Here is a 223,563-nt window from a genome sequence, read left to right as displayed (position 1 = left end):
ACTTTCTCGGCAACGGCGTGACGAGCGCCTACAACTTCACCGATTCGCGCGTGGTGGGCAAGTACGACGCCGTCACCGACACCCGCGAGATCTTCGCGATCCGGCCCGAGGAGTATCTGCTGCGGCAGATCGACGCCGCGCGCGATGCCGGGCTGCGCACCATGAACGCGATCCGGCTCGACAGCGAGTTCCAGCCGGCCGAGGAGGCCTTCGAGGTGTTCGCGCGGGCCGTCGACCACGTGAAGCAGACCGTGCCCGCTCCGCTCGACCTCGGCGCCTCCGTGTTCGGGGCGGTGCAGTGGTCGGCCACGTCACAGCTCGCGCACGACGAGGTGCGGGCGATGGATGCGCACGGCATCGGCAACCAGGCCCACTTCCTCGAGACGAGCGAGGCCCTCGATCAGCAGCGCGAGAAGTTCCGCTGGTACGAGGAGGCGGGCGCGATCAGGCCCGGTTTCCTGTTCGGCCATTTCGTGCATCCGGATGCCGAGATGTCCCGCATCGCCGCCGAGAAGGGGGCCGGCATGGTGTGGCAGCCCACGTCGAACGGGCGACTCGGATCGGGCGTGGCCGACATCCCGCGCTACCGCGAGCTCGGCCTGCCGATCGGCGTGGGGCTCGACGACCAGTCCTGCACCGACGTGTCCGACCCCTTCCAGAACGTGCGGATCGGCGTGTACACCCAGCGCGCCGTGCATCAGGACGCCGGCATCCTGAGCCCGCGCGAGATGCTGCGCATGCACACGCTCGGTTCGGCGGAAGCCCTCGGCGTCGACGAACGGATCGGGTCGCTCGAGGTGGGCAAGTTCGCCGACTTCCTGGTGGTCGACCCCACCGCGCCCGACACCGGCCCTGTCTGGGACGTGCACGCGCACTACGCCTTCGCGATGAGCCTGCGCAATCTCAAACAGGTCTACGTGGGCGGGCAACTGGTGTCGCAGAACGGGCGCAGCGTGCATCCGCTCGCCGCCGAGGCCTCGCGCGAGCTGCACGCCCGCGTGCGCGCCGTGGCCGCCCGCGCCGCCTCCCGCAGCACCTCGCGCCTCGCCTGGTAGCGCGCCACGCACGGAGTCGCGCAGTAATCTGGGGCCATGGCAGCCGCACTCCGACCCATGCCCGTGGAGGCGCTCGCCGCGTGGCTCGAGTACACGAGTGCCGAGTACGTGCGCGAACGGATGGCCGAGGGTGACTCCGCGGAGTACGCCCGGGAGCGGGCGGAGGAGTCGAACGCCCAGTACTTTCCCGACGGCCTTCCCGCCGCCGGCCAGCTCGTCTTTCAGGTCGTGACGGAGTCCGCTGAGGCCGACGCCGACGCCGACGCCGACGCCGAGGTCGTGGGCGTGCTCTGGATCGGCCCGATGTCGCCGCGGCAGCCCGGGGAGTGGTGGGTGTTCGACATCGAGATCGACCGGGCGCACCGCGGTCAGGGTCTCGGCCGCGAGACCATGCTGCTCGCCGAGAGGGAGGCCCGCGCGCACGGCGCCGTGCGCCTCGGACTCAACGTCTTCGGCCACAACACCGTCGCCCAGCGGCTCTACGCCTCGCTCGGCTACGAGACCACCGCGATGAACATGGCCAAACCCCTCTGACGCCTCCTGCTTCCCCCTCCACGTGCAGCCAGATCCGTCGCTTTCGGCCCTTCCCGCTGCGTCTCAGGGCCGAAATCGACGGAACTGCGTCGATGCTCGCCAGGAGAGGAGCGCTCGGGCGCGAGTAGGGTGAAGTCGATGTTCGACTTCCGTGCTCTCCGCGTTCCGATCGTGCAGGCGCCGATGGCCGGCGGGCCCTCGACGCCCGAGCTCGCGGCCGCGGTGAGCAACGCCGGAGCCCTCGGATTCCTCGCCGCCGGCTACCGCAGCGCCGCCGATCTCGACGAGCAGATCCACCGCGCGCGCCTGCTCACCGGCGAGGCCTTCGGCGTGAATCTCTTCGTGCCGCAGCCCTCGGCCGCGACGGAGGAGGCGCTCGCCGCCTACGTTGCTGCGCTGGCACCGCGTGCTGCCCGTTACGGCGTCGAGACCGGCAGCCCGCATCCGGATGACGATGCCTGGGCCGAGAAGCTCGACGTGCTGCTGGCTCTCCGCCCCGCCGTCGCGTCCTTCACGTTCGGCAGCCCCGACGCCGAGACGATCGGGCGACTGGCCGATGCCGATGTGCTCGCCGTCGTCACCGTCACCTCGCTCGCCGAGGCGCAGATCGCTCTGGCGAACGGAGCACCCGTGCTCGTGGTTCAAGGGCCGCTCGCCGGCGGACACCGCGGCACCTTCGACCCGGCAGCTCCGCCGCCCCGAGACGATCTCGACACGCTGTTCGGACGCATCCGCCACTACACGGATGCGCCGCTCGTCGTCGCCGGGGGCCTCACCACTCCGGCGTCAGTCGCTCACGTGCTGGCCCGCGGAGCCGTCGCCGCGCAGGCCGGCACTGCGTTCCTCCTCGCCCGCGAGGCCGGCACCCATCCCGTGCAGCGCGCCGCTCTCGTCGACCCGCAGTTCACCGAGACCGCTGTCACCCACGCCTTCTCGGGGCGCCCGGCCCGCGGCCTGGCGAACGAGTTCATGCGCCGGCACGACCCGGTCGCGCCACTCGGCTATCCCGAGGTCAACCAGCTCACCACACCCCTCCGCGCCGCAGCCACCGCGGCCGGCGACCCGCACGGCACCAACGTGTGGGCGGGGGCGGGTTTCCGATCCATCCGGTCCGGCAGCGCCGCCGAGATCGTCCGGCACCTCGCGAAGGAGATCGTGTGACCAAGCACCCCACCCATCCGGCCGGCTGGAGCGATCGGCTCCGGGTCAGCAGCCCGGTCGACCTCTCGGCCATCGACACCTCCGCCACGCCGGGTGTGCTCGACAAGGATGCCGCAGAGGAGATCTTCGACGGAACCAGTCGTTCCCTCCCGAAGCTGCAGGAGAAGCTCTTCGCCGACAGCCTGTTCGGGGGTGAGCACTCCGTGCTCGTGGTGCTGCAGGGCATGGACACGGCAGGCAAGGGCGGCACGGTGAAACGTGTGGCCGGGCCGATGGATCCGCAGGGCATCACGCATCACGCGTTCAAGAAGCCGACCGAGGAAGAGCTGGCGCATCCGTTCCTCTGGCGGGTGGAGAAGGAGTTGCCGGCGCCCGGGCAGATCTGCTTCTTCGACCGGTCGCACTATGAAGACGTGCTGGTGCCGCGCGTGCACGAGCTCATCTCCTCCGAGGAGTTGACCGCGCGCTATGCCGAGATCAACGAGTTCGAGCGTCGGCTCGTCGAGGGTGGCACGACGGTGCTCAAGGTGATGCTGCACCTCGGCCGCGACGAGCAGAAGAACCGCTTGCTACGGCGGCTCGACCGCTCCGACAAGCACTGGAAGTTCAATCCCGGCGACGTCGACGACCGCGGGCTCTGGCCGTTGTTCCACGACGCCTACGAGGTGGCGCTCACCCAGACCGACACCGAGCACGCGCCGTGGCACGTGGTTCCGGCTGACAAGAAGTGGTATTCGTCGCTGGCGGTGCAGCAGATCCTCAACGAGGCGCTGCAGGGGCTGGACCTCGGCTGGCCGGCGGCCGACTACGACGTCGACGAGCAGCGCAAACGGCTGCTCGCGACCTGAGCGGCGGCGCGGGCGTCGCGGTTCGCGGTTCGCGGTTCGCGTCAGCGGATCTCGGTCAGCGGTTCTCGAGCGCGTCGATCCGCTGCGCGATCAGCCGCAGCGCCGCGGAGATCACCGCGAAGTTCTTGTCCGACAGCTCCCAGCACGGATCGACGCTGAGGTGCCGGTGTCGTCTATTCAGTAATGATCGCGCGCCTGCAAGACCACGATGTGCGTGTCGGTCACGAGGTACACGAGACGGTTGGCATCGTCGATGCGCCTTGACCACGCCCCCGAGAGGATGTGTTTCAGCGGTTCGGGTTTGCCGGTGCCTGTGAACGGGTCGCGCAGGATCTCCTGGATCAAGCCGTTGACCCTCTTCAGGGTCTTCCGGTCCTGACCTTGCCAGTACGTGTAGTCCTCCCACCCGCCCCGGTCGAAGGCCAGCTGCCGGCTCACGCCTCGTGCAACTCGTGGGTCTCGAACTCACCGCGCCGTGCGCGCTCGAGGGCCGCGAGCAGCCGCTCCGCACCCTTCGCATTCCGCAACAGGTAGGCGGTCTCGGTGATCGCGTCGTAGTCGTCCTTGGAGATGAGGACGGCGTTGCCGTGCTTCGACACGACCTCGATCGGGGCATGATCGTCGTTGACCTGCTGGATGAGTCCGAACAGGTTGCGCCGAGCGTCGGTCGCTGTGATCGCGGACATCGCATCCCCTTTCGAGTGGTACCAGAAAGCGTACCACATGTGCCTGGTGGGCGGGCGTGGGAGTGACGCCCGCCCGCACGGCGTCGCGGCCCCGGGAGGGGAGGATGTCGGAGCCGATGCGCGCGCTCGCTGCCCGGCATGGCTGCCGCGAACTCGACGACGACGGGGAGAGGCGCGAGCTCGCCGACATCCTCTCCTTTCCCGTCTCACCGGAGAGCCACGAGCAGCTCGTGGTGCAACCCGGCTGGAGCAAGGAGCGCTACGAGGCCTGGCTGGGCGACGCGATCGCCCGTCTGGTGCTCGGCAGGCAGAGCGCGAGCAGCACCCCGCCGACCGCGGCGCAACCCAGGTAGATCACGCCGATCGGCGTCTGGCTGTCGTCGGGCAGGGTGGCCGCCGCCCCCATCGTGACCGCGACGAAGAGGTAGCAGACGGCGCTGGTCAGTCCGCCGATGAGGCCGAGGTTGCGGTCGAAGAGGCCGAGCGCGAGACCGTAGGCCATCGGGCAGAGGGCGCCGCAGCCGAGCATCACGAAGATGCCGCCGAGTGTGATGAACAGGATGTCGGGACCGATCAGGAGCCCGCTCACGGTGAGGATGACGGCGCCGACGGTGAACGACGCCAAGGCCGAGAAGCCCAGGAGTCTCGACGAGATTCGGGTGGCCAGCGAGCCGGTCGCCAGCTCGCCACCGAGATTCGCGGCGCCCACGAGCAGGGCGATGCCGCCGTAGGCCGCGGGCGGCAGGCCGAGCTGCGTCTCGTAGAGCAGCGGTGCCACCACGCCGAAGAGCAGCTGGGCACTCGCGAACACGGCGAACACCAGAGTGAGGCCCACGAAGAGCCTTCTCCCCAGCGTCGTGCCCAGCACGCGAACGATCAGGCGCGGCCGGATCGGCTCCGCCTTGTCGGCCGCGAGCGTCTCTGGCAACAGGCGCCACACCACGACGGCGGCGACGGCGGCGAGCCCCGCGATCAGCACGAAGATGCCGCGCCAGCTCACGAACTGCACCAGCAGCCCGCCGATCGCGGGCGCGATCACCGGCGCGAGGCCCCAGGATGCGCCGAGCCAGCCCGAGAGCGCCGTCAGTTCCCGCCCGCGGTGCGTATCGGCGGCGATGGCGTAGACCACCACCATGCAGGCGCACGCTCCGACTCCCTGCACGAAGCGCAGCACGAGCAGCAGCCCGATGTCGGTGGTGGCCGTGATGCCGAGGCTCGCGGCGAACAGGAGCGCGAGGCAGACGAGCAGGGTGGGCTTTCGGCCGCGTGCATCGGCGATGATGCCCACCGGGAGCAGTCCGATGCTCATGCCCAGCACATAGGCCGACACCGAGTTCTGCACGAGGGTGGCGGATGCGCCGAACTCGCGGATCATGTCGGGGATCGCCGGTGTGTAGACGTCGATCGGGAACTGGCTGAGCGGGATGACGCCCAGCAGGATCGCGATCAGCACCCGCCGGTTCGGCCTGCTCGCTCCTGTCACGACATCCCCTCTCTTCGTCCCCTCGATCCGTCACTTGTGGTCGCTCTGGGTCGGCCAGAACGACCACAAGTGACGGGTCGACGGCCGGATGCGCTCAGTAGGGCAGTGTCGCCGGTTCCAGGCGGCCCGACTGCTCGCCCACGAGCGACTCGTCGCGCGGATCGAGGCGCAACACCTCGGTGCCGTCGCGCAAGCGGTCGAGGCTCACCCAGAAGATGCTCGGGCTGCGCGTGGACCCGAAGTAGTAGACCCCGTTCGTGAGGTCGGCACCCGACTGCCACCAGGTGGGATACACGCCGCCATCCGAATACGGAGCACCGTAGGGCACCGAGACGTTGGCGATGAGCTGGAACACCCCGGCCACCGCCTGCTCCACGTTCTCGGGCTCGGGCAGGTAGTGCAGGAAATACGAGGCGCGCACGAAACGGTCGAGCGACGTGATGTCACCGGGCGGCGGCAGTTCGCCGCCGAAGGCGCGGTACCGCGAGCGGTTGGCCAGCTGCTCGTCGAGCGTGGGGGAGTTGCTCATCACCGTGAACTCCCGGCCGTGATGCACGACGAGTTCGCCGCCGATCGGTTCGACGATCGCCGAGTCGCCGGAAGCGTCTTCCAGCGCGATGTGCACACCGAGCTCCTGACCGCGGATGTCGGGGGAGTAGATGCGCACCTCGTCGAGGTGGGCGACGGCCTCGGCCACCGTCGAGTAGTTGTCGAGCAGGTACTGCACCCAGAGCGTCGTGGCGATGGTGGGGCGGTCGTCGGGCGCCGGGAACTCCACGTCATCCAGGTCGAGGTAGAGGGCGTGTGCCGCCAGGCCCTTCTCGTTGAGTCCGTCGACCGTGCCGACGCCCCACATGCTGACGACGATGCTCGAGTACGACGACGTCCAGTTGAGGGAGGCCTCGTCGGCGTTGCCGGAACGCGTCACACCGCGGGGAACGAACCAGAGCTCGGGCTCGTCGCTCACCGACCAGTCCATGCAGCGGCTGACGGTCTTCGCGACGGCGTTGTCGTTCCAGAAGATGCGTGTGCACATGAATCCGAGCGTAGCGGGCATCCGTTCTCCCTCTGGGGAAGTTCTCCGCTGCGCGCTACGTTCGATTCCGAAGAGATCGCGTCCCCGCGACCCGTTGAGAAGGGACTCCCCATGGCTCAGAAGGTTTGGTTCATCACCGGCGCATCGCGCGGGTTCGGCAAGGAGTGGGCCACGGCTGCCCTGGAGCGCGGCGACAGCGTGGCGGCGACCGCCCGCGACACGGCGACGCTGGCCGAACTCGTCGACCGCTTCGGCGAGCGCATCCTGCCGCTCCAGCTCGACGTCACCGACCGCGAGGCGGATTTCGCCGCCGTGACCGAGGCGTTCAACTACTTCGGGCGCCTCGACGTCGTGGTGAACAACGCCGGGTACGGGCACTTCGGATTCATCGAGGAGATCACCGAGGCGGAGGCCCGTGCACAGCTGGAGACGAACCTCTTCGGCGCGCTCTGGATCACCCAGGCGGCGCTGCCGTTCCTCCGCGAGCAGGGCAGCGGTCACATCGTGCAGGTCTCGTCGATCGGCGGCATCTCGGCGTTCCCGCTGGTGGGCATCTATCACGCCTCGAAATGGGCGCTCGAGGGCTTCTCGCAGGCGCTCGCCCAGGAGGTCGCCGGATTCGGGGTGAAGGTGACGCTCGTGGAACCGGGCGGGTTCAGCACCGATTGGAGCGGCTCCTCGTCGTCGACCTCGGAGCCCCTCGAGGACTACGCCGAGGTGCACGAGCAGGTCGCCGCAGCGCGACGCGCCCGGCTCGGGGCGGCGGGCGACCCCGCGGCGTCGGCGGCCGCGCTGCTGCAGGTGGTCGACGCGGATGAACCGCCGCTGCGCGTGTTCTTCGGAATCGCGCCGCTTGGCATCGCGAAGGCCGACTACGCGTCGCGCATCGCGACCTGGGAGAAGTGGAACGACGTCTCGGAGCTCGCGCAGGGCTAGAAATTGCGCAAATAGCGAGGACCGACGCCCTATAGGGGGTCGGTCCTCGCTATTTGCACAATTACACGTGGGCTTCCGTCGCTTTGAGGGCGCGGCGCGTGTCGTCCATCACCAAGTCGGCGTTGATCTGCGTGGCGACGGTGGCGCCCGATGCCGCGGCCATCACCACGAGCGAGTTCGACATGGCCGAGTTGCCCGCCACCCAGACGCCGGGCACCGAGGTGAGCCCCACGGAGTCGGACGTCACCCACTCGCCCATCATCGTCTCGCCACGGGCGGCTCCGAGCTGCCGCAGCAGCTCGTCGTTCGCCACCAGGCGCGGGCCGAGGAAGAGGCGATCGAGCTCCAACGTGGCGCCGTCGTCGAGGGTCACACCCGTGAGGCGGCCCTCGTCGTCGGCGAGCACGGCGGTCGCGTCCGCCGGGAGGATGCGCACCCCGCGTGCTTCCAGACCCGCGCGGGTCTCGTCGTCGAGCTCGGCCGTGAGGGGCCCGAAGAACGTCACGTCGGCCGACCACTGCCGGAGCATTGCGGCCTGGTGCTGGCTGAGCGCGGTGGTGGCGAGCACCCCGATGCGCGAGTCGCGCGACTCCCAGCCGTCGCAGTAGGGGCAGATCACCGCGCCGCGCCCCCACTGCTCGGCGAGGCCCGGGAGGTCGGGCAGCTCGTCGCGCAGACCGGTGGCGATCACGAGTCGACGGCCCGCGAGCATCCGACCGTCGTCGAGTTCGACCGTGAACGCGCCGGACTCGCCGGCGGCGCGCACGGCCCGCCCGGTGATGATCTCGGCACCGTAACCGCGCACCTCGGCGCGGCCGATCTCGAGGAGTTCGAGCGGCGACATCCCGTCACGGCTGAGAAAACCGTGCATGTGCGGTGCGAAGCGATTGCGCGGTTCTCCGCCGTCGACCACGACCACACGGCGGCGGGCGCGGGCCAGCACGAGGGCCGCGTTGAGTCCGGCGGCTCCGCCGCCGACGATGATGACATCCCAGGATTCGTTGTTCATGACTCCACTGTCGCGCCGTCATCCGCCCTGGCAAAGCAATGTGCTGAAATGGCAAGATGAGTGACATGGCCGTGACGACCTCCGGCGCCCCCGTTCCGAGTCGCGGCGCCCTGATCGGCGCGCGCCTCAAGGCGGCCCGCCTCGACCGCGAGCTGACCCTCGCGGCGCTCGCTGCCGCCACCGGCATCTCGGCGAGCACGATCTCGCGCCTGGAGAGCGGCAAGCGCCAGCCCAACCTCGAGCTGCTCATCCCGTTGTCGGCGACCCTCGAGGTGACGATCGACGAATTGGTGTCGGATGCCGCCGTTCCCGACCCCCGGGTGCGGCCCCGGCTCTCCAAGCGGTGGGGTGCCGAGGTGGAGATGCTCTCGCGCGAGGGCTCGGCGATGCAGACGGTGCGGATGGTGCTGCACCGGCGCGACGAGGAGCCCGAGCTGCGCAGTCACGAGGGCTTCGAGTGGCTCTACGTGCTCGACGGCCGCCTCCGGCTGCGGTTGGGGGAGCACGACATCGTGCTGAAGCCCGGAGAAGCGGCGGAGTTCGCGACGCGAGTGCCGCACTGGCTGGGCAGCGCCGACGACCGGCCCGTGGAGATCATCGGCATCTTCAGCCGCGACGGGGAGCGCATCCACGTGCGGGCGCAGACCGAGCCCGATCGGCGCGCGGGGCGCTGAGCCCGCCGTCTCAGCGTAGGTACGCCGCGAGGTCCGCCGTCTCGATCGAACGGCCCGCATCCGGAAGGGGGGCCACAGGTGCCCTTCGCCCGGGAGGCCGAGGAGCGCATCCGGTCGTGACCTGCTCGGCTGTCAGCCGACCGGTCCCGAAGCGCCCGCGAAGACGTAGACCCAGGCCTGCTCGCCCGAGTCGAGTGGAACCAGCACCCGCCGGTAGTCGTCGACCTCGTAGTCGTCGGCGGCGAGCAACTCGTCGACCGTGATCTCGAACACCGTGCCCGACACCGGATCGGCGGTCGAGTCGGGCACGAGGAGCGGATGCCGGTCGCTCCCGCTCGTGGCGATCACGGCCGGGTCTGTGATGGTGAGCCAGTCGAGACGGTATCCCACCACGGCTGCCTCGCACCCGCCGAGCAGGCGCCCGAAGGTCGCGAGCTGCACCTCCGGCTGGCGCAACGTGCCGTAGGAGAAGAGCAGCACCCCATCCGCGTCGTCCACGCTTCGACTCTATCGAGCCACGCCTCTATCGGGCCACGGCGGCGTCAGCCGTACACGACCGCGAGGATGACCGGATAGACGAGAGCACCCAGCACGCCGAGCAGGCCCGCTGCACCGAGCGCGAGGCCGGCGGAGGCGAGGGCTTTCGGCGACCCGGGCTTGCTGATCGCCACGAGACCGAGGATCACCGCGGCCAGCGCCGTCAGGCCCACCAGCACCGTCTGAACGCCCGAGACGGCGGAGGCGGCACCGCTGCCCGAGGCGAAGGCCGCGGCCTGGACGAAGAGGAACAGGAATCCGAGCACCGGTCCGACGGCACCGAGCAGGAGGGCCGCGAGCCCGAGCGGATCGCGGGTCGTCGCACCGCCGGCCTGCTGAGGACCGGGTGCACCGGGCCGGCCGGGTGCACCCGGCGGATTCGGTCCGTAGCCCGGATGGCGCGGCGGCGCGCTCGCGGGCGGTGTCGCGCCGTAACCCGGATGAGGTCGCTGCTGCGGTGGGTAGCCGGCCGGCGCGCCGTACTGCGGCTGGGAGGGCGGGTAGACGGGCTGACCCGGGGTCGGATACGGCGGTGCGGCGGGATGGTCGGGTGTCGGCTGGCTCACGGTTCTCCCCTCGGCAGGCGGACTGTTTCCTCCATCCTGTCCCGATCCGGCGGCACGTGGGGGTGAATTCCGGATGCGGCGGATGCGCGGCCCCGTCAGCCGGCGTGATCGACCGCCACGGATGCGCAGGCTCAAGACGGTCGTCACGTTTGAGAGATGCTACGGTCGGGAGGTGGGCGTCGCCGGACGCCGGACGGGGGCGGTGATGGGTGAGATCCTCGACGACATGGACTCCCGGCCCGGGAGCATCACGTCGTTGCTGCGCACCGTGCTCGGCATCTACCTCCGACAGCTCGGCGGGTGGATCGCGGTGGCCGACCTGGTCTCCCTCATGGAGGCTCTGGACGTTCCCGCCCCGCGCACGCGCACCGCTCTGGCGCGGGTGAAGAAGAAGTCGCTCGTGGTTCCCGAGACCCGCGGCAAGGTGGCGGGATACGCGCTCGTTCCCGACGCCGCGCCCATGCTCGCCCGGGGCGACCGCCGCATCTACCATCCACGCAACATGGGCCCGGAGAGCAAATGGTGTGCCGTGTCGTTCTCGATCCCCGAGGAGAACCGGCATCTGCGCCATCAGCTGCGGCGCCGGCTGCACTGGATCGGGTGCGGCACGGTCTCGCCCGCACTGTGGATCTGCCCCGCCTATCTCGTCGACGAGGTCGACGAGATCCTCCAGGATCTGGGCGTCAGAGAGCACGCGACGGTGTTCATCACGGAACGCCCTCGTGTCGCCGGCGATCTCCGAGACGCCGTGGCCTCGTGGTGGGACCTCGACGCCATCCGCGCCCAGCACGAGGAGTTCCTGAGCGACTACTCGGCCGAGGGATTGATGGCCGACTCCGCCGAGGTGGCCCCGCGCGACGCGTTCGCGATCTACATCCGGAGCGTCGACACCTGGCGCATCATCCCCTACATCGATCCCGGTCTTCCCGACTCGTTGCTCCCCGACGACTGGCCCGGCGACGCCAGCAATGCCCTGGTCTTCCGCCTTCGGGGCCGCTTCAGCGGCCTCGCCACCGAGTTCGTGCGCGAGGTCACCGGCACCGCGATCGACGATCCCGCCGGCGAAGCGTCGCTGGCCCTGACCGTGACCGACTGATCACCTCGCGCTCCCCGCGATTCCCTACCGTGAAGGATGACTGATGACCTCGACCGCTCCCGCGCTCGCCGATGAGCATTTCCTCCTCCTCGACGGCTGGCAGCACCGCCGTCAGCCGGGGCACTGGCAGGGGTGGCTGGCCGAGAGGCTGGTGGAGCGGGGGGCGAGCGTCGACTACCTCACGCTGCCCGACCCCGAGCATCCCCGTTACGCCGACTGGTCGGACGTCGCGCTGCGCGCCCTGCGGGGGCGCGAGCGGGTGACGGTGGTGGCGCACGGCCTCAGCGTGCTGTTGTGGCTGCGCATGTGCGGCGATCGTGCCCGCGATGCGGCGCTCGCCGACGGCCGTCCGCCCGCTCCCCTGGCCAGGCGGGCCGTTCTCGTCGCGCCGCCGGCGACCGGGATGCACGGGGGAGACGTCTCCGAGAGCCTTCCCGTCACCGTGACGGCCGAGGCGGTGGCGGCCGCAACCGTCGAACCCGCTCTCCTGCTCTCCTCGATCGGCGACCCCTATCTCCCCGAGGGCGCCGAGACCCGCTACGGCCTGCCGCTCGGCCTGGCCACGGTCGAGGTGCCCGGCGGCGGACACCTGAATCAGGCCGCCGGATTCGGGCCGTGGCCCGAGATGCTCCAATGGTGCGAGACGGGCGTGTGGCCCCTGCCGGCCGTCGCGTCCGGCGACGAGGAACTCGGTCGCGCTCTGGCGGCGCACTTCTCACCGCAGGGTCGCCGGCTCGGAATCGCGGTGCTGGGTCCGATCTCGGACGCCGGGACGGAAGCCGTCGAGGAGGCCTTGCGGGCGGCCGGACTCGAGCCGGAGCGACGGCTGGCGCGGCTCTTCCCTCGGGTCGGCGAGGAATCGCTCCGGGTCGAGGACGTCGCCGAGTTCGCCGAGCTCTACGGTCACGAGTACTCCGTGGCGGTCGTCGACGCGGGCGCTTTCGCGGAACAGGGCGATCGTCGCCGGATCGAATCCGCCTACCGCGGGGCGGGCTGCACCGTCGTCTGGAGCGAGTCGGTGAGGGCGGCGGTCTGACGCGCAACGCCCCTCCTGGATGAGTGACGTTTCTGGTGATTGCACTCGCCGGGTGGGCGCGCTATTCTCTCCACAAGGCCATCTCACACTAATGTGACGCGAGTCAGCATAATGAAACATGACCGTAACACGCCAATGACGGCGCGGACACATGCGATGAGTAGGAATGGTCTTAGCAGGTTGGCACCACGGGGCCTGCACCCCGCATCATCCCGACTGATCGATAGGACCCAGCATGCGTTCTTCCTCCCCTTCCCGCACTCGCCACCTCGTTCGGGCGACGATTCCGGCCGTCGCCGTGATCGGAGTCCTCGCTCTCGCCGGATGCAGCAGCTCCGACACCGCAGCCACGGCTGAGACGGCTCCGGCCGACGACGTCTTCAATCAGGAGCTCCACGATCTCCTGCCCCAGTCGATCCAGGATTCCGGGGTCATCTCCTTCGGCGCTCTCTGGGAGACTCCTCCCGTGATCGGTGTCGACGCCGCCGACGCGACCACGCCCATCGGTATCGCACCCGACCTCGCGGCCAAGATCGCACCCATCCTCGGCGTGAAGGCGGAGTGGTCGAACCTGCAGTGGCCGGCCCAGCTTCCGGGTGTGCAGGCAGGAACGGTCGACGCCCTGTTCGGTCAGGTCACCATCACCGCCGAGCGCGAGCAGTCCATCGTCGACCTCGTCCCGTTCCAGAAGACCGAGGAGGGGCTGCTCCTGCCGGCGGGCAACCCGAAGGACGTCGAGAAGCTCGCCGACGCGTGCGGCCTGACGATCGCGGTGCCGGTCGGTTCCAACCAGTCCGAGAAGGTCAAGGCGATCAGCGACGCCGAGTGCGCGAGCGACCCGATCCAGATGGCCGAGTACCAGGGCGCGACCGCCGCTGTGCAGGCACTCCGGGCGGGAACCGTCGACGCCTGGTTCGACACCGCCGCGAGCCTGCAGGCGATCGTCGACAAGGACTCCGCCACCTTCACCTCCATCGTGCTGCCCGAGTCCGAGATCCCGGCGGAGTTCGGCGGTATCGCCGTCGCCAAGGCCAACCCGGGTCTCTCCAAGGCGATCGCCGGCGCGCTCAAGGTGCTGATCGAGGATGGCAGCTACGACGCCGTCTACCAGGAATACGACGTGGCGCCGATGGCGATCACGGTGGACGAGCTGGTCATCAACCCGACGACCGGCACGGCTCCCGGTGAGGTCGCCGCGTCCTGACCCGCTCGAGGCGGCCGGGTCGCAGCCCGCAGCCCGGCCGCTTCGCCTCGACCTCGGCATCCCCACGAAGGAGTAACGCGATGACACTGGACAGTCCCACCCTCACGGACACCGACCGAGGGCTGCTCTCCGCCCTGCAGGATCCGACGAGCGCCGCCGCCATCGTGGCGAACGTCGAGGCCATCCTCCCCATCGTCGGCGAAGAGGCCGAGGCCACCTCCCGACAGCACTTCATGACGGAGCGCGCACGCGAGGCCCTCCGCGCCGCCGGAGTCTTCCGGGTGGGCTTCGCCGCCCACCGCGGCGGCCCGGAGATGCCGCTCACCGCGCAGACCCGCATCGCCGAGCTCATCGCCACCCGCGACGCGAGCATCGCGTGGAACGCGGCCATCCTCGCGGCGACGGGGTTCTACGCCGGGCGGCTGGGCGATGAGGCCTTCGCCGAGCTCTATCCCGAGCTCGACCTGCCCACCTGCGGCTCGTTCCACCCGCGAGGCCGCGCAGACGTCGTCGAGGGTGGCTACCGCGTCACCGGGCGATGGAAGTTCGGCAGCGGCATCCGCTCGGCCCATCACATCGTGGGCGGCGTCGAAGTGTTCGACGCCGGCGAGAAGGTGCTCAAAGACGACGGCACCCCCCTCGTGCTGGGCGTCTGGCTGCCGGCCGATCAGGTCGAGATCCAGAACGACTGGGACACCATCGGCCTCCGCGGCTCGGGGAGCAACGGCTACGACGTCACCGACGTGTTCGTGCCGGAGGGGCACTCCTTCGACCGCTATTTCGACCCGGATCCGGATGCCGAGCCCCTGAACAAGCTGGTCGACCTGCCGTTCTACAGCACGGCCGGCATCGCCGTGGGCATCGCGCAGCACGCGGTCGACCTCGCCACGGCGGGCCTTCGCGCGAAAGCGGGGACGGCGCCGATCGACACCCGCAAGCTCGGGTTGCTGGGGGAGGCGGAGAGCTATCTGCGGGCTGCCCGCGCCGTGGTGTATCAGGGTGTGCAGCGCATCGACGAGTCGATCTTCACCCCCGGCGAGCTGCCGAGCGACTCGATCATGGCCCGGGGCGACGCCCCGGTCGCCGCCGATCTGGCTCGCCGGATCGTCGACCTGTGCGCGGAGCTGCTCGGCGCCCAGGTGGTCTACACCGCGGGGCCGTTCGAGGTGCTCATCCGCGACCTCACGGCCGTGGCCGCTCACGCGTCCACCTGGCGCAGTCGCTGGGTCGAGGTCGGCAAGACCCTGATCGAGGACGAAGACCGATGACGGAGGGAACGGTGGTGACCGAGACCGGATCGACCAGCGGGCGCGTGAACCTGAAGACCAGGTCGTTGCTCACGAGGGAGAACAAGCTCAACGTGGTGCCCGTGCGGCACTGGGGCCGCGGTGTGCTCGCCGTGGTGTCGGTGATCGTGCTGATCAGCGTCGTGCTGGGCCTGTGGACCAACCCGAACATCCAATGGCCGATCGTGGGGGAGTTCCTCTTCAGCCCGGCCATCCTCAAGGGGCTCGGCACGACGCTCGAGATCACCGCCGTGTCGATGGTGTTCGCGCTCGTGCTCGCCGTGGTGATCGCCGTGATGCGCATCTCGCCCAGCCGGATCGTGAGCGGATTCGCGGCCGGCTACGTCTTCATCTTCCGCGGCGTGCCACTGATCGTGCTGCTGATCTTCGTGGGCAACCTCGGCCTGTTCTTCCAGAACTTCGCGATCGGCATCCCGTTCACCGACATCACCTTCTGGTCGGTGCCGGTGAAAGAGGTGATGACGCCCTTCCTGGCATCGGTGATCGGGCTCTCGCTGGCCGGATCGGGCTACATGGCCGAGATCGTGCGAGGCGGGCTGCTCTCGATCGGGCGCGGGCAGCACGAGGCCGCGAAGGCGCTCGGCCTGAACGGGGCCCGCACGCTCCGTTACGTCGTGCTCCCGCAGGCCCTGAGGGTTCTGCTTCCTCCCATGGGCAACGAGTTCATCAGCATGCTGAAGGCCTCGGCCATCGTCTCTGTGATCGCCGGTGGCGACCTGCTCACCGTGGCGCTCGGCATCTCCGGGTCGAACTTCCGCACGATCGAGCTGCTGATCGTCGCGACCATCTGGTACCTGCTGGTGATCACGGTGTTGACGATCGTGCAGTACTTCATCGAGAAGAGGACGGCCGAACGATGACCGCAGAGACTCAGACCCTGGTGCGCCCGATGGTGTCGGTGGAGGGCGTCGACAAATGGTTCGGGCAGAACCAGGTGTTGTTCGACATCGATCTGCAGATCGCCGAAGGCGAGACCGTGTGCCTGATCGGGCCGTCCGGCTCGGGCAAGAGCACCCTGCTGCGCTGCATCAACCACCTCGAGGAGATCAACACCGGCCGCATCCGGGTGGGCGACGATCTCATCGGCTACCGCGAGAAACGCGGGCGTCTGCACGAGCTGAAGGAGCACGAGGCGTGCCACCAGCGGGTGCGGGTGGGCATGGTCTTCCAGCAGTTCAACCTCTTTCCGCACATGACCGCGCTGGAGAACATCGCCTTCGCGCCGATCAAGATCCTGCGGGTTCCGAAGGCCGAGGCGATCTCGCGCGCTCGCACGCTGCTCGAACGCGTGGGGCTGGCGGCGAAGGCCGACTTCTACCCGTCGCAGTTGTCGGGCGGGCAGCAGCAACGCGTCGCCATCGCCCGGGCCGTCGCCATGCGCCCCACGGTGCTGCTCTTCGACGAACCCACCAGCGCCCTCGACCCCGAGCTGGTGGGCGAGGTGCTCGAGGTGATGAAAGACCTCGTACGCACGGCCAACATGACCATCGTCGTGGTGACCCACGAGATGGGCTTCGCCCGCGAAGTCGCCGATCGCGTGGTGTTCATGGCCGACGGGCGCCTCGTGGAGCAGGGCGAGCCGGCGCAGGTGCTCGACTCGCCCCAGAACGCCCGTACGCGTGAATTCCTCTCCGCGGTGATCCGGTGACGATGGCGACCACGCCGGATGCGCTCGGCGCCGTCGCGGGCGGCGGTGCGCTGGCCGGCCGGGTGGCGTTCGTCGCCGGCGCCACGGGCACGATCGGCCGCGCGGTCGCGGCCGAGCTCGCGGCTCTCGGAGCCACCGTCGTGGTGCACTGCCGGGGCGACCGGAGCGGGGCCGAGGCGCTCGCTGGAGCGCTGCCCGGCGAGCATCCGGTCGTTCAGGCCGACCTCGGAGACGCGGGCGCGCTCGAGGGCGCTTTCGCCGAGGTGGAGTCGCTCGTCGGTCCCGTGACCGTTCTCGTCAACACGGTGCACGCGGGGCAGGGCCCGGTCCGGGTGGCCGACGCGACACCCGGCATCATCGACGCCGAGTTCGCCGGCGTGAAGCTGCACGCGGCGCTCGTCGCCCGCGTCGTTCCCGGCATGCGCGACGAGGGCTGGGGCCGCGTGGTGTACCTCTCGGGTGCCCTCATGTCGAGGCCTCACCCTGGCTTCGGAATCTACGGTGCCGCCAAGGCGGCCGCGACCACGCTCACCCGCTACCTCGCACTCGAAGAGGGGCGCAACGGCATCACCGCGAATGTGGTGGCGCCGGGCCGTGTGGTCGATCCGGCCGAGCAGGTCGAGTTGGACGCCACCCGGCAGGAGCTGTCCGACCGCCTGCTCGAGCGCACCGCACTCGGCGTCTTCCCCTCGCCGCTCGAGGTGGCCCAGGTGGTGTCGATGCTCGTCGGCCCCGGTTCGGGATCGATCACCGGGCAGACCATGTGGGTGACCGGCGGGGAGCCCATCGGAAGCTGATCCGCCCCTGCCACCCTTCCCTTGCGCCTTGAAAGGACACGCGCCATGACCGCGATCGACACGAACCCCAGCCCGCGCGAAGCGACCACCGAGACCATCCGCGCCGAATACGGGCTCTCGGTGCCCGACACCGCCGAGGCCATCGTCGGCAACGCGCACGCGATCCTCCCCGTGATCGCCGAGGAGGCCGACGAGATCGAGAGGCTGGCGCGCCTCAGTCCGCGTGCCGAGCGGGTGATGCGAGCCGCCGGCGTGTTCGAGATGGGCTTCCCGGCCCACCGGGGCGGGGTCGAGGCCACCCTCGCCCAGCAGGTGGAGGTCACCGCCCTGATCGCCGCCGTGGATGCCTCGGCGGGCTGGAACGTGGGCGTTCTGAACGCCGGCGGCTACTACGCCGGACGCCTCGGCGACGAGGCCTACGCCGAGCTCTACCCCACGCGGGACATGCCGACCAGTGGCGCCTTCCACCCCCGGGGGCGCGCTGAGCGCGTCGACGGCGGCTACCTGGTGACCGGTGAGTGGAACTGGGGCTCCGGAAGCTACACGGCCGAGCACATCGTCGGCGGAGCCGAGGTGTTCGAGAACGGAGAGCCCGTGACGGGAGCCCACGGCAAGCAGATGCACCTCGGCCTCTGGCTGCCGCGGCCGAGCATCGAGGTTTCCCACAACTGGCAGACCCTCGGCGTGCGCGGCTCGGGCAGCACCTCCTACTCGATCACCGAGCCGGCCTTCGTGCCGGCCGGTCACGCCTTCGACCGGGAGGCGCTCGACAACGGTGACGCCGATCCGCTCAACAAGAGCGTGCACGTGTCGCATTTCGCCCTCACGGGCGTCGTGCTGGGTGTCGCCCGGCACGCGGTGCAGCTCGCCGGCGACTTCGTGCGCGCGCGGCTCGGCTCCGCCGACGCGGCGAAGATCGACGCGGCCACCCGGCAGGCGCTCGGGGAGGCGATGGGCGAGGTCGACTTCGCCTACGCCGGCGTTCGCGAGGTGGCCCGGCTCACCGACGAGGTGCTCTGGACCCCCGGACTCGCCCTCACCCCGGTGCAGCGGACGCGGATGACGGCGGCGAACGCCGTGGCCGCCAACGCCCTCCGGCGCTCGATGAACCTGTGCATGGAGATCGCGTCGGCCAGCTACATCCTCGACGTGAACCCCATCCAACGGGTGCTGCGCGACGGTATGAGCGCGCTCGCGCACGCCGGCACCCGGCGCACGCACCTCGGCACCTATGCCGCGGCAGCACTCAACAACCCTCAGAACGGATACACGATCCCCGACGACGTCTCCAACGACGGCGGAGCACGCGTTCGAGAGAGCCGATGAGCGACATGGCCGGAGGTGTCTCTCCCGGCACCGGACGGGTGCGGGTCACCGTGACGCGCGTCGACAAGCCTCGCGGGTCGGCCAAGGTGGGCGACTGGTTCGAGGTCGACGGCAGCCGGCTGTTCCTGCCGCCCGGTCAGTCGTTCTGCCCCTACGCACTCATGGCGGTGTTCCCGATCGTGGTGATGCGCCAGGGTGATCTGCCCGCCGATAGCTGGCTCGTGCGAAAGCCCTACATCTGCGGACCCGATGCGGAGGAGAACCTCGTGATGAGGGTCGAAGCCGTCCCCGCCGCCGAGGTGCTCGCGTGACCGGGCGCACCGTGCGGTGCACGGTCGAATCGATGGCCTACTCCGCCTGCGGTCTGAAGACGGGGGACTGGTTCGAAGTCGACGCCGACGGACTCCGCCTGCCCGACGGATTGCCGTTCTGCGCGTTCGCCATCACCACGGTTCTGCCCCTCGTGAACGGGCGCCTCGATGACGACGGCGCCGACGACTGGCTCGCCTCGAAACCGCTCGTGCAATGCCCCGACCCGCCGGAAGCGCTGCGGATGCGCCTCGAGATCGTGCAGCCGGCGCCCGCGGCCGACGGTTCCGCTTCCGAACCCGACCAGACAGGATTCACCGCATGACCCGCCCCATCGCCTTCAGCGCCCGGATCGGCGGAACGGCTGCCAGCCCCGGAGCCCTCGCCGATCGGGCCGTCCTCGCCGAGGAGTCCGGGTTCGATCAGGTCTGGACGGGCAACGACCTCTTCGGCCACTCCGGTCTCGTGGCGCTCGTCGCGATCGCGATGCGCACCACCCGGATCGGCTTCGGTTCGGGGGTGATGGACCCGGTGTCGCTGCATCCGGCCCAGATCGCCAGCTTCGCGTCGGCGCTCCAGGAGCTCTCGGGCGATCGGTTCCGGCTGGGTCTCGGGGCCGGATCGGACGTGTTCTACTCGTGGGCGGGTCTCACCCCGCCGCCCCCGGTGGTGCGCACACGCCAGGCGGTGATCGCCATCCGGGCGCTCCTGGAGGGCCGGAGCCCGGCCGGCTTGGAGGGCGTCGCCGACGGCTGGACGGAGCAGGCCGTCTTGCGCGAACCCCGGCCCACCCCGATCTACGTCGGAGCCCTGGGCCCGAAGATGATCGAGATGACCGGCCGGCTCGCCGACGGCGCCCTGTCGCTCTGCCTTCCGCCCCGGCACGTCTTCGGCGTGATCGAGCAGATCACGGCCGGAGCCGAGAAGGCGGGACGCTCGATCGAGGACCTCGACGTCGCCGCCTGCGTGTGGGTGTCGATCTCCGATGACCGCGACGAGGCCCGCGCCCTGCTGGCCCGGCACATCGCCGTCTACAGCGGGTCGCTCTCCACCGAAGCGCTGGCCGCGAACGGGCTCGACCCCGAGGAGTTCGCCCGCACCCAGCAACTCATGCTCGAGGGTCGTGAGGACGACGCCGTCGCCTCGGTCACCGACTCGATGCTCCAGCTCGGAATCGTGGGCGAGGCCGCCGAGGTGATCGACCAGTGCGGCGCCCTGATCGACGCGGGCGCCCGCCACATCTCGTTCGGGCCGCCGATGGCACCCGACCCCGGGCGCGCGCTGCGCCTGCTCGGCGACCAGGTGCTGCCGGCCCTGCGCGCGATGTTCTGACCCCCCACCCCCATCTCACTGAAACGAAGGAATCACCATGCTCTACGTCTACGGCGGCGTGCCCACCGACCCCGCGAAGCGCGCCGAGATCGAGGAGGCGGCGCGAGCCTTCCAGGAGAAGTGCCTCGCGGAGGAGGGGTGCGTGGAGTACAACCTCTCCTGGTCGATCGCCGAACCCGGCTACCTGCGCCTGCTCGAGGTCTGGGTGCCGAATGAAGCCCACGCCACGCACACGCAGCAGCCGCACGTGCTGGAGTGGACGGCGTTCATCCAGTCGGCGGCGACCGCTCCGCCGTCGTTCTCGAAGTTCGTCGTCGATGTTGTCTCGTAAGCCTGACGCTCGTCGTAATTAAGAGATAGAGTGAAGAGGTGGACAACGACACGACAGCAGCGACCAACACGCGCGCCCTCGAAGACGGCATCGTCACCGACCTGCGCGAGAAGATGACGTACGGTTCCTACCTCGATCTCGACACCTTGCTCAGCGCGCAGAATCCGGTGAGCCGACCGGAGCACCACGACGAGCTGTTGTTCATCATCCAGCACCAGACCACCGAGCTCTGGCTGAAGCTCGTGCTGCACGAGCTTCGCGAGGCGTGCTCGCTCATCGCCGCCGACGAACTCGCGGCGGCGCTCAAGAAGGTGGCGCGGGTGAAGCACATCCAGAAGACGATGACCGAGCAGTGGTCGGTGCTGGCGACTCTGACCCCGAGCGAATACGTGCAGTTCCGGGATTCCCTGGCCAACAGCTCCGGCTTCCAGTCGTACCAGTACCGGGCCGTGGAGTTCGCCCTCGGCAACAAGAACGCGAAGATGCTGCAGATCTTCGACGGTGAGCCGCAGGCTCGCGCCCTGCTCGACGATCTGCTGCACCGGCCGAGCGTCTACGACGAGTTCCTCCGCTACCTGGCGCGTCGCGGGTTCGACATCCCGGCATCCGTGCTCGAGCGCGACGTCACGGTGGCCCACACGATGACGCCGGAGCTGCTGCCGGTCTTCATCGAGATCTACGACAACGCCGAGAAGTACTGGGCCATCTACGAAGCCTGCGAGGAGTTCGTCGACCTGGAGGACAACTTCCAGCTCTGGCGCTTCCGGCACCTGCGAACGGTGCAACGCACCATCGGGATGAAGACGGGAACCGGTGGCTCGAGCGGAGTGGACTTCCTGCGCCGCGCCCTCGACCTGACCTTCTTTCCCGAGCTGTTCGCCGTTCGCACCGAGATTGGACGCTGACATGACCCTGTTCGAGACCGATGCTCCGACGGCGGCGGAGCTCGACGCCCGCGACCCGCTGCGGGAGTACCGCGACCGATTCCTGGGCGCCGACGACCCCGAGATCCGCGCCTACCTCGATGGCAACTCACTCGGTCGGCCCACCAAGGGGTTGCCGGAGAAGATCGCTGCCTTCGTCACCGACCAATGGGGTGCGCGTCTCATCCGCGGCTGGGACGAGCAATGGCTCGACCTGCCCGTGCAGCTCGGCGACCGGATCGCTCGGGAAACCCTCGGCGCGGCCGCCGGCCAGACCGTCGTGGCCGATTCGACGACGGTGTCGCTCTACAAGCTCATCCGCACGGCCCTGCACGCGCGCCCCGGGCGCACCGAGATCGTGATCGACCGCGGCAACTTCCCGACGGATCGCTTCGTGGTGGAGGGCGTCGCCGAGGAGACCGGGTCGGTCATCCGCTGGATCGAGACCGACCCCGGTGCGGGGGTGACGCTGGCGGAGGCCGATGCGGTCATCGGCGAGAACACGGCGGTGATCGTGCTGAGCCAGATCGCCTACCGGTCGGGTTACATCGCGGATGTTCCCGGCATCACGGCTCTCGCGCACGAGCGAGGCGCCCTGGTGCTCTGGGATCTCTGCCACTCCGTGGGCGCCATCCCCATCTCCCTCGACGAGTGGGGCGTCGATCTGGCCACGGGCTGCACCTACAAGTACCTCAACGGCGGCCCCGGGTCGCCCGCGTTCCTCTACGTGAACCAGGCCTTGCTCGCCTCCGCTCGCCAGCCGATCTGGGGCTGGATGGGCGACCGCGCACCCTTCGACATGGCCGACGGCTATCAACCGGCTCCGAGCATCCGCCGCTTCATCAGCGGCACTCCGCCCATCATGGGCATGATCGCGATGCAGGAGATGCTCGATCTCATCGCCGAAGCGGGGATCGACGCCATCCGCACCAAGTCGCTGGCGCTGTCGGACTACGCCATCGCCCTCTACGACGAGCGGCTCGCTCCTCTCGGAGTGGAGCTCTCGACCCCGCGTGAGCACGCCGTGCGCGGAAGCCACGTGACCGTCGATCATCCGCGGTTCTCCGGTTTGATGCACGCGCTGTGGGCGAAGGGAGTGATTCCGGATTTCCGGGCCCCGTCGGGCATCCGCATCGGACTGTCGCCGCTGTCCACGAGCTTCGAGGAGGTCGAGATCGTGATCGACGCGATCCACGCCCTCCTCACCGAGGCCGATGCCTCCACCCCGGTCGACTCGACGAAAGGTGCCTGACCATGGGTCTTCAGAAGCGACTCCCCGAGCCGGCGCTGCTGCGCCAGACCTTCTCTCTCTTCCCCTCGGGCGTGGCCTGCATCGGTGCCGTCGTCGACGGGGCCAACGAAGCCATCGTCGCCTCGTCTTTCACGGTCGGCGTCTCGCTCGACCCGCCGCTGGTGTCGTTCGCCGTGCAGAACACGTCCACCACCTGGCCGATCATCCGGCGCGCGCCGCTGGTCGGTGTGTCGGTGATGGGGTCAGGGCACAGCGAGGTGTGCCGGCAGATCGCGTCGAAAGACAAATCCCGTCGGTTCGAGGGGATGGACATCGAACTGAGCTCGACCGGATCGCTCTTCGTTCCCGACTCGCCGGTGTGGCTCGAGTGCTCCGTCTTCAGCGAGGTGCCGGCGGGCGACCATCACGTGGTGCTGCTCGAGGTGACGGCGCTGGGCTTCAATCCCGACCTGAACCCCCTGGTGTTCCACCGTTCCTCGTTCTCGCGCGTTCACGGTGACGACTGAGTCCGGGCCCGCGCCGGGTGACGGAAGCGTTCCGGATGTCACGGATCGCTACGGCCCCGACGAGTTGCACCTCGTCGACCTGTTCGCCGCGCGGGGGCGGATGCATCGAGGCCTCGTCGTGCTCCTGCACGGCGGCTTCTGGCGCCGCCGCTGGGATCGCACCCACCTCTACCCGATGGCCGTCGCCCTCAGCGAGGAGGGGTACACGGTGGCCCTGCCGGAGTACCGGCGCGTCGGCGATGCCGGTGGCGGATGGCCGGGCACCGGCGATGACGTGCTGCTCCTGCTGGAGACCGTGCCCGAGCTCGTGCGCCGGCGCTTCGGCGACGCCGCGGCCGACCGCATCACGCTCGTCGGTCACTCCGCCGGCGGCCACCTCGCGCTCTGGAGTCAGACGAGGGCCGTGACCGTCGATGCGGTGGTCGCGCTCGCGGGCGTGCTCGACCTCGCCGCGGCGCATCGGGAGCGGTTGAGCGTGGGCGCCGTGAGCGAGCTCCTGGGCGGGGCCGATCAGGCGGAGTTCTCCTCGATCCTCGCCGGCGCCGACCCGATGCAGCTGCCCGTGCCCGCGGATGTCGCCCTCACGCTCGTTCACGGCTCACTCGACGACGAGGTGCCCGCGTCGTACAGTCGCGGCTACGCAGATCGCGATGCGCGCATCACGCTCCAGGAGCTGCCGGATGCGGGCCACTACGAGTTGATCGATCCGACGAGCGGAGCCTGGCCTGCGGTGCTCGCCGCGCTCGGCCGGCACTGAGAGGAACACCATGACCATCACCCTGGGTTACAAGGCCTCCGCCGAGCAGTTCGGCCCGCGCGAGCTGGTCGAACTGGCCGTCACCGCCGAGCGGCACGGCTTCGAGTCGGTCGCGGTGAGCGATCACTTCCAACCCTGGCGCCACACCGGCGGACACGCGCCCTCGGCCTTGGCGTGGATGGCCGCGGTGGGCGAGCGCACCTCGCGCATCCGCATCGGCACCAGCGTGCTCACCCCCACTTTCCGCTACAACCCTGCCGTGCTCGCCCAGACCTTCGCCACCATGAGCTGCCTCACTCCCGGTCGGCTCTGGCTCGGCGTGGGCACCGGCGAGGCCCTCAACGAGATCGCCACCGGCACCCGGGAGTGGCCCGAGTTCAAGGAGCGCTTCGCCCGGCTCCGCGAGAGCGTCGAGCTGATGAGGGCGCTGTGGAGCGGGGAACGCGTGACGTTCGACGGCGACTACTACCGCGCGGTCGACGCCTCCATCTACGACGTCGATCCCGGCGGCGTGCCGATCTACGTCGCTGCGGGCGGCCCGGTCGTCGCGCGCTACGCCGGCCGCGCCGGCGACGGCTTCATCTGCACCTCGGGCAAGGGTGCGGAGCTCTACACCGACCAGCTCGTGCCCGCGGTGAAGACGGGGGCGGAGTCGGCGGGGAGGTCGTTCGAGTCGATCGACCGGATGATCGAGATCAAGCTCTCCTACGAGGAGACCGAGGCGGCGGCGCTCGAGAACACCCGCTTCTGGGCGCCGCTGTCGCTCTCGAAGGAGCAGAAGCACGACATCACCGATCCGGTCGAGATGGAGCGGGCCGCCGACGCGCTGCCGATCGAGACCGTGGCCAAGCGCTGGATCGTGGGGTCGGATCCCGACGAGGTCGTCGCCGCGATCAAGCCCTACGTCGACTGGGGGTTCAACCACCTCGTCTTCCACGCGCCCGGGCACGACCAGCGCCGTTTCCTCGACCTCTTCGAGCGCGACCTCGCCGATCGACTGCGCGCCTTGAGTCGCTGAACGCGCCCGGCGGGCGGTGGCGCCCATCGAACGCCCCGCCCGCCGGCCGCGTTCAGCGAGCGCCCACCGCCACCGGCGACGCGGCGTCGTTCCGCGACGAGGCGTCGAGCACGGCGCCGTCGACCCAGCGTCGGTGCACGCCGTCCTCGACCGGTGAGACGGCTGCGGCGAGCAGTTCGAGGCGCGGCCTGACCGCATCCGTCCGGGCCGCCGGCGGCTTGCGCGATCCGGCACGGAAGGGCGCGATCCATTCGGCCCCCGGGCCGCGGTAGCCCTGGTCTGCGGCGGCGTGCAGCGTCCACTGCGGATCCCAGAGGTGGGTGCGACCGAGCGCCACGAGGTCGGCTCGACCCGCCAGCAGCAGGGAGTTGACGTCGTCGTACGACGACACCGCTCCGACCGCGATCACCGTCACCTGGGCGGCACGGCCGACCCGGTTGCGGATCTTGTCGGCGAACGGCGTCTGGTAGCTGCGGCCGTAGGCCGGGCGCTCCTGCTTGGCCACCTGGCCCGACGACACGTCGATGCCGTCGGCGCCGTGCGCGATGAACGCTGCGGCGATCTCGACGGCGTCGTCATCGGTGTTGCCGCCGGGCACCCAGTCATGGGCCGAGATGCGCACCAGCAGCGGGCGATCGGCCGGCCACACCTCCCGCACCGCGTCGAAGACCTCGAGCGGGTAGCGCAACCGGTTCTCCAGGGTTCCGCCGTACTCGTCGTCGCGGTGGTTGGCGAGCGGGGAGAGGAACGAGGAGAGCAGGTAGCCGTGGGCCGCGTGCACCTCGAGCAGGTCGAATCCCGCATCCGCAGCGCGCCGGGCGGCCGACACGAACTGCTCGCGCAGTTCGATCATGCCGGCGCGGGTGAGTGCGCGTGGCTCGGGGCTCGAGGGTCCGTAAGGGATGGCCGACGGGCCGACCGTCTCCCACCCGCCCTCGGGCAGCGGGTCGTCGATGCCCTCCCACATCAGCCTGGTCGAGCCCTTGCGGCCGGAGTGCCCGATCTGAGCGCCGATCTTCGCCGTGGTCGTGCCGTGCACGAAGTCGACGATCCGCTTCCAGGATGCCGCGTGCTCGTCCTCGTAGAGACCGCTGCACCCGAGGGTGATCCGGCCCTCCGCCGAGACCGCGATCATCTCGGTCATCACGAGTCCGGCGCCGCCCGCCGCCTTGCTGCCGAGGTGCACGAGGTGGAAGTCGCCCGCGACGCCGTCGACCGCGGAGTACATGTCCATCGCCGAGACCACCACGCGGTTCTTCAGGGTGAGGCCGCCGATCCGGTGCGGCTGGAACATCGCGGGGGCGGTGACGGATTCCTCCTCCGTTCCCGCGAAGTCCTGCAACACCGTGCCCGCGAATCCGGGATCGCGCAGAGCGAGGTTGTCGAAGGTGATCCGCCGGCTGCGCGTCAGCAGGTTGAAGGCGAACTGCAGCGGCTCCTGGTCGCCGTACTGGCCGATGTTCTCGAACCACTCCAGTGACGCCTGCGCGGCCCGCTGGGTCGAGAGCACGACGGGCTTGCGCTCGGCCTCGTAGGCCGTGAGCGCGGAGTCGAGCTCCGGATGCTCGTGCAGACACGCCGCGAGGGCCAGGGCGTCTTCCATGGCGAGCTTCGTGCCCGATCCGATCGAGAAATGGGCGGTGTGCGCAGCGTCGCCGAGCAGCACCACGTTCTGGTGCCGCCAGTGCTCGTTGCGCACGGTGGAGAAGTTCAGCCACTTGGAGTTGTTGCTGAGCACCCGCGAGCCGCCGAGCTCATCGGCGAACAACTTGGTGATGAGGGCGATCGATCGCTCGTCGCTGACGCCGGGCGGGAAGACCTCGGTCTCGCTCGCGTCGAAGCCGGCGCGCCGCCAGACGTCCTCGTGCATCTCCACGATGAAGGTGCTCTCCGTGGCCGAGTAGGGGTAGCCGTGGATCTGCATGACGCCGTAGGGCGTGTGCTTCACGATGAAGGTGAACGCCTCGAAGGCGCGGTCGAGTCCCAGCCACATGTACTTCGACCGGCGCACGTCGAGGGTCGGCCCGAAGCTGTCGGCGTAGCGGCTGCGCACCCGCGAGTTCAGGCCGTCGGAGGCGATCACGAGGTCGTGGTCGGCGGCCAGCAGCTCGGGGTCGGGCGCCTCGGTGCGGTAGTGCACCAGCACGCCCAGGTCGCGCGCCCGCTGCTGGAGCACGAGCAGGAGCTCCTTGCGGCTCATCGCCGCGAAGCCCTGGCCGCCGACGGTGTGGGTCACCCCGTCGAGGGTGATGTCGATGTCGGTCCAGCGGGCGAAGCGGTCACGCATCTCGGCCGCCACCACCCGGTCGGCGTTCTCGATGCCCCCGAGGGTCTCGTCGCTGAACACCACGCCGAAACCGAAGGTGTCGTCGGGGGCGTTGCGCTCCCACACCGTCACCTCGTGGGCGGGGTCGAGTTGTTTCATGAGGGCGGCGAAATACAGTCCGCCGGGTCCTGCGCCGATGATCGCGATCTTCATGGCGTCATGCCTCCGTGGGGGTCGGGGAGCCGGCCGGGGCGAGTTCTGCCGCGATCCGTTCTCGGAGAAGGAAGTGCTGGAGCTTTCCGCTGGGGTTGCGAGGGAGTGCGTCGACGAAGTCGATGCGTCGCGGCACTTTGTAGGGCGCAAGGCGCGCGCGCACGTGAGCCTGGATCGACTCCCGTGCGGCGTCGTCGGCGGCGATTCCGGGGCGCAGCACGACGAAGGCGTTGACGATGGCGCCCTTCTCCGGGTCGGGGCGCCCGACGACCGCCGATTCGGCGACATCCGGATGCAGGTCGATGACGCCCTCGACCTCGGGGGCGCCGATGTTGTACCCGGCCGCCACGATCATGCTGTCCGACCGGCCGCCGTAGACGAAGTAGCCCTCGTCGTCCTGCCGATAGCTGTCGCCCGTGACGTTCCAGCCGTTCTGCACATAGTCGGCCTGCCGCGGGTCGGCCAGGTAGCGGCATCCGGTCGGCCCGATGACGGCGAGGCGGCCGAGGGTGCCTCGCGGCGCCTCGCGGCCCTCGTCGTCGAGGATGGTGGCGCGGTATCCGGGCACCGGTCGGCCTGTCGAGCCGGGGCGGATGTCGTCTCCCGCAGCCGAGATGAACACGTGGAGCATCTCCGTGGCGCCGATGCCGTCGATCAGCCGCAGCCCGCTCGCGCCCTCCACGGCCTCGAAGGTCTCCCGGGGGAGGTGTTCGCCGGCGGAGACGCCGATCCGCAGCCGTCGGAGGGCGTCGGCGCGGCCCTCTTTGAGGATGGCGCGGTAGCCGGTGGGTGCGGTGTAGAGCACGCTGACGCCGAAGTCGTCGATCGCGTCGGCCAGCGCGACCGGTCCGGCGCGCTCCAGCAGCACCGAGGATGCGCCGAAACGGAAGGGGAAGATCACCAGGCCGCCGAGTCCGAAGGTGAACGCCAGCGGCGGCGATCCGGCACAGACGTCGTCAGGCTGCAGCTTCAGCACGTGGCGGGCGAAGGTGTCGGCGATCGCCAGGATGTCGCGGTGGAAGTGCATGGTGACCTTCGGCACCCCGGTGGTTCCCGAGGTGGGGCCGAGCATCGCGACGTCGTCGGCGGCCGTCTGCACCGTCGTGAACTCACCGGACTTCTCGGCGGCCGAGCGCACCAGTACGTCATCCGGACCTCCGAGCACCACCACCGGAACGGCGTCGTCGATCGCATCGGCGAGTTCGGCCGTGAAGCGGTGGTCGACGATCACCAGCCCCGGCTTCGTCTTCGCGGTGATCTTCGCGAGTTCCGCGGAGCGCCAGGCCACCATCGTCGTGACGACGACCGCCCCCGCCTTGACCACGGCGAACCAGGCCGCCACCGCCCAGGGGTTGTTGGGGATGCGCAGCAGCACGCGATTGCCCGGAACGATGCCGAAGTCTTCGGTGAGCACCTGCGCGATGCTGTTCGCCTGGTGTTGCAGGCGGCCGTAGGTCCAGACCTCTCCGTCGTCGGAGCGCAGCGCGATCCGATCGGGCCCGAAGCGCTCGACCGTCTCGTCGAGCAACGCTGCCGCGGCGTTCAACCGCTCGGGGTACTGCAGTTCGGGCAATGACTGTTCGATCACCGGCCAGCTCTCGGGCGCGGGAAGGTTGTCCCGCGCGAACGTGTCCAGGTGGGCAGAGGGCGTCAGGCTCATCGACGTCGTCCTTTCGGGATCGGGGTTCGGGTGGGCTCGGATCGGTCAGGCCGGTTCGGGGGCGCGGATCATGCCCTCCTGGGCGACGGACGCGACCAGGGCGCCCTCTCGGTCGAAGAAACGACCGAAGTTCAGGCCGCGGGCGCTCTGCACGCCACCGGACTCCTGCACGTAGAGGAGCCAGTCGTCGGCGCGGGCATCGCGATGGAACCACATCGCATGGTCGAGGCTCGCGGTGCGCAGCCCCGGCGACGACCAGTGCAGCCCCAGCACCCGCAACGAGGGCTCCAGGATGGTGTAGTCGCAGACGTAGGCGATCGCGGCCCGGTGCAGGGCCGGGTCGTCGGGCAGGCTCTCGAAGGCGCGCACCCACACTGCTTGGTGTGGGGCGTGCTCTCCCTCGAGCCGGCGGTAGAGGGGGCCGGGAACATGGCGGTGGTCGAAGCTGCGCCCGTGCGCCCAGTAGGTCGACGCGTCATCCTGCGCATCCCCGAGGTACTCCGCCGAGCTCGGCAGCGATTCAGGGGCCGGGACCTCGGGCCTGGCCGGGGCGTGGGTGGGGCCGGCCTCCGGCACCTGGAACGACGCCGTGCTGAGGAACACCGGCTTCTCGTGCTGGAATCCGCGCACCTGCCGGGTGGAGTATCCGCGTCCGTCGCGCAGCAGTTCCACCTCGTAGCGAACGGCGACCCCGACGTCGACGGGCCGCAGAAAGGAGTTGTGCAGCGAATGGAGCACGCGGTCGGCGGCGACGGTCGCGGTCGCGGCGACCACGGACTGTGCCACCATGTCGCCGCCGTAGGCCTTCGGCCAGGGAACGTACTGCGCTTCGGCCTCGAAGGCACGGTCGAACACGACGGCCGGCACCTCGGTGAGGGCGATGGCCCGGCGGAAGACCTCCGCGGATGAGGTCATACGCGACGGAACCCCTCGAGCACGCTGTCGTCGACCTCGGGCAGATCGACGACGATGTTGTCGGGGGTGCGCGTGGTCAACCAGATCAACTCGTCGGTGACCGACATGTTGGCTTCGACGTGCGGCATGAAGGGGGGCACGAACACCCAGTCGCCCTCGGCCATGTCGAGCCACTGCGCGTAGTCCTCGCCGAAGTAGATCCGGCCCCGGCCACGCAGCACGTAACCGCCTGTCTCCGCTTCGCCGTGGTGGTGGGGGAGCGAGCGGTAGCCGGGCTTGTTCGAGACCTGGCCGAACCAGATCTTCGTGGCCTCGGTGTGCTGCGGCCCCACCCCGGTGACGCGGATGCAGTCTCCCGAGGAGAGCGTGCGCGTGTCCTCCTCGCCGGAACGGGTGACCTGCGGGACTTTGTCCCAGCGCAACTCCGCGGTGTCGTCAGCGGTCATGATTCGTGCCTCTCTTCGTTCGTGATGATCCGGTCGCCCAGGACGATCCGGTTGCGGAGCTCTCCGATCCCCGCGATGCGGGTGATCACGACCTCCTGGTCGGCCAGGTAGCGTCGCGGCTTCCGGCCCAGTCCGACCCCGCCCGGGGTTCCCGTGAGCACCAGGTCGCCCGGTGCGAGCGCGGTGAACCCGGAGCTGTACGAGACCAGGGCCGGAGCGTCGAACACGAGGCGCGCGGTGTCGCTGCGCTGCATCAGTTCGTCGCCGATGTGACAGGTGATCTCGGCGCCGTCGGCCGGGTCGAACTCGTCGGCCGTCACGATCACCGGTCCCACCGGGGTGGTGGCGTCGAAGGCCTTGCCCTGGAACCACTGCAGGGTGCGGCTCTGCCAGTCCCGCATCGAGATGTCGTTCGCGATCGTGTAGCCGAGGATCGCGGCCTGCGCCGCCGCGCGATCGCCGTGGCGGAGGGGGGAGCCGATCACCACGGCGAGTTCGGCCTCCCAGTCGACGGCGGTCGAATCCGTCACCGTGATGTCGGCATCCGGGCCGGTCAGCGTGTCGGCGAACTTCGCGAAGAGCGTGGGGAACTCGGGCACCTCGCGGCCGGTCTCGGCGATGTGATCGGCGTAGTTCAGCCCGCAACAGATGACTTTGGCCGGATTCGGGAGGGGGTTGGCGAACAGCGCATCCGCTCCCGTGATGCGACGACCGGATGCGAGGGCCGCGTCGGCGTCGCTCCGCCAATTCACCCGGGAGACGAGAGAGGAGATGTCGGTCGCGCCATCGACGACCGCCCAGCCGCCACCCGCTGAAACGGCCGCCACGGTCTCGCCGCGGCTCGTTCTCAGTGCTGCCAGCTGCATCCGCTCGCCCCGCCTTCCGCCGCCCAGTGTGCTCAGAGCATGAGTATGCCATACTCGTAACGAACGTCACAAGAACGAAATATGTGGGTCTATCGGAAGATGGATGTGCGGCATCGCCGCCCGGAGAAAGGACTGCTGTGTCACGTCGAATCGTCAACCCTCCCGAGCTCGCCACACCGATCGGCTTCGCGCACGGCGTCGTCGCCGGCGCCACGGTCTACCTCGGTGGGCAGACCGCGATGGACGCGTCGGGCGCGATCGTTCCCGGCGGGATCGTGGAGCAGTTCGAGCGGGCGTTCACCAACCTGCTGACCACGCTGCGCGCAGCCGGGGGTGCTCCCGACGACCTGGTCGACGTGACGATCTACCTCACCGACGTCGAGGACTACCAGCGCCATGGCAAGGCGATCGGCGCGAAGTGGCGCGAACTGGCCGGCACGGACTATCCGGCGATGGCCGGCATCGGGGTCACGCGGCTCTGGCAGCCCGAAGCGCTGATCGAGATCCAGGGCGTCGCCCACATCGGCGGCGCCGACGGCTCCGCCATGTGACGACGGGCGCCGCGGATGGCGGGCGCCGCCCGCGGCACCGACCCGCTCGGCTCGAGCCTGCTCAGCGGGAGCGGTCGACCGCCACCGCGCCCGGGTCGGGGGTGATCGGCTCCGGCAACGGGGATGCCGGAGCGTCGCCCGCCGCAGCCGTGCTGCCGGCCGGCTCTCGCTGCGCCTCCCGTTCCAGCTTCACGAACACGACGCCCGCCACGATCAACGCCCCACCCACGCCCTGCAGCAGCGTCGGCACCTCGCCGAGGAGCAGCCACGACAGCAGCACCGCGAACAGCACTTCGACGAGTCCGACGAACGACGCCACCCGCGAGCCGAGTCGCACCGTGCCGAGGATCCCTGCGAGATAGGCGAACGCGGTCGCCACCAGCACCACGACACCCATCGGCACCAGCCAGGACACCTCGCCCACCACCGGCAGCACGACGTCGGCGAACGACATCGTGAACGGCAGCAGCCCGGTCGCCCCCACCAGGCCGAGTCCGGCGGCGCCGACGAGCAGCCCGACGCTCACGAGCGTCACCGGCGGCAGCCCGTTCGACGGCATCGCCGAGATCAGGTAGTAGCCGGCCAGGCACACGGCGGCCGCCAGGGCGAACACCACGCCCAGCACGTCGAGGGAGCCGGCGCCCGAGGGGTTGATCACGAGCGCGAGGCCGGCGATGCTGAGCACCGCGCCGATGATCGTCAGCAGGGCGGGCGGGATGCGCGTGCGCGCCCACGCGAGCAGCACCAGCAGGATCGGCGCCGAGTACTCGATGAGCAACGCGATGCCCACCGGCATCCGGCCGATCGCGGCGAAGTAGAAGACCTGCGCACCGATCACGGCGATGAAGCCGTAGGCGAGCACGAGCTTCCAGGAGGCGGCGAGCAGCCGGAACCGCCCGCGCAAGGCCAGCAGAGCGGGAATCAGCAGCACGAGACCTCCGGCGCCGGCCCGCACGGCGACCGCTGCCACGGGCGACCAGCCCGCGTCGAGCAGGGGCTTCACGAAGGGGCCGCTGGTGCCGAACGCGGCCGCGGCGGCGATGGCGAAGACGAGACCGGATGCGCGGTGCGAGGCCCCGGGCGCCCCGGCTCCACGGAGGGCGCGGGGCGCGCGTGCGGCGGCGGAGCTCATCGGGCATCCTTCGTGTCAGGAGTCAATGCGGTTACGCTAGTGACACTATCGATCCGAGTTGTCAGGAGTCAACGTGCTCTTTGCCTATGACACCGAGGCGACGCTCGCGTTCGCGGCCGCCCTCGTGAACACCGGCGAGGGCGCGTCGAACTCCCGCGACGACGAGCTCACCGACGTGGCGGCCCTCGAACAGTTGCTCGAGGAGCACGAGTATTCGGGCCGCCGCGACCGGGATGACGCCGAGCTCCAGGACGTACGCGCCCTGCGGGCCGAGTTCCGGCGCTTCTGGGAGGTCGATCGCGACACCGCGGTGGGGCTCGTCAACGACATCCTGCGCGACTCGAACGCCCTGCCCCAGCTCGTGCGGCACGGCGACTGGGACTGGCACCTGCACGCCACCGAATCCGACGCCCCGTTGGCCACCCGGATGCGCGTGGAGGTCGCCATGGCGTTCATCGACGTCATCCGCACCGACGAGTTCGACCGCCTGCGGGAGTGCGAGGCCTCCGACTGCGCCGCCGTGCTCGTCGACCTCTCGCGCAACCGCTCGAAGCGCTACTGCGACGTCGGCAACTGCGGCAACCGCATGAACGTGATCGCCTACCGGAAGAGGCGCGGCGCATAGTTGCGGCCCCTTCTTCGCGCGCCTCTTCGAATCGTGGGTTCCGCTTCAATTCTTGGGTTCCGCTTCGCCGCGTTTCCGGGCTCGCCCGGCCTTCGGCTGGGCGGGCCCTTTTTGCTCGCGCCGCCGCTGCTGCGGCGCGAGGCGACATGTTCGCGTGAGGTCGCTTCGCGGCCTCGCGCTCACCCTGGGTCGTCGAGCGCGGCCCGTGGCCTGCGATCTCGTGCGCGATGATTCGGGAGGTGGAGAGGAGGGGGTCAGGTCAGAGCAGCTTGCGGAGGGTGCGGAGGTTTCTTGTGGTGGTGGCGGCCTTGAACTTCGGCTTCGCCAGAAACTTCGCCAGCGCCGTGTCGAGGCTGTGGCCCTTGGGCACCTCCCAGTAGACGATTCGGTTGTCGCTTCGCTGCGCTCGCTCGGGAGGATTTGCCGACGGGTCGAGCGACTTAATGAACTCTCCGAGCTCGGCCGTGACCGCGGGATCCGACGAGAACACCACGTAGGGCTGCATGTCGTCGACCTCGTCGTAGGGGAAGCCGTCGACGATGCCGGCGAGGTCGGCGTGCTCGATCAGCACGATCCACGCCTCGTAGCCGAAGCGCTTGCGCAGACCCGCCTCGATCGTGGTCTTCAGGGCCGCGACATCGGCGGGCGAGCCTCCGGGCGCATCCGTGTCGAAGAGCACGTTGCCCGAGGCGAGCACGGTCTTCACGCCGTCGAATCCGAGTGAGCGGAACAGTTCGGCGAGGTCGGCGCTCGTGATGGTGATGCCGCCGACGTTCACGCCGCGGAGGAGGGCTGCGAAGCGAGTCATGGGGCAACGCTACGCGAGCGTGCTTCAATGAAGACGACACAAGGGGGAACCGTGCGCCGCATCACCGATCGTTGCTTCCAGCTCGACCACTCGCGAGGAGCCAACGGCTACGTGGTGGTGGGCGAGGGCCGGGCCGCGGTGATCGACCCGGGGCTCGCATCCGGCTTCGCGAAGCTCCTCCGCGAACTACGCGACTCGGAGTCGCAGACCGGGCCCATCACCGACATCGTGCTCACCCACTACGACCCCGACCACTCGGGTGCCGCCGCCCGCCTGCAGCGCGAACTCGACGTGCCGGTGTGGATCGGCGCCGCGGATGCCGAGATCCTGAGTGGCGAGAAGGAGGCGCCGTCGGGCGCGCGCCGCTTCATGAGCGCGTTGTCACGGGTGAAGAACCCCGCAGGAGTGCGCGAGTTGACGGCGCCCGCGGGCGAACCGCACCACGAGAGCGAGGTCTTCCCCGGCCTCACCGTCATCCCGACGCCGGGCCACACGCCCGGTCACGTGGCGCTGCAGTGGGGCCCGGTGCTGTTCGTGGGCGACGCGGTGAGCGTCTCGAAAGACGGCGCGCTGCGCCAGTTCTCGATGGGACCCTTGATCGCAGACAAGACGCTCGCGATGGCGAGTGAGGCCGTGTTGAACGAGCGGATCGCGGCGACCGACGTCGAGTGGGTCTGCGCCGGCCACAACCCGCCGGCCCGCGTCATCCGCGCCCTCGCCCCGTAGCCGCCCCGCGTCGGGAATCGCCGAATCGACAGATTCTGTCGGAATCCGGTTGAGGAAAGCGGCAGAATCTGGCGATTCGATGAACGACGGCTCTACGCGTGACGGCGGCGGCGCTGGAGCACCAGCACCACGCCGGCCGCGAGCAGGAGGCCGCCGAGCACGATGAACGGGGTGACGGCGGCGCCCGTGTTGCCGAGCACTCCCGCCGCTGCCGAGCCCGAGCCGCCCGATCCGGTCCCACCCGCTCCCGCGCCGCCCGGCGTGGTCGGCGTGGTCGTCGGCGTGCCGGCTGCGGCCACGGTGAACTCCACCACGACCACCTTGGCGCTCTGCCGCCCGGTCAGCGTGACCGAGTGCTCACCCGGGTCGGCCGGCGCGGTGAAGGTGTAAGAGGCGGCACCGTCGATCACGTCCTGCGAACCGAGGTCGGTGGGCGTCGAGGCGACGACTGCACCGAGCTGCCGGTCGCCCTGGAATCCGGATGCCGACACGGTCACCTCGGCGCCGGGCTCCACCGTGGTCGACGAGAGGGTCGCGCTGGCGCCGGAGCTGAGCGAAGCCGTGTTGCGGTTCAGTTCGAGCGCCTCGGCCATGGTGAAGAAGTTGTCGCTCTGGTCGGTGAGGCCCACCACCTGCGCCCCGCCCGGGCCGTAGGCGGCGATGCGGAGCTGCGAGCCGGTGTGCTGCTGCGATCCGCCGGCCGCCGCGGTGCCGTAGGCCACCTTCATGACGGTGCCGTCGTGCGTGGTGAGCGCGGTGCTCAGGGTCGCGGGCGGCGTCGAGTCGACGATCTGGCTGGTGTGCGCGTGGTCGGCGGTCACGATGACGAGCGTGTTGCCGTCGGTCTTCGCGAACTCGAGGGCGGCCTGGACGGCCTCGTCGAGGTCGATGGTCTCGCCGATCTGGCCGCAGGCGTTGGCGGCGTGGTCCTGTTTGTCGATCGAGGCGCCCTCCACCTGCAGGAAGAAGCCCTTGTCGCCGTTGTCGTCGGTGTCGAGCAGGTCGATCGCCTTCGTGGTGAGCGACTTCAGCGAGAGCCCCGTGTCGAGGCGACCGGGGTTCGGCTGGCAGGTGATGGGTGCGCCGTCGGCGCCTCCCACGGTCGCCTCGCTCGCGGCGTAGCGGGTGGGGAAGTTGCCCGGGGTGAAGAGGCCGAGGAGCGGCTGCGACTGGTTCGCCTCCGTGACTCCCGCCAGGCCCGCGACGTCGCCGACCACCTGGTAGCCGCGGTCGTCGGCCTGCTGGAACAGCGTCTCGCCGTTCCACTGGCCGGCCTTCGCGGTCTGCTCGAAGGTCTTCGACCCTCCGCCGAGCGTCACGTCGGCTCGGGTGTCGAGCAGCTGTTCGCTGATCGAGCCGAGGCCGCCGGCCGCGAGGGCGTCGGTTCCGCAGGAGGTGCTGTCGGGCCCGTAGCAGCTACGGGCGTTCACGTGAGCGACCTCGACGGCGGGCGTCGCATCCTGGATCTCGGCGGTCGACACGTTGCCGGTCTTCAGGCCGTTCGCCTTCGCGATCTCGATCAGGGTGTCCTGCGGGTTGCCGTCGACGTCGACCGAGATCGCGTTGTCGAAGGTCTTCGTGCCGGTCGACCAGGCCGAGCCGGTTGCCGCGGAGTCGGGCACGTAGTCGGGCTTGCCCTTGTTCTCGCCGTCACGGTAGACCGAGTAGGTGGTGTACTGGCCGGTCAGCGGCAGGGCGTCGATGCCGGGCAGCTCGCCGGCCGCACCGTATTCGTAGTTGCGCGCGACCGTGATCTCCGAGTCGCCCATGCCGTCGCCGATCAGCAGGATCACGTTCTTGGCCGGACCGTCGACGATCGAGGCCTTCAACGCGGCTGACTTGTCGCCGTCGTTGCGGGTCGCTCCGCCGTTGTCGCTGACGTCGGCGAACGCCGCCGCCGGGACGCCGATGCTCGCTGCCGTGAGAAGGGCCGCCGAGGCGAGGATCAGCGTGCGCCGCCGCCCCCCGCGAGTGTGTGTGCTGAACGCCATCGTGTGCTCCGTCTGAGTCGAGAAGGCGCCCACCCCGGACGCCGTCGTTCCAGCACATCCAGCCGTGGCGGCCTCCGGCTGAACATCCGGCGACGCGGGGGTGTACCACTCGTGTCGACTCCGTGACCCCCGGGCGGGGGTGGTGGAGTCAAGGGGCTCGAAGGTCCGTCGCGGAGCGGGTGCCGCGCGGGCGCATGAGCACGATGTCGGTGCCGTCGGAGCGCACCTCCACGAAACCGAGCCGCCGGGCCAGCGCGAGGGAGGCGGCGTTGCGCGCATCCGTCACCGCGATCGCCCAGCGCGCGCCGACCACGTCGTCGGCGAACGCGAGCAGAGCCGCGGTCGCCTCGGTCGCGTAACCGTGCCCGCCGAACTCCGGATGCAGCACCCACCCGATCTCGACCGAACGTGACGCCGCCGCCACGGTGCGCAGGTGCAGGGAGACGTCGCCGATCAGCCGGCCGTCCTTCTCCACGGCCAAGGCCAGGAAGTCGTCGTTCTGCCAGAGCCGCGTGTGCCGGGTGCGGTCGCGCAGGTGCCGGGCCGAGCCGCGGGCGTCGCGGTCGGGCCAGGGCAGGAACTCGCGCACCGCGGGCTCGGACTGCAGGGCGAACCAGTCGGCGGCATCCGGCATGCGGTGGGGACGCAGCAGCAGGTGGTCGGTGCGGATGCTCGGGGCGTCGAACGGGGTCTCGGTGCGTTCGCCGCGCAGCAGACGGGGGCGACGGATGCCCGCCGAGGCCAGACGATCGCGCGCGCGTCGCAGCAGAGCAGGCGACCGACCGGAACCGGAGTCGGAAGCCGCGAGCTCGTGATGCGAGGGCGCCCACCGGGCCGGATGGTCGAGGGCTCTCGGGTGAGTCATGCGGCGACCGTACGCGCGCCGCTCAGGTGAGGCGTGTGGGAACATTTGAGGTCTCTATGAATCTGCATCGATCCGTGGAGTTCCGCGCGGGCGCGGGCGACCATGGAACCGTGGCCGACTCTCCGATCTCCGACGAACTCGTCACGTCGGGGCGCCGGCGCGCGGTTCTGGCGAAGCTGCCGCGCATGTACCGGGCCGACGGATCGGCCATCCGTGTGCTCCTCGTCGACGACGAGGTGGTGCTCACCAGCTTGGTCAGCCTCGCGCTCGCCTACGAAGGCTGGGTGGTCGACATCGCCCACGACGGAGCCACCGCCCTGCAGAAGTACCGCGACGAGCGGCCGGATGTCGTGGTGCTCGACATCATGCTGCCCGACACCGACGGCATCCGTCTGCTCCGGCAGCTGCGCGAGGTGGAGCAGAGCTCGCCCACGCTCTTCCTCACCGCGCGCGACTCGGTCGACGACCGCATCGTCGGTCTCACCGCGGGCGGCGACGACTACATGACGAAGCCGTTCAGCCTCGAGGAGCTCGTGGCGCGGCTGCGGGGCCTCCTGCGCCGTTCGATCACCACGAGCTCCGACGAGGATTCGCGGATCGTGGTGGGCGACCTGCTGCTCGACGAGACGAGCTACGAGGTCAACCGCGGCGGAGACGCCATCCAGCTCACCACCACCGAGTTCGAACTGCTGCGCTATCTGATGCGCAACCCGCGCCGGGTGCTCTCGCGGGCGCAGATCCTCGACCGGGTGTGGAACTACGACTTCGCCGGCAAGGCGTCGATCGTCGATCTCTACGTGTCGTACCTGCGCAAGAAGATCGACGCGGGCCGGCCCTCGATGATCCACACCGTGCGCGGTGTCGGCTACGTGCTGAGGCCCGCCGAATGACACCCGTCGAGACGGGTTCCGGTGGGCGCGGCGCCGCCGGCGCCCGGTCCGGACGAGCGCGGCGCCCCTGGACGCTGCGCTCGCGGCTCGTGGTGGGTGTCAGTGCCGTCGTCGCAGGGGTGCTCGTGGCGATCGGCATCGCGAGCATCCTCATCCTGAACGCCACGGTGACGCGCGTCGTCGACACGCAGCTGACCGGATCGATGTCGTCGTTCGCGTTCTCGGTGGAGAAGTACCGCTACGGCAACTTCCACAGTGCCGACGGCCTCAAGCAGATTGATGCCCATCCCGAGAAGCCGTTCACCGAGTACACGGGCAGCGGACCTGGCTCGGTGGTCGCCCTGATCGACGACGGCACCGTGGTCGACTCCGCGCGCTTCACCGACGGCGACGCGAGCGCCCTGCCGCCCGCCGTCGTCGAGCAGCTCGAAGCGGAGGGGCTCGCCACCGGCACCCGCGAGACGATCGCCCTCGACGGTCTCGGCAGCTATCGCATCGCCACTGAGACCGACAGCCGGGGCGCCCTGCTCGTGACCGGGGTCTCGATGGCGGCGGCCGACGCCTCCTCGGCACAGCAGACGGTGACGATGCTCGTGCTCGCCCTCGCGGCGATCATCATCATCGGATTCGGCGTGATCGTGATCGTGAGGCTCGCCCTCCGCCCGCTCGAACGGGTGGCCGCCACTGCAGCCGACGTGGCCGCGATGCCGCTGGACCGTGGCGAGGTCGCGATCACCACGCGGGTGCAGCAGTCGGACACCGATCCGCGCACCGAGGTGGGGCAGGTGGGCGAGGCGCTCAACCACCTCCTCGCGCACGTCGACGACGCGCTCGCGGTGCGTGCCGCGACCGACAAGCGGATGCGCCGCTTCGTCACCGACGCCAGTCACGAACTGCGCACCCCGCTCGCCGCGATCCAGGGCTATGCCGAACTCACCCGGCAGCAGAGTGCGGAGCTGCCCGAGATGACGGAGTACGCCCTGGCGCGCATCGAGTCGGAGGCGCAGCGCATGAACTCCCTGGTGAGCGACCTGCTGCTGCTCGCGCGGCTCGACGAGGGGCAGGACCTGCACGTCGACGAGGTCGATCTCGGCGAGATCGTGGTGAACGCGGTGAGCGATGCCAAGGCGTCGGCGCCGGGCCACCGCTGGACGGTCGACGTTCCGGACGCGCCGGCTCTCGTGCACGCCGACCGGGAACGGATGCATCAGCTCGTACTGAACCTGCTCTCGAACGCGGCCGTGCACACGCCGGAGGGCACGGCGGTGTCGGCGCGGGTGGCCTTCGTGCCGGCCGGCGGCGCCGCGGATTCGGGCGCTGCGGCGGCTCCCGCCGCCTCACCCTCCGCCTCCTCTGAAGTCGTCGTGGTGGAGCTGCAGGTGACCGACGACGGTCCCGGAATCGCGTCCGAACTCGTGCCGGAGCTCTTCGAGCGCTTCGCCCGCGGAGACTCCTCGCGCTCCCGCCGGGCGGGCAGCACGGGCCTGGGGCTCGCGATCGTGGCATCGATCGTCGAGGCCCACGCGGGGTCGATCGACGTCGCCTCGACTCCGGCCGGCACCACCTTCACGGTGCGCCTCGCCCGCGCGGCGCCGTCCGCCTCCGCCCCGTCTCCGACCCCCGCCCGCGGGAGCGCGGCGCCGGGCGAAGCCGCGGTCACTCCCTCCGAGCCGACGCACGTCTGATCCGCGACCGCCGCGTTATTTCGGGAGGAGGAAACGCGAACCACCCCCGAATACGGCCTTGGTTCGCGTTTCCTCCTCCCGAAACAAACGTCTCCGGCCGGATGCGCCTCTCCGACGCGACGTCTACCGGCTCGCGGACGCCCTGGTCCGCGTCGCGTGGGCCGTGCGGATCATCACCGTCACCAGCACCACCGCGATCGCCGTGACGAGAGCGACGGATGCGACCAGCGGCGACACGAGCTCCCCCGAGATGCGCGAGACGGCCACCCACACGAGGCCCCACGCCAGGGCTGCGGCCGGTGCCAGCCGGCCGGCCCCGAAGACGGCGAGAGCCAGCCCCGCGAGGCCGGCGACGATCACGATCGCGACACCCCAGGCATCCGGAGACCAGCCGAAGCCGTCGAAACCGGCGACCATCAGGCCTGCCGTGAGGTTCGCGGCGGTCGCCACGCAGACCCAACCGAGGTAGAGGCCCACGGTGCCGTCGACCACCACCGACTCCACCCACGGCTGTCCGCTCCGCCGGGTGCGCACCACGAGCACGAACGTCACGAGGAGGGCCGCCAGCAGCACGACGATCACCACGGCGCTCGCGGCGAGCAGGCCCGCCTGCACGCTCACGATCCAGGCGGCGTTCAGCAGCAGCGTCAGCGCGATCGGGTAGCCGAGGCGGCGCTGGCGCGCGCTCGCGGTCTGCCGGGGGAGGAACTGCCAGACCGCGTAGGCGAGGAGGCCGGCGTAGATCACGCTCCAGATCGAGAAGGCCGGGCCGGCGGGAGCGATGAGGGTGGCGTCGGCGCTCAGGGCTCCGCCCGCGGCATCCTGGATCGGCGTGCCCCCGGCCGCACCCGAGCCGACGAACGACCCGATCACGGCGACGACGGCGCTCGCGGCCACCACCACCTGGCGAACGCGGTCGGCCGGGAGCGGGACGGTCGCTGTGGCGCTGCTGGTCATCGTTCTCTCCTCGACGTGCGCGGATCGATTCGCTAAACAGCTTAGCTATATGGCTGTCGCGCCGCTCGGATCGGAGTGGATGCCGGCCCGGACGCTTGCCGCTAGCGTGAGAGCATGTCGTCGTCAGATTCCCCGGCTGCCCCTGACTCCACCCCGGTTCAGCGGAGCCTCGGTGCCGCGAAGCGCGCCGTGACCGGGCCCAACAAGCCCGCCCTCATCGTCTCTCTGCTGGTCTCGCTCTTCGCGGCACTGTTCGTGACCTCGTACAGCCTCGCGATGAGCAATCCGCAGCCGCACGACGTGCCGATCGGCATCGTCTCCGACACCGTGACTGCAGCGCAGTTCGACCAGGGCCTGGAGAACCTCGAAGGCACCTCCTTCGTCGTCTCCTCTTATTCCTCGGTGGCCGCGGCGAAGGAAGCCATCGACCAGCAGGAGATCTACGCCGCTCTCGTCACCGGCAGCGGCACGAGCGCCGAGCTCTTCATCTCGAGTGCCTCGGGCGCGTCGATCGCGAAGCTCATCGACGCCGACGCCACCGAGCTCGGCCAGAAGGCGGGCGTGAGCATCACGGTCACCGACCTGCATCCGCTGAGCTCCAGCGACCCGAGTGGACTCGTACTGTTCAACCTCGCGCTCGCGGCCACGATCATCGGCTTCGTCGGCGCCATCCAGACCCGGGTGAACGCCGCGGGGCTCACGCTGGCCGGCGAGCTGATCTGGGACGCAGGGCGTGCCATCCTCGTCGGCCTCGTCATCACCCTCACCACCGGGCCGATCTTCGGCTTCGAGAGCTTTCCGATCGTGCCCGTCTGGGCCGTGCTCTCGTGCTCGGTGTTCATCGCGGGGGCGGTGTACAGCTTCTGGCGCGTGGTGATCGGCGGGAGGTGGGCGCTCGTGCCCACCTGGGCGCTCTTCATCCTCATCAGCAACCCGTCGTCGGGCGGGGCGGTGGCGCCACAGCTGCTGCCGCCGTTCTACGAGTTCATGGGGCGCTGGATGCCTACGGGCGCGACCGTGCGCGCGTTGCGCGACCTCACCTACTTCCCCGATTTTCCGCATGCGGAGCCGTACCTGGTGCTGGGCGCGTGGCTGCTCGGGGCGACAGGCGCCTTCGTGATCGCGCGTTCGCTCAAGTACGGCCCCGGGCGTATCCCGGCCCCGGCGCCCGACCCGAAGCCCGAGCCCGCCGCGACTGCGACTGCGGCTCCGACGTCGTAGCGGTGGCTCGGAGCCGCGGAGCGGTACGGTGGAAGCCGCGCGGGGGCGCAGAGGGAGAGGCATGGACACGCGAACAGACGCCGCGGATGCGGGCGGGAGCACCGAGTGGGCGCCGCCGGGGATGCCGATCGCGCCGGCATCCGCGAATGTGCTGGGTTCCGCGGTCACCGCGAGCGGCCCGGACACGCCCGCCGCGGCGGGTGGGCACACGCCGCCCGCAGCGCGTCCGGCCCGCGCGCAGTCGGCGCCGCGCAACGAGGTCGCCCGCTGGGCGCGCATCTGCGCGATCGTCTCGGTGGTGTTCAACCCGCTGCTGCTCGTGAGCATCGCGGCCATCGTGCTCGGAATCATCGGCCTGCACCGCTCAGAGCAGCCGCACTTCGCCGGTCGCTTCGATTCAGGCCGTCGTCAGGCCACCACCGGCATCGGCATCGGTGTCTTCGGCCTGATCGTAGGAATCACCGTGCCGGCGCTCTTCATCGCCTGGACCGTGTCGCGCCTGCCCTGACAGTCGCCATCGGCGCCCGGGTGCGGGTGCGGGGGCAGCAGCTCAGGGGGGCGGAGGTGCTTCGGTCACGGCGATCTCCCCCCGGTCAGTCCGCCAGGCCTTGGACGTCGTTTCGGGAGGAGGAGAAGCGGACTACCCCCGTATACGGCCTCGGTTCGCTTCTCCTCCTCCCGAAATCCACGCGTCTCCCTGAAGGCGCACGGCCGGGCGCTCAGCGCGCCAGGTCGACCAGCACCTTCGGGGCCCCCGCCGACTTCATGGGCCGGGCGCCACTGAGCGCGTCGGCCACCTCGTCGAGCGCGATCACCCGTGAGATGAGCGGGAGCGGATCGACCCGGCCGCTCGCGTAGGCGTCGATGGTGGCCTGGATGGCGGGCGAACCGGCGAGGATGCCGACAACGGTCACGTCTTTTCCGCCCACGACCCGCGTGTCGATGAGGCTCGGTTCGCCCGAGATGCCGACCAGTGCCACCCGACCGCCCGGCTCGACCACATCCACGGCGAAGCGAGGCATCGCTGCGGCGTTCGTGGCGTCGATGACCGCATCCCAGACCAGCGAGGGCAGCTCGTCCTGGGTCCACGCACCGGCCACGCCCAGTGAGCGGGCCAGCTCGAGCGCCTCGGGGTCGCGGCCGAGCACGTGCACCTCGGCGCCCTCGGCCCGGGCGAAGAGCGCGCTGAGCAACCCGATGGTGCCCGTGCCGAGCACGAGCGCACGCGAGCCGGCCTGCACCCCCGCGGCGCGCACGCTGCGCAAGGCGTTCGCTCCCGGCTCCACCATCGCCCCCAGCTGTGCGGTGACGGCATCGGGCAGTTCGTACAGCGCGGTCACCGGCACCAGCAGCCGCTCGGCGAGCGCCCCCGGCCAATTACCGCGCACGCCGATCTCGAACCGGTCGGCGCAGACGTTGTGGCGGCCGGAGAGACAGCGCTCGCAATGCCCGCAGCCGAGCATCGTGTCACCGGTCACCCTCTTGCCGACCCACGCGGCGTCGACGCCCTGGCCGGCCTCGATCACCCGGCCGTTCCACTCGTGGCCGAGGCGCAGCGGGAAGGTCAGGTCGAGCTGGGCGAGACGGTCGGGATCGCCGCGGAACAGGCCGACATCCGTGCCGCAGATCCCCGCGTGATCGATCTGCACCACGACCTGCCCGGCGCCGGGTTCGGGTGGTGCGACGTCGGAGACGGCGCCGGTGGCGGGGGACGTGACGAGAAAGGCCTTCATGCACTCACTGTAGACATCCGGCACCACGGTGGGAGCCGACCGACGCGCGTCAGCGGGCGAAGTATCCGCGGTAGTACTCGAAGACCCAGCCCACCACGGAGACGAGGAGGAGCGCGGCGCCGATGAAGCAGATCCAGAACCCCACGGCGAGGCCGAGCATCAACAGGCCCGCCGAGAACGCGAGCATGATCGGCCACCAGCTCCAGGGGCTGTAGAAGCCCATCTCCGGGTCGCCCTCGTCGATCTCGCCGTCGAGGCGGTCCTCGGGCAGTTCGCCGTGCTCGGCGGAGTGAGCGCGGGTGAGATAGAAGGCCAGGAAGACCGAGGCGATCGTGGCCAGCGACAGCGCCACGGTGCCCGACCACTCCACGGCGCCGTAGGACACGAGATTCCACACGAGGTACGCGACGTCGACCACCACGAAGAATGCCGCCAGAATCCACCAGAGCACTGCATTGGCGCGCATGCGAACTCACCGCCTTTCAGACCTCACCGTCTGTTCCTGGCACCTAGGGTCCTCCTCCTCGCGCGCCGTGACAAGAGGGTGATACTTTTGGTATCAGAGGTGTGTCTGATGACTCCGGAACTGCTTGCCCTTCCCGCCGTGCAGCGCGCGCTGCTCTCGCGCAGTCAGCGAGAGCTCGCCGACCTGCACCTCCGCCGCGACATCCTGCGTCTCGACGACGAGGGTTTGTCGCAGCGCACCATCGCCGAACTCGTCGGGCTCTCGCAGCCCGAAGTCTCGCGGCGGCTCAAGCGGCGCCGGCTGGCGTCGTTCGAGGAGTCGCCGCGCGAGATCATCCTGCACCGCGCCGTGGGCGACTGCACGAGCGAGCAGATGATGCAGCGGCTGCTCGCGATGCGCATGACGTCGTCGCCGCCGTCGGCCGATGCCGCCCACGACGGCGCGGTCTCGTCATCCGGCAACGCGGCGCAGCTCGGGCAGGCATTCCTCGACGGCCTGCTGACAGAGAAGGAGTACGACCAGCTGCGCGGCCAGGTGAAGACGGTCGCGACCGGCCACTCGTGAGTGCCGACCTCGTTGCGGCGGAGTTGTCGGCACACCTCGTGGCGTCCGGGCTCACCGACCCGTGGACGGAGGTGTCCGGGCGCACCACTCGCACGCTCTTCTCCACCGACGGCGAGCTCTACGAACCTGCGCGCCTGCGCTTTCACGACGAACTCATCGATGCGGCACTGACCGAGATGCAAGCCGACCAGGTGGGCCCGCTCACGGCGGTGATCACGGCGGGGCCGCCGGGAGCCGGAAAGACGACGGCCGTCGCCGGTCGCGCGGAGTTCGCCGGCTATCGGCACATCGATGCCGATGCGTTCAAAGACGCCCTGCTGGTCGAGTCGCGGGACAGCGGCCGCCTCGACCAGTGGATGTCGCACGAGCTCTCCGACGGGCGGCCCGTGTCGGTGCGCGAACTGTCGGCCTTCGTGCACGCGGAGTCGACCGCGATAGCGAACCGGATGCGCCAACGCAGCCTGCAGCACCAGGAGAGCGTCGTCATCCAGGGCACGCTGGCCAGCACCGAACACCTCGAGGCGCTGCTCGGCGACCTCGACGAGCACGGTTACGAGGCCCTCGCCGTGGTGCGGGCGGAGGTTCCGGCGCAGACCGCGGTGCGCCGCTCCACCGACCGATGGTGGACCGATCGCTGCCGGCGGCACTCCGGCCTCGGTGGGCGCTTCGTGCCACCGCTCGTGATCGAGGAGCTCTACCCGTCGGGCGAGGCCGTCTCGCGCTGCTCGGCGAACGCCGACGCGCTCCGCCGGCGCGCGGAGGAGTACGGCTGGGTCGTGACCCTGGTCGATGCCGACGCCGGCCGGTGAGGTCGACCACGCCGATCTCGCGATCCCCCGTTCGGCCGGTCGGCGCGAGCGACGGAGCGCAGGCGCGGGGCACGCGATAATGGGCACGCATCGTCGGCACGACACACGGGGGAGACGCGAGCATGGTCAGCGCTGAGCAGGTCACCGATCCGATCGCCTTCCACGCCGAAGGGGCGGTGTGGTCGGAGGCCTGGGGCGGCCTGAAATGGGTCGACATGTTCCGCGGCGACGTGCTGTCGCTCGGCGCCGACGGGGCGGTCGACCGGATGCCCACGGGGTCGACGATCGCCGCGATGGTGCGCCCTCGGGTGGGCGGCGGCTTCGTGGTGGTGACCGAGCGCGAGTTCACCCTGTGGGGAGCCGACGGTGGGCGCGAGTGGGCGAGCGAACCCGTGTGGGCGGCGAGTGCGGGCATTCGCTTCAACGAGGGCGGATGCGACCCCGAGGGGCGGCTGCTCTGCGGCTCGATGTCGTACGACATGATCCCGGGGGCCGGAACCCTGTGGCGGTTCGGTGTCGACCGATCGATCGAGCGGATGTTCGACGGGGCGACGATCTCGAACGGCCTCGGCTTCACCGCCGACGGCTCGCGGATGTTCTACGTCGACACGCCCACCCGACGCATCGACGTGTTCGACTACGCCGCCGGGGTGCTGAGCGACCGGCGGCCGTTCGTGCACGTGGCGGAAGGAGCCGGCGATCCCGACGGGCTCTGGGTCGACGACGAGGACGGCGTGTGGGTGGCGCTCTACGGTGGCGCGGCGGTGCACCACTACGACGCATCCGGAGCGCTGGCGGATGTGGTGGAGCTGCCGGCCACGAACGTCACCTCGTGCACCTTCGGCGGCCCTGCGCTCAGCACGCTCTACATCACGACCTCGCGCGAGAACCTGGCCGACGGCGAGCAGCCGCTGGCGGGTTCGGTGTTCGCCGCTCCGGCCGGGGTGCGCGGCTTGCCGGTGCGCGCGTTCGGCGGCTAGGCCTCGGTGCTCGCTAGGCCTCAGTGCTCGCTAGGCCTCAGAGCTCACTGGGCCTCAGAGCTCGATGGGCTCGATGAGGGTCGGGTCGTCTTTCGCCACCGAGGTGTCGCGCACGTTGTTGACGCGCTTCGAGACGGGGTAGGTGGTGATCGTGCGGGCCACGGCGAGCGACGAACGGTCGAGCATGGCCACGAGGCCCTCCTTCGCCGAGGGTTCTTCGACCTTGATGGGCTCGGTCCACTCGTCCCAGGTGTCGGGGGTGAGGAACACCGGCATGCGGTCGTGGACTTCGCCCGAGGCGTCTGCCGCCTCGCGGGTGATGATGGTGAACGATAGCGCCCAGCCGTCGGCCTCCTTCTTCAGCTCGTAGAGCCCGGCGGCCGCCAGGATGCTCTCGGGCCCGTGGATGTAGTGCGGTTGTTTGCCGGTGGGCGTGGCCTCCCACTCGAAGTAGCCGTTCATCGGCACGATGCAGCGCCGCTGCGCGAAGGCGTTGCGGAACAGCCCGTTCGTGGCCACGCTCTCGAGCCGGGCGTTGATCGGAGCCGGGCCACCCTGCTTGGCCCAGGCGGGCCGCAGCCCCCACGCGGCCGAGTCGATCTCGCGCACCAGCTCGCCGTCGATCAGGCGTTCGCGCACGATCGGCGAGGTCTCGGTGGGCGCCACGTTGTACGACGGCCGCCAGTCTTCGAGCTTGCCGCCGCGGGCCACGAACTCGGTGATGAGTTCATCCGTCTCGGCGCTCATCGTGAATCGGCCGCACATTCCGCACCGTCCTCCCGGTCGCTGGGTCTGCTTCTACGCTAGTCGCCGCCACCGACAGCGGGGCGGGGGTGCGGGTGGGGGTCGCCCGCGCTCTCGTCCCGCTCCCGCTTCCGTTCTTCCCGCGCCGGTTCGGCGTCGTGCAGGGCGCGTAGCAGCCGGTCGAGCGAGCCGTCGGTGCTCGAGAGCACGGCACCCGGATGCGGCCCGGCGAGCCGCAGGGCGTCGGCCCAGGCGAGCAGACCGGCCGAACGCGAGGCGAGCACCACCGCGTTGCCGGTGTGCGCATCCCGCAGCACGGAGGCCGGGCCGATCACGAGGAGGTGCGGCAGCACCGGCGTCAGGGCGGCGAGCTGTTCGCGCAGGGCCGGGAGCCCGTCGTCGTCGGCCACGTTCACGGCCAGCACGCCGTCGGGAACCAGGAGGTCGGCGGCGCGCTCGAAGAACGCGGTGGTGCGCAGGTGCGGCGGTGTGGTGGTGCCCTGGTAGAGGTCGGCGACGACGAGATCGGCCTGCCCGCCGAGAAAGGGCGCGAGGTCGGCGAGCCGCTCGGCCGCGTCTCCCGGATGCACGGCGAGCTCGGTGCCGGCCGGCAGCGGCAGGTGGGCGGTGACGAAGTCGACGAGGTTCTCCTCGAGCTCGACCACGTGCTGCTCCGATTCGGGTCGGGTCACCTGCACGTACCGCGGCAGGGTGAGCGCGCCGGCCCCGAGGTGCACCGCGGTGAGGGGTTCGCCCGGCATCCGGATGCGGTCGATCGCGTTGCCGATGCGCCGCACGTAGTCGTAGAACAGCGTGCCCGGGTCGCCGAGCGAGACGTGCGACTGCGCCGAGCTGCCGATCGAGAGCACGAAGGAGCCGGGTACGACGGGATCGGGCGCGATCTCGGCGAGCGAGCCGCTCGGCTGCAGCACGGTGGTGGCGAGGCTCATGCGGGGGCTCCGGCCGCGCCGCCGGGAGGGGGCGAGGTGACGTTCGGGTCGGCCGTGGCGACGTTCGCATCGGTCGGGGTGGTCCCGGCTGCAGGGTCGGCATCGGCGATGGTCGCCGGCACGCCGAGGAACCGGCCGTAGCGGGCGACTTCGCGTGCGAATCCCGTCTGGTCGGCGCGGCTCAGCGACGTGAACGGCTCGGCGGAGACGGTGGCCTTCTTCGGCGTGACGCTGCGCCGCCAGGTGCCTACGATCGTTCCGCGCGACACGATCATCGGCAGGAACATGCCGTTGTTGCCCGGCACGATGCGGGCGGCGAACTCGGCCGGCAGGGCGTGGGAGCGGTCCTGGTAGCCGAGCAGGTATTCGTCGAAACCGGGGAGGGCGTGAACCACGGATGCCCTTCGGGGCGGCGACGGCGGGGCGTCGGCCGGGTCGCGCATCCAGTAGCTCACACCGTCGATATCGGTCTCGACCAGTCGGTCCCGAACCAGCGCCAGGCCCCGTTGCGCATCGATCACGGTCGTCTTCGACCACCAGCAGAAGTCCTTCAGGGTGGCGGGGCCGTGGCCCGTGACGTAGCGCAACACGAACTCGGCGAGGGAGGTGTCGCGGTCGGGGTGCGGATCGCGGGTCGGGGGCGCCCAGTCGTCGAGCAGCACGAGCGCCTGCTGGGTGCCGCGGGTCGGACCCCAGCAGAGCAGCCCGTCGTGGGCGAGCCACCAGATGATGTGCACGCCGCGCTGGCCCGTGGTGGAGATGCCGTCGGCCTCGAGCAGGGCGAAGAACTCCTCGCGCGAGAAGGAGCCCCCGCCGCGCAGCTCGGCCTGCGCGATGCGTCGGGCCCGGGCGAAGACCGTGTCGTCGAGTTCGAGCTGCCGGTGCCGGGCGGCGACCCCGGTGACGGTCTTCGCCGCGGTGAGGGAGAGCATCCAGCGCAGGTCGTCGGGCGTGCTGAAGTGCAGGGTGCCGCGCATCGGCCAGGAGCGCACCACCTGCGCGCTGTCGAGGGCGGCTGCGACGTCGGTGCGGGTGCTGCCGGGGGCGCGGAGTCCGAGAGCCCAGACGGCCTGCCCGAAGTCCTGGGCCTGCACGGCGAGCAGGTGGTGCGCGACCTCGGCGATGCCCGGGCCGCCGCCCTCCTGACCGGCCGGCCGAACCGGTGGTGCGATCCACTGCGTCTCGAGCCGCTGCCGCAGCAGCTCCCGCGTCGCTGCGCGGCCGCCCGCCGCCGATTTCGCCATGCGCCCAGTATGCCTGCGCGCGGCGGCGCCGGCCGGGATCGCTCCCCCCGAGATCGAGCCACATCGAACGTGGACAGCGGGGCGTCGGGCGAGCAGAGTGGATGCAGGCGTGCGCCGGCGCACGCCGTCCCGATGGGAGGACGAGATGACGACCATGCAGGCGCTCCGATCGCACACGCGCGGCGGGCCCGAGACCTTGGTGTTCGAGACGGCGCCGGTTCCGGTTCCGGGCCCCGGGGAGATCCTCGTCGAGGTGCACGCCGCCGCCATCACGTTCGCCGAGCTCAGCTGGGACGAGACCTGGCAGAACGCCGACGGCTCCGACCGCACGCCCATCATCCCGTCGCACGAGGTCTCGGGGGTGGTGGCCGCACTCGGTGAGGGCGTGACGGAGTTCGCGGTGGGCGACGAGGTCTACGGCCGCATCCGCTTCGACCGCGACGGCGCGGCCGCCGAGTACGTCGTGATGGAGGTCGCGGATGCCGCGATCCGCCCGCACTCGGTCGATCACGTCGAGAGCGCGGCGCTCCCTCTCGCGGCCCTCACGGCGTGGCAGGCGCTCGTCGACCACGCGCGGGTGCAGCCGGGCGAGCACGTGCTGGTGCGCGGCGCCTCCGGAGGAGTGGGGGTGTACGTGGTGCAGCTGGCCCGCATCCTGGGAGCCAGCGTCAGCGCCACCGCGCGGGGCAGCGACCTCGGCCTGGTGCTCGACCTCGGCGCCGACCTCGTCATCGACTACGCGAACGCCACCGACGACAACGTGCTGCAACCCGCCGACGTCGTGATCGACACGGTCGGCGGGCCCACCCTGGCGCGTGCGTTCGAGCTCGTGAAGCCCGGTGGGCGGCTGGTGACGCTGACGGCGCCGCCACCGCCCGAGCTGACGGAGGGGCGCGATGTGACGGCGACGTTCTTCGTGGTGGGCGCCGATCCGGCGGAGCTGCGACGACTCGCCGAGCTCGTCGACGACGGGAGTCTGCGGCCGATCGTGGCCGCGACGTTCCTGCTGTCCGAGGGCCGGGCCGCGTTCGAGGAGGGGCCGCGGCTGCACAAGGCGGGCAAGACGGTTCTCGTCGTGCGCCCCTGAGGCGCTCCGGCCTCCCGGGAGCAGGCGCCGCCGTGTCGGGACCTGGGGTCACCGTGGGCCGTCAGGAGCGGACGAGGGCGATCGCCTGGGCCCGGTCGCGCACCGCGAGCTTCGCGAACAGGGCGTTGATGTGGGTCTTGACGGTCGCCACGCTCACGAACATCCGTGCCGCGATCTCGGTGTTGGAGAGTCCGTCGCCCACCAACGCCAGCACGTCGGCCTCCCGCGGGGTGAGGGAGGGGAAGCGGATGCGGAGGGCGTCGGGGGTGGACCGATCGGCGGCGGTCGCGGCATCCGCATCCGCTCGCCCGGTGAGGGTGTCGATCAGCCGCGCACCCACCTCGGGTGCGAACGTCGACTGACCCTGAGAGACCGAGCGGATGGCGGCGGCGAGCTCGGCGCGTCCGGCGTCTTTCGTGAGGTAGCCGCGGGCGCCGGCGCGGAGGGCGCCGACGATCGAGGCGTCGTCGGCGTAGGTGGTGAGCACGAGAACGGCGGTGCCGGGCCGGGCGGAGAGAATGGCGGCGGTCGCTGCGGCGCCGTCGAGCACCGGCATCCGCAGATCCATCAGCACGACATCAGGCTGCTCCGCCGCGGCGCGGCGCACCGCGTCGGCGCCGTCGGATGCCTCACCCACCACCTCGACGTCAGGCAGCAGCGAGAGCAGGGTCACGAGCCCGTCGCGCACGATCGCCTGGTCGTCGCACACGAGCACCCGGATGCGTGCGCCCTCGCCCGCGAGCCGTGGCGGCGTCATGACGCCCCCGCCTGTCCGCGCGATGTGTCGGCGGTGGGACGGGTCGTGGTCATGACCGCCTCCACCCGGGCGAGCACGACGAAGCGCCCGTCGTGCTCGCCGGCGTCGACGCTCCCGCCCCGCACCGCGCCGAAGCGCTCGGCCATCCCCTCGAGTCCGTGCCCGCGATGCCCGTGCGCCGCCGCCACGCTCCCGCCCGCGACCGCGTCCGGCGAGGTGACGGACGCTGCCGGCGAACCGCTCGCTTCGGCCGGTGCGGCGGGCGCGGCAGGTGCGGCGAGGGTGCCGGAGGACGGAGCCGTGGCCCGAGCGGACAGGGCCAGCGGGTTCTCCACGCGCAGGTCGAGAGAGCCGTCGCCCGCCCAGCGGAGCTCCGCGGTGACCGGGCGGCCCGGCGCGTGCTTGCGGGCGTTGGTCAGCGACTCCTGGAATGCCCGGCGCACCGCGACCACGGCGTCGGCATCGAGCATCCGCGCCGACGGCGACGCCGACGGGGGAGGCTCTTCGGTGTCGATCACCGTGAAATCGATCGTGCCGCCGAGCGCGCGGTGCGCATCGGCGAGCACCCCGAGCTCGCGCACCAACTCGCGGGCCGCGTCGGAAGATGGGCTGCCGCCACCCGCGCTGCTACGGCTCGCACCGGCCGCGTCTGAGTCCGTCTCCTCGTCTGCGGCATCCGCCACGCCCGTCGCCGCGCCGGCAGCACTCACGTCGCGCAGTGCGTCGACCGCGCGCCGGGCCTCCGTGAGCCCCGACACCGCGAGCTCCCGGGCGTCGCGCACGCGACCGGCCGCATCGTCTGTTCGCCCCGCCTCGAGCAGTGCGTCGACGGCGTCGAGCTGGATCACCAGGCCACCCAGACTGTGCGCCAGCACGTCGTGGATGTCGCGAGCGACCTGTTGACGCGACGCGAGCACCGTCGCCCGGGCCATCTCCTCGCGCGCGGCGACGCGCTCCTCGAGCAGCTGCCGGGCCTGCGCCTCCGCCGCACGGAATTGCCGGCGGCTCAGCCCGGCGAGCACGGCCACGACGATCCCCGCCTCGATCGAGAGGATGCCGAGCGGGGTGATGGGCGAGGAGAGACTGGAGATCGGCACGATCACCACGGCCACGACACCGAGAGCGATCGCCTGCCAGAGCGGCCTGCCGAGGTCGGCCATCATGAGCACCAGCCCGACCGCCACCGTCACGACGAGCACGCCGTTGCTCGGCACGACCACCACCGCACTGCTCAGCACCATCACGGTGAGCAGGGCAGTGCCCGCGGTGGTGAACCGCCGCGGAACGAAGAGGGTCGCGACCCAGCAGGCCAGGGCCAGCCCGACGAGCACCACCACCCAGGCGTCGGCCTGCGGCAGCGTGTCGCGCCAGGCGAAGAACGCCACCACCGCCACCCCGAGCAGGGTGAGCGCGCGGCTCAGCCAGGTGCGGCCGCCGTCGGGGGAGGTGATCACGGTTCCATCATCCCGCTCAGGCGGCGACGATGCGCATCCGCTCGATCCGCGCCATGAAGACGAGCGTGCGCGCCGCCCGGTTGGCTGCGACGACGATGAGGATGGCGCCGACGGTGACGGCCAGCTGCGAACCGGCGGCACCAGCCCAGACGTCCATGCCGAGGCGCACCGCGATGAACACGAGCCACAGTCCGATGCCCCACCATCCGGTGCGGCTCTCCACGATCGGCGCCACCTCGCCCGCGGACGGCCGGCCCCGTGACCCTGCCTTGGCCTCCCACGCCGCAAGCGCCTGCTCGGTCACCGGCCGGAAGTGGGCGATCCACCCCATCACGGCCCCGACTCCGAGCGAGATCACGATCTCGATCGCCATCACGCCGACATCGAACGCTGAGACCGTGCCGAGCGAGGTGGTGCCGCCGATCTGCACCAGTCCGATCACCGTGAACAGCAGCGCGGAGCGCCACATCCGGGGGATCACCACCGCTCGCCACTGGGTCTGCCGGTAACAGATCCAGCCCACCACGAGCAGGATGAGCACGGTGCGGATGACGACGTCGTACGACATGGGGTCACTCTCTGAACGGGGGCCGAACGGATGCGTCGGCCTGGTCATCCCAGACTCGTCGCCGGCCGTGCGGAGCGGCACCACCCGGGGGTGGAGACCGGGTGGAGATCCGTCGGGGGGATTCGGGAGGCCGTGCTCGGCGTGGCACACGCTCGGGAGGTCTCAGCGGCTCCCGAACCGCGCCTGGCATCCCGAAGCGCGAACGGCGCCTCCGTCAGCGCGTGGTCGCGAGCGCCGTCGCGATGCCGAAGAGCACGGCGGCGGCGACGCCGGCCAGAGCGCGCACGTGGTTGCCGCGGGTCCAGGCGGTCACGTACTCGCGCCACGCGGGAACCGCATCCGTCGACCCCGCGTCGAGTCGGTCGATCGCGTTGTTGCGCGGCACGTGGAACCCCACGGTCAGGCCCACGACTCCCACGAGGTAGACGGCCTCGCCCGCCACCGCCCACCACAGCGCCGCCCCGGCCGCGGTGACGACGAGCAGGATGCACGCGGCGAGCCCCGCGAGCAGGGTGCCGAAGAGGGTGATCATGAGGGGCGGGCGCACCGCGGTGCGGTTGATGGCCTGCATGACGGTGAGCCCTGCCGAGGGCGGCGCGTCGCCGAGGGCACGCATCACGAACCCGGAGAAGGCGAAGAACACACCGCCCACCACGGCGGCGCCGAGCGCGCTCGCCCCGGTCACGGCGACGACCGCGACGACGGCGGCGAGTGGTTCGCTCATGCTGCCATTCTGGGGCCGGGGCCGCCTCGCCGCCAGATCCGTCCACTGCCGCATCCCAGGAGGAGCCGGCGCGTTTCCGGGAGAGACCGCCCGTCAGCGCCGGAACGCGGCCGCGATGCCCACCACGACGAGGGCGACTCCCGCGGCGATGACGCCGACGAAGGCCCAGAGGTAGCGGTCGGCGTCGATCCCGGGGCCGAACTGGGCGAGGGCGACGAAACCGCAGAGTGCGAGGAGCAGCATGCCCCAGACGATCGTGCCGAATTGGGCTGGGTGGGGGCGCTTCGTCACGTCGACGGGCGGGATCGGTGCCGAGTCGGGCGTCGGGGTCACACCGGACGCCGGGAAGGGCGGCGTCGGGGCGGTCGGTGCGGTCGGTGCGGCTGATGCCGTCGCTGCGGGGGTGGTCGGGGTCGACGCGGCCGGAGCAGAAGGCGGCGTCGGGCCGGGTGCGGGAGCCTGCTCGGCTCCCGCGCCGGCGAGGTTCAGGTCGTCGGTCATGGTCTCTCTACCTTTCGTTCTCGGGCACGAGGGTGACGGTTCCGGCGAGCACCCAGACCCGGATCACGGGAACCCCGGCGGCCTTGGCGTCGGCGACCCGACCGGCGTCCGATCCGGCAGGGATCCCCGTCGGCGATCCGGAGGCCGGGAACAGCCGGTCGTCGTCGATCAGGATGCCGCTGCGCTCGGTTCCGAGCGTCGAGGTGACGGTGCCGGCCAACACGTGCGACTCCACCACGAGCGGCACGCCCCTCGGCAGCAGCACCTCGCTCTGACCGGCTCCGAGCCATACGTCGATGGCACCGTCGGGCGATGCGGCAGTGAGATCCGTCGTGTCCACCACCGTCTTTCCGGCGATGACCAGGTAGCTGTCGGGCCCGTCGGAGACGGCCTGGCTCACGTCGATGTTCTGGGTGCCGAAGGGGAGCACCGCGGTTCCGGCCGGCAGCACTCCGGTGAACACCACGACGGCCGCGAGCAGGAGCGCGAAGGGTCCGAGACCGCCGCTCGTGCGGCCGCGGATGCCCGCGATCACGATACCGGCCGCGATCACGACGAGTGCCGCGATCGACACGACGAGCACGAGCTTGCCGCCCGGCACCACCGCGCCGTAGCCGATGCCCACCACGGCCGCCGCCACGAGGGCGATGCCGAGCACGACCGAGGCGAACGCCGCACCGGCGCCGCGGGGTTGCGGATGCGCAGCGCGCCAGGCCGCGGCCCGGGCTCGGGCGGCCTCGTGTGCGCGTTCGTGCCGCTCGCGGTTCGTGCCCTGGTTGGTCCAGTCGGTGTGCGACCAGGCTCCGGCGGGCGGAACGGATGTCGCGGACGCGGATGGCGCGAAGGCGGCAGCGGGATCGGGTTCCGAACCCCCGGGTGTCGTCGCGGCATCCGGTGTCGCCGTCGCGGTCGGAGTTCCGGTCGCTGCCGCCGTCGCTGCGGGAGATGTCGCTGCTGTCGTCGCTGCAGCCGTCGGCGCCCAGCTCGGAGCGGTGCCCGCGGCGGGCGAGTACTCGGGGGCGGGTGCCGTGAAACCGCCCGCGGTGGGGCCGCCCGCATCCGGTCGACCCGCATCCGGCTGGCCCGGTGCCGGCTGCCGCGGAAGGCTCCGCGCGATGGCGACGGTGAGCCAGATCGCCCCCGCGATGAGAGCGAGCACCCAGAGTGTGCGCAGCGTGACCTCGAGCCAGTCCGGCATGCCCCACACGTTCGGGGCGCCGTCGAACCAGATGCCGCGCATGAACGGGAGGAAGGTGAGGACGGCGGCGATGCCGATGAAGATCATCGGATAGGTGAAGACGCCGTGCACCGCGCTCTCAGCGTGGATGTGACCGCGCGAGTCGGGAAGCAATGCCCAGCCCGCCGCGTAGGCGAGGAAGACGGGGCCGCCCAGGATGGCGATGACGATCGCGATCCCGCGCACGAGCCGCACGTCGAGCCCTGTGCGGGCAGCGATGCCGGAGCAGACTCCGGCGACCCAGGCGTCGTCACGGCGCGTGATGCCGAGGCTGCGGATCCAGGCGAAGAAGGAAGCGCCCACCGGTCGCGGCGGAGCGGGAGGAGCGGAAAAGGGAGGTGGCGTGGACATGCTTCGATTCTGGCGACCGGGACGGAGGCGCCGGTATCGGGGATGACCCTGATTCGACCCTGAGATCCGCCCCGGGGAGTGTGGTCGGGGTGCGTGACCTGCTTGGATGCTGGAATGGACACCACCGCCACGATCGTGCGCCCGCGCCTGCGCGTGGTGGGCGGGGTGTGCGCGGGAGTGGCCGATCATCTCGGCGTGCCGGTGGCGGTGGTGCGCACGGTGGCCGTGCTGCTCGCGCTCTGCGGTGGGGCGGGCATCCTGCTCTACGCCTGGCTCTGGGCCACGACACCGGTGGCGGAGGCGGCCCGTGAACCGCGGATGCGGGAGAGTCTCACCTCGCCGGCCGGCTCTCGCACCTCGGGCGCTGCGGGCGAGCCGGGCGGCGGTCCGCGGGCGGAGCAGCTGCGACGCGCCCCGGTCACCGAGATCCTCCTCGGCCTCGCGCTGATCGGCGCGGGCGGTGCGCTCGTGGCGAGCCGCCTCGGGGTCGAGGTGCCGCTCGCGGTGGTCATCCCCGGCATCGTGGTGCTGGCGGGAGTGGCGCTGGCCTGGCGCCAGTTCGCCGACCTGCGCGCCGGCGGAACCGCCTCAGGGCCGACTCTCGTGGTGCGCTCGCTCGGCGCGCTCGTGCTCGTGGCCACGGGCATCCTGCTCTTCTTCATCACCGGTGAGACGCCGAATGTCTGGACCGTCGTGGTGGCCGCGGTCTCGGTGCTGCTCGGGGTGGGACTCGTGGCGCTGCCCTGGGTGGTGCGGCTCGCGCGCGACCTCGGGGCGGAGCGAGCCGCGCACGAGCGCGCGGCCGAGCGTGCCGAGATCGCCGCGCACCTGCACGACTCGGTCTTGCAGACGCTCGCCCTCATCCAGCAGAAGGCCGGGGCGCAGAGCGAGGCCGCCCGGCTCGCCCGGGCCCAGGAGCGGGAGCTGCGCGACTGGCTCTTCGACACGGCACCGGCCGACGATCGCGATCTCGCGAGCGAATTGCGCCGCCTCGCCGCCGTGATCGAGGAGGACCACGCCGTGCGCTTCGAGCTCGTGACCGTGGGTGCGTCGGTGCCGGCGCCCGAGAGTCTGCTCGCGGCGGGGCGCGAGGCGATGCTCAATGCCGCGCGGCACGCGGGCGGCGACGTCTCGATCTTTCTCGAGGTGGGGCGGGAGCGGATCGAGCTCATCGTCACCGACCGCGGCCCGGGCGTCAACCTCGACGCGATCCCGGCCGACCGGCTCGGTGTGCGGGAGTCGATCATCGGGCGGCTGAAGCGGGCGGGCGGCACCGCCGCCATCGGGCCGGGGCGCGGGGGAACGGGCACCGAGGTGCGCCTCACCCTCCCGGTCGCCGCGACGGCTGCGTCGGCGCAGGGCGCGGGGCCGCTCGCGCCCGAAGCCGCGGTGCCCGCCGGCCCCGCGCCCACCGAGCCCGCCTCATCCGCTCCGGCCGACCCCGCCCGCCCCGCGGGGTCCGACTCACCTGAGCCCGCGTCATCCGGTGCCGAGCGAGAGAATGGAGCACCATGACCGAGCTGCGCATCGCCATCGTCGACGACCATTCGATCTTCCGCTCCGGGCTGCGTGCCGAGCTCGATGCCGGGCTGGAGGTGGTGGGCGAGGCGGCGACCGTCGATGAGGCCATCGCGCTCGTCGGGGCGGTCCGGCCGCGCGTGGTGCTCCTCGACGTGCACCTACCGGGTGGCAACGGCGGGGGTGGCGCGGAGGTCATCCAGCGCTCGGCTGCGTCCTCGCCCGAGACGCTCTTCCTCGCGCTGAGCGTCTCGGACGCCGCCGACGACGTCGTGCGCGTCATCCGCGCCGGCGCCCGCGGTTACATCACGAAGAGTTCCTCGGGTGCGGAGGTCTCAGATGCAGCGCGTCGCGTGGCCGACGGCGACGCCGTGTTCTCGCCCCGGCTCGCGGGTTTCGTGCTCGACGCCTTCGGTGCGGCGGCCGGTGAGACGGCGGCCACGCACGACGAGCTCGACCGTCTCTCGCAGCGCGAGCAGGAGGTGATGCGGCTCATCGCGCGCGGCTATTCCTACCGCGAGGTGGCCACCGAGCTCTACATCTCGGTGAAGACCGTCGAGACGCACGTGTCGGCCGTGCTGCGCAAGCTGCAGCTCTCGAACCGCCACGAGCTCACGGCCTGGGCCCTCGAGCGCAAGCTCCTCTGACATCCTCGCCCGCACGTCCTGGGGCAACGCGGTAGTGGGCAAGCTCGCCGAAGACCTCCGTGCCGAATTTCCATCGATGAAGGGGTTCTCGCGATCGAATCTCTTCTACATGCGATCGTTTGCTCAGGCCTGGCCTGAGTTTGGAGCAAACGTCCAGGCAAAAGTCCAGCAAGCTGCTGGACTCCTTCCTTGACCTGTCCGACGACGTCGCCGAGCGGGAGCTCGAGCAAGGGCTCATGGACCGCCTGGTCGAGACGTTGCGCGAGCTCGGGTCCGGATACGCGTTCGTCGGGCGGCAGGTGCATTTCGACGTCGGCGGCGACGACTTCTACCTCGATCTGCTGTTGTTCCATGTCGAGCAGCTGAGGTACGTCGTGATCGAGCTGAAGACCGGGAGGTTCCAGCCGGAGTACGCCGGTCAGCTCGGCTTCTACGTCGCGCTGGTCGACGATCGGCTCAAGAGACAGGCGCACGACGCGACCGTGGGCATCCTCATCTGCGCTGGCCGCAACGATCACACCGTGCGGCATGCCCTGAGCGGATCGACGGCGCCGATGGCCGTCTCGACGTATGCCTACGAGTCGCTGCCTGAGGCGGAGCGCGCTGCGCTGCCGGATGCCCGCCGGCTGATCGATGCGCTCACCGGCGACGTGCTCGGAGGAGAGACCGGGGTCAGGCGTCGGGCATAGCGTCGTCGTCGGCGGGCGAAGTGCCGCTCGGAGACGGACGCATCCGGAGGCCGAGGAACGAGAGCACCAGGATGAGCACGGCGCCCGCGAAGATGGCTACGTCGGCGATGTTGCCGATGAACCAGTTGCCGTAGGCGATGAAGTCGACCACGTGGCCGATGCCGAAGCCGGGCTCCCGGAACAGCCGGTCGGCGAGGTGCGTGACGGCGCCGCCGAGCAGCAGTCCCCACGCCACCGACCAGGCGAGCGATCTCGTGCGGTAGGCGATGACGCCCACCCCGATGGCGGCGAGGCCCGCGAGAACCGCGAAGATCCAGGTGAACTGCTCGCCGATCGAGAATGCGGCACCGGGGTTGTAGATCAGCTGCAGTCCGAGCAGGTCGCCGAGGAGGGGGATGCGTTCGCTGGTCGAGAGCGCCGCCTCGGCCCAGAGCTTGGAGAGCTGGTCGGCGGCGATCGTCGCGATCGCGATGGCCGCCGTGATCAGGGGCGCCCAGCGCGTGAAGGTCTGGCGGCGGCTGCGGGGCGAGCTGGCGGAGTCGGCCGATGCGGCCGCATCGGCCGCATCGGCCGGGGCAGCCGGGTCGGCCGGAGCGGGTCGGTCGGCCCGCTCGGCCGGGTCGGGGGAAGCGTCGGACATGTCTCCATCCTCTCAGCCGCAACCCCGCCCGCCGCACCCGCCCGGACCGACGACCGCCGTTCGGGCGACGCTCCAGCGCGTGGTCGTGAGCCGGCGGGCATAATCGGAGGATGAATCCGCTGGATGCGCTGAACGAGACCGCGTTCCTGCTCGAGCGCGAACTCGCCCCCGGCTTCAAGGTGAAGGCGTTCCGCCGGGCGGCTGCCGTGGTGGCGGAATGGACGCCCGACGAACTGGCGGCACGCGCATCCGATGGTCGGCTGAAGGCCACGAAGGGCATCGGATCGCGCACTTTCGAGATCATCACGCAGGCGCTCGCCGGCCGGGTGCCCGACTACCTCGCCGGCCTGCGCGAGCGCACGACCACGACGCTGCCGGGCGAGGTGGCCACGCTGCGGGAGCAGCTGCTCGGCGATCTGCACGCGCACAGCGATTGGTCGGACGGCACCACCGACATCCCGAGCATGGTCGCCGCCGCGCGGTTCCTCGGGCACCGATACCTCGCCCTCACCGACCACTCGCCGAACCTCACCGTCGCCAACGGGCTCTCGCCGGAGCGCCTCGAGGAGGAGCTCGATGTCGTCGCCGAGCTGAACGAGTCCGACGCGACCGGCCCCGACTTCACGCTGCTCGCGGGGATCGAGGTCGACATCCTGGAAGACGGATCGCTCGACCAGGAGAAGGCTCTGCTCGACCGTCTCGATGTGGTGGTGGCGAGCGTGCACTCGAAGCTCCGCGCCGACTCCGCGACGATGACGAAGCGGATGCTCGCCGCGATCGACGATCCGCGCACCGACGTTCTCGGCCACTGCACCGGGCGGCTCGTCGAGGGAACGCGCGGAACCAGGCCGCCCTCGGAGTTCGACGCGGCGGCGGTGTTCGCGGCCTGTGCGGCGAACGGCGTGGCCGTCGAGATCAACTCGCGGCCCGAGCGGCAAGACCCGCCCGACGACCTCATCCGGCTCGCTCTCGACACCGGATGCCTCTTCAGCATCGACTCGGACGCGCACGCCCCCGGGCATCTGTCGTTCATCGACCTCGGCGCCGCCCGCGCGGTCGCAGCCGGTGTGCCGCCCGAGCGCATCGTCACGACGTGGAACCTGCCCCGCCTCCTCGACTGGACGGCCCGCCGCTAGCATCGTCGTCGCCCGTCGCCCGTCGCCCGTCGCCCGTCGCCCGTCGCCCGTCCCCCGTCCTCCATCCGTCCTCCGTCCTCGGGTCCCCGATGATTCGGGACGGTGAACGAAAGCCGCGGGCCGCGCTCAGCCGCCCCAGGGTGAGGCCGAGGCCAGAGGGTCCGACCGCAGGCCGGACCGTCCGACCTCAGCCGAACATGTCGCCTCGCGCCGCAGCAGCGGCGGCGCGAGCAGTGCGCTCGCCCAGCCGAAGGCCGGGCGAGCGCAGGAGCGGCGAGGCGGTACCCTACCGGTCGTAAGCGCCCCCTGCGAGGTCCTCCAGGAGTGTCGGCCCCGTCGGCGTCCAGCCCAGCAGCTCCTGCGTGAGCGCGCTCGACGCGGGGATGTCGAGGCCGAAGAAGGCGCCGATCCAGCCGAAGTGCTCGGCCGCGGCATCCGGAGCGATCGACTGCACCGGAACCCCGAGCTGCCGGCCGATGGCCTCGGCGATGGCGCGCGCCGGAACGCCCTCCTCACCCACACCGTGCACAACCGAGCCTGAGGGCGCCTTCTCGAGGGCGAGCCGCACCATGCGGGCGGCGTCGCTGCGGTGCACGGCGGGCCAGCGATTCGTGCCGTCGCCGATGTAACCCGAGACGCCCTTCGCGCGGGCCACGCCGGCGATGGTCGCGATGAAGCCGTGATCGCCGCGGCCGTGCACGGTGGGCGAGAACCGCAGACTCACGGGATGGATGCCGCGCTCGGCGAACGAGAAGGCGAGCTGCTCGGCTCCGCCGCGGGGCGCATCCGGCCCGCTCGTGCGGTTCTCGTCGCGTTCGGTGGCCACCCGGCCGGGCGCGATCATCGCGACCCCCGAGGCGAAGAGGAGGGGATGGTTCGAGCCGGCGAGGGCGTCGCCGAAGGTCTCGAGGGCGGCCCTCTCGGTGTGGCCGGCACCCGCGAAGTCGGAGAAGTCGTGCTTGAAGGCGAGGTGGATGACGGCGTCGGATGCCTCGGCGCCGGCCCGGAGGCTCGCCAGGTCGTCGAGGCTGCCCTTCTGGACGTCGGCGCCCGCCGCGCGAACGGCGGCGGCCGACTCGTCGGAACGGGCGAGTCCGACGACGTCGTGCCCGGCGGCGAGGAGTTCGGGAACGACGGCGGAGCCGATCCAGCCGGAAGCTCCGGTGACGAATACACGCATGAGAGTGATCTCCTGTCTTGATGTCAGTAACTGTCATCAGGCTAGCACTCCATGTCAGGCAATGACATCACTAGGATGGACCCCGTGGGACGATGGGAACCGGATGCGGCGGGCCGCCTCGCGCAAGCAGCGCTGGAACTCTACGCCGAGCGCGGATTCGAGCAGACGACCGTGCTCGACATCGCCGAGCGCGCGGGCGTGACCGAGCGCACCTTCTTCCGGCATTTCGCCGACAAGCGCGAGGTGCTCTTCGACCGGTCGAACACCTTGCAGGAGGGAGTGGTGGCCGCCATCGCGGCGGCGCCCGCCGATCTCCCGCCGCTCGAGGTCGTGGGCACTGCGATGGAGCAGGCCGGGGTGTTTCTCGACGACCGCCGCACGTACGCCCTGCAACGCTCGGCCGCGATCGCGGCCAATCCGAGCCTGCAGGAGCGCGAGCTGCTCAAGATGGCGCACCTCGCCGCCGCCGTGACGGCAGCGCTCCGGGCGCGCGGCGTGCCTGCGCCCGCTGCGGGCGTGGCGGCGCAGGCCGGTGTCGCCGTCTTCCGGCTCGCCTTCGAGCGCTGGGTCTTCAACCCCGCGTCTGTGCCCTTCGCCTCCTGCGTCCGCGACACCCTCGCAGAGCTCCGAGCCCTCGCCGCTCCACCACCCGCTTCCTGAGCAGTGCGCCGTGATCCGGCCGGCTACAGGGTGCGGGACTCACCGGGCGCCAGCAGCACCAAACGGTCGCTGAGCCCCTCCGACTCGAAGGCCGCCGCCAAGGAGGCCTGCGACTGGGTGAAGTGCGCCCAGCCCTCGCTGTGCACCGGTACCACCGCTCGCGTGCCGAGGATGCCCGCCGCCCGTGCCACCTGCGGGCTGGTGAGCGTGAGATAGGCGTCGAGCCGCGCGACCCGGGCCCCGCCACCGAAGAGCACCGCGATCTCCACTGGACCGAGATGGTGCGCCACCTCTTCCACCACCCGCAGCGACGCGTTGTCACCGCTGACGTAGGTGGTGGGCAGGCCGTCGCCGTGCAGCACGAAACCGATCACCGGCCCCGACGACGCCTCCATGCCGTCGGGCCCGTGGATGGCGGGCACGGCCACCACGCGCAACACGCCGCCGTCGGGGCGGGAGAGCTCCGTGTGCGTCCACGGCCCCAGCCCCACCGCGGTGCCGCCCAGCCGCTCGGCCGCCGCCTGGGTGGTGACGACGACCGGCACCGAGGGGAGGTAGGCGCGACCGGCCTCGTCGAGATTGTCGGCGTGCTGGTCGTGCGAGAGCAGCACCGCGTCGACCACCCCCACGTCGTCGGCCGTGCGAGCGGGCCCCACGAGTTTCGTGAGCGTCGACGCCCCCGAAGGCTGCGGCCCGGGCGGGCTGAACGTCGGATCGGTGAGGATGCGCATCCCGCCGATCTCGATGAGGGCCGTGGGGCCGCCGATCAGCTGGACGGTGACGGGTGACGTGGTCATGCCTCCATCGTGCCTCCTGGCGGCCCCACCGGTGGGCGCGGCGGGGGGATCTGTGGACGGGAATTCCCGCCTGTGGAGAACTCCGCGCTCAGTCGCCCTGCAGCACCTCGGCCGCGAATCCGGCCGCGCGCATCCGCAGACTCTCGATCCGCTCCGAACGCGCCGCGTCGACGTCGAAGCCGATGTAGGCCACCGGCGGCGTCTTGCGCACGTTCGCCGAGCACTCGAACTCGGCGCAGACGAGGGTGCCGACCGTGTTGCCGTTGCGCCCACCCGCGCCCGAGCGCCGGGCGCTGAAGAACACGACGTCGTTCGGCAGGTGCACGTCGCGGCACCAGGAGCATTGCGCGCGGGTGCGCGGCGTGGCCTCGGCCTGCCGCAGCATGACACCCACGGGCGAGCCGTCGACCGGAATCACCACGAAGGCGCGGCGCGGATTCTTGCGGTCGCGCCAGCCGAGGTAGTCGAGCTTGGTCCAGTCGATCTCGTCGAGACCGGTGGGCAGGGCGAGGTCGTTCAGTTCTTTGCGCGTCGCATTCACGAACGACGCGCGGATAGTGCTGTCACTCAAGGGGAGCATGATGTCGCCAATCGATTCGGCCCGCACCGGCACGTCGCAACGACGCGCATCGCGGGCGGAGAAAAAAGAAATCGAGGTGCTGGCGACTATCTGATGTCGGCGGACGACGCGCCGACGACCTCCGATCGCCCCGAGGGCGTAGCGGTGGAAAGGTGGATGCTCACCCCTCCAGCGTACGCGCCTCGGGGCGCGGAGGCTGCGGTTGCCGACGCGCGGCCTACTCCGAGACGGCGGCGATCGCGTCGAGGATGGTGGCGGCGACAGCCTCGGGCTGCGACACGCCGATGGCGTGCGATGCTCCGGCGACCTCGCGCGTGCCGCGCGATGCGGCGCGTTCCGCCCCGGCGCGGTGCACGGCCACCGGGATGTTGAGGTCCTGGTCGCCGAACACGAACCAGGCCGGCGTGGTGGTCCAGGCCGGCGCATCCGTGACCAGGCTGTCGGACAGTGCCGCCTGCGTCACCGGACGCTGGGTCGCCGCCATGAGTCCCGCCTCCTGGGCCGGCACGTCGGCCGCGAACTGGTGGTGGAAGAGGTCGCGGCGGATGGCGAACTCGTCGCCGCCCGACGACACCGGGTAGGCGACCAGCGCATCGCCGAGCGTGCTGCCGGGGGCGCTGGTGGAGAGGTCGAAGGCGCTCTCGCCCTGCTTCGGCACGAACCCCGCCGCGTAGACCAGGGCGGTGACGGAGTCGTTGCCGGCGGCGGCCTCCGTGATCACCATGCCGGCGTAGGAATGCCCGGCGAGCACCACAGGGCCGTCGATGCCGGCGATCACGTCGCGGAGGTAGGCGGCGTCGCCCGCGAGGCTGCGGAGCGGATTGGCCACGGCGACGGAGGTGATCCCGTTCTCGTGCAGGATGCGGATGACACCGTTCCAGCTGGCCGACTCGGCGAAGGCGCCGTGCACCAGCACGACGGTCGGCTTCGGCTTCGGTGCGGCATCCGTGCCGCCGAACGACGCCGCCAGCCAGTCGGCGAACCGCGTCGGCCCGTACTGTTGCACGGTCACGCGAGGGTCGTTCCCCGGGGTGAGCGACTCGTCGGTGACGGTGCCGCCGAAGTAGCCGGTCTCGTCGGCCACGACAACTGTGCGCGGGTCGCCCTTGGCCGCGAGCACGCGGGTGCCGAGTTCCGCGAGGCGCAGCGGCTCGGGACCGGCCAGTTCGATCACGCCGTTCAGCGGCTCTCCCGTCGCGACGACGGCGAGGGCGGCTGACACGTCGTCGGCGGCGATCGGCTGCATCAGCACCGAGGAGAGCCGGATGACGTCACCGTCGGCGCCGCCTTCCGCAAGGGCCGGGATGAACTCGAAGAACTGCGTGGCGCGCACGATACTGAAGGGGTTCGGACCGGCCGAGGCGATCTGCTCCTGCGCGACCTTCGCCCGCATGTAGCCGATGTCGGGCATCCGGTCGGCGCCCACGATCGAGAGCACGACGTGGTGCCGCACGCCCGCTGCCGTGGCCGCCTCGACGATGTTGCGGGTGGAGGTCTGGAAGAACTCCAGCACCGGCGCATCGTCGAACGACGGGGAGTTCGGGATGTCGACCACGACGTCGGCGCCGCGCAGCACCTCCGCGAGGCCCGCGCCGGTGATGGTGTCGACGCCGGTGGAGGGGGAGGCCGGCACGGCTTCGTGTCCGGCCTGGCGGAGTCGTTCGACCAGGTTGCCGCCGATGAGTCCGGTGCCGCCGATGACCACGATCTTCATGAGAGTTGCCTTTCGTTCGCTGGGGAGCGTGAGAATGTCCGTTCCCCAGCTACGACCGGGCCGGTCCGCCGGTTGTGACGCGGCGAGCGATCGGATGCCGCGTGCACTCCACCTCAGCGACCGGGGCCGGCCGCGGAGGCGGTGCCTATCTCGCGTCGACGGCCGGGGCGGTCTGACCGCCGTCCCACTCGGCGGGCCCGCCGAATCCGCCCTCCGGTGGCCCCGAGACGACCCGCGTCGCCCGCGACGGCGGATACGGAGCCGTGGTCACCACGCCCGCCCGCCGCCCCCACCAGGTGCTGAACAGCGCGGCTCCCACGCAGAGGCCCATCGGCAGCAGCAGGAAGGGGCTGCCGGCGCCCTCGCCGCGCTCGAACACCTGGTCGGTCTGGCCCATGAGAGCGGTCGGCACGAGCAGCAGCACGTTGTTGGTGGCGTGCACGAGCACCGGGGCCTCGAGCCCGCCGGTGCCCCGGGCCGCGAACGATGCAGAGGCGCCGAACACGAAATAGTAGGCGATGAGCCACGGATCGGCGGCCGCGTGTGCCGCCGAGAACAGCGCGCCCGACACGACGGTGCCCACCACGAAGGCCGCGATCGGGCTGCCGAACCAGGAGCCGACGGAACGCTGGATGAGTCCGCGCGCCCCGAACTCCTCGCCCGCCGACTGCAGCGGAGTCGTGAGCAGCACGATCAGCACCATCGCGATCACCGATCCGGAGAGATCGATCGGATCGAGCGGGCCGAGCAGCAGAGAGACACCCACGTACACGATCCACACCGGCACGATCACGAGCGCCAGCCGTCCGAGCCACCGCCAGCGGAAACGTCCCACCACCGACGACAGCCAGCGCGGCCGCACGCCGAAGAAGGCCCATTGCAGCACCATCGCGATCGGCCACATCGCGGCGAGGGCGAGGTTGTTGGCCAGCATGAGCGCCGGGGTGAAGGTGAGCGAGCCGGTGGCCAGATCGTCGAAGCCGTACTGGCCGGTCGCCAGGTCGATCGCCAGGGCCACGATGCTGAAGAGGAACGAGACCAGGAAATACGCCGCCACGAGTGAGAGGATCGCGAGCGCCCCGCGCCACCAGGCCGGGGCGACGCGCAGCGCGTGGTCGTAGGTGGCGGTCGGATGCGCGATCGTGCTCATGCTTCCAGGCTACGGCTGTCGAGAAGTCACGCGGTGACCAGACGCTCGAACCCGGCTGGGCGAATCTGCTCGACAACCTGGCCACCCTGCCGCGGGAGGGGGATACTGCCACCATGGAGATCGAGGAATGGTGGCCGAAGCTGTCACCCACGACGCGGGAGTGGCTGGCCGACAATAACGGCGACGCGGTGCCGCCCGCGATCGTAGACGACATCATCCGAGTGGCCGGCCCGATCTCCGCCGACGCCTGGTGGTTCGGCGAATCGGATGCCTCGGGGTTCTTCTTCTCGGACGCGGGGGTCGACTGGATCGAGTCCGTGGCGAACGACGAGAACCCCTAGACCTCAGTCGGGCACGTAGCTCAGGATGTCGCCCGGCTGGCAGCCGAGCACCTCGCAGATGGCGTCGAGCGTGGTGAACCGCACCGCCTTCGCGCGCCCGTTCTTCAGCACCGAGACGTTCGCGACCGTGATGCCGATGGCCGCGGCGAGGTCGGTGACCGACATCTTCTTCTTCGCCAGCTCCACGTCGAGGTTGATGACGATGCCCATCAGACCACCTCGGCGAGTTCGCTGTGCAGCTGAATGGCCGTGTGCAGCAGTTGCCGCATGACGACCACGAGCAGCGCGAGCGCCGCCCCGGCTCCCGCCGTCACCGTCGCGAGGATCGCGATCGTCACGCCGGCGGGGGTCTCGGTCGCGCCCGCGAGCAGCAGGTAGACCAGCGTTGCCGCACCGATCGCGGCGGCGGTCGCGAGGGCGCCGATCGCGGCGTTCACCCAACGGTCGGAATGCCCGTGCTCGTCGAAGATGCGCTGGTCGCGCACCATGCCGAGCAGCATCCAGACGCACACGATCACGATCTCGACGCAGACGATCGCGGCGATCGCCAAGGCCGTCACCACGACGGCCGGCGTGGGTGCGAGAGCCGACTCGGCCACTGAGTGGGCGAACAGCTGGGCGGCGATCGCCGCCGCGAGCAACGCGATGAGCAGCACGCGGAGCGCGACGAGCACCGGTCGTGTCATGAGAACTCCCTTTATCGAAAAACGTGCGTTTCATATCGTTATTCGATACGTTAACACCTCGAACGCGCCAGGGACAACTGGCGCGAGCCGAATAGAGGAGTCAGGATGCGTCAGCAGGAGATGTCGAAGACGAGCACGAACGAGACCGCGGAGACCGGCGGGGTCAGCAGCGCCTTCGCGCTGTGGGGAGACTATTTCGAGGCGAATCTCGCCCGGCACGATCGGCTGGATGCGCAGATCCCGTGGGCCTCGTCATCGCCGCTCTCGAGCGCCGACCGGGTCGCGATCTCGCAGTCGCTGCAGCGGTTCGAGCTCGGCGAGCGCGGCGAGGGAGCGGGTCTCCTGTCGAAGGCGGCGGCGCAGGGTGATGCGGTCTACGACGCCGCATTGCTGCTGTTCGTCCAGGAGGAGCAGAAGCACTCGGCGCTGTTCGCCCGCGCCCTCGACCGGTTCGGGGTCGAGCCGCTCTCGGCGCACTGGTCGGATGCCGTGTTCGTCGTGCTGCGCCGCCTGATGGGGCTGCGCACGGAGGTCACGTTGTTCCTGATCGCCGAGACTGTTGCGCTCGAGTACTTCGGCGCCCTGCACGGCTCGCCCGATCCGGTCGTGCACGGGGTGGCGGAGCGGGTGCTCACCGACGAGGTGGAGCACATCCGCTTCCAGATCGATCAGCTGCGCGTGGGCTTCGAGGGGGTGTCGCCGGTAGGGCGGATGCTCGCCGTCGCGGCCGCCTGGATGGTCGCGGTGGGTGCGGCCACGGTCGTCGCCCTCGACCACGGTCCGGCCCTCCGTGCGTGTGGCCTGCGACCCTTCACGTTCTGGGGCCGGGCGCTGCGGCACTTCCGTCTCGCGGCGGGCCCGGCGTTCCGCCTCGGCCGCCACGCAGCGGGCGCTGTACCCCACGGCCCGAGCGTCGCCGACCCCCGATGATCGCCCCCTCCCCGCGTCGGTGGCCAGGAGCTGCGCTCGCACCGAGGCGGGAACGGGGTCGGGATCGGCCGGCGGGTCACTCGAATGCGAGCCCATGCCTCATTCTGCGCTCCGCATCCGCGTGAAGCAACGAGCGCGGCGGGTAACGGTGCATTTCAGGGACACCGAGGCCGTATAGGCCATCGCTCCCTCTCAAATGCACCGTTACCCGGCACCCTACGCCTGGACGGGCTGACCCACCGTGAACCGTGCGCCGTGGTGCTCGGCCGGCAGGCGGTCGCCGCGGCCGTGCAGCTTGTTGCGCAAGGTGCCGGGCGCGTAGCCCTCGGGGTAGGCGCCGCGTTTGCGCAGCTCCGGGATCACGAAGGTCACGATGTCTTCGAAGGTGCCCGGGGTGATGGCGTAGGCGAGGTTGAAGCCGTCGACATCCGTCTCCGCCACCCACTCCTGCAGCTGGTCGGCGATCTCCACGGCCGAGCCCACGATCAGCGGGCCGAGGCCGCCGATGGCGCCGAGCTTCGCGATGTCGCGCACGGTCCACTCCTTGCCGTCCTCGTTGGCCGACTGGAAGTTCGACACCGCCGACTGGATGGCGTTCGACTTCACGTTGCCGATCGGCTCGTCGAGGTCGTACTGCGAGAGGTCGATTCCCATCCAGCCCGACATGAACACGAGCGCGCCCTCCTCGCTGGCGTACTGCAGGTAGTCGGCGTGCTTGGCGTAGGCCTTCTCGCTGGTCTCGTCGGTGATGATCGTGAGCAGGGTGTAGACCTTCGCCGAGTTCCGGTCACGGCCGGCGGCCTCCAGTGCATCGCGGATCTTCGCGACGGTGCCCTTCAGGACCGCCTTGGTGGGGGCGGCGACGAAGATGGCCTCGGCGTTGCCGGCGGCGAAGGCGATGCCGCGCGGGGAGGCACCGGCCTGATAGATCACGGGAGTGCGCTGCGGCGAGGGCTCGGCGATGTGGATGCCGGGAACCGTGAAGTGCTCGCCATAGTGCCCGATCTCGTGCACCTTCGCCGGGTCGGTGAAGACGCCCGATTCCCGGTCGCGGATGACCGCGTCGTCTTCCCACGATCCTTCCCACAGCTTGTAGAGCACTTCGAGGTACTCGTCGGCGACGTCGTAGCGCTGGTCGTGCTCGAGCTGGTCGTCGTGGCCCATGTTGCGAGCGGCGCTCGGCAGGTATCCGGTCACCACGTTCCAGCCGACGCGGCCGTTCGTCAGGTGGTCGAGGGTCGACATCCGGCGGGCGAAGGGATACGGATGCTCGTATGCGGTTCCCGCGGTCACCCCGAATCCGAGGTTCTCGGTCACGGCCGCCATGGCCGAGATGAGCAGCACGGGGTCGTTCACAGGCACCTGCGCGCCGTGGCGGATCGCCGCCTCGTTCGAGCCGCCGTAGACGTCGTAGGTGCCGAGCACGTCGGCGATGAAGATGCCGTCGAAGGAGCCGCTCTCGAGCAGCTTGGCGAGCTCGGTCCAGTAGGAGATCTCCTTGTAGCGCCACGACTGGTCGTCGGGGTGGCGCCACATGCCCGAGGACTGGTGGGCCACGCAGTTCATGTCGAAGGCGTTGAAGCGGATCTGCTTGGTCATGCTGCCATGCTCTGCGCCCGCTCCCGCTCCTGTCCACCGGCCCGCCACATTGCGTCACATTCCCTTCCCACCCCGCGTCCGCCCCATGCCCACACCGCGAGGTAGCGCGAAGTCGCCTCTGGATGCCGCGCAGAGCGTACTTCGCGCTACCTCGCGCGGGGGCTGTGGACAAGTTCTGCGCGGTTCGAGAGAAATCGCCAATATGGGCGGATGCCACGACCCGCACCGCTGCCCGACGAACTCTCAGCGCGGGCCTTCAGCCTGCGGGAGGGGCGTGCCGCAGGGCTGAGTCGTGACCGGTTGCTCGGCTCGGATCTCGCGCGCCCGTTCCGCGGTGCGCGGGTGGACGCCCGGGCCCGCATCACCCTCCTCGGTCTCTGCGCCGCCTACGCGAGCCGTGCACCGGAGTCGCACGTGTTCAGCCATGTGACGGCGGCCTTGCTCTGGCATGTTCCGCTGCCGGGGCGGGTGGGTGAATCGCGCATCCTCGACGTCGCAGTTCGCAAGCCCAGCGCGATCCCGCGTGCGGCCGGCGTGCGCGGACATCGGCTCGGAGACGCGTGCGTGAGTACTCGGGGACGCTACGGATTCCGGGTCGTCGATGCCGCATCCGCGTGGTGCCAGCTCGGCACCGTGCTCGATCATGACGACCTGGTGGCCGCGGCCGATCACCTCGTGCTGCGTCCGCGTCGCCCGAAGACCGATGATCGCCCCTTCGTCTCACTGGCCGAATTGACGCAGCGGGCGGAGTCGTTCACCGGGCGCGGAGGTCGTGCGCTGCGAGCGGCGATCGCGGATGTGCGCGAGGGGTCGGCATCGCGTCCCGAGTCGCATCTGCGACTCCTTCTCGGGCGCGCCGGCCTGCCGGAGCCCGAACTCAATCAGAACGTCTTCGACGCATCCGGCAATTGGATCGCGTGCGTCGACCTGCTCTATCGTGCTGAGCGGGTGGTGGTCGAGTACGACGGGGAGCAGCACCGCACCGATCCGGCCCAGTACGAGAAGGATCTACTCCGACTCGAGTCCATTCGAGAGAACGGCGACACCGTCATCCAGGTGCGAAAATCGGGTCTCTACGGCGACCCCACCGGCACCGTGTCCCGCGTCATTCGCGCCCTCTCAGCGGCCCACGGTGCGAGGTAGCGCGAAGTCGGCTCCGCGGCCCTCGTTCAGCCCACCTAGAGCGACCTCGCAAGGGCGCGAGCCTACTTTGAGCGACCTCGCGAGGACGGGGCGACTTTGCGCTACCTCGTGACACGAAGGGCGGGTAGGGGCACAGGGTCAGCGGCCCTGGCGCTTCTTGTAGGGGAGAGGCTCGCCCTTCACGGTGGGGGCGCGGCCCTTGCCCTTCGAGGCCTTGGCCTTGCCGCCGGCCTTCGGTGGCGGCGGGGGAGCGCTCGCGACCCGTCCGCGCGCCTCGGCGCGGAACGCGAGGCCCGCCTCCGTCAGCGCCACGCCCGTGCCGTCGGGCTCGACCAGGGTCTCCCCGCGTTCGGCCTCCAGCTGGGCGACGGATGCCTGGATCGTCGCCCGCGACACATGCTCCGCATTCGCGGCGCGCGAGTAGTCGCCCTCGTCGGCGACCGCGAGAAAGTGCCGGAGCTGGCTGATGTCCACGCCCCCAGGCTACCCGCCGCTCGTCATGAGCCGGGCCGACGTCTCGCCCGGGCGCGGCGGTCGAGGCTCTCGCGGATCAGCACCGTGCGTTCGTCGGGCCGCTTCAGCGGACGTTCGAGCATCCGGGCCAACGGCGAGACGCCCGCGAGCACCACCCCGAGGGTCAGCACCGCCTGCGACAGTGCGCCGACGATTCCCGATGCGGCGAGGAGCGCCGTGGCGTCGTTGCCGATCAGCGCGTAGACGAGGGAGTCCGAGAAGGCGGTTGCGAGCACGCCGAGCGCGGTCACGATGAGCCCGCCGACGAACATCTGCTTGGAACCGAGTCGTGGTGGCACGGATGCTTCCTTTCGTCGAACGGATGTCTCCCGACACGCTAACCCGGCGGCGCGCATCCGCGACGACGATCCGATCACCTGATCTGGCGCAGAATAGGGCGAACGAACGAGGAGTGAGTGTGACCCACGATGACGCCCGCCTGCAACGCCGCCAGCCCGAGGTGCTCGACGAGATCCAGCTCGCCGATCACAACCCCGACTACCGCATCGATCTCGAGCGCGTACGTTTCTCGCCCTATTTCTCCCGCCTCTCCGCCGTCACCCAGGTGATCTCGCAGGCCGGGGCGAGCCCGCTCATCCACAACCGCCTCACGCATTCCATCAAGGTGACGGCGGTGGCGCGCGCGATCGCGGTCACGGTCGACGACACACTGGTGGGCACCACGCCCGCCCTCTCGCCGGAGGTCTCGCCCGGCGGATGCGACGCCGTGGTCGTGCAGGCGGCCGCCAGCGCACACGATCTCGGCCACCCGCCGTTCGGTCACCTGGGCGAGAACGTGCTCAACCGCATCGCGCGCGACACGCTCGGCCTCCGCGACGGATTCGAGGGCAATGCGCAGACCTATCGCATCCTCACCGTTCTCGACGTCTGCGACGGCGCATCCGCGGGGCTGAACCTCACGGCCGCGGTTCGCGCGGCCGTGGCGAAGTATCCGTGGACCCCGCAGCTGGAGGGGATGACGTTCGACCGCGATCGCGTGCACGACTCCACCGACCTGCCCCGCGGCATCAAGCGCGAGGGCGACGCGATCGTGGCGCGCAAGTACTCGGCCTACTTCCTCGAGCAGGACGACCTGATCGAGGCGCGTGCGTCGGCGCCTGCCCTGAAGCCCTGGGAGCAGTCACTCGAGTGCGCGGTGATGGACATCGCCGACGACATCGCGTATTCCATCCACGACGTCGACGACTTCTACCGCGCCGGCATCCTGAGCCAGGTGGCGGTGTCGCGCGAGTTCAAGGGCTGGATCGAGAACTCGGCGGTGCTCCGCCTGCTCGACGCGCCCGAGCTCGAGGTCGAGGGCGTGCGCAACCATGCGGGCGAGGGCATCGAGGCGTTGCGCCGCAAGATCCACCGCGACGACCCGTGGATCGCCGACGACGACGCCTTCGCCGACGCGGTGGCCGTGGTGTCGGAGGATCTCGTGGAGGGCCTGCTCTCGACGGTGTTCGACGGCTCGATCGCGGCCGAGCGGCGGCTGTCCAGCTTCACGAGCCGCTGGATCGCGCACTTCGAGCGTTCGATCGTCGCAGCTCCTTCCGACACCCCGCGCACCGGCATCATCACGCTCGACCGTCGCGCCTGGCACGAGGTGAAGGTGCTCAAGTTCGTGCACAAGCACTTCATCCTCAACCGGCCCGACATCGCCATGTATCAGCGCGGGCTCAGCCAGGTGCTGGTGAGCCTCGTGAGCGCGTTCTCCGATTGGCTCGAGGACGACTACGACCGCAAGCGCGTGCCGCGACGGCTGATCGAGATGGTCGATCTCGCGACCGTCGGATACCAGCGGCTGGCGGCCGAGCGGCCGTACCTGCTCGATGACACGGCGCCGGCCGCCCTCCGCCGCCTGGGCCACGGGCGGGGCGTGATCGACTACGTGGCGTCGCTCTCCGACGGTCAGGCGATCGCCGTGGCGGAGGCCCTGAACGGTCGCACCGACCGCCTCTGGGACATCGGCCAGAGCCTCTGATCGGGGCCACCGACCGAATCCACCGACCCAGAAGCCCCGTGATCACGGATCAGAGGTTCCGATACACCTCGCGGCGGTGACCGATCGCCACCACGAGTACCGTGAGGACTCCGTCGTCGACGCTGTAGACGATCCGGTGGCCGCCCACCCTGACGCGGAGGAGGCCCGGATGCCCGACCAGCGTCGTGGCCGCCGGCGGGCGGGGAACGTCGCGGAGCATCCCGATCGCTGCGAGCACTCGGGCCTGTGTGCGCCGATCGAGCTTGCGCACCTGCCGCGCCGCTGCTGCTGTGAACTCGACGCCGTGTCGGTCAGGCAAGGGTGATGCCGAGTTCCTTCGCGATCTCCTCGAGCGAGACGCGGGGCTCATCCTCCACCAGAGCCGCCTGGGCGGCAGCCACGTCTTCGGCGTCTTCGAGTGCCGCCAACGCACGCTCGCCCACCTCGACGTCGAGGATCATCACCGTGCCACGGCCGTGCTGCGTGATCGTGACCGGCTCACGACGGGCGCCGTCGAGCGTTTCGGCCCAGCGTTGACGGGCGTCGGATGCGGGAATGTACCTCATGTCTGAATTGTACAATTCGTACCTCAAGAAATCGAGCGGTCGATAGATGAGAATTGATCGTATCTCAGATCCGGGAGTCGGCAAGGTGTCTGTGGAGAAACTGCACGACGCGCGCTCGGGCGAGCAGGGCCGGGTGGCCGGGGGTGTCGCGCACCTCGCTCGTGAGCACCGAGTGGGCTCGGGGCGAGAAGCCGCCGGGGTTGCCGGGGGAGGAGTCGAGCTCGATCACCTCGAAGGCGTCGCCGAGCCGCTGTCGCAGCGAGTCGAAGCGCGGGCGCGGCGAGTTGGGGTCCTCCGAGAAGCGCAGCCCGAGCGCGCAGAACCCGGCGGAATCGGCTCGGGCGGCCACTTGGTCGAGCTCGCCCGACGACAGCCCCGGATCGGCCTGCCGCGCCTTCCCGAGGGGGAACGGCGCCGCCGGCTGACTGACGACGGATGCGAGCACCGCGTCGTCGACGGCCGTCGCCAGCGCGAATCCGCCGGTGAAGCACATCCCGATCACGCCCACTCCGGCGCCGGGCGTGCGGGTGTTCAGATCGGCGGCGACCGCCCGCAGGAACCCGGTGATGGGCCGCTTCGCGTCGACCGCGAAGGCCCGGAACTCGGCGCTCACGCAGATGCGGGCGACCGTGCGCAGCGTGTACCCGGGAGTGCCCTCCTTCTCCGGAACCCCGAATGGCGAGGGCACCACCACCGTGAAGCCCTCGCCCACGAGGTGCTCGGCGAGCCCCAGCACCTCGGGCGTGATGCCGGGCAACTCGGGAATCAGCACGACTCCCGGGCCGGATCCCTTCTCGTAGCAGTCGTAGGTTCTGCCCGCGCCGGTGAAGGGCGAGCGCGCCCAGCCGTCGAGGGTGGAGGTGGGGGCGGCGCCGGTCATGCTCCTAGTCTGCCGTGCGCGAGCGGGCGCATCCGTGTCAGGATCGGCTATGACCGATCGCCTGATGCTCCTCGACACCGCGTCGCTGTACTTCCGTGCCTTCTACGGCGTGCCCGACACGATCCGCCGGGCCGACGGCACCCCGGTGAACGCCGTGCGGGGGCTCCTCGACATGATCGCGCGGCTCACCACCGACTACGGTGCCACGCATCTCGTCGCCTGTTGGGATGACGACTGGCGCCCGCAGTGGCGGGTCGACCTCATCCCGAGCTACAAGGCGCACCGGGTGGCGGAGGTGGTGGCCGTCGGGCCTGACGTCGAGGTGGTGCCCGATTCGCTCGAGGCGCAGATCCCGATGATCCGTGCGACCCTGGCCCTGGCCGGTATCGCGGTCGTGGGCGCAGCCGAGCACGAGGCTGACGACGTGATCGGCAGCTATGCCAGCCACGCCGAGATGCCGGTCGACGTCGTCACCGGCGACCGTGACCTGTTCCAGCTCGTCGACGATGCCCGCGATGTGCGCGTGATCTATACCGCGCGCGGCATGAAGAACCTCGAGGTGCTCACCGAGTCGGTCGTGGTGGGCAAGTACCGGGTGCTTCCCGAGCAGTACGCCGACTACGCGACCCTCCGCGGCGACTCCAGTGACGGCCTGCCGGGGGTGGCCGGCATCGGCGAGAAGACGGCGGCGGGCCTCCTGGGCGAGTACGGCACGCTCGACGGGTTGCTCGCGGCGGCGGCGGATGCGCAGGGTGGCGTGTCCGCATCCGTTCGGCTGAAGCTCGAAGTGGCCGCCGACTATCTCGCGGTGGCGCCGACGGTCGTGAAGGTTGTGCGCGACCTCGAGCTGCCGAGCCTCGAAGAGGCGGGCGCGAAGCTGCATCCGGTGTCGGGTGACGATCGCGCGGAACTGGAGCGCCTGGCCGACGACTGGAACCTCGGCGGCGCCGTCGGCCGCCTGCTCGCCGCCCTCGACCGCACTGCCTGAGGGCTGCCCGTCGTCGCCCCTGGCCAGGTAGCCCGAATGCGCCACCGACCCGTGTGGGGCAGCCCATTCGGGCGACCTGGCACGGGAGCGTGTCGCCCTGTGGTGGCGCTCGCCCGGCCGATAGCCTGAAAGCGTGAGTGAAACACCAGGGCAGCTGTTCTCCGACCCCTTCCACAACGAGTTCGGCACCTGGCTCCTCGGGTACGCACCCTACGGGGGCGGTGACTACGGCGACGTCGCCGCGGTGGCCGCAGCCGTCGGCGACGGCGACGACGGCGCGTTCTACGACGCCTGGCTGGCCGCCGGCGATCGGCTGAACGCCGAGGCCGAGACGACCCGAGCCGCGGGTCACCGGGGGAGCGCATCCGATCTCTTCCTGCGGGCCAGCGCGGCGTACGCCAGCGCCTACCACCCGCTCTACGGCTTTCCGGTCGACCCGCGACTGCTCGAGGGCTACCGGCGCCAGGTGGCGGCGTTCGACGCCGGAATGGCATTGCGCGAGGTGCCCGTCGAGGTCGTCGAGATCCCCTTCGAAGGTGCACGGATGCGCTCCTACCTGGTGCCCGCGACCGGTCACGAGAGCGAGGTGCGACCGCTGGTCATCCTCGTGAACGGTTACGACGCGACCGTCACCGATCTGTGGTTCGCGATGGGCGTCGCGGCCTCGCGTCGCGGCTACCACGTGCTGATGTTCGATGGCCCCGGGCAGGGCGGGATGCTCTACGAGCAGGGCGTGCCGCTGCGGCACGACTGGGAGGTCGTGGTCTCGGCGGTCGTCGACCACGCGCTGACCGTCCCGACCGTGGATGCGTCACGCATCGCGGTGAGCGGCTGGAGCCTCGGCGGCTACCTGGCGCCGCGCGCGGCGTCCGGCGAGCCGAGGATCGCGGCGTGCATCGCCGACCCGGGGCAGTGGGATCTCGGGGCGTCGCTCGTGCGCTTCGCGCAGCGGTTCGGGGCGACGGCGGAGGAGGCCGCGCATCCGGAGACCCTCGATGACGCGGCGCTGGCGCAGATGATGGCGGTGATCCGGCAGAACCGGGCGATGCGCTGGTCGATCGAGCAGCGCGGATTCTGGGCGAACGGGGTCACGGACCTCCGGGGCATGATCGCCGCGACGGCGAAATTCACCCTGCGGGACCGAGTGTCGCAGCTCACCTGCCCGGTGCTGCTCACGCGGGCTGAGAACGATCCGCTCGCCGCCGCTGTGGGAGAGTTCGCGGCGGCGCTGCCGAACGCGACGGTGATCGACTTCACGGCAGCGGAGGGTGCCGGCATGCACTGCGAGATGATGAACCGCTCGCTCGTCAACCGTCGTGCCCTCGACTGGCTCGACACCGTCTTCGGCTCCTGACCGACGGCGCGCCCTCGTCCGTCAGGTCGCGATCGGGACCTGCTCGAAAGTGACTGTGGCGAACGGGAACGGCAGCCAACTCGAGACCGCACCGCTCGTGCCGTCGACGGGCAGGGCGAAGAAGCAGAGCAGGCTGAGCGCGCTGCTGCACGCCGCGACGAGAGCGACGGCGAGGGCGGCGCGCTGCGGCATCCGCACCGCGGCCGCCTGCGTGCCCGCGCGCCGCGCGGCGCGGGTGAGGGCGACGACGAGGATCACCACGAGCGCGAGGTAGACCACCCAGCTCGGGCTCATCGTGAGGTGCGTGCACTGCGGCACGGCATCGGTCGGCTGTCCGTCGGAGTCGACGAACCCGCCGTAGACCGTCCCTCCGCCGGCGCACAGGCCTTTGGATGCCGTGGTGCCGATGCTGTAGGCCACCGCCCAGAACACGACCCAGATGATGACGTTGCGGGTGTAGCGGAGCATCGCGGCGCCGGGGAGGAGGCTCGCTGGACGGGTGGGGAGGGCGGATGTGCTGCTCACGATCGCCCCGTGCCCGCCGTGCCCCCCGTGCCCGTCGTTCCGGCGGGGAAGCGCCAGGTGGTGGTGCGCACCACCAGGTCGAAGAGCTCGACGAGCTGGTCGGCGAGGAGCGGCATCCCACAGGCGAAGGAGAGCAGCAGCACCCGGCCGCCCGGGGTGGCGAGCCAGTAGTCGACCTCGACGGTGGTGACGTCGGGCGCCGAGCCGTCGGGCGCGGCCGATCCGGTGAACACCCGGGTGCGACGGATGCCCGGCCCGGTGGGCAGGTCGTCGAGCGTCACGTCGGCGTCGCCGTCGGGCGGCCCGAGCACGGCACGCAGGGCGGCACCCGGATCGGTCTCGCCGCTGGCCCGCAGCGCGAGCCGCGGCCAGTAGACGGTGAGCGTGGCCGGGAGCGGAACGCCCGGCATGACCTCGTGGCAGAGGTGCACCTGGGCGGCCCCCGCGGTGCGGGCGCGGTCGGCGACATCGGTGAACTTGGCCCTGAGCTCCGCGCGCAGCCTCGCATCCTCGTCGCGCCGGCCGACGGCCCGCTCCACCGCGCGCGCGATCGAGCGTTCGGCGACGGCCGGGTCGTCGACGGGCACGAGCCACCACGTGCCCGGCAGGGCGAAATCGAATCCGTTCTCGGCGGAGGCGGAGGCAGAAGCGGAGGCGGGCGCCGAAGCGGAGGCGGGCGCCGAAGGAGACGCGGCTCCGGATGCCGATGGTGAGGTCATGCGGGCTCCTGGCTCGGGGTCGTGAGCCGCAGCGACCCGACCAGATCGACCGCGGCAGCGAGCGCATCGTCGAAGGCCGTGAGATCGGGGGTCGACAACTGGAACTGCACGACCGCATCCGGGTCGTCGGGGAACAGGGTGACGAGGATGCGCCGGTGCAGGCGGGCGCCGGCGGCCGACGGCACCTCGAGCAGATCGTCGACGACGACGGCGGGCATCCCCGCGAGCACCGCCTCGGCCACTTCCCGCCGCCACGGCCGCACCCCGCCCGCGGCCGGATCACGCCAGTCTGTGGTCGAGCCTCCGTCGGTGGCCGAGGTGCGCTCCGGGGCATCGGCCTGCAGCCGAGCCAGCACGCCCTGGGGCGTGGCGCCGTCGCGCGCCGTGAGCTCGAGGTGGGCCCAGGCATGCACGGAGGCGGTGCCGGTCACGCCGAGGTAGACGTAACGCAGGCGGCCCGGCCGTTGCTGCCGCGCTGCCTGCTCGAGCGCGCTGTTCAGCTCCGCCGCGAGCTCGGGCGTCGCCGCTCGCGTCGCGACCGTCCCGTTCGCCGCGTTCGGCGCATCCGACGAGCCCGTCGCATCCGCGGGGGCTGCCGCTGTGTCTGCCGTTGTCGCCACCGCGCTCGCCGAAGCACCCGCCGAGGCCGCTGCCGACGCCGCGACCGCCGCCGAGGCCGCCGAGGCCGCGACCGCCGCCACCGTCTCCGGCGTCAGCGCCAGCCAGCCGGGCGGCAGCGTCAGCGAGAACTGCACTCGCTCAGCCATGCCGCGACCCGCCGCTCGTGCCCGCCCCGACGTGCGGCGACTGCGTCGCCTGGTACGCGTGCTGCGCGAGATCACCGAAGCCATCGGCGATCGGCTTCACCACCGCGTCAGCACCCGGGATCGAACCCACCAGGCCGCCGAGCTGGGTCGAGACGAAGTCGCTCACCTGCTTGCCGGCATCCGGCCCGCCGAGCACACCGCCGAGATCGTGGGAGAGCTGCGACGACACCCCGTCGAGGCCCTGGCCGAGAAGCGGTCCGAGCGCACTGCGTGAGGCCTGATCGACCGACTGCTCGATCGACGACACCGCCGATTGCACCGAGTCGCCCACCTGCGTCGCCACGGAGTAGGCCGCGTCATAGCCCTGCCCGAGGAGCCCTGCGCCGGCTCGCCCGAGCTGCCCGGCGCCGTCGATCACCGAGCCCAGCCCGCTCGCCTGCACACCTTCGGCGAAGTCGGCACCGACCTTCTCGCCGATCCCTTCCATCGTGTCGGTGAACGCCGAGACCCCGCCGTCGAACGTGGTCTCGAGGAAGTCGGCGCCCACCCCCGAGATCGAGTCGTAGAGCGAGTGCGCGTCGTCGCCGAGATCGAGGATGCCGTCGACCACCTGATCGGTGGCCGCCTCGAGCGCGTGGCTCACGGCCTCCTGAGCGAGCTCGCCGATGCCCTTGCTCGCCGCTTCGCCGAGTGCCGCGGTCGCACCGGCCGCGGCCGACTTCGCCGCCGCCCCCAGCGCGTTGCCGAGCGCTCCGCCCCCGAAAGCCGCCAGCACGGCCGCGCCGACGAGCACGAGGTCGAGGATGTGGAAGCCGTTCATCACGAACTGCAGCAGCGCCAGCACCGCGATCGCGATGTTCACCACTTGCGCGTAGAGGAAGAGCAGCGCCGACACCACCGCGAGGATCGGCACCACCACCGCCAACGCGGCGAACACCACGGCGAGCACCGTCAGCACGAGCGACACGATCTTCAGCACCACCTGGGCGATGCCCGCCACCAGCTTGACGATGTCGAAGAAATCGCCGATCGAGTCCCAGAAGCTGTCGTTGAGATCGCCGAACTCGTTGCCGCGGTGCACCCGCCCGGCCGCCACCCGGGCGGCCTGGCGCATCCGGTCGAGGGCGGCATGCCACTCGGCCTCGGCCTGACTCATCTGCGCCTGCAGCGAATCCCACTCGCCACGCAGCTGCTCGAGCGCGGCCAGCGCGGTCTGCTGCTGCGGGCCGGGCAGCTGCGACTGCCGCTCGTACTCCTCCAGCTGGGGCCGGATGACGGCTGCCCGGTCGACGAGGTCGCGGTTCGCGACGGTCAGCGCGTTCGCGCGATCGTGCGCCTCGCGCATCGGTGTCGCGTAGTCGAGCAGGGCCTGCGCGGCCTCGGAGTAGCGGGTGTGCGCCTGCGTGATGGTGCCCGCGGCATCCGAGGCGGTCGAGATGATCGCGTCGACCGCATCCGAACGGTAGTTCTCACCCGAGAGCCCGCGGAGCTGCTGGGCAGCGGAGGCGATGGCCTCGGCCGTGCGCTGGTACTGCGTCGCGTCGCGCAGCACCGTATCCGGGTCGCCCGGCAGGGGCCCCAACTCGGCCATCCGCGTCAGCCCATCGCCTTCTGGAGAGCCTCGAGCAGCTTGCCGTCGACCTCGTCGAAGGCGCTCGAGATCATGTGCACGGCGTCGCTGATGGATCGCACGGCGTCGAGCATGTCCTCCCTCGTGTCCTCCCAGTCGTCGGCGAAGTCGATCAGCACCCCGGCGAGGTCGCCGTCGCCGCAGGCGTCGGCCGTGGAGCGGCTCATCCCTCCGGCCGAATCGAGGGTGTTCACGATCAGCCGGAGCGACGAGTCGAGTTCGCGCAGGGTGTCGGTGTCGACGACGAGGTCGGCCATGGTCACTGCTGGATGGCGCGAGCGAGCTGCTCGTCGGTGTTCTGCATCGCGGTCGCGGCGCCGCGCAGGAACTTCGCCATCCCGTCGAGCCCGTTCACCGCCTGGGTGGTGCCCGAGGTGAACTGCTCGTAGGTGTCCTGGAACGCGCCGGAGGCGAGCTGCGTCTGGAACCCGCCGGCCACGAGCTGGTCGATGAGGTTCTTGAGCTCGGTGAGCGTGTTCGTCATGGAGTCCCGCCCCGCATCGAGGCGGTGGGATGCGTCGTTCATCTCTTCGTAGGTGACGTTGAGGTTCGCCATGGTCGGCTTCTCCTTCAGGAACGGGTCGCCACGTCGGCGGCCGGATCGATGGTGCTGGCGGTGGGCGCGGCGGCGCGAGGCAGCTGCACCCGCGTGGCCTTTCCGGCGGCCACGAGGTAGCCGCGGCCCGGAGGGAACTCCGAGCGGGCGGCGCGCGGGAGGGCGGTGCGCAGCACCGTCTCCCCTTCAACGGGTTCGGGTTGCAGGAGAATGCCGCGGCGGGCGTTCTTCACCTCGGCGAGGAGCGGCCACGACGAACTCCAGGTGCTCGTCTCGGCCTCGGCGATGAGCAGGTGCTCGCTGCGCTTGACCGAACGGATCAGTTCCACGATGGCCGCGTCGGCCGGGGTCGAGAGGAAGTCGGCGATGCTCTCCACCACCACGACCAGCGGCGCGGCAGTCGTGGATCCGGCGGCGAGGGGATCGGATGCACCAGGTGCGGCGGATGCGCCCGGCTCGGCCTCGGCATCGGCCGCGACGATCGACGCGGCGAGCCGCCGTGCGAGCGCCGCAACGGCATCCGGGTCGGTGGCGGTCTCGGTCCACGGGGCGGCGCTGAGGAGCGCCGACCGCCGCTGCCCCAGGTAGTAGAGCGGGATGCCCGGCCGCCACCGCCGCAGCGATTGCGCCAGCACGAGCAGCGCGTTCGTGCGCCCGCTCGCCGGTCCACCCGCCACGAGCAGCAGGCCGATGGGGTCGAAGCCGAGCGGTGCCAGGTCGTCGTCGGCGAGCCCGAGCACCGGGCGCCCCGCCACCTCGACGGGCAGCTCGCCGAGGGGGACGTCGGTGGGCAGCGAGCCCACGGCGGCGACATCCGTGACGCCGCGCTCGCGCAACTCGGCCGCGAGGCGCTCGAGAGCGCCGGCCTGCTCGAGCACATTGCGTGATCCGCCGAGCACGGCGATCTGCGTCTCGTGCCCGTCGATCACCGCTCGACCGGCGGGCGAGGCGGGGCCGAGCACGTCGTCGGGGGTGTCCAGCATCAGATACGACGACTCGTCCGACATCCGCAGCACCACTCGGCGCGGCACGGCCGAACTCACCGACGACGGCACGCTGCCTGGCCGGTCGGCCGTGAACACCACGTGCACGCCGAGCCGGCGACCCTCGGCGAGCACGCGCTGGAACTCGCCGTACCGGGCCAGGCGCCCGGATGCCGTCTCCCACTCCGCCCGGAACGCCGGGAACCCGTCGATCAGCAGCAGCACGCGCGGCAGATCGGGGGTGCCGGCGAGCACGCGGTACTCGTCGAGTGAGCCCGCGTTCACCGTCGAGAAACGGCGGCCGCGCTCGTCGAGCAGCTCGGCCAGCATGCGGAGCAGGCGGGAGACGCGTTCGGGGTCGTCGCCCGCGATGACCGAGCCGACGGTTGGCAGCTGTTCGAGCATCCGGAGCCCGCCGCCGGCGAAGTCGAGGGCGTAGATCTCGGCGCGGCCGTCGGTCGCGAGTGAGGCGGCGGCCGCGATGGTGCGGAGGGTCACGGTCTTGCCCGAACCGCCGGTGCCGTAGACGCCGAGGTGGCCGTCGGCATCGGGGCGGAACACGACCGGCTCCTGTGCCTGACGCTCGGGCAGGTCGGCGAGCCCGAGCACGAGCTCGCCGCCGGTCGAAGACGGCAGGGCGGCGAGGTCGTAACTCGTGGCGAGCTCGTCGAGCCACGGACGCCGGGGCGCCGGCACCCCCGCGATGGCGGCGGCCGTGCCGATGGTGGTCACGAGCCGCGACTCGTCGTTCGGCCCCGTCTCGTCGTGTCGCAGGGCGGCGGGGTCGACCACCCGTGGCTCCCACACGATCTCGGCGCCGAAGCGCAGCTCGGCCACCTTCACGCTCGCGCGCTCGGGGCCGCGGTGCGTCCATCCGCCGACGTAGGCGGCCTGGAAGGGAGTGACCTTGCCGGGCCCCGTCTTGGCCACGGCGCGACCGGGCAACGCGGGGTCGAAGAAGGCCGCCGTCTTCTCGCCGACCACGTCGGTCGAGTCGTGCTCGTCGGCCATCCGGAGGGCCACGCGCAGGTTGGTGTTGGCGCGCAGGTTGTCCTTGATGACGCCGGCCGGCCGTTGCGTGGCCATGATGAGGTGGATGCCGAGCGACCGCCCCCGCTGAGCGATGTCGACGACGCCGTCGACGAACTCCGGCACGTCGGTGGCGAGGGCGGCGAACTCGTCGATCACGATCACGAGCGCCGGTGGGGCCTCCGGGTCTCCGCGCTTCTCGAGCTCGAGCAGATCCTTCGCCTTCTTGCGGCCGAGCAGCCGCTCGCGGTGCTGCAGCTCGGCTCGCAGGCTGGTCAGCGCGCGGCGCACCAGGTGGGGCGAGAGGTCGGTGACGAGTCCCACGGCGTGCGGGAGGTTCACGCATTCGGCGAAGGCCGAGCCGCCCTTGTAGTCGACGAAGAGGAAGGTCACGCGATCGGGGCTGTACTCGGCAGCCATGCCGAGTACCCAGGCCTGCAAGAACTCCGACTTGCCCGACCCGGTCGTGCCTCCCACCAGCGCGTGCGGCCCTTGCGAGCGCAGGTCGAGGTGCATCGCGTCGACGCCCGAGTTGCCCACCAGCGCGCGCAGGCTGCCCGCGCGGCTCTGCCGCCAGCGGTCGACCACGACGGCCGGCGCCTCGGCGAACTCGGTACCCACGAGGGTGAGGAACGAGACGGTCGGCGGCAGGTCGCTGGAGTCGCTGATGCGCGCCCCCGAGTCGACGAGAGGGGCGAGCCGCCGTGCCAGGGCCGTCGCCTGCGCCAGGTCGATCCGTTCGCACCGCACGCCCGGCACCGCGCGGCCGAGTCGCACGAGAGCGACGGATGCGCGGTCGGTCCCCGTCGCGAGATCGATCCAGCTCCGGCAGAAGGCGGGAAGGGCGCGCGCCGAGGGTGCGGCCCAGACGAGGAACACGTTCGCGTCGGCGGCCCGTTCGGCCAGTTGCACCAGCCGTGCCCGGTCGACCGGGGCGTCGTCGGTGACGACTACCACGACGGCCGGCGTGGCGGTGCCCCGGGATGCCGCTGCCTCGTCGCCGCTGCCACCCGGTTCACCGACCCGGCCACCCGCGGAGGTCACGTCGTCGCGCTCGGGCAGGGCGCCGCGAACGGCTGGCACGGCACTGCTGCGGGTGCGGGCGTCGACCAGGTCTTCCAGCGAGGCCAGCAATGTGAGCCCGGTGGCCGCGCTGTCGGCCAGGTGCACCTGATCGCCGATGGGGGACTGCGGTGAGGAGGTGTGCGGCAGCCAGCCCAGCCACGCGAATTCGGGAGACCAGCGAGCGCTCGTGATCGCCGCGAGCACGACCTCGGCCGGGGAGTGCAGGCCCGCCACCTGCACCAGCAGGCCGCGCACGGCATCGGCGACCTCCGCATCCGGGCCCACCACCCCGATGCCCCCGCTTGAGCGAGGGTTCTCCACGAGCGGCACGTCGGCGATCTCGGCGAACGGCGCCAGCACCTCGTCGACCCGACGGCTGAGCTCGGGCACGGCCCGCCCGGGGTCGTCGCCGCGGCTCACGGTGTTGCGCGACGGGAGGGTGCCGGTGCCCAGGCGGAGGTTGAGGAACGACCAGTGCTCGGGCCGGCGGGTCCAGAGCAGAGGGCCGAGTTGCATCGCGTCGGCGTAGATCTCCGCCGTGGTCGGGGCCTCGGCGTTGCGCACCGCCCGCTCCTTCGGCACCTCGGCGGCCAGCTCGGCCGAGAGGTCGTGCAGCTCTTCGTCGAACCGGGCGGTGTCGGTTCCGATGCGCCGTCGCCGGTTCATGCCGCCGTCGAGGTAGCTGCCGAGCACCAGGATGGGGGCGAGGGCCACGAAGAGCAGGGCGAACGCGCTCTGGAACAGCGCGAACATCGCGGCTCCCGTGACGAGCGGAGCAAGCAGGGAGATCCACGGGAAGCGCATCGTCTCGGGCTCGGAGGGAGGAACGGGCGCCGGGAACTCGCGGCCCGGGTAGCGGCTCTCGACCCGGGGCGCACGGTTGAACGGCAGGCTCCCGCCTCGCTCGGCCGCGCCGCGGATCGCCGAATCGGCCTGGCCCACCCCGCCTGCGGGCCGTGCGAGACGCCGGAAGCCGAGCTCGGAGTCGCCGATCGTGACGGTCTGATGCTCGTCGACGGTGACGCGCGTCACGATGCCGCCGTCGATCAGCAATCCGTTCGCGGAATTGAGATCGGCCACCTCGATGACGTCGCCGACGAGCACCTTCGCGTGCACCTTCGACGCGAGCGGATCGGTGAGCACGATCGTGCATCCGGGATCGCGGCCGATCGTGCTCTCCCCGAAGCCGAGCGGGAACTCGCGGCCGGCATCCGGGCCGGTGATGACGCGGGCGATCACAGCCGGTGCGTCGGCGGCCGTGATCCCGGTTCCCGCGACGGCGCTCGCCTCCCGTGAGTCGGCCGGCGCGGTCACGCGCACCGTGAATCCGGATCCGATCTCCGCTTCGCCGATCGGGGTGGTGGGCGAGAGCATCGACTCGCGGGCGAACGCGGGCGGAGAGACGGCGAGTGTCACCGCGCCGGCGCGCTCCCGCGTGGCGAGCGGATCGGCGTCGGCCACGGCGGCGGCGACGTCGCCGACCGAGGCGGTGGCATCCGTCGTGACCACGATGTCGGCGGCCGGCGCCGCGCCCCGCAGCAGGGTGAACTTCAACCGCACCGTCAGCCGCCGATCAGATAGACGGCGGCTGCCGCGGCGACCGCGGCGACGAGCACGGCGTCGAGGACGATGCCCGGCCAGACCGGCTTCTTCACCACGGGGGCGGTGTACACCGGCGCCGGGGCGGTGGAGCGGCGGACAGTCGATTCCAAGGGCGCCGTGATCGGCGTCGTGGAGGCGGTCGCCGGGGATGGTGTGAATGCGGCGGCCGCCGGGTGGCTGCCCGTCGGCACAGGCGGGATCGGTGCGGCCGGCGCTCCGGTGGGGAAGGGCGGAACCGCGGCGGGCACGGTCGCCGCCACGGCATCGGTCGCGGGCACGCTACCGGTCGCGGTGATCGGGCGAGACCGGCTGTCGTCGAAGCTCGGCCCGCGGGTGAAGGCGTCGTCGGTGACGTCGATCGGGGTGACGGAGAAGCCGAGCTGCTCCTGCACCCGCTGCAGTGCCCGGCCGAAGGCGAGCGCCGAGGTGGAGCGGGCCGAGGGGGAGGCCGAGAGTGCCACCGCGATCGCCTCTTCGACGGCGGGCGGAACATCCGCGCGACCGATCGGAGGAAGGCCTCCGGCGCGGATCCGGGCGCTCATCGCCTCGGCCGAGTTGTCGCCTCCCGGAATCTCGAACGGCGCTCGGCCGGCGAGCAGGCTGTAGATCGTCGCTCCCAGCGCGTAGACATCGGACGACACCCGCAGCGTCGCCTCGTCGGTGAGCACCTCGGGGGCGGCCCAGGGCACCGAGAGCGCGTCGATCGCGTGCGCCGCGCCCAGCGTGCCGGCGATGCCGAAGTCGGCGAGCGCCGGCCGGTGGTAGTCGGTCACCAGGATGTTGGCGGGCTTGATGTCGCGATGCAGGATGCCGGCGCGGTGCGCGGTCTCTACGGCGCCGGCGATCTGCACGCCGACCGCCAGGGCCTCGGTGACCGGGATCGGTGCCGCGCGGAAACGCGACCCGAAGTTCGGTTGTGCGCAGTACTCCATGACGAGGTAGGGCTGGCCCGTCTCGGCGATCCCGGCCTGGTGGATCGTGACGATCGACGGATGCGTCGAGAGCTGCGCCATGAGGTTGGCCTCGTCGCGGAAGTGCTCGACCGCCCGGTCGTCGAAGACGTCGGTGGCGAGCACCTTCACCGCCACCCGGCGCCGGGGCAGATGCTGCTCGTAGAGGTAGACGTCGGCGAAGCCGCCCGAGCCGATGGTCTGCAGGTAGTCGAATCCGGCGAGGCGCGGAGGAGTTGCAGGCGCGCGCGTCATCCTTTGTATCCGTCGTTGCTGATCGTCACGGTGCGGCTGGTGGCGCCGCCGGGGCCCACCAGCGTGATCGTGTAGATCTGGCTGGCTTGGGGGCACTGGAAGTCGACGGCGATGGAGTCGTTCACGCCGACGCTGGAGAACGGCTCGGCCTGGGCGTCTTTCGTGCCGATGCCGAAGAAGGCGCTGTCGGCGCCCGTTCCGGTCCAGGACAGGCTCACGGTCGGTGGCTCGACCTGCCCGGCGCCCGGGGCCGGCGCTTCGCTGGGCGTCGGGCAGATCACCGCGTTGGTGCCGCCGAACGAGGTGATGACGGGGGCCGGGTTCGCGGGCGGCTGCGGAGCTTCGCCACCACCGGTTCCGCCGCCTCCGGTGCCCGGGTCGGCCGGCGTCGTCGCCGTCGGTGTGGGGGTCGGCGTCGGTGTCGCCTTCGGGGTGGCGCTGGGCGTCGGGCCTGCCGCCGCCGTGGTGGCGGGCGTGGTCTCAGGTGCGGCCAGCGGTGTGGAACCGGTCTGCCGCACCACGATCAGGGCGACCAGAGCAACCAGCGCGGCGGCGAGCAGGCCACGGAGGATCCAGCGGATGACGGGCCAGGCGCGTGGGCGTGGAGGCGGAGAGCCCACCTGCCCAGCGGTCATGTATTCGCCCTATTGCTCTTGGATGGAGATGGCACGAACGTCGAGATTCAAGATAGCGGCTCGTCCGCGCGAATGCGAGAGCTACGAGTGTCTTGACCGCCCCACGGAGCTCCTGCCTGTGCACAGCTGTCGATAAGCTGCGGAGCGGCGACCTCCGCCGGCGACCTGCACCCCCGAAGGACCACAATGACCTCGAATCGCTCCATCCGCCTGGCCCTGGCCGCACTCCTCGTGGCCGGCTCTGCCGCGCTCTCCGGGTGCACCGGGACGTCGGTGCCGGCGCCCACCGCCGAACAGACGGTGAAAGCAGCCTGCGACAAGATGGCGACGGCAGTCACTTCGCTCAGTGACAACATGTCGGGCATCACCCAGGGCATCCTGACCGATCCTGCGGCCGCCGCCACGAGCCTCGCGACCGTCACCGATGCATTCTCAGCAGGATCCGCGGAGGTGACCAACAGCACGGTGAAGCCTCTTGCCGACGAGGTCGTGCGTGCTCTCACGGCTTTCAGTGACGACGTCAGTGCTGTGGCGACGAAGGCCGAGGCCGCCGACCCTCAGAGGTTCGTCACCGAGACGACCGATCTCCAGAACGCTCTGACCGATCTGGGCAAGGGCTGCAGCTGACCTGAAGGCGACGCCTCGACCGTGCTCCCCGCCGGGCGGGAGGCGGTGACTCGTGCTCTGCCCGGGCATTCGCTGCGCAGTGACTCGACCCGCGGATTCGCGGCGTATCGTTGCTCGCGTGATGCGTCCAACCCTGGCAACGGTCGGCGAGCTCCGGGCATCCGGACACGTCGAGAAGTCGTTGCGCGCCGAGATCCGCGACAACCTGCTCACCGCCCTCCGCGAGGGCCGCGACCCGTGGCCGGGACTCCACGGCTTCGAGTCCACCGTCATCCCGCAGCTCGAACGCGCCCTCATCGCCGGGCACGACGTGGTGCTGCTCGGCGAACGCGGGCAGGGCAAGACCCGGCTGCTGCGCACGCTCAGCGGGCTCCTCGACGAGTGGTCGCCGGTGATCGCGGGATCGGAGCTGGGCGAGCATCCGTACGACCCGATCACCTCCGAGAGCAAGCGTCGCGCCGTCGAACTGGGCGACGAGCTCCCGGTGGCCTGGCGGGCCCGCGAGGAGCGCTACTTCGAGAAGCTCGCCACGCCCGACACGAGCGTGGCCGACCTGATCGGCGACGTCGACCCGATGAAGGTCGCCGAAGGGCGGAGCCTCGGCGACCCGGAGACCATCCACTTCGGCCTCATCCCGCGCAGCCACCGCGGCATCGTGGCCATCAACGAGCTGCCCGATCTCGCCGAGCGCATCCAGGTGGCGATGCTCAACGTGATGGAGGAGCGCGACATCCAGATCCGCGGCTACGTGCTGCGACTCCCGCTCGACGTGCTTGTGGTGGCCAGCGCCAACCCCGAGGACTACACGAACCGCGGGCGCATCATCACGCCGCTGAAAGACCGTTTCGGCGCCGAGATCCGCACCCATTACCCCACGGAGCTCGACGACGAGGTGGCGGTCATCCGCCAGGAGGCTGAGCTCGTCGCCGAGGTGCCTGACTACCTGGTCGAGATCCTCGCCCGCTTCACCCGCGCGCTCCGCGAATCGAACGCCGTCGATCAGCGCAGCGGCGTGAGCGCCCGATTCGCGATCGCCGGCGCCGAGACAATCGCCGCGGCGGCCATCCACCGCGCCACCCGGCAGGGCGAGGCCGAGGCGGTGGCGCGGCCGGTCGACCTCGAGACCGCGGTCGACGTGCTCGGCGGCAAGATCGAGTTCGAGTCGGGCGAGGAGGGGCGGGAAGACGAGATCCTCGACCACCTGCTGCGCACCGCCACCGCCGAGACCGTGCGGGCACACTTCCGCGGCATCGACTTCTCGCTGCTGGTGGATGCGCTGGAGAGCGGCGTCATGGTCACCACCGGGGAGCAGGTGGCGGCGCGCGACTTCCTCGCCGGCCTGCCGTCGCTCGGCGAATCCGAGCTCTACGACGAGATCTGCGACCGCTTGGGCGCGCGCAATGACGGCGAGCGGGCCGGGGCCATCGAACTCGCGCTCGAGGGCCTCTACCTCTCGCGCAAGATCAGCAAAGACAGCGCTGGCGGCGAGACGATCTATGGCTAGGGCGAATCGCCGTCTCACCCGCGGGTCGCGCTACGGCAAGTACGTCGACGGACCCGATCCGCTCGCGCCGCCGGTCGATCTGAAGGAGGCGCTCGACGCCATCGGCGAAGACGTGATGGCGGGCTACTCACCCGAGCAGGCGCTGCGCGAGTTCCTCCGCCGGGGCGGTCGCGATCAGTCAGGCCTCGACGACCTGGCCGGCCGGGTGGCCGAGCGCCGGCGCGAGCTGACCCAGAAGCACAACCTCGACGGCACCCTGCGCGAGGTGAAGGAACTGCTCGACAAGGCGGTGCTGGCGGAGCGCAAGCAGCTCGCGCGCGACGCACTCATGGACGAGGGCGACCGCGCCCTGGCGCAGATGCAGCTCGACAACCTGCCGCCATCCGCTGCCGCCGCCGTCAGCGAGCTGAACGGCTACGACTGGAAGAGCAGCGAGGCGCGCGCCGACTTCGAGAAGATCAAAGACCTGCTCGGTCGCGAGATGCTCGACCAGCGCTTCGCCGGCATGAAGAACGCGCTCGAGAACGCCACCGACGACGACCGCGCCGCCATCACCGAGATGATGCGCGACCTCAACGACCTGCTCGAGGCGCACAAGCGTGGCGACGACACGCAGCAGCAGTTCGACGACTTCATGGCCGCGCACGGCGAGTACTTTCCCGAGAACCCGCAGAACATCGAGGAACTGCTCGACACCCTTGCGGCGCGCGCGGCGGCGGCGCAGCGGATGCGCAACTCGATGACCCAGCAACAGCGCGACGAACTGGATGCGCTCGCCCAGCAGGCCTTCGGCTCACCCGACCTGATGCAGTCGCTCGCGCAGCTCGACGGCAACCTGCGCGACCTCCGCCCGGGCGAGAACTGGGGCGGCTCGGAGGAGCTGGAGGGCGCGGAGGGTCTGGGCCTCGGCGATGGAACCGGCGTCTTCCAAGACCTCGCCGACCTCGATCAGCTCTCCGAGCAGCTCTCGCAGTCGTACGACGGTTCGCGGATGGACGACCTCGACCTCGAGAAGCTGGCCCGCCAGCTCGGCGACGAGGCGGCCGTGGATGCACGCACCCTGCAGCAGCTCGAGAAGGCGCTGCGCGACACCGGAACGATGAAGCGTGGCTCCGACGGGCAGCTCAAGATGACACCCAAGGCGATGCGGCAGCTCGGCAAGGCGCTGCTGCGCGATGTGGCCGAACGGATGTCGGGCCGGCAGGGCGCCCGTGACCTCCGCCAGGCGGGCGCCGCGGGCGACCTCTCCGGCGCGACGCGCGAGTGGGCGTTCGGCGACACCGAACCCTGGGACGTGACGCGCACGATCACGAACGCCGTGACCCGGGCGGCAGGCGAGGGCCGGCCTGCCGGGTCAGGGGTGCGTCTGGAGATCGGCGACGTCGAGGTGCAGGAGACCGAGGACCGCACGCAGGCGTGCGTGGCGCTACTCGTCGACACCTCGTTCTCGATGGCGATGGATGGGCGCTGGGTGCCGATGAAGCGCACGGCACTGGCCCTGCACACCCTGATCACGAGCCGGTTCCGGGGCGACGACCTGCAGCTCATCGGCTTCGGCCGGCACGCCGAGGTGATGGACATCGAGCAGCTCACCGCCCTCGAGGCGAAGTGGGACAAGGGCACCAACCTGCACCATGCCCTCCTGCTGGCGAACCGGCACTTCCGCAAGCATCCGAACGCCCAGCCGGTGCTGCTCATCGTCACCGACGGGGAGCCGACCTCGCACCTCGAGGCGAACGGCGAGGTCTACTTCACCTACCCGCCGCATCCGCTGACCGTCGCCTACGCGGTGCGCGAGCTCGACAACTCGATGCGGCTGGGGGCGAAGACCACGTTCTTCCGGCTCGGCGAAGACCCGGGGCTCGCGCGCTTCATCGCGTCGATGGCGAAGCGGGTCGGCGGCACGGTCGTGGCGCCCGAGCTCGACGATTTGGGCGCGGCCGTGGTGGGCTCGTATCTCGGCTCCCGGCGCGGCGACGACGGTTTCGGCGCCTCGGGCGGCTCCTTCGACGACATGTTCGGCCGCGGCTGGGGTCGCTGGGGCTGACGCGTCCCCACCGCGGACTCCGGGTCGGCACACCTAGACACAGTCTCTTGAAGCATATGAGATATAATCATATTGAATGAATTGCTGTAGCGAATTACGCCGGCCCAAGCGTGGACCTCAATTCTTCGGGACGAGTTGGGTACTCACAGTGTGTGATTAGGCGATCTCGATATTTCCGTCTTGGGGACAATTTGATGAAACACAACTATTCGGGTATATCCGGCCCCGGCGCTCGGGGGAGTGCCGGGGGAGCGAGACCGACCTCGCACACAATACGGAGTACACGAGTGTTCGTTCCCCTCGAGTTGCTGAGGGTGTGAGCAGTGTCTAATTGGAAGCGCACCGTCCCGATCCTGGTCGCGCTGACTGGTCTGGTCGGCGTGATCGTGGTTCGTTACATCAATCGCCCGGTCCCCGCTGAACTCTTCGTGGGCCTCGGGGTTGTCCTCGGGATCATCCTCATCGCCGGCATCGCACTGATCGCACTCACCCTCCCCTCAAGGATGACGTTGAGGTCTATGCCTGAACTGCCAACTCCCGCCGTTCTTCTGAGCGTCAACACAGACGCGTCCGTCGACGACATCATGGAACGTTGGAAGACGGAGTCCAATCAAGTCGGCGATCGGGTGGGGTCTTACTCGGTGGTTTCGGTTGAAAAGCGTGGGGTGGGAATCTGGATCGGCGGTAAGACTCCAAGGCAGATCGTCTTTGTGCCCGCCGAACGGGTTCGAGCGGTTGGTTGGGCGTTGGAGCCGTTTCGGAACGTACCGGCGGCACCTGTCGTGACAATCGAGATCGCTGATGGTGGCGGGGTGTTGCGATTTCTCGTCGCGCCGCCGATTCCTCTACGAAACATCAGGCCGGTGGAGGCGGACAGGGTGACGGAGACGATCTCGGAGGTACTTGACGTGAAGCGGGTATCGAGGTGAAAGTGGCACCCTTGGCGTGGTCGATATCGACTGTTTCGTCACCAGATCATGGACGATACACGTCATCGTTGGCACCTCTGGCGAGCCGTCAGATGGATGGGAGATCCTGATGGCGACTCCCACCTAATGCATAGTCGCGGCGACGGGGTGGCAAATAGGGTGGCAGGCGCGCAGGGTTTGCGAGCCTGCTCTCCGCCCGTATTCTCGGGGAATCATCTATCCTGGGCGAAGAATCGAAGACCACCATCGGGGAGCGGAAACACCCGCCGGTGGGCCGCTATTGGGTGTGTCCTCGCTAATGGGTGCGGCGTCGACTCTGCTCGACTGCGGATTGGGCATGCAAACAGTTAGCTGCCGGGTTGGACTAGCTGGCATGGCCTTTGGTGGGATCGGAATCGCCGGAAAGAAGGGATTGGAACGGTCGATCTGGGGGTTCGGCGCAGCGTCCGCCTTGAGCCTGCCCGATTTTGAACAGGAATTCTCAGGTGAGATGACCGCAAACGGTTGGCAGATTTATGCGGGAGGGTTGGCTTTTGCGCCGTAGGCAGAACTCACATACCTCCGTCAATACGAAATCCACACACGGTGCGCTCGGCTTCTGGATCGGGGTCATCGCGGTTCCGGTCGTCGGTGTCGGTCTCCTGGTACTGCAGTTCCAACGATCTGTGCAACTTACCGGCGACCCTGGGTTCGCCTGGGGAGTCATTGGCGTGCTTGCGTTATCCGTAGTGCCAACCATCATTCTCGTTTTCGCGATCATCAGCGTTGTCGGCGGGTGGACGACCCGGAACGCTCGCATTCTCGCGGACCCTGACTGGACCATGGTTCTTTCTGCTTTCAGCACCGAGGAACTTCGGCATGTCTTACAGAGTGGGTTTCCGTCTGCGGGAGCGCTCCCCTACGGGATCAGCATCTCGGTCGGCTCCCAAGGTATCGCGCTGTGGAAGGGGAGGATGAACCCTGAAGTGATCCTGTCCTGGCGCTGGTCAGAGGTGATTGGAGTTCATGCGTCGGCGGTGAGGATCGTCACTGACAAACACATCGCATTGGTTCTTGTGGTTCCCGCGCCGTGGGGGACAGCGAATCTGACGTTGCCTCTTCTGGGCTCATATCCGTTTGGCGCGCGACCGATGGCGCCGGGCGAACTCGATCGCACGATGGCGATGTTAGCCGCGCTTCGGGATAGTTAAGCACCGTCCGCGCAAATCACGAAGCTCGGGCGGCCAGACCTTCACCCGCCTATCAGTGGACGGATATTCTCGGCGCCAGTTCGTGAGCTCCGTTCACCCTCATTCCCTACGGTTGACTTGGGATATTGCCGCTTTCCGGGAAGGCTCTTGATGCGAAGTATGGAGTATTTGGCGGAAGTGATGGACGTGCCAGTTCAAGACCTGCGGGAACTAACACCAGGCCGATCGGCCTCCGGGCAGCCCACGCCCATCCGCTGCATCGGGATTGGTGGGGTGGCAGGCGGTGGCTGACAGTTACGGGTATCGAATTTCTAGCTGCTTCTTGCTGTCAAAGGCGCTCAGAACAGGGGGTACGGCACCGCCGGCATGTCGCCGCTCGGCGCGGGGAAGACGGCGCGAGCACGGAGACGGTCCAGGCGCGCGGCGAAGGCGCCGATCTCGAAATCGCTCAGCAGGGGCGAGAGGGATGCGCCGAGATCGCCGCCGAGATCGGCACGCACCCGCTGGATCGCGGCCAGCTCGTCGAGGGTGAGGTCGTCGCCCAGCCAGCCCCAGAGCACGGTGCGCAGCTTGTGGTCGACGTGGAAGGTCAGTCCGTGGTCGACGCCGTAGCGGTGGCCGTCGGGCATCGGCAGCACGTGCCCGCCCTTGCGGTCGGCGTTGTTCACCACCACGTCGAACACGGCCATCCGTCGCAGCGCCACCGAGTCCTCGTGGATGAGCGTCACCGGCCGGTCGTTCTCGTCGCGGCCGTCGAAGACCTCGCGCCAACCCTCTTCGGGCACGGCGTCGGAGGCGACCAGGTCGACCGCGTCCTGCTCCGGATCGACGTCTTGCCAGAGCTGCACCATGCCCCGGCCGAACGGGCCGTCGCGGAGCCAGGTGCGGGGCACCACGTTCCACCCGAACGACTCCGAGACCAGGTAGGCCGCGGCCTCGCGGTGGGCGAGGTTGCCGTCGGGGAAGTCCCAGAGCGGTGCCTCGCCGGCGATCGGCTTGTAGACGACCTCGGTGTCGCCGATGCGGCCGAGGAAGGTGGCGTTCGAGGCCGTCGTGATGCGCCCGGTGAGTTCGAGCTCGCCGTCGATCCGTTCGGCCTCCGTCATCACCGGTCGTCGGGTTCGGGGCAGACGTGGCCTTCGGGATCGATCGGGGTGCCGCAGAGCGGGCAGAGGGGACGGCCGGCGCCCACGATCTCGCGGGTGCGCTTGGCGAACGCGCGGGCGGTGCCCACCGGCATCCGCACCAGCAGCACTTCTTCGGGCTCGAGGTCGTCTTCGTCGAGGGCGTCGACCTCGTCGGCGTCGACGACGATCAGCGGATAGGCCTCGAGCACCACCTGGGCGGTCGACGGATCCCAGCCGAGGCCCATCGCGCCGGTGCGGAACTGCTCGTCGACCGGCTGGTCGAGCGGGTCGTTGTCGACCAGTTCGACCGGCGTCGTGGCCGGCACGCTGAACGGGTTGCCCTCGTTCACCATCAGCTCGTCGAGGATCTCGTCGATCTTCTCGGCCAACAGGGCCGACTGCTCCTTCTCGAGCGCGGCGCTGACGACGCGGCGACCGTCGCGCACCTGCAGATAGAAGGTGCGGGATCCGGGGTTGCCGACCGTGCCGATGACCACGCGATCGGGCCAGTCGAACTCGTGAGCGATTGTGGGCATGGGGATATTTTAGGAGCGCCGAAGGGCGGGCGGCGGAGTGGGGGCGGCATCCGCCGTGTCAGCCGGGCCTGCGCCGCCCGGGCCGGCGCCGCCGCCGACCGGCGCATCCTCGGCTGGGACCGCGGTGCGGAGCCACGAGAGGTCGCCGGAGTCGGTGTTCGTCGAGACCACGTCGGGCCGGTTCGGTCTGTAGCGCACGATGGAGACGGATGCCGGGCCCACGCTGATGCGCTGGAACAAGTCGAGGTGCATGCCGAGGGCGTCGGCCAGGATCGACTTGATGACGTCGCCGTGGCTCACCGCCACCCAGACGGCGCCCGGGCCGTACTCGGCCTCGACCGCGGCGTCGTGGCGACGGATCGCGGCGACCGCGCGGGCCTGCATCGCCGCGAGCGATTCACCTCCCGGGAAGACAGCGGCCGAGGGGTGCGTCTGCACAACCGACCAGAGCTTCTCCTGCGCGAGGTCGCGCAGCGTGCGGCCCTGCCAGTCGCCGTAGTCGCACTCGGTGAGGGCGTCGTCGATGTCGAGCGGCGCATCCGATTCGCCGCTCTGCCGGTCGAGGATGAATCCAGCGGTCTGACGGCAGCGCTCGAGAGGGCTCGAGACCACGCCGACCAGGGGCACAACGGCGAGGCGCTCGGCCGTGCGTGCGGCCTGCTCGCGCCCCACGGCGTCGAGGTCGACGCCCGGAGCCCGCCCGGCGAGCACGCCCTCGACGTTCGCGGCCGTGCGTCCGTGTCGCACGAGGATGACTGTGGCCATGCCTGCAAGCCTAGGCGTGGGCTGCTCGAGCGCTCGACCCTGAAGAGAACGTCTGAATCCGGTCGCAGGTTCGCCGGTGCCGGGGCGGGCTGCGCTAGCGTTGGAGGCAACAAGGGGAGTACTCCCGACTGCGGTCGGCTCGTCAATACGGATGCACTCGCATCTCGGGCCACCGGTTCCGCTCAGGCGGAACGGAGGAGACCTTGGCGTCATCGTCAACGCCTACCCCTTGGAGTCTCCCGTGCAGGTCACACCCCTGGTCTGGATCGTCACGATCGCCGTCACGATCCTGTTCTTCGTCTACGAGTTCTTCGCCCACGTGCGGAAGCCGCACGAACCCACCATCGCCGAGTCGGCGCGCTGGTCGGCCTTCTACATCGGGCTCGCCGTGCTGTTCGGTGTCGGGATCGGCGTTTTCTCGGGCTGGACGTACGGCGGCGAGTACTTCGCCGGCTACCTCACCGAGAAGGCGCTGTCGATCGACAACCTGTTCGTCTTCCTGCTGGTGATGGGCGCCTTCGCGGTGCCGAAGGCCTTCCAGCAGAAGGTGCTGATGATCGGCATCGTCATCGCGCTCATCCTGCGCGGCGGCTTCATCGCGGCCGGGTCGACCCTGATCGAGAACTTCTCCTGGATCTTCTACCTCTTCGGCGCCCTGCTGCTCTTTCTGGCCTACCGCCAGGCGTTCGGGTCGCACGACTCGAACCCCGCCGACGGGCGGTTCATGCGCTTCGTGCGGCGTCACCTTCCGGTGACCGACGAGTACCACGGCGACAAGCTCACGGTCGTGCAGAGCGGCAAGCGCTTCGTGACGCCGATGCTCCTCACCATCATCGCGATCGGATTCATCGACCTGGTCTTCGCGGTCGATTCGATCCCCGCGATCTACGGGCTCACCAGCGAGGCCTACATCGTGTTCACCGCCAACGCGTTCGCGCTGATGGGGCTGCGGCAGCTGTTCTTCCTCGTCGGCGGGCTGCTCGAGCGGCTGGTGTACCTCGCACAGGGGCTCGCCGTCATCCTCGCGTTCATCGGGGTGAAGCTCGTCTTCCACGCCCTGCACGTCAACGAGCTGCCGTTCGTCAACGGCGGAGAGCACGTCTCATGGATTCCCGAGATCCCGATCTGGTTCTCCCTCCTGTTCATCGGCGCCACCATCTCCGTCGCCACCGTGGCGAGCCTCCTGGCGACCCGGCGCCGGCCTCATCCCTCGACCCCCGAACTCGAAGAAGAACGAAAGGCACACCATGGTTGACCTCTCTCGACTGCTCGGCCTCGCCCAGAAGGCCCTCGACAAGACCGGATCGTCGACTCCGGATGCGCGGGGCGGGGGGAGCGACTGGCGCTCCGTCGTGCGCAACGCGGCCGAGGCGCTGACGGGTGATGGGGCGGCGTCGGCGTCGCCGCCCGCGCCCGCCGGGACATCGCCTGCGGCCGCTGGGACGTCACCGGCGCGGCCTGTGCCCTCTACGTCCACCGCCGCGATGTCCTCGGCGCGGACTCCGCCTTCCGCGTCGCTCGCTGGGACGTCCGGGGCGCAGACTTCGCCTTCTGCGTCGCCCGCTGCGACGTCCTCGGCACCGGTCGCTTCCACCTCCGAAGTCGGCGCTGGTGCGGCGGCCGCGGCAGCCGACCCCGGGGATCGTGCGGCGATCGCCCGCTATGACTACCTGCTGCAGACCGCCGACCCGCACCAGATCGAGCAGGTGCACCGCGAAGCGTTCGAGCGGCTCACACCTGCGCAGCGCGCTCAGATCGACGAGCGGATGCGCGCCGAACTCCCGGGGCACGAGCAGCCTCGCTCGTCGCAGCCCGACGACCTGGCTCGCGCGGCGACGCGCACCGAGATGGCCCGGCCCGGGCTTCTGCGGGGGCTGCTTGCCCGGGTGGGAGGCGCACCGCGTGCATCCGCTGCATCCGCTGCATCCGTTGGCCGCCGGGCGCCGGGGGTACGGCCCGGGATGCGCGGAGCCGCGGGCGGTGCGCTGGCGGGAGGTGCCGTCGCGGGGGCCGGGCTCGCCGCTGGCGGGATGCTCGCGGCGGTCGCGGGCGGCGCGGTCGTGAGCTCGGTGGCGGGTCCGCTGCTCGAGCAGGCCACGAACCTGGGCGTCGACTTCGACGCGCTCGCCGGGGCCATCGACCTCGAGGCACTCACCGATGGCGTCGGTGGTGTCGAGGGTCTCGCTGGTGGCGTCGAGGGCCTCACTGGGGGTGGCGTGGACGGTCTTGCCGGTGGCATGGATGGACTCGCCGGTGGGGTCGATGAGTTGGCGGCCGGTGCGGGCGAGACCATCTCGGGCCTCGGCGACCAGGTCCCGGGCCTCGGCGATCTCTTCCGTCGCTGACGCCGATCCGCGGCCCCTCCATCCGAAACTCCGCTGAGCCGCACGTTGTGGCGCTATCTCGGACGCCGAAGCCGCCAAAGTGTGCGATTCAGCGAGCGCAGGGGCGTCATGTCCCGCCGGCGGAGGCGGCGGCTTGGGCCAGGTCGCGGTAGGAGGCGGCGACCGCGTCGGCCAGGGCGTGCACACGGGGCAGGGCTGTGGGGTCGGTGCAGAAGCCGATCCCGACCTTGCCGGCGTTCGAGATCGCGGCGACGCGAAGGGCGTGGTGCGCCGCCGGCTCGGATGACGAGAAGAGCTGCTCGACACGACGCCCGGCCACGGAGACCGCGTCACGGGGGCCGGGCACGTTGGAGATCGCGACGCTGAATTCCCGGGCGCTGCCGGCCATCCGCTGGGCGAGTTCGCCCGCTCGGCCAAGCCGGCCGAGTGCGTGGAACAGGTCGTAGAGGAGTGCGGCGTCGTCGCGCTGCTTCTCGGTGCGGGTGCGGGCGCTGATGCGGTCGAGTCGGCGCAGCGGATCCGATTCACTGAGGAAGAGGTCGACGTCGATGAAGGAGTCGCGGTTGCCGGGAGCCGTGGGGTCCTCGTCGCGATGGTGGAGGCTCACCGGCACCCGGGCGCGGATGTCGACACCGGGGTGATGCTCGTCGAGCCAGGTGCTCAACCCGCCGGAGACGATGGCGAGCAGCACGTCGTTGACCGTGGCGTGGGCCGCCCGGGAGGCGCCGATCGACTTGAGGCCGTCGAGCGGCGCCGCGGTGAAGGCGACCTCCCGCGCGATGGTGATCGGCTTGTCGAAGGGGGACCGCGATCCCGGATGGACGAGCTCGCGCGCGACGACGCCCGGCATCCGTCGCCATTCCTCGCGCCGGGCCGCTTCGGCCGTTGATGCGCGGGTGCCCACCGGGTGCAGCGGCGCGTCGTGCGGGTCGAGGAGGATGCCTTCGAGAAAGCGCAGTCCAGCGATCCCGTCGACCATCGCGTGGTGCAGGCGCGCGGCGATCGCTTCGGTGCCGTCGGCGAGCGGTCCGATCAGGTCGAGCGTCCAGAGCGGGCGCGAGCGGTCGAGGTGCTCCGACATGCGGCGCAGGTCGTCACGGGTGGCGCATTCCGTGCCCGCACGGCGCCGCACGTGCTGCGCGATGTCGAAGTCGGTGGCGGGAACCCAGTGGGCCTCCCCGTCGGCATCGATCTCGACGCGCTGGGTCGCGCGGGGCCGGTCTGCGAGCCGCGCCGAGACGGAGCGACGAAGCGCCTCGAGGTCGAGCGGCGTCCCCGGCGCGAGGATCATGAGCTTCAGCGTGTGGCCGGTCAGCACGGCGGATTCGAGTGCGAGGATGCGCGCGTCATCCTCGGAGAGACGATCGCCCTCGTCGGCCATGCGGCCAGCCTACGGCGCGCTGCCTGTCAATCGGGAACCCCGTGCTCCGTGCCGGACATTATTCAGTGTGACCACGAACAGCACCGACGAGCACTCCCTCTGGGAGCGAGCCCGCGGAGGAGATCCGGATGCCTTCGGATCGATCTTCGACCTGCATCAGGCCCGCATCTTCCGGCAGGCCCGCCGACTGACCGAGGCGTTCGCCGACGCCGAGGACGTCACGGCCCTGGTCTTCCTGGAGGCCTGGCGCCGGCGCGACTCGGTGCGAGTGGTCGACGGGTCGATCATCGCCTGGCTCGCCCTCACCGCGAACAACGTCGCCCGCAACTCCGCTCGCTCGCGTAATCGCCACCGCGCGCTGCTCGCGAAACTCCACGATCCTGGACTGGCATCGTCGAGCACCCCCGACCATGCCGATGAGGTGGGCGACCGATTCGACCGCGATGCCGCCGTCGAGGTGGCCCGGCAGGCGCTGGCCCGGTTGCCCCGGCGCGATCGAGATGTGATCACGCTCTGCGTCATCCAGGGCCTCACCGCTCGCGACGCCGCTGACGCCCTCGGCGTCGCGCCCGGCACCGTCAAGTCGCGGCTCTCCCGAGCCCGTCAGCGCCTGTCCGTCGATGTGCTGGCCACCCTGAACACGGTTCCCGCTCCGACCCCGGGAGGTGCGCGATGAATCCGCGCGACGAACTCGACCCCACCCGTAGGAGCGCGCTGCGCTCCCTCCTCGTGGAGCATGCCCGCGCCGACGCGCGGCTCTCGCCCGCGCGTGCCCGTCGGCGTCGCACCATCGCCGCGGCGACGGGTTTCGGCCTGGTCGCCGCGATCGCGGCGGGGGCCGTGGTGATCACCCTGGCGGGCCTGCCGTTGTTCGGGCCGGCGCCGGTGGCCACCGATCCGCCGGTGATCCCGGTCACCCCCACGCCTGTTCCGACTCCCGTCCCGACGGTCACCCCGACGCCCACGCCTCCTCCGTCCGCTCCGCCTTCGGCCTTCACCTGCGACACCCTCGTCGCCCCGGACGTGCTCGCCGGCTTCGCGGCCAGCGGCCTGGAGTTCGACGACCTCTGGCCGAACGACACCGCGAACTACGGCACCTTCCACCAGCACTTCGCCGAATACGGCGGCGTGAGCTGCCGGTGGGGCGTGCCGAACAGCGACAACGTCGCGATCTACTCCTACGCGTCCCTGACCGCGGATCAACGTGCGATCATGCAAGGTGAACTGACCGCGAGGGGCTACACGAGCGAGGACCGCTCCGACGGCACGGTCTTCCTCTCGCCCGAGCTGCCCGGCGACTTCTTCCTCTTCACCGGCGACGCCGTGTACGAGACGAACGGCACGGAGCGTTTCGGCGACCTCGTGCCGTATCAGGAGGCATCCGGATCGGACGCCCCACCCACCTGACACGATCGCCGGCTACGACTCGGAGGCTCCGGGTGTGGGGACACCTGGCAAGGCAGTGGGTGTTCGTCATGCGTCGATGGCGCTGGCGGAGGATAGTGGTGCGGCTCCCAGGACAGAGGAGGAACTCATGGGACTCTGGATCACCATCGGCGCCCTCGCGGCGATCGTGGCCGGCATCGGAACGGCGATGGGCATCCGTCAGCGGCGCGCGGGCGACTACCAGGAACGTCTCGACTCCCGCGACCAGCCCGGTCGCCTGCACGAGGAGGGTCAGAAGATGGCCGCGGTCGGCCTCGCCCACCGCTCCGGATCGGGTCGCTTCGGCTCGTTCTGACGGGAAGTGGAGCCTGGCGTGCGTCGTCGTCCTCGACGTCCAGGACGGCCGCCGCGAATCGCGTGCCGCCTCATCCGGCCCGATCGAGTTCGTGATCGGCGACCCCGGCGATCCCGCGGTCGCCGCCGAAGCCGTCGCCGTGGCGGAGGCGGTGGCGCGGGCGGTCGCGTTCTTGCTGTCGCCCGCGGCGCCCTTCATCACGGATGCGGTGCTCCCCGTCGACGGTGGTCGCTCCCCCCAGAGCCGCGACCCCGAGGAGCATCGACCCGCTCGCCCCATCCGCCTACTCCGCCACGAACTCCTGACGCAGCACCCCAGGTGCGAGCGCGCGCTCGATGTGTTCGAAGTCGTGGTCGGCAGTCAGGATCGTCAGGTCGTTCGTGATCGCGTACGCCGCCATCACCACGTCGGCGTTACCGGCGCCCCGGATCATGCCCGACGACCAGAGCGCCTGCTGGATGTCGAGCACCAGGTTCTGAGGGGGCGTCTTCTGGGCGGGGGTGTACAGCTCCATGTCGGTTCTCAGTTCCACGTATTCGCCGGGGTCGCGCGCGGACCAGCAGTATTCCAGAACCTGCGGCGGGCAGGTGTAGATCGGATGCGAATTGGTGACTTCCGCGAAGCGGCGCAGGATGTTCGGACTGCGCGCCAGCTTCTGCAGCACGCTGTTGTCGATCAGGAAGCCTCGCCGTTCGATCGGGGCCGAGAACGTGCGATCGGACTGCGATGACACTAGTCGGAGTAGTCGAGCTTCGGTGCGTCGATCTGCTCGTCGCTGAACTCGCGTCGGGATATCCGTTCGAGGGCGAGACGTTGCCGCTGCATCGTGATCGTATACTGCAGGGCGCGCTGCACCGCTTCCTTGTTCGAGGATGCTCCGAGAAGCTTTTTCGCGTCGTGCAGAAGCCCGCGATCGATGTCGATCGACGTGATTGCCATATTCACTCCTCCTACCTCTATATAAGAACATTATATACATCGGCGACGGCAAGGCTCTTCATGAGCATGATTCAACACCGACCCTCCGACATTCAGGGGATCGGTCATGCGCGAACGCCGGGAGGGGCTACTTCTTGCTCTTCTTGTCGTCGACGATGCCGCCAAGGAGCCCGCCGATGGCGCCGCCGAGCCAGTCCTCCGCCGGCGAGGGGTCAAGGGCTCCTCCCAGCCCGAGAACCCCCGATCCAGTGCCGGCGGCGGCAAGATGGACACATGCTCACCGGACACCAGCTCCCCGACACCCACATCTTCGAGATCACCTACTCCGGGGCGGTCGGCTCGGCCGAGTTCGAAGCCCTGCGCGACGAGCTCGTGGCGTTCCTCGACGCCAATGATCCCCCCGATCTGCTCGCCGTCTACGACGACATCGAGCTCGCCAAGATCGAGCCGAAGGCGCTCTGGGAAGACCTGCGCTCGGCCGGTCTCGAGAAGAAGGTGCGGCGGGCGGCGCTGCTGACGGATGCCGGCTGGCTCGCCACCCTGGCCCGCGGCGCCTCGCACTTCATCCAGGCCGACGTGCGCGTCTTCGGTCTCGGCGAGCGCACCGAAGCACTCGCCTGGTTGCAGTCCTAGCCCCGCTCGCTCCCAGGGCGACCGGCGCCGGATGCGGATCGGGCCCCTCGCCGAGGCGAGTTCGACCGTTTCGCCCTTCTGCGTGGTGACCGCGTCGCCGCTCTCGACGAGACGCTGAGCGGCCTGACGAGCGGGGTTCCATCAGTCGCACCACTCCTCGCCGCCGACCGCTCGCGCCGCATCCGGATCGCCCGACCGCCGCACTCAGACGCCGATGAGCAACTCCGCCAGCCGGTCGACGGCGGCCGTCGTGGTGGTGGCGTGCGGCGAGAAGCGGATGCGGTCCGAGCCGTGCAGCGTCGCCGTGACTCCCGCGGAGCTCAGCCGGGCGTGCACCCCCGGCGCGCTGCCTCCGGTGAAACCGGCGACCACGATCCCGGCTCGGCGCTCGGGCTCGCGCGGTGACAGCACCGGGAGACCGGCGGCGTCGATGGCGCGGATGACCTTCTCCGCGGCATCCGCCACCCGCGCGGCGACGAGGGCCGGGCCGGCGCGCTCGAGCAGTTCCAGCCCCGTGGCCAGGGCGCCGGTCGCGAACGGCGACAGGCTCGTCACGGCGTGCCGCCCGGCATCCGTGCGAGCCGGATGCGGCCGGCCGTCGTAGTCGACGGGATCGAGCACCCCCGCCCAGCTGCCGAGCGACGGAGCCACAGCCTCCAGCCCGCGCTCCGAGAAGGCGAGGAAGCCCGTGCCCCAGCCCGAGCGGAGCCATTTCTGCCCGCCCACGGCGAGCACGTCGGCGGGCGACCAGTCGATGTCGATCGCGCCGAAGCCTTGGATGCCGTCGACCACGAGCAGTCGGTCGGGTCCGATCACCTCGCGCAAGGCGGCGAGGTCGGCGCGGTAGCCCGTGCGGAAGTCGACCGCGCTCACAGCCAGCGCGGTGACAGCCGGGGTGAGCGCATCCGCGACCCGCTCGGGCGTGACCGGGGCAGGCCCGGCGCCAGACGCCGGCAGCGCTCGCAGCCGCAACCGCCCGGCCTCTTCGGCACGGCGCCACGAGTACACGTTCGCGGGGAACTCGTCGAGGCTCACGAGCACCTCGCCGCGCAGACCGAACGCGGTCTGCAGCAGACCCTGCGAGGTGCTCGTGGTGAGGGCGACGCGCTCGGGCGCCGCGCCGGTCAGGCGCGCGATGACGGCTCGGGCCCGGTCGTCTTCGGCATGGAGAGCGCCGGCGGGGGCACCGCGCACGGCGGCCGCGACGAGCTCGTGCACCGTGCGCTCCACCGCCCGCGACGGCGGACCGTACGAGGCGTGGTTCAGGTACAGCGGCGCCTCCGCGAACTCGACGTCATACGCGGGGACCGCTTCGGCTACGGTCGCCGCGCCGGGAGCTTCTGCACCGGTCGACGCACCCACCTCCGCCCGGCTCACGCGCGCCCGATCCGCAGCGTCACGATCTGGAACGGCCTCAGCGTCACGTAGTCCCCCTCCAACGCGGGTTCCCGGTCGAGCGTCAACCCGCCGATCGGGCGCTCGAGCAGGTCTTGCTCCGACATCCCCATCGCCGCGAACCCGGGCACCACCCGGGCCCGGCCGCCGGTGCCGAGACTCTCGTAGAGCCGCACGATCACGTCGCCCGACCCGTCGTCGGCGAGTTTCACCGCCTCGATCCGGAGTGTTTCGTCGCCGGCCAGCGCGACCAGCGGGGCGATGGCGGCGGAGCCGACAGCCCGCAGGGGCAGGTTCAGGTCGTACCCGGCGCGCACGGCGTCGGCGATGGTCGCCGACGGCACCAACGTGTGGCGGAACTCGTGCCGCCCGAGGTCGGTCTCCGGATCGGGATAGAGCGGCGCGCGCAGCAACGACACCCGCACGACCGCCGCCATCCCGCCGCCGGCCCGGGCGACTCGCCGCACCTCGTGTCCGTAGGTGGCGTCGTTGGCCAGCGCCACCCCGATCGGCTCGCCCAGGTGCACCCAGCGATGGGCGGCGACCTCGAATCGCGCCGCGTCCCACGAGGTGTTCTCGTGGATGGGCCGGGCCAGGTGCCCGAACTGCGTCTCGAACCGCGCCCGCTCGGCGTGCACGTCGATCGGGAAGGCGAGCTTCAGGATCTTCTCGCGCTCCTGCCAGTCGAGCCGCGTCACGAGCTCGATGTCGGCCGATCCGGCCCGCAGAGTGATCTCCTGCTCGACCGTCGACGCGCCGAACGAGCGCCGCACGCGCACTGTGGCGTGCGCGCCGGGCGCCTGGGGCGAGCCGCCGTCGAGCTCCACCCCGTCGAGCAGGTCGAGGTCGCGGACGGTGTTGCGGTAGTAGCTGTCGAGGTCCCAGGCGTCCCACTGCACCGGCTTGTCGTCGTGCAGCTGCAGCAGGTTCGCGCGGCCGCCGGGCGCGATGGCCTCACGGCCGTCGGCGAGGGTCACGACCGACACGATGCTGCCGGAGGCGTCGATCCGCACCCGCACGAGGTCGTTCTCGAGAATCCACCCCCAGGCGTCGGATGCCGCCGACACCCGTGCGTCGTCATGGGCGCGTTGCGGCACGGCCGCACCTCCGGCCGGCACGCCGTCGACCGCGTGCGGCCGCGGGTTGAACACCACCGGGGTCGACCCCGGATGCGCGCCGTCGATCTGCTCCTCCGGGGTCTCGTTCGCGAGCGCCTCCAGCGACGTCGCGATCACACCCTCGAGCACCGCCGCCACCTCGGCGTAGCGCTCCCGCGCCTCCCGGTGCACCCACGCGATCGACGATCCCGGGAGGATGTCGTGGAACTGCTGCAGCAGCACGGTCTGCCACGCCTCGCGCAGGGCGGCGACGGGATAGGGGAGTCCCGTGCGCACGGCTGCTGTCGCCGCCCACAACTCCGCCTCGCGGAGGAGGTGTTCGCTGCGCCGGTTGCCACGCTTCATGGCGGCCTGGCTGGTGAGGGTGCCGCGATGGAGCTCGAGATAGAGCTCGCCGAACCAGCGTGCCGGCGACGGCAACTCGGCTCGGGCGGTATCGAAGAACTCCTCGGGCGTCTCGATGCGCACCCGGGGCAGACCCTCCACGTCGGCCGAGCGTTGCGCCCGGTCGAGCATCTCGCGCACCGGCCCACCGCCCCCGTCTCCGAATCCGAACGGCAGCAGCGACCGCGATCCCGACCCCTTCTCGCGGTAGTTGGATGCCGCGTGCAGGAGCTCCGCGGGACTCACGTCGCCGTTGTAGGTGTCGGCCGGCGGGAAGTGCGTGAAGACCTCGGTGCCGTCGATGCCCACCCACGAGAAGGTGTGGTGCGGGAAGACGTTCACCTGGTTCCACGAGATCTTCTGCGTGAGGAAGTACTCGAATCCCGCGAGCCGCACGATCTGCGGGAGCGCGGCGGAGTACCCGAAGCTGTCCGGCAGCCAGACCACGCGGCTCCGGATGCCGAGCTCGGCCTCGAAGAACCGCGTGCCCTCGAGGAACTGCCGCACCATCGCCTCGCCTCCCACCATGGTGGTGTCGGACTCCACCCACATGCCGCCCACCGGCACCACGCGCCCCTCGAGCGCGCGGGCGCGCAGTCGTTCGAACAGCTCGGGCCGGTCGTCGCGCAGCCACTGCCACTGCTGCGCGCTCGACATCGCGAACACCAGCTCGGGTCGCGACTCCATGAGGTTCAGCACGTTGGCCGTGGTGCGCGCGACCTTGCGCACGGTCTCCCGGATGGGCCAGAGCCAGGCCGAGTCGATGTGGGCGTGCCCCACCGCCGACACGCGATGAGCGGATGCCGCAGCCGGGGCTCCGAGAACGCCGGCGAGTGCGGCGCGCGCCGCCGCCGCAGTGCCGGCCACGTCGTCGGGGTCGATCAGGTCGAGGGCTCGGTCGACGGCGCGCAGCACGGTCCAGCGCCGGGTGTCGCCCTCGGGGAGTGCCGCCATCAGCTCGCCGAGGAACTCGAGATCGGTCACCAGCGCTTCGACGGTCTCATCGATGACCACCAGATCGGCGCGGCGCAGCCGGTAGCGCGGCTCGGCACCGGCCGTCGACTTCTCGCCCAGGTCGGTCGGCCAGAACGCGCGGTCGTCGCGGTCGAACACCTGCGGGTTCGCGGCGGCCTCGAGATAGAGGTCGATCTCGGCCCCGGGCTCGCCCGTGACCGGGATCCATTGGTTGCGGGGGTTCAAGCCCTTCACGGTCACGCCGTCGGGGCGGTAGACGAGTCCTTCGGCCTGGAAGCCCGAGGAGTCGTTGCGCCAGCCCAGGTCGACCACGAGTTCGAGGCGGTGACCCGGGCGGTGGTGCGCGGCATCCGGAACCCGTGCGCGCAGACGGAACCAGGTGGTGCCCCAGGCCGGGCCCCAGGCCTCACCCACCGCGAACGGTGCGTACAGCGCGGCGACGGCGGGCGAGAGCGCGTCGGCAGGCGGCACCGGTTCGCCCCCGCCTCCCTCGACATGCCAGGCCGTGAGCTCCAGGGGAGCGAGAACCCTCGCGGCGGCAGGGCGGAGGCGGTCGCGCAGCACTCGCGCCAACCGCCCTTCGAGAATCGAGCGGTCGTCGTGCATTCTGTTCGTCCTCCATCGGGCGCTTGCGCAATCATCTTCGATGCATCTATCCTATAGGAAACGATCGAAACCTATAGGAAATCGTCACATCTCAAGGGAGAGCATTCGTGGCAGCACCGGCAACCCGAGTCGACATCGACACCTTCATCCGACCCACCGACTTCACACTGCCCGGCGGCGAGTGGTTCATCGGGGCAGGCCTCGGCCTCTTCGTGCACTGGGACCACGCGAGCCAGCAGGGAATCGAGATCTCCTGGCCGCTCGTGGGCCGATCGATCATCCCGGGCGTCGACGAGGTCGAGGACGCGGTCTCCACCGCGCAGTACTACTCGAGCGCCGCGACCTTCAACCCGATCGAGTGGGATGCGAAGGCGCTGGCCGCCCTGGCCAAGCGGGCGGGCGCCGAGTACGTCGTGTTCACGGCCCGCCACCACGGCGGCTACTCGATGTTCCACACCGAGTTCTCCGACTTTGGCGTGCAGAACGGCCCGTTCGGCCGTGACATCACGCGGGAGTTCGTCGATGCGATCCGGGCCGAGGGCATCCGGGTGGGCATCTACTTCTCGCTGCCCGACTGGCACCACCCCGACTATCCGGCATTTCAGGACTCCGACCGGCCCTACCCCGAGGAGCACTGGCCCGGTGCGGGGCTCGAGGAGAACATCGGGCAGCCGATCCGCGAAGACCGGCACCGCCGGGCCACCCCCGAGCAGTGGGAGAGGTTCCAGAGCTACCTGCGCGGCCAGCTCACCGAGATCCTCACGAACTACGGCACGATCGACCTGCTCTGGTTCGACGGCGAGTGGGAGCGCAACGAGGAGGAGTGGGACACCGCGGGCCTCCGCGCCCTGATCAAGGGCCTCCAGCCCGACGTCGTGATCAACGAGCGGCTGCTGGGCCAAGGCGACTACAAGACTCCGGAGCAGGCGTTCCCGATCGTCGCCCCCGAAGGGCCGTGGGAGCTCTGCCTCACCATCGGCGACATGTGGGCCTGGCGACCCGGCGACACCAACAACAAGAGCGTGCGCTCGCTCGTGACGAGCCTGATCGAGGTGGTGAGTCGCGGCGGGAACCTGCTGCTGAACATCGGCCCGAAGGGCGATGGCAGCCTGAACGAGGTGCAGGTCGAGCGGCTCGAGAGCATCGGCGACTGGATGGACCGGCATCGCGAGAGCGTCGTCGGCGTCTCGCCCACCGTGGGCGTCGACTTCTACGGCCCGACCACCGCGCGTGCGGGCACCGTCTACCTCCATCTGGTCAACCGGCCGGTCGAGGAGATCATCGTGCGCGGCCTGCCGGTGCGGCGGGTCAGCGGCATCCGTCTGCTCGCGACCGGGCAGCCCCTCGACCACACCGTCGGCTTCGAAGTGCACGAGCTCGCCTCGCACGACGACGAGCCCTCGGGTGAATTGCGCATCCCGGCGCCGGAGCCCTCCGGGGCGGCCGTCGACGTGGTGGCGATCGACTTCGCCTGAGCGCGGAGAACCAGTAGTCCCCAATCAGCAACGTGAATCCAATGGAGGAGGCACAACACGTGAAAAGCACCAGAGGCAAGGCAGTCAAGGTGGCCACGGCGGTCGCGATGGTCGGAGCACTCGGCGCACTGGCCGGATGCGCCGGGTCGTCGAGCGGCGGAACGCAGTCCGACGGAACACTCGATCTCTACACCTGGGTCAGCAGTCAGAGCGACCGCGACCAGTGGGAGTCGTTCGTGAGCGAAGCCCAGAAGCAGGATCCCGATCTGAAGATCGCGATCGACGGGCCGAGCTTCGCCGACTACTGGACCAAGGTCAAGACCCGGCTCTCCGGCAGCAACCCGCCGTGCCTGCTCACCACGCAGGCGGCTCGCGCCCAGGAGCTCCAGGGCCTGTTGAAGCCGCTCGACGACCTGATCGCCGAGAACGACTTCGACACCTCCGACATCGACCCTTCCATGCTCGAGGGCATGACCGTCGACGGCACGATCCGCGCCATCCCCTACGACGCCGAGCCGGTGGTGCTGTTCTACAACGCCGACCTGTTCAAGGCCGCCGGGCTCACGCCCCCCGGCACGACGTACACGCGTGAGCAGTTCATCTCCGACGCCAAGACGCTCACCACGGGCGATCAGCAGGGTCTGGCCATCTCGACCGGCATCTTCATCCCCAACGCGTGGGCCCTGGCCGACGGTGTGGCCGCCGTCGACGACGACGGCAAGCTCGACCTCACCAACCCCGCGTTCGTCGACGAGGTGCAGAGCTTCTTCGACCTGGTGGGCAAGGACGGCGTCGCCCCGGCCCCCGAGGCCGCCGACGGCTCGGATGTCTCGCAGGCGGCGTTCACGAGCGGCAAGGCCGCGATGCTGATCGAGGGCCCGTGGATGTACGGCACCTTCGACGAGGCGGCCGACTTCACCCTCGGCATCTCGATCGTCCCATCCACCAGCGGTGAGGCCGCGGCGATGACCGCGGGCTCGGGCTTCGGCATCGCGAACACCTGCGACGACCCCGAGGCGGCGTTCAAGGCCATCACCGAGCTCACCTCCACTCCGGTACTCGAGGCGCAGGCGAAGACGCGCGGCATCGTGCCGGCGCGCTCGGAGGCCGTGCCGGCCTGGGCCGAGGGCAAGTCGCCCGAGGCGGCGGCCGTGGTCGACGCGCTGCTCGCCAACGCGACCGCGCAGATCACCACCCCCGGCTGGAACCAGGTCGACACGCTGTTCACCCAGTACGGCGTCGAGGGCTTCAGGGGTGACAAGTCCGCCCAGGAGATCCTCGAGACGATTCAGAACTCGGTGGGCGAGTAACCGCATGGTCACCGTCACCGGCCTGGGCGCTGTCACCTCGAAAGAGGTGGCAGCGCCCCCGGCGCCCCCCGCGGCATCCGCTCCCGCCGGCAAGAAGAAGCCCAGCCAGGGGCTGATCGCCCTGGCCTACCTGTGGCCCGGGCTCACCGGCTTCGTGTTCTTCATCCTGGTGCCGCTGGTCGGCTCCCTCGTGATCAGCCTGTTCGAGTGGCCGTTGTTCGGCACCCCGACGTTCATCGGGTTCGGGAACTACGCGAAGCTGTTCAGCGATCCGACCTTCTACACGGTGCTGCTGAACACCGTGATCTTCGCGTTCGTGTACACCGCCCTGAACCTCGTGCTCGCACTCGCGATCTCGCTCTGGCTGAACACCCGCATCAAGTTCGCCGGATTCTGGCGGGTCATCTTCTTCCTGCCGGCGATCACGCCGATGGTCGCGAACGCGCTCATCTGGCGCCTGCTGCTGTCACAGGACGGCCTGGTGAACTCGGTGCTGGCCGGCGTCGGCATCGACGGCCCGTCGTGGCTCTCGGATGCGAACTTCGCCCTCATCTCGGTGATCACCATGTCGGTGTGGCAGTCGTTCGGCTACAACGTGATCGTGCTCTCGGCCGGACTCGGGTCGATCCCGAAGGAGATCCTCGAGGCCTCGCGCGTCGACGGCACGAGCGCCTGGTCGAGACTGCGGCACATCATCCTGCCGATGCTCTCGCCGTCGCTGTTCTTCACCATGACGATGACCATGATCGGTGCGTTCCAGGTGTTCGTGCAGCCGCAGATCCTGACCCAGGGCGGGCCGGGCGAGGCGACCAACACCTTCGTGCTCTACCTCTACCGGAACGGGTTCGTGTTCGACAAGCTCGGCTACGCCTCGGCGCTGGCCTGGATCCTGTTCCTCGTGGTGATGCTGATCACGGCGCTGCAGTTCGCCGGTCAGCGGAAGTGGGTGAACTATGACAAGTGACACCATCCGGCGGCGGCCGAAGCTCCGCCCCGCCCAACGCAGAACGGTCACGAAGACCTGGCTCAACACGGCCGCCATGGCCGCGGTGGCCCTGGTGTTCACCTTTCCCTTCATCTGGATGTTCTTCTCGGCCCTGAAGCCCGAAGACGAGGTCTTCTCGCCCGATCCGAGCTTCATCGGCTCCGAGGTGCGCTGGCAGAACTTCGCCGACGCCTGGACCCTCGTGCCGTTCGGCCGGTTCATCTTCAACGGGTTCCTGGTGGCCACCCTCGGCGCGCTGCTCTCGGTGATCGTCGCCGTGCTCTCGGCCTACGCGTTCTCGCGGCTGAAGTTCCGGTTCCGCGACCGGCTGTTCCTGCTCTACGTGCTCACGCTCGTGCTGCCGCAGGAGGTGCTCGTGGTGCCGCTGTTCATCATGATGAACAAGCTCGGGCTGGTCGACAGCTACTTCGCGCTGATCGTGCCCTTCGCCTTCACGGCGTTCGGCACCTTCCTGCTGCGGCAGTTCTTCCTCACCATCCCGATCGAATACGAGGAGGCGGCGCTCATCGACGGGGCTTCGCGCTTCCGCACGCTGTGGTCGGTGCTGCTCCCGCAACTGACGGCCCCGCTGTCGGTGCTCGCCGTGTTCTCCTTCATCGGCTACTACAACTCCTACCTGTGGCCGCTCATCATCATCAACACGCAAGAACTCGCCACGGTGCCCCTCGGGCTCTCGATGTTCACCGGCGAGCACGGCACCCAGTGGAGTCTGCTGATGGCGGCCTCCACCATCGCCGTCGTCCCATCGCTCATCATCGTGGCGGTGCTGCAGCGTCAGCTCATCAAGGGAGTCGCTCTCGGCGGCTTCGGTGGCCGCTGATGCTGGCAGCATCCCGCCTTCCATCGAGGAAACCATGACACTCTCGACACCCGTCCTGACCACCGGCCGCACCGGCACCGACATCGTGAGCGCCGAGGCGTGGCTCTGCGACCTCCCGGTCGAGACGGTGCGAACGGATGCGGTGCAGGCGTTCCTGAAGCAGGAGACGATCTTCGTGCGCATCCGCACCGCATCGGGCATCGAAGGTGTGGGATACAGCTACACCATCGGCACCGGCGGGCCCGCGGTGCTGAGCCTGCTGCGAACGAGCCTGCTCGACGCGCTCGTGGGGCTCGACGCGATGCGACCCGAGGCCGTGTGGCAGGCCCTCTTCTCTCGCACCCGTGCGACCACCGCGGGCGTGATCACCGCGCTGGCCCTGGCCGCCGTCGACACGGCGGTGTGGGATGCCCGCTGCAAGGCGGGCGGGATGCCGCTGTGGGTCGCCGCCGGAGGGGCCCGCAGCTCCATCCCGCTCTACGACACCGAGGGCGGTTGGTTGCACTTCAGCACCGACGAGCTGGTGGCACAGGCCGAGGAGTCGCGAGCCGCCGGGATGCGCGGCGTCAAGATCAAGGTCGGCAAGCCCAAGGGGCACGAAGACGTGGAGCGCCTCGCGGCCGTGCGCGCGGCCGTGGGCGACGACTTCGACATCATGATCGACGCCAACCAGTCGCTGACGGCGGCGGAGGCCATCCGGCGGGCGGCGGCTTTCGAGCCGCTCGACATCTTCTGGTTCGAGGAGCCGCTGCCGGCCGAGGACATGTCGGGGCACCGGGCGCTCTCCCGCTCGACGAGCATCCCGGTGGCGGTGGGGGAGAGCATGTATTCGGTGGGCCAGTTCCGGGAATACCTGCAATCGCAGGCGGCGTCGATCGTGCAGGTCGACGTGGCCCGCATCGGCGGCATCACGCCCTGGCTCAAGGTCGCGCACCTGGCCGAGGCGTTCAACGTGAAGGTGGCGCCGCACTTCTTGATGGAACTGCACGTGTCGCTCACCTGTGCGGTGCCGAACTCGCTCTACCTCGAGCACATCCCGCAGCTGCGGGCGGTGACGCGGAGCGAGATGACGATCGTCGACGGTGACGGCGTGCCCTCGGCCGAGCCGGGCCTCGGCATCGACTGGGACTTCGATGCTCTCGACGACCTGCGGGTGTCATGAGCGCGGCTGCGTCCGCCCGTGTGGCGCCCGCGGCTCCTGGTTCGGTCGCGGCAGGCCTCGGCGCCCTCGGCTACGGTGTCGCCGCGCTCGGCAACCTCTATCAGGCCGTGCCCGACGCGGTGTGGCCGGGATGCGTGCCCGCGGCGTGGGAGGCGGGCATCCGCTACTTCGACGTGGCCCCGCACTACGGGCTCGGGCTGGCCGAAGAGCGGTTGGGGGCGGCGCTCGCGGGGCTGCCCCGCGACGAGTTCGTGGTGTCGACGAAAGTCGGCCGGGTGCTCGAACCGAACCCCGACTACGCGGGGGAGACCGACATCCAGAACCTCTTCGACGTGCCGGCCACGCGCCGCCGGGTGCTCGACTACTCGCGCGACGGTGTGCTGCGCTCGCTCGAGGGGAGTCTCGAGCGGCTGGGCCTCGACCGGATCGACCTGCTGCTCGTGCATGATCCCGACGACCACGTGGAGGAGGCGCTCGCGGGAGCGTTCCCCGCGCTCGACGAGCTGAAGTCCCAGGGCGTGATCGGCGCCTACGGGGCCGGGATGAACCAGTCGGCGGCATTGACCCGCTTCGTGCGCGAGACCGACCTCGACGTGGTGATGCTGGCGGGCCGCTACACGCTGCTCGACCAGTCGGGCGCGGCGGATCTCCTGCCCGCGGCACTCGAGCGAGGCGTCGCGGTGATCGCTGCCGCGGTCTTCAACTCCGGTCTGCTGGCCACCGACCGGCCATCGGCGTCCGGTCGCTTCGACTACGGAACCGTTCCCGCTCCGGTGCTGGCACGGGCGGAGCGGATGGCCGACGTAGCCTCGCGGCACGGGGTGCGGTTGCCCGAGCTGGCCGCGCAGTTCCCGTTGCGGCATCCGGCCGTCTCGACCGTGGTGCTCGGGGCGGCGACACCCGAGCAGATCAGCGCGAATGCCGCTCTGCTCGGCACGCCGGTGCCCGACGTCGTGTGGGCCGAGCTCGAGGGGGAAGGGCTTCTGGAGGCGATCCTGTAGCCTACTTCCTGCATCCGCCTGCGTTTCGGAGCGCCTGATGGGGGCAAGCCATGAATACCATTGACCGCATGAGCAGCCCGGGTGACGTCTTCCGCCGTCTCCCGGCCCGGCGCGCGCTCGTCGACGACGTGTACGACGCCGTGCTCGGGCTCCTGATGGACCAGGTGATCGAGCCGGGCGCGCGAGCGAGCATCGACGGCATCGCGCGTCAGCTCGACGTGTCGCCCACGCCGGTGCGCGAGGCGCTGGCGCGGCTCGAGTCCGAGGGCCTCGTGGTGAAGAAGGCGCTGAAGGGCTACACGGCGTCGCCGCTGCTCGACGCCGAGGGGCTACGTCAGCTCTACGAGATGCGCCGGTTGCTCGAGCCGGCTGCCGCCGGGCTCGCGGTGGCGCACATGACGCCGAAGGCGCTCGAGGAGCTGACCCGGCTGGCGGCGGCGATGCACGTGAGCGGCGAAGCGTCGCAGTCGGGTGGCGACCGGTTCCAGGATTACCGCGACTTCGCCGACCATGATGCGGAGTTCCACCGACTGATCGCCGAGCACGCGGGCAATGAGCTGCTCGTCGACGCGATCGTGCGGCTGCGGTCGCACATGCACCTCTATCGCCTCTACTTCAAGCACGGCATCGCCGAGGACACCTCGGGGGAGCACGAAGCGGTGCTGGTCGCGCTGCGGAGCGGAGACGCGGCCGCGGCTGAGGCCGCGATGCTCGCTCACATCACGAACTCCTACGAGCGCATGTCGGTCGGCCTCGCCGACGACTGAGGTCAACGCGCGTCGGTGCTCACCCAGAGGTTGTCGGTGAGCTGCTCGAAACCGTCGAGCGGAATCGCGGGCTCTCCTGCGGCCAGCAATCGGTACTCCGGCCCGCCGTAGGCGAGCTCGATGCCCGCCTGCAGCTGCCCCGGCGATGCGATCGGTGGTCCCCCGCAGCTCGCGGAGACGGCATTGGTGCCGAGCAGCAGGCAGACGGCGCCCTCATCGGTGAGGGCGATCCAGACGCGATCTCCTTCGTGCTCGATGAGGAATCGCGCGGTGTCCGGCTCATAGAGCGGCGGGTCGTTCTGCTCGCCGACCACGGTGTCGGCGTCGGTCGCGGGCCGCTCGAGCACAGGGAACGCTTCTGCCGCGGTCGGCGTCGAGGTGAGGGGCACGCAGCCGGAGAGCACTGCGAGCGCCCCTATCGACCCGAGGATTCCGGCGGTGCGGGCCGCCATCATCGGCGTCGGTCTGCGGTGCGAGGTCATGGCTCCAGTCTGACACGCGCTTCGCTACAGTTGTAGGCCAAAGCGACGAGGCGGCGCGCATCAGGAGTCGGTGCCGCCCGGAGGTCCTGCCACCAGGAGCGCGGCGAACAGGCCGGCGGCGACGACGGCCAGGAGCGTCGCGGTCACGGCCGGCCGGGCGAGGGCCGCTCGCAGGGCGCGCTCACGCATCCGCCGGTCGCGGGGATCGTCGCCGGCGGTCCGCCGCCACGCGCCGGCGAGAAGTCCGCGCCGGTCGAAGGCGATCTCGACCGGGATCGTCGCGAAGGGAACGATCGCACTCGCACCGGCCAGCAGCACGACGGCCGCGCGCCACCGCTGGTTCACAGGGAGCACGACCACCACGATCGCGTACGCGATGAACACGAACCCGTGCAGGGCGCCCGCCACGGTCACCGGCCAGTCACCCACCCCCACGGCGTACTTCAGCAGCATGCCGGTCAGCAGGAGCGCCCAGGTCACCGCCTCGGCGATCGCGAAGAGGCGGAACAGGCGGCGGGGTGTCACGGGTCTCCTCCGGGCGTCGGATGTCGCTCCGATCCTATCGGCGGACGCCTGGGAGTACTGGGCTAACGGATGCAAATGCCATAGGCTGTTTCCTGTAGGAAATGTGTTCCGTGCATCCCGCTCGATGAGGAGTCCTTCGTGGCCATGTTCAAATCCGACCCCGAACGCCCGCCGCAGTACCGCCGTTTCGCGCGGGAGACGCCCGAGTGGTATCTCGACGCGAAGCTCGGCATCTTCGTGCACTGGGGTCCGTATTCCGTGCCCGCGTGGGCCGAGCCGATCGGTGCGCTCGGCACCATCGAGAAGGAGTACTGGTTCCGGCACAATCCCTATGCCGAGTGGTACTACAACACGATCCGCATCGAGGGGGCTCCCGCTCGCGAGCACCAGCAGGAGGTCTACGGCGGTGCGCCGTACGACGATTTCCTCGACGCGTGGACGGCCGATCGATTCGACGCCGACGACGTGATGGCGCTCGTCGCGTCGACCGGGGCGCGCTACTTCGTGCCGACCACCAAGCACCACGACGGCGTCACCCTCTGGGACGCGCCCGGCACCGGCGACCGCAACACCGTGCGCCGTGGTCCGCGACGCGACCTGATCGAGGAGTTCCGCGCGGCGGCGGAGGCGGCCGGGGTGCGGTTCGGCGTCTACTACAGCGGGGGCCTCGACTGGCACGTCGGGCAGAACCCGCCCATCACGGCCGACGACCTGCCCGAGACCCGGCCGGTGGATGCGGAGTACGCCGCCTACGCCTTCGACCACGTCGCCGACCTCGTGGCGCGCTACCGGCCCGAAGTGCTCTGGGGCGACATCGAGTGGCCCGACGCCGGCAAGCCGGAGGGGCCCAAGAGTCTGGTGGAGATGTTCGACCTGTTCTACGCCGCGCGGCCCGACGGCGTGGTCAACGACCGCTGGGGTGAGACGCACTGGGACTTCCGCACGAGCGAATACGAGAACGGGCTCGAGGTGGAAGGAACGGATGCCTGGGAGAACTGCCGCGGCGTCGGCTACTCCTTCGGCTACAACCGCCTCGAAGACGAGACCACCTCGTTGAGCGGACCGGCCGCCATCCGGCACTTCGTCGACGTGGTGGCGCGCGGAGGCAACTTCCTGCTGAACATCGGCCTCACCGCCGAGGGCCTCGTGCCCGAGCTGCAGCGGCGAACCCTCGAAGCGCTCGGCGCCTTCAACGCCGAGCACGGCAGCGCGATCTTCGGCTCCCGGCCGGCTGGCTCGCTCGCGTCGCCGAGCGAACCGCCAGCGGGGAGCGCCGACGGACGGCCGTGGGTGCGCTGGACGCGCTCCGCCGACGCCCTGCACGCCTTCGTGTGGGCCGACGGCGACGGTTTCATCGCCGGAGCCCCCGTCGAGCTCGCCCTCGATCCCGCTGCGGTCGACCTCGCCTCAGCGCGCCTGCCCGACGGCAGCCCGGTGACCGCGGAGGCCGTCGGGGGTCGCGTGCTGGTCTCCGGAGTCGACGCGACATCCGCGGCCCAGCCGGCTCGTATCGACTTCTCGCTCGCCTGACCCCGCGTGGCTCCCGCACCCGCTCTGCCCGGACCGGAGCCGTGAAGACGCTCTTCGCCCCGTACATCGAGGTGCTCCGGCCGCAGCATCACGCGAGCATCGCCCTCGGCGGCTTCCTCGCGCGGGTGCCCGCTGCGATCCTGGGATTCGCGACCTTCCTGCTGTTCCAGCGCACCACGGATTCCTTCGCACTCGGCGGCCTCGTCTCCGGCGTGGTGATCGCCACCGGTGCCGTCATGGGGCCGGTCCTGGGCCGCCTGGCCGACCGTCACGGCCAGCGGCGTCTGCTCCGGATCTTCGCCGTCACGCATCTCCTCTCCGTGCTGCTTCTCGTGATCGCCGGTCACGCACACGTCCCGGCGCTCCTGTTCGTCGTGCTCGCCGGGATCGCTGGTGCGACCGTCGCGCCGATCGGCTCCTTCACCCGAGCGCGCTGGTCGCATCGCTACGGTGACGCGCCCCAGCTGAAGACGGCGTTCGCGCTCGAGGCGATCCTCGACGAGATGGTCTGGATCATCGGCCCCGCGGTGGCCGCCCTCATCGCGGCGGCCGTCGATCCCGCAGTGGGTCTCGTTCTGTCGGGGGCGTGCGGCTTCGCAGGAAGCCTCATCCTCGCGGCGCAACGAGCGACCGACACCCCTCCGCACGAACCGGACACCGAGGTCCGCCGACCCGGATTCACTCCTCTGGGCTCAGCGCGCCTGATGGCCGTGCTCATCGCCGGTTTCGTCGTGGGTGTCTCGTTCGGGGTCGACAACGTCAGTGCGGTGGCGATCTCCCAGCGTGATGGAGTGCCCGAATTGGCGGGCGTGATCCTGAGCGTGTATTCGGTGGGAAGCATCCTCGGCGGCTTCGTGCTGGGAGCGCTGCCCGATCGCTTGAGCCCGTTCCGGCTCTTCGTCGCCACCGCCCTGTTCCTCGCGGTCGCATTCGCCCCACTCGCGTTCGCGCCCGACACGATCTGGATCATGGTGTTCGGCTTCTTCGCGGGTGCCGCCGTGACCCCGTACACGGTCGGCGCCAATCGTGCCGTGGAGGCGCTGGTGCCCCGACGCGTCGTGACCGAGGCGCTCTCCTGGGCCAACACCGCGATTCTTGCCGGCATGGCGCTCGGTGGCCCACTCGGAGGACTCGTGGTAGATGCCGCAGGCCCCCGCGCAGGCTACCTCGCCGTGTCGGGGCTCTGCCTCCTCCCGGTGCTGGTCGCGCTCACGGCGGCGTTCGGAAGCAGGCGCGCTCGGCCCGAGGACGCGTGACGGATCCATGAGCGGCGTGTGACGGCGGCGTAGATTCATCGCATGACCGTCGTCATCGCGTTCATCGCCAACATCCTCGTCGCCCTCGCGAAGTCGATCGTGGCCGGTCTCACCGGGTCGGCGTCGATGCTCGCCGAGGCCGCGCATTCGTGGGCGGATGCGGGCAACGAGATCTTCTTGCTGATCGCCGACCGGCGGGCCGAGAAGAAGCCCGATGCGATGCATCCGCTCGGCCACGGCCGCGACGCCTACATCTTCTCGCTGTTCGCGGCTTTCGGCATCTTCACCGTGGGCGCGGTCGTGTCGGTGTATCACGGCATCCAGAGCCTCGCCGCTCCGGAGGCCGTGGAGAACTACACCCTGAACTACATCGTGCTCGCGGTGGCCTTCGTGCTCGAGGGCTTCTCGCTGTCGCAGTCGGTGATGCAGGGCCGACGCACCGCCCGGCGCTACCGGCGCGGCTTCTTCGACTACGTGGTGAACGGTTCGGACACGACGCTGCGCTCGGTGTTCTTCGAGGACACCGCTGCGCTGATCGGTCTGGTGCTCGCCGCGACCGGTATCGGTCTGCACCAGGTGACGGGCGATCCGATGTGGGATGCGCTGGGCTCGATCGCGATCGGCGTGCTGCTGGGCGGGGTGGCGTTGATCCTGATCAGCCGCAACCGGCGTTACCTTCTCGGCGCGGGGCCGACCGACATGTTCCGGATGCAGGTGGGCCGCACGTTGCTCGCGCATCCGGAGATCGACCGGGTGACGTCGCTGTACCTCGAGTTCAGCGGACCGGGCACGCTCTTCCTGGTGGCTGCGGTCGACCTGGTGGGCGATGAGCCCGAGAACGGCGTGGCGGCGCAGCTCCGCCGGCTCGAGGCCGATCTCGAGCAGGAGGAGCTGATCGGCAAAGCCGTGCTGACGTTGTCGGTGAGCGACGAGCCGTCGCTCGAGTTCAGCGGGTGACCCGTGCGCCGCGGCCGGGCACAGGCCCGACCCGATCCGTTTCGACGGCGGGCGCGGTGGGCTCGACCGGGGGTACAGTCGCATCAACCCGATCCAGATCAGCGCTGCCCCCCGCCCCCGAGACCCTTAGGACATGACATGGCCACTCCCGCCGAACTGCTCGCCGCGAACCTGCACCAGGTCTTCGGCAACCGTGACGTCGCATCGCGCCGCGCAGCGATCGACGCCACCTACACCGACGACGTCGCCTTCACCGACCCCGAGGGCACGGTGACGGGTCGCGACGCCCTCGAGAAGAAGGCCGCCGCACTGATCGACGGCGCCCCCGCCGACTTCATCTTCGAGCACGACGGCCTGGCCTACACCGGGTCGGACACGGCCGCCCTGGCCTGGACCTTCGGTCCGAGTGGCTCGCCGGTTGCGCGGGGCATCGACCTGATCACCGTCCGCGACGGCCGCATCAGCGCACTCCGCACCCTGCTCCACGAGTAGCGCCCCACCCGTCGGTCGGTGATCGACTCGACCGGGAGCGATGTGGTCCAATGTGTGCACACGCTTTCGGAGGTCGGGATGAGTCACGACGACGCGCAGCTCAGGTCGGAACTGAAGAACGACCTGCGGCACCGATTGCGTCCGTTGACGAACATCGTGCCCCGGGGGCGCGGCCGGCAGGTGACACCGCTCGAGCTGCTCTACGACCTCGTCTACGTGATCGCGTTCGGCGCCGCCGCCGAGGAGGTCGCCGCGTCCATCGCCGACGGGCACGTGGCGGCTGGCATCGGCGCCTACCTCTTCGCGATCTTCGCCGTCGGGTGGTCGTGGCTGAACTTCACCTGGTACGCCTCCGCCTACGGCAACGACGACGCGATCTTCCGGGTCGCCACGATCGTGCAGATGGTCGGCGCTCTCGTGCTCGTCTTCGGATTGCCCCAGAGCTTCCACGACGCCGCCGAAGGGCAGAACCCGAACAACCTGTTCATCGCCATCGGCTACCTGGTGATGCGCGTTCCGCTCATCCTGCTCTGGCTCCGGGCCGCTCGGCAGGACGAGGAGCACCGGCGATCCGCACGTGCCTACGCGGTCACGGTCTCACTCGCGCAACTCGGCTGGCTGCTCACCGCGATCATCCCGATGCCGGCGATCGTCGCCGTGGTCGCGCTCGCCGTGCTGGTCGGCATCGAGATGGTCGTGCGGGTGCTGATCGAGCAGCGCCTCGGCCGCACACCGTGGGAACCGGGACACATCGCCGAACGCTTCGGGTTGCTCACCCTCATCGCGCTCGGCGAGGTGGTGGCCGCGACCACGCGCACGGTCGTGGTGCTGACCGAGGAGCAGGGCTGGTCGGTGGGCGCGGTGATGATCGCGGCATCCGGGCTCGTGCTGGCCGCCGGGATCTGGTGGGCCTACTACCTCGTGCCCTCGGCGGTCATGCTCCGGCGCCGGCCCGAGCGGGTTTTCGCGTGGAGGTACACGCACTTGCTGGTGTGGGCCGCGATCCCCGCTGTCGGCGCGGGCCTGCGGCTGGCCGCCGAAGCGCTCGAGGGTGGTGAGCTGACCCTGCTCGGGATCACCGTCGCGCTGGTCGTGCCGGTGGGAGCCGTGATCGTGCTCGTCTTCCTGCTGTGGAGCATCCTGATGCGGTCGTACGACCTCACGCACATCCCCCTGCTCGCCGCCACGCTGGTGCCCCTGGTCGCGGCGATCGTGGTCGCCGTGATCGCCGGCACGGATGAGCCCTTCGACGCCCACGACACTGTCGACCTCGCCGCGCTGGTCGCCGTGATCGCCCTGGTCGCGCTCAGCGCGGTGGTGGAGGTGGTCGGGCACGAGATCGTGGGCTACTCGCACACCGTGCGGGCGCTGGAGCGGAATGCTCCTCGCCCCGGAGGTCAGAACGTCAGCCCTTCCCGCCCGGGTACTCCGATGCCGTGAGCCACAAGTGCGTTCAGGCCGTGGCGGGCGCCGGCGCATCCACGGCCAGCTTCACGCCGACCGCACCCAGAAGGGTGCCGGTGACCCAGCGCTGCCAGCGCATCCAGGCCGGGCGGCGGCCGAGGAAGACGGCGATGGCGCCGGCGGCCAGGATGATGGCGGCGTTCACGATCATGCTCACCGCGATCTGCACGGCGCCGAGCTGGAACCCCTGGGCGATCACGTGTCCCGCCGCCTGGTCGATGAACTGCGGGATCAGGGCGAGGTACATGATCGCCGCCTTGGGGTTGAGCAGGTTCGTCACGAGACCCATGCGGAAGAGCTTCGGCGCGGAATCGCGCGGGAGCGATCTCGTGTCGAAAGCCGAGGTCCCTCCCGGGCGGAGCGCCTTCCACGCCAGCCACAGCAGGTAGGCGGCCCCGGCGACCTTGAGTGCCGTGTAGAGCCACGGCACCACGAGGAAGACGGCCGCGAGGCCCAGGTTGGCCATCGACAGGTAGGCCAGAAAGCCCACGAAGGTGCCGGCGAGCGAGACGAACCCGGCCCGCCAGCCCTGGCTGACGCTGCGCGACACGAGGTACATCATGTTCGGGCCGGGGGTCAGCACCATGCCGAGTGCCACCAGTGCCATCCCCGCGGTGGCCGCGACCGAGATCATCCCACTCCCTCCGACACTGCGCGCGCAGTGTCGTCTTCGGCACAGTAACCGGGGCGCCGAACGGAGACAACAGGCCAATCGAGTGCCCCAGGCCCGATCTCCGGTTTCGGTCCGATCTCATACTGCAGTAGGGGGTGCAACGGTTCCAGGGGTTGATGTCCCGGGGCTCCGCCCGAACGTAGCCTTCACTCGCCGGTCACGACCGCGGCCGGCGAGATCGAGGAGACGAGTATGTTCGAAGCACTCAACGACGCCATCCTGTCGGCCGCCGGTTCGCCCTGGATCTACCTCCTCATCATCGGGATCGTGTTCGTCGACGCCTTCTTCCCTCCCGTGCCGAGCGAGACCGTCGTGGTCTCAGCGGCCGCACTCGGCGTCGCGACGGGGCAGCCGAACGTGTGGATCGTGATCCTGCTCGCGGCCGTCGGAGCCGTCGCCGGAGACAACCTGACGTTCTGGTTCGGGCGTCGGCTCGGGCTCACCCGATTCCGGTGGATGCGCCGGGAGGGCTCCGTCAGAGCGTTCGACTGGGCCCGCCGCGGCCTCGACAAGCGGGCGGGCGTGCTGATCGTGACGGGTCGCTACATCCCGGTCGGCCGGATCGCGGTCAACCTCACCGCAGGTGCGACGGGCTTCCCCTACCGCCGCTTCGTTCCGCTCTCGATCGTCGCCGGCGTCTCCTGGGCGCTGTATTCGGTGGCCGTCGGTGTGCTCGCCGGCGCCTGGTTCCGCGAGACCCCGCTTCTCGGAGCCGTCGTCGCCGTGGTCTTCGCGATCGCGATCGGTCTGGTGATCGATCGGATCACTGCGGCGCGCTCGACCTCGTCGGAACCGACCGCTGCCGTCCGTGCCACAGTTGACGGACACCATGCGCCCGTTCACTCTGATTGACCCGACCACCCGGCGCCCCACCGTGCTCGCCTGGGGCGCGCTCGGCGTGCTCGCCGTGGTGCTCGCCTCCGTCTCGATCCCGGTGAACACGGCCGCCTACGGGGTGCCCCCCGCCGCCTCGTTCGTGATCGGTCTGCTGCAGGCGGCCTTGATCCCGCTCGCCGCCGCGCGCCCGAGACTCGCGCTCGTGCTCTCGGTGATTCCGCTCGTGCTGCTTCCGCTGCTCGGCCTGCACTCCGAGGGCGCACCCTGGCCGGTGGCCGTGACGACGCTCATCATCCAGGCGGCGGTAATCGTCGTCATCGCGTTCGTGTCCACCTGGCGGGTGGCGATCGGGTCGTGGCTGGTCTCCGTTCTCGCCGTCTCGGTGGTGCTCGCGACCACGCCGGAGCGATTCGGTGGTTTCGACACCTCGCTCGCCTCCGCCATCCCGTTCGCCGCCGTCTCGGGCGGACTGCTCGCGATCGCCCTGCTTCTCGTGCAGCGGCGCAGTATCCGCGCACAGCTCGACCGGGAGCGCCAGGTCGCCGTGGCAGAGCAGGGGCGCCGCGAGGTCGTCGAGGAACGCAACCGAATCGCTCGCGAACTCCACGACGTGGTGGCGCACGGGATGTCGGTGATCCAGGTGCAGGCGTCGTCGGCGAAGTATCGGCTGCCCGACCTCGATCCGGCCGTCGCAGCGGAATTCGACGACATCGGCGCCACCGCCCGAAGCGCGCTCGGCGAGATGCGTCAGCTGCTCGGTGTGCTGCGCAACGAGGAGGCCACCACCGGTCTCGGTCCGCAGCCGGGGCTCTTCGACATCCCCACCCTGATCGACTCGGCGCGCAAGACCGGTGTTCCCGTCTCTCTGCACTGGGCGGTGAGCGGTGCGGGTACGCCCCCGGCGGCGGTCGCGCTCGCGGCCTATCGCATCGTGCAGGAGTCGCTCAGCAACGCCGTGCGTCACGCCCCCGGCGCGGCGACCCGGGTCGCGGTGACCCGGAGCGCCGCAGCGGTCGACATCTCGATCGAGAACGAGGCGCCAAGAGAAGCCGCCCGGGTGGAACCGCCGCGAGCGGAGACCCGGGGACCGGATGGCGGCCTCAGCCCCGGTTCGGACGCGAGCCCCGGCCCCGGTTCCGGTGGCCACGGTCTGGTCGGCATGCGCGAGCGCACCCTGCTGGTCGGCGGCACGCTGGAAAACGGACCCACCGACGAGGGAGGATACCTCGTGACCGCGCATCTGCCCCTTCCCGCCACCGTTTCGGAGTGACCGTGACCACCACCATCCTCATCGCCGACGACCAGGCGATGGTGCGTGCCGGGTTCGCGGCGATCCTCGACGCGCAAGACGGTCTCAGTGTGGTCGGTCAGGCGCGCGACGGCGCAGAAGCCGTCGCGCTCGGTCGGTCGCTCAAACCCGACGTGGTGCTGATGGATGTCAGGATGCCCGTGATGAACGGCATCGACGCCACGCGCGAACTCACGACCCCGTCGCGCGGCGATCCTCACACGCCGCGCGTGCTCGTGCTGACGACGTTCGACATCGACGAGTACGTGCACGACGCCCTCCGGGCGGGCGCGAGCGGTTTCCTGCTCAAAGACGCGGTTCCGGAAGACCTCGTGCAGGCCGTGCGCGTGGTCGCGTCGGGCGACGCCCTGATCGCGCCCCGCGTGATGAAGCGGCTCGTCGAGACGTTCACGGCGTCGACACCGGTGCCGGCCCGCCGCGCGAGCGAACTCAACGCGCTCACCGAGCGGGAGCGGGAGGTGCTCGTCCTGGTGGGCCGGGGCCGGTCGAACAGCGAGATCGCGGCGGAGCTGTTCATCGCCGAGCAGACCGTGAAGACCCATGTGAGCAAGATCTTCACCAAACTCGGGCTCCGCGACCGGGTGCAGGCGGTCGTGCTCGCCTACGACACCGGTCTCGTCGCGCCCGCGCGCTGACCGGCGGATCGTGCCGCTACGGCTCCGCGCCGCCCGACCCTACCGCGGTAGGGGTGCGAACGGCTCCCGCGGGTGATGTCCCGCCCGAAGCCGCGTTCCTACGCTCCCTGAGCACCCCGGAAGGGCTGGGGTGCGGAGGGGAATCCGATGTCCGTCATCACCGGCATCCGCACGCCGGCATCCGTTCGTCACCGCGACCGCAGCGTCGACCTGGTGCGATCGTTCCTTCTGCTCGTCGTCGTCGGGCTGCACTCGACGATGGCGGGCATCAGCGTCGGGCCGCACGGGGTGCTGCTGGAGAACGCGCTCGAGAACCAGGGCTGGTTCGGGCCGGTCACCTGGGTCGTGCAGATCATGCCGCTCTTCTTCCTGGTCGGCGGCTTCTCGAGTCACAGGCACTGGACGAGGATGCGCGAGCAGGGCCACAGCGCCAGCGACTACGTGGCGGGTCGACTGCGACGCCTGCTCGTTCCCGCACTCGTCTCGGTCGTCGCGGTCGGCTTCGGGCTCGCGCTGATGACCGTCTCCGGCGTGCCGGCCGGGCTGGTCGCCACCGCCGGATTCCGTATCAGTCAGCCGCTCTGGTTCCTCGGCGTGTACGTGCTGTGCTCCGCCTTCGTGCCGCTGCTCGTCGCGGCGCATCTCCGACGACCGGTGCTGAGCCTCGCCGGGCTCGTGACGGCTGCGGTCGCGGTCGACGTGCTCCGGTTCGGCACGGATGGCACCGCCCTCGGCTTCCTTAACCTGTTGTTCGTGTGGCTCGCCCTCCAGCAACTCGGATTCTGGCTCGCCGCCGGACGCCTCGACGCCCTCTCCGTGCGCACGCGAGTCGTCATCGCGGCCGGGTCGGTCGTGGCGCTGGTGCTGCTGACGGTGCCGGGGCCGTATCCGGTCGACATGCTGCAGAACCTCAACCCGCCCACGGTCTGCCTGATCGTGCTCGGTGTCGCGCAGCTGATGGTGTTCACCCTGCTCCGAGAGCGGCTGCGCGAGATCGCCGAGCACCCCGGCGTCGGCAGCGTCGTGGATGCGCTCGGCAGCCGCGCCATGACGGCCTATCTCTGGCACATGCCGGTGATCGTCGCGCTCGCCGGCGGGCTGCTCGCTCTGCACGCATCGGCCGGAGTGCCGCTGCCGGAGCCGCTGAGTGCGGGGTGGTGGGTCACTCGCCCGCTGTGGCTGCTCGCCGTCGGCATCGCCGTGCTCCCGGTCGCGGCCGGCCTCGGACGGTTCGAGAACGGCACGGGCACGGGCACGGCGAGGTTCCTCGGCTCGTCCCGTCGGGCGCGCACCCGTATCGCGTCGGCCGTGGTGCTCGGCTCCGGCTCGGTCGTGCTCCTGCTCGCGACCGGCATCTCGCTCGCCGCCGTGATCCTCGCGGTCGGGATGCTCGTGGGCGCGCTCGCTCTCGCCGGCGCTCGCCCTAGATGACGATGCAGCCGGGGCCCGGGCGGGTGTCGTCGGGGTCGGTGTCGTCGGTGTCACGGGCAGGCGCCGGTGCAGTCGCCGTCGGTGCCGATGGTGTCTCGGGCATGGCCGCAGGTGCGGTCGACGGGGCAGGAGCGTCGGCGTCGGCCGCGTGTCGGGGCCCGTCATCCGTCTCGTCGATCCGATCCCGGTCGACGGATGCCGGAGCATCCCGCTCGGCGACGTCCTGCGTCACGTCCGCGGCAGCGGGCGTGGGCGCCGGCACCGGCGCGGCAGCGACCGGCCCTTCACCACCTCGCAGCCCCGCGTAGTACGCCCGCAGCTCCTGCTCCTCTGCCGGGCTCAACCCGCCCGCGGCATCCGGATGCGGCGAGTTCTTCACGTCGTCCTTGTCGAGGTCGACGAAGACGTCGTCGTGCTCCCAGGTGGCGTCGTCGAGCGGAACGAACAGATTCTTGCGCCCGAAGATGCCGCCGTGCAGCACTGCCCACGTCGGATGCCCGTCGGCGGCGTCGACGAGAACCTGGTCGACGCGGCCGATCTTCGCCTTGTCGCGCCCGTAGAGCGTGGCTCCGACGATGCTCTGGATGTTGTTCGCGGGAAGCATGGTGTCTCCTTTCGACGACCGGTGCGGTGGCCGGTCGCTAGCGACCGAGGCCGGCGCGGTCGACCCGGCGGTGGAAGCGCATGCCCGCCATGCCGCCGAGCAGCGCTCCGACGAGGCTCGCGACAGCCGCGGCGACGAGGGTGATGACGCCCACCGTGGTGAGGCTGCCTTCGTTGACCGGGATGCGCGGGAACCCGTTCACGGTGGCGAGGATGTTGAACCGGCTGCCCGCGACGGCGCCGACGATTGCGACCACGATCGCGATCACCACCGCCCAGAGCCAGACGGCCAGTCCCTGCTTCACACCGTCGAACCGCGCCATGCGGCCGGCCACGTAGCCGCCGCAGAAGTAGGCGATGACGATCACGACGACGAGGGCGATGGCGCCGGCGATGCCGATGGTCGCGGCTTGATCGGGGTCGAGGTCGGCGGCATCCGTGCTCCCACCGGTCGCACCGAGGCCCAGGGCGACGCCGGTGGCGGTGACCAGGGCGGTGAGGATGAGGGCGAGCCCGGTGGCGGCGAGCCAGCCGAAGAAGGCGGAGCCGAACTTGAACCCGCCGAACTCGCGGCGTTCGCGTTCCACCACGTCTTGGCGGAGGGTGTTGCGGTCTTCCAGGGGGACTGATCCGGCCGGGCGGGTGTCGTCGGGGGGAACGGCACCGGCCTCGCTGCGCGCGGGGTCGTCGGGTGGGATGGCAGTCATGATGCATCCTTTCGCTGTGCGTCGCTGCCGAACCTACGACGGTCGGCGTCTTTCGGCCGCGGCTTGACATCGCGGAAAGTCGTGTTCCGGGGCGCGGGTAGGCTTGACCGTCGGCCCGATGGCGGGCATCCCCCTCCGCCGCCCGACCCTTGAGGACACCCGTGAGCCTGATCCGCCTGAACGACGTGAGCATCGAGTTCGACGGGCGACCCGTGGTGCGCGAGGCCTTCCTCAAGCTGCGGGCCGGAGACCGGATCGGGTTGATCGGCAAGAACGGCACCGGCAAGACGAGCTTCCTCGAACTGATCCTGGGGCGATTGCAACCGGCGAACGGCACCGTCGATGTGACGCTCGGCACCACCATCGGCTACTTCTCGCAGTTCTCCGAGCTGGATGGCGACCGCAGCATCCGCGAGATGCTGAGCGACCACTTCGCGGCGGTGCACGAGACGCAGGCGCGGCTGGATGCCATCGGCGAGCACCTCGCGCACCCGATGGCCGACGACGCGATGACCGCACTCCTCGTGGAACAGGGCGAGTTGTTCGAGCGGATGGATGCGATCGACGGCTGGTCGTACGAGAACACCATCGACACCGTGCTCACCAGCCTCGGCTTCGACGAGTCGCGGCGCGATCTGCCGGTCGACCGGTTGTCGGGCGGATGGCGCAACCGGGCCGCCCTGGCGAGGATCCTCATCCAGTCGCCCGATGTGCTGCTGCTCGACGAGCCCACGAACTTCCTCGACCTCGACGGGGTGCGCTGGATCGAGAACTGGCTCGCCCGCTACCTCGGCGCCGTGCTCGTGGTGTCGCACGACCGCCAGTTCCTCGACGGGGTCGTGACCCGCATCGTCGAGATCGAGAACTACCGGCTGCAGGAATACGAGGGCGACTACTCGGCCTACGTGCACGCGAAGCAGTCGCGGTTGAAGATGCTCGAACGGCAGTTCGCGCACGAGGAGGAGCTGCTCGCCTACGAGCAGGCGGCCAGTGCGGCGCGGCGGGAGGCGGCGCGCAACCCCACGAATGCGGTGGCGAGACGGCTGGCCGACATCAAGAAGCGCCAGGCTCCGCGGCCGATCGACCAGATCATCACCGACATCTACGGCGGCCTGCGGGTGAGCAACGACCTGCTCGAGGTGGTGAAGCTCACGAAGAGCTTCGACGACGGCGCGCCCCTGTTCGCCGATCTCACCTTCAGCCTGCACCGCGGCGATCGGGTGGCCGTGCTCGGATCGAACGGATCGGGCAAGTCGACCCTGCTCGACGTGCTCACGGGCGAGACGGAGGCGGATGCGGGCCAGGTGCGCTGGGCGAAGGGTGTGCGCTTCGTCTCCTACAACCGCGTCTACGCGGAGCTCGACCTCACCGACAGTGTCGGACACGCCGTGAACGCCTACCCCGACTCGCTCGCGTTCAGCGCCACCAAGAAGAGCGTGGGGCGATTCCTCGCGATGCTGCAGTTCTCGGAAGCGGATCTGCAGCAGAAGATCGGCACCCTCTCCGGCGGGCAACGGGCGCGGGTCGCCATCGCGCAATGCCTGCTCTCGGGGGCCGCCGTGATCGTGCTCGACGAGCCCACGAACCACCTCGACATCACGAGCACGCAGGTGATGGAGCGGGCTCTCACCCACTTCCCGGGTGCGGTGCTCGTGGTCTCGCACGATCGCTTCTTCGTCGACAAACTGGCCGATCGCCTGCTCGTCTTCGATGGCACCCCGCACGTCACCGAGCGAGCGGCGAGCGGCGCCCTCTAGGGTCTCGGCGGCGCGCCCGAGTCGCGTCGGCGAGGCTCAGTGGTGGCTCGGAGGCTGACGGAAGCGGGCCTGCGCGGCTTGCCGGGTGGTGCCGACGGTCAGGCCGATGTCGGCCCACGTGTATCCGGCCGCGCGCGCTGCGCTCACGGCGGCTCGCAATTCCGTATCTGCCGCCTGGGCGGCGCGCAGTGCCAGACCGATCCGGCGTAGTTCCCGCGGGTCTTCGGCCGGTGTGACCTTCGGGTCGAGGACATCGAGCAGTTCTTCTGCGCGCGTCGACTCATCGACTGCGGTGTGTAGCTTCGTGGTCATGGTGTCAGCTCACAGGTAGTGGTAAAACTTCGGCCGGAGGGGCATCGCGTGGATCACTCGTGGATCGTTGCTGATCTCGTCTTCAGTCGTTCCGTGCTTGAGAGCGCTGGGCAGAACTCTCACCTGTCAAGATAGTCTTGACGGAGGTTAATGTCAAGAGGACCTTGACGTCGTTCGGGAAGGGTCCGATTGCGCGATGTCATGATAATGAGAATAAATCATTGAATCGTGCGGCGGTGCGCTCTGAGCGAATCGGGGCGCGGAAGGGGGCGGAGCGAGGTGGAATGGGGGCATGAACGCCCGCGATCCGCTCGACGCCTACTCCGAGACCGTCATCGGCGTGGCCGAACGTGTGCTGCCCTCGGTCGCGAGCGTCTCCGTCGAGACGCGCCGTGGAGCGGGCGCGGGGAGCGCATCCGTCATCGGAGCCGACGGACTGCTGCTCACCAGCGCGCACGTCATCGCGGGCGCCCAGGCGCTCGAGGTGGCGTTCGCCGACGGGAGCTCGTCGGAGGCGCACGTGGTGGGGGCGGATCCGCTGTCCGACCTCGCCGTGCTGCGTGCCGTGGGACCCACACCCCCGCAGCTCACCCTCGGCGATGCCGCCGACCTCCGCGTCGGGCAGCTCGTCGTCGCCCTCGGCAATCCGCTCGGTCTCGCCGGAAGCGTCACCGCCGGCATCGTCTCCGCCCTCGGCCGTTCGCTGCCCACGAGCGCCGGACGCGTGATCGACGAGGTCATCCAGACGGATGCCGCGTTGAACCCCGGCAACAGCGGAGGAGTGCTGGCCGACGGATCGGGCGCCGTCGTCGGCGTGAACACCGCCGTCGCCGGTGTCGGGCTGGGCCTCGCGGTGCCGATCAACTCCACCACCCGCGAGATCATCGACTCGCTCATCGCCTTCGGCCGTGTGCGTCGTGCGTGGCTCGGTATCGCGGGAGTGCAGATCCAGCTTCCCGCCGAGGTCGCCGCGAAAGTGGGCGCGGCGAAGGGAATGCAGGTCGCGACCGTCGTCGCCGACAGCCCGGCCGCGCTCGCCGGCATCCGCCGCGGCGACATCGTCATCTCGCTCGACGGCAAGAAGATCGTGAGCGCGACCGCCGTGCAGCGCCTCATGGTCGAGAACGCGATCGACCGCCTGATCGAGATGACGGTGTGGCGCAACGGCGCCCTCGTCGACGTCATCCTGCAGCCCACGGAGCTGTCGCTGCGCTGACGCGCCCGGCCGCCCCGCGTGCCCCGGCGCCGCCCGCACCTCGTCCGAGGACGACGTTCCGCCTTGACTCGTTGGCGCCGCCCCGTCAGACGGTGGGCGCCGGGATGTCGCTGCGCGGCTGGTCGACCACCGGTGCCGGTGTCGGTGTCGGTGTCGGTGGCTTCGTGCTCCACGGCCGCTGGCCGCTGAACTCGAGAAGTTGCGCACCGACTCCGAAGAAGACCATCGCCAACCACACGACGATGTTCAGCCACGGGATCTGCAGGGCGATGATGAGGATCACGCCACCCACCAGGGATTCGATCACCGGGTGCGCCCGGCCACGGAAGAGCAGGCGCCCGATGTAATACGCCCCGTAGACGAACGACGCCATGGTGAGCACCGTCCACACGAGCAGGCCGGCGAGCGCGAGGGGAGCGCCGACGATCGTCACGAGCAGGAAGAACAGGGCGATCGGCACGGCGATGCTGGCGATGAAGCCCACCAGGAGCGCCTTCCACGGCGAGGGCACGAGATGATCCGTGACCCGGTGCAGCCAACGGGGCATCAGAAGGCCCGCCAGAACGGTGATGATGCTCAGGGCCACCAGTGCGTACAGCAGTCCGAAGAACCAGCTCACGATCGCGACCCAGGGCGAGACCTCGACATCCGACGCCCTGGTCGGCTGGATGCGCTCGACCGAGCCGGTGACGGCGCCCTCGCTGATCTGCGCTTCGTTGTCGCTGGTGTAGGTCAGATCGCCGCCGATCGTTCCATCGACCGTGAGCCGACCGACGCTGAGCTGAACGTCCCGGCCGATGTCGCCCGTGATCGTGGTGGTGGCGGCCGCCCCCACGACGTCCCTGCCGATGGAGCCCGTGCTCGTGATGTTCACGTCGGAGGCGAAGAGGGTGGCGCTGCGTGCCACCTCGCCGCTGACGGTGATGGTCTGCGCGGCGAGTCGGACGTCGCCGTCGACAGTGCCGGTGATGGTGATGGACTGCGCCGCTGCGATCACGTCGCCGTCGACGTCGCCGCTGATGGTGACGCTCTGTCCGGCCGCGTAGACGTCGCCGTCGACGGTGCCGGAGACGTCGATGATCGAGCCCGCGTAGAACTGCGGGCCGCGCGTGTCATCGGCCCTGACCTGCGTCGACGGCACAAGCGAGGCGGTCGGTGCGGCCTCGGCTGCGCCGGCCCCCGCGCCGACGACGAGACTCAGGATGCCGATGGTGAGGGCTGCGCCGACAGCCCGGCCGGCAATGGTCCGATGAGTCATCTCGGTGTTCCCTCCTGGTCGATGAGCTTTCGCCTCAGTCTGGGCCGACGACGCCTATGGTCGGAAGGGACGAAGGTCCCGGGCGTGCGCAGGGGGCGCGGAGCTCGTCCGACTGTCCGCACCGGTCGATGATCCGCCGACGAGATCACTTGACTCGCGCCTGGCCCTCGTGATCGCTCCCGTCGTCGATCGACAGGATGTAGACGTCGTCGACCACGATGATGGCACCGAGCATCCGCGCGGCACCACCGCCGAGGGCATGCACGCCCTTCACATCGCGTGCGGCGATGCCCGCGATCGTCGACACGACGTTCTCGGTGATGACCGTCTTCCCGTGCGTCGTCTCGGTGCTGGAGACGACGAGCGGTGCGGCTGCTGTATTCGCCATGCTGGAAACTCCTTCGTTCCTCTCGCCGGGGACCGGCTGCTCGACGAACCTTCGCGAGCTACTTCTGGTGCGGCGTGTCCTGGCTCGCTGCTGCGTGAATCTTGTCGCCGGCCTTGTGGAAGGCGCCTTCGACCGCGTCCGTGACCTGGTTGACCTTCTCTTCGACGGCGTCCACCACCTTGTCGGTGACGTTCTTGGTGTTCTCGGCGCCCTTCTTGATGTTCTCTCCTGCAGTCATGACGACTCCCTTCTTCGCTGGTAGAAGTGAGGCTATGGCGCTCGGGAGATCGAGAACGGGACCAACGTCCTCCGAGACCTGTTCGATGGCCCGAGGTCAGGCGGCCGTGCCCGCCTCCGTCCAGGCGCCCGGGTCGCGGGTGGCCGCCCCGAGCTCGGCCTCGAGGGTCGCGACAGCGGGGTCGAGCGACACCGCTGAGGTGGCCGCGATCAGTTCTGCTAGATGCGCCGGGCGGGTGCTGCCGAGCACCGGCACCAACCGGGAGTCGGTGGTCACCAGCCAGCGCGCGAGCAGCGCGACCGGCGACACCGAGTGCTCCCGCGCGACCTGATCGAGTACTTCGCGGCGCCGGCGGTTCTCCGCCGTGTGGAACGAGCCTGCGCCGGCGTCGTCGCGACCGGCGAAGTATCCGCTCGATTGAGGGCTCCAAGCCAGCAATGTGAGGTCGAGCTCGTGCGCGAGGGCGAACAGATCGGGCCCGGTGGTCTCCACGCCCGAGAACTCCGGCTCGCCGGCGGCCGCCGCGAGGCCGAAGTAGTTGCTCACCCAGGTGATCGAGGGCCCATCGATCCGCCCGAGCGCCTCGACCAGAGCCGCCACCCGCGGGGCACTCCAGTTCGAGACGCCGACCCGGGCGGTGATGCCGTCGGCGACGAGGGCGGTCAGGGTCTCGGCGATGTCGTCGACCGGCCGCGACGGCTCGTCGCGGTGCAGGAGGTAACTGTCGACCCGATCCACGCCGAGCAGGTCGACGCTCGTGCGCGCATCCGAGAGCACCTCGGCGCGCGAGAGCCGCGAGGCCCAGGTGGTGGTGTCGGGATGCCCGCCCTTGGTGAGCAGTCGCAGCTCGCCCACGTTGCCGCGCTCGGTCATCCACGCCCCGATGACCTCCTCGCTCCTCCCGTACACCCGAGCCGTGTCGATGTCGCGGCCCCCCGCGTCGAAGTAGGCGTCGAGTGCCGGGAAGGTGTCGGTGGTCTGGAAGGAGGCGGTGCCGAGGAAGAAGCGAAGACTCACAGACCCGTTATACCTCCTCCGGATGACTCAGGATGCCGCGACGATCGGCAGCAGCTCCTCGAGTGAGACGATGAGGTGGTCGGCGCCCGCATCGGCCAAGGCGGAGGTGGCCGCGTATCCGCCCGTCACCCCCACGGCGACGAAGCCCGCCGCCCTCGCGCAGCGCATGTCGTACGGGGTGTCGCCGACGTAGAACGCCCGGCGTCGCCGCCCACGATGCCGCTGCAACACGCTGAGCTTGTCGGCCACCGGCGCCTCGACCGAATCCCACACGTGGTCGACCCCGAGCGAGTGCTGGTCGAAGCGCACGGCTTCCGCCGCCGCTGCCGACACCACGCCGAGCCACGCGCCGCCTGCCGACAGCGCCGCGAGACATCCCTCCGACCCCGCGCGGAGGCTCGTGGTCGACTGGCGCATCGCCGTGTTCCACTCCTCCTCGGCCCTCGACAGTTCGGCCTCGGCCACTCCCAGCTCGCCGAACATCTCGGCCATCGGGAGCCGGAAGCGCTCGGTGAACTCGGCCTGCGCGAGTTCTCCCAGCCGACGGGTTCCGAGCACCCTGTTCAGCGACGCCCGAGCCCGGTCAGCGTCGAGCACCACCGTCCCGTTCCAGTCGAACAACACCATCGCATCCGTCAGCGTGGTGTCCGCGCTCGCGACGACCCCCGGGAGCTCCTGCGTCATCGCACCCCCGCCGCTTCGGAGACACGGATGCCCTCACTCACCGCGTCGCCGAGCCGAAGCCCGGTCACCGGCGAGTAGGCGTGCACCGATGCCGGATCGCAGACCACGGTGACGCGCGAGCCCGGCACCGGAGTGTCGGTGATCTCGCAGCGGAACGCGATCGGCAACCCTTCATCCGTGACGAGCTGCACCACTCGGTCCTTGCCGGTCGGCTCGACGAGCCCGACCGTGCCCGAGATCGACCAGGCCGACGGATGCGCCGCCACGCTGCCCAAGGCGAGGTGCTCCGCGCGCACCCCGAGCGTGACCGGGCCGGGAGCGCCGATCCGCCCGAATGCGCAGGTGCCCGAGTCGGCGTCGACGGCGAGCAGGTTCATCGGAGGCGATCCGATGAACGACGCCACGAACAGCGTCCCGGGCACCGCGTACAGCTCATCCGGCGTGCCGAGCTGCTCGATGCGACCCTCGTGGATCACGGCGATCCGATCGGCCATGGCCATCGCGTCGAGCTGGTCGTGGGTGACGTTGATGCCCGTCGCCCCGACCGAACGCAGGAGCGACGCGATCTCGAGGCGCAGCACCGCGTGCAGCTGCGCATCCAGCCCCGAGAGCGGCTCGTCGAGCAGCACGATGCCGCTGCGACGGGCCAGAGCCCGGGCCAGGGCGATGCGCTGGCGCTGGCCGCCCGACATCTCCTTGGGCTTGCGCCCGAGCAGATGTTCGACCTGCATGCGCCCGGCGATCTCGTGGGCGCGCTGCTCGGCCTCCTTCTTCGGCAGGCCGAGCCCGTGCCGGAGCCCGAGGGTGATGTTCTCGAGCGAAGAGAGATGCGGGTAGAGCGCGAAGTGCTGGAACACGATGGCGGCGTCGCGCTTGTGCGGCGGGATGCCGGACTGCGAGACGCCGTCGAAGGCGACGTCACCGGCATCCGGCTCTTCGAGCCCTGCGATCACGCGGAGCAGGGTCGACTTGCCCGACCCCGACGGGCCGAGGATGGCGACGTTCTCGCCATCCTCGACCGTCAGGTCGATGCCGTCGAGGGCTTTCACCGAGCCGAAGCTCTTGCTGATGGCCGTCAGATCGACGCGGGTCATGACGCTACTTCGCCACGATCTGGTCGATGGTGGTGACGGCCTGGTCGACGGTGGTCTTCGCGTCGGCTCCCGACTGCAGGGCCTGACCCATCTGACGGAAGGCGTCGTTCACCTCGGCGACGTGCGCGCCGGCGAAGCCGCCCCAGGGGCTGAGCGGCTTGTCGTAGCTCCAGGCGTAGGTGAGCTGCGGGGTGGCGGCGGAGCTCGCGAGCAGCGCCTCGCCGGCGGAGGAGTCGACGGGGATGTAGCTGTAGGAGGTTCCGCTGGCGCCGCTCACCGCGTCGGGCGAGAGCAGCTCGGAGACGAGGGCGTTGGCGAAGGCCGCGCGGCAGCCGTCGTCGCTCAGCACGATCCAGCCGTTGCCGCCCGCGGGCAGCGGGCCGCCTTCGCCGCCGACACTCGGCAGGTCGACGGGCATCCAGTCGAAGGCGCCGTTGACGCCCTTCTGCACGGAGGCGATGACCGAGGTCGTGTAGACCATGAAGGCCGCCTTGCCGCCGATGAACTGGGCGAGCGCATCCTGGTCGCCGAGGCCCATCTCGAGGCCGTCGTTCTTGAGGGTCGACCAGATCGAGAGCGCCTCGATGCCCTTGTCGGTGCCGAAGCCTGCGGTGCCGTCGGCGTTCACGAAGGTCTCGCCCGACCCCTGCACGAAGGCCTGGCTGTACCAGTCGGCGAGGCCCTGCGCGGGGATGGTGACCGAGGGCTGCCCGGTCTTCTCGGTGACCGTCTTCGCCGCGGCGACCAGGTCGTCGAAGGTGTGGATGTCGGACGCGTCGCCCGCTCCCGCCTGGTCGAGAATGCTCTGGTTCACCAGCAGAACCGGCGCCGAGATCTGGGCGGGGGCGAGGTAGACCGTGCCGTCGACGGTGCCCGCGCTGAGGAACTGCGACTGGTAGGTGGAGGCGAGGGCGGCGGTGTCGATCGGTGCCGGCTGGTAGGTGTCGACCCAGAACTTCAGCTGCCCGAGCCCGCTCATGATGAGGTCGGGCCGCTTGCCCACGGCGATGTCGGCGACGATGGTCTTGGTGAGATCGTCGTAGCTCGTGGTGCTCTGGGGCTCGGCGTTGACGACGAGGCCCGGGTACTTCTTCTCGAGGTTCGCGACCGCGATCGCCATGGCCTCGGAGGCCTGCGGGCCGAAGGTCACGGTGATGGGGGCGGCCGCCGGGTCGCAGCTGGCGATGTCGGTGGCGACGGAGGCCGAGGGGTCGGCGCCGGCGCTCGCGGCGCATCCGGAGAGCAGGGCCGCGGATGCCGCGAGGGCACCGATGGCGAGGGGGAGTCGTTTCAGGGGCATGGGATTTCTCCTTACAGAGGGGTGGGAGGTGGCGGGGTGATGGGGAAGGAAGGAACGGAGGGCTCAGCCGGGGATCTCGGCGCCGCTCATGCCCTGCACGAAGCGGCGCTGCGCGACGAGGAAGAGGATGACGACGGGCGCGGTGACGATCGCGGCACCGGCGGCGAGCGCTGAGTAGTCGAAGCCGATGTCGCCCTGTTGGAAGATGGCGAGTGCGAGCGGCGGGGTGGCCAGGTCGGGGCTCCGGGCGATGAGCAGCGGCCACATGTAGTCGTTCCAGTGCGTGAACACCGAGAACACACTGAACGCGGCGATTCCGGGGCCGGCCATCGGGATGACGACGTTCGTGAGGGTGCGGACGTGCCCGAGACCGTCGGTGCGCGCCGCCTCCATCAGGGAATCGGGGATCGACATCATCTGCTGCCGCAGCAGGAAGATGCCGAACGCGCTCGTCATCGACGGCAGGATGAGGCCCGGCAGCGAATCGCCGAGTCCGGCCACGTTGATGCCGATGAACGTGGGGATCAACGTCACCTGCACGGGCACGAGCAGGCATCCGATCACGATGGCCAGCGCGATGCCGACGCCCCGGATGCGCACCTTCGCCAGCACGTACGCCGCCGGGATGCAGGTGATCAGCTGCAGCACGAGGATCGACCCGGTCATGATGACGCCGGTCACGATCGCGTCGCCGAGCTGCGCCTTGTCCCAGGCCCGGGCGAAGTTCGCGAAGTCGATGCTCGTGGGCACGAGGGAGATGCCGTCGAAGAACACGTCGTCGGCGGGGGCGAGCGCGGTGCGCAGCATCCAGTAGAAGGGGAAGAGGGCGACGACGACGGCCACGGCGATGAGCAGCCATTTCACGGCGCGGAGCGCGCGGATCACTTGTGGCCTCCCGAGAGGATGCGCCGCTGCAGCAACCCGATTCCCACGAGCACCACGAGCAGCAGGAACGAGAGGGCGGAGGCGGCGCCGAGGTCGAAGTAGCTGAAGCCGAGTTTCCAGCTCATGGTGAGCACCGTCTCGGTGGAGCCCTGTGGCCCGCCCTGCGTCATCACGTTCACGGTGTCGAACACCTGCACCGAGCTGAGGATGGCGAGCACCGTCGCGAAGACGACGGTGGGCTTCATGATCGGCAGCGTGATGCGGGTGAGCTTCGTGAAACCGCGGATGCCCTCGGCCTTGGTGGCCTCGTGGATGGTTCCCGGCACGGTCGCGAGCCCGGCGAAGAAGATCATCATGCTGAACGATGCGCTGCGCCAGATGCCGACGAGGGCCACCGTGAGCAGTGACGTGTTCGTGTCGCCGAGCCAGTTGACCGCGCCGATGCCGGCGACGCCGAGCAGCTGGTTCACGAAGCCGCCTTGGAAGGCGAAGAGCCAGCGGAACACGACGGCCATGGCCACGAGGTTCGCGGTCATCGGGAGGAACAGGGCCGTGCGCACGAACGGCCGGCCGCGCCCGACCGAGTTCGCGAGCAGCGCCAGGGCGAGACCGATGGCGAGGCTCGGCACGATGGTGATGGCCGAGTACACGAGCGTGTTGCCGATCGCCTTGAGCACGGCGGGATCGGTGAGCACGCGTTCGAAGTTCGCCAGGCCCACCCAGGTCCACGGACCGCCGGCGAGAGGCACCGTGAAGAAGCTGGCCACCAGCGAGAGCACGGCGGGCAGCAGCACGAAGAGCAGGATGCCGATGCCGGCGGGCACGAGGAAGAGGATCGGCACGAGGTTCGAGCGACCGAGCTCGCGCCGGGTTCCCGAGGCGCGGTCGGCGCGGAGGGCGTCGGTCGACGATTCGACGGGAACGGCCGCGGGGGCGGCGATCTCCATGTCGGCGGGGGACTCTCCCGGGGTCACCGAGGAGTTCGCGTTCTCCGTGCCGAGGGCGGTCACGACGCCACCGCGCGGTCGAGGGCGACGACGTTGCCGTCGGTCCCGACCGCGATCACCAGGTCGCCCGCGTCGACCAGGGTCGCCGCGAACGGTGAGGCGAGTTGCGCCGATCCGATCACCGAGCCGTCGAGGGAGATCCTCCGCACGACGCCGTCGAGACCGGGCAGCAGCAGCTCGCGCCGGTCGGCGCCTTCGACCACGGCCGGCGCCGCGATGACCGGGTGCGGCGTCTTCGTGTACGACGCCATCGGGAACGGCGCTTCGCCGTCGATCCGCCGATCCCAGACGGTCTCGCCGGTCTCGCGGTCGAGCATCCGGATGCCGTGCCCCGTGACGGTCACGACGATGCCTTCCTCGGTCACCACCGGGGTGGCCGGACTGAACCCGCCCTCGTGGGCGCTCACCCACACGGTCTCGCCAGTGGCACGGTCGACGCGGGTGGTGTGCCCGAACGCGGGCATGAGCACCGAGTCGTTCGAGGAGTCGTAGGCGGCCGTGCCCATGATGAGCAGGCGCTTCAGAGCAGCGAAGGGGTCGTCGCGGTTCAGCTCGGCGGTCGCCCACACCGACTCGCCGGTGAGAGCGTCGAGACCGATCGGATGCGCCGGTGTCGGCCAGAACCCCATCACCAGCAGCGAGCCGTCGATCACGAGCGGCGCGGAGTGGTTCACCAGGTTGTGGTGCGGCGAGAGGTCGGTGCGGCGCCACACCACGTCTCCGGTCGCGACGTCGATGGCGCGGAGGTCGGACTGGTCGCCGAGGTAGACGAGGCCTCCGGCAACGGTCGGGGCGCCCCAGGCGAAGCGGCGCAGCGGATCGCTCGACGGCACCTTCCAGACGAGGGCTCCGGTGGTGCGGTCGAAGGCGCTCACGTCGCCGCTGACCTCGGCGGCGATCACCACGTCTTCCGCGGGGGCGGGGGTGGTCTTCACGGCCGAGCCCGTCGCGGTGCGCCAGAGCAGTTCGCCGGTGGCGAGGTCGAGCGCCTCCACCGACCCGGCGGCGCGGTCTTCGACCTGGCCGCCGGCGAAGACCACGCCGGCGTCGATCGACACGGGCTGGCGGTGGCCGGCGCCGGCCAGTTCGGAACGCCACACGATCGACGGATGCGCCGACGGGCTCGATGAGGCCGCGAACGTCGACCTCGACACGTCGCCCAGGGCATCCGGTTCGGCCACGGTGAGGAGGGTCTCGGTCTGCAGGGTGATGTTCTCGCCGTCCCAGGTCACCGTGCGGAACGCCGGGGGGCTGTAGTCGAGGCTGGCGAAGAAGGTGGTGGGGCTGTTCACGTGCAGGGTGTCGCCCACCTGCACCACCCGGGAGGTGTGCCAATGCCCGGAGAAGGCGGCGACGGGCTGCCAGGGCAGCTCGTCGACGATGGAGAAGTTCGGCTGGTCGTGGAAGAGCAGGATCCACGGGCTGCCGAACGGCAGCTGAGCGAGATCGGCCTTCACCCACGCGTTCTGCTCCTCGTGGTCGAGGCCGAGTTCGTGGGTGTGCCAGTCGAGGGTCACGACGTGCAGGCCCGCCACGTCGAAGCTGTACCAGCGGGGGCCGAGGTACTTCTCGTAGAGCTCGGGAGTGCCCGTGTTCGTGAGGTAGTCGTTGCGGCTGATCAGACTGCCGTGGTGGCCGTTCATGTGGTCGTGGTTGCCGGGGATGACGTGCACCGGAACGGGGCTGGCGGTGAGTGCCTCGAGGTAGGCCTCGTATTCCTCGGCCAGCCCGTGATCGACCAGGTCGCCCGTGATGAACACGGCTTGCGCATCCGGGGCCCGTTCGGGAAGGCTACGGAGAAAGTCGGTGATCTGACCCGGCAGACTGCCTTCGCGGTAGAGGCCGAAGGCGAGTTCGTCGGTCTCCTCGTCGCTCCGCGGCACCGTCATGTGGGTGTCGGTGAGGTGCAGGAAGCGGTAGGGCAGCGTCTGCGTTTCGGGCACGAGTTCGAAGCGGAGGCCGATCTCGGCGGTGCCGTCGCTGCCACCGGGTGCGGGTAGCCACCAGGGCGAGGCGGTGAAGCCGGTCGGGCGTGTGATGACCACGAAGCGGCCCTCGTCGGGCAGCGCGAAGCGGCCGGTCTCGTCGGTCTTCGTGACCGCGCGGCCGTTGGTGACGGAGATGCCGACGGCGGGCTCTCCAGCGGTGTGGACGATGATTCCGTGCACGACGAATCCTTTCAGGCAGGGTGAAGCGAACCGGGGTGGGTGAGGGGGTGACGGATCGGCTGCCCGGGTGGGCAGGGGTTCAGAGGCGGTGCTCGATCAGCACGTCTTCGGTCATGGCGAGGTGGTGGGCGCTGGCGGCGCTCTGCACCGACAGGGTGACGAACAAGGCGTCGAGCACCGCGAGGTGCACGATGCGACTGGCCATCGCTTCGACCCGGTAGGCCGTCTCGGCGCTGCCGACCACGAGGTTGAGGTCGGTGGTCTCGGTGAGTGGGGAGCGGGAGAAGCTGGTGAGCGACACCGTCGTGGCGCCGGACGCTTTCGCGGCCCGCGCCGCCGAGAGGGTCTCGAAGGTGGAGCCGGTGTGACTGATGGCGAAGAAGACGTCGCCGGGGCGCAGCATCCGTGCCGTCACGTGCTGCATGTGCACATCGGACGCGAAGCTCGCGTCGATGCCCAGGGTCACCAGGCGGTAGGCAGCATCGAGGGCCAGCGGAGCGGAGGTGCCGACCGCTCCGAACTGCACCCGGCGCGCGGTGAGCACCGTGCGCGCGATCTCGTCGAGCACGGAGGTGTCGACCGAGCGGGATGCCTCGCTGAGGGCGCGGGCCGTGGCCTCCATCACTTTGTGGGTGATCTCGTGGGCGCCGTCGCCTGGCGTGATCTCGCCGAGCACGCGCCGGTCGTGGGGGATCGACTCGCTCGCCAGCGTGATCTTCAGCTCCTGGTAGCCGCGCAATCCCAGACTGGCGCAGAGCCGCACGACGGTGGCGGGCGAGGTCTCGGCGGCAGCAGCGAGTTCGCTGACGGAGAGATGGATGACGGCGAGCGGATCGCGCAGCACGGCATCCGCGACCCGGCGCTCGGCCGGGCTCAGCGCGGTGAGCCCGGCGCGCATCCGTTCGAGGATGTGCACGGTGGCCCGGGTGCTGCTCGGTGCGGCGGTGTCGGTCATGAACACGACGTTAGGGAGCGAACGTTACGGTCTCGGCTCCGGAAGGTGAACGCTGAATAGCGATTTCATGGACTGCCGATCGGTGAAATCCGTTTTCATGGGCCGTCCTGGTCTTACCCCGCATCCGTCGTCGACGAGAGCGACTTCACCGTGCGGCGCACGATCCTCATCGCAGCCCCGATCGAGAAGGTGTGGGCGGCCGTCACGGAACCCGAACAGATCTCGCACTGGTTCGGGGCCACGTCGTTCGACGGAGCGGTCGGCGGTGCGTCCGCATCAGTGGGCGCGCTCGGCACCATCACGTGGCCGGAACGGGATGCGGTCCCCGTGCGCATCGAGGCGATCGATGCTCCCCGACTGGTTTCCTGCCGCTGGTGCAACCCGTGCCTCGGCGAGCCGGTGCCCACCGAGATCGACGAGGCGCACTCGACGGTCTTCACCTTCACCCTCGAACCGCTGCCGGATGGCACGCGGCTCACGGTGGTGGAGACCGGATTCGAGACCACCTCCGATCCATCGGCCGATCTCGAGAGGCACCGCGGTGGGTGGGACGGCGAGGGCGATGCTTCGGCGTCGGCCCTCGCTGGGCTGCTGCCCGTGTCGCGTCAGGCGATCGCCAAGCACCTCGCGGTGCTGCAGGAGGTGGGCCTCGTGGAACCGGTGCGGGTGGGGCGCGAGGTGCGCTATCGCGTGGTGGGGGCGTCGCTCGATGCGACGGCGCGGCGGCTGGAGGCGCTCGGGGTGGAGTGGGATCGCCGCCTGGCCGCGATCAAGCAGGTCGCGGAGGGCCTGTAGGCCGGCGGGCGCTACGCCGGTTTCACCGCCTGGATCGTGTACGACAACGGCGCGACCCCGGCTCGCGCGCCGAGTGCGTACTCGCCGTCGGGCCGCTGCACCATCTGCCCGGGAAGTGCCTCCCAGGGCACGCTGTCGTGTTCGACGAGCATCGTGAGCACGAGGCCGGCGTCGAGCAGAGCGGTCACGATCTCGCCGAGGCCGTGGTTCCACTCGTACGTCTTCGTGGCCGTGAGGGGTCGGTCGGTGGCGACGTAGGAGCTGTCGTCGTCCCACTCGAGCGGTTCGGCCTGTTCGAAATAGGAGAAGCGGAGGTGCAGGTCGTCGCTCTCGGTCTCATCCATGGTCCAGAGGATGGGGTGACCTTCGCGGATGAACAGCCGCCCGCCCGGCTTCAGCAGCCTTGCCACGACCTGTGCCCAGGTGTCGATGCGGGGCAGCCAGCAGAGCGCGCCGATGCCGGTGTAAACGAGGTCGAAGGATGCGGGTTCGAGCACGGATGCCGCGTCGTAGACGTCGGACTCGAGGAAGTCGACGGTGCCGGCGCGGATGTCGGTGCCGGCGCCGGAACCTGCGCTCGCGTCGCGCACCAGCGCGCGAGCCTCGGCGACGGCGACGGGTGAGAAGTCGAGCCCCGTGACGCGGGCGCCGAGCCGGGCGAGCGAGAGCGTGTCGGTGCCGATGTGGCACTGCAGGTGCACGGCGCGCAGGCCCGCGATGTCGCCGAGGCGCTCGCGGTCGAAGCGCGCGACGTCGGAGAGCAGCGCCGGGTCGTCGATGTACCTCTGGATGTCGTAGCCGAGGCCGCCGACGCGGGTGGCGTGGGCGGAAGCGCGGTCGTTCCAGTTGGCGCGGTTCGTGTCGAGGTAGTGGTTCACGGCGATCCGTTCTGCCGCCGTCGGGGGCGGATTCACGTCGGGCAGCCGATCAGGATATCTCGCGCCCGATGCGGGCGGAAGGGCTGACAACCGAAGGTGAGGGAATGTCAGTGGCTTCTGTTTGACTGTTCCCATGACCTCGACCGCCCCTCTCCTCACCTCCCTGGATGACGCAGGGCTGCTGGCGCGCGCGGCCGAGATCGAGCGGGCAGGGCGCCTCATCGACGCCGAGCGGGTGGCCGTGGCGGGGGAGATCGGGCATCGCTCTCGCTCCTCGTTGGGCGACGAAGGGCTGAGCCGTTCGGAGAACTTCGTGTCGCCGGTGAAGCTGCTGGCGGAGGTGACAGGGGTCTCGTCGCGCGAGGCCAAGTCGAGGCTCGACCTCGGTCGACGATTGCGGGCCGCGGAGCTCTTGGGCGGTCTCCCCGGGCCGGAGCCGTTTCCTGCCGTGACCGCCGCGCTGGCTGCCGGGTTGCTGCCGGTGGAGGCGGCCTCCGTCATCACGCGGGAGTGCATCGTTCTCGCCGAGAGGGGTGTGGCCGAGGCCTCGATCGCGGAGGCCGAACGCGCGCTGGTCGACGCGGCGGTCGGACGCTCCGGCTCGGATGGTGCCGGCCGCGACGCGGGGGAGAGCGATGTCGTGGGCGGTGGGTTCGCCGGGCCGGAAGGCGCGGTACATGAGCTCACGATGCTGGGTCGCGGGGCGGGGGCCGTCGTGCTGGGTGTCGACGATGTCGCGCGACTCGCCATCCGGGTGCGGGAGCTTCTCGACCCGGATGGCGCGGCCCCGCGCGACGAGCGGCACCAGCAGCTGAGGTCGCTGACACTGACCCGTTCGGCGGATGGGATGTTCCGCGGTCGTCTCGCGCTCACCCCGGAGCAAGGCGCGTTGTGGGTGAACGCGACTCAGGCCATCCTGAGTCCACGGGTGCAGCCCCGCTTCCGGTCAGAAGACGACTACGTCTCGGCTCAACTCACCGCCGACACCCGCACGGGGCCACAGCGCCTCGCCGATGCGGTGACCGAGCTGATCGCCCGCGCGGCCGGCGCGCCCGAGATGCCGCACCTGGCCGGCGCCACGACCACCGTGAATGTGCACGTGTCGTTGGCCGACCTGGAGTCCGGGCAGGGGCGCGCGTGGATCGACGGCATCGACGAACCCGTTCCGCTCGGAGTCGTCGAGCGGCTGCGCTGCCACGCCCCGACCGTGGCGACCCTGTTCGGCGATCACGGCGAAGTGCTGCATCACGGCAAGACCCGTCGTCTGTTCACTCCCGCGCAGAACCGGGCGCTCGCGGCCCGAGACGGCGGATGCGTGTGGCCGGGCTGCGACCGGCCGCCATCGTGGTGCGAATCCCACCACGTCGAGGAGTGGCGTTCCCCCGCGCACGCCCCTGGGCGCACCGACATCGGCAACGGTGTGCTGCTCTGCCATTTCCACCACGCTCACCTGCATTCCGCGACCTGGGCGTTGGTGATGCGCGCCGGAGTGCCGCACGTGATCCCGCCGCGCCGGTGCGATCCCGAGCAGAGGCCCATCCCCACCACCAGGCGTCGAACCACTCTCGCGCGCTCCCAGGGAGCGACGCCCGCGCGCCGAAGCAATGCACCGCCGGGCGCCTAGGCCTGCCGAGCTCCATCGGCCGCCTCCACGACGTCGGAGAGCATCGCCGGGGCGTCGATGCAGCGCGCCGTGCCGCAACCGCGGCCGGTTCACTTCAGATCGCGCAGGCGCGCCCCCATGCCTCGCGCCGCACCGGCGCGGCGCTCCGAGGTCACCGCGATGAGCAGAAGCACCGCCCCCGCGGTTGCCAAGGTCATCCACCACGGCGCCGCGCCGATCGAACGGCCGATCTGCACCACGAAGACGATGGCGTTCTCGATCGGCAGCACGAGGATGCCGAGGATGAAGGGGGCTCCGAGCTTGAACAGCGAACCCAACAGGATCGCGGCGAGCGCTAGCGCGATCACCAGGATGGCGCGCCAGGTGAGCGGATCGGTCGCGGTCGCCAGCATCGACGGCAGAAGGGTGACCACGAGACCCGGCGTGAGCAGCCGCCACGAGCCCGCGAACCCCACCGGCCACGTGGTGAAGGTCGGCCGCACAGGCGTTCCGGCAGATCGCATCGCCAGCACGCCGGCCATTGTGAGGGCGAGGCCGAGGGGCAGCGAGAACGCCTCGACCCGCAGCTCGCGAGCGCTCCATCCGGCCACCGCCGTCACCCAGGCGAGCGCGAACAGCAACCACACCGGGGGCGCGGCGACCGGACGGCTGAGCCCCCGCCGCGCGGTGAGGAGCATCGTGATCAGCAGCCCCGTGGTGAGCAGCCAGAGCGTCACGATGGCGACCCACCCGCCGTCGACCGCGCAGATCGGCCCGGCCACGGCGTACACCGCGGCCGGCACGAAGGCCACTCGCATCACTCCCACCCGGGTGAACCGCTCGGATGCGCGAGCGTCGCCGTCGCGCTCCGGCGGAGGCTCGCTCGTCGTCGTCGCCGTCACCGATCCCTCCGCCAGCGTGCCCGACGGGGTGAGGGCCAGGAACCGGCCACCGATCATCGCGAACCCGAATCCCACCGCCGACAGCACGAGAACCGGCACCATCACGGCCACCTGGTCGGGCGAGGGTCCGGCGAACGGCAGCTCGTCGAGTCCGAGTCCGAGGCGCACGGCCTGCACGACCGGCCCCGCCGCGGCCACCACCGCGAGCACGGTGGTCGCAGGGCGAACCGAGGCGAGCGCGACCGACGCGGGCCTGCGCATCCGTCCCCTCCCGGCGACGACGAGAAGCACCACGGCGGCTGCGGCGAGCGCGGCCGTGCGCCAGGGAATGGCCGTGCCCGATGTCGACGGCCCGAACACGGCGAGCAACCCCAGCGCCGGAACCACCGCGAACGTCAGCCCCACCCCGGAGAACCAGCGGCCCGCGCCGAGCCCGCGGCGTGTGAACACGATTCCGAGCACCACAGCTCCGAGTGCCGGCGGCAAGACGTATGCCTCCGGAACATCGACCCCGACGAGTCCCCACGAGCTCCAGAGCGCCCCGGTGAAGCTCGCCGCGGCGACGGCCCATGGCAGGCGCCGCCGTGTGAGAGCACCCGCTGCTGCCGCGCCGAGCCCGAGCACGAGGAGCACCAGCAGCGTGGTGCCGAGACCGGCAGCCGAACGCACCAGAGCGAGCAGAACGGCGAGCGCTCCGGTGACATATGTCGACACCTCCACGAAGAGACGCACGGCGCGCGCATCCGTCTCCCGGATGCGGCGCGCGAGTCGCGCGGTCAGGATCGGTGTGAGGGGGAACGCGGCCGCCACGATCACCGCGATCACCGGAAGGGTCACGGGCGAGGCGCTGATCTCGAGCACCTGCGCACCCAGACAGATCACGATGACGGCCAGGGCCGGCACCAGCAGGCCGCCGGCGGTCGCTCTGACCCAGCGATTGAGGCCCGGGCGCCGAGTGAGCACCAGTGTGAGGGCCAGGGCGAAGGTGACGGCGGTGGAGAGGGCCGTCCAGCCGCTGCGCACCAGCAGCACCGACACGATGCCGAGCAGGAACGGCACTGCCGTGACACCGAGAACGGCATACCAGGCGCCGGCCGCCACCCTCCGCACGAGTGTCGCGGCCAGGGCGCAGAGCGAGGCGAGGCTCGTGGTGAGGCAGAGGATCGGGATGACGTCGAGGCCGCCGAGATCCAGGGCTCGCGCGAAGACGGCCAGCGCGTAGGCGAAACCGGCGACCACGTGTGCCGCGCGGAACCGTGCCGGCGCGATCCGCGACACGACAGCCACCGCGGCGACGATAACGACGCCCGCCGGCACCGTGATGTCCGGAGACAACCACGAGATGAGGGCCGCGAGGGCCAGGGAGGCAGGGGCGAGCACGAGGAAGGGGACGCGGATGGCGCGAACCGTCGTTCGCCGGCCGAGCACGAGCATGGCGGCGCTGGTGGCGAGTGCGGCTGCGATGGCGACCGCGGTCTGAGCAAAGGGATCGAAGGCGGTCCACGTCGCGAACGACAGCACCGCGAGCACCCCGGCCCACAGGGCCGTCACGAACAACGCACGTCCGAGCGCAGCGGGGGATCGGGAGAACGCGATCGAGACGCCCGCGAGCGACGCGACGATGCCGAGCACCGCCCCGAGCCCGAGGTCGGCCGGAAGGATGCGCAGCGAAACGGCCACCAGCTGGGCTGCGGCGACGACCGTGGCCGGCACGGTGGCCGCGACGACGACGGTCCATGCGCCACCCTGCAGAGTGCCGGTGACGATGCCCCGGGCACGCACACGCGAGATGGCGAGCGCACCGAGCACCGACGCCAGCGGCACCAGCGCCAGGAGCGCAGCGGCCTCGATCGGCAGAACATCTGGAAGCGCGATCGGGAGCAGCAGTGCTGCCACCACGGCGCAGGCGCCGGTCATGAAGCTCCAGAAGCGCGCCTGTCCGAACCGGGCGCTTAGAGCGGCGAGCAGCGCGAGCGACGCGAGAACGGCCGCGCTCCCGAGGGCGCTGGGCGGGCCGTCCTCGGTGACGAGGGCGAACATCCGCACCAGCACGATCGTCGTCACCAGGATGCGCAGAACCGTCGACGTCGTGAGGTCGGCGCGCAGCGGACTGGCGTAGCGAACGGTCAGAACGCGGATGAGGGGAACCAGGGCGACGGCCACGAAGCCCACGGCGACGTTGCCCGCGACGTCGATCCACCGGTCGTCGAAGGCGTGGGCGAACATCGCCGGCGAGACGGAGACGCCGACCAGGCCCAGCCACAGCCAGGTGCGCACGCGGACGGCCGCGGCGACGGCGATCATCGCGGCCGAACTCACCAGCGTTCCCGCGCCGACCACCGCCCAGGTCGCGGCATCGCCGACCGCGACCTGCGAGAGCGCCCAGATGTCGAGCACGACGAACACCATCGCCAGCGCACCCACCGCCTCGGCCGAGAAGGTGAGGCGTCGCCGCGCGAGGAGCACTGCTCCGCCGAGGAAGAGCAGCGTCACCGCGCCCACGATGGTGCTGCGGAGCGTGACATCCGAGAGCTCGGGGTTGAAGAAGGTGAAGACGATGGCGGCCACGGCCACGAGGCCGGCGCCGGCGACCGCCAGCACCGACTGAACGCTGATCTGCAGTTCGCCGCCGGTGCTGGGAGGAGCAGTGGGCGCTGGGGGACGAGCGTCGAACGGCGCGGCGGGCAATTCGGGCGCGGGCGCGCGGGCCACCGTCACGTAACTGCCGCCGAGCGACGCAGCGAGCGGAACATCCGCTGCTTCGACCCCGCCGGGCGCCGCCCAGGCCGGCGCCGCGGCGACCGCCGCTTCGTCGAGCACGGGCACGCGGTCGACGATCTGCTGGCGCAGCTCCAGGGCGAAGGCGGCCCGAGCGGATGCCTGCCGTACCTCTGCGCCCACCGGGCCCCGGAAATCCGCTCGGCAGTCGGCGCACATTCCGTAGGCGAAAGCATGGCTGTCGCACCGTGGACACGTGTCGAACCCGTTGAGGTACGCCGTCGTGGCTTCGGTCCAGTTCTTCGACATGAGCGTCAGTCTAGAGACAGCCGTAGACGACCCAGGGAGAGGGGTGCTACCGCCTGCTGGGCCGTACTGGCGTCGAGGTCAGTCCGCTGTGCCTCGGCATCATGATGTTCGGCGAATGGGGCAACGAGGATGTCGACGACTCGATCCGCGACAGGTGAGAGCGATTGGGGAACTCCGCAGTCGATGTCGGCGGCACTCAGCCGGGACCCTACCTAGACCGTTCGAGTTGGGACCAACGAGCCGCGCTAGCCGCCTGGTTCCTTTCGCGTCGAGCGTGCTCGGAGGTGGATGCGTTCGCCTTGCTTGCCGAACATGCTCAGCAACTCGACCGGGCCCGTCCCCGTTGCGCCGAACCAGTGTGGGTTCTTCGTGTCGAATTCGGCGGCTTCGCCGGCCGCCATGACGATGTCGTGCTCGCCGAGGACCAGCCTGAGGCGTCCCGAGAGCACGTATACCCACTCGTATCCTTCGTGTCTGCGAAGGACCGGGGTGCGGTCGGTCGCGGCGATGGTCATCTTGTATGCCTGCGGCTCGCCGTGGTGGTTGGACAGGGGGGTCAGCGTTCGACCGTCGGCACGGATCGACTTCTGAGGAACACGCGGGTCTTCGATCTTGGGTGAGGTGACGATCTCGTCCAGCGGAAGCGCCAGGGCGGTAACGATCGGGAGCAGTAGTTCGAGGCTCGGCTTTCGCAGACCTGACTCGAGGCGCGAGAGGGTGCTCTTTGAGATACCCGTGGCCTTCGCGAGTTCGTCGAGCGTGACGTTCTTCTTCTGGCGGGCCTGCCGCAGCCTCGGGGCAATCTGGCTCAGCTCTGTCGCTACTCGCTGTGAGGTGCTCACGGGCACAGACAATCAGATTGTTCCGGTTTTGGCAACAGAAGTCTCAGAATCTGGCCGTCTGGTGGCAACGTGGCGTCTGGAGGTGATCAAGATGACCAGAAGCGATGTTGTGATTGTCGGCGCCGGCGCCGCAGGACTGAGCGCCGGACTCGTATTGGCGCGCGCGCAGGCTTCGGTGACGGTGATCGATGCGGGCAGCCCCCGGAACGCGCCCGCCGCGGAGATGCACGGGTTCCTCTCCCGTGACGGTATCCCGCCACGCGAGTTTCTCGAGTTGGGGCGCGAAGAGGTGCTCAGCTATGGCGGATCAATCGTTTCCGACACCGTGCTCGATGTGGCCGTCACGGCCAGCGGGACCTTCACGGTGACTCTGCACAGCAGCGACGCTGTCAGCGGGAGAGCGATCCTCGTGGCGACCGGCCTCACCGACCAGTTGCCGCGCATCGCCGGCCTCGAAGAAAAGTGGGGGACCCTCATCCACCACTGTCCTTACTGCCACGGATACGAAGTGCGCAACAAGAGCATCGTGGTGGTCGGCAGCCCCGCGAAGGAGATGTCGATCAGGCAGGCTGGCCTGCTGCGCCGCTACAGTGACCGAGTTTCGTTCATCACCCATGGAATGGATCTCACCCCCGAGGAGCGTCACGGTCTGGAGGCGTTCGGGGTCCGCGTGGTCGTCGGCAGGGTAGCGCACTTTGCGGGCGAGCCCGGATTCCTCGACGGGGTGGTCATCGACGGTGGCGCCACGATCGAGTGCGAGGCGGCTTTCATCGCGCCGCAACCGCGACCGAACGACCGAATCCTGGATGACCTCGGGTGCCGACGAGACGACTCCACAGGAATGGTGGTGGTGGATGCCTTCGGCAAGACCAGCATCAGTGGGGTCTGGGCCGCGGGCAACGTCGTCACCCCGACCGCGCAAGTCATCACCGCTGCAGGAGCGGGAAGCGCCAGTGCTATCGCCATCAGCGGATGGCTTCTGCAACAAGACCTCGACGTCGCAACCGCGGCGCGACCGCAAGAAGGAGCCCCACCATGTCATCGACCCCCAACTCGCCCGCAACCGCCCCGCCCTCCATTCACGCTCGAGCGATAATCACGTGGATCGCGATCTTCCCCCTGGTCACCCTAGGCTTCTTCGCGCTCGCTCCGTTTGCTTCGGATTGGAACCCGGTTCTGCGTGCATTCGTGTTGTCCGTGGTTGTCGTGCCTGTCGCGGTGTACCTCGTCGTTCCGCAGTTGATGCGGATCTACGGCAAGATCCGCACCGCACGCCAGTGAATGCCCTCCTCTCCCGAGGCCGGGCGGTCGATCGGCGTCTCCCTGGGAGCCTCGTGCTACCGCGAGACGCGCGCTTCACCCGCCTTGCCGTGTCAGCGCCCGACTTGTTCGCCAGTGCCACGGTCCCTCCTCGAAGACGTGGGCGCGACTCGCGGCCGCGCCGGGCATCCGCAGCTCAGCAAGGCCCAGGAGGAGGCCGAGACGGCGAGGGCGCGGCAGATCGACGGGTGCTGACAGGCGGTGCAGGCTGGGCCACGTGGAATACCGCCTGCTGGGCCGTACCGGCGTCGAGGCGCCGCGACGGCGTGGTGCTCGCCACCAAGTTCTTCATGCCGATGGGGAAGGGCCCGAACCGGCGCGCGTCCTGAGTGGTCGGAGGATGCGCTCAGACGAGACGGCGGAGCAGCAGGATCGCGTCGTCGAGCACCGCGTGCTGGCCGTCCGGGCCGGTGGCCTCGCGCGACCGGTTCTCGGCGATCACCGTCTCCCAGGCGCCCACAGGCAGTGCGAGTTGCTCGCGTACCTGCTCGGGGGTGGGGAGGTCGCCGTCGTCGTGCCCGTGCGCGTGACTCGCACCGCTTTCGGGGTCGGTGCCGTCGCTGTGCGCGTGGCGGACCCCGTTGCCGCCCTCACGGTCATGCCCCTGCCCCTGCCCATGGGCGTCGGCCGCGTCGACGGCTGCGTGCCGCGACCACGGCGGGAAGCTCGCGTGACCCACCACCAGCAGGTGCCCGCCCGGTGCAACCGCCGAGGCCGCCTGCCGCAGCACCGCCTCGCGCGGGAACGCCACCGGCGAGTGCAGGAAACAGGCCGACACGAGCTCGTACTCGGCCGCCGGCATCCACTCCGCCAGATCGGCCTGCTGCCAGGTGATCCGATCGGACACGCCCCGATCGGATGCGTGCACTCTCGCCCGCGAGATCGCCGTCGCCGAGATCTCGACCCCGGTCACCTGCCACTCCTGCTCGGCCAGCCAGATCGAGTCGGCGCCCTCCCCGCTGCCCAGGTCGAGGGCGCGGCCGGGCGCCGTCCCGATCGACTCGATCACGTCGACCAGGGCCCGGTTCGGGCGCCCGCTCCAGATCTGCTCGCGCTCGCGGTAGCGGCCCTCCCAGAAGGCCGTCGCATCCGTCTCGGTGTTCTCGCTCATGCCTCCAGCTTGGCGCTCGCCGCCGCTCCGCCGAAATCCCGTGCCGAAACGGCAACGCTGCTCAGGCCGGGAGCGGCGCGATCCGTTGGATGATCGACGTCAGCCGCGCGTGCAGCTCCATCAACTCGTCGATGTCGACGCCGAGCGCTGCCACCACCTGCGGGGGCACGTCCTCCGCCTTCGCGCGAAGTGCCCGGCCCTCGGAAGTGAGCCGCACCGCGAGCTGCCGCTCGTCGTCGGCCGACCGCTCCCGCGTCACGAGCCCGGCCGCTTCCAACCGCTTCACGAGCGGCGACAGGGTCGCGGGCTCGAGTCGCAGCAGCTCGGCCAGAGCGGAGAGGGAGCGGGGCTCGCTCTCCCAGAGGGCCAGCATCACGAGGTATTGCGGATGCGTGAGCCCCATCGGCTCCAGGATCGGCTTGTAGGCGCCGATCACCGAGCGCGACGCCACCGCCAGCGCGAAGCACAACTGACGATCCAGCGCGAGCAGGTCGGTTTCGGTCTCGAGCAATCCCTTCGGCATATTTAGATAGTACACTAATGGTTATGGCACGAAAGAAAAGTGAGCGGAAGGTCAATCCCCTCAACCCGTGGGAGGGCAAACGCGGGCTGTTCAACAACATCAACCGCATCGTCTACAGCTACGCCGGTCCCGCGCAGGTGGGCATCGGCCGGGCCGAAGCGCCGTACGTTCCGCCGGCCGACCCGCGCTGCCCGCTCTGCGGCCGGCCCATGGCGCAGCACGAGATCGACCGCTCGGGCGAGCGCACCCAGCTGCACTGCCCCGCCGCGTAGAACCCGACGCATAATGGGGAGATGAGCGCCGACCTCGACGAACTGCGCCGCCTGCGCCGGGCCCGTGACCTGATGGATCGCGAATACGCCCGCCCGCTCGACGTGCCCGCGCTCGCCCGTGCGGCCCTGATGTCGACCGCGCACTTCAGCCGCAAGTTCCGCGAGGCCTATGGAGAGACGCCCTATTCGCACCTGATGACCCGTCGGATCGAACGCGCGAAGGCTCTTCTCCGCCGAGGCGACATCAGCGTGAGCGACGCCTGTTTCGCCGTGGGCTGCACCAGCCTCGGATCGTTCAGCTCCCGCTTCACGGAGCTCGTCGGCGAGACGCCGAGCGCCTACCGCGCCCGCGATCACGGCGAGACCATCGCCATCCCCAGTTGCGCCTCGATGGTGCTCGGTCGTGCGCGCCGCACGCCGCCCTCCGAAGCGAACCGCGCATCCGTGCCGGCCGCCGTATCCCCTGCGACCGGATCGAACGAGACGGGATCGAACGAGACCGAATCGAACGAGACCGAATCGAGCAGGATCGAAGAAGCGTCCGTCGTGACCGCGCGCTAGCGTCGGTGCCATGACAATCTCACTCAGCCACGTACACGTTCTCGTCGACGACCCGGATGCGGCCCTCGCCTTCTATCGCGACACCCTCGGCCTCGAGGTGCGCAACGAGATCGAGAACGACGGATTCCGCTGGATCACGCTCTCGACCGCCGATCAGCCCGAGATCGAGATCGTTCTCTCGCAGCCCCACGCCGGCGTCTCCAAAGAGGACGGCGACGCTCGCGCCGCGCTGCTCGCGAAAGGGGAGCTGCCCGGTGTGCTCTTCCGCACCGACGACCTCGACGGCACCTTCGAGAAGGTGCGCGCGGTCGGCAACGCCGAGATCCTGCAGGAGCCGACCGATCAGTTCTGGGGCGTGCGCGACGCCGCCTTCCGCGACCCCGCCGGCAACATGGTGCGCATCAGTCAGGCCTGACGTCCCCCGCCGGTGCGGCCGGCAACGCCGAAATCGCACAGACCCCTGTCGTCCCCTCATCCGTTCGGATGAATGCGCGTCACAGACCTGCCGCTTGCGCCACCCGAGCGCCTAGCGTGAGGGCATGTCACGACTTCCGAACCTCGTTCGCCTGGCCGTCGAACCCGCGATCGCCGCGGTGTATCTGGTGCTCTGGATCGTCGCCGAGGTCGGGCGGCAGCATCCGTTCGGCTTCTGGGTGACGCTGGCGCTCCTCACGGTGGCGATCGGCGTCTCGCGCTGGCTGCCGGCGGTGGCGCTCGGCATCGTGGTGGGTGTTCCGATGCTGCAACTCGTCGGGGTGCTCAGTCCGCCCGAGTCGACCACGTGGCCCATGTACGAGGCGGCCGTCATCGTGGCGTTCGTGGTGGGGCTGACGGCGTCCACCCGCATCCGGTGGGCGGCGATCGGGGCGATCGTGGTGCAAGCCGTGCTGGTCGGCGTGGTGATGGTCTACCGCGGTGACTGGCTGAGCTGGATCGGGGGGAGCGGCACCAACGTCGGCGGCATGGCATCTCCGCTCTCCGATTTCTCGGATTCCGTGCTGCCGTTGGTTTCGGCCGGTGCCGTGCTCGGGCTCGTGGCCTGGACGGCCGGCTTCGCCCTGCAGGTGAATGCCCGCCGCCACGCCGACCAGGAGCTCATCGCCCAGGCGGAGGCCGACCTCGCCGTCGCCGACGTCGAACTGCGCAGCGTGAAGGAACGCAGCGAGATCGCGCAGGAGGTGCACGACGTGCTCGCGCACTCGCTCGCCGTGGTGATCGCGGTGGCCGATGGATCGCGGTTCCTGCGTGCCGCTCGGCCGGAGACCGAGGGGGAGCAGACGGATGCCGCCCTCCGCGAGATCGCCGACACCGCGCGCTCGGCGCTCACCGACCTGCGTGGCCTGCTGGAGGCGCTGCACGACGACAGCAGCCGGCCGCAGCCTGCGCTCGGCGACCTCTCCGCCCTTGTGGCGCGGGTGACGGCAGCCGGGATGCGCATCTCGGTCGATCACTTCGGCGATCCTTGGCCGCTCACTCCGGCGCAGGAATTGAGCGTCTACCGCATCGTGCAGGAGAGTCTGACGAACGCGCTGAAGCATGGTGGCCCGCATCCGGTGGCCGCGGTCTCGTTCGCCTGGCAGGGGGAGGGACTCGCCCTGACCGTGGTGAGCGACGGTGCGGATGCGTCGGGCGGCGAGACGGCGGCACCCGGCGTGGAATCGGCAGCACCTCGCACCTTCGGCCTTCAGGGCATGAAGGATCGCGCCCGCCTGGCCGGTGGCTGGCTGACCGCGGAGCGCGACGCCGACGGCGCGTTCATCGTGACGGCATTCGTCCCCGCCAGGTGGAGCGCCGCAGACGCGCAGAGCGCCACGGAGGAGGCGGCGTGAGCGCGCCGATCCGGGTGGTCATCGCCGACGACCAGGAGCTCTTCGTCTACGGCATGCGCATGCTCATCGAGTCGCAAGACGACCTCGAACTCGTGGGCACCTCGACCGACGGCGAACAGGCGGTGCGCGTCGTGGCCGAGACCCGCCCCGACGTGGTGCTCATGGACATCCGGATGCCCGTGCTGAACGGCATCGACGCGACCCGGCTGATCACGCGGGAGGAGGGGCTGGCGCCGCGGGTCGTCGTGCTGACGACCTTCCAGCAGGAGGAGGCCGTGTTCCAGTCGATGAAGCACGGCGCGAGCGCGTTCGTGACGAAGGATGCGACGCCCGAGCTGCTGCTCGAGACGATCCGATCGGTGCACGCGGGCGATGCGCCCCCGCCGGCGCTCGCCGAGCTCGTGAAGAGGCACGTCGCGCCCGCGGAGGCCGCTGCGCCGGAGGATGCGGTGGCCGCGCTGACACCGCGCGAGCGCGAGATCTTCCTGCTCGCCGCGAAGGGCCTGCGCAACAGCGAGATCGCGGCGGCTGCGTTCGTGAGCGAGGCGACGGTGAAGACGCACATCCGGAGCATCCTCGCGAAGCTCGGGCTCGAGACGCGCGCGCAGATCGTCGTGCACGCCTATGAAAACCGGCTGCTGTCGTTCTGAGTGCTCCGGTCTGGTCGGAAGGTTGAGGGATCACCGCGGTGATCTGCCGGTTGCGGAGGTGAGTCCGGATGGCCCGGGATGAGTAGGGCTTGTCGCCGAGGACAGCGTCAGGCCGTTTCCGCGGGCGGCCGACCGGCCGGGTGACGCGGAGGTACTCGAGCCGGGGCAGCAGCATCGGTGAGTCCCCGGCCTGGCCCGGGGTGACGGCGATCACGAGAGGCTACCCGTGGCCGTCGACGAGGTGACGGTGCTTGGTCGAGAGACCGCCCCGGGAGCGGCCTGTCCCGTGATCAGGCGGCTCGACGCCCGGATTCATGTAGTTCGACAAGGCCCCCCGTGACCCGGGTGACGCTGGTCGAGTGCTGATGCGCGCGGGCGATCGTCGAGTCCACCGACACCGCCCAATCGACCTGGCCGGCGGCGTCTACGCGGGCCGTCAACACGGCCGACGCCAGTCCCAGGTTCCATCGGCCGACATCCACCGGTGCCATTTCCAGTCCTCGATCATCGTGTGGGCATCCGCGAACGGCCGCCCCTTCCGTCCCCTCGGGCCCGGCAAGAACCCACCGATCAGATCTCACTGAGCATCCGAGAGCAACTCAGACCGCGACATTCACCAAGCATCCCGGACAACCACCCGAGATTTAGGAGACGCGCTGTAGCGCAATCCGCGAGCATCGCTCCCTTGAGATGACGAGCGAGGCCGGTGGCGAACTCCACAACCTCCTGATCGTGTGTGATCTCCCCCAATGCGTCGGAGTGAATCTTGCCATGCTCGGACGTGATGATCTCCGCCAGCCCACCCTGGCGTGCATTCCCCAACTCGCGGAATCAGAACGGAATCGCCTGACGCCTCGTCAGAGACAAGTTACGCCACGCCGGGTAGGCCATCTTCGCCGAGACGATGGTTGCGCTGATCTCCTCGGCCTTTGCCAGGGCCACCTCCTTCGTCACGACTCCCAGCGCAGGATCGAACACCGGAGAAGTGCGACCGGACGCGGAAAGAGATTCGCTCTCATTGATCCAGTGCGATTCGGCGCACATCTTCTGCGGAGACCTCGAGAGGATTCGAATAGGCGTTATCCGCACCTGATCGACGACGGCGTCGATGTCGAAATCACGCATGCCGAGTTGTGCTCGAGCCGCGGGTGCGGCTGACTGGTGGAACGCAAGCACATGCGGCAGCACCACCATGTGCGTCTCGGCGAGCGGCTGCTACAGTGACCCGCCGAACACGTGGCAGGGCTTGTGATGCAGCGATGGCATCGATGCCCGAGCGCGGCACCGCGGAGCCACGCTTCGGTACATGCTTCGAGCGAGCCGGGGTCGGCAGCTACACGCGGCAGCACGACGGCACGCGAGCGCACGGCTTCCGCCGCCATGAGCGAGATGATCGGTGACTGGTCGGGTTCATCGAGCCGTTCCACCGCATGCGCGATGCCAACTGAAACCGCTCGTCACCGAGAGTCTGAGGGAAGCGATTTCGTGCGTGCCGGCCCGTCGCTCGAGCAACCCGCCGCACTTCAGTGGCCAGTATGAAGCTCAGCTTGTCGGAGTGGATCGACGCCCATGATCGTCGTTCCTATGAGTGGCCCGGGACACTCAATCTCGTACAGGCTTAGGACGATCGCGAACGCGATCGTCGCAGCCGGCGATCAGGTATGAGACCCTCCGGGAACCAGGTGTGATCGAGGCGGCGGTGCGGGAACTCGTGTACCACCTCGTCGATCTCCGAGCAGATCCCCGCGGGAATTGAGACCACGATATGAGTGGCGCCCCTCCCACCCTGTTTCCAGAAGTGTCATAATCCACATAAATACACGGATAGGTAGTAAAAACGCACATTCCGTAGGTGTCCTGGTCCGTACAGACTCGTTTCAGCGCGAGGAGGCGGAAGTCAATGAAGATACGTGGAGCGGTGTTGACCACATCGTCCAGCACAGCACCATATGGGGATTCGATGCCGATCGCGGTGGAAGAGCTCGAGCTCGACCCTCCGGGTCCGTTTGAAGTGCTCGTGCAGATCGAGGCGGCGGGCATCTGCCATTCCGATCTTTCAGTTGTCAACGGCAGTCGCCCGCGGCCACTTCCCATGCTGCTCGGACATGAGGCGGCTGGGCGGGTACTCGCATCCGGAGACGATGAAGGAAGCGAGCTGGTCGGACGCCGTGTCGTCATGGCGTTCCTTCCGAGGTGCGGTGAGTGTAGTGCCTGCGCGACCGAGGGGCGGCTGCCATGCGAGCGTGGCTCCGTCGCGAACGGTGAAGGCAGGCTTCTTTCAGGCGCGCGCAGGATCTCGCTCGCAGGCCGTGAGGTCGCTCACCACCTCGGAGTGTCCGGTTTCGCTACGCACGCGGTAGTCGATCGCCGCTCGCTCGTCCCTGTCGGTGACGACGTACCCCCCGATATCGCCGCGTTGCTGGGCTGCGCGGTGCTGACGGGGGGCGGGGCCGTGCTGAACGTCGCCCGACCACTCGCCGGACAGACGATTGCCGTCGTGGGCCTCGGCGGCGTAGGCATGGCCGCGTTACTAGTGGCACGCTGTATTCCGGACGTACGAGTGATCGGCGTCGATCCGGTCCAAGAGAAGCGTCTCAAAGCGTCAGAGCTCGGAGCGGACGAAGTCTTCGATCCGACCGAAGCTGTCGGTACGGTGAAGGCCGACACCGTGATCGAGGCAGCGGGGTCCGCTGCCGCATTCGAGACGGCTGTGTCGATCACCGGGATCGGAGGGCGCACGATCTCGGTGGGCCTGCCTGCGAGCGACGCCCGGGCCGGGATCTCTCCGCTCGCGCTGGTTTCGGAGGCGAGAGAGATCGTCGGCAGCTACCTCGGGTCCGCTGTGCCCTCACGGGACATCCCGCGCTTTGAGCAACTGTGGCGGGACGGGCGGCTGCCGCTGCAGCAGCTGATCTCGGCCCGCATCGGCCTCGACGACGTCAACCACGCAATGGACGAGCTCGCTAGTGGGCACGCCATCCGACAGCTGATTGAGTTGCCGCGATGAGTGTGCGTGAGCTCACCCGGATCCGGGTCCGCACGGCGGACGATGCGGTGTTGCACCTGGAGGGGTCGCGGACCGGTCGCGATGTGCTGCTACTCCATGGTCTCGGCTATGCGTCGTGGGCTGCCAAACACGTGCGACTCGCGCTCGACGAGGAACTCGCACTTTGGTCTCTGGATAACCGTGGCACCGGCCGCTCCACGCGCGGCCGGGGAGATTTGTCGATCGATCTGCTCGCCGACGATGCCGCTTTGGCGATCGAAGCGCTTGGACGTCCCGCCATCGTGGTGGGCTACTCCATGGGTGGGTACATCGCACAACTGCTCGCCCTTTCACGACCGGACCTCGTCGGGCAACTCATCCTGGTCGGAACGAGCCCCGGTGGCGCGGGGGCGGTGCCCGTCCCCGACCGCACTCGCAGATTCTGGCTGGACGCCGTGGACCAGACACCCGAGCAATACGCCCGCCGCACGATGCCACTGTCGTTCAGAGACGGCTGGCCGCAATCGCACCCTGACGAGTACGAGAACGTCATTCAGGCTCGTCTGACCTACCCGACGCCGAGCGAAATCTGGCGTGAGCAGTACCAGGCGTGCGAACGATTCCTGCAAACCGGAGCTCGGACGGCGCAGATCGCCATCCCGACACTGATCCTCCACGGCGGTGCCGACCGGGTGCTCCCGCCTGCGAACGGCCGCGCGATCGCCAGCATGCTTCCGACTGCTCGGTACCGAGAGCTTCCGGGTGCCGGGCACCTACTTCACCTCGAAGAGCCGGACACCGTCGCAGGAGAGATCCTCCGCTTCGTCTCGCCTCCCTTCCACGACCACGGCAACACAAAGGAGTAGCCATGCACAACCTCGAAGTAGAACCCGGTGTCAACATCGCCTACGAAGATCGCGGGTCGGGCAAGCCGATCGTGTTCGTCCATGGCTGGGCCGGCAGCGGAGACGTCTGGGACTATCAGGTTCTCGACCTCGCGCCGTCCTACCGTTGCATCACCGTCGACCTGCGCGGGCACGGCGTTTCAGACAAACCCTGGGGCGACTACAACTACGACCTCTTCGTCCGCGACCTCGACGCACTCATCGTCGGACTTGACCTCACGGACGTCACGCTCGTCGGTTGGTCGATGGGTGGCCATGTTGCCCTGAAGTACGCGCACGAGCATCCGCAGCGTGTCGAACGGCTCGTGATCACCGGAAGCGGCCCACGCTTCTGGCAGGCACCCGATGCCCCTTATGGGACGCCGCCGGACCAGGTTCAAGGGCTCATCGACGCCGTCCGGTTGGCGCGGACGGAGACCATTGCCGGGCTGTACGCCAACAACTTCCACCGAACGGATCTGAAAGCAACCGAGGACCTCTTCGTCCAGATCGGCTTGAAAGTGCCGGCATTCGTCGGTGTTACCAGCTTCCAATCCCTCATCGACGTGGACATGCGACCGCACCTACCTGCCATCGACATACCAGTCGCGATCTTCTCCGGCCGCCACGACCTGATCTGGGACCCGCGATGGTCCGAGGAAGCACACAGACTTCTCCCGAGCGCCTCATTGACCTACTTCGAGAACAGCGGTCATGTCGCCTTCATCGAAAACCGGGCGGAATGGAACGCGGCGCTCGTCGACGTCATCGAAGGGCGTTCACCTGCCCCGTCCCTCGGAGTCTCGCAGTACACCGCAGCCTGACGCTGCGACGACAGACAGGGCCGAACACCATCGGCGAGGGCCGACGGCCACGGACTATGTACGCGATCTCTCCGAGATCCTCCCAACCATAAGGAGGTGGTCGCCATGACCGCCAACAATTCGCCTTCCAGATCGCTCAGGAACACTACTTCTGCGCTAGGAGCCAGGTCGTCTCCTGCCGGCAACGGCCTGCGCCGGGTCGTCACGGCCTCGATGGCCGGCACCGTCGTCGAGTGGTACGAGTTCTTCCTCTACGCCGCCGCGGCGACTCTCGTCTTCAACAAGATCATGTTCCCGCCATCGGACGACCCGTATGCGCCGATCATCGCCGCGTTAGTGACGTACGCCGTCGGCTTCATCGCCCGGCCGCTCGGCGGGATCGTGTTCGGCTACTTCGGTGACAAGTACGGACGCAAGAAGCTCCTGCAGCTCGCCATCATCCTCGTGGGAGTGGCGACGTTCCTGATGGGATGCCTGCCCACGTTCGACTTGGTCGGCTACTGGGCACCTGCGCTCCTGGTAGCGCTCCGCTTCGCGCAGGGTTTCGCGGTCGGCGGTGAGTGGGGCGGTGCGATCCTCCTCGTCGCCGAGCACTCGCCCGACAAGACGCGCGGGTTCTGGGCCTCGTGGCCGCAGGCCGCCGTCCCGATTGGCAACCTGGTGGCGACCGTCGTCCTCCTCGTCCTCAGTCGCACGCTGACCGAGGCGCAGTTCCTCGCCTGGGGCTGGCGCATCGGGTTCTGGCTCTCCGTCGTCATCGTCGCCATCGGCTACTATGTCCGCACCCGTGTGGCGGATGCGCCGATCTTCCTCGAGATGCAGAAGGAGGTCGAGCAGTCGAAGGCGGTGCGCTTCGGCGTGCTCGAGGTGATCAGGCGTTACCCGCGCGGGGTGCTGACCGCCATGGGCCTGCGATTCGCCGAGAACATCATGTACTACCTCGTCGTGACGTTCTCGATCACCTACCTGGCGGTGGCGCTGGAGGTCGACACCTCCGAGATTCTCGGGTTGCTCGTCATCGCCCATATCGTCCACATGATCGTCATCCCGCTCATCGGCGGCCTGACCGACCGGCTCGGCCGCAAGCCGGTGTACATCATTGGAACGATCGGTGCGGCGGCCTGGGGCTTCGTGGCCTTCCCCATGTTCGATACCCGAAACCCGGTGATCATCGTCGCGGCGATCAGCCTCGGCCTGTTCATCCACGCCTTCATGTACGCCCCGCAGCCCGCGATCATGTCGGAGATGTTCCCGACGCGCATGCGGTATTCGGGCGTCTCGCTCGGGTACCAGGTGACGTCGATCGTCGCCGGCTCGCTCGCACCGATCATCGCGACCGCGCTCCTGGCGAGCACCGGCTCGTACGTGCCCGTCGCTGTCTACCTGGCGATCGCGGCGGCGATCACGCTCGTCGCGGCGGTGTCCTTGCGCGAGACGAAAGGTTCGTCACTGCACGAACTCGACCGCCTCGACGAGGAAAAGCTGGCGTCCGAGCGAGTGGCCGCCGGCGCCTGACCGATTTGGCCCGAAGGAATGCCCCGCCCCCGCGGCGGGGCATTCCTCGACCGCCCGGGTGATCGCGCTGGCGAGGCCCCGCGCACGAAATCCCAGGTTTCGGTGATGCCGAAACAGTCCCGTCGACGGCGCCAGGATCAGATGACCCGGCGTCAGCCCCATGGTAAGAACTCCGTGGCCACTTGCCGGGTCCCGAGGTCGTGCAGTCTCACGTCGAGGACGCGGATGCCGCTGCGTGCTATTCAATACCGGGCTGCTCGGATTCAAGAGGGTCGATTTCATGCCAGACGAGTCAGCGATGCGAACTTCCGTCTGCGGAACCGCGCTACACCATCGTTCTACCCGACGACCCCAGCATCCCGGCACTACTCCGCGATGCGGACTTACATGCGTGCAGCCAGTCGCGCTCCATCCCTGATGCGCTGGTTGAGGCTGGCCGGCGCCGGGTCGTATTCGCATGGGGGCCTGATATGGCTGAGGGCCAAGGTTCATCGCTGCGGACGAACAGAGACCTGTCCAATGAACCCCGGCCCTCATACACGGCAACCGCTGCGACCGCTTCGGCAGCGGAGCAAATCGTGATCTAGCTACAGCTGGTGACCACCGTCCATGAGCCGGACGACTGCAGCCGAAGAGTGGTGACGGTGGAGTCTCCTTGACCCATGTATGCGTACGAGCCCTTCGCGTAATACGTCTTGTACGGGGCTACGCCGTAGCTCAGAGCCCGGCCAGCCGCCTGGTGCGTTGCATTTGCCGCGGCGATGCAAGACGTGTCGGTTGGCGTTGGCGTTGGCGTTGGCGTGGGCGTGGGGCCGGGCGTCGATGACCCAGCCACGCGACGGTTGTTGTCAAAGAAGAACTTCGTCACGTAGGCGGGATAGTCGATGCTGTTGCCAGAGATATAGGAGCCGTTCGTACCCGTGCCAGCCGGCCAATTGTGGCCGAGACCCGTGTTCTGAATCACTGATACTCGTGGTCCCGCGCCATCGCTGTAGAGCGTGCCAGTGCCATTCGTATTCGTGCCGGCGAAGCCGCTGAGCGAGAACGTCGATGACGTCTCAGCGCCATAGATGCCGGCCATGATCTGGGCGTTCAGTGTGTTGTAGCCGGGCGCAACCGTGGCATCGTTGCTTCCATAAACCACTGAGGTCAGCTGCGTCTGGAACGCAGCCGAGTTTCCACCGGCGAAACCTCTACATACGTCCGTTCCGGTGGCCTTGCTGGTGCTGACCCAAGAATATTGGCTCGAGGTGGTGCCGACTGTGGGGCCGGCGTTGATTCCGATGCCGGCGAAAACCTGGGGGAACAGACAACCGACGACCATCGTCTCCCCGCCTCCGGAAGACAGCCCGCTGATGTACGTCTGGTCGGGGTCGATCGCGAGTCCTCCGCGGGCCTGCATCGTCTGAGTGAGCGTGAGCAGGTTGTCATCGTGACGTGATGGGCTGGTCGAGCTGTGGGTGGAGTCGTAGTAGTCCCAGCATCCGGAGTACACGCCTCCGTTGGGCGCGTCGGGCACCGCCACGATCATTCCGTATTCGTCTGCCGCGTCGGTCCAGTTTCCGTCCTGCTGCAGGTCCTGCGCCTTCTGGACACAGCCGTGGAGTGAGATCATCAGGGCGCGCCCGCTTGCGAGGGCAGGCGGCGTAGCCGGTGTGTAGATGCGGACCGACATGCCTGCGATCGTCTCGGTCGTCCATTCTCCGGATGCGGCGCGTGCCGGAGGCCCGATCCACGCCCCGACGAGCATGGCCGCAAGGGCAAGGGCGGTTGCCGTCGCAACGAGTGCGGTGCGGCTAGTCGAACGGTGCAATGCACCTTTGTTCGTAATACTCATTGAAGTTCTCCTTCGACGACGTTGTCTAGAGCGAGAAGCATGTAGTTGTTTGCAGCGCCTCTCCCGTGTGGATGGCTCGCTGGCGCGGTACCCGCCCGCCAGTGCACTTCGCAGACGCGCCCGAGATTCCGCGACCATCTAGGCGGCGAGTAACAACTCTCGTGCACGTCGCTTTCAACACTCCCTTCGCTCGTGAATCGGGTCGTGAGTATGGAACGGATGCCCGACCCTGCACACCGGCTCGGCTGGCCGAATCCCGTCATCGCGTGTGAGACACGTTGGCGGTCGAAAGGGTCGGTGAATCGAGGTGAGGTATGGCCGTGGGCAGCCTCCGAACCTGGCTGTCCACTGCCATACCGGTGGGCCCGTCTAAGAGCTGGGGATCCCATCGCCGGTGAGCGCCCCCGGCTGCGGCTCGACTGCGACGACCTTGTCCCCCTCGAGCGCGTAGGTTTCGCCGACGTAGTCTTGCACGCCCTGGTCGACAACGGTTATCCCCGCGCCGAGGTAGGCGGCATGGCTGTCCTCGCCGAACGCAAGCGGGAGAATGCCGTTGCCTTCGAGTTCTCCCGAGGTGACCGCTTGCATGAGGGACGCTCGTGTGGGGTTCTCGCCCGCTGCAGCCAGCGCCTCGGCGAAGAGGTACGCCACGCTCATGCCGTACACCGTGTTGCCGTCGAAGGGCGCACCGGCGTTGTAGTCCTCGTTCACCTGCGCGAACAGCGCCACCCATTCGGTGTCACCCATCGGCAGGTAGTTGCTGCCGACCATGCCCTGGAGCAGGCTTGGGCCGGCGTCGTCTCCGAAGAATTGCAGGAGCGTCGAGTAATCGGCGCCGACCGAAGACGTGAACCACATCGGGGACCACCCCAGCTTGGCCGCTGTGCCGATCGCGAGGGCTGTGAAACCGGGAAGGGTCGCCAAGATATTGATCTGGCACCCGGCCGCTTGCATCGCGCCGATCTGCGCGGTGACGTCCTGATTTGAAACGGCGTAGCGTTGCACATCTGTGAGTCCGTCTGCGCCGACGGCGATCTCCGCGCCTTCGATGATCTCATCACCGAAGCCGTCGTCTTGGCCCAGCACACACACCGTGGAACCGGGATGTTCGTCAGAGGCGTACTGCGCGAGGGCAGCCCCTTCGACGACGTAGTCGGCGTTGAACCCGAAGGTGTACGGATACTTCTCGGGTTCGTTCCAAGTCGTTGACCCGGAGGCGACGAACAGGTCCGGTACCTCGTTCTCGTTGAGATAGTCGATAACAGCCGTGTGGGTCGGTGTGCCGAGGCCGTTGAGGATCGCGAATACTCCGTCCTCCTGCACGAGCTCTCGAACGACGGACTGCGTGGTGGCGGGGTTGTATCCGTCGTCCTTGACGATGTACTCGATCGTGCGGCCGTTGATGCCGCCCTTGTCGTTGAGGTAGTCGAAGTAGGCCTTAGCGGCCGCCGAGATCGATGAGTATCCGGCCGCGGCCGGGCCGGTCAGTGGTGTGTGCGTGCCAATCGTGACGGTTGTCTCAGTGACCCCCGGGGGCGACGCTTGCTCGTCCGCGGGCGAGGAGGGCGTGCTGCACCCCGCGAGTATGACGGCGAGCGCCGAAACTGTCGCTACGGTGGCCGCGCATCGTCGCGCGTGATGGTGCTGTGACATAGTTACCTCTCTATTTGATCGGCCGGAACGGATTTGTGATCCGGCGCGTTTATGGGGGCGACGAGATCATCGGGGCGAGCTCCCCGCGGGACAGGACTTCCATGCCTGGTCGGAGCTGCGGAGCCGGTGTCTGGCACCGCGGGATCGCGTGGCGTGGTTGTCGCATCCGCAATCGTCCCCGTCGGCTTGGGGGCGGTGCGCGTTCGGCGGCGTGCCCCGGCGAGCCGTGCCGGCCAGGCGATGGCCACCATGATGAGAAGCGCGCCGAAGACGAGAATGGCCACGTTGCCTGCTAGGCGCTGTTCGAGTCCAGCCGGTAGTTCCAGGGTCCCGGCGGCGGTCTCGATCAGCCAGGGGAGTAGCACGATCAGCGCCGAGCCAATGGCGGCGCCGCCGATGCTGCCGAGACCTCCCACGACGACCGCCACGACGAGCAGCAGCGAGAATGCGAGGGTGTACGCCCCCGGGCTAACGGACTGCGTGACGAAGCACAGCACAGCGCCGCCGGCACCTGCAGCGACGGCGCTCCAGGTGAACGCCGCAACCTTGACACGACCCGCTCGCACGCCGTTCAGGCCGGCGGCGACCTCGTCGTCACGTACCGCGCGCATGTGCAGCCCCAGTCGACCACGAGCCAGGATGGCCAACGCCGTCACGACGACGCCCGCGACCAGGATCGACACCCACGCCTGCCACTGCTCGACGGCGATAGCCGTACGAAGCAGCGTCGGAACGCCGTCGTACGCGGTCTGCAGACCCTCATCTCCGCCGAGTACGCCGCTGAAGACGGCGGTTACTGCCGGCAGCGCGATCACGACTGCGAGTGTCAGACCTGCGAGGTATGGCCCTTGGAGCCGGGCGGCAGCCAAGCCGAGAAGAAGGCCAAGACCCCCGGCGGTCACGACGCCGGCCATCATGCCGATGACAAATCTCAGGGCACCGTCAATGCCCGCCTCGGTCAGGACAGTATTGGCGAGGGCGTAGCCGTAGCCACCGACCGCCATGAGCGCCGCGTGCCCTAATGACAGTTGGCCGCTGAGTCCGACCAATAGTGTGAGGCCGGCTGTCGCGCAGAAGATGGCGGCGATCGTGGCCAGTTGATAATTGCGATACGGATCGAGCAGAAATGTCCCGCCAATCGCGATGGTGGTCAAAATCGCGCCGGCCACGACGATGCGTGTGGTTCTTGCCATGGAGGGGATGAGCCGGTTCATGCGCTGCGTACCTCGCGCATCGAAAAGATCCCGCTGGGACGCATGAGGAGCACGGCGACCAGCAGCACGAGTACGCCGATCGGGGCCACGGTCGCGCCGAGATATCCGGTGACGAGTGTCATGGTCACGCCGACGATCACTCCGCCTACGAGGGCGCCGACAGTGGAATCAAGCCCACCGACGACTGCGACCGTGAAGGCGTACAGGAAGAGGACGTCCGTCGAGTGGGGGTTCAGCCCCAGCTCCGTCGGTACGAGCAGAATTGCAGCGAATGCCGCGACTGCGACCGACAACATCCATCCGATCGTCACCATGCGAGTTACTCGGACACCGAGGATGCGGGACACCTCGGGCGCGAACGCCGACGCTCGCAGTTGCAGGCCGAGCGACGTCCGGGTGAACAACAGGCTGAGTCCTGCCATGACTGCAAGCGCGACCACGAGCACGAACAAGTCGTACGGCGAAAGAAGGGGCACGCCCCATACCACGATGGGGCTGTCATCAAACGGTATGGACATGGGTCGGTGCTGCTGACCGAAGAAGATCCCCAGCAACGACTGAAGCACCATCACCAGCCCGATCGCCACAATGACGCCGGACAGCGGGTTGTCGTGCGGAGCGAAGCGCATGACACCGCGCTCGACGGCGAGGCCCATGGCAGCGCCGGTGATGATTCCTGCCGCGAGCCCGATCCAGTACGACCCTGTAAGTCCGGCGACGGCGAAGGCGGCGTAGGTGGCGACCAGCGCCATCGCTCCCTGCGCGAAATTGACGATCCGCGCGGCACGCCAGATCAAGACGAGCGACAGGGCAAAGAGGGCGAAGATCGCGCCACGCGCGAATCCCGTGGCGAGGAGGAAGATAAGTCGGTCCATCAGAATCCTAGGTATGCGTGACGAAGATGAGTGTCGTTTGCGAGGGTGGCGGCCGACGCGTCAGCAACCACACGGCCCAGGTTGAGCACGACCCCGCGGTCGGCGATCGACAAGGCGCTCGTCACGTTCTGCTCGGCCAATAGCACGGTGAGCCCTCTACTGGCAGCGGTCTCACGCAGCGTGCCCATGACCTGCGCCACGATGAGGGGGGCCAGTCCGAGCGATGGTTCGTCGAGGGCGAGCACGGTGGGCTCCGTAATCAGTGCGCGGCCCAGTGCGAGCATTTGTCGCTCGCCGCCGGAGAGTTGGTGACCGGCCGACGAACGACGTCGTGCGAGCGAGCCGAAGATTTCGTAGATGCCGTTGACTGCGCGCTCACGCGCGGCGCCACGGTGACGCCAGAGTGCGGCGAGCCGCAGGTTCTCGTCCACCGTCAGTTCGCCGACCACACTGCGTCCGTCGGGAACGAGCGCGACGCCGCGCCGAGCCAGGTCCTCTGTGCGCACCTGCCCAAGGTCCGCGCCGTCGAGCGCAATCGTGCCAGACGCGACGCGCACCAGCCTTGCGACAGCACGGAGCAGGGTCGTCTTGCCTGCTCCGTTGGCACCCAGGAGCGCCACGATCTCCCCCGGGCGCAGATCGAACGACACGGAATGAAGGACCGGCTCGCCGCCGTACCCGACAGTGAGGTCACGGATGTCGAGTGCTCCGCCGCGGAAGCCTACGGACACTACGCCGCTCATGCGGCCTTCACCCCGAGATACGCCTCTTCGACGCGCGGGTCGTCGCGCACCTGGTCGGGAGTGCCCCGTGCGATCACCTGTCCGAAGTCCAGTACAACGATCCGGTCGGCGATACTCATGACGAAGTCGACGTGGTGCTCTACGAGAAGCACGGCACACCCGGCCTGGGCGGATTCTCGGATCACCGCACCGAGTGCGGCGATGTCTTCGGAGCCGAGACCCCCGGCAGGCTCGTCCAACAGCAGCAGGCGCGGCTGAACGACGAGTGCACGGGCAAGTGCAACGCGCTTTCGCTCCGGGTACGGTAGCGCCCCGACCGGTGCGTGGGCAACGTGTGCCACGCCGAGCCGGCTGAGCTCTCGGTCGACCAGAGCTTCGCGGTCGGCCCGCGAAGCCAACGGCACCAGCAAGTTTTCCCGCACCGTCAGTCCTGAGAAGAGGCCGAGGCCCTGAAGCGTACGCGATACGCCGTGACCAACGAGCCCTGAGGGTCGAGTCGGAGCTGGCTCGCCATCGATCGAGACTGAGCCGCGCCTGCGGACGAGGGCGCAGACAGCGTTGAAGACAGTGGTCTTTCCGGCACCGTTCGGTCCGATCAGTGCCACGATCTCGCCGGGCTCCACATCGAACGAGACGCCCGCAACGGCAGTCAGCCCTCCAAAGGCGACGGTCAGGTCCCTGACTTCAAGCCGTGGGGACGACGGGGTCGAGTTGTCATCCGTCATTAGTGGCTACCTCCTTGTAGCTGCACGATCCAAGGGATCGCGTGGCCGGCTGTTCTTCGTGTGATACCGAGCTGACCTGCAGGACAGCAGCGGATGGTGCAAGTGTGCGAGGGGGAAGATCTCGTGCACGTGCTGCGAGCATCAGCTACGCGACCACGTCTATCTCGACGTGCCGTCGAGCGGCCTCATTTGCTCGGGCTGCGCGACGGGATAAATACCTCTGCACATATCCCCTTTGATGCTCGCTTCGTTGCGTTGCCTTGAGTGTGACCCGCGTTACGACGCAACGGGATGTGCGAAATGGCCATTATCTTCGACAAAGGGTGTGTGTTCATTACACATTCGCGCGAGAATAGCGACATGACACCGGTTGAATCGACCATTACGGCAACACTCACCGACATCGCTCGAGACATCTCGACACTTCGCGATCCCGAGCTGCTTTTGTCCTCGATCGTGCGGCGAGCCCGGTTGTTGCTGAACACAGACATCGCCTATATCAGCCTCAATGACTCCGAACGCACCGAGACCTTCATCCGGACGACGGACGGGGTGCGCACCGAGGCCTACGCCGCAATCAGAATGCCCTTGGGCACAGGCGTCCTCGGCCTGGCGGCCGGAGGAGTGATCGCGGAGACGCCCGACTATCTCCCCGACGAGGGAAAGACGCATTTGCCGGACATCGACGTCGTCGTCGTCGAAGAAGGGGTCCGTGCGATCCTCGGTGCGCCGCTTCGCATCGCTGGCAAGGTGGTCGGCGCACTCATGACGGCGAACCGAACGCCCGGCGCGTTCACACCGACACAGCGCGAACACCTGGAGCGGATCGCCAGCCTCGCTGCAGCGGCGGTTGAACTCATCGGCGCGAAAGAGAACGAGAGGACGGCCGAGCTGGTAGCCAAGAAGGCGATCGAGGACCTCAGCAGTGCCTTGGCAACCGAACGGGTGCGCAGCGAACTCGAGGTCCGACTCGCCGATGAGCTTGCCGAGCATAGCGGCCTGGACGAACTCCTCGCCGTTGCCGGCGCGCTAACAGGAACGCAGCTCCGCGTAGTGGATTCCATGGGTGCTGAGCTTGCCCGCTCATCCCTCAAAGATGACGACGAGGCCACCATGGGGACAGTTCGAGGGGATTGTGAGCATGAAGAACGAGCCGCGCTCATCGGCGATGCTGGACCCGGCTTCATCATCGTTACTCGCGACGCACCGCCTGAGGCATCGGATGTGGTTGCCGCGTCGGTTGCGCGTTACGCGAGTATCGCGCTGCTGTACGACAGGACAATCGATGACGTGCGCCACTTCCACGAGAACGAACTCGTGAGTGCGCTCGTCTCCCCGCTCGATCCGGAGCGACCGACGCTCTCCTCGACGATGGTGCAGCGGGCACTCGGCGCGGATCGCGAAACCAGCATCGCCGTTCTGGTGCCCTCAGAACCGGACGACTCAAGCCGACGTCGGCTTCTCACGCGCGTCCGCCAACTCACCAGAAGCGGACAGACCATCGTGGCGGGATACCTTGGCCGCGTCGTGATCGTGGCGAGGAGCCCAGAAGAGGTCCTCAGAACCAGGGCGACACCGCTCGTCCAGGACTTACCGTGCTTCGGTGGCATTGCCAGCGCGCCGGAACTGGCTAAGGCGCCGGGCGCCTACGCTGAGGCGGCCGCAATCGCCTCGGCCATGCGCGCGATGGGTGCGCCGGGCGCCATAGCGGGCGCGGCGGAGGCGGGAGTCGCAGGACTTCTCCTGAGAGACGGGGATCCGGCGACGGCCCACCGTTTCATGACTGCGCATCTCGGCCCGCTTCTTGGCCAACCACGAGGAGAGGTTTTACTCGGAACTGCGCTTGCGTATCTCGACGCACATGGATCGATCAACGACACGGCTGAGGTTCTCCGTATTCACCCGAACACGATGCGACAGCGGATCGAACGGATCGACACCGAACTCACCCCGACCTGGCGGCGTGGACCCCATCGACTTGACACTCATGTGGCGCTGCGTCTCTGGCGGCTCAAGAGCGCGGCTACCACCCGGACGGACCGTTGACGCGAATTCCAATCAGCCGACTACCCTTTTGTTTCTCGTGGCGGACCGCAGCGACGGTACGACCAGGCCGCCGCCAGGCAGTGCTCCCGCTGCACCGCCGAAGGCCTCAGCAAACGCGACATCGTCCGCTGCCACAAAAGATACGTCATCCGCGAGGTTTTCCACCTCGTCCACCCAGCCGACAACGCGGTCCTCAAAGTGAATTGGCAACTCCCCAGAAGAACATCGACGACGTCGAGTGGGTCCCCATGGGGTGGGTCGACTGGTTCAACAGCAGCCGCCTGCACGCCGATCTCGGAGATGCACCGCCTGATGAGTTCGAGGCCGACTACTACGCAGACCTCAACACCCCATCCCGACCGGTGATGGCACCCGGTTAGAAGCGGCAGATAACCGAAGACGGTTCGGTGTAGAAGACCTAGCTAGTAGCCGGCGGGCTTCGTGGCGGCGCCGTCGAGCCAGAGGTGGTCGTTGGGGTCGGAGTGGGCGGTCTCGGTGCCGACATGCTTCGACGAGATCCGGTCGCCCTTCGTGATGACGTGCACGAGCGCCATGCCGTAGCCGCGACCCAGTTCGTAGTCGTCGGACAGCCACTGCAGGATCGGGCCGGCCTTCGTCTCGGGACCGAACCCGCGCTCCTGCGCCAGATCGATGAACTGGCGCGGCGTGAGCCCCGTCTTCTTCTCGATGTTGTCGAGATAGGCCTGGAAGGACATCGGTTCTCCTTGCTGAGCGAGCGGATGCGTCCAGAACATTCTGCTGCCATCGGGGTCTCGATAGACAATTCACAAATTTGTGAAATGAGCGTAACGTGGCGCTCATGAACGCAGTGATCGAGGTCAGGGCCCTCGAGAAGCGGTACGGCCGCGTGCTTGCCCTGAACGGTCTGGATCTCGACGTCGCCGATGGCGAGGTGCACGGCTTCCTCGGCCCGAACGGCGCCGGCAAGTCCACCACGATCCGCATCCTGCTCGGTCTCGCCCGCGCCACGAGCGGGCGGGCGACGGTCTTCGGCCGCGACCCCTGGACCGACGCTAAAGACCTCCATCGCCGCATCGGCTACGTGCCGGGCGACGTGAACCTCTGGCCCAACATCTCGGGCGGCGAGGCGATCGACTTGATCAGCCGCCTCCGCGGCGGCGCTGCCGACAAGGCCGCGTACGCCGCGCGCAAGAGGCGCCTGGTCGAGGCCTTCCAGTTCGACCCCACGAAGAAGGGCCGCGCCTATTCGAAGGGCAACCGCCAGAAGGTCGCGCTCATCGCCGCGTTCGTGACGCGCGCCGACCTCCTCATCCTCGACGAACCGACCAGCGGACTCGATCCGCTCATGGAATCGGTGTTCGAGCAGGAGATCCGTCGCGCGGCCGGCGAGGGCACCACCGTGCTGCTCTCGAGCCACATCCTCTCCGAGGTGGAGCAGCTCTGCGACCGCGTCACCATCATCCGCGCCGGCGCCACCGCCGAGACCGGCACCCTCGCCGAGCTCCGGCACCTCACCCGCACCGAGGTGGCCTTCGTGAGCGGGGGACTGACGAATGCGCAACTCACTTCGATCCCGGATGCGCACGATCTGCTCGTCGACGCCGGTCGCGCCCGCTTCTCCGTCGACAGCGACCGGCTCGCGCCCGTGCTGAGCGCCCTCGGCGCGCTGGACGTGCAGGGGCTGACGATCGCCCCGCCCTCGCTCGAAGAGCTCTTCCTGCGGCACTACGGCGAACAGCTCGACGGCGCGGGTGCCGGTGCCGCCCCCACCGGTGACGCCAGCGCCCCCGCGGTCTCCCCGCGTCATGCGGAAGGGGCGAACCGTCGATGAGCGAGCTCGCGGCACTGCTGCGGCAGCGCATCCGTCGCGACCGCCTGCAGCTGTTCTTCTGGATCGGCGGCACCGCCTTGCTCGCCCTCTTCGCTGCCACGGCGGTCGCCACCACCTACGGAAACGCCGCCGAACGCGACCAGATCCTCGCACTCGCCATCCAGAGCCCGGCCATCCTCATCCTCCGCGGACTGCCGCAGGGCGGCGGACTCGACGCCTTCGTCTTCTTCGAGATCTTCACCTACCTCGCGCTGCTGGCCGCGATGATGAGCACCTTCCTCGCCGTGCGGCACACCCGCGCCGAGGAGGAATCGGGCCGAGCCGAACTCATCGGTTCCACCCCGGCGGGCCGCACCCTGCCCACGGTGGCGACCCTCGTGCACGGCGTGAGTGCGAACATCCTGATCGGTCTCGGGGTGTTCGCCGGCCTCGCTCTCGGCGGGATGGCGGTCGACGGCTCGCTGATCGCCGGGGTGGCCACGACGGCGACGGGCATCGTGTTCCTGGCCATCGGCATGCTCGCCGCCCAGTTCATGCGCACCTCCCGCGGGGCGAACGGCCTCGCGGTCGCATTGGTCGGCCTCGCCTTCCTGCTGCGCGGCGTGGGTGACGCGCTCGGCACCCGGACCGGGCCGCTCTCCCTGGCGAGCGCCTGGCCCAGCTGGCTCTCGCCGATCGGCTGGGCCCAGCACACCGCCGCCTACACCGAGAACACGCTCGCGCCGCTGCTGCTCAGCGCGACGCTGGCGGTGCTGTGCTTCGTGGCCGTGTTCGTGCTGCAGGGAGTGCGTGATAGCGGAGCCAGCCTGATCCCCGAGCGGCGCGGCCGGGCATCCGCCGGTGCGACGCTGTCGAGCTCGTTCGGGCTGGCATGGCGCCTGCAGTGGGGCACGATCCTCGGCTGGTCGGTGGGGGGTGCGGCGTTCGGGCTGCTGGCCGGAACCCTCTCGTCGTTGGTGCAGCAGGCGGCGGCGAGCGATCCGTCGATCCAGCAGTCGCTGCAGAGCATCGTGGGGAGTGCCGGGTCAATGACCCAGACGCTGGTGGCGGCGATGTTCAGCTTCGTGGGCGTGCTGGCGGCGGCGTGCGCGACGCAGGCGGTGATCCGGATGCGTCAGGAGGAAGCGCTCGGCACCGCCGAGCTGGTGCTCTCGTCGCCGGTCTCGCGGGTGCGCTGGCTGGTCGATTACCTCGTTCTCGGACTGGTGGCGATCGCGATCGTTCTCGCCGCCTCGGCGGGAGTGGCGGCACTGAGCCTCGCGGCATCGGGCGACGGCTCGGTGGGTGCCGGTGACGTGTTCGCCACGGCGGCGGCGCAGCTGCCCGCTGCCCTGATCTACCTGGGCGTGCTGTCGCTGCTGTTCGTGCTGGTGCCGAAGGCGATGATCGCGGCGGGGTGGGCCTTCGTGGCTGTGGGCGTCGTGGTGGGCAACTTCGGCGGATTGATCGGGATGCCCCAATGGCTGCGTGACGTGTCGCCGTTCACCCACACTCCCGTGATCACCGGGTCGACGACCGATTGGAGCGGGGCGGTGTGGATGGCGGCGATCGCGCTGGTGGCGGTCGGCGCATCCGTGGTGCTGATGCGGCGGCGTGAGGTGAGCACCGCGTGAGGGCGCGCGATGGAGCACGGGCGGCTCGGCGTGGCTCGGGCCTGCACGCTCGGCGAGAGCGCGGCATGAGAGGCTGAGAGGATGGCGCGAGACGAGCAGGCGTTGCGGATGGCGGTCGAGAAGTCGGCGGCGACGCTCACGGCGGCCGGGTTCCCGAAGATGCCCGCGCGACTGCTGATGACGCTGCTGGTGGCCCAGCCCGGCGGACTCACCGCCGCCGAACTCGCCCAGAGCCTGGGCGTGAGCGCCGCCGCCGTCTCGGGCGGAGTGCGCTACCTGCAGACCCTCGGGGCCGTGCACCGCATCGCCCAGCACGGCAGCCGTCGCGACCGCTACGAGCTCGTCGAAGACACCTGGTTCACCGCGTCGCTGAAGAACAGCCCGCTGTACGGCACGCTGGCGGGGCTCGCCGAGGCGGTGCACGACGCGCTCGGCGACCCGGGATCGGAGGCCGCCGTGCGCGTGCAGGACATGGTGGACTTCTACCGCTTCCTCGAGGTGCGGATGCCGCAGCTGCTCGAGGAATGGGAGGGACAGCGCGCCGCGGGCGGCACGCGGCGGGCCGCGTCAGAAGCGGAGCTGGGCCGCTGACGTGAGTTCACGCCACAGGGGATGCCCGGGCGGGGTGCCGGATGCGGCGGGAACCGGTTCGTAGACGTCGGCGGCCACGAGGGGGCCGAGATCGAGGGCGGTGAGGGCGGCGACATCCGCGATCGGGAGCTGGAAGGTGCGGTACGGGCCGAGCGGTGGCGGCGCATCCGCCGCTCGCGCGCGGGCGAGCGCGGTCTCGAGATCGACGTCGTCGAGCTGCGGCGACTGGTCGAGCAGGTAGGCGCTCGCGGCGAGCGCGGTGGGGCCGGCCGGCGCGGGCGGTGTGGCCCAGCACGCGATCTTCCAGAAGCGGAGCGGGATGCGCACTCCGCGGTATCCGGGGTCGGTGTCGCCGAAGACGGGTCCGGTGAAGACGCTCAACCGCTGCCGGTGGGCCTCGGCGTAGCCGAGCAGGTAGTCTTCGAGGCCGTTCCAGAGCTCTTTCGACTGATTGAACTGCGCGGCCTGCGGGGCGGCGTTGGTGTACGAGAAGGTGTCGACGTTCGCCGCGCTCGCCACCGCCGCCTCGCCCCAGACGGGGTCGCGGCGGCGCACCAGGTGTCCACGGTCGAGATCGTTGCGGGCATAGACCTCGGGGCCGGTCTGCTCGTCGGCGGGCACTCGCTCGTCGAGATGCCAGTCGTCGCCGCGGCCGAGGTCGAGCAGTGTGGAGCCGTCGATGTTCACGGCGGTCGCCGCGGCGAGCCGTCGATCGGTGTCGAGCAGCACGGTGAAATGCGTGTAGGGGAGCTCGTGGATGCGCCGCGCGGGGTCGGGCGACGGCAGCGGGCAGGGAGCGGCGAGGAATCCGGGGTCGAAGCCGAGCGTGGTCATTCCTCCAGTCGAGCACGGCGGCCCGGATGCGCAACCCGCGCCCCGGTGACGCCCCGCTGAACATTCGCCGCCGTGTCGGCCGCGCTTGCCCCACGGAGGGTGAGGGCGGGTGCTGCCTGCACCGGTTCTTCGACCCTCGGGTGGCGCGGCCGGGCCGGCTCGCAGGCGGCGTGCGGATAATGGGCGGGTGAGCGCAGGATGATCGGGGGACTGACCCGCGTGCTCGGGCGAGTGCTCGGCCGGCCAGGGGCGGTGTCGTTCCGCAAGCAGGCCGCGGTCGTCGCGGAGGCGTCGGCGCTCGAGGACGACTACCGAGCGCGAACGGATGCGCAACTCCGCGACGCAGCCCGCCGCTACGCCGGCGCGCCTGACGACGGCGCGGTGTCGACGGCCGAGTTCCTCGCCGATGCGCGCGAGACCGCCGACCGCACCGTTCATCTCCGCCCGGTCGACGAACAACTGCTCGCGGCCGCCGCTCTCCTGGCCGGCAACGCGGTCGAGATGGACACCGGTGAGGGCAAGACCCTCGCCGGTGCGATCGCCGCCGCCGGCCTCGCCCTCCAGGGGCGTCAGGTGCACGTGCTCGCCGTTAACGACTACCTCGCCGCGCGCGACGCCGCGTGGATGGGTCCACTCTTCGCCTTCCTCGGCCTCGACGTGGCCGCGCTCGGCCAGTCGTCCACGCCGGAGGAACGGCGGGAGGCATACCGTGCCGACGTGCTCTACGTGCCGGTCGCGGAGGTCGGGTTCGACCTGCTGCGCGACCGGTTCGTGGTGTCGGCGGCCGACGCCGTGCATCCGGTGTTCGACGCGGCGATCGTCGACGAGGCCGACGCCGTCATGATCGACGAGGCCACCGTGCCGCTCGTGCTCGCCGGCGAGTCGGCCGAGGCCGCTGCGAGCATGGCGCGGGCCACCGAACTCGTGCGCGGGCTGCGCCCGGGCGTGCACTTCGAGGTCGATGACGACGGCGCCACCGTCACGCTGACCGACGCCGGACTCGACAGCCTCGAGTCGCACCTCGACGGCCTCAACCTCTACGGCGACGACGGGATCGGCCTGCTCACCCAGCTCAACCTCGCCCTGCATGCGAGGGAACTCGTGCACCGCGACGTCGACTACCTCGTCGACGACGGGGAGATCCGGCTGATCGACGCCGGTCGCGGCCGGGTGGCCCTGCGGCGACGCTGGCCGGATGGCCTGCATGCTGCGGTCGAAGCCAAAGAAGGGCTGCCCGTCTCGAGCGCCGGCGTCGTGCTCGACACGATCGCCATCCACGACCTGCTCACCCGCTACACGAGCCTCGCCGGCATGAGTGGAACGGTCGTCGCGGTGGCCGACGACCTGCTCGAGTTCTATCACCTCCCCACGGGGCGCATCGAGCGTCACGTGCCGAGCATCCGCATCGACGCACCCGAGCAGATCCTGCTGACGCAGGCCGAGAAGCGCGAGGCCGTGGTGTCCGCGGTGCGCGGGCTGCACGCATCCGGTCGCCCCGTGCTGGTGGGCACGCAGAGCGTGGCCGAATCGGATGCGCTCGCCACGGCCCTGGAGCACGCGGGCGTCGCCTCCACGGTGTTGAACGCGCGGAACGACGCCGACGAGGCGCGGATCGTGGCGGGAGCGGGTGCACTCGGCGCGGTGACGATCTCGACGCAGATGTCGGGCCGTGGCACCGACATCCGGCTCGGCGGGGTGGGCGACCGGTTCGGCGGAGCGGATGATGGCGCGGCCGGTGGCGACGACCGCAGGGTGGATGACGCGGGGAACGTCGACGCAGCCGCTGCGGCCGCCGCGGGCGCGGCCCACGACCGCGTGGCCGCCCTCGGTGGGCTGGCCGTCGTCTCCACCGGGCGCTACCCGTCGGGCCGGCTCGACGCACAGTTGCGCGGCCGGGCCGGACGCCAGGGCGACCCGGGCGGCAGCTTCTCCTTCGCCAGCCTCGACGACGACCTCGTGCGCACCTCCGCGCCGGCCCACGTGCTCACCGCGATCGAGCGCGACGGCGACGAGCTCCCGCCCGCCCGCCGTGCCACGATCCTGCGCGACAGCCAGGCGATCGCGGAGGGGCTCCGGCTCGACCGGCACCGCTCGACCTGGGGTTACAACCGGGTCGTGGTGCGGCAGCGGTCGGCCGTGCTCGACGTGCGCGACCGTCTGCTGGCCGAGGAGCACGCGACAGCCGGCACGGTGGAGGCCTCGATCGCCGACCGGATGCGCGAAGCCGCCCGCCAGATCGAGCTCTTCCACCTCGACGACGAGTGGCAGGCGCATCTTGCCCTGCTCTCCGAGGTGCGTGACGGCATCCACCTGCGGGCACTGGCCGGCCTGGTTCCGGTCGACGAGTTCAGTCGCATCGCGCGGGAGGAGTTCGACGGGTTCTTCGAACGCGTGGCGAGCCGCACCGCATCCGACGTCGCCGCGCTCACCATCGAGGCGCTCGACGACGGCCTGGCGGCGCTCGGCCTGAAACGGCCGTCGGCGACCTGGACCTACATGATGACCGACAACCCGCTCGGCACGCCCGGCGACCGGGCGGTGCGAGCGCTCGGTCGCGGCTGGCGACGTGCGCTCAACCTCGAGTAGCGGCCGCGAATCCGCAGACCGGGCTTTAACCAGAGGATGCGGCGACACGTTATCCGTGGCGCCGCATCCATCCCCCCGCCCCAGTCAGACGAGAAGCTGCAACCGGTCCCGATTCCGTTTGCAACTTGAGACTTCAATATCGCATACCCAAGCGCTATTCGGCAAGTGTTGTTCGGCAGATCGAGGTGGTCGATGTGGTCTCGACCACTCGCTGCCAGTCGGCGAAGTCCTCCGCTGGTTCACCAGTGGCCATCACACAGCGCTGTCGTGGCCTCCCTGCAACAGCCAGTCCGCCACATCCGGTCGCCGTGAATTCTTCAGCCGGTTGACGCAGTGGATGCGCCCCGACCCCTCCACCTTCTTCGCCAGATCGAAGAGTGCGGATTCGGCCTCGGCCGGAGGGAGGAGGTTGCGCAGCGCGACGGCCGCGTAGAGCGTGACGTCGTCGAGCAGACCGAGACGCGCGACCAGCCCGGCGTCGCCCGGCGTGCCGGAGATGCCGAGGAGGGCGAGCCCGCCCTTCACCTGCCAGTCGCGCACCCCGAATCGGCAGAGCCAACGCCCCAACTCGGCGAGGCGCAGACGGCTGACCCGGACGTCGAGCCGGATGGCCTCGAGCATCCGGTCGACGTCGTGCGGGCCCTGCAAGGCGGTGAGCCGCTCCGCGACGGTGTGCACCGAGGTGGTGCCGAGCGGGTTCCGGCACGCTTCGAGCACCGCGGCGGCCGCGAGCAGTGGGGCGTCGCCGTCATGGGGTGCGAGATGCTCGAGATAGGTCGTCCCCGGCAGGGGCTCGACGCCGTCGGGAGACCAGAGCGCGGGGCGGATCGTCGCCCGCCGTGCGCGCCTCATCGGACGGGCGAGAAGCCGCCCTTGCTGTCGTTCGTCATAGGTGTCGTCCTTCGCGGCGGACGTGGGCCATCGTCGTGCGCGGGCCGATCGCCCAGCGCGGAGGATCAGGCTAACGCGCGACCCCGTGCTCGGCAAGCCTCGGTTTCGCGACGGACGTGAGAACACTCATCCATGCCGCCGCCGGCATGCTCGCGGGGTTACTCTCAGCGTGGATCGCCTGGCGATCCCCACCACCAGCACGACGAGCGAGAGGCATCCCATGACCGGAGACCGCAGGGGCAGCCAGCTGCTCGGACTGGGCCACTTCCAGCCCGAACGCATCATGACCAACGAGGAACTCAGCCTCCTCGTCGACACCAACGACGAGTGGATCACTTCACGCACCGGCATCCGCACCCGCCACATCGCGAGCGAGACCGACACGGTCACGTCGATGGCCATCGAGGCGGGCCGGATGGCGCTCGCCGACGCCGGTGTCGCCGCGACGGATGTCGACCTCGTGATCGTCACCTCCGTCACGAGCCACGACCGCAGCCCCAGTTCCGCCGGTCGCGTCGCCGTCGGCCTCGGCATGGCGGGCCCCGGCATCTTCGACCTCAGTGCGGCGTGCCCGGGGTTCGAATACGCGCTGGGCGTCGCCGACATGGCGATCCGTGCCGGTTCGGCGACCACGGCCCTCGTCATCGGCTCCGAGAAGCTCAGCGAGTTCACCGACTACACCGACCGCTCCACCTGCATCCTGACGGCCGACGGCGCGGGCGCCTTCGTGCTCGGCGCCACCGACCGGCCGACCGTCGGGCCCACGGTCTGGGGTTCGGTGCCGCACCTGCTCGACGGTGTGCGCATCGACGGCGCTCCCGGCGAGCCCCGCTACTTCGCCCAGGAAGGCCGATCCGTCTTCCGCTGGGCCATCACCGAGGCGGCTGGTCATGCCGAACGTGCGGTGACCGCCGCCGGTCTCACGCTGGCCGACATCGAGATCCTGGTCAGCCACCAGGCCAATCTGCGCATCATCGAGCCGCTCGCCGAAGCGCTGCACCTGACCGACAAGATCGTGATCACCGACATCGTCGAATCCGGCAACACCTCGGCCGCGAGCGTGCCGCTCGGACTCTCCAAAGCGTGGCATCGCGGCGACATCCCGGCGGATGCGCCCGCTCTGCTCTTCGGGTTCGGCGGCGGGTTCGCCTATGCCGGACTGGTGGTGCACACCCCTGCTCGCGCGTAGGCTCCCCTCTCGTTCTGCGGATCGCAGAGCGAGGCGGATGCCGATGTCTGGAACCGGGTCAGGCCCAGCCGTCGATCCGACGGGTTCCCACCGGCCACCCGCCCGAAAGGCCTCCCCGCCCGCCGGGAAACCGGAGAGACCTAGCCGACCGGGAGCGCGCCCTCGACCACGCGACCGCGGGACACGACCGCGACGATGTTCGCGGTGTCCAGGGCGGCGATGTCGTTCCACGGCCGGCCGCGCAGCACCACGAAATCGGCCAGGTGGCCGGGCGCCAGGCGACCCAGCTGCGATTCGCGCCCGATCGCCCGGGCCGCCCGGGAGGTCGCCGCCTGGAGCGCGCGGTCCGGCGTCCAGCCGAAGGTCGCGGCCATCAGGCGCACCTCCGCCATCTGATCGCCGAAGCGCACGTGATGGCCGTTGGCGTCGGTGCCGAGCACGAAGTCGACGCCGGCGTCGGCGGCGGCCCTCATCCGGGTGTCGCGACGCTCCACCAACTCGCCGGCTTTGGCCGATTGCTCGGCCGAGACCCCGTTCTCGCCGGCGGCGATCCGGTCGTTGATGAGCAGGGTCGGCGCGACCGTGATGCCGGCCGCGACGATGCGGGAGGCCTGCGCGGAACTCAGCAGGGTGCCATGCTCGATCGAGTCGACGCCGTGTTCGAGCGCGGCGTCGATGCCGGCCTCCGTGTGCGCGTGGGCGGCCACGCGCATCCCGAGTGCATGGGCCTCATCGACGATGGCGTCGATCTCGGCACCGGTGTAGTTGCGCCAAGCGCTCTTGTCGCCGACCGAGAGCACGCCGCCGCTCGTGGCGATCTTCACGCCGTCGGCGCCCGCCCGCGCCCAGTGCCGCACCAGCTTGCGGCACTCGTCGGGGCCGTCGGCGAGAGGCTTGCGCAGGGGATAGGCAGGCGGGATGAAGAGATCGCCGTGCCCGGCCGTCATGCTCACCATGCCGTGCGCGAGCACGCGCGGGCCGGCCACGACGGCGTCGTCGATCGCCCGCCGCATCGAGAACTGGATGTCGTCGGCCGAGAGGTCGCGCACCGTCGTGACTCCGGCGCGCATCGCCGTCGCCGCGTTGGCGAGGCCGTGCAGCGTCTGCTCCTCGGGTCGAGTCATGAGCGGCCAGGTGAGGAAGTCGGCGGGCCGGTGACCGGCGTTGCCCACGAGGTGCACGTGCGTGTCGATGAGGCCCGGGATGACGGCGAGCTCGCCGGCCGGGGAGGAGGCGGCATCCGACGACCGCACGTCGGTGATGACGCCGTCGGTTCCGTCGAGGGCCCACTCGAGGGTGCTGATGCCGCGGGCGGCTTCGCCGTCCCAGAGCGCGATGTCGGTGATGCGGTTCATGGGTCTCTCTCAGGTGCGGGAGTTCTTGCGGGGGAACAGATGGCCGAGCGCGGCCGGAGGTCTCATCGTGGTGCCGGCCACCACGAGCACCGCGAGTGTCACCAGGTAGGGCGCAGCCGTGGCCAGCTCGGTGGGCAGAGGCACGAAGAGGAAGACCAGAAGCAGCACACCGCCGAGGACGAGGGGCGCGATGCCGGCTCGGCGATCGCCCCGGTACATCCGGAGCAGTCCGATCAGCAGGAACACCACGGCGAGGATGAACAGCAACGCCCGGAAGGTCTCCGGCCGCCCGAGGCCGACGGCGTCGCTGAAGCCGAACAACGACGAACCCAGAAAGACGCCGGAGGGCATCCAGTTGCCGAAGATCAGGGTGGCGAGGCCGATGAAGCCTCGGCCGGCGGTCTGATTCTCCACATAGGCCTGGGAGATGAGCGCGAGGTAGCCACCCGCGAACCCGGCGAGACCGCTGCCGACCAGCACGGCGATGTAGCGGGTGCGGTGAACCTTTCCGCCGAGCGCCTGCAGCGCGGCGGGCTGCTCGCCGGCGGCCCGCCAGCGCAGACCGAACTTGGTGCGCCAGAGAACGTAGGCCGTGGCCGGAATGAGCAGGAGGCCGAGGATGGCCGCGAGCGAGACGTCGCGGGTGAGGCCGCCGACGATGCCCCCGATCTGGGTCAGCACCGGGAGGCCGGAGCTCTCCATCGCGCGGGTCAGATCGACGGTGCCGAGACCGCCCGAGAGGAAGGGCACGCTGATCACCGGCAGGGAGCCGTCGATGCGCGGGGAATGGGCGATCGTTCCGCCGTCGACCCCGTTGAACACGATGTCGGACATGAACCGGGCGAGCGCCGCGGCGATGACGTTGATCGCCACGCCGACGACGAGCTGGTTGAGCCCCATCTCGATGCAGAGCACCGCCATCAGGAGTCCGAAGACGAGGCCGCCGACCACCCCGCCGCCGAGCGCGGCCCAGGGGCCCCACAGCCAGCCGAACAGGCCGGCCATCCAGGTTCCGCCGATCATCATGCCCTCGAGCCCGACGTTGATGATGCCGGCGCGTTCGGAATAGAGGCCGCCGATGGCGACCACGGCGATCGGCACCGTCAGCCGGAGCGCGGAGCCCCAGGTCGACGAGGCGGAGATACCCGGGGCGTCGGCGACGTACTGGGCCACGATGACCAGGGCCAGGCCGAGCAGTCCCCAGCGGAGGGCCGCACGGAGCCGTCGCGGGCTCGGCGCCAGCGATCGTGGTGCGGCCGCGGGCGCCGAAGCGGGTGTGGTCTCGACGGTGTCGGTCATCGTGCCGCCTCCAGTCCGGGGGTCGAGGGTGACGGTGGCGTGGGGCCGGCCGACCGGCGGCGCCGGATCGCGTTCCAGAGCGCGATGCGCTGATCGGCCCGCTCGGTCAGCCAATAGCCCACCGCCGAGCTCAGCAGGATGACGGCCATGAACACCGAGCCCACCTCGGTGGGCAGCTGCACCAGGCCGAGCACCTGCGAGCTGCGCTCCACGAACGCCAGGATGAGGGCGCCGAACGCCATGCCGATCGGGTGCGAGCGGCCGAGCAGGGCGGCCGCGAGTCCGGTGAACATGAGATCGGTGGGCAGGGTGCCGTCGAAGCGGAACGCGGTGCCGAGCACGTGCGGCAGCCCGATCAGCCCCGCGATCGCGCCGGAGCCGAGCATCGCCCAGATGATGCGCCGGTTCACCTTGATGCCCGCCGATTCGGCTGCTTCGGGCGAGCGTGCCGCGACCTGCAGGGTGAAGCCGAACACCGTGCGGTACTGGATGAGATAGAACAGGATGCCGACCACCACCGCCACGACGAGGAACCCGGAGATCGTCGTGCGGTTGCCGATGCCCAGGTCGATGAGGGCCGGCATCGCTCCGTCGGGGCCGATGATCGCGGTGCCCGTGTTCTGGCCGCTGCCGGAGCGGAAGACGTGCGCGAGCAGGATCGCGACCACCGTGGTGGCGATCGCGTTCATCAGGATTGACGTGATCACCTCGCTGACACCGCGGTAGACCTTGAGCAGAGCCGGAACGAGTGCCCAGAGCGCGCCCACGAGGCAGCAGACCAGAAGGGTGATCGGCAGGCGCAGCCACAGCGGCAACGGCAGGTTGGCCGCGACCACCGCTCCGGCGAGGGCGGCGACGCGGTACTGCCCGTCGACGCCGATGTTGAACAGGCCCATCCGCAGCGCGAACGCGGCGGCGACTCCGGCGAGGTAGAGCGGCACGGCGTTGTTCACCGTCGACACGAGTGAGGCCGGTTCGATGCCGTAGTTCCACATGACCTCGTAGGCGCTCGCGGCGGAGTATCCGCCGAAGGTGAGGAACAGGGTGGTCACGAGCAGAGCGAGCAGCACCGAGACGATCGGGCCGGCCAGGGCGACGGCGATGCGGCGGATCATGCGGCGGCTCCTTCGGGGTCGGGGCGGGAGCCGGCATCCGGCGCCTGACCACGCACGCCGGTCATGTACTCGCCGAGCACCTGGGCGTCGACGGTCTTCGGGTCGAGTTCGCCCACCACTCGTCCGCGATAGAACACCAGCAGCCGGTCGGAGAGGGCGAGCAGTTCGTCGAGGTCGGCGGAGATGAGCAAGGTGCCCAGCCCTTCGTCGCGCGCCGCCGTCAATTCGTTCCACACCGCCGACTGGGCGCCGATGTCGACGCCGCGAGTGGGATGCGCCGCGATGAGCACCTTCGGGTGCGAACCGAGCTCCCGGCCCACGATGAACTTCTGCTGGTTTCCGCCCGAGAGCGCGGAGGCGAGCGTCGACGGATCGCCGCCGCGCACATCGAACCGGGAGATGATCGTGCGCGCCACGCCCGCCGCGCCCGCGCGGCTGAACCACGGCCCTCGCTTCACCGGCGGACGGGCGTGGTAGCCGAGGGCCGCGTTCTCGCGCAGGGGCATCGAGAGCACGACGCCGTCGCGGTGCCGGTCTTCGGGGATGTAGGCCATCCCGCGCTCCCGGCGTGCCTCGGTCGAGAGGTCGGTGATGTCGGCGTCTCCCATCGAGATGGTTCCCGAGTGCTTGGCGCGGCCGAGCAGGGCCATCAGCAGCTCGGACTGCCCGTTGCCCTCGACGCCCGCGACGCCGACGATCTCGCCGCTGTGCACCTCGAGCGAGACGTCGTCGAGAGCCGGCACCTCGCCGGCGTCGCCGACGGTGACGCCAGCGGCGCTGAGCACGACGGCGGTTCCCGGGGCGACCTCGCGTGGCGCGACGCTCGGCATCGCGACCTTCACCATGAGCGCGGCGAGGGCCGGGGCCGATGATTCGGCCGGAGTGGTGCGCCCCACGACGGCGCCGGCCCGGATGACCGTGATGTCGTCGGCGAAGTCGAGCACCTCGTCGAGCTTGTGCGAGATGAAGATGACCGCCGCGCCGGCCTCGGTGAAGCGTCGCATCGCGGCGAACAACGATTGCGCCTCGCTCGGCACGAGCACGGCGGTCGGTTCGTCGAGGATGATCACCCGGGCATCGCGGTAGAGCACCTTGAGGATCTCGACGCGCTGGCGCCCGCCGACGCCGAGGTCGCGCACGACCGCATCGACGTCGACGGGGAAGCCGTTGGCCGCGGCGATTTCGCCGACCCGTCGCCGGGCCGCCGCACTGTCGAGCCGGAGCGCCGTGCCCGGCTCGTCGGCGAGCACGACGTTCTCCCACACCCGGAGGGCGTCGGCGAGCAGGAAGTGCTGGTGCACCATGCCGATCCCGGCCTGCTGGGCATCCCGAGGCGACCGGAACGAGTGCGGCGCACCCGCGATCTCGATCGTGCCTTCGTCGGGGTGCTCCTCGCCGGCCAGGATCTTCATGAGGGTCGACTTCCCCGCGCCGTTCTCGCCGACGATCGCATGCACGGTGCCCGCTCGAACGGCGAGATCGATGTGATCGTTGGCGACGAAGGTGCCGAACCTCTTCACGATGCCGGTGAGGCGCACCAGCACGTCCTGCTCCTGCACGGTCGCTCCGTCTCCGATCGGTGTCAGGCCGTGGCGGTCAGACCGCGGTCGGCACGGTGACGGTGCCGTCGATGATGGCCTGCTTCGCCTTCTCCAACTGGTCGGAGTAGGAGTCGAGGAACCCGCCGCTGGTGGAATAGCCGACGCCGTCGTTCGAGAGATCGAAGTCCTGCTCGCCGGGCTCGAGAGTGCCGTCCAGGAACGCCTTGATCGAGTCCTCCACGGCGACGTTGACGTTCTTGATGGCCGAGGTCAGGATGAACGGTTTGATCGACTCGTCGACCTGGTTGTAGACGTCGCCGTCGACACCGATGGCCCAGTTCTTCTGAGTATCGGTGCTGGAGGATGCCGCCTGCTCGTAGACGCCCTGGCCCGATCCGCCGGCTGCCGCGTAGACGACGTCGGCCCCGCCGGCGTACATCGAGGCGGCGGCCTCCTTGCCCTTGGTCGGGTCGGAGAAGCCGGTGAAGTCACCGAGCGGGGAGAGGTAGGTCTTGTCGACCACGATGTCGGGGTTCACCGACTTCGCGCCGGCCTCGTAGCCGACGAAGAAGTTCTGGATCGACGGCTGGTCGACGCCGCCGACGAACCCGATGTGGCCGGTCTTCGAGGTCAGTGCCGCGGCGACTCCGACCAGGTACGACGACTGCTCGGCCGCGAACGAGATGGTCGTGACATCCGGGATCTCGGTCCCTTTGTCGATGTCGACCGCGACGAACTGCGTGTCGGGGTGGTCGGTGGTCTGCTCCATCGGCGTGGCGTACTGGAAGCCGATGCCGATGGCGAGACCGGCGCCCTGGGAGATGGCGAGGTCGAGGCGGTCCTGGTAGTCGTCGGTGTTCGGGCTCGAGAAGTCGAGCGGCGTGAAGTCGAGGGTGGACTGCGCGTCGGTGAAGCCCTTGTAGGCGCTGTCCATGAACGAGAAGTCGCCCGTGGTGCCGTAGAGCATGGCCACCTTCGGCGTGTCGGCGTCGGCGCTGGGCTGCACGGTCGCGGTCTTGCCGGAGCAGCCGGTCAAGACGAGGGATGCCGCCAGAGCGGCGCCGCCGAGCACCACGAGTTTGCGTGAGAGGGACATGGGTCTCCTTTGGTAATCGATTGCAAGAATGGGAGAAGAAGAGCGAGGTGCGATGTGACCCAGTGTTCGCTTCACCCGTTGCTGTCGGGTTGCTGGCATGTTTCTATCATGTTTAACGTGGGCAAAATGCTGAAATCGTTTGCCCGACGTTGCCGATTCTGTTCTAACCTGGCGGGGTGGACGCATCAGCACAACCGACTCTCGCCGATGTCGCCGAACGCGCCGGGGTGAGCGTCGCCACGGCGTCGCGGGCCCTCTCGGGGGCGCGGCCGGTCTCCGGCGACCTCCAGCGGAAGGTGCGTGAAGCGAGCCGCTCGCTCGGTTACCGGCGGAATGCGGTGGCCAGCGCCCTGAGGCTCCAGCGCACCGAGACCGTCGGGCTGGTGCTGCCGCGCTACACCACGTTCTTCCTGTCGGCGCTGATCGAGTCGGTCAGCGACGGACTGGAGCGCAACGACATGTCGCTCGTGCTGCGCTACTCCGAGCCCGATGCGGTGCACGACCGCGACAACGTCGAGTCGCTGATCGCACGCCGCGTCGACGGCATCATCATCTGCCCGCCGTCGCTCGAGGCCAGCCGGGAGTCGATCGAGGCCGCCGGTGCCGTGCCGATCGTGCAGGTGGGACGGTTCGTCGAGACCGACCAGTCGGACTCCGTGGGCCTGGATGAAGACCGCGCGACCGGCATGCTCATCGCGCACCTGATCGCGCAGGAGACCCGGAGCCTCGTGATCGTAGGACTCGACGAGACCGTGACGGCCGACGCCCGGCGCATCCGTGCGCTCCGGGCCGCGGCCGAGTCGGCGCAGGTCGAGGTGTCGGTGGCCGAGGTCACCCCCGCGGTGCTCGAGGGGGGCATCCGGGCGGGCGAACGCATCGCCGCGAGAGCGGTGCGTTCGGAAGGAGCCGGAACGGGGCGGGCGTCGTGGGGCGGGCCCGACGCGATCGTGTGCGCGAACGACGACGTCGCATCCGGAGTGCTCGCCGTGCTGCGGATGCGCGGGGTGGGTGTTCCCGAGGCGGTGCAGGTGGCGAGCCTGCTCGACCTCGCTCCGGCCGCTCCCGGCGATCGGACGATCACGAGTCTGCGGCATCCGTGGCCGGAGATGGGGAGGGAGGCGGTGCGCCTGCTGATCGACGCCGGCGCCCGGCCCGGGGACCGTGTCGCCCGCAGGGTCAGCCTCGCCCCCCAGCTCGTTCCCGGCGCCTCCACCCGTCGTTGAGGAATCGACGTGCAAAACGTTTTGGGTATGGCTAGAGTTCTGCCATGACCTCGGAACGCCCGCGCTCGGCGACGATCAAAGACGTCGCCCGGGTAGCGCAGGTGAGCATGACCACGGTGTCGCACGCGCTCTCGGCGAAGCGGCCGGTGAACGCCGAGACGGCCGAGCGCATCCAGGCCGCGATCGACGCCCTCGGCTACGTGCCGCATTCGGCTGCCCGCACGCTGCAGGCGGGCAAGACGTTCATGCTCGGGCTCGTGGTGCCGGATGTCTCCGACCCGTTCTTCGGCCGGCTCGCGGTGGCGGTCGAGCGCGCGGCCGACGAGAACGACTACGGGGTCGTGCTCAGCAGCTCGAACGGTGCGCCGGCCCGGGATGCGCGCTACTTCAACCTGCTGCGCTCCCGGTCGATCGATGGGCTGATCTACGTGGCTGGCGCCCTGAGGCGCGACAACCAGTTGGCCGAGCTGGCGCGCTCGTTCCCGATCGTGCTCGCCGACGAATGGGTCGAGGGGCTCGACGGCATCCCGCTGGTCGCATCGGACAACCGCGAGGGCGGGCGACTCGCGGGGGAGCACCTGCGCGACCTCGGGCACCGCTCGGTCGCGGTGCTCGCCGGTCCGCGCGGGCTGCGCTCGGCCGAGGAGCGGGTCGCCGGGTTCTGCGCGGTGTTCCCGCACGCCGAGGTCCTGAGCGGGGACTTCAGCGAGGAGACCGCGTTCTCGCGCACGGCCGAGCGGGCGGCGCGGCATCCGCTGCCCACCGCGATCTTCGCCTCGAACGACCTGGCTGCCTTCGGCGTGGTCGATGCGCTCGGCGCGGCCGGTCTCGCGGTGCCGACGGATGTCTCGGTCGTCGGTTTCGACGACGTCGCCCTCGCCCGCCGCATCTCGCCCGCCCTCACCACGGTTCGGCAAGACGTCGACGAGATCGGCCGGCAGGCCGTGCAGACGCTGCTCGAGCTCGTGGCGGGCGACGCCCCGTCTCCGGTTCCGCCGTGCCCCGTCGAGCTCGTCGTGCGTGCGAGCACCGCCCCGCCTCCTCCTCCCTCCTCTACCAGAAAGGACCGCCCGTGACGCGAGTGCTCCTCCTCGGCGAATCCTGGTTCGTCCACTCGATCCACCAGAAGGGGTTCGACTCCTTCACGACCTCGGAGTTCACGCTCGGCGGCGTCGAGTTCGTGGCGGCGCTGCGCGCGGCAAGCCACGAGGTGACCCACGTGCCGTGCCACGAGATCTCCTCGCGCGTGCCGAGCACGCCCGAGGAGCTGCGGGCCGTGGCCGACGTGATCGTGGTCTCCGACGTGGGGGCGAACACCTTCCAGCTGCCACCGGCCACCTTCGGCCGATCGGAGGAGCAGCCCGATCGAACGGATGCGCTGCGCGGCTTCGTCGAACACGGCGGCGGCCTGCTGATGGCCGGCGGCTACATGACGTTCTCCGGCATCGACGCGAAGGCGCGCTGGGGGCGCACCCCGCTCGCCGCGGCGCTTCCCGTGGGCGTGCTCGACCGTGACGACCGCGTGGAACTCGCGGCGGGCGCGGCCCCGCAGACCGAGACGGAGCATCCGATCACCGCGGGGCTCACAGGAACCTGGCCGAATCTCCTCGGCCTCAACGAGGTGACGGTGCGCGAGACGGCGACCGAGCTCGCGAGCTGTGCCGGGCATCCGCTGCTCGTCGTCGACGACTACGGCGCGGGGCGCTCGGCCGCGTTCACCTCCGACGTCGCACCGCACTGGGCGCCTCCCGGGTTCGTGGAGTGGGAGGGCTACGGACGGCTCTTCGACCGCACCGTACGCTGGCTGGCCGGAGAGGAACTCGCATGACCGACTCGCGAGGCACCCGCACGAAGCACGACCCGGTGATCGACGACGGCACGCACGCCGACTCGGTGACCGTCGCGAGCGGCTCCGACACGGTCGACACCGTGATCACGCACGCGACCGTGCTCACCCACACCACCCGCCCGGCGCCCGGCTATCCCGAGCTGCCGCGCGAGGATACGGCCGCACGCGGTACTGCGACGTTCCTCGCCGATCACGCCATCGGCATCCGGGGCGGGGCGATCGTCTGGATCGTGCCGACCGCCGAGGTCGAGGTGGCCGTGCTCGCGCAGGCCGCGGTGATCGACGCCCACGGGCAGGTCGCCATCCCGGGCCTGATGAACTCGCACACGCACTCGCCGATGACGATGTTCCGCGGCTCGGCCGAAGACGTGCCGACGAACGAGTGGTTCAACAAGCACATCTGGCCGATGGAGGTGAACCTCACCGAGCGCGACGTGATGCTCGGCGCGCAGCTCGCGATCGGCGAGATGCTGCTCGCCGGCGTCACGAACTTCGCCGACCACTACTTCTCGACCGACCGGATCGCCGAGGTGGTGGAGGCGAGCGGCGCCCGCGCGCTGTTGGCGTCGACCTTCTTCTCGTCGGAGGGTCAGGCGGGGCTCGAGCGCTCCGCTGCCTTCGCCGAGCGCTGGAACGGCGCCGCCGGCGGCCGCATCACCACCGCGATGGGCCCGCACGCGACCTACACCGTGAACGACGCCGACCTCGCCACGACCGCCGAGCACGCCCGGCGGCTGGGGGTGCGCACGCACATCCACGCCGCCGAGAGCCGGGGGCAGACCGAGTCGAGCCTCGCCGGCCGTGGCGTCACCCCGGTGCAGGTGCTGCACGACACGGGCATCCTCGAGACCGGCGCGATCATCGCCCACGGCGCCGGCATCGTCGAGAGCGACCTCGAGTGGCTCGTGCCCTACGCCGACCGCGTGGCGGTGGCATCCTGCCCGAAGGTGTACATGAAGCATGCGCACACCACCACTCCGGTGCGGATGCTGCACGACGCCGGCATCACGGTGGGTCTCGGCACCGACGGACCCGCCTCGCACAACACCCTCGACGTGCTCGAGAGCCTGCGGATGCTCTCGCTCAAGCAGAAGGACGCCCTGCTCGACGCCACCTGGCTCACCTCGGCGCACGCTCTCGACATCGCCACCCGGCAGAGCGCAGCCGCCTTCGGGCTGCAGGACTCCCTCGGCGCCCTGCTGCCGGGCTACCGCGCCGACATCGTGCTGATCGACGTGCGCAAACCACACCTGCAGCCCATGCACGACCTCGCCGCGGCTCTCGTGCTGAGCGTCAAGTCGAGCGACGTGACGACGGTGCTGGTCGACGGGCGCATCGTGGTCGAGAACGGGCGCCTCACCACGATCGACACGGATGCCGCGGCCGAGGAGCTGACCCGGCGCATCCCCGAGCTGACCGATCGTTCGCGGGGGTCCATCCAGGAGTACGCGCCGTGATCGAGGCCTATTCGACTCCGTGGACCGACGTCGCCGCCCACTTCGCGCGGTCGGCCGCGGCGGCACCCGGCGACCGTGCGAGCGCGGCATCCGGGCTGGCCCTGCTGCCGTTCGGGGCGCTGGAGCAGCACGGGCCGCAGCTGCCCCTCGGCACCGACACGGCGACGGCCGCCGAGGTCGCCCGGCGGCTGGCGATGCGACTCGATGCCGTTCTGCTGCCGCCGGTGCACTACGGCGACACGTGGAACAACGCCGGGTATCCGGGAACGGTGTCGCTGTCCAGTGCCACCGTCACGGCCATCGCGGTCGACATCGGGCGGGCGCTCGTCGGATCGGGCGCGCGCGGGCTCGTGATCGTGAACGGTGACTGGGGCAACCGCCAGCCGCTCTACGCGGCGGTGCGGCTCCTGAACGACGAAGGCGTTCTGCCGGCGATCGCGCTCGACTACCCGGGCATGGACGCGGCGATCGATCGGGTGCGCGAGAGTGCCGCCGCGGCGCCCGGGCTCAACCACGCCGAGGAGGTCGAGACGTCGCTCATGCTCGCGATCGCCCCCGGAACCGTGCGCACCGATCGCTACGTGTCGTCGTATCCGGCATTCCCGAGCGACTTCGGCACGCGGCCGATGCAGCTGCACCCGTTCTCGGAGTCGGGCGTGTTCGGCGATCCGTCGTCCGCCACCGCGGCCAAGGGGGAGGACATCCTGACGGCCACCGTCGAGGCCTCGCTCGCGGTGCTCGCCGACTTCGTGGCGTCGCTCCCGCGCCCCTGACCTCGCGGCTCCCGGCCCATCGCCCGGGAGGACGGCCGCCGTTCGGGAGGACCGGCGGTCCTCCCGAACGTGCCGCGGGCGCGAGTGTCCTCCCGAACGGAGGGGCGCGGCGGGGTGCGCCGGGCCGGCGTCAGCGCACGAAGGACTCGACGCCCGCCTCGACGGTGTCGTGCAGGGCCTCGCGCTCGCGCCGTGACAGGAACGCGGCCTCCACGGCCGCGAACTCGGCCTCGGCGAACTCCTCGGGCCCCCAGCCGAACTCGGCCTCGATGGTGCGCATCTCGGCGCTGATCGAGGTGGTCGACATGCCCCGGTTGTCCGGGTTCACGGTGACCGTGAACCCGAGTTCGCGCAGCAGGTCGATCGGATGGTTCGCGACGCCGTCGACCACGCCCCCGGCGTTCGAGGTGACGCAGACCTCGAGCGGGATGCGCCGATCCACCACCCACTGCGCCGTGCGGCCGAGCCGGAGGGAGGCGGGGCCGGCAGCGCGCGCCGCGGCGACATCCCGCACCGCGGTGCGGACACCCAGCGGTCGCCCGTCGAGGGTGACGTCTTCGATCACGCGCACCCCGTGTCCGAGGCGGAGGGCGTGGGCGAGGTGCACGGTCTCCCACACGCTGTGCTCGCCGTCGGCCTCCCCGGTGTGGATGGTGAAGGGGATGCCCTCGCGCTCGAGCAATGTGGTGGCGTCGAGGTGGTGGCGCACGGGGAACCCGTCCTCGGCTCCGGCGAGGTCGAACCCGGCCACGCTTCCGCCCCATTCGCCGTACGTGTCGACCACCAGGCGGGCGATCTCGTAGCTCAGCGTCGACGTGCGCATGCCGCAGATCAGCTGCCGCGCGCGGATCGACCCACCCGCTGCTGCGACGAGCGCTTCGCCTTCGGCCAGACCCGCTGCCACCGCTTCGACCGCGACCCGCAACGGCAGGCCACCCAGGATGTGCTTCTCCGGCGCCCAGCGCGTCTCGCCGTAGACGACGCCGTCGGCCGCGGCTTCGAGCACCCACTCGCGGGCGACCCGCACGATCGACTCCTCGGTCTGCATGGCGCGGGTGGTGAGACCGAACTTCTCGTCCCAGTTCTCGATCGTGGGCACCGTGATCTCGCCGGTAAACCACTTCGTGAGCTTCTCGGGGTCGTCGTAGGGCAGCGTCACGCCCTGGCGGCCGGCGAGCTCGATGAGCGTCTCGGGCCGCAATGAACCGTCGAGGTGATCGTGCAACGTCACCTTGGGGAACGTCGCATACGGCTCCGACGGCTGTGACCAGCGCGGATACCCCTCGAACACCGGCACCACAGGCGCGGGCGAAGCGGATGTCGCCTCCGCGCCGCTCACTGGAATGCCGCCAGCCCGAACGACACCATGTTCTCGAACGTCGCCTCGCGCTCGGCCGCGGTCATCTCCGCCCCCGGCAGGTCGCTCACGGTGCCCACCATTAGAGCATCGAACCCCTCCTTGCGGGCGACGGCGTAGAGACCCGCCGCCTCCATGTCGATGCCGATCGTGCCGTACTCGAGCAGCCCGGGCACCAGCGTCGTGTCGGGGTTGTAGAAGCTGTCGGTGGTGAACAGCGGGCCCACGTGCAGCCGCTTTCCCGTCGTCTCGCCGTGCTCGACGACTTTGCGCAGCAGCGCGAAGTCGGGCGCGTGGCTGAGCGTCACGCCCGGCACCCACTCGCTGGTCATCGCCGAGTTGGTATGGGCGGCGGATGCCGCGATCACGTCGCCGAGCTGCAGGTACGGCGCGATGCCGCCGATCGTCCCCACCCGCACGATCCGCTTCACGTCGAAGAAGCGCGCGAGTTCGGTGGAGTAGATCGCCATCGACGGCATGCCCATGCCCGAGGCGAGAACCGACACGGGCTTGCCGTTGAAGGTGCCCGTGTAGCCCAGGATGCCGCGCACCTCGGTGACGAGGCGAGGGGAGTCGAAGAACGTCTCGGCGATGAGCTTCGCCCGGCGCGGGTCTCCTGGCATGAGCACGTCGGGGGCGAAGTCGCCCGGTTCGGCGCCGATGTGGGGTGTTGCCATCGTGGTTCCTCTCGAACGGGGTGGGATGGTTCTCAGCCGATCTGCGACGGCGCGTAGCGCGACAGCACCACCCGCTCCGCCCAGCTGACGAGGCTGTAGAAGACGAGCGAGACCGCGGTGAGGATGGCGGCTGCCGCCCAGAGCCCGGTGTAGTCGGAGTGCGCGCGCGAACTCACGATCACGTGCCCGAGCCCGTCGCCGGTGGCGAGCCACTCGGCCAGTGTCGCGGCGAGCACGGCGGTGGGGGCGGCGATGCGGGCCGACGCGAAGATCGCCGGCAGCGTGTAGGGCAGCTGCAGTCGCCACAGCGTCGACCAGGTCGACGAGTCGTAGCTGCGCATGAGGGTGAAGGCGTCGTTCGGCACACGCTTCAGGCCACCCTGCGTGTTGGCGAGCGTGGGGAAGAACGTGACGATCGCGGTGATGGCCACCACTCCGCCGAGACCCCGGCCGAGCGCGAGGATCAGCACGGGGATGAGCACGATGATCGGCACGGAGCGGAGCGCCACCGCGAGCGGCGTGAGCACCCGCTCGACCACGGGGAAGGTCACGAAGGCCACGGCCATGGCGATCCCGATCACGAGGCCGGCGACATAGCCGACGCCGGCATGCACGAGCGTGACGTCGAGGGCGTCGAGCATCACCTGGCGGTTGGCCGCGGCATCCTCGGACGCGAAGAGGTAGTTCAGCACGTCGACGGGGCTCTTGCCGACGAACGGCGACATGTCGAACACGATCAGATAGGCCCACCAGGCGAGCAGGATGACCGCGATGGAGCCGATGGTCCAGGCCACGGCGCTCGCGAGGCGGCCGGCCACCGAGCCGCGCTTCGGTGTCGAGAGCTGTTGCGCGTTCGAGATCGACGCCGACCACGGGGTGAGCCAGCGGCGCAGCAGGCCGAAGAGCCCGTAGGGCACCGCCGCCATGATCGTGGCGAGCAGCGCCACCGACCACACCCGTGCCAGGTCGAGCGACATCAGGCCGTTGATGAGCAGCACGCCGAGCCCGGCCTTGGCGCCGATGAACTCCCCGAAGATGGCGCCGAGCACGGCCGCCGCTGCGCCGATCTGGAGGCCCGTCAGCATGGCGGGCGTGCCGGAGGGCAGTCGCACGAACCGCAGCGAGCTGATGCTGCGCCCGCCCCAGGCCGTCACCATGGTGAGCGGACCGCCGTCGGCCGAGCGGAGGCCGAGCATGGTGCCGACGAGCGTGGTGAAGAACACCGACAGGGCTGCGAGCACCACCTTCGCCGTGTCGGGATCGAAGGTGAGTTGCAGCAGTGGATTCACCGCGACCAACGGCAGGCAGAACAGCGCCAGCGCCAGGCGCAGGAACAGCGACTCGAAGATCGGCACCTGGACGAAGAGGATGGCGACGGCGATGGCGGCCAGGTTGCCCCAGAACCACCCGCGCACGGCGATCCACGCGGTCGTGGTGAACGCGCCCCAGTAGAGCTGCGGATTCTCGATCAGGCTCTGCACGATCGCGGTCGGAGACGCCAGCACGCCCAGGCGCGTCAGCCACAGGTCGGCGGCGACCTCCCACAGCACCAGCAGCACGAGGCTCACGATCACCGTGGTGATCCAGCCGCTGATGGCGGAGCGGCGGGCGACCCGGCCGGCGCGAGCGCGTTCCGTGGCGATCGCGGAGGCCCGGAGAGCCTCGCGACCCGTGCCCGAGGCGGTGGTGGCCGACATCCTCAGACTCCCCGCGGGGCGATGGAGGCGAGTTCGCCGTCGCTCAGCAGGTCGTCGGCGTCGTCGTCGCCGTGGTCGGTGCCGGCGTGCAGCATCGAGCTCAGCTGGTCGCAGACGGCGTGGAACTCGGGGGTGGAGAGCAGCTCGCGCCGCCGGGGGCGGGGGAAGTCGAGAGTGAGGTCGCCGACGATGCGGCCGGGGCGCGGCGACATCACGATCACCCGGTCGGCGAGGAAGGCGGCCTCCGAGATGGAATGGGTCACGAGCAGAGCGGTGGCGGATGTCGCACTCCAGAGTTTCTGGAGCTCCTCGTTCATCCGCTGCCGGGTGATCTCGTCGAGCGCGCCGAAGGGTTCGTCGAGCAGCAGGATCTCGGGTTCGGCCACGATCGCCCGCGCGATCGCGACCCGCTGCCGCATGCCGCCCGAGAGCTGGGCCGGCCGCGCATCCGCGAAGCCGTCGAGACCCACCAGGGTGATGAGGTCGTCGATGCGCTTCTTCGGGATCGGGGTGCGCATGACCTGCCCGGGAAGACGGATGTTGTCGCGCACGCTGCGCCAGGGCAACAGCGACGGGTCTTGCAGAGCGAGCCCCAGGCGGTGGGCCTTACGGATGGCGGCAGGGCTCTCGCCGTGGATCGTGACCTCCCCGGCCGAATACGACTCCAGGTCGGCGAGGATGCGCAGGATGGTCGACTTGCCGCAGCCGGAAGGACCGAGCAGAGCCGTGAAGGAGCCTTCGGGCACGGCGAGGGAGATGTCGTCGAGGGCGAGCACGTCGCTCTTCTTCGAGGAGTAGACCTTCGTCAGGTTGGTGAGGGTGAAGCCTGAGCCGTTCACGGAGCCTCCGGTGGTTCGTTGGTGCGGGTGCATCCTCCTGGCGACCCGTCGATTTCAGCCCCAAAAACTGCTTGGGAAGGGCCAAAATCGACGGGTCGCGAAGAGGGGGGAGGGGTTACTCGATGGTGTTCTTGCCCGCGTAGACGTCTTCGAGCAGCGAGGTGTCGAAGAGCGACTCGTCGGCGCCGGTGATGCCGAGCGAGGCGAGCGTAGCGATGTTCTTCTGGATGCCGTCATCCGAGATCCAGAGCAGGCCGTGCTCCTTGGTCTCGTCGGTCACCAGCAGGTCCATCTGCAGTTCGGCCTGCTTGGTCTGCTCCTCGATGGTGAGTCCGCCGTCTTTCGCGTAGTCGTTGACGGTGAGGTCGACGGCTTCGGTGGGGTCGGCGACGTAGTTCTGCCAGCCCTCGATCTCGCCCTTCAGGAAGCCCTCGATCGCGGCCTTCTTGTCGGGATCTTCGAGGGTCTCCTTCTTCACGGCGTAGACCTGGGCGTAGACGTCGAGGCCGTAGTCGGCGGTGAGGAACACGGTCCCCTCCTTGCCCGTGGCCTCCTCGTAGGCGATGGGCTGTTCTGAGTAGAACACCCACAGGCCGTCGACCTCGCCCGAGACGAGCGGCGCGACATCGAAGCCCACCGGAACCGAGGTGACCTTCGAGGCGTCGACGTCGTTGGCGGCGATGATGGCGTCCTGAGCCGCTTCGTCGCCCGAGGGAACGCCGATCTTCATGCCCTCCATGGCCTTGGGGTCGGCGATGGGCTTGTCGGGGCTGGAGAGGATGGCCAGGGGGTTCTTCTGGAACCCGGCGGCGATGATCACGAGGTCGGCGCCCTGCTCGTTGGCGCGGGCGACCGTGTCGGCGTTGCCCATACCGATGTCGGCCTGACCGGAGACCACGGCGGCCATCGAGTCGACATCGGGGCCGCCGGGGAGGATGTCGACGTCGACGCCGTTCTTCTCGTAGTAGCCCTCCTTGTCGGCGACGTAGCTGCCGCCGAACTGCACCAGGGGGATCCACGAGGTCTGGAGCGTGAGCGGGGTGAGCGCGTCGCTCCCGCCGTCGGCGGTGTCGCCGCTCGACGACGCGGCGCAGCCGGCCAGCAGGGCGACCGAGGCGGCGAAGGCGGTGGCGGTGGCGGCAGCGCGGATGCTGCGGCGGCGGGTGAGGCGGAAGGTCATCAGTTCTCCTTGAGGCGATCGGGATGGAGCCGGAAGAGGATGCTCGAAGCAAACCGTTTTGCGTCTTGGTGTGGGCACGACAATACGGGCACACTGTTTCCAGCCGATTTCGCCCTGTTACCTCTGTGTAAAGCCCCACGGATCGTTGGATTCATTGATTGCAAGTCGTTTTGCATTGTCGGCTACTCTGAACCGGTGGACGACGCCTCCCCGAAACCCTGGACGATGCAGCAGATCGCCGCTGCCGCCGGCGTGAGCATGACCACCGTGTCGCACACCCTCTCGGGAAAGCGGCCGGTCAGCAGCGCGACGGCCCTGCGCATCCGGGGTCTGATCGACCAGTTCGGCTATGTTCCGGATGCCGGCGCGCGGCGGCTCAAATCGGGCCGGAGCGGCATGATCGGCCTGGCGGTGCCCGACATCTCGCACTGGTACTTCGGGCGCATCGCGCGCGGGGTGGAGGAGATGGCGAACGAGCACGACTTCGGCCTCATCATCTGCAGCACGTCGAACAGCGATCCTCGACGCGAGAAGCGCTACTTCAATCTGCTGCGCACCCGGTCGATCGAGGGGCTGATCTACACCGCCAGCCGCGAGATCTCGCCCACCGACGAGCTTATGAGCATCTCGGCGTCTTCATCGCCGATCGTGCTGGCCGACGAAGGGGTGGCGGGGCTCAGCCGGGTTCCGTCGGTGACCTCGCTGAACTCCGCGGGCGCCCGCGAGCTGGGTCGCCACCTGCGCGACCTCGGCCACACCCGGGCTGTCATCGTGGCCGGCTTCGCCGGTCTGCATTCGACCATCGAACGCGTCGCCGGAATCCGCGAGTCGTTCCCCGACGCGGTCGTGGTGCACGGAGACTTCGAAGTGCAGTCGGGCTACGACCGGATCGACGAGCTCCTGGCGCAGGGGGTGGAGTTCACGGCGGTCTTCGGCTGCAACGACTACATGGCGGTCGGAGCCATGCGCCGACTGCACGAGGCGGGTCTCCGGGTGCCGCAGGACGTGTCGGTGGTCGGTTTCGACGACGTCGACATCGCCGGGGTGATCACTCCGGGGCTCACCACGGTGCGGCAGGACATGCTCGAGATCGGCCGGCGTTCGGCGCAGCTGCTGATCGAGGGACTCGATGCGGGCAGCATGCGAGGGGTGGAATCGGTCGCCCTGCCGGTCGAGATGATCGTGCGCGGCTCGACCGGCCCGGTGGCGAGGGGCTGACCCCCCCCGGAAGGCGGCTCACGGAGCCGACACGCTGAGCGTCACCGTGATGACCGCGCGCATCGACTCGGCGATTGCTGCCGTGAACTGGAACGACGAGAGGTGGGCCGCCGGAAAAGAAGAAACCCCCGCCATGTAGAAGCTAGGCGAGGGTTCCCGTGGCTCCGACGGGCGTCGATCCCGTGACCTCACGATTTTCAGTCGTGCGCTCTACCAACTGAGCTACAGAGCCGAGCGGGCGCCGATGCAGATGAGTGCACTGCGCCGCTCTAGCGAAAAGCCCTTCCGATGTGGAAGGGCTTCGCGCCTGGCGACCCTGACGGGACTTGAACCCGCGACCTCCGCCGTGACAGGGCGGCACGCTAACCAACTGCGCTACAGGGCCTTACTTGGTGTTCCTATTGTATGTGTTGCCGACCCCTGGTTCGTGACCACGTGCCTTCTTGCCAGAGCTTGTGACCCCAACGGGATTCGAACCCGTGCTACCGCCGTGAAAGGGCGGCGTCCTAGGCCGCTAAACGATGGGGCCGCGGCGACAACTCATCGAGTATGCCACATCCCCCGCGCAGTCGCCAATCGGTGACGAGTTGGGCACAACCACGGGAATGTCCGTGCATTCTGCACGCCCGCGCGTTAGATTCGCCGGAAGCACTGTGACAGATGTGACGGATGCGAAGTCGTCCAGGGGAAGAGCAGTACCAGGAGTATGAGCACCACCGAGAAGGCCGGGGGCCGCGGGAAATCGCGGAACGCCCCCCGACGCATCCGCACCGCGGTGTCGACGATGATCGCCACGGTGCTCCTCGTGGTGTCCGCCGGCGTACTCTCGGACCCGGCCTACGCCGACGACTACCCCAGCTGGGACGACGTGAAGAACGCCCAGGCGAACGAGGCGGCGAAGAACGACGAAGTGGCGCGCATCCAAGGCCTCATCGAGTCGATGAACGCCCAGGTCGCCGCGGCGCAGGCTCTCGCCACCCAGCGCGGCACCGAATACCAGGCGGCGCAGGAGAAATACGACACGGCCGATTTCGTGGCCGCCCAACTCGAGGCCCAGGCCTCCGATGCGTCGGCCCGAGCGGATGCCTCGAACAAGCAGGCCGGTCAGCTCGCCGCCCAGCTCGCCCGCACCGGTGGCAACGACCTCACCTTCAACCTCCTCGTCGGGGGCGACACGGTCTCGAACGACCTGCTCTACCAATTGAGCGCGATGTCGAAGCTCACCGAGAAGACGTCGCAGATCTATGCGCAGGCCGAACAGGACCGCAACACCGCCACCGCGCTCACGGCGCAGGCCACGGTCGCGCGCGACGAATTGCGGGGGCTGGCCGACGAGGCCCAGCGCCTGCGCGACGAGGCGGTCGCCGCCCAGCAGGCTGCAGAGTCGGCGCTGCAGGAGCAGGAAGACCACCAGGTCGAATTACAGGCCCAGCTGCAGGTGCTGCAGGAGAACCGGGCCGCCACCGAGGCCGACTACCAGAAGGGCGTGCAGGCTCGTGCCGAGGCCGCTCGAGCCGCCGCGGCCGCCGGACTGCCGACTCTGCCCTTCATCGCCGCGAGCGGATGGGCGAGTCCGTTCCCGGGGTCGTTCTCGTCGGACGAATACGGGATGCGTGTCAATCCCGTCGACGGGGGCTACCGCCTGCACTCGGGCATCGACCTGGTGTATGCCGGGGGAACCTGCGGCGCCTACGTCTACGCGGCCGCCGAGGGCCTCGTGAACTTCGCCGGCTGGAACGGCGGCTACGGCAACTTCATCCAGATCGACCATGGCGGCGGCATCGCCACCGCTTACGGCCACAACACCCAGCTCCTCGTGGGCGTCGGCGACTACGTGCAGGTGGGCCAGCCCATCTCGCTGGCCGGCACCACGGGCAATTCCACCGGATGCCACCTGCACTTCGAGGTGCGGCAGAACGGCACCGCGATCAACCCGCGCCCGTTCATGGCCGCGCAGGGCATCGAGTTCGGATAGGCGAGAACGAATGAGCATCGACACCCGACCCGCACGATCTCCGCGCCGGGCCGTGCCGAGGCTTCTGGCCGGCATGGCGCTGGCCGCGGGGCTGCTCGCGGTCGACCTGCTCCGCGGCGCCGAGTCGGCGTCGGCGGTCGACTACCCGTCGTGGGAAGACGTGTTGGCCGCGCGCGGCAGCGAATCGGCGAAGAGCTCCGAGGTCGCGAACATCAGAGCGCTCATCGACACCGCCCAGCAGGAGGTCGAGGCGGCCCAGCTGTTCGCCCGGCAGAAGGCCGACGAGTACTCCCTCGCGCAAGAGGAGTACGACACGGCGGTGTTCCGGGCCGATCAGCTGGCGTCGCAGGCAGCGGAAGCCACGACACGAGCGGATGCCTCCAATGCGCAGGCAGGGCAGCTCATCACCCAGTTCACCCGGGCGGGCGGCGGCGACCTCACGCTCAGCCTCATCCTCTCCGGCGAGGAATCCGACGACCTGCTCTACCAGCTGGGCGCCATGAGCAAGCTCTCGGAGAAGACCGGACAGCTCTACGAGCAGGCGGCGCAGGATCGCAACACGGCCACGTCGCTGACCAAGCAGGCCGAGATCGCGGAGGGCGAGCTCGAGGCCTTGAAGATCGCGGCGCAGCAGGCCTTCGAGGCCTCGGTCGAGGCGCAAGCGGCCGCCGAGGCGCTCCTGGCACAGCATGAGGCGCAGAAGATCGTGCTCGACGCGCAGCTCGCGGCCCTCCAGGCGGCGACCGCCAAGACGGTCGCCGAATACGAGAAGGGCGTCGAGGAGCGGCGCAAGGCCGAAGAAGCGGCGCGAGCGGCGGCCGCGGCAGCGGCAGCCGCCGCCGCGGCCGCGGGCGGTGGGCCCCCGCCCTCCTCAGGAGGCTGGGGCGCCCCGCTCTCCTCCTGGCGTATCACCGACGAATACGGAATGCGGGTGAACCCCGTCGACGGCGGCTACCGTCTGCACGCCGGCATCGACCTGGTGCAAGGGGGCGGTGGCACCTGCGGGGCGCCGGTCTACGCCTCGGCCGCCGGCACCGTCATCCAGGCGGGCTACAACGGCGGTCTCGGCTACTCGGTCACCATCAGCCACGGCGGCGGCGTCACCACCGTCTACGGCCACAACAGCTCGCTCGGCGTCGGCCGCGGTCAGGATGTCGGTGGCGGCGAGTTCATCGCCCGCGCCGGCACCACGGGCAACTCCACCGGCTGCCACGTGCACTTCGAGACCCGCGTCGACGGGGTCTCCCAGAACCCCCGCAACTTCGTGAACTTTTAACGCGAGTACCGCCCGTCGAGGGCACCCAAATCGGGGTACCGCCCCGCCACCCTTCGGGCTCGCCCGGCCTTCGGCTGGGCGGGCCCTTATTGCTCGCGCCGCCGCTTCTGCGGCGCGAGGCGACATGTTCGGCTGAGGTCGCTATCGCGGCCTCGGCCTCACCCTGGGTCGTCGAAAAAGGCCCGAAGCCTTCTAATCGCGTCCCAATAGTCTCGGGACGTGCAATGAAAGCTGCGGGCCTTTTTCGATGACCCAGGGTGAGCGCGCGGCCGCCTTGCGACCGCACGCGAGCATGTCGCTCGGCGCCGGGCAGGGACCGGCGACGCCCGAGGACGCCGCGCGAAGCACGGCGCCCGAGGCAGCTAGTGAGAGCCCTCTTCGGCCAGCTTCTTGAAGCCGGCCTCGACGATGGCCTCGGCCTCGGCGGCGTCGCCCCAGCCGTCGATCTTGACCCACTTGCCGGGCTCGAGGTCTTTGTAACGGGCGAAGAAGTGCTCGATCTCCTTGCGGGTCTGCTCCGGAACATCCGAGATGTCCTGGATGTGCGCCCAGCGCGGGTCTTTGTGGGGAACCACGACGACCTTGGCATCGGAGCCGGCCTCGTCGCTCATGTTGAGCACGCCGACGGGGCGCACCTTCACACCCACACCCGGGAACACGGGGTACTCGAGCAGCACGAGCGCGTCGACGGGGTCGCCGTCGAGGCCGAGGGTGTTCTCGAAGAACCCGTAGTCGGTGGGGTAGACGAAGCTCGTGAAGAGCACGCGGTCGAGGTAGACGCGACCGGTCTCGTGGTCGACTTCGTACTTATTGCGGCTTCCCTTGGGAATCTCGACGACGACGTCGTACTCGGCCATGGTGGTGCTCCCTCGTGTCTGGCGGTGTCGGTTGGCAAGGCGGCGCGAGAACGCCGCCGCGAAACTGCAATAACGTTACTGGATGCACATGGAGGAGCGCCGACCGCGCCTCACGCCCGCGATCGCCGACGTCCGCCGCGCCGTGCGCGCCGCGCTCGAGGCCGCCGGGTCGCCCGACGTGCTGGTGGCGTTGAGCGGCGGCCCCGACTCGCTGGCCCTCGCGGCCGCCACCGCCTTCGAAGCGCCGCGTGCGGGCGTGCGCGCCGGTGCGGTGATCGTCGACCACGGACTGCAGGAGGGGTCGGATGCGGTGGCCGAGCGGGCGGCCGGTCAGGCGCACGCTCTCGGCCTCGATCCCGTGCTCGTCACCCGGGTCGAGGTCGCCACGGGTGCCGCCTCGGTCACGGGCGGCGCGGAGGCCGCGGCGCGCAGCGCCCGCTATGCCGCCATCGACGCCGCTCTCGAGGCCACCGGAACCCGCGCGGTACTCCTCGGCCACACGCTCGACGACCAGGCCGAGACCGTGCTCCTCGGCTTGGCCCGCGGCGCCGGTGCCGCGAGCCTGGCCGGGATGGCCCCGATGAGCGGCCCGGCCGACGCCGATCCGCACCACCCGCACGAGGTGACGAATGGAGTGGCAAAGGGCACCCGCATCCGTCCGCTCCTCGGCATCCGGCGCGCGCAGACGGAGCAGTTCTGCGCCGACTCCGGTCTCGACCCCTGGCACGACCCGCACAACGCCAGCCGCGAGTTCACCCGCGTGCGTGTGCGCAGCACCGTGCTCCCGCTGCTCGAACGCGAACTCGGCCCCGGCATCGCCGAGGCGCTCGCCCGCACCGCCGAGCAGCTTCGCGAAGACGACGAGACGCTGCACGACATGGCCATCGAGACGATCGAAGACCTGGTCGAGCACGCCGAAGCAGGCATCGCGATCTCGGCCGGCGCGCTGGCCGCGAATCCGGCGGCGCTGCGCAATCGCATCATCCGCTACGTCGTCGACAGCGAGTTCGGCGTCTCGCTCTCGCGCACGCAGACCCTCGCGGTGGCCGCTCTGGTGACCGACTGGCACGGGCAGAAAGGCGTCGACCTGCCAGGGATTAGAGTGGTGCGGCAGGGCGGCCGCGTCGAGTTCTCGCGGGCCTGAACGGAAAGGGTCGCATGGACATCCAGGACATCGAGTCCGACATCACCGAGGTGCTTCTCAGCGAGGAGCAGATCGCGGAGACCATCTCCGATCTCGCCCGGCGGATCGAGGCCGACTACGGCGACGACGACGATCTGCTGATCGTGGGCGTGCTGCGCGGCGCGGTGATGGTGATGGCCGACCTCGCGCGGGCCCTGCGCATCCATCTCACGATGGACTGGATGGCGGTGTCGTCGTACGGCTCGGGCACGCAGTCCAGCGGCGTGGTGCGCATCCTGAAAGACCTCGACACCGACATCACGGGGCGCAAGGTGCTCATCGTCGAAGACATCATCGATTCCGGGCTGACCCTGTCGTGGCTGCTCGCGAACCTCCGCACGCGCGGGGCGGAATCGGTCGAGATCTGCGCGCTGCTGCGCAAGCCCGAAGCCGTGAAGGTGGAGCTCGACGTGAAGTACGTGGGGGTCGACATCCCGAACGCCTTCGTGGTGGGCTACGGCCTCGACTACGCCGAGAAGTACCGCAATCTGAAGTCGATCGGGGTGCTCGCTCCGCACGTCTACTCCTGAGGGCGAACACTCGTTACGCCCACGGGGAACATGGAGGCGGCGCTCAGTCCGCGGCGGGTACCCTTGCACCACGACTAAAGCACCCGTGCCGACCCCTTCGGCACCGAAGCGATGAAGAGACATGAACGCGAAACGCATCTTCCGATCTCCCATTCCGTACATCCTCCTGGGTGCCATCGCGCTGTGGATCGGCTTCAGCCTGCTCACCGGCGGCGGTTACCAGCAGGTGACCACGCAGGAGGGTCTCGGGTTCCTCTCGAGCGGCAAGGTCTCCGAAGCCACCATCATCGACGGTGAGCAGCGGGTCGACATGACGCTCACCAACCCCGACGACAAATACGGCTCGAAGGTGCAGTTCTACTACGTCGCCCCGCGCGGCACCGAGGTCGTGACAGCGGTGACGGATGCGAATCCCTCCGACGGCTTCAACGACCAGGTTCCGCAGACCAACTGGTTCCTCTCGGCTCTGGGCCTGTTGCTCCCGATCATCCTGATCGGCGCGTTCTTCTGGTTCATGCTCTCGGGCATGCAGGGTGGCGGAAACCGCGTCATGCAGTTCGGCAAGTCGAAGGCCAAGCTCGTCACCAAGGAGTCGCCGAAGGTCACCTTCGACGACGTCGCGGGTGCCGAGGAGGCGCTCGAAGAGCTCGAGGAGATCAAGGACTTCTTGAAGGAGCCGGCCAAGTTCCTCGCCGTGGGTGCCCGCATCCCGAAGGGCGTGCTGCTCTACGGCCCTCCCGGAACTGGTAAGACGCTGCTGGCCCGCGCGGTCGCGGGTGAGGCGGGCGTGCCGTTCTACTCGATCTCGGGCTCCGACTTCGTGGAGATGTTCGTGGGTGTCGGCGCGAGCCGCGTGCGCGATCTGTTCCAGCAGGCCAAGGAGAACTCCCCGGCCATCATCTTCATCGACGAGATCGACGCCGTCGGCCGCCACCGCGGCGCCGGCATGGGCGGCGGTCACGACGAGCGCGAGCAGACGCTCAACCAGCTGCTGGTCGAGATGGACGGCTTCGACGTCAAGACGAACGTCATCCTCATCGCCGCGACGAACCGTCCCGACATCCTCGACCCCGCGCTCCTGCGTCCGGGCCGTTTCGACCGCCAGATCGGCGTGGATGCGCCCGACCTGAACGGGCGCAAGAAGATCCTCGAGGTGCACGGCAAGGGCAAGCCGCTCGCCGCCGGGGTCGACCTCGAGGTGGTGGCCCGCAAGACGCCCGGTTTCACCGGCGCCGACCTGGCGAACGTGCTCAACGAGGCCGCGCTGCTCACGGCGCGCAGCAACGCCCAGCTGATCGACAACCGCGCCCTCGACGAGGCGATCGACCGCGTCATCGCGGGCCCGCAGCGCCGCACTCGCATCATGCGCGACCAGGAGAAGCTGGTCACCGCTTACCACGAGGGCGGCCACGCCCTGGTGGCCACGGCGATGAACTACACCGACCCGGTCACCAAGGTCACCATCCTGCCCCGCGGCCGCGCTCTCGGCTACACGATGGTGCTGCCGCTCGAAGACCGCTACTCGGTGAGCCGCAACGAACTGCTCGACCAGCTGGCCTACGCCATGGGCGGGCGCGTCGCCGAGGAGGTCGTGTTCCACGATCCCACCACCGGTGCCTCGAACGACATCGAGAAGGCCACCGGCACGGCCAAGAAGATGGTGACCGAGTACGGCATGACCGCCACGCTCGGGGCCGTCAAGCTCGGCAGCGCCTCGGGCGAGATGTTCCTCGGCCGCAACATGGGTCATGAACGCGACTACTCCGAGAGCCTCGCCCAGCAGGTCGACGCCGAGGTGCGCGGCCTCATCGAGGCGGCTCACGACGAGGCATGGCAGGTGCTGAACGACAACCGCGAGATCCTCGACAAGCTGGCCGCCGAACTCCTCGAGAAGGAGACCCTCGACCACGACGAGCTGGCCGAGATCTTCCAGGGCGTCAAGAAGCTGCCGCTCCGGCCGCAGTGGCTCTCGAGCGAGCACCGCCCGGTGTCGACGCTGCCGCCCGTGGCGTTCCCCTCGCAGAAGGCCCCGATCGACGGTCAGGCCGTCGACGGCGGAGTCGACTCCGATCCTGAGCCCGAGGCGAAGCCGAAGCGCGCTCCGCGAATCAAGCCCCGCCCCGCCACCGCGTAGGGCGCGACGTGTCCGTCGACCGAGAGAGGATCGAGGCCGCGGTCAGCGAGATCCTCGCCGCGATCGGGGAAGACCCGGAGCGCGAGGGCTTGCTCGAGACCCCGCGCCGGGTCGCCGAGCTGTATGCCGAGCTGTTCGGCGGTGTCGGCGACGATCCGGCTCGCGCCCTCCGTTCGGTGTTCGCGGCCCCGGCCGTCAAACAGGTGGCGCCCGGGGGTCCGGGCGCGGCGACGGAGTCCGGCGATCAGCCCGTGCTGATCCGTGACATCACATTCCGCTCGATCTGCGAACACCACTTCCTGCCGTTCGAGGGCGTCGTGCACGTGGCCTACGTTCCGAGCGACCGGATCGCGGGCCTCGGCTCGATCGTGTCGGTGGTCGAATCCGCCTCCTCCCGCCCGCAGCTGCAGGAGCGGCTCACCGACGACATCGCCGACGCCATCGAGCGCGGCCTCGGCGCCCGAGGCGTGCTGGTGGTCGTGGATGCGAAACACGGCTGCGTGAGCGCCCGTGGCCCACGGCAGACCCGCAGCACCACGCTCACCCTGGCCGCGCGCGGCACGCTGGTCGAGCCGGCTGCCCGCGCCGAGATCACGGCCCTCATCGCCGCGCCCCGGAGCGACGAGCACGGCGGGGGCGACGAGCGGTGACGCGCATCCTCGGCATCCTCAACGTCACCCCCGACTCGTTCAGCGACGGCGGACTCTGGCTCGACCGTGACGCCGCGGTGCGGCACGCGGTGGGCATGGTCTCGAGGGGAGCCGACATCGTCGACGTCGGCGGCGAATCCACGCGTCCCGGCGCCGCCCGGGTGGCGATCTCGGAGGAGCAGCGCCGCGTGCTCCCCGTGGTGCGCGAACTCGTCGCTCGCGGCATCACGGTGAGCATCGACACGATGAACGCGTCGACCGCCGCCGCCGCACTCGAGGCGGGCGCCGAGATCGTGAACGACGTCTCCGGGGGCCGTTCCGACCCCGAGATGGACGACGTGGTGCGCGAATCCGGCGCCCGCTTCGTGGTGATGCACTGGCGCGGCCCCAGCGACTCGATGAACGATCAGGCCCGCTACACGGATGTCGTGGGCGAGGTGGTGGGCGAGATCGAGTACCGGGTGGCCGAACTGATCATCAAGGGGGTCTCGCCCGACAGACTCATCGTCGATCCGGGCCTCGGTTTCGCGAAGAACGGCGAGCACAACTGGACGGTGCTCGCCCACCTCGACCGACTGCAGAAGCTGGGGCTGCCGGTGCTGATCGGCGCCTCGCGCAAGCGATTCATCGGAGAATTGATGCCGGGTGGGGCACAGTTGGGGGAGCGCGACTTCGCCTCCGCCGTCATCGCGGCGCTGGCCGCGCAGAACGGAATCTGGGGGGTGCGCGTGCACGACGTGTCGGGAACCCGCGCGGCCCTCGACGTGACCGACGCCTGGGCCAGAGGGAGGGCACGATGACCGACGGGCACGAGCTCGACTCCCTCACCCTCACGGGGCTCGAGGTCTTCGCCAACCACGGCGTGTTCGACTTCGAACGCAGCGAGGGGCAGCGCTTCGTCATCGACGTCACGCTCTGGCTCGACACGGCCGGAGCGGCCGGCTCCGACGACCTCGCGCAGACCGTGCACTACGGCGAACTCGCCGTGGCCATCACCGAGGCGGCCTCGACCGACCCGGTCGACCTGATCGAGACGCTCGCCGAACGGATCGCCGGCGTCGTGCTGGCGAACGACCCCGTGCAGCGGGTGCGCGTCGTGGTGCACAAACCCGACGCCCCCATCACCGTTCCGTTCGCCGACGTCAGCATCAGCATCACGAGATCGAGATCGGTTCCCATCGCATGAACGCCCGCCCCATCGACAGCGTCGACCGCCGGATCATCCGCCTTCCGGCCGTGCTCGCCCTCGGCAGCAACCTCGGCGACCGCGAGGCCACGATCCTCGGCGCCCTCGACGACCTGCGCGCCACCCCCGGCATCGAGGTCACAGCCGTCTCGCGGCTCTACGAGACGACGGCGGTGAAGCCGGATGGCGTCGATCCCGATGCGCCCGCCTACCTCAACGCCGTCGCCCTCATCCGCACCAGCCTGCACCCCGAGGAGCTGCTCGGCGTGGTGAACCACATCGAGCACGAGTACGGGCGCGTGCGCGCCGAGCGCTGGGGAGACCGCACGCTCGACGTCGACATCGTGACCTTCGCCTCGGTCGTGCGCAATACCGAGCGTCTCACCCTGCCGCACCCCCGAGCCGCGGAGCGCGACTTCGTTCTCGTGCCCTGGCTCGAGATCGATCCCGACGCCGTGCTCCCGAAGCGCGGCCGGGTCGACCAGCTCGTACGGAGCATCCCGCAGACCACGCTGCGACCGTATGCGGGGGAGGCGCGGTGAGGCACACGCATCCGGTGACCGTCATCATCTTCGGGGTGGTCGGGATCGCCGCCGGGTTCGTGCTCGAGGTCACGCTGGCGGCCACGGGGCAGCCCGTGCTCATCCCGCCCTACACGCTCGCGATCACGCTGGTGGCCGCCGCCGTGATCGTGGTGGCACTCGCGATTCCGATCCGCCGCGCCATCCGGGGCACCTCGAAGACCCGGATCAACCCGTTCCGGGCGATGCGGATCGTGGTGCTCGCGAAGGCCTCCGCTCTCGTCGGCGGCCTGATCGCCGGGTTCGGCATCGGTGTCATCGCCTTTCTCCTCACCCGCCCCGTGGTGGCCGATGTAGGCTCGTTGTGGCCGGGGATCACCGCCGCGCTGGCCGGGGCCGTGCTCCTCACGGCAGGGCTCGTGGCCGAACGCCTGTGCACCCTGCCTCCCGACGAACCAGACGCGAAGTGAGCATCGAGTGTCCAGCCCTGACGACCGGATCGCCCCGCTGAACGCGCCTGAGCCCGCGACCGCGGCGCCCCCTGCAGACGCACCGGCGCCTGCTGCCGCACCGGGATCCGACGCCGGATCGCGCCGCCTCGTGATCGAGGGCGTGTGGCACGGCGTGAGCCCGAAATACCTCGGCGTCGAGATCGTGTCGAGCATCATCAGTGCTCTCGTGCTCTGCGCCATAGCCGTGGTCTTCATCGTGGTGGGTACCTGGTTCGGCTGGTGGGCGCTCGGGGTGGCCATCGTGATCGGCATGATCACCCTCGTGCTGGCGCCCCGGCGGGTGCGCTCGATCGGCTACCAGCTGCGTTCCGACGACCTCGTGTTCAAACGCGGCATCATGTTCCATCGCGTGGTCTCCGTGCCCTACGGCCGCATGCAGCTCATCGACATCAACCGCGGCCCCGTCGCCCGCGCGCTGGGCCTGGCCGAATTGAAGTTCGTGACGGCGGCGGCCTCGACCGGGGTATCGATCCCCGGGCTCGTCGACGAGGAGGCGAACGCGCTCCGCGACCACCTGGTGGGTCTGGCCGAATCCCGCCGCGTCGGGCTGTGAGCGAGCCGCGCGTGCCCGGCACGCCGGCCGAGCCGGGCATGCCGCCCGTGCCGCCCACCGCCTCCGCCGGGCAGTCCCTGCCGCCTGACCCCATCGCGTCGGCCGGGGCCACCGACCTCACCGACGGGCAGTGGCACCGCCTGCATCCGGCCACCCCGCTGCTGCGCGGCGGGATCGTGCTGGTCGCCATCCTCGGCTTCGTGCTGGCGAACTTCCGCGAGCGGTTGGTCGACTGGATCTTCGGCGCCCCGGATCTCCCCGGCGACCCCCTGCAGACCGCCTACGAACGCGGCCAACTCGGCTGGGCGATCCTGATCGTGATCGCGGGCCTCGTTGTCGGCATCGTCGGCTTCTACGCCTCGTGGCGCATGCACACGTTCCGGGTCGGCGACGACGTGGTGGAGGTGCGCAGCGGCATCCTGTTCCGCACGCACCGGCGGGCGCGGCTCGACCGCATCCAGGGCGTGGCGATCAGCCGGCCGATCTTCGCCCGCCTGTTCGGCGCGGCGAAGCTCGACATCAGTGTCGCCGGACAGGACGCCAAGGTGCAGCTGGCCTACCTGCGCGGCTCTGAGACCGACCGGCTGCGGCACGACGTGCTGGTGCTGGCCTCGGGGGCGCGTGCGGCGGCGGCGGGCCCGGATGTCGCGAACGCGGCAGTGGCCACGGGTGCCGCCGCGGCGTCCGTAGTTCCGGGCGTGGTTCCCGGCGTCGTGAACCAGCGGATGCGCGAACTGCTCGCTCCCGAACTCGACCCCGCGCTGGCGCCGCCGGAGTCGGTGGTGAAGATCCCGCCCGGGCGTCTCATCCTCTCGCTCGTGCTGAGCGGCTTCACCGTGGTGCTCGTCGTGGTGGCGGTGCTGATCGTGGTGATGTCGCTGCTCGGGCGGCGCGAGTTCTTCATCTTCCTGATCCTGCCGGGCATCCTCGCCGCCATCGGCTACTACTTCAACCGCTTCACGAAGTCGTTGCGCTTCAGCATCGCCGGCACCGCCGACGGCGTGCGCATCGGCTACGGTCTGCTCTCCACCAGCAACGACACCCTGCCGCCCGGCCGCATCCACGCCATCGAGGTGAGCCAGCCGCTGCTCTGGCGACCGGCGAAATGGTGGATGATCCGCATCAACCGCGCGGGAGCGGCTGGTCAGAGCTCGGCGCAGACCAGCACGCTCATGCTGCCCGTGGGCACCGTCGACGACGTGCGCAAGGTGCTCGGCCTGCTTCTCCCGGGCCTCGCGGGAGAACACACGCGTGAACTCCTGCTCGCTGGGCTCGTGGCGAAGTCGGGGGCGGGATTCACGGATGCCCCCCGGCGGGCCTGGCCGCTGCGACCGCTCTCCTGGAAGCGCACGGGCTTCGCCCAGACCGACGACGCCATCCTGCTGCGCTCGGGTTTCGTCTGGCGCCATCTCACGGTCGTGCCACTGGCGCGGGTGCAGAGTCTGCGCATCTCGCAGGGACCGGTGCAACGGATGCTCGACCTGGTCGAACTCACCGTGCACACGGTCGCGGGGCCGGTGCGGGCGACACTCGGAGTCGCCGATCGGGCGGGGGGCACGGCGGCCTTCGGGCGCTGGTCGGCCGAGGTCGTCGAGGCCGGCGCCACCGACCACTCGCACCGCTGGGCAGAAGGGCAGACCTCATGAGACCGGCTGAACGCACCGGACGCCTCGGTGTCGGCATCATCGGCGCCGGCCGGGTCGGACCGGTCATCGGGGCCGCCCTCGCAGGGGCGGGGCACGCGATCGTGGGCGTCGCCGCCATCTCGGCGGAGAGCCGGGAGCGAGCCGACGCGATGCTGCCGGGCGTGCCCATCCTCACCATCCCAGAGCTCGTCGAGCGCAGCGAGCTCGTGGTGCTGGCCGTGCCGTCGGCGGAGCTCGGGTCGCTCATCGCGGGCCTGGCCGAGACTGGAACCTGGCAGATGGGGCAACTGGTGCTGCACACCGCACCGGAGTTCGGTGCGGAGGTCTTCGCGCCGGCCCGCTCGGCGGGCGTCATCCCCCTTGCGGTGCATCCGGCGATGGCGTTCACCGGAACGAGCGTCGACCTGGCGCGCCTGGCCGGAACCTACTTCGCCGTCACGGCGCCGACTCCCGTGCTGCCGATCGCCCAGGCCCTCGTGGTGGAGATGGGCGGGGAGCCGGTCGTGGTGGCCGAGAGCGATCGTGCCGCCTACGCCGAGGCCATCGAGACGGCCACGACCTTCTCGACCGCGATCGTCGATCAGGCGGCGGGTCTGCTCGCCGGAATCGGCATCGAACGGCCGGGCCGGGTGCTCGCCCCGCTCATGCGGTCTTCGGTGGAGAACGCGCTGGCGCGCACGGGTGGCACGGTTCCCGAGTAGCATCGATCTGGCGGTCGCGCCCCATGGCGACCGCGAGCACGTGCGCAGCTGAAGGAGTTCCGGTGCCCCAAGCCGTTACGGATGCCCTCGCCGCCGACACCCCCATCGTCGCTCTGACGGTGGCGGATGTCCGCCGCGAGATCGACGACGCGGCGACGCGCCGGGCCACAGGGGCCGCGGGCTCTGCCGTTTCGGCGTCGGGTCGCGCGCGCGTGGCGCTGGTGCCCACGATGGGCGCCCTGCACGCCGGGCACCTCGCGCTCGTCGACCGCGCTGCCGAGATCGCCGACGTCGTGGTGGTGTCGATCTTCGTGAATCCGCTGCAGTTCAACGATCCGGCCGACCTCGAGCGCTACCCGCGCGATCTCGAAGGAGACCTGCGCACGCTGGCCGGCCACGGGGTCGACATCGTGTTCGCGCCGCTCGTCGACGAGTTGTACCCGCACGGCGACCAGCAGACCCGCGTCACCGCGGGCCGCGTCGGCACGCTCTTCGAAGGCCGCAGCCGACCGGGACACTTCGACGGCGTGCTCACCGTGGTGTCGAAGCTGATCAACTCGGTCGGTCCGCAGCACATCCTGTTCGGTCAGAAGGATGCCCAGCAGGTCTTCCTGGTGTCGCAGATGATCGCCGACCTGAACATGCCCGTGCAGGTCGAGGTGGTCGAGACCGTGCGCGATCCCGACGAGCTCGCGCTGTCGAGCCGCAACCGCTTCCTCGATGCGCGCGAGCGTCGTGCCGCGCTGACGCTGCCGCACATGCTCGAGGCCGCAGAATCGGCCGCCGACCGCGGTATCGACGCGGTGCTGGCAGCGGCGCAATCGGCGGCGATGGGCGAGGCCCTGGTGGAGGTCGACTACCTGGCGATCGTGCATCCGGAGACCTTCCTCCCGGTCGACGACGACTACCACGGCCCCGCACGCGCCATCGTGGCGGCCCGCGTCGGCGACACCCGCCTGATCGACAACGCCGCCCTCTACCTCGGCTGACCCGCCCCGGTCAGCGCGCTGAGGCGTCGAGCTTCAGGGTCTCGCCCGCGTAAACCGTCTCGTCGTCGACGATGCCCTGCGGGCTGATGCGGCCGGCGCTGAGGTAGAGGATCACCTCCGGATCCAGGGTGAATCGCTCGGCGATGTCGCTGAGGGTGTCGCCGGCGGCTACCTGGTACGTCGCAGGAGTGCCGGCAGCCGTGAGCTCCACAGTTCCCGATGCTCCGGCACGGGCTCCGGCGTCGACCGCCGGTGGGATGTCCTGGGTGCTGTTCCACTGCATCTCGGCGATCGCCAGGATGTCGCCGTAGCATCCGTCCACCCCGACCTCCGCCGCCTCCGGCACCGCGTACACCACGAGGCTGTCGAGGAAGCTCGGGTCGGACGAGGGGAGGTCGTCGAGCCGTCCCATCGGGAACTCCTGGTCCGGTTCGGGTCCGAGAGTCGGAAGGGCGAACGCGTAGCCTTCGGGGTTGTAGCAGCTGAAGGTCGCGCCAGGCGTCGAGGAGAACGTGGCCTGCAGCATCCGCGGGTCGCTCGTCGCGAAGCCTGAGAGCACGACTTCGACCCCGCCGTCATGGTCGGACGTCACCTCGACGGTGCCCGTGAGGGCGCCGCCCGGGGATGTCAGCGTGCCGGTGCCCAGCACCGACCCGGGGGAAACCGGAACCGGCGCCCAGCGCGCCGGGTCGGCCGCCGGGGCGGGAGAGGGGACGGGAGACGACGAGGGCGGCCGGCTGATCATCGGCTCATCGTCTCCGGTCCCGTCCGACCTGCTTGCGCATCCCGCGAGCAGCGCGACCAGGCCGACGGCTGCCGCCGCCGATCGCACCCTCGGGGGCAGACGCCTCATCGCGAGAGCTGTCCCGCGAAGGTCCAGGTGGTGCCGGGCTCCACGGTGATCTCCACCGTGTAGACCTGCTGCGATCGCTCGATCGGCATCTGGTAACCGCCGCCCGCGCCGCCGCACCCGGAGCCGCCCATGACGACACCGGTCGACTCGGGCAGGAGTTGCACATGGAACGCGCCCGGTCCGTCGCAAGTGAAGCGGCCATCGAAGCTCAGACGATCGCGACCCTGGGCGAAGGGGAAATAGGGGTTCGGGATGTCGACGCTTGCCGATCCCTCGCCCGAGACGCGGATCGGGTCGGGGTCAGGGATGGGCGTGGGCGTGGGTGAACGAGTCGGCAGTTCTTCGACCGGGCGGGAGGGATCGGCCGCCTGTGTCGTCTCGGACGAACCGGCGCTGCTTGCGCCGATCACGCATCCGGCGAGCAGCACGGTCAGGACGGCTGCGGCCGGCAGCATCGTGAGCCGCGCTGCCCCGCATGTCGAACCGTGAGACATCCGCCACCCCCGTCGCGTCGTGCGATTCTGGGCACGACGATAGCGGAATCGGATGGGACCCGCGTTCCCAAACGGCAGCCGCCAACCCGTGACCCGGAGCGCGAGCGGATCTACAATGTTGGCGTGATCGGCATCGACACGGTGTGGGCCGACCACGGCGTGGCCGTGGGGCACGGGTCACTCGTGGGCCGGAGCGGGCTCGTCGACCTGGCGTTCCAGCGCTGGCAGAGCGCGGTGCAGGGCGACGGGCGCCTGCTGCTGTTCGCCGGTGAAGCGGGCATCGGCAAGAGTCGGCTGGTGCGCGAGTTCTCGGCGCGGATCGGCGAGTCGGGTCGCATCCTCGGCGCCTCCCTCTGGCCGAAAGACGCGCAGGTGGGCGGCTCGATCCTGCTCGACCTCGCCGACGATCTGGGGCGTCACGGCGACCCGGCGCACGCCGAACACCTGCGGTCGCTCCTGCTCGGCTCCCGCGACGACAGCGACGCTCTCGCCCGCCGGGTGCTGCTGCGCGACCTCGTCGACGTGCTGCTCGAGGTGCTGGGAGACGCGCCCACGGTGCTGCGCTTCGAAGATCTGCACTGGGCGGATGAGCTCAGCCTCGACGTGCTCGCTCGGCTCGCGCCCGAACTCCTCACCACCCCGGGTCTCGTGATCGGCACCTACCGCACCGACGAGGTCTACGCCGGCACCGCTCTCGCCGAATGGCGAGGCCGCCTGCTCGCCCAGCGCCTGGCCGACGAAGTGCGGATACCGCGACTCGACCTCACGGCGACCGGCGAGCTCGTGACTGCCCTCACCGGCGCCGTGCCGTCGTCGGAGTTCGTCGAGCTCCTGCACAGTCGCAGCGACGGCATCCCGCTCCACATCGAGGAACTACTGGTGGCCGGCGTGGGCGACCGCGTGCCCGACACCTTGGCCGATGCCGTGCGTGCGCGGGCCGACTCGCTCGATCCGTCGACCCACGACGTGCTGTCGGCCGCCGCCATCGTGGGATGCCGCTTCGACCTGGTGCTGCTCACCGACCTCGTCGGCGACGACGACCGCGTGGTCGATCGCGCGATGAAGTCGCTGCTCGACCGCTACTTCATCGTCGAGACCGACGCGGGTTTCGAGTTCCGGCACGCCCTCGTGCGCGACGTCGTGCACGACGACCTGCCGCCGATCCGCCGACGCTCGTTGCACGAGGAGGTGGCGAAGGCCGCGATCGTGCGGCACGCGCGGCCCGCCTACATCTCCGAGCAGTACGAGTTGGCTCAGTTGCCCGACCGTGCGCATCCGTTCGCGTTGGAGGCGGCGCGCCTGGCCGCACGCGTGTCGGCCCACCGCGAGTCGGCGAAGCTCTATGCCCGAGCCCTGCGCACCCTTCCGAGCGTCGACCACGATCGAGTCGCCAAGAATGGTCGGAATGAGCGGCCTGATTCCGACAATTCTTGGCGACTCGATGACGGCGCGGATGCGCGGGGGTCGGATGAGGCGGTCATCCACGGGGAGTTCGCGCGCGAGCTCGCCGCGGTCGACGACATCCAGGCCGCTGCAGACCACTTCCGGATCGCCGTGGAGCTGTACCGCGATCGCGGCGATCCGATCTCGGCCGCGCGGCTGGTGCCTCAGCTCGCGGCCGCTCGCCACCTGCTCGGCGACACGCGCGAGGCGCGCTGCGCACTGCTGCAGGGGGCCCTCGACGATCTCGACTCCCTGCCCGGGGGCGCTCCGCCGGCCGTGCGGGCGGAGCTCCTCGGTGCGCTGGCCGCAGCCCACATGCTCGATCGCCGGCTCGACACCGGTCTCGCGTTCGGCGAAGAAGCACAGGGCCTCGCCCGCAGCGTCGGAGACGACTGCCTCGGCGTCGACATCGACTCCACCCTGGGCGCGATCCTCGTGTTCGCCGGTCGTGGCGAGGAGGGCTGGGCCCTGCTCGAGCACGCCGTGGCTGAAGGCACCGCCGCCGGGTTCGAGCCGCAGACCGCTCGCGCCTACCGCATGGCGGGCAGCTCCGCCTCGGTGCTCGTGGAGTACCCGCGCGCCGAGCGGATGCTCACCGACGGCATCCGCTACGCCGCCACCACCGAGAACTGGAACGACCACCACTACCTCACCGCCCATCTCGCCCACGTGCGCTGGGCGCAGGGGCGCTGGGCGGAGGCGGAGGCACTCGCGCTGCGGGCCCTCGCCGAGGGCGGCGGCATCACCACGCGGATCACGGCACTGCACGTGCTCGGCTACCTCGCCGTGGGCCGCGACGAGCCCGAGCAGGCGGAAGAGCTGCTGACCGAGGCGCTCGAGATCGGTGAGCGCATGGGCGAGCTGCAACGGCTCTCGCCCGCGCTCTGGGGACTCACCGAACTCGCGGTCTCCCGCGGCGACACGACGGCAGCCATCGCGCTCTCCGAGCGGGCGTACGAGTCGTCGGCGCTCGTCGGCGACGCGGCCTACCTCTACCCCTTCGTGGTCCCCGGCGTCCGGGCGCGACTCGCCGCCCGCGACCCCGCCGCAGCGCGGGACTGGCGGGAACGGTGCCGCGTGCTGCTCGAGCTCCGCGGCATCCCGGGCACCCTGCCGGCCCTGGAACACGCCGACGCCCTCCTGCAGTTGAGCGACGGCCGCACGGATGCCGCCCGCGCGACTCTTCGCCAGGTGTCGGCGTCGTGGGATGCCCACGGCCGGTTCTGGGAGGGCACACAAGTGCTCGTCGACCAGGCCCGCTGCGCCTCCCGGTCGCGGCGGCCGGCGCAGTGCGACGCCTTCCTGGCCGACGCGCGACGCCGGGCCGAGGGGGCAGGAGCGCGGCTGCTGCTCCGCCTGGCGCGCCAGGCCGAACGCCGCGGCGACGAGGATTCGGCCGGACCGCTCACCGCGCGCGAGTTCGAGGTGGCCCGGCTCGTGGCGGCCGGCTCGACGAATCGCGAGATCGGCAGTGCCCTCTCCATCTCGCCCAAGACCGCGTCGGTGCACGTCGAGCACATCCTCGCGAAGCTCGGCGCCACCCGCCGCGCCGAGATCGCGAGCTGGTTCGCCTCCGCCCGCGACGCGGAGTGAGCGTCGCCGACCCGTCACTTGGTGTCGCTCTGGAGCGCTGATAGCGGCACCAACTGACGGGTCGGCGGGCCCGGGCTCAGCGGTCGGTAAACTAAGGGCGACCTTGAGGAGACCCGTTCAGCATGACCGACGCATCCGCGCCCAGCACTGCCCCGGCCGAGCCCACCGAGGAAGAGGTCTCCGAGCAGAAGGCCGTGCGCCTGGCCAAGCGCGAGAAGCTCAACGAGTCGGGTGTCGAGGCCTACCCGGTCTCCGTTCCGGTCACCACCACCATCCCCGCCGTGCGCGCGAAGTGGGGATGGCTCGAGGCCGACGCCGTGTCGGGCGAGACGGTCGGCATCGCCGGGCGCGTGGTGTTCCTCCGCAACACCGGCAAGCTCTGCTTCGTGACGCTGCAGTCGGGCGACGGCACGCGCATCCAGGGCATGATCTCGCTCGCCGCCGTGGGTGAGGAGTCGCTCGCCGCGTTCAAGGAGTTCGTCGACCTCGGCGACCACCTCTTCCTCTCGGGCGAGGTCATCTCCTCGCGCCGCGGAGAACTGAGCGTTATGGCCACCGAGTGGAAGATCTCGTCGAAGGCCATCCTGCCGCTGCCCAACGTCTACTCCGAGCTCTCGGAGGAGACCCGGATGCGCAGCCGCTACCTCGATCTCATCGTGCGCGAGCAGGCCCGCGACATGGTGCGCACCCGCGCCCAGGCCATGGCGTCGCTGCGCCGCACCTTCACCGAGCGCGAGTTCCTCGAAGTCGAGACGCCCATGCTGCAGACGATGCACGGCGGCGCCGCGGCCCGCCCCTTCGTCACGCACTCGAACGCCTTCGACACCGAGCTGTACCTCCGCATCGCGCCGGAACTCTTCCTCAAGCGGGCCGTGGTCGGCGGCATCGACCGGGTGTTCGAGATCAACCGCAACTTCCGCAACGAGGGCGCCGACTCCACCCACAGCCCGGAGTTCGCGATGCTGGAGGCCTACGAGGCCTACGGCGACTACACCTCGATCGCCGAGCTCACCCAGTCGCTCATCCAGAACGCGGCGCTCGCCGTGGCCGGGTCGCACGTCGTGACCTGGGCCGACGGCACCGAGTACGACCTGGGCGGCGAGTGGGACCGGATCAGCATGTACGGGTCGCTGTCGGAGGCATCCGGCATCCTCATCACCCCGCAGACTCCGGTGGCCGAGCTCCAGGCGATTGCCGATCGCGAGGGCGTCTCCGTGCACCTGCCGAACCACGGCAAGCTCGTCGAAGAACTCTGGGAGCACTTCGTGAAGGGCTCGCTCGTGCGGCCGACCTTCGTGCTCGACTTCCCGGTGGAGACGAGCCCCCTCACCCGCGCGCACCGCTCCATCGCGGGGGTGGTCGAGAAGTGGGATCTCTACATCCGCGGGTTCGAGCTGGCCACCGGCTACTCCGAACTGGTCGACCCGGTCATCCAGCGCGAGCGCTTCGTCGAGCAGGCGAAGCAGGCCGCGGCCGGCGACGACGAGGCGATGCGCCTCGACGAAGACTTCCTGCGTGCTCTCGAATTCGGCATGCCCCCCTCGGGCGGCATGGGCATGGGCATCGACCGGTTGCTGATGGCCTTGACGGGCCTCGGCATCCGCGAGACCATCCTGTTCCCGCTGGTGAAATGAGGATGCACGGATGAGCATGTTCGGTTTCGGCAAGAAAGACGAGTTCCCCGACGGTCCGGGCAAAAATGGTGACGGATCGGGCGACGGCGACGGCGGCGACAAGAAGCCCAACCGGCCGTCGAACGCGCGGATCGTGATCTGGATCGTGGTGGGCGGAGTGGGTCTCTACCTCATCGGCAGCGGGCTGTACGGCGTCCTCACCCACTGAGCGGGTATCCTTACGCTGATGGATGATTTCTGGCCCGCCGTGTTCGCACTGGCCCCGACCGTTCTGATCGGGCTGGTGTTCTGGTTC

General features: G+C 69.8%; 221 protein-coding genes, 3 tRNA genes and 4 pseudogenes (2 of these 228 cut by a window edge). 118 read left to right on the top strand and 110 right to left on the bottom strand.

Annotation, left to right across the window (positions count from 1 at the left end; genetic code table 11):
* The 4 genes from BLW00_RS02910 to BLW00_RS02895 all read left to right on the top strand — a co-directional run.
* On the top strand, positions 1-1,055 hold the 3' portion of the coding sequence (locus BLW00_RS02910) for an amidohydrolase family protein (protein ID WP_092548910.1). The gene continues 373 nt to the left of window position 1, outside the view; 1,055 of the gene's 1,428 nt are visible here — the last part of the coding sequence; its start codon lies off the left edge, out of view; its stop codon occupies positions 1,053-1,055.
* 36 nt (positions 1,056-1,091) lie between these two features.
* Positions 1,092-1,589: a GNAT family N-acetyltransferase gene (locus tag BLW00_RS02905; RefSeq protein WP_092548907.1), complete on the top strand. Its 498-nt coding sequence runs from the start codon at positions 1,092-1,094 to the stop codon at positions 1,587-1,589.
* A 138-nt stretch (positions 1,590-1,727) separates the two neighbouring features.
* On the top strand, positions 1,728-2,750 hold the full coding sequence (locus BLW00_RS02900) for a nitronate monooxygenase (protein WP_092551879.1): 1,023 nt from the start codon (positions 1,728-1,730) through the stop codon (positions 2,748-2,750).
* A complete protein-coding gene (locus BLW00_RS02895) occupies positions 2,747-3,598 on the top strand; it encodes a PPK2 family polyphosphate kinase (protein ID WP_092548904.1) in 852 nt (283 codons plus the stop codon). The genes BLW00_RS02900 and BLW00_RS02895 overlap by 4 nt, the downstream gene beginning before the upstream one ends.
* Positions 3,599-3,775: 177 nt before the next feature.
* Here the strand turns inward: BLW00_RS02895 and BLW00_RS02890 are convergent, their stop codons facing one another.
* The 4 genes from BLW00_RS02890 to BLW00_RS02875 all read right to left on the bottom strand — a co-directional run bounded on the left by BLW00_RS02890 (position 3,776) and on the right by BLW00_RS02875 (position 6,803).
* Positions 3,776-4,036, bottom strand: coding sequence for a Txe/YoeB family addiction module toxin (locus BLW00_RS02890; RefSeq protein WP_092548900.1), 261 nt, complete (start codon positions 4,034-4,036; stop codon positions 3,776-3,778).
* Positions 4,033-4,284 carry a type II toxin-antitoxin system Phd/YefM family antitoxin gene (locus tag BLW00_RS02885; protein WP_092548897.1) on the bottom strand — a complete coding sequence of 84 codons (252 nt, stop codon included), beginning with the start codon at positions 4,282-4,284 and terminating at the stop codon, positions 4,033-4,035. The genes BLW00_RS02890 and BLW00_RS02885 overlap by 4 nt, the downstream gene beginning before the upstream one ends.
* Before the next feature lie 259 nt (positions 4,285-4,543).
* Entirely contained in the window at positions 4,544-5,767 is a 1,224-nt protein-coding gene (locus BLW00_RS02880; protein WP_092548894.1) for a multidrug effflux MFS transporter, read from the bottom strand.
* A 94-nt stretch (positions 5,768-5,861) separates the two neighbouring features.
* Positions 5,862-6,803, bottom strand: coding sequence for a linear amide C-N hydrolase (locus BLW00_RS02875; RefSeq protein ID WP_175494105.1), 942 nt, complete (start codon positions 6,801-6,803; stop codon positions 5,862-5,864).
* Positions 6,804-6,914: 111 nt separating this feature from the next.
* Here BLW00_RS02875 and BLW00_RS02870 point away from each other — a divergent pair, with 111 nt between their 5' ends.
* On the top strand, positions 6,915-7,739 hold the full coding sequence (locus BLW00_RS02870; RefSeq protein WP_092548887.1) for an SDR family NAD(P)-dependent oxidoreductase: 825 nt from the start codon (positions 6,915-6,917) through the stop codon (positions 7,737-7,739).
* 61 nt (positions 7,740-7,800) lie between these two features.
* Here BLW00_RS02870 and BLW00_RS02865 read toward each other — a convergent pair whose 3' ends face one another.
* The gene (locus BLW00_RS02865; protein WP_092548884.1) at positions 7,801-8,748 is read right to left on the bottom strand and encodes an NAD(P)/FAD-dependent oxidoreductase; all 948 of its coding nucleotides are present in this window, start codon (positions 8,746-8,748) and stop codon (positions 7,801-7,803) included.
* 56 nt (positions 8,749-8,804) lie between these two features.
* Here BLW00_RS02865 and BLW00_RS02860 point away from each other — a divergent pair, with 56 nt between their 5' ends.
* Positions 8,805-9,422 carry a helix-turn-helix domain-containing protein gene (locus BLW00_RS02860; RefSeq protein WP_245741223.1) on the top strand — a complete coding sequence of 206 codons (618 nt, stop codon included), beginning with the start codon at positions 8,805-8,807 and terminating at the stop codon, positions 9,420-9,422.
* Between the two features lie 132 nt (positions 9,423-9,554).
* Here BLW00_RS02860 and BLW00_RS02855 read toward each other — a convergent pair whose 3' ends face one another.
* Both BLW00_RS02855 and BLW00_RS02850 read right to left on the bottom strand, forming a co-directional pair.
* Positions 9,555-9,920: a gamma-glutamylcyclotransferase family protein gene (locus BLW00_RS02855; protein WP_092548878.1), complete on the bottom strand. Its 366-nt coding sequence runs from the start codon at positions 9,918-9,920 to the stop codon at positions 9,555-9,557.
* Between the two features lie 44 nt (positions 9,921-9,964).
* Positions 9,965-10,525, bottom strand: coding sequence for a hypothetical protein (locus BLW00_RS02850; protein WP_092548874.1), 561 nt, complete (start codon positions 10,523-10,525; stop codon positions 9,965-9,967).
* A gap of 172 nt (positions 10,526-10,697) precedes the next feature.
* Between BLW00_RS02850 and BLW00_RS02845 the strand changes: the two genes are divergently transcribed.
* The 17 genes from BLW00_RS02845 to fgd all read left to right on the top strand — a co-directional run bounded on the left by BLW00_RS02845 (position 10,698) and on the right by fgd (position 25,367).
* A complete protein-coding gene (locus tag BLW00_RS02845; protein ID WP_217634270.1) occupies positions 10,698-11,621 on the top strand; it encodes a PaaX family transcriptional regulator in 924 nt (307 codons plus the stop codon).
* A gap of 43 nt (positions 11,622-11,664) precedes the next feature.
* A complete protein-coding gene (locus BLW00_RS02840; protein WP_092548868.1) occupies positions 11,665-12,657 on the top strand; it encodes an RBBP9/YdeN family alpha/beta hydrolase in 993 nt (330 codons plus the stop codon).
* 235 nt (positions 12,658-12,892) lie between these two features.
* Complete coding sequence (locus BLW00_RS02835) at positions 12,893-13,861, top strand: transporter substrate-binding domain-containing protein (protein ID WP_092548865.1); 969 nt, start codon at positions 12,893-12,895, stop codon at positions 13,859-13,861.
* A gap of 80 nt (positions 13,862-13,941) precedes the next feature.
* Positions 13,942-15,129, top strand: a complete 1,188-nt coding sequence (locus tag BLW00_RS02830; protein ID WP_092548862.1) for an acyl-CoA dehydrogenase family protein — start codon at positions 13,942-13,944, stop codon at positions 15,127-15,129.
* Positions 15,126-16,028 (top strand): amino acid ABC transporter permease, encoded by a 903-nt coding sequence (locus tag BLW00_RS02825; RefSeq protein ID WP_092548859.1) that lies wholly within the window; start codon positions 15,126-15,128, stop codon positions 16,026-16,028. Before BLW00_RS02830 ends, BLW00_RS02825 begins: the two co-directional genes overlap by 4 nt.
* Positions 16,025-16,816: an amino acid ABC transporter ATP-binding protein gene (locus BLW00_RS02820; RefSeq protein WP_281242369.1), complete on the top strand. Its 792-nt coding sequence runs from the start codon at positions 16,025-16,027 to the stop codon at positions 16,814-16,816. The genes BLW00_RS02825 and BLW00_RS02820 overlap by 4 nt, the downstream gene beginning before the upstream one ends.
* 2 nt (positions 16,817-16,818) lie before the next feature.
* Positions 16,819-17,613: an SDR family oxidoreductase gene (locus tag BLW00_RS02815; RefSeq protein WP_092548856.1), complete on the top strand. Its 795-nt coding sequence runs from the start codon at positions 16,819-16,821 to the stop codon at positions 17,611-17,613.
* Between the two features lie 45 nt (positions 17,614-17,658).
* Positions 17,659-18,939 (top strand): acyl-CoA dehydrogenase family protein, encoded by a 1,281-nt coding sequence (locus BLW00_RS02810; protein WP_092548853.1) that lies wholly within the window; start codon positions 17,659-17,661, stop codon positions 18,937-18,939.
* Positions 18,936-19,250, top strand: a complete 315-nt coding sequence (locus BLW00_RS02805; protein ID WP_092548851.1) for a TIGR04076 family protein — start codon at positions 18,936-18,938, stop codon at positions 19,248-19,250. Before BLW00_RS02810 ends, BLW00_RS02805 begins: the two co-directional genes overlap by 4 nt.
* Complete coding sequence (locus tag BLW00_RS02800) at positions 19,247-19,573, top strand: TIGR04076 family protein (RefSeq protein WP_092548848.1); 327 nt, start codon at positions 19,247-19,249, stop codon at positions 19,571-19,573. The genes BLW00_RS02805 and BLW00_RS02800 overlap by 4 nt, the downstream gene beginning before the upstream one ends.
* Complete coding sequence (locus tag BLW00_RS02795; protein ID WP_092548845.1) at positions 19,570-20,580, top strand: LLM class flavin-dependent oxidoreductase; 1,011 nt, start codon at positions 19,570-19,572, stop codon at positions 20,578-20,580. The genes BLW00_RS02800 and BLW00_RS02795 overlap by 4 nt, the downstream gene beginning before the upstream one ends.
* Positions 20,581-20,617: 37 nt before the next feature.
* The gene (locus BLW00_RS02790; protein WP_092548842.1) at positions 20,618-20,911 is read left to right on the top strand and encodes a putative quinol monooxygenase; all 294 of its coding nucleotides are present in this window, start codon (positions 20,618-20,620) and stop codon (positions 20,909-20,911) included.
* A gap of 113 nt (positions 20,912-21,024) precedes the next feature.
* Positions 21,025-21,816 (top strand): tryptophan 2,3-dioxygenase, encoded by a 792-nt coding sequence (gene kynA / locus BLW00_RS02785; RefSeq protein ID WP_092551873.1) that lies wholly within the window; start codon positions 21,025-21,027, stop codon positions 21,814-21,816.
* Position 21,817: 1 nt separating this feature from the next.
* Positions 21,818-23,086 (top strand): kynureninase, encoded by a 1,269-nt coding sequence (gene kynU / locus BLW00_RS02780; RefSeq protein ID WP_092548839.1) that lies wholly within the window; start codon positions 21,818-21,820, stop codon positions 23,084-23,086.
* Between the two features lie 2 nt (positions 23,087-23,088).
* Positions 23,089-23,592 (top strand): flavin reductase family protein, encoded by a 504-nt coding sequence (locus BLW00_RS02775; protein WP_092548835.1) that lies wholly within the window; start codon positions 23,089-23,091, stop codon positions 23,590-23,592.
* Positions 23,582-24,349: an alpha/beta hydrolase family protein gene (locus BLW00_RS02770; protein ID WP_092548832.1), complete on the top strand. Its 768-nt coding sequence runs from the start codon at positions 23,582-23,584 to the stop codon at positions 24,347-24,349. Before BLW00_RS02775 ends, BLW00_RS02770 begins: the two co-directional genes overlap by 11 nt.
* Before the next feature lie 10 nt (positions 24,350-24,359).
* Positions 24,360-25,367 carry a glucose-6-phosphate dehydrogenase (coenzyme-F420) gene (gene fgd, locus BLW00_RS02765; RefSeq protein WP_092548829.1) on the top strand — a complete coding sequence of 336 codons (1,008 nt, stop codon included), beginning with the start codon at positions 24,360-24,362 and terminating at the stop codon, positions 25,365-25,367.
* Between the two features lie 52 nt (positions 25,368-25,419).
* Here the strand turns inward: fgd and BLW00_RS02760 are convergent, their stop codons facing one another.
* Genes BLW00_RS02760 through BLW00_RS02740 form a run of 5 tightly spaced genes read right to left on the bottom strand, consistent with a single transcriptional unit; the run spans position 25,420 to position 31,733 of the window.
* The gene (locus BLW00_RS02760) at positions 25,420-27,846 is read right to left on the bottom strand and encodes a bifunctional salicylyl-CoA 5-hydroxylase/oxidoreductase (RefSeq protein ID WP_092548826.1); all 2,427 of its coding nucleotides are present in this window, start codon (positions 27,844-27,846) and stop codon (positions 25,420-25,422) included.
* Between the two features lie 4 nt (positions 27,847-27,850).
* Positions 27,851-29,506, bottom strand: a complete 1,656-nt coding sequence (locus tag BLW00_RS02755; protein WP_092548823.1) for an AMP-binding protein — start codon at positions 29,504-29,506, stop codon at positions 27,851-27,853.
* Positions 29,507-29,551: 45 nt separating this feature from the next.
* Complete coding sequence (locus BLW00_RS02750; protein WP_092548820.1) at positions 29,552-30,421, bottom strand: acyl-CoA thioesterase; 870 nt, start codon at positions 30,419-30,421, stop codon at positions 29,552-29,554.
* Positions 30,418-30,867: a cupin domain-containing protein gene (locus BLW00_RS02745; protein WP_092548817.1), complete on the bottom strand. Its 450-nt coding sequence runs from the start codon at positions 30,865-30,867 to the stop codon at positions 30,418-30,420. Before BLW00_RS02745 ends, BLW00_RS02750 begins: the two co-directional genes overlap by 4 nt.
* Entirely contained in the window at positions 30,864-31,733 is an 870-nt protein-coding gene (locus tag BLW00_RS02740) for a fumarylacetoacetate hydrolase family protein (protein WP_092548814.1), read from the bottom strand. The genes BLW00_RS02745 and BLW00_RS02740 overlap by 4 nt, the downstream gene beginning before the upstream one ends.
* Positions 31,734-31,870: 137 nt before the next feature.
* Between BLW00_RS02740 and BLW00_RS02735 the strand changes: the two genes are divergently transcribed.
* Positions 31,871-32,284 carry a RidA family protein gene (locus BLW00_RS02735; RefSeq protein ID WP_092548811.1) on the top strand — a complete coding sequence of 138 codons (414 nt, stop codon included), beginning with the start codon at positions 31,871-31,873 and terminating at the stop codon, positions 32,282-32,284.
* Between the two features lie 61 nt (positions 32,285-32,345).
* Here the strand turns inward: BLW00_RS02735 and BLW00_RS02730 are convergent, their stop codons facing one another.
* Positions 32,346-33,416, bottom strand: coding sequence for an EamA family transporter (locus BLW00_RS02730; RefSeq protein WP_092548808.1), 1,071 nt, complete (start codon positions 33,414-33,416; stop codon positions 32,346-32,348).
* A gap of 73 nt (positions 33,417-33,489) precedes the next feature.
* Here BLW00_RS02730 and BLW00_RS02725 point away from each other — a divergent pair, with 73 nt between their 5' ends.
* The gene (locus tag BLW00_RS02725; protein ID WP_092548806.1) at positions 33,490-34,041 is read left to right on the top strand and encodes a CGNR zinc finger domain-containing protein; all 552 of its coding nucleotides are present in this window, start codon (positions 33,490-33,492) and stop codon (positions 34,039-34,041) included.
* 259 nt (positions 34,042-34,300) lie between these two features.
* On the opposite strand, the gene BLW00_RS02720 is transcribed toward BLW00_RS02725, so the two are convergent.
* Positions 34,301-34,849 carry a DUF1697 domain-containing protein gene (locus BLW00_RS02720; protein ID WP_092548803.1) on the bottom strand — a complete coding sequence of 183 codons (549 nt, stop codon included), beginning with the start codon at positions 34,847-34,849 and terminating at the stop codon, positions 34,301-34,303.
* Between the two features lie 27 nt (positions 34,850-34,876).
* Between BLW00_RS02720 and BLW00_RS02715 the strand changes: the two genes are divergently transcribed.
* Positions 34,877-35,575: an MBL fold metallo-hydrolase gene (locus tag BLW00_RS02715; protein ID WP_092548800.1), complete on the top strand. Its 699-nt coding sequence runs from the start codon at positions 34,877-34,879 to the stop codon at positions 35,573-35,575.
* 92 nt (positions 35,576-35,667) lie between these two features.
* Here BLW00_RS02715 and phoA read toward each other — a convergent pair whose 3' ends face one another.
* Both phoA and BLW00_RS02705 read right to left on the bottom strand, forming a co-directional pair.
* Positions 35,668-37,566: an alkaline phosphatase gene (phoA, locus tag BLW00_RS02710; protein ID WP_092551870.1), complete on the bottom strand. Its 1,899-nt coding sequence runs from the start codon at positions 37,564-37,566 to the stop codon at positions 35,668-35,670.
* 148 nt (positions 37,567-37,714) lie between these two features.
* On the bottom strand, positions 37,715-38,431 hold the full coding sequence (locus BLW00_RS02705) for a GNAT family N-acetyltransferase (RefSeq protein ID WP_092548797.1): 717 nt from the start codon (positions 38,429-38,431) through the stop codon (positions 37,715-37,717).
* A 185-nt stretch (positions 38,432-38,616) separates the two neighbouring features.
* On the opposite strand from BLW00_RS02705, the gene BLW00_RS02700 reads away from it, so the two are divergent.
* Both BLW00_RS02700 and BLW00_RS02695 read left to right on the top strand, forming a co-directional pair.
* Entirely contained in the window at positions 38,617-39,321 is a 705-nt protein-coding gene (locus tag BLW00_RS02700; protein ID WP_175494191.1) for a response regulator transcription factor, read from the top strand.
* Positions 39,318-41,006, top strand: coding sequence for a sensor histidine kinase (locus tag BLW00_RS02695; RefSeq protein WP_092548790.1), 1,689 nt, complete (start codon positions 39,318-39,320; stop codon positions 41,004-41,006). Before BLW00_RS02700 ends, BLW00_RS02695 begins: the two co-directional genes overlap by 4 nt.
* 123 nt (positions 41,007-41,129) lie before the next feature.
* Here BLW00_RS02695 and BLW00_RS02690 read toward each other — a convergent pair whose 3' ends face one another.
* A complete protein-coding gene (locus BLW00_RS02690; RefSeq protein WP_092548787.1) occupies positions 41,130-41,963 on the bottom strand; it encodes a TspO/MBR family protein in 834 nt (277 codons plus the stop codon).
* Between the two features lie 114 nt (positions 41,964-42,077).
* Between BLW00_RS02690 and BLW00_RS02685 the strand changes: the two genes are divergently transcribed.
* Positions 42,078-43,184 (top strand): ABC transporter permease, encoded by a 1,107-nt coding sequence (locus tag BLW00_RS02685; RefSeq protein WP_139256591.1) that lies wholly within the window; start codon positions 42,078-42,080, stop codon positions 43,182-43,184.
* A 61-nt stretch (positions 43,185-43,245) separates the two neighbouring features.
* Positions 43,246-43,692: a DUF4190 domain-containing protein gene (locus BLW00_RS02680; RefSeq protein WP_092548781.1), complete on the top strand. Its 447-nt coding sequence runs from the start codon at positions 43,246-43,248 to the stop codon at positions 43,690-43,692.
* A gap of 211 nt (positions 43,693-43,903) precedes the next feature.
* On the opposite strand, the gene BLW00_RS02675 is transcribed toward BLW00_RS02680, so the two are convergent.
* Both BLW00_RS02675 and BLW00_RS02670 read right to left on the bottom strand, forming a co-directional pair.
* The gene (locus BLW00_RS02675; protein ID WP_092548778.1) at positions 43,904-44,917 is read right to left on the bottom strand and encodes a zinc-dependent alcohol dehydrogenase; all 1,014 of its coding nucleotides are present in this window, start codon (positions 44,915-44,917) and stop codon (positions 43,904-43,906) included.
* Positions 44,918-44,966: 49 nt separating this feature from the next.
* Positions 44,967-45,383: a cytochrome c oxidase subunit 4 gene (locus BLW00_RS02670; protein ID WP_092548775.1), complete on the bottom strand. Its 417-nt coding sequence runs from the start codon at positions 45,381-45,383 to the stop codon at positions 44,967-44,969.
* A gap of 108 nt (positions 45,384-45,491) precedes the next feature.
* Between BLW00_RS02670 and BLW00_RS02665 the strand changes: the two genes are divergently transcribed.
* The 3 genes from BLW00_RS02665 (at position 45,492) to BLW00_RS02655 (ending at position 47,736) form a co-directional block, all read left to right on the top strand.
* A complete protein-coding gene (locus BLW00_RS02665) occupies positions 45,492-45,947 on the top strand; it encodes a winged helix-turn-helix transcriptional regulator (protein WP_092548772.1) in 456 nt (151 codons plus the stop codon).
* Positions 45,944-46,756 carry a zeta toxin family protein gene (locus BLW00_RS02660; RefSeq protein ID WP_092548769.1) on the top strand — a complete coding sequence of 271 codons (813 nt, stop codon included), beginning with the start codon at positions 45,944-45,946 and terminating at the stop codon, positions 46,754-46,756. The genes BLW00_RS02665 and BLW00_RS02660 overlap by 4 nt, the downstream gene beginning before the upstream one ends.
* Positions 46,757-46,878: 122 nt before the next feature.
* Entirely contained in the window at positions 46,879-47,736 is an 858-nt protein-coding gene (locus tag BLW00_RS02655; RefSeq protein ID WP_092548766.1) for an SMP-30/gluconolactonase/LRE family protein, read from the top strand.
* 54 nt (positions 47,737-47,790) lie between these two features.
* On the opposite strand, the gene BLW00_RS02650 is transcribed toward BLW00_RS02655, so the two are convergent.
* From BLW00_RS02650 to BLW00_RS02640, 3 genes are read right to left on the bottom strand one after another with little or no spacing between them, the layout of a single operon-like run.
* Entirely contained in the window at positions 47,791-48,501 is a 711-nt protein-coding gene (locus BLW00_RS02650) for an SOS response-associated peptidase (protein WP_092548763.1), read from the bottom strand.
* Positions 48,502-48,539: 38 nt separating this feature from the next.
* Entirely contained in the window at positions 48,540-49,430 is an 891-nt protein-coding gene (locus BLW00_RS02645; RefSeq protein WP_092548760.1) for a spermidine synthase, read from the bottom strand.
* A complete protein-coding gene (locus BLW00_RS02640) occupies positions 49,427-50,674 on the bottom strand; it encodes a winged helix DNA-binding domain-containing protein (protein WP_175494104.1) in 1,248 nt (415 codons plus the stop codon). Before BLW00_RS02640 ends, BLW00_RS02645 begins: the two co-directional genes overlap by 4 nt.
* 145 nt (positions 50,675-50,819) lie before the next feature.
* Between BLW00_RS02640 and BLW00_RS02635 the strand changes: the two genes are divergently transcribed.
* On the top strand, positions 50,820-51,761 hold the full coding sequence (locus BLW00_RS02635) for an NADP-dependent oxidoreductase (protein WP_217634269.1): 942 nt from the start codon (positions 50,820-50,822) through the stop codon (positions 51,759-51,761).
* A gap of 61 nt (positions 51,762-51,822) precedes the next feature.
* On the opposite strand, the gene BLW00_RS02630 is transcribed toward BLW00_RS02635, so the two are convergent.
* From BLW00_RS02630 to BLW00_RS22815, 6 genes are all read right to left on the bottom strand, one after another.
* Positions 51,823-52,518, bottom strand: coding sequence for a response regulator transcription factor (locus BLW00_RS02630; RefSeq protein WP_092548754.1), 696 nt, complete (start codon positions 52,516-52,518; stop codon positions 51,823-51,825).
* Complete coding sequence (locus BLW00_RS23725; protein WP_092548750.1) at positions 52,515-53,972, bottom strand: histidine kinase; 1,458 nt, start codon at positions 53,970-53,972, stop codon at positions 52,515-52,517. Before BLW00_RS23725 ends, BLW00_RS02630 begins: the two co-directional genes overlap by 4 nt.
* A gap of 16 nt (positions 53,973-53,988) precedes the next feature.
* Positions 53,989-54,540 carry a hypothetical protein gene (locus tag BLW00_RS02620; RefSeq protein ID WP_092548747.1) on the bottom strand — a complete coding sequence of 184 codons (552 nt, stop codon included), beginning with the start codon at positions 54,538-54,540 and terminating at the stop codon, positions 53,989-53,991.
* Positions 54,541-54,754: 214 nt separating this feature from the next.
* The gene (locus BLW00_RS02615) at positions 54,755-55,264 is read right to left on the bottom strand and encodes an anthrone oxygenase family protein (RefSeq protein ID WP_175494103.1); all 510 of its coding nucleotides are present in this window, start codon (positions 55,262-55,264) and stop codon (positions 54,755-54,757) included.
* Positions 55,265-55,357: 93 nt separating this feature from the next.
* A complete protein-coding gene (locus tag BLW00_RS02610; protein ID WP_092548740.1) occupies positions 55,358-55,765 on the bottom strand; it encodes a hypothetical protein in 408 nt (135 codons plus the stop codon).
* Positions 55,766-55,772: 7 nt separating this feature from the next.
* Entirely contained in the window at positions 55,773-57,353 is a 1,581-nt protein-coding gene (locus BLW00_RS22815) for a PspC domain-containing protein (protein ID WP_175494102.1), read from the bottom strand.
* 114 nt (positions 57,354-57,467) lie between these two features.
* Between BLW00_RS22815 and BLW00_RS02585 the strand changes: the two genes are divergently transcribed.
* The 3 genes and pseudogenes from BLW00_RS02585 to BLW00_RS22805 all read left to right on the top strand — a co-directional run bounded on the left by BLW00_RS02585 (position 57,468) and on the right by BLW00_RS22805 (position 60,207).
* Positions 57,468-58,868 carry an ATP-binding protein gene (locus tag BLW00_RS02585; RefSeq protein ID WP_092548728.1) on the top strand — a complete coding sequence of 467 codons (1,401 nt, stop codon included), beginning with the start codon at positions 57,468-57,470 and terminating at the stop codon, positions 58,866-58,868.
* Positions 58,865-59,518 carry a LuxR C-terminal-related transcriptional regulator gene (locus BLW00_RS02580; protein WP_092548725.1) on the top strand — a complete coding sequence of 218 codons (654 nt, stop codon included), beginning with the start codon at positions 58,865-58,867 and terminating at the stop codon, positions 59,516-59,518. The genes BLW00_RS02585 and BLW00_RS02580 overlap by 4 nt, the downstream gene beginning before the upstream one ends.
* A 1-nt stretch (position 59,519) precedes the next feature.
* Positions 59,520-60,207 (top strand): annotated as a pseudogene (locus BLW00_RS22805) (PDDEXK nuclease domain-containing protein).
* On the opposite strand, the gene lspA reads toward BLW00_RS22805, so the two are convergent.
* A complete protein-coding gene (gene lspA / locus BLW00_RS02570) occupies positions 60,191-60,847 on the bottom strand; it encodes a signal peptidase II (protein WP_092548723.1) in 657 nt (218 codons plus the stop codon). The pseudogene BLW00_RS22805 and the gene lspA sit on opposite strands and share 17 nt — an antisense overlap.
* A 110-nt stretch (positions 60,848-60,957) precedes the next feature.
* On the opposite strand from lspA, the gene BLW00_RS02565 reads away from it, so the two are divergent.
* Complete coding sequence (locus BLW00_RS02565) at positions 60,958-61,983, top strand: PHP domain-containing protein (protein ID WP_092548720.1); 1,026 nt, start codon at positions 60,958-60,960, stop codon at positions 61,981-61,983.
* A gap of 286 nt (positions 61,984-62,269) precedes the next feature.
* Here BLW00_RS02565 and BLW00_RS02560 read toward each other — a convergent pair whose 3' ends face one another.
* Positions 62,270-63,163: an SDR family oxidoreductase gene (locus tag BLW00_RS02560; protein WP_092548717.1), complete on the bottom strand. Its 894-nt coding sequence runs from the start codon at positions 63,161-63,163 to the stop codon at positions 62,270-62,272.
* 84 nt (positions 63,164-63,247) lie between these two features.
* Between BLW00_RS02560 and BLW00_RS02555 the strand changes: the two genes are divergently transcribed.
* Entirely contained in the window at positions 63,248-63,823 is a 576-nt protein-coding gene (locus BLW00_RS02555; protein ID WP_092551861.1) for a TetR family transcriptional regulator, read from the top strand.
* Positions 63,824-63,846: 23 nt separating this feature from the next.
* Here the strand turns inward: BLW00_RS02555 and BLW00_RS02550 are convergent, their stop codons facing one another.
* The 4 genes from BLW00_RS02550 to BLW00_RS02530 all read right to left on the bottom strand — a co-directional run bounded on the left by BLW00_RS02550 (position 63,847) and on the right by BLW00_RS02530 (position 68,064).
* Positions 63,847-64,620 (bottom strand): MBL fold metallo-hydrolase, encoded by a 774-nt coding sequence (locus BLW00_RS02550; RefSeq protein WP_092548714.1) that lies wholly within the window; start codon positions 64,618-64,620, stop codon positions 63,847-63,849.
* 88 nt (positions 64,621-64,708) lie between these two features.
* Positions 64,709-65,200: an FBP domain-containing protein gene (locus BLW00_RS02545; RefSeq protein WP_092551858.1), complete on the bottom strand. Its 492-nt coding sequence runs from the start codon at positions 65,198-65,200 to the stop codon at positions 64,709-64,711.
* Positions 65,201-65,417: 217 nt separating this feature from the next.
* Complete coding sequence (locus BLW00_RS23925; RefSeq protein WP_245741220.1) at positions 65,418-66,914, bottom strand: alpha/beta fold hydrolase; 1,497 nt, start codon at positions 66,912-66,914, stop codon at positions 65,418-65,420.
* A gap of 145 nt (positions 66,915-67,059) precedes the next feature.
* On the bottom strand, positions 67,060-68,064 hold the full coding sequence (locus BLW00_RS02530) for a CPBP family intramembrane glutamic endopeptidase (protein ID WP_092548711.1): 1,005 nt from the start codon (positions 68,062-68,064) through the stop codon (positions 67,060-67,062).
* 113 nt (positions 68,065-68,177) lie between these two features.
* Here BLW00_RS02530 and BLW00_RS02525 point away from each other — a divergent pair, with 113 nt between their 5' ends.
* Positions 68,178-68,405 (top strand): hypothetical protein, encoded by a 228-nt coding sequence (locus BLW00_RS02525; RefSeq protein ID WP_092548708.1) that lies wholly within the window; start codon positions 68,178-68,180, stop codon positions 68,403-68,405.
* A 3-nt stretch (positions 68,406-68,408) separates the two neighbouring features.
* Here the strand turns inward: BLW00_RS02525 and BLW00_RS02520 are convergent, their stop codons facing one another.
* Both BLW00_RS02520 and BLW00_RS02515 read right to left on the bottom strand, forming a co-directional pair.
* Positions 68,409-68,615 carry a helix-turn-helix domain-containing protein gene (locus BLW00_RS02520; RefSeq protein ID WP_092548705.1) on the bottom strand — a complete coding sequence of 69 codons (207 nt, stop codon included), beginning with the start codon at positions 68,613-68,615 and terminating at the stop codon, positions 68,409-68,411.
* Positions 68,615-69,091, bottom strand: coding sequence for a DUF2975 domain-containing protein (locus BLW00_RS02515; RefSeq protein ID WP_092548702.1), 477 nt, complete (start codon positions 69,089-69,091; stop codon positions 68,615-68,617). Before BLW00_RS02515 ends, BLW00_RS02520 begins: the two co-directional genes overlap by 1 nt.
* 105 nt (positions 69,092-69,196) lie before the next feature.
* Between BLW00_RS02515 and BLW00_RS02510 the strand changes: the two genes are divergently transcribed.
* On the top strand, positions 69,197-70,021 hold the full coding sequence (locus BLW00_RS02510; RefSeq protein ID WP_092548699.1) for a ferritin-like domain-containing protein: 825 nt from the start codon (positions 69,197-69,199) through the stop codon (positions 70,019-70,021).
* Positions 70,022-70,237: 216 nt separating this feature from the next.
* On the opposite strand, the gene BLW00_RS02505 is transcribed toward BLW00_RS02510, so the two are convergent.
* Positions 70,238-71,620, bottom strand: coding sequence for an LLM class flavin-dependent oxidoreductase (locus BLW00_RS02505; RefSeq protein WP_092548696.1), 1,383 nt, complete (start codon positions 71,618-71,620; stop codon positions 70,238-70,240).
* A gap of 210 nt (positions 71,621-71,830) precedes the next feature.
* Between BLW00_RS02505 and BLW00_RS02500 the strand changes: the two genes are divergently transcribed.
* Positions 71,831-72,763 (top strand): DUF559 domain-containing protein, encoded by a 933-nt coding sequence (locus tag BLW00_RS02500; RefSeq protein ID WP_092548693.1) that lies wholly within the window; start codon positions 71,831-71,833, stop codon positions 72,761-72,763.
* A gap of 138 nt (positions 72,764-72,901) precedes the next feature.
* On the opposite strand, the gene BLW00_RS02495 is transcribed toward BLW00_RS02500, so the two are convergent.
* Together BLW00_RS02495 and BLW00_RS02490 are read right to left on the bottom strand one after the other, a co-directional pair.
* Positions 72,902-73,237 (bottom strand): LysR family transcriptional regulator, encoded by a 336-nt coding sequence (locus BLW00_RS02495; protein ID WP_092548690.1) that lies wholly within the window; start codon positions 73,235-73,237, stop codon positions 72,902-72,904.
* Positions 73,238-73,260: 23 nt separating this feature from the next.
* On the bottom strand, positions 73,261-73,575 hold the full coding sequence (locus BLW00_RS02490) for a hypothetical protein (RefSeq protein WP_139256587.1): 315 nt from the start codon (positions 73,573-73,575) through the stop codon (positions 73,261-73,263).
* Positions 73,576-73,694: 119 nt separating this feature from the next.
* On the opposite strand from BLW00_RS02490, the gene BLW00_RS02485 reads away from it, so the two are divergent.
* Positions 73,695-75,263, top strand: coding sequence for a deoxyguanosinetriphosphate triphosphohydrolase family protein (locus BLW00_RS02485; RefSeq protein WP_217634268.1), 1,569 nt, complete (start codon positions 73,695-73,697; stop codon positions 75,261-75,263).
* A 49-nt stretch (positions 75,264-75,312) separates the two neighbouring features.
* Here BLW00_RS02485 and BLW00_RS02480 read toward each other — a convergent pair whose 3' ends face one another.
* From BLW00_RS02480 to BLW00_RS02470, 3 genes are all read right to left on the bottom strand, one after another.
* A complete protein-coding gene (locus tag BLW00_RS02480; RefSeq protein WP_245741218.1) occupies positions 75,313-75,582 on the bottom strand; it encodes a type II toxin-antitoxin system RelE family toxin in 270 nt (89 codons plus the stop codon).
* Positions 75,575-75,829, bottom strand: a complete 255-nt coding sequence (locus BLW00_RS02475) for a type II toxin-antitoxin system prevent-host-death family antitoxin (protein WP_092548677.1) — start codon at positions 75,827-75,829, stop codon at positions 75,575-75,577. The genes BLW00_RS02480 and BLW00_RS02475 overlap by 8 nt, the downstream gene beginning before the upstream one ends.
* A 64-nt stretch (positions 75,830-75,893) precedes the next feature.
* On the bottom strand, positions 75,894-76,709 hold the full coding sequence (locus BLW00_RS02470) for a dienelactone hydrolase family protein (protein ID WP_092548674.1): 816 nt from the start codon (positions 76,707-76,709) through the stop codon (positions 75,894-75,896).
* A gap of 49 nt (positions 76,710-76,758) precedes the next feature.
* Here BLW00_RS02470 and BLW00_RS02465 point away from each other — a divergent pair, with 49 nt between their 5' ends.
* Together BLW00_RS02465 and BLW00_RS02460 are read left to right on the top strand one after the other, a co-directional pair.
* The gene (locus tag BLW00_RS02465; RefSeq protein ID WP_175494101.1) at positions 76,759-77,697 is read left to right on the top strand and encodes a 5'-3' exonuclease; all 939 of its coding nucleotides are present in this window, start codon (positions 76,759-76,761) and stop codon (positions 77,695-77,697) included.
* 133 nt (positions 77,698-77,830) lie between these two features.
* Entirely contained in the window at positions 77,831-79,051 is a 1,221-nt protein-coding gene (locus BLW00_RS02460) for an alpha/beta hydrolase (protein WP_092548671.1), read from the top strand.
* A gap of 21 nt (positions 79,052-79,072) precedes the next feature.
* Here the strand turns inward: BLW00_RS02460 and BLW00_RS02455 are convergent, their stop codons facing one another.
* Genes BLW00_RS02455 through BLW00_RS02415 form a run of 9 tightly spaced genes read right to left on the bottom strand, consistent with a single transcriptional unit; the run spans position 79,073 to position 89,767 of the window.
* On the bottom strand, positions 79,073-79,576 hold the full coding sequence (locus BLW00_RS02455; protein ID WP_092548668.1) for a hypothetical protein: 504 nt from the start codon (positions 79,574-79,576) through the stop codon (positions 79,073-79,075).
* Positions 79,573-80,295 (bottom strand): hypothetical protein, encoded by a 723-nt coding sequence (locus tag BLW00_RS02450; RefSeq protein WP_092548665.1) that lies wholly within the window; start codon positions 80,293-80,295, stop codon positions 79,573-79,575. The genes BLW00_RS02455 and BLW00_RS02450 overlap by 4 nt, the downstream gene beginning before the upstream one ends.
* Entirely contained in the window at positions 80,292-81,062 is a 771-nt protein-coding gene (locus BLW00_RS23290) for a hypothetical protein (protein WP_092548662.1), read from the bottom strand. The genes BLW00_RS02450 and BLW00_RS23290 overlap by 4 nt, the downstream gene beginning before the upstream one ends.
* Entirely contained in the window at positions 81,055-82,653 is a 1,599-nt protein-coding gene (locus BLW00_RS02440; RefSeq protein WP_092548659.1) for a hypothetical protein, read from the bottom strand. Before BLW00_RS02440 ends, BLW00_RS23290 begins: the two co-directional genes overlap by 8 nt.
* Before the next feature lie 5 nt (positions 82,654-82,658).
* Positions 82,659-82,949, bottom strand: coding sequence for a hypothetical protein (locus tag BLW00_RS02435; protein ID WP_092548656.1), 291 nt, complete (start codon positions 82,947-82,949; stop codon positions 82,659-82,661).
* Positions 82,950-82,951: 2 nt separating this feature from the next.
* Positions 82,952-83,248, bottom strand: a complete 297-nt coding sequence (locus BLW00_RS02430) for a WXG100 family type VII secretion target (protein WP_092548652.1) — start codon at positions 83,246-83,248, stop codon at positions 82,952-82,954.
* 14 nt (positions 83,249-83,262) lie between these two features.
* Entirely contained in the window at positions 83,263-87,879 is a 4,617-nt protein-coding gene (locus BLW00_RS02425; RefSeq protein WP_407650942.1) for an FtsK/SpoIIIE domain-containing protein, read from the bottom strand.
* 8 nt (positions 87,880-87,887) lie between these two features.
* The gene (locus tag BLW00_RS02420) at positions 87,888-89,132 is read right to left on the bottom strand and encodes a serine/threonine-protein kinase (protein ID WP_092548645.1); all 1,245 of its coding nucleotides are present in this window, start codon (positions 89,130-89,132) and stop codon (positions 87,888-87,890) included.
* The gene (locus BLW00_RS02415) at positions 89,129-89,767 is read right to left on the bottom strand and encodes a hypothetical protein (RefSeq protein WP_092548642.1); all 639 of its coding nucleotides are present in this window, start codon (positions 89,765-89,767) and stop codon (positions 89,129-89,131) included. Before BLW00_RS02415 ends, BLW00_RS02420 begins: the two co-directional genes overlap by 4 nt.
* Positions 89,768-89,953: 186 nt before the next feature.
* On the opposite strand from BLW00_RS02415, the gene BLW00_RS02410 reads away from it, so the two are divergent.
* The 6 genes from BLW00_RS02410 (at position 89,954) to BLW00_RS02390 (ending at position 96,064) form a co-directional block, all read left to right on the top strand.
* A complete protein-coding gene (locus tag BLW00_RS02410) occupies positions 89,954-90,394 on the top strand; it encodes a hypothetical protein (RefSeq protein WP_092548639.1) in 441 nt (146 codons plus the stop codon).
* A gap of 121 nt (positions 90,395-90,515) precedes the next feature.
* Positions 90,516-91,898 (top strand): magnesium chelatase, encoded by a 1,383-nt coding sequence (locus BLW00_RS02405; RefSeq protein WP_092548636.1) that lies wholly within the window; start codon positions 90,516-90,518, stop codon positions 91,896-91,898.
* Positions 91,891-93,945 (top strand): vWA domain-containing protein, encoded by a 2,055-nt coding sequence (locus tag BLW00_RS02400; protein WP_092548633.1) that lies wholly within the window; start codon positions 91,891-91,893, stop codon positions 93,943-93,945. Before BLW00_RS02405 ends, BLW00_RS02400 begins: the two co-directional genes overlap by 8 nt.
* Positions 93,946-94,268: 323 nt before the next feature.
* Positions 94,269-94,874: a hypothetical protein gene (locus BLW00_RS02395; protein ID WP_092548630.1), complete on the top strand. Its 606-nt coding sequence runs from the start codon at positions 94,269-94,271 to the stop codon at positions 94,872-94,874.
* 337 nt (positions 94,875-95,211) lie between these two features.
* Positions 95,212-95,418, top strand: coding sequence for a hypothetical protein (locus tag BLW00_RS22795; protein WP_139256586.1), 207 nt, complete (start codon positions 95,212-95,214; stop codon positions 95,416-95,418).
* A 184-nt stretch (positions 95,419-95,602) separates the two neighbouring features.
* On the top strand, positions 95,603-96,064 hold the full coding sequence (locus BLW00_RS02390; RefSeq protein WP_139256584.1) for a hypothetical protein: 462 nt from the start codon (positions 95,603-95,605) through the stop codon (positions 96,062-96,064).
* A 338-nt stretch (positions 96,065-96,402) separates the two neighbouring features.
* Here the strand turns inward: BLW00_RS02390 and BLW00_RS02385 are convergent, their stop codons facing one another.
* From BLW00_RS02385 to BLW00_RS02375, 3 genes are read right to left on the bottom strand one after another with little or no spacing between them, the layout of a single operon-like run.
* Positions 96,403-97,170 carry an SCO1664 family protein gene (locus BLW00_RS02385; RefSeq protein ID WP_092548624.1) on the bottom strand — a complete coding sequence of 256 codons (768 nt, stop codon included), beginning with the start codon at positions 97,168-97,170 and terminating at the stop codon, positions 96,403-96,405.
* Positions 97,170-97,727 (bottom strand): DUF3090 domain-containing protein, encoded by a 558-nt coding sequence (locus BLW00_RS02380; RefSeq protein ID WP_092548621.1) that lies wholly within the window; start codon positions 97,725-97,727, stop codon positions 97,170-97,172. Before BLW00_RS02380 ends, BLW00_RS02385 begins: the two co-directional genes overlap by 1 nt.
* A 9-nt stretch (positions 97,728-97,736) precedes the next feature.
* The gene (locus tag BLW00_RS02375) at positions 97,737-98,492 is read right to left on the bottom strand and encodes an MSMEG_4193 family putative phosphomutase (protein ID WP_092548619.1); all 756 of its coding nucleotides are present in this window, start codon (positions 98,490-98,492) and stop codon (positions 97,737-97,739) included.
* Between the two features lie 241 nt (positions 98,493-98,733).
* Here BLW00_RS02375 and BLW00_RS02370 point away from each other — a divergent pair, with 241 nt between their 5' ends.
* A complete protein-coding gene (locus BLW00_RS02370) occupies positions 98,734-99,747 on the top strand; it encodes a TerC family protein (protein ID WP_092548616.1) in 1,014 nt (337 codons plus the stop codon).
* Positions 99,740-100,837 (top strand): hypothetical protein, encoded by a 1,098-nt coding sequence (locus tag BLW00_RS02365; protein WP_092548613.1) that lies wholly within the window; start codon positions 99,740-99,742, stop codon positions 100,835-100,837. The genes BLW00_RS02370 and BLW00_RS02365 overlap by 8 nt, the downstream gene beginning before the upstream one ends.
* Positions 100,838-100,943: 106 nt before the next feature.
* Here BLW00_RS02365 and BLW00_RS02360 read toward each other — a convergent pair whose 3' ends face one another.
* A complete protein-coding gene (locus BLW00_RS02360; RefSeq protein WP_092548610.1) occupies positions 100,944-102,218 on the bottom strand; it encodes a wax ester/triacylglycerol synthase domain-containing protein in 1,275 nt (424 codons plus the stop codon).
* A gap of 67 nt (positions 102,219-102,285) precedes the next feature.
* On the opposite strand from BLW00_RS02360, the gene BLW00_RS02355 reads away from it, so the two are divergent.
* The 3 genes from BLW00_RS02355 (at position 102,286) to BLW00_RS02345 (ending at position 103,959) form a co-directional block, all read left to right on the top strand.
* Complete coding sequence (locus BLW00_RS02355; protein WP_245741216.1) at positions 102,286-102,894, top strand: RNA polymerase sigma factor; 609 nt, start codon at positions 102,286-102,288, stop codon at positions 102,892-102,894.
* Positions 102,891-103,625: a hypothetical protein gene (locus tag BLW00_RS23285; protein WP_092548604.1), complete on the top strand. Its 735-nt coding sequence runs from the start codon at positions 102,891-102,893 to the stop codon at positions 103,623-103,625. Before BLW00_RS02355 ends, BLW00_RS23285 begins: the two co-directional genes overlap by 4 nt.
* 127 nt (positions 103,626-103,752) lie before the next feature.
* Positions 103,753-103,959, top strand: coding sequence for a hypothetical protein (locus tag BLW00_RS02345; RefSeq protein ID WP_092548601.1), 207 nt, complete (start codon positions 103,753-103,755; stop codon positions 103,957-103,959).
* Between the two features lie 70 nt (positions 103,960-104,029).
* Here BLW00_RS02345 and BLW00_RS23280 read toward each other — a convergent pair whose 3' ends face one another.
* From BLW00_RS23280 to BLW00_RS23275, 3 genes are read right to left on the bottom strand one after another with little or no spacing between them, the layout of a single operon-like run.
* Positions 104,030-104,221: a hypothetical protein gene (locus BLW00_RS23280; protein WP_092548599.1), complete on the bottom strand. Its 192-nt coding sequence runs from the start codon at positions 104,219-104,221 to the stop codon at positions 104,030-104,032.
* A 21-nt stretch (positions 104,222-104,242) separates the two neighbouring features.
* Positions 104,243-104,692: a PIN domain-containing protein gene (locus BLW00_RS02335; RefSeq protein WP_407650941.1), complete on the bottom strand. Its 450-nt coding sequence runs from the start codon at positions 104,690-104,692 to the stop codon at positions 104,243-104,245.
* A complete protein-coding gene (locus tag BLW00_RS23275) occupies positions 104,692-104,898 on the bottom strand; it encodes a type II toxin-antitoxin system VapB family antitoxin (RefSeq protein WP_175494100.1) in 207 nt (68 codons plus the stop codon). Before BLW00_RS23275 ends, BLW00_RS02335 begins: the two co-directional genes overlap by 1 nt.
* Positions 104,899-105,171: 273 nt before the next feature.
* On the opposite strand from BLW00_RS23275, the gene BLW00_RS23270 reads away from it, so the two are divergent.
* Complete coding sequence (locus tag BLW00_RS23270) at positions 105,172-105,531, top strand: SpoIIAA family protein (protein ID WP_175494099.1); 360 nt, start codon at positions 105,172-105,174, stop codon at positions 105,529-105,531.
* A 36-nt stretch (positions 105,532-105,567) separates the two neighbouring features.
* Here BLW00_RS23270 and BLW00_RS24185 read toward each other — a convergent pair.
* From BLW00_RS24185 to BLW00_RS02320, 3 genes and pseudogenes are all read right to left on the bottom strand, one after another.
* Positions 105,568-105,654: pseudogene (locus tag BLW00_RS24185) on the bottom strand (DUF3253 domain-containing protein); the annotation flags it as partial.
* An 81-nt stretch (positions 105,655-105,735) separates the two neighbouring features.
* Complete coding sequence (locus BLW00_RS02325) at positions 105,736-106,908, bottom strand: aminotransferase class V-fold PLP-dependent enzyme (protein ID WP_092548593.1); 1,173 nt, start codon at positions 106,906-106,908, stop codon at positions 105,736-105,738.
* Positions 106,905-110,009 (bottom strand): alpha-mannosidase, encoded by a 3,105-nt coding sequence (locus tag BLW00_RS02320; protein WP_092548590.1) that lies wholly within the window; start codon positions 110,007-110,009, stop codon positions 106,905-106,907. Before BLW00_RS02320 ends, BLW00_RS02325 begins: the two co-directional genes overlap by 4 nt.
* A gap of 107 nt (positions 110,010-110,116) precedes the next feature.
* Here BLW00_RS02320 and BLW00_RS02315 point away from each other — a divergent pair, with 107 nt between their 5' ends.
* From BLW00_RS02315 to BLW00_RS02285, 7 genes are all read left to right on the top strand, one after another.
* Entirely contained in the window at positions 110,117-111,484 is a 1,368-nt protein-coding gene (locus BLW00_RS02315; RefSeq protein WP_245741214.1) for an alpha-L-fucosidase, read from the top strand.
* A 59-nt stretch (positions 111,485-111,543) separates the two neighbouring features.
* Complete coding sequence (locus tag BLW00_RS02310; RefSeq protein ID WP_245741213.1) at positions 111,544-112,794, top strand: ABC transporter substrate-binding protein; 1,251 nt, start codon at positions 111,544-111,546, stop codon at positions 112,792-112,794.
* A gap of 4 nt (positions 112,795-112,798) precedes the next feature.
* Complete coding sequence (locus tag BLW00_RS02305; protein WP_092548584.1) at positions 112,799-113,758, top strand: carbohydrate ABC transporter permease; 960 nt, start codon at positions 112,799-112,801, stop codon at positions 113,756-113,758.
* Complete coding sequence (locus BLW00_RS02300) at positions 113,748-114,620, top strand: carbohydrate ABC transporter permease (RefSeq protein WP_092548581.1); 873 nt, start codon at positions 113,748-113,750, stop codon at positions 114,618-114,620. The genes BLW00_RS02305 and BLW00_RS02300 overlap by 11 nt, the downstream gene beginning before the upstream one ends.
* Before the next feature lie 34 nt (positions 114,621-114,654).
* Positions 114,655-115,782 (top strand): mandelate racemase/muconate lactonizing enzyme family protein, encoded by a 1,128-nt coding sequence (locus BLW00_RS02295; RefSeq protein WP_092548577.1) that lies wholly within the window; start codon positions 114,655-114,657, stop codon positions 115,780-115,782.
* Positions 115,779-116,783, top strand: coding sequence for an aldo/keto reductase (locus BLW00_RS02290; RefSeq protein ID WP_092548574.1), 1,005 nt, complete (start codon positions 115,779-115,781; stop codon positions 116,781-116,783). The genes BLW00_RS02295 and BLW00_RS02290 overlap by 4 nt, the downstream gene beginning before the upstream one ends.
* A gap of 68 nt (positions 116,784-116,851) precedes the next feature.
* Entirely contained in the window at positions 116,852-117,550 is a 699-nt protein-coding gene (locus BLW00_RS02285; RefSeq protein WP_092548571.1) for a GntR family transcriptional regulator, read from the top strand.
* A gap of 2 nt (positions 117,551-117,552) precedes the next feature.
* Here the strand turns inward: BLW00_RS02285 and BLW00_RS02280 are convergent, their stop codons facing one another.
* Together BLW00_RS02280 and BLW00_RS02275 are read right to left on the bottom strand one after the other, a co-directional pair.
* Entirely contained in the window at positions 117,553-118,032 is a 480-nt protein-coding gene (locus BLW00_RS02280; RefSeq protein ID WP_092548568.1) for a hypothetical protein, read from the bottom strand.
* Positions 118,033-118,092: 60 nt separating this feature from the next.
* Entirely contained in the window at positions 118,093-118,557 is a 465-nt protein-coding gene (locus tag BLW00_RS02275; RefSeq protein WP_092548565.1) for a DUF3817 domain-containing protein, read from the bottom strand.
* A gap of 144 nt (positions 118,558-118,701) precedes the next feature.
* Between BLW00_RS02275 and BLW00_RS02270 the strand changes: the two genes are divergently transcribed.
* The 5 genes from BLW00_RS02270 to BLW00_RS02250 all read left to right on the top strand — a co-directional run bounded on the left by BLW00_RS02270 (position 118,702) and on the right by BLW00_RS02250 (position 124,232).
* A complete protein-coding gene (locus BLW00_RS02270) occupies positions 118,702-120,087 on the top strand; it encodes an alpha-L-fucosidase (RefSeq protein WP_245741392.1) in 1,386 nt (461 codons plus the stop codon).
* A gap of 41 nt (positions 120,088-120,128) precedes the next feature.
* Positions 120,129-121,343, top strand: coding sequence for an MFS transporter (locus BLW00_RS02265; RefSeq protein ID WP_175494098.1), 1,215 nt, complete (start codon positions 120,129-120,131; stop codon positions 121,341-121,343).
* Between the two features lie 42 nt (positions 121,344-121,385).
* Positions 121,386-122,300 (top strand): cation diffusion facilitator family transporter, encoded by a 915-nt coding sequence (locus BLW00_RS02260; RefSeq protein WP_092548556.1) that lies wholly within the window; start codon positions 121,386-121,388, stop codon positions 122,298-122,300.
* A 138-nt stretch (positions 122,301-122,438) separates the two neighbouring features.
* Positions 122,439-122,792, top strand: coding sequence for a nuclear transport factor 2 family protein (locus tag BLW00_RS02255; RefSeq protein WP_092548553.1), 354 nt, complete (start codon positions 122,439-122,441; stop codon positions 122,790-122,792).
* A gap of 78 nt (positions 122,793-122,870) precedes the next feature.
* A complete protein-coding gene (locus BLW00_RS02250) occupies positions 122,871-124,232 on the top strand; it encodes a low temperature requirement protein A (RefSeq protein ID WP_092548550.1) in 1,362 nt (453 codons plus the stop codon).
* A 13-nt stretch (positions 124,233-124,245) separates the two neighbouring features.
* Here the strand turns inward: BLW00_RS02250 and BLW00_RS02245 are convergent, their stop codons facing one another.
* Positions 124,246-124,890 carry a LysE family translocator gene (locus BLW00_RS02245; protein ID WP_092548547.1) on the bottom strand — a complete coding sequence of 215 codons (645 nt, stop codon included), beginning with the start codon at positions 124,888-124,890 and terminating at the stop codon, positions 124,246-124,248.
* A 231-nt stretch (positions 124,891-125,121) separates the two neighbouring features.
* On the opposite strand from BLW00_RS02245, the gene BLW00_RS02240 reads away from it, so the two are divergent.
* From BLW00_RS02240 to BLW00_RS02225, 4 genes are all read left to right on the top strand, one after another.
* Positions 125,122-125,781: a DedA family protein gene (locus tag BLW00_RS02240; RefSeq protein ID WP_092548544.1), complete on the top strand. Its 660-nt coding sequence runs from the start codon at positions 125,122-125,124 to the stop codon at positions 125,779-125,781.
* Positions 125,759-127,036, top strand: coding sequence for a sensor histidine kinase (locus BLW00_RS02235; protein WP_092548541.1), 1,278 nt, complete (start codon positions 125,759-125,761; stop codon positions 127,034-127,036). The genes BLW00_RS02240 and BLW00_RS02235 overlap by 23 nt, the downstream gene beginning before the upstream one ends.
* 2 nt (positions 127,037-127,038) lie before the next feature.
* The gene (locus BLW00_RS02230; protein WP_092548538.1) at positions 127,039-127,710 is read left to right on the top strand and encodes a response regulator; all 672 of its coding nucleotides are present in this window, start codon (positions 127,039-127,041) and stop codon (positions 127,708-127,710) included.
* Positions 127,711-127,857: 147 nt separating this feature from the next.
* A complete protein-coding gene (locus BLW00_RS02225) occupies positions 127,858-129,141 on the top strand; it encodes an acyltransferase family protein (protein ID WP_092548534.1) in 1,284 nt (427 codons plus the stop codon).
* Here the strand turns inward: BLW00_RS02225 and BLW00_RS02220 are convergent.
* Both BLW00_RS02220 and BLW00_RS02215 read right to left on the bottom strand, forming a co-directional pair.
* Positions 129,134-129,745 carry a PRC-barrel domain-containing protein gene (locus tag BLW00_RS02220; protein WP_092548531.1) on the bottom strand — a complete coding sequence of 204 codons (612 nt, stop codon included), beginning with the start codon at positions 129,743-129,745 and terminating at the stop codon, positions 129,134-129,136. The two genes, BLW00_RS02225 and BLW00_RS02220, sit on opposite strands and share 8 nt — an antisense overlap.
* A 37-nt stretch (positions 129,746-129,782) precedes the next feature.
* A complete protein-coding gene (locus tag BLW00_RS02215) occupies positions 129,783-130,451 on the bottom strand; it encodes a hypothetical protein (RefSeq protein ID WP_092548528.1) in 669 nt (222 codons plus the stop codon).
* Positions 130,452-130,612: 161 nt separating this feature from the next.
* On the opposite strand from BLW00_RS02215, the gene BLW00_RS02210 reads away from it, so the two are divergent.
* Positions 130,613-132,208: an ABC-F family ATP-binding cassette domain-containing protein gene (locus BLW00_RS02210; RefSeq protein ID WP_092548525.1), complete on the top strand. Its 1,596-nt coding sequence runs from the start codon at positions 130,613-130,615 to the stop codon at positions 132,206-132,208.
* 36 nt (positions 132,209-132,244) lie between these two features.
* Here BLW00_RS02210 and BLW00_RS02205 read toward each other — a convergent pair whose 3' ends face one another.
* Complete coding sequence (locus tag BLW00_RS02205; protein WP_092548521.1) at positions 132,245-132,520, bottom strand: hypothetical protein; 276 nt, start codon at positions 132,518-132,520, stop codon at positions 132,245-132,247.
* A 292-nt stretch (positions 132,521-132,812) separates the two neighbouring features.
* On the opposite strand from BLW00_RS02205, the gene BLW00_RS02200 reads away from it, so the two are divergent.
* Positions 132,813-133,736: a S1C family serine protease gene (locus tag BLW00_RS02200; protein WP_092548518.1), complete on the top strand. Its 924-nt coding sequence runs from the start codon at positions 132,813-132,815 to the stop codon at positions 133,734-133,736.
* Between the two features lie 85 nt (positions 133,737-133,821).
* On the opposite strand, the gene BLW00_RS02195 is transcribed toward BLW00_RS02200, so the two are convergent.
* The 11 genes from BLW00_RS02195 to BLW00_RS02145 all read right to left on the bottom strand — a co-directional run bounded on the left by BLW00_RS02195 (position 133,822) and on the right by BLW00_RS02145 (position 144,730).
* The gene (locus tag BLW00_RS02195) at positions 133,822-134,994 is read right to left on the bottom strand and encodes a bactofilin family protein (RefSeq protein WP_092548515.1); all 1,173 of its coding nucleotides are present in this window, start codon (positions 134,992-134,994) and stop codon (positions 133,822-133,824) included.
* 145 nt (positions 134,995-135,139) lie between these two features.
* A complete protein-coding gene (locus tag BLW00_RS02190) occupies positions 135,140-135,382 on the bottom strand; it encodes an Asp23/Gls24 family envelope stress response protein (RefSeq protein ID WP_322788324.1) in 243 nt (80 codons plus the stop codon).
* A 58-nt stretch (positions 135,383-135,440) separates the two neighbouring features.
* On the bottom strand, positions 135,441-135,620 hold the full coding sequence (locus tag BLW00_RS02185; protein ID WP_092548512.1) for a hypothetical protein: 180 nt from the start codon (positions 135,618-135,620) through the stop codon (positions 135,441-135,443).
* 96 nt (positions 135,621-135,716) lie between these two features.
* Positions 135,717-136,637: an aldo/keto reductase gene (locus tag BLW00_RS02180; RefSeq protein ID WP_175494097.1), complete on the bottom strand. Its 921-nt coding sequence runs from the start codon at positions 136,635-136,637 to the stop codon at positions 135,717-135,719.
* 27 nt (positions 136,638-136,664) lie between these two features.
* Positions 136,665-137,321 (bottom strand): HAD family hydrolase, encoded by a 657-nt coding sequence (locus tag BLW00_RS02175; protein ID WP_092548506.1) that lies wholly within the window; start codon positions 137,319-137,321, stop codon positions 136,665-136,667.
* A complete protein-coding gene (locus BLW00_RS02170) occupies positions 137,318-138,415 on the bottom strand; it encodes an ABC transporter ATP-binding protein (protein WP_092548503.1) in 1,098 nt (365 codons plus the stop codon). Before BLW00_RS02170 ends, BLW00_RS02175 begins: the two co-directional genes overlap by 4 nt.
* Before the next feature lie 4 nt (positions 138,416-138,419).
* On the bottom strand, positions 138,420-139,715 hold the full coding sequence (locus BLW00_RS02165; protein ID WP_092548500.1) for an extracellular solute-binding protein: 1,296 nt from the start codon (positions 139,713-139,715) through the stop codon (positions 138,420-138,422).
* 63 nt (positions 139,716-139,778) lie between these two features.
* Entirely contained in the window at positions 139,779-140,600 is an 822-nt protein-coding gene (locus BLW00_RS02160) for a carbohydrate ABC transporter permease (protein ID WP_245741212.1), read from the bottom strand.
* Positions 140,597-141,610, bottom strand: coding sequence for a carbohydrate ABC transporter permease (locus BLW00_RS02155; protein WP_245741211.1), 1,014 nt, complete (start codon positions 141,608-141,610; stop codon positions 140,597-140,599). The genes BLW00_RS02160 and BLW00_RS02155 overlap by 4 nt, the downstream gene beginning before the upstream one ends.
* Positions 141,607-143,775, bottom strand: a complete 2,169-nt coding sequence (locus BLW00_RS02150) for an outer membrane protein assembly factor BamB family protein (RefSeq protein ID WP_217634267.1) — start codon at positions 143,773-143,775, stop codon at positions 141,607-141,609. The genes BLW00_RS02155 and BLW00_RS02150 overlap by 4 nt, the downstream gene beginning before the upstream one ends.
* A 79-nt stretch (positions 143,776-143,854) precedes the next feature.
* Positions 143,855-144,730, bottom strand: a complete 876-nt coding sequence (locus tag BLW00_RS02145) for a MurR/RpiR family transcriptional regulator (protein WP_092551834.1) — start codon at positions 144,728-144,730, stop codon at positions 143,855-143,857.
* Positions 144,731-144,880: 150 nt separating this feature from the next.
* Between BLW00_RS02145 and BLW00_RS02140 the strand changes: the two genes are divergently transcribed.
* The gene (locus BLW00_RS02140) at positions 144,881-145,525 is read left to right on the top strand and encodes an SRPBCC domain-containing protein (protein WP_245741210.1); all 645 of its coding nucleotides are present in this window, start codon (positions 144,881-144,883) and stop codon (positions 145,523-145,525) included.
* Between the two features lie 11 nt (positions 145,526-145,536).
* Here BLW00_RS02140 and BLW00_RS02135 read toward each other — a convergent pair whose 3' ends face one another.
* Positions 145,537-146,439, bottom strand: coding sequence for a class I SAM-dependent methyltransferase (locus tag BLW00_RS02135; RefSeq protein WP_245741208.1), 903 nt, complete (start codon positions 146,437-146,439; stop codon positions 145,537-145,539).
* 97 nt (positions 146,440-146,536) lie between these two features.
* Here BLW00_RS02135 and BLW00_RS02130 point away from each other — a divergent pair, with 97 nt between their 5' ends.
* On the top strand, positions 146,537-148,027 hold the full coding sequence (locus tag BLW00_RS02130; RefSeq protein WP_092548491.1) for an HNH endonuclease signature motif containing protein: 1,491 nt from the start codon (positions 146,537-146,539) through the stop codon (positions 148,025-148,027).
* Between the two features lie 89 nt (positions 148,028-148,116).
* Here BLW00_RS02130 and BLW00_RS02125 read toward each other — a convergent pair whose 3' ends face one another.
* Both BLW00_RS02125 and BLW00_RS02120 read right to left on the bottom strand, forming a co-directional pair.
* On the bottom strand, positions 148,117-151,935 hold the full coding sequence (locus BLW00_RS02125; protein WP_092548488.1) for an SCO7613 C-terminal domain-containing membrane protein: 3,819 nt from the start codon (positions 151,933-151,935) through the stop codon (positions 148,117-148,119).
* 245 nt (positions 151,936-152,180) lie between these two features.
* Positions 152,181-152,777: a helix-turn-helix domain-containing protein gene (locus tag BLW00_RS02120; RefSeq protein WP_092548485.1), complete on the bottom strand. Its 597-nt coding sequence runs from the start codon at positions 152,775-152,777 to the stop codon at positions 152,181-152,183.
* Between the two features lie 91 nt (positions 152,778-152,868).
* Here BLW00_RS02120 and BLW00_RS02115 point away from each other — a divergent pair, with 91 nt between their 5' ends.
* Positions 152,869-153,873, top strand: a complete 1,005-nt coding sequence (locus BLW00_RS02115; RefSeq protein WP_092551831.1) for an NAD(P)/FAD-dependent oxidoreductase — start codon at positions 152,869-152,871, stop codon at positions 153,871-153,873.
* 570 nt (positions 153,874-154,443) lie between these two features.
* Here BLW00_RS02115 and BLW00_RS02105 read toward each other — a convergent pair.
* Positions 154,444-155,208 (bottom strand): class I SAM-dependent methyltransferase, encoded by a 765-nt coding sequence (locus BLW00_RS02105; protein WP_092548478.1) that lies wholly within the window; start codon positions 155,206-155,208, stop codon positions 154,444-154,446.
* A gap of 61 nt (positions 155,209-155,269) precedes the next feature.
* Positions 155,270-155,731: a MarR family winged helix-turn-helix transcriptional regulator gene (locus tag BLW00_RS02100; RefSeq protein WP_092548475.1), complete on the bottom strand. Its 462-nt coding sequence runs from the start codon at positions 155,729-155,731 to the stop codon at positions 155,270-155,272.
* A 23-nt stretch (positions 155,732-155,754) separates the two neighbouring features.
* Between BLW00_RS02100 and BLW00_RS02095 the strand changes: the two genes are divergently transcribed.
* The 5 genes and pseudogenes from BLW00_RS02095 (at position 155,755) to BLW00_RS02075 (ending at position 159,043) form a co-directional block, all read left to right on the top strand.
* Entirely contained in the window at positions 155,755-156,003 is a 249-nt protein-coding gene (locus BLW00_RS02095) for a hypothetical protein (RefSeq protein ID WP_175494096.1), read from the top strand.
* Positions 156,004-156,024: 21 nt separating this feature from the next.
* Positions 156,025-156,387 (top strand): annotated as a pseudogene (locus BLW00_RS02090) (helix-turn-helix transcriptional regulator); the annotation flags it as partial.
* Positions 156,388-156,574: 187 nt separating this feature from the next.
* Positions 156,575-156,979, top strand: coding sequence for a VOC family protein (locus BLW00_RS02085; RefSeq protein WP_092548469.1), 405 nt, complete (start codon positions 156,575-156,577; stop codon positions 156,977-156,979).
* A gap of 124 nt (positions 156,980-157,103) precedes the next feature.
* Complete coding sequence (locus BLW00_RS02080) at positions 157,104-158,393, top strand: sensor histidine kinase (RefSeq protein ID WP_092548466.1); 1,290 nt, start codon at positions 157,104-157,106, stop codon at positions 158,391-158,393.
* Positions 158,390-159,043, top strand: coding sequence for a response regulator transcription factor (locus BLW00_RS02075; RefSeq protein ID WP_092548463.1), 654 nt, complete (start codon positions 158,390-158,392; stop codon positions 159,041-159,043). The genes BLW00_RS02080 and BLW00_RS02075 overlap by 4 nt, the downstream gene beginning before the upstream one ends.
* Here the strand turns inward: BLW00_RS02075 and BLW00_RS23915 are convergent.
* A pseudogene (locus BLW00_RS23915) lies at positions 158,985-159,617 on the bottom strand (transposase); the annotation flags it as partial. The gene BLW00_RS02075 and the pseudogene BLW00_RS23915 overlap by 59 nt on opposite strands.
* Positions 159,618-159,874: 257 nt before the next feature.
* The gene (locus tag BLW00_RS23910) at positions 159,875-160,237 is read right to left on the bottom strand and encodes an aldehyde dehydrogenase family protein (RefSeq protein ID WP_245741206.1); all 363 of its coding nucleotides are present in this window, start codon (positions 160,235-160,237) and stop codon (positions 159,875-159,877) included.
* Positions 160,238-160,943: 706 nt separating this feature from the next.
* Here BLW00_RS23910 and BLW00_RS02060 point away from each other — a divergent pair.
* From BLW00_RS02060 to BLW00_RS02045, 4 genes are all read left to right on the top strand, one after another.
* Positions 160,944-162,050 carry an alcohol dehydrogenase catalytic domain-containing protein gene (locus tag BLW00_RS02060; protein WP_092548457.1) on the top strand — a complete coding sequence of 369 codons (1,107 nt, stop codon included), beginning with the start codon at positions 160,944-160,946 and terminating at the stop codon, positions 162,048-162,050.
* Positions 162,047-162,895, top strand: a complete 849-nt coding sequence (locus BLW00_RS02055) for an alpha/beta fold hydrolase (RefSeq protein ID WP_092548454.1) — start codon at positions 162,047-162,049, stop codon at positions 162,893-162,895. Before BLW00_RS02060 ends, BLW00_RS02055 begins: the two co-directional genes overlap by 4 nt.
* Before the next feature lie 2 nt (positions 162,896-162,897).
* On the top strand, positions 162,898-163,737 hold the full coding sequence (locus tag BLW00_RS02050; protein ID WP_092548451.1) for an alpha/beta fold hydrolase: 840 nt from the start codon (positions 162,898-162,900) through the stop codon (positions 163,735-163,737).
* Positions 163,738-163,950: 213 nt separating this feature from the next.
* Positions 163,951-165,252, top strand: a complete 1,302-nt coding sequence (locus BLW00_RS02045; protein ID WP_245741204.1) for an MFS transporter — start codon at positions 163,951-163,953, stop codon at positions 165,250-165,252.
* 583 nt (positions 165,253-165,835) lie between these two features.
* Here the strand turns inward: BLW00_RS02045 and BLW00_RS02040 are convergent.
* The 6 genes from BLW00_RS02040 to BLW00_RS02015 form a co-directional block, all read right to left on the bottom strand.
* Positions 165,836-167,089: an extracellular catalytic domain type 1 short-chain-length polyhydroxyalkanoate depolymerase gene (locus tag BLW00_RS02040; RefSeq protein ID WP_092548445.1), complete on the bottom strand. Its 1,254-nt coding sequence runs from the start codon at positions 167,087-167,089 to the stop codon at positions 165,836-165,838.
* A gap of 369 nt (positions 167,090-167,458) precedes the next feature.
* Positions 167,459-168,742 (bottom strand): ABC transporter substrate-binding protein, encoded by a 1,284-nt coding sequence (locus BLW00_RS02035; protein WP_092548442.1) that lies wholly within the window; start codon positions 168,740-168,742, stop codon positions 167,459-167,461.
* 2 nt (positions 168,743-168,744) lie between these two features.
* On the bottom strand, positions 168,745-169,956 hold the full coding sequence (locus BLW00_RS02030; protein ID WP_092548438.1) for a branched-chain amino acid ABC transporter permease: 1,212 nt from the start codon (positions 169,954-169,956) through the stop codon (positions 168,745-168,747).
* The gene (locus BLW00_RS02025) at positions 169,953-170,831 is read right to left on the bottom strand and encodes a branched-chain amino acid ABC transporter permease (protein WP_092548435.1); all 879 of its coding nucleotides are present in this window, start codon (positions 170,829-170,831) and stop codon (positions 169,953-169,955) included. Before BLW00_RS02025 ends, BLW00_RS02030 begins: the two co-directional genes overlap by 4 nt.
* A complete protein-coding gene (locus tag BLW00_RS02020) occupies positions 170,831-171,574 on the bottom strand; it encodes an ABC transporter ATP-binding protein (protein WP_092548432.1) in 744 nt (247 codons plus the stop codon). Before BLW00_RS02020 ends, BLW00_RS02025 begins: the two co-directional genes overlap by 1 nt.
* Positions 171,571-172,299 (bottom strand): ABC transporter ATP-binding protein, encoded by a 729-nt coding sequence (locus tag BLW00_RS02015; protein WP_092548429.1) that lies wholly within the window; start codon positions 172,297-172,299, stop codon positions 171,571-171,573. Before BLW00_RS02015 ends, BLW00_RS02020 begins: the two co-directional genes overlap by 4 nt.
* A gap of 300 nt (positions 172,300-172,599) precedes the next feature.
* Here BLW00_RS02015 and BLW00_RS02010 point away from each other — a divergent pair, with 300 nt between their 5' ends.
* Both BLW00_RS02010 and BLW00_RS23265 read left to right on the top strand, forming a co-directional pair.
* The gene (locus BLW00_RS02010; RefSeq protein ID WP_175494095.1) at positions 172,600-174,345 is read left to right on the top strand and encodes a helix-turn-helix domain-containing protein; all 1,746 of its coding nucleotides are present in this window, start codon (positions 172,600-172,602) and stop codon (positions 174,343-174,345) included.
* A gap of 203 nt (positions 174,346-174,548) precedes the next feature.
* Positions 174,549-174,725: a hypothetical protein gene (locus BLW00_RS23265; RefSeq protein WP_175494094.1), complete on the top strand. Its 177-nt coding sequence runs from the start codon at positions 174,549-174,551 to the stop codon at positions 174,723-174,725.
* Positions 174,726-174,767: 42 nt separating this feature from the next.
* Here BLW00_RS23265 and BLW00_RS02005 read toward each other — a convergent pair whose 3' ends face one another.
* Positions 174,768-175,061: a DUF4287 domain-containing protein gene (locus BLW00_RS02005; RefSeq protein ID WP_092551825.1), complete on the bottom strand. Its 294-nt coding sequence runs from the start codon at positions 175,059-175,061 to the stop codon at positions 174,768-174,770.
* 104 nt (positions 175,062-175,165) lie between these two features.
* Here BLW00_RS02005 and BLW00_RS02000 point away from each other — a divergent pair, with 104 nt between their 5' ends.
* The 3 genes from BLW00_RS02000 (at position 175,166) to BLW00_RS01990 (ending at position 178,362) form a co-directional block, all read left to right on the top strand.
* Positions 175,166-176,158 carry an ABC transporter ATP-binding protein gene (locus BLW00_RS02000; RefSeq protein WP_175494093.1) on the top strand — a complete coding sequence of 331 codons (993 nt, stop codon included), beginning with the start codon at positions 175,166-175,168 and terminating at the stop codon, positions 176,156-176,158.
* A complete protein-coding gene (locus BLW00_RS01995) occupies positions 176,155-177,771 on the top strand; it encodes an ABC transporter permease (protein WP_092548423.1) in 1,617 nt (538 codons plus the stop codon). Before BLW00_RS02000 ends, BLW00_RS01995 begins: the two co-directional genes overlap by 4 nt.
* 81 nt (positions 177,772-177,852) lie before the next feature.
* Positions 177,853-178,362 (top strand): GbsR/MarR family transcriptional regulator, encoded by a 510-nt coding sequence (locus BLW00_RS01990; protein ID WP_092548420.1) that lies wholly within the window; start codon positions 177,853-177,855, stop codon positions 178,360-178,362.
* Here BLW00_RS01990 and BLW00_RS01985 read toward each other — a convergent pair.
* Positions 178,339-179,196: a DNA/RNA non-specific endonuclease gene (locus BLW00_RS01985; RefSeq protein ID WP_092548417.1), complete on the bottom strand. Its 858-nt coding sequence runs from the start codon at positions 179,194-179,196 to the stop codon at positions 178,339-178,341. The two genes, BLW00_RS01990 and BLW00_RS01985, sit on opposite strands and share 24 nt — an antisense overlap.
* 198 nt (positions 179,197-179,394) lie before the next feature.
* Here BLW00_RS01985 and BLW00_RS01980 point away from each other — a divergent pair, with 198 nt between their 5' ends.
* Positions 179,395-181,782: a preprotein translocase subunit SecA gene (locus tag BLW00_RS01980; protein ID WP_217634266.1), complete on the top strand. Its 2,388-nt coding sequence runs from the start codon at positions 179,395-179,397 to the stop codon at positions 181,780-181,782.
* Between the two features lie 252 nt (positions 181,783-182,034).
* Here the strand turns inward: BLW00_RS01980 and BLW00_RS01975 are convergent, their stop codons facing one another.
* The gene (locus BLW00_RS01975) at positions 182,035-182,634 is read right to left on the bottom strand and encodes a hypothetical protein (RefSeq protein ID WP_092548414.1); all 600 of its coding nucleotides are present in this window, start codon (positions 182,632-182,634) and stop codon (positions 182,035-182,037) included.
* Between the two features lie 259 nt (positions 182,635-182,893).
* Between BLW00_RS01975 and BLW00_RS01970 the strand changes: the two genes are divergently transcribed.
* Positions 182,894-183,862 carry a beta-ketoacyl-ACP synthase 3 gene (locus tag BLW00_RS01970; RefSeq protein WP_092548411.1) on the top strand — a complete coding sequence of 323 codons (969 nt, stop codon included), beginning with the start codon at positions 182,894-182,896 and terminating at the stop codon, positions 183,860-183,862.
* A 140-nt stretch (positions 183,863-184,002) separates the two neighbouring features.
* Here BLW00_RS01970 and BLW00_RS01965 read toward each other — a convergent pair whose 3' ends face one another.
* Genes BLW00_RS01965 through BLW00_RS01945 form a run of 5 tightly spaced genes read right to left on the bottom strand, consistent with a single transcriptional unit; the run spans position 184,003 to position 190,268 of the window.
* Positions 184,003-185,217: a metal-dependent hydrolase family protein gene (locus BLW00_RS01965; protein ID WP_092548408.1), complete on the bottom strand. Its 1,215-nt coding sequence runs from the start codon at positions 185,215-185,217 to the stop codon at positions 184,003-184,005.
* A gap of 9 nt (positions 185,218-185,226) precedes the next feature.
* Positions 185,227-186,516 (bottom strand): ABC transporter permease, encoded by a 1,290-nt coding sequence (locus BLW00_RS01960; RefSeq protein ID WP_092548405.1) that lies wholly within the window; start codon positions 186,514-186,516, stop codon positions 185,227-185,229.
* Complete coding sequence (locus tag BLW00_RS01955) at positions 186,513-187,631, bottom strand: ABC transporter permease (protein ID WP_092548402.1); 1,119 nt, start codon at positions 187,629-187,631, stop codon at positions 186,513-186,515. The genes BLW00_RS01960 and BLW00_RS01955 overlap by 4 nt, the downstream gene beginning before the upstream one ends.
* Positions 187,628-189,190: an ABC transporter ATP-binding protein gene (locus BLW00_RS01950; RefSeq protein ID WP_092548399.1), complete on the bottom strand. Its 1,563-nt coding sequence runs from the start codon at positions 189,188-189,190 to the stop codon at positions 187,628-187,630. The genes BLW00_RS01955 and BLW00_RS01950 overlap by 4 nt, the downstream gene beginning before the upstream one ends.
* Before the next feature lie 37 nt (positions 189,191-189,227).
* On the bottom strand, positions 189,228-190,268 hold the full coding sequence (locus tag BLW00_RS01945; protein WP_175494092.1) for a BMP family lipoprotein: 1,041 nt from the start codon (positions 190,266-190,268) through the stop codon (positions 189,228-189,230).
* Between the two features lie 176 nt (positions 190,269-190,444).
* Between BLW00_RS01945 and BLW00_RS01940 the strand changes: the two genes are divergently transcribed.
* From BLW00_RS01940 to BLW00_RS01920, 5 genes are read left to right on the top strand one after another with little or no spacing between them, the layout of a single operon-like run.
* Positions 190,445-191,491 carry a LacI family DNA-binding transcriptional regulator gene (locus BLW00_RS01940; RefSeq protein ID WP_092548393.1) on the top strand — a complete coding sequence of 349 codons (1,047 nt, stop codon included), beginning with the start codon at positions 190,445-190,447 and terminating at the stop codon, positions 191,489-191,491.
* A 44-nt stretch (positions 191,492-191,535) separates the two neighbouring features.
* Positions 191,536-192,567: a LacI family DNA-binding transcriptional regulator gene (locus BLW00_RS01935; RefSeq protein ID WP_092548390.1), complete on the top strand. Its 1,032-nt coding sequence runs from the start codon at positions 191,536-191,538 to the stop codon at positions 192,565-192,567.
* The gene (locus tag BLW00_RS01930) at positions 192,564-193,319 is read left to right on the top strand and encodes a glutamine amidotransferase (RefSeq protein ID WP_092548387.1); all 756 of its coding nucleotides are present in this window, start codon (positions 192,564-192,566) and stop codon (positions 193,317-193,319) included. The genes BLW00_RS01935 and BLW00_RS01930 overlap by 4 nt, the downstream gene beginning before the upstream one ends.
* The gene (locus tag BLW00_RS01925; RefSeq protein WP_092548384.1) at positions 193,316-194,797 is read left to right on the top strand and encodes an amidohydrolase; all 1,482 of its coding nucleotides are present in this window, start codon (positions 193,316-193,318) and stop codon (positions 194,795-194,797) included. Before BLW00_RS01930 ends, BLW00_RS01925 begins: the two co-directional genes overlap by 4 nt.
* Entirely contained in the window at positions 194,794-195,570 is a 777-nt protein-coding gene (locus BLW00_RS01920; RefSeq protein WP_092548381.1) for a creatininase family protein, read from the top strand. The genes BLW00_RS01925 and BLW00_RS01920 overlap by 4 nt, the downstream gene beginning before the upstream one ends.
* A 130-nt stretch (positions 195,571-195,700) precedes the next feature.
* On the opposite strand, the gene BLW00_RS01915 is transcribed toward BLW00_RS01920, so the two are convergent.
* The 5 genes from BLW00_RS01915 to BLW00_RS01895 form a co-directional block, all read right to left on the bottom strand.
* Positions 195,701-196,909: an adenosine deaminase family protein gene (locus BLW00_RS01915; RefSeq protein ID WP_175494091.1), complete on the bottom strand. Its 1,209-nt coding sequence runs from the start codon at positions 196,907-196,909 to the stop codon at positions 195,701-195,703.
* Positions 196,906-197,604 (bottom strand): purine-nucleoside phosphorylase, encoded by a 699-nt coding sequence (locus BLW00_RS01910; protein WP_092548375.1) that lies wholly within the window; start codon positions 197,602-197,604, stop codon positions 196,906-196,908. Before BLW00_RS01910 ends, BLW00_RS01915 begins: the two co-directional genes overlap by 4 nt.
* A gap of 32 nt (positions 197,605-197,636) precedes the next feature.
* Positions 197,637-199,301, bottom strand: coding sequence for an ABC transporter permease (locus BLW00_RS01905; protein ID WP_092548372.1), 1,665 nt, complete (start codon positions 199,299-199,301; stop codon positions 197,637-197,639).
* 2 nt (positions 199,302-199,303) lie between these two features.
* Positions 199,304-200,140, bottom strand: a complete 837-nt coding sequence (locus tag BLW00_RS01900) for an ABC transporter ATP-binding protein (protein ID WP_245741202.1) — start codon at positions 200,138-200,140, stop codon at positions 199,304-199,306.
* A gap of 115 nt (positions 200,141-200,255) precedes the next feature.
* Positions 200,256-201,320, bottom strand: coding sequence for an ABC transporter substrate-binding protein (locus BLW00_RS01895; RefSeq protein ID WP_092548365.1), 1,065 nt, complete (start codon positions 201,318-201,320; stop codon positions 200,256-200,258).
* 195 nt (positions 201,321-201,515) lie between these two features.
* Between BLW00_RS01895 and BLW00_RS01890 the strand changes: the two genes are divergently transcribed.
* Positions 201,516-202,538, top strand: a complete 1,023-nt coding sequence (locus BLW00_RS01890) for a LacI family DNA-binding transcriptional regulator (protein WP_175494090.1) — start codon at positions 201,516-201,518, stop codon at positions 202,536-202,538.
* 159 nt (positions 202,539-202,697) lie between these two features.
* Here BLW00_RS01890 and BLW00_RS01885 read toward each other — a convergent pair.
* The 3 genes from BLW00_RS01885 to BLW00_RS01875 all read right to left on the bottom strand — a co-directional run bounded on the left by BLW00_RS01885 (position 202,698) and on the right by BLW00_RS01875 (position 203,067).
* Positions 202,698-202,770: transfer RNA gene (locus BLW00_RS01885), tRNA-Phe, on the bottom strand.
* A gap of 76 nt (positions 202,771-202,846) precedes the next feature.
* Positions 202,847-202,923, bottom strand: a tRNA-Asp gene (locus tag BLW00_RS01880).
* Between the two features lie 71 nt (positions 202,924-202,994).
* A tRNA-Glu gene (locus BLW00_RS01875) sits at positions 202,995-203,067 on the bottom strand.
* A 177-nt stretch (positions 203,068-203,244) separates the two neighbouring features.
* Between BLW00_RS01875 and BLW00_RS01870 the strand changes: the two genes are divergently transcribed.
* The gene (locus tag BLW00_RS01870; protein ID WP_092548359.1) at positions 203,245-204,513 is read left to right on the top strand and encodes a M23 family metallopeptidase; all 1,269 of its coding nucleotides are present in this window, start codon (positions 203,245-203,247) and stop codon (positions 204,511-204,513) included.
* Between the two features lie 10 nt (positions 204,514-204,523).
* Complete coding sequence (locus BLW00_RS01865; protein ID WP_092548356.1) at positions 204,524-205,789, top strand: M23 family metallopeptidase; 1,266 nt, start codon at positions 204,524-204,526, stop codon at positions 205,787-205,789.
* A 362-nt stretch (positions 205,790-206,151) separates the two neighbouring features.
* Here the strand turns inward: BLW00_RS01865 and ppa are convergent, their stop codons facing one another.
* On the bottom strand, positions 206,152-206,646 hold the full coding sequence (gene ppa / locus BLW00_RS01860) for an inorganic diphosphatase (protein WP_092548353.1): 495 nt from the start codon (positions 206,644-206,646) through the stop codon (positions 206,152-206,154).
* 88 nt (positions 206,647-206,734) lie between these two features.
* Between ppa and tilS the strand changes: the two genes are divergently transcribed.
* The 12 genes from tilS to panC all read left to right on the top strand — a co-directional run bounded on the left by tilS (position 206,735) and on the right by panC (position 217,251).
* Positions 206,735-207,790, top strand: coding sequence for a tRNA lysidine(34) synthetase TilS (gene tilS, locus BLW00_RS01855; RefSeq protein WP_092548350.1), 1,056 nt, complete (start codon positions 206,735-206,737; stop codon positions 207,788-207,790).
* Between the two features lie 14 nt (positions 207,791-207,804).
* On the top strand, positions 207,805-208,359 hold the full coding sequence (gene hpt / locus BLW00_RS01850; protein WP_092548347.1) for a hypoxanthine phosphoribosyltransferase: 555 nt from the start codon (positions 207,805-207,807) through the stop codon (positions 208,357-208,359).
* A gap of 121 nt (positions 208,360-208,480) precedes the next feature.
* Positions 208,481-210,493 (top strand): ATP-dependent zinc metalloprotease FtsH, encoded by a 2,013-nt coding sequence (gene ftsH, locus BLW00_RS01845; RefSeq protein ID WP_092548344.1) that lies wholly within the window; start codon positions 208,481-208,483, stop codon positions 210,491-210,493.
* A gap of 8 nt (positions 210,494-210,501) precedes the next feature.
* Entirely contained in the window at positions 210,502-211,143 is a 642-nt protein-coding gene (gene folE / locus BLW00_RS01840; RefSeq protein ID WP_092548341.1) for a GTP cyclohydrolase I, read from the top strand.
* Positions 211,140-211,943 carry a dihydropteroate synthase gene (folP, locus tag BLW00_RS01835; protein ID WP_092548338.1) on the top strand — a complete coding sequence of 268 codons (804 nt, stop codon included), beginning with the start codon at positions 211,140-211,142 and terminating at the stop codon, positions 211,941-211,943. Before folE ends, folP begins: the two co-directional genes overlap by 4 nt.
* Positions 211,940-212,329, top strand: a complete 390-nt coding sequence (gene folB / locus BLW00_RS01830; RefSeq protein WP_092548335.1) for a dihydroneopterin aldolase — start codon at positions 211,940-211,942, stop codon at positions 212,327-212,329. The genes folP and folB overlap by 4 nt, the downstream gene beginning before the upstream one ends.
* The gene (gene folK / locus BLW00_RS01825; protein ID WP_092548332.1) at positions 212,326-212,871 is read left to right on the top strand and encodes a 2-amino-4-hydroxy-6-hydroxymethyldihydropteridine diphosphokinase; all 546 of its coding nucleotides are present in this window, start codon (positions 212,326-212,328) and stop codon (positions 212,869-212,871) included. Before folB ends, folK begins: the two co-directional genes overlap by 4 nt.
* Complete coding sequence (locus BLW00_RS01820) at positions 212,868-213,320, top strand: DUF3180 domain-containing protein (RefSeq protein ID WP_092548329.1); 453 nt, start codon at positions 212,868-212,870, stop codon at positions 213,318-213,320. The genes folK and BLW00_RS01820 overlap by 4 nt, the downstream gene beginning before the upstream one ends.
* A gap of 130 nt (positions 213,321-213,450) precedes the next feature.
* Positions 213,451-213,915: a PH domain-containing protein gene (locus BLW00_RS01815; RefSeq protein ID WP_092551816.1), complete on the top strand. Its 465-nt coding sequence runs from the start codon at positions 213,451-213,453 to the stop codon at positions 213,913-213,915.
* Positions 213,912-215,561, top strand: a complete 1,650-nt coding sequence (locus BLW00_RS01810; RefSeq protein ID WP_092548326.1) for a PH domain-containing protein — start codon at positions 213,912-213,914, stop codon at positions 215,559-215,561. Before BLW00_RS01815 ends, BLW00_RS01810 begins: the two co-directional genes overlap by 4 nt.
* Entirely contained in the window at positions 215,558-216,262 is a 705-nt protein-coding gene (locus BLW00_RS01805) for a Rossmann-like and DUF2520 domain-containing protein (RefSeq protein ID WP_092548323.1), read from the top strand. Before BLW00_RS01810 ends, BLW00_RS01805 begins: the two co-directional genes overlap by 4 nt.
* A gap of 62 nt (positions 216,263-216,324) precedes the next feature.
* Entirely contained in the window at positions 216,325-217,251 is a 927-nt protein-coding gene (gene panC / locus BLW00_RS01800; RefSeq protein ID WP_245741198.1) for a pantoate--beta-alanine ligase, read from the top strand.
* A 10-nt stretch (positions 217,252-217,261) separates the two neighbouring features.
* Here panC and BLW00_RS01795 read toward each other — a convergent pair whose 3' ends face one another.
* Both BLW00_RS01795 and BLW00_RS01790 read right to left on the bottom strand, forming a co-directional pair.
* Entirely contained in the window at positions 217,262-217,996 is a 735-nt protein-coding gene (locus tag BLW00_RS01795; protein ID WP_092548317.1) for a LysM peptidoglycan-binding domain-containing protein, read from the bottom strand.
* A gap of 104 nt (positions 217,997-218,100) precedes the next feature.
* A complete protein-coding gene (locus tag BLW00_RS01790; RefSeq protein ID WP_139256581.1) occupies positions 218,101-218,598 on the bottom strand; it encodes a hypothetical protein in 498 nt (165 codons plus the stop codon).
* 123 nt (positions 218,599-218,721) lie between these two features.
* On the opposite strand from BLW00_RS01790, the gene BLW00_RS01785 reads away from it, so the two are divergent.
* From BLW00_RS01785 to BLW00_RS01770, 4 genes are all read left to right on the top strand, one after another.
* Entirely contained in the window at positions 218,722-221,634 is a 2,913-nt protein-coding gene (locus BLW00_RS01785) for a helix-turn-helix transcriptional regulator (protein WP_139256579.1), read from the top strand.
* A gap of 122 nt (positions 221,635-221,756) precedes the next feature.
* Positions 221,757-223,268: a lysine--tRNA ligase gene (gene lysS / locus BLW00_RS01780; RefSeq protein ID WP_092548308.1), complete on the top strand. Its 1,512-nt coding sequence runs from the start codon at positions 221,757-221,759 to the stop codon at positions 223,266-223,268.
* A gap of 10 nt (positions 223,269-223,278) precedes the next feature.
* The gene (locus BLW00_RS01775) at positions 223,279-223,476 is read left to right on the top strand and encodes a hypothetical protein (RefSeq protein WP_092548305.1); all 198 of its coding nucleotides are present in this window, start codon (positions 223,279-223,281) and stop codon (positions 223,474-223,476) included.
* An 18-nt stretch (positions 223,477-223,494) separates the two neighbouring features.
* Positions 223,495-223,563, top strand: the 5' portion of a protein-coding gene (locus BLW00_RS01770) for a hypothetical protein (RefSeq protein WP_092548302.1). It continues 114 nt past the right edge of the window; only the first 69 of its 183 coding nucleotides appear in the window; its start codon is at positions 223,495-223,497; its stop codon lies beyond the right edge, outside the window.

It is taken from the genome of Herbiconiux ginsengi, assembly GCF_900107435.1.
GTDB classification, from domain to species: Bacteria; Actinomycetota; Actinomycetes; order Actinomycetales; family Microbacteriaceae; genus Herbiconiux; species Herbiconiux ginsengi.
This window is presented reverse-complemented; position numbering and strand designations above follow the sequence as displayed.

Coding starts and splice junctions, on each gene's coding strand:
- BLW00_RS02095 (WP_175494096.1), top strand. CDS start 155,755: ATGGCACGAAAGAAAAGTGAGCGGAAGGTCAATCCCCTCAACCCGTGG.
- folK (WP_092548332.1), top strand. CDS start 212,326: ATGAACGCCCGCCCCATCGACAGCGTCGACCGCCGGATCATCCGCCTT.
- BLW00_RS02470 (WP_092548674.1), bottom strand. CDS start 76,709: ATGACCGGCGCCGCCCCCACCTCCACCCTCGACGGCTGGGCGCGCTCG.
- BLW00_RS02715 (WP_092548800.1), top strand. CDS start 34,877: ATGAAGACGACACAAGGGGGAACCGTGCGCCGCATCACCGATCGTTGC.
- kynA (WP_092551873.1), top strand. CDS start 21,025: ATGACGTACGGTTCCTACCTCGATCTCGACACCTTGCTCAGCGCGCAG.
- BLW00_RS02045 (WP_245741204.1), top strand. CDS start 163,951: ATGGCCGGCACCGTCGTCGAGTGGTACGAGTTCTTCCTCTACGCCGCC.
- BLW00_RS23910 (WP_245741206.1), bottom strand. CDS start 160,237: ATGGTGGTGCTGCCGCATGTGCTTGCGTTCCACCAGTCAGCCGCACCC.
- BLW00_RS02450 (WP_092548665.1), bottom strand. CDS start 80,295: ATGACCTCACCATCGGCATCCGGAGCCGCGTCTCCTTCGGCGCCCGCC.
- BLW00_RS02345 (WP_092548601.1), top strand. CDS start 103,753: ATGGGACTCTGGATCACCATCGGCGCCCTCGCGGCGATCGTGGCCGGC.
- BLW00_RS02260 (WP_092548556.1), top strand. CDS start 121,386: ATGACCGTCGTCATCGCGTTCATCGCCAACATCCTCGTCGCCCTCGCG.
- BLW00_RS02025 (WP_092548435.1), bottom strand. CDS start 170,831: ATGGACCGACTTATCTTCCTCCTCGCCACGGGATTCGCGCGTGGCGCG.
- BLW00_RS01970 (WP_092548411.1), top strand. CDS start 182,894: ATGACCGGAGACCGCAGGGGCAGCCAGCTGCTCGGACTGGGCCACTTC.
- BLW00_RS02040 (WP_092548445.1), bottom strand. CDS start 167,089: ATGAGTATTACGAACAAAGGTGCATTGCACCGTTCGACTAGCCGCACC.
- BLW00_RS02255 (WP_092548553.1), top strand. CDS start 122,439: ATGGCCACTCCCGCCGAACTGCTCGCCGCGAACCTGCACCAGGTCTTC.
- BLW00_RS02705 (WP_092548797.1), bottom strand. CDS start 38,431: ATGACTCACCCGAGAGCCCTCGACCATCCGGCCCGGTGGGCGCCCTCG.
- lysS (WP_092548308.1), top strand. CDS start 221,757: ATGACCGACGCATCCGCGCCCAGCACTGCCCCGGCCGAGCCCACCGAG.
- BLW00_RS02730 (WP_092548808.1), bottom strand. CDS start 33,416: ATGAGCTCCGCCGCCGCACGCGCGCCCCGCGCCCTCCGTGGAGCCGGG.
- BLW00_RS02545 (WP_092551858.1), bottom strand. CDS start 65,200: ATGCTCCCCTTGAGTGACAGCACTATCCGCGCGTCGTTCGTGAATGCG.
- BLW00_RS02760 (WP_092548826.1), bottom strand. CDS start 27,846: ATGAAGATCGCGATCATCGGCGCAGGACCCGGCGGACTGTATTTCGCC.
- BLW00_RS02665 (WP_092548772.1), top strand. CDS start 45,492: ATGACTCCGGAACTGCTTGCCCTTCCCGCCGTGCAGCGCGCGCTGCTC.
- BLW00_RS02740 (WP_092548814.1), bottom strand. CDS start 31,733: ATGCAGCTGGCAGCACTGAGAACGAGCCGCGGCGAGACCGTGGCGGCC.
- BLW00_RS02640 (WP_175494104.1), bottom strand. CDS start 50,674: ATGGCGAAATCGGCGGCGGGCGGCCGCGCAGCGACGCGGGAGCTGCTG.
- BLW00_RS02035 (WP_092548442.1), bottom strand. CDS start 168,742: ATGTCACAGCACCATCACGCGCGACGATGCGCGGCCACCGTAGCGACA.
- BLW00_RS01895 (WP_092548365.1), bottom strand. CDS start 201,320: ATGACCTTCCGCCTCACCCGCCGCCGCAGCATCCGCGCTGCCGCCACC.
- BLW00_RS02015 (WP_092548429.1), bottom strand. CDS start 172,299: ATGACGGATGACAACTCGACCCCGTCGTCCCCACGGCTTGAAGTCAGG.
- ftsH (WP_092548344.1), top strand. CDS start 208,481: ATGAACGCGAAACGCATCTTCCGATCTCCCATTCCGTACATCCTCCTG.
- BLW00_RS02560 (WP_092548717.1), bottom strand. CDS start 63,163: ATGCGTGTATTCGTCACCGGAGCTTCCGGCTGGATCGGCTCCGCCGTC.
- BLW00_RS02835 (WP_092548865.1), top strand. CDS start 12,893: ATGCGTTCTTCCTCCCCTTCCCGCACTCGCCACCTCGTTCGGGCGACG.
- BLW00_RS02420 (WP_092548645.1), bottom strand. CDS start 89,132: ATGACGCGCGCGCCTGCAACTCCTCCGCGCCTCGCCGGATTCGACTAC.
- BLW00_RS02285 (WP_092548571.1), top strand. CDS start 116,852: ATGAGCAGCCCGGGTGACGTCTTCCGCCGTCTCCCGGCCCGGCGCGCG.
- BLW00_RS02610 (WP_092548740.1), bottom strand. CDS start 55,765: ATGACCGACGACCTGAACCTCGCCGGCGCGGGAGCCGAGCAGGCTCCC.
- BLW00_RS02865 (WP_092548884.1), bottom strand. CDS start 8,748: ATGAACAACGAATCCTGGGATGTCATCATCGTCGGCGGCGGAGCCGCC.
- BLW00_RS01935 (WP_092548390.1), top strand. CDS start 191,536: ATGACCTCGGAACGCCCGCGCTCGGCGACGATCAAAGACGTCGCCCGG.
- BLW00_RS02440 (WP_092548659.1), bottom strand. CDS start 82,653: ATGGCCGAGTTGGGGCCCCTGCCGGGCGACCCGGATACGGTGCTGCGC.
- BLW00_RS02295 (WP_092548577.1), top strand. CDS start 114,655: ATGACACTCTCGACACCCGTCCTGACCACCGGCCGCACCGGCACCGAC.
- BLW00_RS02030 (WP_092548438.1), bottom strand. CDS start 169,956: ATGAACCGGCTCATCCCCTCCATGGCAAGAACCACACGCATCGTCGTG.
- hpt (WP_092548347.1), top strand. CDS start 207,805: ATGGACATCCAGGACATCGAGTCCGACATCACCGAGGTGCTTCTCAGC.
- BLW00_RS02195 (WP_092548515.1), bottom strand. CDS start 134,994: ATGACTCATCGGACCATTGCCGGCCGGGCTGTCGGCGCAGCCCTCACC.
- BLW00_RS02000 (WP_175494093.1), top strand. CDS start 175,166: ATGAACGCAGTGATCGAGGTCAGGGCCCTCGAGAAGCGGTACGGCCGC.
- BLW00_RS02020 (WP_092548432.1), bottom strand. CDS start 171,574: ATGAGCGGCGTAGTGTCCGTAGGCTTCCGCGGCGGAGCACTCGACATC.
- BLW00_RS02215 (WP_092548528.1), bottom strand. CDS start 130,451: ATGACTGCCATCCCACCCGACGACCCCGCGCGCAGCGAGGCCGGTGCC.
- BLW00_RS02550 (WP_092548714.1), bottom strand. CDS start 64,620: ATGACCACGTCACCCGTCACCGTCCAGCTGATCGGCGGCCCCACGGCC.
- BLW00_RS02745 (WP_092548817.1), bottom strand. CDS start 30,867: ATGACCGCTGACGACACCGCGGAGTTGCGCTGGGACAAAGTCCCGCAG.
- folB (WP_092548335.1), top strand. CDS start 211,940: ATGACCGACGGGCACGAGCTCGACTCCCTCACCCTCACGGGGCTCGAG.
- BLW00_RS01925 (WP_092548384.1), top strand. CDS start 193,316: ATGACCGACTCGCGAGGCACCCGCACGAAGCACGACCCGGTGATCGAC.
- BLW00_RS02870 (WP_092548887.1), top strand. CDS start 6,915: ATGGCTCAGAAGGTTTGGTTCATCACCGGCGCATCGCGCGGGTTCGGC.
- BLW00_RS02225 (WP_092548534.1), top strand. CDS start 127,858: ATGTCCGTCATCACCGGCATCCGCACGCCGGCATCCGTTCGTCACCGC.
- BLW00_RS02410 (WP_092548639.1), top strand. CDS start 89,954: ATGACCTCGAATCGCTCCATCCGCCTGGCCCTGGCCGCACTCCTCGTG.
- BLW00_RS01775 (WP_092548305.1), top strand. CDS start 223,279: ATGAGCATGTTCGGTTTCGGCAAGAAAGACGAGTTCCCCGACGGTCCG.
- BLW00_RS02750 (WP_092548820.1), bottom strand. CDS start 30,421: ATGACCTCATCCGCGGAGGTCTTCCGCCGGGCCATCGCCCTCACCGAG.
- BLW00_RS02165 (WP_092548500.1), bottom strand. CDS start 139,715: ATGCCCCTGAAACGACTCCCCCTCGCCATCGGTGCCCTCGCGGCATCC.
- BLW00_RS02520 (WP_092548705.1), bottom strand. CDS start 68,615: ATGGGCATCGTCATCAACCTCGACGTGGAGCTGGCGAAGAAGAAGATG.
- BLW00_RS02900 (WP_092551879.1), top strand. CDS start 1,728: ATGTTCGACTTCCGTGCTCTCCGCGTTCCGATCGTGCAGGCGCCGATG.
- BLW00_RS01975 (WP_092548414.1), bottom strand. CDS start 182,634: ATGAGGCGCGCACGGCGGGCGACGATCCGCCCCGCGCTCTGGTCTCCC.
- BLW00_RS02200 (WP_092548518.1), top strand. CDS start 132,813: ATGAACGCCCGCGATCCGCTCGACGCCTACTCCGAGACCGTCATCGGC.
- BLW00_RS01790 (WP_139256581.1), bottom strand. CDS start 218,598: ATGTCTCACGGTTCGACATGCGGGGCAGCGCGGCTCACGATGCTGCCG.
- BLW00_RS02010 (WP_175494095.1), top strand. CDS start 172,600: ATGGCCATTATCTTCGACAAAGGGTGTGTGTTCATTACACATTCGCGC.
- BLW00_RS02675 (WP_092548778.1), bottom strand. CDS start 44,917: ATGAAGGCCTTTCTCGTCACGTCCCCCGCCACCGGCGCCGTCTCCGAC.
- BLW00_RS02220 (WP_092548531.1), bottom strand. CDS start 129,745: ATGCTTCCCGCGAACAACATCCAGAGCATCGTCGGAGCCACGCTCTAC.
- BLW00_RS01795 (WP_092548317.1), bottom strand. CDS start 217,996: ATGATCAGCCGGCCGCCCTCGTCGTCTCCCGTCCCCTCTCCCGCCCCG.
- BLW00_RS02320 (WP_092548590.1), bottom strand. CDS start 110,009: ATGCACGACGACCGCTCGATTCTCGAAGGGCGGTTGGCGCGAGTGCTG.
- BLW00_RS02840 (WP_092548868.1), top strand. CDS start 11,665: ATGACCTCGACCGCTCCCGCGCTCGCCGATGAGCATTTCCTCCTCCTC.
- BLW00_RS02170 (WP_092548503.1), bottom strand. CDS start 138,415: ATGACCCGCGTCGATCTGACGGCCATCAGCAAGAGCTTCGGCTCGGTG.
- BLW00_RS02905 (WP_092548907.1), top strand. CDS start 1,092: ATGGCAGCCGCACTCCGACCCATGCCCGTGGAGGCGCTCGCCGCGTGG.
- BLW00_RS01965 (WP_092548408.1), bottom strand. CDS start 185,217: ATGAACCGCATCACCGACATCGCGCTCTGGGACGGCGAAGCCGCCCGC.
- BLW00_RS02080 (WP_092548466.1), top strand. CDS start 157,104: ATGTCACGACTTCCGAACCTCGTTCGCCTGGCCGTCGAACCCGCGATC.
- BLW00_RS23290 (WP_092548662.1), bottom strand. CDS start 81,062: ATGGCTGAGCGAGTGCAGTTCTCGCTGACGCTGCCGCCCGGCTGGCTG.
- BLW00_RS02820 (WP_281242369.1), top strand. CDS start 16,025: ATGACCGCAGAGACTCAGACCCTGGTGCGCCCGATGGTGTCGGTGGAG.
- BLW00_RS01985 (WP_092548417.1), bottom strand. CDS start 179,196: ATGACCACGCTCGGCTTCGACCCCGGATTCCTCGCCGCTCCCTGCCCG.
- BLW00_RS02530 (WP_092548711.1), bottom strand. CDS start 68,064: ATGAGCACGATCGCGCATCCGACCGCCACCTACGACCACGCGCTGCGC.
- lspA (WP_092548723.1), bottom strand. CDS start 60,847: ATGTCCGACGCTTCCCCCGACCCGGCCGAGCGGGCCGACCGACCCGCT.
- BLW00_RS02805 (WP_092548851.1), top strand. CDS start 18,936: ATGAGCGACATGGCCGGAGGTGTCTCTCCCGGCACCGGACGGGTGCGG.
- BLW00_RS23280 (WP_092548599.1), bottom strand. CDS start 104,221: ATGCTCCTCGGGGTCGCGGCTCTGGGGGGAGCGACCACCGTCGACGGG.
- BLW00_RS02755 (WP_092548823.1), bottom strand. CDS start 29,506: ATGAGCCTGACGCCCTCTGCCCACCTGGACACGTTCGCGCGGGACAAC.
- BLW00_RS02085 (WP_092548469.1), top strand. CDS start 156,575: ATGACAATCTCACTCAGCCACGTACACGTTCTCGTCGACGACCCGGAT.
- BLW00_RS02055 (WP_092548454.1), top strand. CDS start 162,047: ATGAGTGTGCGTGAGCTCACCCGGATCCGGGTCCGCACGGCGGACGAT.
- BLW00_RS01960 (WP_092548405.1), bottom strand. CDS start 186,516: ATGACCGACACCGTCGAGACCACACCCGCTTCGGCGCCCGCGGCCGCA.
- BLW00_RS02380 (WP_092548621.1), bottom strand. CDS start 97,727: ATGCCCACAATCGCTCACGAGTTCGACTGGCCCGATCGCGTGGTCATC.
- BLW00_RS02405 (WP_092548636.1), top strand. CDS start 90,516: ATGCGTCCAACCCTGGCAACGGTCGGCGAGCTCCGGGCATCCGGACAC.
- fgd (WP_092548829.1), top strand. CDS start 24,360: ATGACCATCACCCTGGGTTACAAGGCCTCCGCCGAGCAGTTCGGCCCG.
- BLW00_RS02720 (WP_092548803.1), bottom strand. CDS start 34,849: ATGACTCGCTTCGCAGCCCTCCTCCGCGGCGTGAACGTCGGCGGCATC.
- BLW00_RS01805 (WP_092548323.1), top strand. CDS start 215,558: ATGAGACCGGCTGAACGCACCGGACGCCTCGGTGTCGGCATCATCGGC.
- BLW00_RS02690 (WP_092548787.1), bottom strand. CDS start 41,963: ATGACCAGCAGCGCCACAGCGACCGTCCCGCTCCCGGCCGACCGCGTT.
- BLW00_RS02130 (WP_092548491.1), top strand. CDS start 146,537: ATGACCTCGACCGCCCCTCTCCTCACCTCCCTGGATGACGCAGGGCTG.
- BLW00_RS02825 (WP_092548859.1), top strand. CDS start 15,126: ATGACGGAGGGAACGGTGGTGACCGAGACCGGATCGACCAGCGGGCGC.
- BLW00_RS02050 (WP_092548451.1), top strand. CDS start 162,898: ATGCACAACCTCGAAGTAGAACCCGGTGTCAACATCGCCTACGAAGAT.
- BLW00_RS02815 (WP_092548856.1), top strand. CDS start 16,819: ATGGCGACCACGCCGGATGCGCTCGGCGCCGTCGCGGGCGGCGGTGCG.
- BLW00_RS02125 (WP_092548488.1), bottom strand. CDS start 151,935: ATGTCGAAGAACTGGACCGAAGCCACGACGGCGTACCTCAACGGGTTC.
- kynU (WP_092548839.1), top strand. CDS start 21,818: ATGACCCTGTTCGAGACCGATGCTCCGACGGCGGCGGAGCTCGACGCC.
- BLW00_RS02620 (WP_092548747.1), bottom strand. CDS start 54,540: ATGTCGTACGACGTCGTCATCCGCACCGTGCTCATCCTGCTCGTGGTG.
- BLW00_RS02415 (WP_092548642.1), bottom strand. CDS start 89,767: ATGACCGCTGGGCAGGTGGGCTCTCCGCCTCCACGCCCACGCGCCTGG.
- BLW00_RS02695 (WP_092548790.1), top strand. CDS start 39,318: ATGACACCCGTCGAGACGGGTTCCGGTGGGCGCGGCGCCGCCGGCGCC.
- BLW00_RS02105 (WP_092548478.1), bottom strand. CDS start 155,208: ATGAGCGAGAACACCGAGACGGATGCGACGGCCTTCTGGGAGGGCCGC.
- BLW00_RS02670 (WP_092548775.1), bottom strand. CDS start 45,383: ATGCGCGCCAATGCAGTGCTCTGGTGGATTCTGGCGGCATTCTTCGTG.
- BLW00_RS02385 (WP_092548624.1), bottom strand. CDS start 97,170: ATGACGGAGGCCGAACGGATCGACGGCGAGCTCGAACTCACCGGGCGC.
- BLW00_RS02655 (WP_092548766.1), top strand. CDS start 46,879: ATGGTCAGCGCTGAGCAGGTCACCGATCCGATCGCCTTCCACGCCGAA.
- BLW00_RS22815 (WP_175494102.1), bottom strand. CDS start 57,353: ATGTCCACGCCACCTCCCTTTTCCGCTCCTCCCGCTCCGCCGCGACCG.
- phoA (WP_092551870.1), bottom strand. CDS start 37,566: ATGGCGTTCAGCACACACACTCGCGGGGGGCGGCGGCGCACGCTGATC.
- BLW00_RS02615 (WP_175494103.1), bottom strand. CDS start 55,264: ATGAGCGAACCACTCGCCGCCGTCGTCGCGGTCGTCGCCGTGACCGGG.
- BLW00_RS02630 (WP_092548754.1), bottom strand. CDS start 52,518: ATGACGCCGCCACGGCTCGCGGGCGAGGGCGCACGCATCCGGGTGCTC.
- BLW00_RS02190 (WP_322788324.1), bottom strand. CDS start 135,382: ATGGCGAATACAGCAGCCGCACCGCTCGTCGTCTCCAGCACCGAGACG.
- BLW00_RS02580 (WP_092548725.1), top strand. CDS start 58,865: ATGACCGAGCTGCGCATCGCCATCGTCGACGACCATTCGATCTTCCGC.
- BLW00_RS22795 (WP_139256586.1), top strand. CDS start 95,212: ATGCAAACAGTTAGCTGCCGGGTTGGACTAGCTGGCATGGCCTTTGGT.
- BLW00_RS02680 (WP_092548781.1), top strand. CDS start 43,246: ATGGACACGCGAACAGACGCCGCGGATGCGGGCGGGAGCACCGAGTGG.
- BLW00_RS02700 (WP_175494191.1), top strand. CDS start 38,617: ATGTACCGGGCCGACGGATCGGCCATCCGTGTGCTCCTCGTCGACGAC.
- BLW00_RS23270 (WP_175494099.1), top strand. CDS start 105,172: ATGCTCACCGGACACCAGCTCCCCGACACCCACATCTTCGAGATCACC.
- BLW00_RS02235 (WP_092548541.1), top strand. CDS start 125,759: ATGCGCCCGTTCACTCTGATTGACCCGACCACCCGGCGCCCCACCGTG.
- BLW00_RS02300 (WP_092548581.1), top strand. CDS start 113,748: ATGACAAGTGACACCATCCGGCGGCGGCCGAAGCTCCGCCCCGCCCAA.
- BLW00_RS02830 (WP_092548862.1), top strand. CDS start 13,942: ATGACACTGGACAGTCCCACCCTCACGGACACCGACCGAGGGCTGCTC.
- BLW00_RS01955 (WP_092548402.1), bottom strand. CDS start 187,631: ATGATCCGCCGCATCGCCGTCGCCCTGGCCGGCCCGATCGTCTCGGTG.
- BLW00_RS02005 (WP_092551825.1), bottom strand. CDS start 175,061: ATGTCCTTCCAGGCCTATCTCGACAACATCGAGAAGAAGACGGGGCTC.
- BLW00_RS02795 (WP_092548845.1), top strand. CDS start 19,570: ATGACCCGCCCCATCGCCTTCAGCGCCCGGATCGGCGGAACGGCTGCC.
- BLW00_RS02810 (WP_092548853.1), top strand. CDS start 17,659: ATGACCGCGATCGACACGAACCCCAGCCCGCGCGAAGCGACCACCGAG.
- BLW00_RS23275 (WP_175494100.1), bottom strand. CDS start 104,898: ATGGCAATCACGTCGATCGACATCGATCGCGGGCTTCTGCACGACGCG.
- BLW00_RS02510 (WP_092548699.1), top strand. CDS start 69,197: ATGCGTCAGCAGGAGATGTCGAAGACGAGCACGAACGAGACCGCGGAG.
- BLW00_RS02500 (WP_092548693.1), top strand. CDS start 71,831: ATGCCACGACCCGCACCGCTGCCCGACGAACTCTCAGCGCGGGCCTTC.
- BLW00_RS02375 (WP_092548619.1), bottom strand. CDS start 98,492: ATGGCCACAGTCATCCTCGTGCGACACGGACGCACGGCCGCGAACGTC.
- BLW00_RS02060 (WP_092548457.1), top strand. CDS start 160,944: ATGAAGATACGTGGAGCGGTGTTGACCACATCGTCCAGCACAGCACCA.
- BLW00_RS02250 (WP_092548550.1), top strand. CDS start 122,871: ATGAGTCACGACGACGCGCAGCTCAGGTCGGAACTGAAGAACGACCTG.
- BLW00_RS02650 (WP_092548763.1), bottom strand. CDS start 48,501: ATGTGCGGCCGATTCACGATGAGCGCCGAGACGGATGAACTCATCACC.
- BLW00_RS02205 (WP_092548521.1), bottom strand. CDS start 132,520: ATGACCACGAAGCTACACACCGCAGTCGATGAGTCGACGCGCGCAGAA.
- BLW00_RS02505 (WP_092548696.1), bottom strand. CDS start 71,620: ATGACCAAGCAGATCCGCTTCAACGCCTTCGACATGAACTGCGTGGCC.
- BLW00_RS02585 (WP_092548728.1), top strand. CDS start 57,468: ATGGACACCACCGCCACGATCGTGCGCCCGCGCCTGCGCGTGGTGGGC.
- BLW00_RS02860 (WP_245741223.1), top strand. CDS start 8,805: ATGAGTGACATGGCCGTGACGACCTCCGGCGCCCCCGTTCCGAGTCGC.
- BLW00_RS01995 (WP_092548423.1), top strand. CDS start 176,155: ATGAGCGAGCTCGCGGCACTGCTGCGGCAGCGCATCCGTCGCGACCGC.
- BLW00_RS02885 (WP_092548897.1), bottom strand. CDS start 4,284: ATGTCCGCGATCACAGCGACCGACGCTCGGCGCAACCTGTTCGGACTC.
- BLW00_RS02145 (WP_092551834.1), bottom strand. CDS start 144,730: ATGACCGACACCGCCGCACCGAGCAGCACCCGGGCCACCGTGCACATC.
- BLW00_RS02365 (WP_092548613.1), top strand. CDS start 99,740: ATGGTTGACCTCTCTCGACTGCTCGGCCTCGCCCAGAAGGCCCTCGAC.
- BLW00_RS02100 (WP_092548475.1), bottom strand. CDS start 155,731: ATGCCGAAGGGATTGCTCGAGACCGAAACCGACCTGCTCGCGCTGGAT.
- BLW00_RS01865 (WP_092548356.1), top strand. CDS start 204,524: ATGAGCATCGACACCCGACCCGCACGATCTCCGCGCCGGGCCGTGCCG.
- BLW00_RS01905 (WP_092548372.1), bottom strand. CDS start 199,301: ATGTCGGCCACCACCGCCTCGGGCACGGGTCGCGAGGCTCTCCGGGCC.
- BLW00_RS02360 (WP_092548610.1), bottom strand. CDS start 102,218: ATGGCCGACGAGGGCGATCGTCTCTCCGAGGATGACGCGCGCATCCTC.
- BLW00_RS01910 (WP_092548375.1), bottom strand. CDS start 197,604: ATGGCAACACCCCACATCGGCGCCGAACCGGGCGACTTCGCCCCCGAC.
- BLW00_RS02875 (WP_175494105.1), bottom strand. CDS start 6,803: ATGTGCACACGCATCTTCTGGAACGACAACGCCGTCGCGAAGACCGTC.
- BLW00_RS02565 (WP_092548720.1), top strand. CDS start 60,958: ATGAATCCGCTGGATGCGCTGAACGAGACCGCGTTCCTGCTCGAGCGC.
- BLW00_RS01945 (WP_175494092.1), bottom strand. CDS start 190,268: ATGTCCCTCTCACGCAAACTCGTGGTGCTCGGCGGCGCCGCTCTGGCG.
- BLW00_RS02270 (WP_245741392.1), top strand. CDS start 118,702: ATGTTCAAATCCGACCCCGAACGCCCGCCGCAGTACCGCCGTTTCGCG.
- BLW00_RS02305 (WP_092548584.1), top strand. CDS start 112,799: ATGGTCACCGTCACCGGCCTGGGCGCTGTCACCTCGAAAGAGGTGGCA.
- tilS (WP_092548350.1), top strand. CDS start 206,735: ATGGAGGAGCGCCGACCGCGCCTCACGCCCGCGATCGCCGACGTCCGC.
- BLW00_RS02175 (WP_092548506.1), bottom strand. CDS start 137,321: ATGACGCAGGAGCTCCCGGGGGTCGTCGCGAGCGCGGACACCACGCTG.
- BLW00_RS02435 (WP_092548656.1), bottom strand. CDS start 82,949: ATGGCCGACCTCGTCGTCGACACCGACACCCTGCGCGAACTCGACTCG.
- BLW00_RS02685 (WP_139256591.1), top strand. CDS start 42,078: ATGTCGTCGTCAGATTCCCCGGCTGCCCCTGACTCCACCCCGGTTCAG.
- BLW00_RS02525 (WP_092548708.1), top strand. CDS start 68,178: ATGGAGATCGAGGAATGGTGGCCGAAGCTGTCACCCACGACGCGGGAG.
- BLW00_RS02645 (WP_092548760.1), bottom strand. CDS start 49,430: ATGAGCCTCGCCACCACCGTGCTGCAGCCGAGCGGCTCGCTCGCCGAG.
- BLW00_RS01990 (WP_092548420.1), top strand. CDS start 177,853: ATGGCGCGAGACGAGCAGGCGTTGCGGATGGCGGTCGAGAAGTCGGCG.
- BLW00_RS02240 (WP_092548544.1), top strand. CDS start 125,122: ATGTTCGAAGCACTCAACGACGCCATCCTGTCGGCCGCCGGTTCGCCC.
- BLW00_RS02245 (WP_092548547.1), bottom strand. CDS start 124,890: ATGATCTCGGTCGCGGCCACCGCGGGGATGGCACTGGTGGCACTCGGC.
- BLW00_RS23925 (WP_245741220.1), bottom strand. CDS start 66,914: ATGAAGATCGTGGTCATCGGCGGCACCGGACTCATCGGCGGCAACCTG.
- BLW00_RS23285 (WP_092548604.1), top strand. CDS start 102,891: ATGAATCCGCGCGACGAACTCGACCCCACCCGTAGGAGCGCGCTGCGC.
- BLW00_RS02775 (WP_092548835.1), top strand. CDS start 23,089: ATGGGTCTTCAGAAGCGACTCCCCGAGCCGGCGCTGCTGCGCCAGACC.
- BLW00_RS02115 (WP_092551831.1), top strand. CDS start 152,869: ATGACCAGAAGCGATGTTGTGATTGTCGGCGCCGGCGCCGCAGGACTG.
- BLW00_RS02185 (WP_092548512.1), bottom strand. CDS start 135,620: ATGACTGCAGGAGAGAACATCAAGAAGGGCGCCGAGAACACCAAGAAC.
- BLW00_RS02280 (WP_092548568.1), bottom strand. CDS start 118,032: ATGACCTCGCACCGCAGACCGACGCCGATGATGGCGGCCCGCACCGCC.
- BLW00_RS02430 (WP_092548652.1), bottom strand. CDS start 83,248: ATGGCGAACCTCAACGTCACCTACGAAGAGATGAACGACGCATCCCAC.
- BLW00_RS01980 (WP_217634266.1), top strand. CDS start 179,395: ATGATCGGGGGACTGACCCGCGTGCTCGGGCGAGTGCTCGGCCGGCCA.
- BLW00_RS02465 (WP_175494101.1), top strand. CDS start 76,759: ATGACCGATCGCCTGATGCTCCTCGACACCGCGTCGCTGTACTTCCGT.
- BLW00_RS02515 (WP_092548702.1), bottom strand. CDS start 69,091: ATGACACGACCGGTGCTCGTCGCGCTCCGCGTGCTGCTCATCGCGTTG.
- BLW00_RS02400 (WP_092548633.1), top strand. CDS start 91,891: ATGGCTAGGGCGAATCGCCGTCTCACCCGCGGGTCGCGCTACGGCAAG.
- BLW00_RS02790 (WP_092548842.1), top strand. CDS start 20,618: ATGCTCTACGTCTACGGCGGCGTGCCCACCGACCCCGCGAAGCGCGCC.
- BLW00_RS01870 (WP_092548359.1), top strand. CDS start 203,245: ATGAGCACCACCGAGAAGGCCGGGGGCCGCGGGAAATCGCGGAACGCC.
- BLW00_RS02290 (WP_092548574.1), top strand. CDS start 115,779: ATGAGCGCGGCTGCGTCCGCCCGTGTGGCGCCCGCGGCTCCTGGTTCG.
- ppa (WP_092548353.1), bottom strand. CDS start 206,646: ATGGCCGAGTACGACGTCGTCGTCGAGATTCCCAAGGGAAGCCGCAAT.
- BLW00_RS02475 (WP_092548677.1), bottom strand. CDS start 75,829: ATGAGGTACATTCCCGCATCCGACGCCCGTCAACGCTGGGCCGAAACG.
- BLW00_RS02635 (WP_217634269.1), top strand. CDS start 50,820: ATGACGACCATGCAGGCGCTCCGATCGCACACGCGCGGCGGGCCCGAG.